This is a genomic window from Streptomyces sp. NPDC001606, assembly GCF_053596835.1.
The window spans coordinates 110,898-336,194 of the sequence record NZ_JBSFHC010000007.1 but is presented as its reverse complement, the minus strand read 5'-3'; the positions used below and the strand labels follow the sequence as shown (position 1 = coordinate 336,194).

At 72.5% G+C, this 225,297-nt stretch carries 192 protein-coding genes, 3 tRNA genes and 1 pseudogene (1 of these 196 cut by a window edge); 99 read left to right on the top strand and 97 right to left on the bottom strand.

The window, feature by feature from the left end:
* The 16 genes from ACWCV9_RS16775 to ACWCV9_RS16700 all read right to left on the bottom strand — a co-directional run.
* Positions 1-224 (bottom strand): sugar phosphate nucleotidyltransferase (locus tag ACWCV9_RS16775; RefSeq protein ID WP_450787353.1); only part of this gene is annotated, 224 nt, incomplete at its 3' end.
* A gap of 120 nt (positions 225-344) precedes the next feature.
* Positions 345-4,679, bottom strand: a complete 4,335-nt coding sequence (locus tag ACWCV9_RS16770; RefSeq protein WP_450787351.1) for an Rne/Rng family ribonuclease — start codon at positions 4,677-4,679, stop codon at positions 345-347.
* Positions 4,680-4,941: 262 nt separating this feature from the next.
* Positions 4,942-5,724, bottom strand: a complete 783-nt coding sequence (locus tag ACWCV9_RS16765; RefSeq protein ID WP_450787350.1) for a TIGR03936 family radical SAM-associated protein — start codon at positions 5,722-5,724, stop codon at positions 4,942-4,944.
* Between the two features lie 308 nt (positions 5,725-6,032).
* A complete protein-coding gene (locus tag ACWCV9_RS16760) occupies positions 6,033-7,997 on the bottom strand; it encodes a restriction endonuclease (RefSeq protein WP_450787348.1) in 1,965 nt (654 codons plus the stop codon).
* Between the two features lie 124 nt (positions 7,998-8,121).
* Positions 8,122-8,676: a hypothetical protein gene (locus tag ACWCV9_RS16755; protein WP_450787347.1), complete on the bottom strand. Its 555-nt coding sequence runs from the start codon at positions 8,674-8,676 to the stop codon at positions 8,122-8,124.
* A gap of 83 nt (positions 8,677-8,759) precedes the next feature.
* Entirely contained in the window at positions 8,760-10,730 is a 1,971-nt protein-coding gene (locus ACWCV9_RS16750; protein ID WP_450787345.1) for a TIGR03960 family B12-binding radical SAM protein, read from the bottom strand.
* Positions 10,731-10,770: 40 nt separating this feature from the next.
* Positions 10,771-12,297 carry a CYTH and CHAD domain-containing protein gene (locus tag ACWCV9_RS16745; RefSeq protein ID WP_450787343.1) on the bottom strand — a complete coding sequence of 509 codons (1,527 nt, stop codon included), beginning with the start codon at positions 12,295-12,297 and terminating at the stop codon, positions 10,771-10,773.
* Positions 12,298-12,387: 90 nt separating this feature from the next.
* Entirely contained in the window at positions 12,388-13,584 is a 1,197-nt protein-coding gene (gene rodA, locus ACWCV9_RS16740; protein ID WP_450787341.1) for a rod shape-determining protein RodA, read from the bottom strand.
* Entirely contained in the window at positions 13,581-15,839 is a 2,259-nt protein-coding gene (mrdA, locus tag ACWCV9_RS16735) for a penicillin-binding protein 2 (protein WP_450787340.1), read from the bottom strand. The genes rodA and mrdA overlap by 4 nt, the downstream gene beginning before the upstream one ends.
* 116 nt (positions 15,840-15,955) lie before the next feature.
* Positions 15,956-16,633 carry a rod shape-determining protein MreD gene (gene mreD, locus ACWCV9_RS16730; protein ID WP_385847874.1) on the bottom strand — a complete coding sequence of 226 codons (678 nt, stop codon included), beginning with the start codon at positions 16,631-16,633 and terminating at the stop codon, positions 15,956-15,958.
* A 13-nt stretch (positions 16,634-16,646) separates the two neighbouring features.
* Positions 16,647-17,576, bottom strand: coding sequence for a rod shape-determining protein MreC (gene mreC / locus ACWCV9_RS16725; protein ID WP_450787338.1), 930 nt, complete (start codon positions 17,574-17,576; stop codon positions 16,647-16,649).
* Between the two features lie 161 nt (positions 17,577-17,737).
* Positions 17,738-18,757, bottom strand: a complete 1,020-nt coding sequence (locus ACWCV9_RS16720) for a rod shape-determining protein (RefSeq protein WP_385847876.1) — start codon at positions 18,755-18,757, stop codon at positions 17,738-17,740.
* 288 nt (positions 18,758-19,045) lie between these two features.
* The gene (ndk, locus tag ACWCV9_RS16715; RefSeq protein WP_385847877.1) at positions 19,046-19,459 is read right to left on the bottom strand and encodes a nucleoside-diphosphate kinase; all 414 of its coding nucleotides are present in this window, start codon (positions 19,457-19,459) and stop codon (positions 19,046-19,048) included.
* Positions 19,460-19,523: 64 nt separating this feature from the next.
* Entirely contained in the window at positions 19,524-19,886 is a 363-nt protein-coding gene (locus ACWCV9_RS16710) for a DUF4233 domain-containing protein (protein WP_450787336.1), read from the bottom strand.
* A 10-nt stretch (positions 19,887-19,896) separates the two neighbouring features.
* Positions 19,897-21,411 carry a bifunctional tetrahydrofolate synthase/dihydrofolate synthase gene (gene folC, locus ACWCV9_RS16705; protein ID WP_450787334.1) on the bottom strand — a complete coding sequence of 505 codons (1,515 nt, stop codon included), beginning with the start codon at positions 21,409-21,411 and terminating at the stop codon, positions 19,897-19,899.
* A 90-nt stretch (positions 21,412-21,501) separates the two neighbouring features.
* Positions 21,502-24,126 (bottom strand): valine--tRNA ligase, encoded by a 2,625-nt coding sequence (locus tag ACWCV9_RS16700; protein ID WP_450787332.1) that lies wholly within the window; start codon positions 24,124-24,126, stop codon positions 21,502-21,504.
* 162 nt (positions 24,127-24,288) lie between these two features.
* Here ACWCV9_RS16700 and ACWCV9_RS16695 point away from each other — a divergent pair, with 162 nt between their 5' ends.
* Together ACWCV9_RS16695 and ACWCV9_RS16690 are read left to right on the top strand one after the other, a co-directional pair.
* A complete protein-coding gene (locus tag ACWCV9_RS16695; RefSeq protein ID WP_450787331.1) occupies positions 24,289-24,741 on the top strand; it encodes a hypothetical protein in 453 nt (150 codons plus the stop codon).
* Between the two features lie 176 nt (positions 24,742-24,917).
* Positions 24,918-25,892: a hypothetical protein gene (locus tag ACWCV9_RS16690; RefSeq protein ID WP_450787330.1), complete on the top strand. Its 975-nt coding sequence runs from the start codon at positions 24,918-24,920 to the stop codon at positions 25,890-25,892.
* A gap of 72 nt (positions 25,893-25,964) precedes the next feature.
* Here the strand turns inward: ACWCV9_RS16690 and clpX are convergent, their stop codons facing one another.
* The 5 genes from clpX to ACWCV9_RS16665 all read right to left on the bottom strand — a co-directional run bounded on the left by clpX (position 25,965) and on the right by ACWCV9_RS16665 (position 30,717).
* Complete coding sequence (gene clpX / locus ACWCV9_RS16685; RefSeq protein ID WP_385847887.1) at positions 25,965-27,251, bottom strand: ATP-dependent Clp protease ATP-binding subunit ClpX; 1,287 nt, start codon at positions 27,249-27,251, stop codon at positions 25,965-25,967.
* Positions 27,252-27,421: 170 nt separating this feature from the next.
* Positions 27,422-28,087 (bottom strand): ATP-dependent Clp protease proteolytic subunit, encoded by a 666-nt coding sequence (locus ACWCV9_RS16680; RefSeq protein WP_385847889.1) that lies wholly within the window; start codon positions 28,085-28,087, stop codon positions 27,422-27,424.
* Between the two features lie 67 nt (positions 28,088-28,154).
* Positions 28,155-28,760, bottom strand: a complete 606-nt coding sequence (locus ACWCV9_RS16675; protein WP_385847933.1) for an ATP-dependent Clp protease proteolytic subunit — start codon at positions 28,758-28,760, stop codon at positions 28,155-28,157.
* A gap of 323 nt (positions 28,761-29,083) precedes the next feature.
* Complete coding sequence (tig, locus tag ACWCV9_RS16670; protein WP_450787328.1) at positions 29,084-30,451, bottom strand: trigger factor; 1,368 nt, start codon at positions 30,449-30,451, stop codon at positions 29,084-29,086.
* A gap of 189 nt (positions 30,452-30,640) precedes the next feature.
* Positions 30,641-30,717: transfer RNA gene (locus ACWCV9_RS16665), tRNA-Pro, on the bottom strand.
* Between the two features lie 162 nt (positions 30,718-30,879).
* Here ACWCV9_RS16665 and ACWCV9_RS16660 point away from each other — a divergent pair.
* Positions 30,880-30,950: transfer RNA gene (locus ACWCV9_RS16660), tRNA-Gly, on the top strand.
* 56 nt (positions 30,951-31,006) lie between these two features.
* On the opposite strand, the gene atpF is transcribed toward ACWCV9_RS16660, so the two are convergent.
* Genes atpF through ACWCV9_RS16645 form a run of 3 tightly spaced genes read right to left on the bottom strand, consistent with a single transcriptional unit; the run spans position 31,007 to position 33,975 of the window.
* Entirely contained in the window at positions 31,007-31,513 is a 507-nt protein-coding gene (atpF, locus tag ACWCV9_RS16655; RefSeq protein ID WP_450787327.1) for a F0F1 ATP synthase subunit B, read from the bottom strand.
* 58 nt (positions 31,514-31,571) lie between these two features.
* Entirely contained in the window at positions 31,572-33,725 is a 2,154-nt protein-coding gene (locus tag ACWCV9_RS16650) for a protein kinase domain-containing protein (RefSeq protein ID WP_450787325.1), read from the bottom strand.
* Positions 33,726-33,780: 55 nt separating this feature from the next.
* Positions 33,781-33,975, bottom strand: a complete 195-nt coding sequence (locus tag ACWCV9_RS16645; RefSeq protein WP_385847917.1) for a hypothetical protein — start codon at positions 33,973-33,975, stop codon at positions 33,781-33,783.
* Between the two features lie 370 nt (positions 33,976-34,345).
* Here ACWCV9_RS16645 and ACWCV9_RS16640 point away from each other — a divergent pair, with 370 nt between their 5' ends.
* On the top strand, positions 34,346-35,473 hold the full coding sequence (locus ACWCV9_RS16640) for an acyltransferase family protein (protein ID WP_450787323.1): 1,128 nt from the start codon (positions 34,346-34,348) through the stop codon (positions 35,471-35,473).
* Positions 35,474-35,484: 11 nt separating this feature from the next.
* Here ACWCV9_RS16640 and ACWCV9_RS16635 read toward each other — a convergent pair whose 3' ends face one another.
* Positions 35,485-35,961, bottom strand: coding sequence for an HD domain-containing protein (locus tag ACWCV9_RS16635; RefSeq protein WP_450787322.1), 477 nt, complete (start codon positions 35,959-35,961; stop codon positions 35,485-35,487).
* Between the two features lie 20 nt (positions 35,962-35,981).
* Positions 35,982-37,154: a PP2C family protein-serine/threonine phosphatase gene (locus tag ACWCV9_RS16630; protein WP_450787321.1), complete on the bottom strand. Its 1,173-nt coding sequence runs from the start codon at positions 37,152-37,154 to the stop codon at positions 35,982-35,984.
* A 174-nt stretch (positions 37,155-37,328) separates the two neighbouring features.
* Here ACWCV9_RS16630 and ACWCV9_RS16625 point away from each other — a divergent pair, with 174 nt between their 5' ends.
* Entirely contained in the window at positions 37,329-38,567 is a 1,239-nt protein-coding gene (locus ACWCV9_RS16625; protein WP_450787319.1) for a GNAT family N-acetyltransferase, read from the top strand.
* Between the two features lie 7 nt (positions 38,568-38,574).
* Here ACWCV9_RS16625 and ACWCV9_RS16620 read toward each other — a convergent pair whose 3' ends face one another.
* Both ACWCV9_RS16620 and ACWCV9_RS16615 read right to left on the bottom strand, forming a co-directional pair.
* A complete protein-coding gene (locus ACWCV9_RS16620; protein WP_450787318.1) occupies positions 38,575-39,384 on the bottom strand; it encodes an Fpg/Nei family DNA glycosylase in 810 nt (269 codons plus the stop codon).
* Positions 39,385-39,452: 68 nt separating this feature from the next.
* Complete coding sequence (locus tag ACWCV9_RS16615; protein WP_450787317.1) at positions 39,453-39,938, bottom strand: ribose-5-phosphate isomerase; 486 nt, start codon at positions 39,936-39,938, stop codon at positions 39,453-39,455.
* A 293-nt stretch (positions 39,939-40,231) separates the two neighbouring features.
* Between ACWCV9_RS16615 and ACWCV9_RS16610 the strand changes: the two genes are divergently transcribed.
* Positions 40,232-41,656 carry an amino acid permease gene (locus ACWCV9_RS16610; protein WP_450787315.1) on the top strand — a complete coding sequence of 475 codons (1,425 nt, stop codon included), beginning with the start codon at positions 40,232-40,234 and terminating at the stop codon, positions 41,654-41,656.
* A gap of 80 nt (positions 41,657-41,736) precedes the next feature.
* Here the strand turns inward: ACWCV9_RS16610 and ACWCV9_RS16605 are convergent, their stop codons facing one another.
* Positions 41,737-42,321 carry a biotin transporter BioY gene (locus ACWCV9_RS16605; protein ID WP_450787313.1) on the bottom strand — a complete coding sequence of 195 codons (585 nt, stop codon included), beginning with the start codon at positions 42,319-42,321 and terminating at the stop codon, positions 41,737-41,739.
* Between the two features lie 386 nt (positions 42,322-42,707).
* Between ACWCV9_RS16605 and ACWCV9_RS16600 the strand changes: the two genes are divergently transcribed.
* A complete protein-coding gene (locus ACWCV9_RS16600; RefSeq protein ID WP_450787311.1) occupies positions 42,708-44,090 on the top strand; it encodes an amino acid permease in 1,383 nt (460 codons plus the stop codon).
* A 126-nt stretch (positions 44,091-44,216) separates the two neighbouring features.
* A complete protein-coding gene (locus ACWCV9_RS16595; protein WP_450787310.1) occupies positions 44,217-44,864 on the top strand; it encodes a superoxide dismutase in 648 nt (215 codons plus the stop codon).
* A 117-nt stretch (positions 44,865-44,981) separates the two neighbouring features.
* Here ACWCV9_RS16595 and ACWCV9_RS16590 read toward each other — a convergent pair whose 3' ends face one another.
* Positions 44,982-45,626: a mycothiol-dependent nitroreductase Rv2466c family protein gene (locus ACWCV9_RS16590; RefSeq protein ID WP_450787308.1), complete on the bottom strand. Its 645-nt coding sequence runs from the start codon at positions 45,624-45,626 to the stop codon at positions 44,982-44,984.
* A 147-nt stretch (positions 45,627-45,773) separates the two neighbouring features.
* Here ACWCV9_RS16590 and pepN (ACWCV9_RS16585) point away from each other — a divergent pair, with 147 nt between their 5' ends.
* The 3 genes from pepN (ACWCV9_RS16585) to ACWCV9_RS16575 all read left to right on the top strand — a co-directional run bounded on the left by pepN (ACWCV9_RS16585) (position 45,774) and on the right by ACWCV9_RS16575 (position 50,780).
* On the top strand, positions 45,774-48,356 hold the full coding sequence (gene pepN, locus ACWCV9_RS16585; RefSeq protein WP_450787306.1) for an aminopeptidase N: 2,583 nt from the start codon (positions 45,774-45,776) through the stop codon (positions 48,354-48,356).
* A gap of 275 nt (positions 48,357-48,631) precedes the next feature.
* On the top strand, positions 48,632-49,669 hold the full coding sequence (locus ACWCV9_RS16580; protein WP_450787304.1) for a hypothetical protein: 1,038 nt from the start codon (positions 48,632-48,634) through the stop codon (positions 49,667-49,669).
* Between the two features lie 301 nt (positions 49,670-49,970).
* Positions 49,971-50,780, top strand: a complete 810-nt coding sequence (locus tag ACWCV9_RS16575; RefSeq protein ID WP_450787302.1) for an SGNH/GDSL hydrolase family protein — start codon at positions 49,971-49,973, stop codon at positions 50,778-50,780.
* Between the two features lie 35 nt (positions 50,781-50,815).
* On the opposite strand, the gene ACWCV9_RS16570 is transcribed toward ACWCV9_RS16575, so the two are convergent.
* The 4 genes from ACWCV9_RS16570 to ACWCV9_RS16555 all read right to left on the bottom strand — a co-directional run bounded on the left by ACWCV9_RS16570 (position 50,816) and on the right by ACWCV9_RS16555 (position 55,745).
* A complete protein-coding gene (locus tag ACWCV9_RS16570) occupies positions 50,816-52,036 on the bottom strand; it encodes a glycosyltransferase (protein WP_450787300.1) in 1,221 nt (406 codons plus the stop codon).
* Positions 52,037-52,146: 110 nt separating this feature from the next.
* Positions 52,147-52,389: a hypothetical protein gene (locus ACWCV9_RS16565; RefSeq protein ID WP_450787298.1), complete on the bottom strand. Its 243-nt coding sequence runs from the start codon at positions 52,387-52,389 to the stop codon at positions 52,147-52,149.
* Positions 52,390-52,408: 19 nt separating this feature from the next.
* Entirely contained in the window at positions 52,409-54,856 is a 2,448-nt protein-coding gene (locus tag ACWCV9_RS16560; RefSeq protein ID WP_450787296.1) for an ATP-binding protein, read from the bottom strand.
* Positions 54,857-55,007: 151 nt separating this feature from the next.
* Positions 55,008-55,745 (bottom strand): Crp/Fnr family transcriptional regulator, encoded by a 738-nt coding sequence (locus ACWCV9_RS16555; RefSeq protein WP_450787294.1) that lies wholly within the window; start codon positions 55,743-55,745, stop codon positions 55,008-55,010.
* 105 nt (positions 55,746-55,850) lie between these two features.
* Between ACWCV9_RS16555 and ACWCV9_RS16550 the strand changes: the two genes are divergently transcribed.
* Positions 55,851-56,585 carry a hypothetical protein gene (locus ACWCV9_RS16550; RefSeq protein ID WP_450787292.1) on the top strand — a complete coding sequence of 245 codons (735 nt, stop codon included), beginning with the start codon at positions 55,851-55,853 and terminating at the stop codon, positions 56,583-56,585.
* 10 nt (positions 56,586-56,595) lie between these two features.
* Positions 56,596-57,018 carry a hypothetical protein gene (locus ACWCV9_RS16545; RefSeq protein WP_385848124.1) on the top strand — a complete coding sequence of 141 codons (423 nt, stop codon included), beginning with the start codon at positions 56,596-56,598 and terminating at the stop codon, positions 57,016-57,018.
* Here ACWCV9_RS16545 and ACWCV9_RS16540 read toward each other — a convergent pair.
* The 5 genes from ACWCV9_RS16540 to ACWCV9_RS16520 form a co-directional block, all read right to left on the bottom strand.
* The gene (locus ACWCV9_RS16540; protein WP_450787291.1) at positions 57,015-58,160 is read right to left on the bottom strand and encodes a serine hydrolase domain-containing protein; all 1,146 of its coding nucleotides are present in this window, start codon (positions 58,158-58,160) and stop codon (positions 57,015-57,017) included. The genes ACWCV9_RS16545 and ACWCV9_RS16540 overlap by 4 nt on opposite strands.
* Positions 58,161-58,253: 93 nt before the next feature.
* Complete coding sequence (locus tag ACWCV9_RS16535; protein WP_450787289.1) at positions 58,254-60,017, bottom strand: TIGR03767 family metallophosphoesterase; 1,764 nt, start codon at positions 60,015-60,017, stop codon at positions 58,254-58,256.
* 226 nt (positions 60,018-60,243) lie between these two features.
* Complete coding sequence (locus ACWCV9_RS16530; protein ID WP_450787287.1) at positions 60,244-60,708, bottom strand: NUDIX hydrolase; 465 nt, start codon at positions 60,706-60,708, stop codon at positions 60,244-60,246.
* A 9-nt stretch (positions 60,709-60,717) separates the two neighbouring features.
* Positions 60,718-61,668 (bottom strand): pyridoxamine 5'-phosphate oxidase family protein, encoded by a 951-nt coding sequence (locus ACWCV9_RS16525; protein ID WP_450787286.1) that lies wholly within the window; start codon positions 61,666-61,668, stop codon positions 60,718-60,720.
* 2 nt (positions 61,669-61,670) lie between these two features.
* The gene (locus ACWCV9_RS16520) at positions 61,671-62,117 is read right to left on the bottom strand and encodes a VOC family protein (protein WP_450787284.1); all 447 of its coding nucleotides are present in this window, start codon (positions 62,115-62,117) and stop codon (positions 61,671-61,673) included.
* A 135-nt stretch (positions 62,118-62,252) separates the two neighbouring features.
* On the opposite strand from ACWCV9_RS16520, the gene ACWCV9_RS16515 reads away from it, so the two are divergent.
* Together ACWCV9_RS16515 and ACWCV9_RS16510 are read left to right on the top strand one after the other, a co-directional pair.
* Positions 62,253-62,798, top strand: a complete 546-nt coding sequence (locus ACWCV9_RS16515; RefSeq protein WP_450787283.1) for a CGNR zinc finger domain-containing protein — start codon at positions 62,253-62,255, stop codon at positions 62,796-62,798.
* A gap of 306 nt (positions 62,799-63,104) precedes the next feature.
* The gene (locus tag ACWCV9_RS16510) at positions 63,105-64,124 is read left to right on the top strand and encodes an aspartate-semialdehyde dehydrogenase (protein ID WP_450787281.1); all 1,020 of its coding nucleotides are present in this window, start codon (positions 63,105-63,107) and stop codon (positions 64,122-64,124) included.
* Positions 64,125-64,202: 78 nt separating this feature from the next.
* On the opposite strand, the gene argG is transcribed toward ACWCV9_RS16510, so the two are convergent.
* Positions 64,203-65,657, bottom strand: a complete 1,455-nt coding sequence (argG, locus tag ACWCV9_RS16505) for an argininosuccinate synthase (RefSeq protein ID WP_450787279.1) — start codon at positions 65,655-65,657, stop codon at positions 64,203-64,205.
* A 69-nt stretch (positions 65,658-65,726) separates the two neighbouring features.
* On the bottom strand, positions 65,727-66,212 hold the full coding sequence (locus ACWCV9_RS16500; protein ID WP_450787278.1) for a DUF1203 domain-containing protein: 486 nt from the start codon (positions 66,210-66,212) through the stop codon (positions 65,727-65,729).
* A 112-nt stretch (positions 66,213-66,324) separates the two neighbouring features.
* Here ACWCV9_RS16500 and pepN (ACWCV9_RS16495) point away from each other — a divergent pair, with 112 nt between their 5' ends.
* Positions 66,325-68,889, top strand: coding sequence for an aminopeptidase N (gene pepN / locus ACWCV9_RS16495; RefSeq protein ID WP_450787276.1), 2,565 nt, complete (start codon positions 66,325-66,327; stop codon positions 68,887-68,889).
* Between the two features lie 76 nt (positions 68,890-68,965).
* On the opposite strand, the gene ACWCV9_RS16490 is transcribed toward pepN (ACWCV9_RS16495), so the two are convergent.
* The 3 genes from ACWCV9_RS16490 to ACWCV9_RS16480 form a co-directional block, all read right to left on the bottom strand.
* On the bottom strand, positions 68,966-69,877 hold the full coding sequence (locus ACWCV9_RS16490; protein WP_450787274.1) for a LysR family transcriptional regulator: 912 nt from the start codon (positions 69,875-69,877) through the stop codon (positions 68,966-68,968).
* Between the two features lie 17 nt (positions 69,878-69,894).
* Positions 69,895-70,815, bottom strand: a complete 921-nt coding sequence (locus ACWCV9_RS16485) for a DMT family transporter (protein WP_450787272.1) — start codon at positions 70,813-70,815, stop codon at positions 69,895-69,897.
* Between the two features lie 89 nt (positions 70,816-70,904).
* A complete protein-coding gene (locus ACWCV9_RS16480) occupies positions 70,905-72,407 on the bottom strand; it encodes an FAD-dependent monooxygenase (protein ID WP_450787270.1) in 1,503 nt (500 codons plus the stop codon).
* Positions 72,408-72,537: 130 nt separating this feature from the next.
* Between ACWCV9_RS16480 and ACWCV9_RS16475 the strand changes: the two genes are divergently transcribed.
* Entirely contained in the window at positions 72,538-73,113 is a 576-nt protein-coding gene (locus ACWCV9_RS16475) for a TetR/AcrR family transcriptional regulator (RefSeq protein WP_450787269.1), read from the top strand.
* A gap of 155 nt (positions 73,114-73,268) precedes the next feature.
* Here the strand turns inward: ACWCV9_RS16475 and ACWCV9_RS16470 are convergent, their stop codons facing one another.
* Genes ACWCV9_RS16470 through ACWCV9_RS16460 form a run of 3 tightly spaced genes read right to left on the bottom strand, consistent with a single transcriptional unit; the run spans position 73,269 to position 76,033 of the window.
* Positions 73,269-73,550, bottom strand: coding sequence for a hypothetical protein (locus ACWCV9_RS16470; protein ID WP_385848143.1), 282 nt, complete (start codon positions 73,548-73,550; stop codon positions 73,269-73,271).
* 47 nt (positions 73,551-73,597) lie between these two features.
* Entirely contained in the window at positions 73,598-75,775 is a 2,178-nt protein-coding gene (gene malQ, locus ACWCV9_RS16465) for a 4-alpha-glucanotransferase (protein ID WP_450787267.1), read from the bottom strand.
* Positions 75,776-76,033: a hypothetical protein gene (locus ACWCV9_RS16460; RefSeq protein ID WP_450787266.1), complete on the bottom strand. Its 258-nt coding sequence runs from the start codon at positions 76,031-76,033 to the stop codon at positions 75,776-75,778. It abuts the gene before it with no gap.
* Positions 76,034-76,223: 190 nt separating this feature from the next.
* Here ACWCV9_RS16460 and ACWCV9_RS16455 point away from each other — a divergent pair, with 190 nt between their 5' ends.
* Genes ACWCV9_RS16455 through ACWCV9_RS16445 form a run of 3 tightly spaced genes read left to right on the top strand, consistent with a single transcriptional unit; the run spans position 76,224 to position 78,819 of the window.
* Positions 76,224-76,757 carry a PadR family transcriptional regulator gene (locus tag ACWCV9_RS16455; protein WP_450787264.1) on the top strand — a complete coding sequence of 178 codons (534 nt, stop codon included), beginning with the start codon at positions 76,224-76,226 and terminating at the stop codon, positions 76,755-76,757.
* Positions 76,754-77,449 (top strand): ABC transporter ATP-binding protein, encoded by a 696-nt coding sequence (locus ACWCV9_RS16450; RefSeq protein WP_450787262.1) that lies wholly within the window; start codon positions 76,754-76,756, stop codon positions 77,447-77,449. The genes ACWCV9_RS16455 and ACWCV9_RS16450 overlap by 4 nt, the downstream gene beginning before the upstream one ends.
* Positions 77,446-78,819: an FtsX-like permease family protein gene (locus ACWCV9_RS16445; protein ID WP_450787260.1), complete on the top strand. Its 1,374-nt coding sequence runs from the start codon at positions 77,446-77,448 to the stop codon at positions 78,817-78,819. Before ACWCV9_RS16450 ends, ACWCV9_RS16445 begins: the two co-directional genes overlap by 4 nt.
* A gap of 119 nt (positions 78,820-78,938) precedes the next feature.
* Here the strand turns inward: ACWCV9_RS16445 and ACWCV9_RS16440 are convergent, their stop codons facing one another.
* Positions 78,939-79,475 carry an HNH endonuclease gene (locus tag ACWCV9_RS16440; RefSeq protein WP_385848149.1) on the bottom strand — a complete coding sequence of 179 codons (537 nt, stop codon included), beginning with the start codon at positions 79,473-79,475 and terminating at the stop codon, positions 78,939-78,941.
* 316 nt (positions 79,476-79,791) lie between these two features.
* On the opposite strand from ACWCV9_RS16440, the gene ACWCV9_RS16435 reads away from it, so the two are divergent.
* Positions 79,792-80,901, top strand: coding sequence for a mechanosensitive ion channel family protein (locus ACWCV9_RS16435; RefSeq protein WP_450787258.1), 1,110 nt, complete (start codon positions 79,792-79,794; stop codon positions 80,899-80,901).
* A 158-nt stretch (positions 80,902-81,059) separates the two neighbouring features.
* On the top strand, positions 81,060-81,680 hold the full coding sequence (locus ACWCV9_RS16430) for a Uma2 family endonuclease (RefSeq protein WP_450787257.1): 621 nt from the start codon (positions 81,060-81,062) through the stop codon (positions 81,678-81,680).
* Here ACWCV9_RS16430 and ACWCV9_RS16425 read toward each other — a convergent pair.
* Positions 81,670-82,197, bottom strand: coding sequence for a hypothetical protein (locus ACWCV9_RS16425; protein WP_450787255.1), 528 nt, complete (start codon positions 82,195-82,197; stop codon positions 81,670-81,672). The two genes, ACWCV9_RS16430 and ACWCV9_RS16425, sit on opposite strands and share 11 nt — an antisense overlap.
* A gap of 150 nt (positions 82,198-82,347) precedes the next feature.
* On the opposite strand from ACWCV9_RS16425, the gene ACWCV9_RS16420 reads away from it, so the two are divergent.
* From ACWCV9_RS16420 to ACWCV9_RS16365, 12 genes are all read left to right on the top strand, one after another.
* Entirely contained in the window at positions 82,348-83,568 is a 1,221-nt protein-coding gene (locus tag ACWCV9_RS16420; protein ID WP_450787254.1) for an ROK family protein, read from the top strand.
* Between the two features lie 48 nt (positions 83,569-83,616).
* The gene (locus ACWCV9_RS16415) at positions 83,617-84,963 is read left to right on the top strand and encodes an ABC transporter substrate-binding protein (RefSeq protein WP_450787252.1); all 1,347 of its coding nucleotides are present in this window, start codon (positions 83,617-83,619) and stop codon (positions 84,961-84,963) included.
* Between the two features lie 3 nt (positions 84,964-84,966).
* Positions 84,967-85,908: a carbohydrate ABC transporter permease gene (locus ACWCV9_RS16410; RefSeq protein ID WP_450787250.1), complete on the top strand. Its 942-nt coding sequence runs from the start codon at positions 84,967-84,969 to the stop codon at positions 85,906-85,908.
* A gap of 3 nt (positions 85,909-85,911) precedes the next feature.
* Positions 85,912-86,751, top strand: a complete 840-nt coding sequence (locus ACWCV9_RS16405; RefSeq protein ID WP_450787249.1) for a carbohydrate ABC transporter permease — start codon at positions 85,912-85,914, stop codon at positions 86,749-86,751.
* 7 nt (positions 86,752-86,758) lie between these two features.
* On the top strand, positions 86,759-88,024 hold the full coding sequence (locus ACWCV9_RS16400) for a family 4 glycosyl hydrolase (protein WP_450787247.1): 1,266 nt from the start codon (positions 86,759-86,761) through the stop codon (positions 88,022-88,024).
* Positions 88,015-88,992, top strand: coding sequence for an N-acetylglucosamine kinase (locus ACWCV9_RS16395; protein ID WP_450787246.1), 978 nt, complete (start codon positions 88,015-88,017; stop codon positions 88,990-88,992). The genes ACWCV9_RS16400 and ACWCV9_RS16395 overlap by 10 nt, the downstream gene beginning before the upstream one ends.
* An 826-nt stretch (positions 88,993-89,818) precedes the next feature.
* Positions 89,819-91,249, top strand: coding sequence for a hypothetical protein (locus ACWCV9_RS16390; protein WP_450787244.1), 1,431 nt, complete (start codon positions 89,819-89,821; stop codon positions 91,247-91,249).
* A 14-nt stretch (positions 91,250-91,263) separates the two neighbouring features.
* Complete coding sequence (locus ACWCV9_RS16385; RefSeq protein WP_450787243.1) at positions 91,264-92,295, top strand: transporter substrate-binding domain-containing protein; 1,032 nt, start codon at positions 91,264-91,266, stop codon at positions 92,293-92,295.
* A gap of 52 nt (positions 92,296-92,347) precedes the next feature.
* Positions 92,348-93,625, top strand: coding sequence for a hypothetical protein (locus ACWCV9_RS16380; protein ID WP_450787241.1), 1,278 nt, complete (start codon positions 92,348-92,350; stop codon positions 93,623-93,625).
* A complete protein-coding gene (locus ACWCV9_RS16375; RefSeq protein ID WP_450787239.1) occupies positions 93,622-96,084 on the top strand; it encodes a tetratricopeptide repeat protein in 2,463 nt (820 codons plus the stop codon). The genes ACWCV9_RS16380 and ACWCV9_RS16375 overlap by 4 nt, the downstream gene beginning before the upstream one ends.
* A gap of 3 nt (positions 96,085-96,087) precedes the next feature.
* Positions 96,088-97,353, top strand: a complete 1,266-nt coding sequence (locus tag ACWCV9_RS16370; protein ID WP_450787238.1) for a PP2C family serine/threonine-protein phosphatase — start codon at positions 96,088-96,090, stop codon at positions 97,351-97,353.
* 90 nt (positions 97,354-97,443) lie between these two features.
* A complete protein-coding gene (locus ACWCV9_RS16365) occupies positions 97,444-98,787 on the top strand; it encodes a VWA domain-containing protein (protein ID WP_450787236.1) in 1,344 nt (447 codons plus the stop codon).
* Positions 98,788-98,900: 113 nt separating this feature from the next.
* On the opposite strand, the gene ACWCV9_RS16360 is transcribed toward ACWCV9_RS16365, so the two are convergent.
* Positions 98,901-99,125, bottom strand: a complete 225-nt coding sequence (locus ACWCV9_RS16360; protein ID WP_450787374.1) for a hypothetical protein — start codon at positions 99,123-99,125, stop codon at positions 98,901-98,903.
* Here ACWCV9_RS16360 and ACWCV9_RS16355 point away from each other — a divergent pair.
* Positions 99,016-100,563: an FHA domain-containing protein gene (locus ACWCV9_RS16355; RefSeq protein ID WP_450787372.1), complete on the top strand. Its 1,548-nt coding sequence runs from the start codon at positions 99,016-99,018 to the stop codon at positions 100,561-100,563. The genes ACWCV9_RS16360 and ACWCV9_RS16355 overlap by 110 nt on opposite strands.
* Before the next feature lie 19 nt (positions 100,564-100,582).
* On the opposite strand, the gene ACWCV9_RS16350 is transcribed toward ACWCV9_RS16355, so the two are convergent.
* On the bottom strand, positions 100,583-101,560 hold the full coding sequence (locus ACWCV9_RS16350; RefSeq protein WP_450787234.1) for a methyltransferase domain-containing protein: 978 nt from the start codon (positions 101,558-101,560) through the stop codon (positions 100,583-100,585).
* A 79-nt stretch (positions 101,561-101,639) separates the two neighbouring features.
* Here ACWCV9_RS16350 and ACWCV9_RS16345 point away from each other — a divergent pair, with 79 nt between their 5' ends.
* The gene (locus ACWCV9_RS16345; protein WP_385847465.1) at positions 101,640-102,044 is read left to right on the top strand and encodes a globin; all 405 of its coding nucleotides are present in this window, start codon (positions 101,640-101,642) and stop codon (positions 102,042-102,044) included.
* A 45-nt stretch (positions 102,045-102,089) separates the two neighbouring features.
* Here ACWCV9_RS16345 and ACWCV9_RS16340 read toward each other — a convergent pair whose 3' ends face one another.
* From ACWCV9_RS16340 to ettA, 3 genes are read right to left on the bottom strand one after another with little or no spacing between them, the layout of a single operon-like run.
* Positions 102,090-102,767 (bottom strand): hypothetical protein, encoded by a 678-nt coding sequence (locus ACWCV9_RS16340; RefSeq protein WP_450787232.1) that lies wholly within the window; start codon positions 102,765-102,767, stop codon positions 102,090-102,092.
* Positions 102,764-103,180: an acyl-CoA thioesterase gene (locus ACWCV9_RS16335; protein ID WP_385847467.1), complete on the bottom strand. Its 417-nt coding sequence runs from the start codon at positions 103,178-103,180 to the stop codon at positions 102,764-102,766. The genes ACWCV9_RS16340 and ACWCV9_RS16335 overlap by 4 nt, the downstream gene beginning before the upstream one ends.
* Before the next feature lie 6 nt (positions 103,181-103,186).
* Positions 103,187-104,851 carry an energy-dependent translational throttle protein EttA gene (gene ettA, locus ACWCV9_RS16330; protein ID WP_450787230.1) on the bottom strand — a complete coding sequence of 555 codons (1,665 nt, stop codon included), beginning with the start codon at positions 104,849-104,851 and terminating at the stop codon, positions 103,187-103,189.
* 243 nt (positions 104,852-105,094) lie between these two features.
* Between ettA and ACWCV9_RS16325 the strand changes: the two genes are divergently transcribed.
* Positions 105,095-105,628 carry a hypothetical protein gene (locus ACWCV9_RS16325; RefSeq protein WP_450787228.1) on the top strand — a complete coding sequence of 178 codons (534 nt, stop codon included), beginning with the start codon at positions 105,095-105,097 and terminating at the stop codon, positions 105,626-105,628.
* Positions 105,629-105,643: 15 nt separating this feature from the next.
* Entirely contained in the window at positions 105,644-106,516 is an 873-nt protein-coding gene (locus ACWCV9_RS16320) for a hypothetical protein (protein ID WP_450787226.1), read from the top strand.
* 17 nt (positions 106,517-106,533) lie between these two features.
* Here ACWCV9_RS16320 and ACWCV9_RS16315 read toward each other — a convergent pair whose 3' ends face one another.
* The 4 genes from ACWCV9_RS16315 to ACWCV9_RS16300 all read right to left on the bottom strand — a co-directional run bounded on the left by ACWCV9_RS16315 (position 106,534) and on the right by ACWCV9_RS16300 (position 113,110).
* Entirely contained in the window at positions 106,534-107,889 is a 1,356-nt protein-coding gene (locus tag ACWCV9_RS16315) for a Cys-Gln thioester bond-forming surface protein (RefSeq protein ID WP_450787370.1), read from the bottom strand.
* 344 nt (positions 107,890-108,233) lie between these two features.
* Entirely contained in the window at positions 108,234-108,704 is a 471-nt protein-coding gene (locus ACWCV9_RS16310; RefSeq protein ID WP_450787225.1) for a single-stranded DNA-binding protein, read from the bottom strand.
* 362 nt (positions 108,705-109,066) lie between these two features.
* Positions 109,067-111,499: a GTPase gene (locus ACWCV9_RS16305; RefSeq protein ID WP_450787223.1), complete on the bottom strand. Its 2,433-nt coding sequence runs from the start codon at positions 111,497-111,499 to the stop codon at positions 109,067-109,069.
* Between the two features lie 3 nt (positions 111,500-111,502).
* Entirely contained in the window at positions 111,503-113,110 is a 1,608-nt protein-coding gene (locus ACWCV9_RS16300; RefSeq protein ID WP_450787221.1) for a dynamin family protein, read from the bottom strand.
* 275 nt (positions 113,111-113,385) lie between these two features.
* Between ACWCV9_RS16300 and ACWCV9_RS16295 the strand changes: the two genes are divergently transcribed.
* Positions 113,386-113,458: transfer RNA gene (locus ACWCV9_RS16295), tRNA-Arg, on the top strand.
* A gap of 180 nt (positions 113,459-113,638) precedes the next feature.
* On the opposite strand, the gene ACWCV9_RS16290 is transcribed toward ACWCV9_RS16295, so the two are convergent.
* Positions 113,639-114,010 carry a hypothetical protein gene (locus ACWCV9_RS16290; RefSeq protein ID WP_450787219.1) on the bottom strand — a complete coding sequence of 124 codons (372 nt, stop codon included), beginning with the start codon at positions 114,008-114,010 and terminating at the stop codon, positions 113,639-113,641.
* A 686-nt stretch (positions 114,011-114,696) separates the two neighbouring features.
* Between ACWCV9_RS16290 and ACWCV9_RS16285 the strand changes: the two genes are divergently transcribed.
* From ACWCV9_RS16285 to ACWCV9_RS16245, 9 genes are all read left to right on the top strand, one after another.
* Positions 114,697-116,556 (top strand): protein kinase domain-containing protein, encoded by a 1,860-nt coding sequence (locus ACWCV9_RS16285; protein ID WP_450787217.1) that lies wholly within the window; start codon positions 114,697-114,699, stop codon positions 116,554-116,556.
* 1,059 nt (positions 116,557-117,615) lie between these two features.
* Positions 117,616-118,830, top strand: a complete 1,215-nt coding sequence (locus ACWCV9_RS16280; RefSeq protein WP_450787215.1) for a cytochrome P450 — start codon at positions 117,616-117,618, stop codon at positions 118,828-118,830.
* A gap of 33 nt (positions 118,831-118,863) precedes the next feature.
* Positions 118,864-120,549: an AMP-binding protein gene (locus ACWCV9_RS16275; protein WP_450787213.1), complete on the top strand. Its 1,686-nt coding sequence runs from the start codon at positions 118,864-118,866 to the stop codon at positions 120,547-120,549.
* An 82-nt stretch (positions 120,550-120,631) separates the two neighbouring features.
* The gene (locus ACWCV9_RS16270) at positions 120,632-121,489 is read left to right on the top strand and encodes a ferritin-like domain-containing protein (RefSeq protein WP_450787211.1); all 858 of its coding nucleotides are present in this window, start codon (positions 120,632-120,634) and stop codon (positions 121,487-121,489) included.
* Positions 121,489-122,037 (top strand): PaaI family thioesterase, encoded by a 549-nt coding sequence (locus ACWCV9_RS16265; protein WP_450787209.1) that lies wholly within the window; start codon positions 121,489-121,491, stop codon positions 122,035-122,037. The genes ACWCV9_RS16270 and ACWCV9_RS16265 overlap by 1 nt, the downstream gene beginning before the upstream one ends.
* Positions 122,038-122,039: 2 nt before the next feature.
* Complete coding sequence (locus ACWCV9_RS16260; RefSeq protein ID WP_450787207.1) at positions 122,040-122,327, top strand: acyl carrier protein; 288 nt, start codon at positions 122,040-122,042, stop codon at positions 122,325-122,327.
* Complete coding sequence (locus ACWCV9_RS16255; RefSeq protein ID WP_450787205.1) at positions 122,324-123,244, top strand: SAM-dependent methyltransferase; 921 nt, start codon at positions 122,324-122,326, stop codon at positions 123,242-123,244. The genes ACWCV9_RS16260 and ACWCV9_RS16255 overlap by 4 nt, the downstream gene beginning before the upstream one ends.
* The gene (locus ACWCV9_RS16250) at positions 123,241-124,092 is read left to right on the top strand and encodes an acyl-ACP desaturase (protein WP_385847493.1); all 852 of its coding nucleotides are present in this window, start codon (positions 123,241-123,243) and stop codon (positions 124,090-124,092) included. Before ACWCV9_RS16255 ends, ACWCV9_RS16250 begins: the two co-directional genes overlap by 4 nt.
* Positions 124,089-124,823, top strand: a complete 735-nt coding sequence (locus ACWCV9_RS16245) for a 4'-phosphopantetheinyl transferase family protein (RefSeq protein WP_450787203.1) — start codon at positions 124,089-124,091, stop codon at positions 124,821-124,823. The genes ACWCV9_RS16250 and ACWCV9_RS16245 overlap by 4 nt, the downstream gene beginning before the upstream one ends.
* Positions 124,824-125,046: 223 nt before the next feature.
* Here ACWCV9_RS16245 and ACWCV9_RS16240 read toward each other — a convergent pair whose 3' ends face one another.
* Positions 125,047-125,433: a MaoC family dehydratase gene (locus tag ACWCV9_RS16240; protein ID WP_385847495.1), complete on the bottom strand. Its 387-nt coding sequence runs from the start codon at positions 125,431-125,433 to the stop codon at positions 125,047-125,049.
* On the bottom strand, positions 125,430-125,972 hold the full coding sequence (locus ACWCV9_RS16235) for a PaaI family thioesterase (RefSeq protein ID WP_450787201.1): 543 nt from the start codon (positions 125,970-125,972) through the stop codon (positions 125,430-125,432). Before ACWCV9_RS16235 ends, ACWCV9_RS16240 begins: the two co-directional genes overlap by 4 nt.
* A gap of 202 nt (positions 125,973-126,174) precedes the next feature.
* Between ACWCV9_RS16235 and ACWCV9_RS16230 the strand changes: the two genes are divergently transcribed.
* Entirely contained in the window at positions 126,175-127,185 is a 1,011-nt protein-coding gene (locus tag ACWCV9_RS16230) for a beta-ketoacyl-ACP synthase 3 (RefSeq protein ID WP_450787199.1), read from the top strand.
* Between the two features lie 191 nt (positions 127,186-127,376).
* Here the strand turns inward: ACWCV9_RS16230 and ACWCV9_RS16225 are convergent, their stop codons facing one another.
* The gene (locus tag ACWCV9_RS16225) at positions 127,377-127,865 is read right to left on the bottom strand and encodes a helix-turn-helix domain-containing protein (protein WP_450787197.1); all 489 of its coding nucleotides are present in this window, start codon (positions 127,863-127,865) and stop codon (positions 127,377-127,379) included.
* A 350-nt stretch (positions 127,866-128,215) separates the two neighbouring features.
* Here ACWCV9_RS16225 and ACWCV9_RS16220 point away from each other — a divergent pair, with 350 nt between their 5' ends.
* From ACWCV9_RS16220 to ACWCV9_RS16160, 13 genes are all read left to right on the top strand, one after another.
* Positions 128,216-128,647: a LuxR C-terminal-related transcriptional regulator gene (locus ACWCV9_RS16220; protein ID WP_450787196.1), complete on the top strand. Its 432-nt coding sequence runs from the start codon at positions 128,216-128,218 to the stop codon at positions 128,645-128,647.
* A gap of 91 nt (positions 128,648-128,738) precedes the next feature.
* On the top strand, positions 128,739-129,281 hold the full coding sequence (locus ACWCV9_RS16215) for a ParH-like protein (RefSeq protein WP_450787194.1): 543 nt from the start codon (positions 128,739-128,741) through the stop codon (positions 129,279-129,281).
* The gene (locus tag ACWCV9_RS16210) at positions 129,278-130,594 is read left to right on the top strand and encodes an MAB_1171c family putative transporter (RefSeq protein ID WP_450787192.1); all 1,317 of its coding nucleotides are present in this window, start codon (positions 129,278-129,280) and stop codon (positions 130,592-130,594) included. The genes ACWCV9_RS16215 and ACWCV9_RS16210 overlap by 4 nt, the downstream gene beginning before the upstream one ends.
* A 107-nt stretch (positions 130,595-130,701) precedes the next feature.
* A complete protein-coding gene (locus tag ACWCV9_RS16205; protein WP_450787190.1) occupies positions 130,702-131,976 on the top strand; it encodes an MFS transporter in 1,275 nt (424 codons plus the stop codon).
* A gap of 216 nt (positions 131,977-132,192) precedes the next feature.
* Entirely contained in the window at positions 132,193-133,434 is a 1,242-nt protein-coding gene (locus tag ACWCV9_RS16200) for an ATP-grasp domain-containing protein (protein WP_450787188.1), read from the top strand.
* A gap of 104 nt (positions 133,435-133,538) precedes the next feature.
* On the top strand, positions 133,539-134,645 hold the full coding sequence (locus ACWCV9_RS16195; RefSeq protein WP_385847506.1) for a DUF1611 domain-containing protein: 1,107 nt from the start codon (positions 133,539-133,541) through the stop codon (positions 134,643-134,645).
* Between the two features lie 61 nt (positions 134,646-134,706).
* A complete protein-coding gene (locus tag ACWCV9_RS16190) occupies positions 134,707-136,023 on the top strand; it encodes an ATP-grasp domain-containing protein (protein ID WP_450787186.1) in 1,317 nt (438 codons plus the stop codon).
* Positions 136,007-137,218, top strand: a complete 1,212-nt coding sequence (locus ACWCV9_RS16185) for an NAD(P)-dependent malic enzyme (protein WP_450787185.1) — start codon at positions 136,007-136,009, stop codon at positions 137,216-137,218. Before ACWCV9_RS16190 ends, ACWCV9_RS16185 begins: the two co-directional genes overlap by 17 nt.
* Before the next feature lie 68 nt (positions 137,219-137,286).
* Entirely contained in the window at positions 137,287-138,042 is a 756-nt protein-coding gene (locus ACWCV9_RS16180) for an iron-containing redox enzyme family protein (RefSeq protein ID WP_450787183.1), read from the top strand.
* A gap of 72 nt (positions 138,043-138,114) precedes the next feature.
* Complete coding sequence (gene aroA / locus ACWCV9_RS16175) at positions 138,115-139,482, top strand: 3-phosphoshikimate 1-carboxyvinyltransferase (RefSeq protein ID WP_450787181.1); 1,368 nt, start codon at positions 138,115-138,117, stop codon at positions 139,480-139,482.
* A 52-nt stretch (positions 139,483-139,534) separates the two neighbouring features.
* The gene (locus tag ACWCV9_RS16170) at positions 139,535-140,416 is read left to right on the top strand and encodes a phytanoyl-CoA dioxygenase family protein (protein WP_450787179.1); all 882 of its coding nucleotides are present in this window, start codon (positions 139,535-139,537) and stop codon (positions 140,414-140,416) included.
* Positions 140,417-140,441: 25 nt separating this feature from the next.
* A complete protein-coding gene (locus tag ACWCV9_RS16165) occupies positions 140,442-141,293 on the top strand; it encodes a PhzF family phenazine biosynthesis protein (RefSeq protein ID WP_450787177.1) in 852 nt (283 codons plus the stop codon).
* Positions 141,294-141,445: 152 nt separating this feature from the next.
* A complete protein-coding gene (locus ACWCV9_RS16160; protein WP_450787175.1) occupies positions 141,446-141,751 on the top strand; it encodes a chaplin in 306 nt (101 codons plus the stop codon).
* Positions 141,752-141,818: 67 nt separating this feature from the next.
* On the opposite strand, the gene ACWCV9_RS16155 is transcribed toward ACWCV9_RS16160, so the two are convergent.
* The 8 genes from ACWCV9_RS16155 to ACWCV9_RS16120 all read right to left on the bottom strand — a co-directional run bounded on the left by ACWCV9_RS16155 (position 141,819) and on the right by ACWCV9_RS16120 (position 147,052).
* On the bottom strand, positions 141,819-142,685 hold the full coding sequence (locus tag ACWCV9_RS16155; protein WP_450787173.1) for a tyrosinase family protein: 867 nt from the start codon (positions 142,683-142,685) through the stop codon (positions 141,819-141,821).
* On the bottom strand, positions 142,669-143,145 hold the full coding sequence (locus tag ACWCV9_RS16150; protein ID WP_450787172.1) for a tyrosinase cofactor: 477 nt from the start codon (positions 143,143-143,145) through the stop codon (positions 142,669-142,671). The genes ACWCV9_RS16155 and ACWCV9_RS16150 overlap by 17 nt, the downstream gene beginning before the upstream one ends.
* Before the next feature lie 122 nt (positions 143,146-143,267).
* Entirely contained in the window at positions 143,268-143,783 is a 516-nt protein-coding gene (locus ACWCV9_RS16145; RefSeq protein ID WP_450787170.1) for a hypothetical protein, read from the bottom strand.
* A gap of 112 nt (positions 143,784-143,895) precedes the next feature.
* The gene (locus ACWCV9_RS16140) at positions 143,896-144,480 is read right to left on the bottom strand and encodes a vitamin K epoxide reductase family protein (protein WP_450787168.1); all 585 of its coding nucleotides are present in this window, start codon (positions 144,478-144,480) and stop codon (positions 143,896-143,898) included.
* Positions 144,480-144,971 (bottom strand): DUF5949 family protein, encoded by a 492-nt coding sequence (locus ACWCV9_RS16135; protein ID WP_450787167.1) that lies wholly within the window; start codon positions 144,969-144,971, stop codon positions 144,480-144,482. The genes ACWCV9_RS16140 and ACWCV9_RS16135 overlap by 1 nt, the downstream gene beginning before the upstream one ends.
* Before the next feature lie 157 nt (positions 144,972-145,128).
* Positions 145,129-145,419: a hypothetical protein gene (locus ACWCV9_RS16130; protein ID WP_450787165.1), complete on the bottom strand. Its 291-nt coding sequence runs from the start codon at positions 145,417-145,419 to the stop codon at positions 145,129-145,131.
* Positions 145,420-145,658: 239 nt separating this feature from the next.
* Positions 145,659-146,630: a hypothetical protein gene (locus ACWCV9_RS16125; RefSeq protein WP_450787163.1), complete on the bottom strand. Its 972-nt coding sequence runs from the start codon at positions 146,628-146,630 to the stop codon at positions 145,659-145,661.
* 182 nt (positions 146,631-146,812) lie between these two features.
* On the bottom strand, positions 146,813-147,052 hold the full coding sequence (locus ACWCV9_RS16120) for a chaplin (RefSeq protein WP_450787162.1): 240 nt from the start codon (positions 147,050-147,052) through the stop codon (positions 146,813-146,815).
* 216 nt (positions 147,053-147,268) lie between these two features.
* Here ACWCV9_RS16120 and ACWCV9_RS16115 point away from each other — a divergent pair, with 216 nt between their 5' ends.
* The 9 genes from ACWCV9_RS16115 to ACWCV9_RS16075 all read left to right on the top strand — a co-directional run bounded on the left by ACWCV9_RS16115 (position 147,269) and on the right by ACWCV9_RS16075 (position 157,835).
* On the top strand, positions 147,269-148,357 hold the full coding sequence (locus ACWCV9_RS16115) for a DUF3344 domain-containing protein (RefSeq protein ID WP_450787161.1): 1,089 nt from the start codon (positions 147,269-147,271) through the stop codon (positions 148,355-148,357).
* A gap of 53 nt (positions 148,358-148,410) precedes the next feature.
* A complete protein-coding gene (locus ACWCV9_RS16110; protein WP_450787159.1) occupies positions 148,411-149,613 on the top strand; it encodes a glycosyltransferase in 1,203 nt (400 codons plus the stop codon).
* Positions 149,610-151,031, top strand: coding sequence for a sugar transferase (locus tag ACWCV9_RS16105; RefSeq protein WP_450787158.1), 1,422 nt, complete (start codon positions 149,610-149,612; stop codon positions 151,029-151,031). The genes ACWCV9_RS16110 and ACWCV9_RS16105 overlap by 4 nt, the downstream gene beginning before the upstream one ends.
* Before the next feature lie 3 nt (positions 151,032-151,034).
* Entirely contained in the window at positions 151,035-152,384 is a 1,350-nt protein-coding gene (locus tag ACWCV9_RS16100; protein ID WP_450787156.1) for an O-antigen ligase family protein, read from the top strand.
* Positions 152,381-154,141 carry a lipid II flippase MurJ gene (locus tag ACWCV9_RS16095; protein WP_450787154.1) on the top strand — a complete coding sequence of 587 codons (1,761 nt, stop codon included), beginning with the start codon at positions 152,381-152,383 and terminating at the stop codon, positions 154,139-154,141. Before ACWCV9_RS16100 ends, ACWCV9_RS16095 begins: the two co-directional genes overlap by 4 nt.
* Positions 154,142-154,202: 61 nt before the next feature.
* Positions 154,203-154,895 (top strand): polysaccharide deacetylase family protein, encoded by a 693-nt coding sequence (locus ACWCV9_RS16090; protein WP_385847543.1) that lies wholly within the window; start codon positions 154,203-154,205, stop codon positions 154,893-154,895.
* Positions 154,892-156,067, top strand: coding sequence for a glycosyltransferase (locus tag ACWCV9_RS16085; protein WP_450787152.1), 1,176 nt, complete (start codon positions 154,892-154,894; stop codon positions 156,065-156,067). The genes ACWCV9_RS16090 and ACWCV9_RS16085 overlap by 4 nt, the downstream gene beginning before the upstream one ends.
* A complete protein-coding gene (locus ACWCV9_RS16080) occupies positions 156,064-156,726 on the top strand; it encodes a lipopolysaccharide biosynthesis protein (RefSeq protein ID WP_450787151.1) in 663 nt (220 codons plus the stop codon). Before ACWCV9_RS16085 ends, ACWCV9_RS16080 begins: the two co-directional genes overlap by 4 nt.
* Positions 156,723-157,835: a GNAT family N-acetyltransferase gene (locus ACWCV9_RS16075; RefSeq protein ID WP_450787149.1), complete on the top strand. Its 1,113-nt coding sequence runs from the start codon at positions 156,723-156,725 to the stop codon at positions 157,833-157,835. The genes ACWCV9_RS16080 and ACWCV9_RS16075 overlap by 4 nt, the downstream gene beginning before the upstream one ends.
* Positions 157,836-157,858: 23 nt before the next feature.
* Here ACWCV9_RS16075 and ACWCV9_RS16070 read toward each other — a convergent pair whose 3' ends face one another.
* Positions 157,859-159,088, bottom strand: coding sequence for a glycoside hydrolase family 26 protein (locus ACWCV9_RS16070; RefSeq protein ID WP_450787148.1), 1,230 nt, complete (start codon positions 159,086-159,088; stop codon positions 157,859-157,861).
* A gap of 138 nt (positions 159,089-159,226) precedes the next feature.
* Here ACWCV9_RS16070 and ACWCV9_RS16065 point away from each other — a divergent pair, with 138 nt between their 5' ends.
* Positions 159,227-160,573 (top strand): carboxylate--amine ligase, encoded by a 1,347-nt coding sequence (locus tag ACWCV9_RS16065; protein WP_450787147.1) that lies wholly within the window; start codon positions 159,227-159,229, stop codon positions 160,571-160,573.
* Positions 160,573-161,832 (top strand): FAD-dependent oxidoreductase, encoded by a 1,260-nt coding sequence (locus ACWCV9_RS16060; protein ID WP_450787145.1) that lies wholly within the window; start codon positions 160,573-160,575, stop codon positions 161,830-161,832. Before ACWCV9_RS16065 ends, ACWCV9_RS16060 begins: the two co-directional genes overlap by 1 nt.
* Positions 161,833-161,874: 42 nt before the next feature.
* Here ACWCV9_RS16060 and ACWCV9_RS16055 read toward each other — a convergent pair whose 3' ends face one another.
* From ACWCV9_RS16055 to ACWCV9_RS16045, 3 genes are all read right to left on the bottom strand, one after another.
* Entirely contained in the window at positions 161,875-162,780 is a 906-nt protein-coding gene (locus ACWCV9_RS16055; protein ID WP_450787144.1) for a chaplin family protein, read from the bottom strand.
* Between the two features lie 123 nt (positions 162,781-162,903).
* A complete protein-coding gene (gene chpD / locus ACWCV9_RS16050; RefSeq protein WP_450787369.1) occupies positions 162,904-163,131 on the bottom strand; it encodes a chaplin ChpD in 228 nt (75 codons plus the stop codon).
* Between the two features lie 288 nt (positions 163,132-163,419).
* Positions 163,420-163,830, bottom strand: a complete 411-nt coding sequence (locus ACWCV9_RS16045; RefSeq protein WP_450787142.1) for a rodlin — start codon at positions 163,828-163,830, stop codon at positions 163,420-163,422.
* Between the two features lie 201 nt (positions 163,831-164,031).
* Between ACWCV9_RS16045 and ACWCV9_RS16040 the strand changes: the two genes are divergently transcribed.
* Both ACWCV9_RS16040 and ACWCV9_RS16035 read left to right on the top strand, forming a co-directional pair.
* Positions 164,032-164,442, top strand: coding sequence for a rodlin (locus tag ACWCV9_RS16040; RefSeq protein WP_450787140.1), 411 nt, complete (start codon positions 164,032-164,034; stop codon positions 164,440-164,442).
* A gap of 233 nt (positions 164,443-164,675) precedes the next feature.
* The gene (locus tag ACWCV9_RS16035) at positions 164,676-165,083 is read left to right on the top strand and encodes a rodlin (protein WP_450787138.1); all 408 of its coding nucleotides are present in this window, start codon (positions 164,676-164,678) and stop codon (positions 165,081-165,083) included.
* 90 nt (positions 165,084-165,173) lie between these two features.
* On the opposite strand, the gene ACWCV9_RS16030 is transcribed toward ACWCV9_RS16035, so the two are convergent.
* The 8 genes from ACWCV9_RS16030 to iolC form a co-directional block, all read right to left on the bottom strand.
* Complete coding sequence (locus ACWCV9_RS16030) at positions 165,174-166,028, bottom strand: ABC transporter permease (RefSeq protein ID WP_450787136.1); 855 nt, start codon at positions 166,026-166,028, stop codon at positions 165,174-165,176.
* Positions 166,025-168,670 (bottom strand): alpha/beta fold hydrolase, encoded by a 2,646-nt coding sequence (locus ACWCV9_RS16025; protein WP_450787135.1) that lies wholly within the window; start codon positions 168,668-168,670, stop codon positions 166,025-166,027. The genes ACWCV9_RS16030 and ACWCV9_RS16025 overlap by 4 nt, the downstream gene beginning before the upstream one ends.
* A gap of 126 nt (positions 168,671-168,796) precedes the next feature.
* Entirely contained in the window at positions 168,797-170,206 is a 1,410-nt protein-coding gene (locus ACWCV9_RS16020) for an APC family permease (RefSeq protein ID WP_450787133.1), read from the bottom strand.
* 386 nt (positions 170,207-170,592) lie between these two features.
* Entirely contained in the window at positions 170,593-172,095 is a 1,503-nt protein-coding gene (gene mmsA / locus ACWCV9_RS16015; protein WP_450787132.1) for a CoA-acylating methylmalonate-semialdehyde dehydrogenase, read from the bottom strand.
* Between the two features lie 16 nt (positions 172,096-172,111).
* Positions 172,112-173,989 (bottom strand): 3D-(3,5/4)-trihydroxycyclohexane-1,2-dione acylhydrolase (decyclizing), encoded by a 1,878-nt coding sequence (iolD, locus tag ACWCV9_RS16010; RefSeq protein ID WP_450787131.1) that lies wholly within the window; start codon positions 173,987-173,989, stop codon positions 172,112-172,114.
* On the bottom strand, positions 173,986-174,825 hold the full coding sequence (gene iolB / locus ACWCV9_RS16005) for a 5-deoxy-glucuronate isomerase (RefSeq protein ID WP_450787367.1): 840 nt from the start codon (positions 174,823-174,825) through the stop codon (positions 173,986-173,988). Before iolB ends, iolD begins: the two co-directional genes overlap by 4 nt.
* Positions 174,826-174,841: 16 nt before the next feature.
* Positions 174,842-175,720 (bottom strand): Cgl0159 family (beta/alpha)8-fold protein, encoded by an 879-nt coding sequence (locus ACWCV9_RS16000; protein ID WP_450787365.1) that lies wholly within the window; start codon positions 175,718-175,720, stop codon positions 174,842-174,844.
* Positions 175,721-175,821: 101 nt separating this feature from the next.
* A complete protein-coding gene (gene iolC, locus ACWCV9_RS15995) occupies positions 175,822-176,772 on the bottom strand; it encodes a 5-dehydro-2-deoxygluconokinase (protein ID WP_450787129.1) in 951 nt (316 codons plus the stop codon).
* Positions 176,773-177,055: 283 nt separating this feature from the next.
* On the opposite strand from iolC, the gene ACWCV9_RS15990 reads away from it, so the two are divergent.
* Complete coding sequence (locus tag ACWCV9_RS15990; protein WP_385843835.1) at positions 177,056-177,250, top strand: helix-turn-helix transcriptional regulator; 195 nt, start codon at positions 177,056-177,058, stop codon at positions 177,248-177,250.
* A 68-nt stretch (positions 177,251-177,318) separates the two neighbouring features.
* Positions 177,319-177,894: a GNAT family N-acetyltransferase gene (locus ACWCV9_RS15985; RefSeq protein ID WP_450787128.1), complete on the top strand. Its 576-nt coding sequence runs from the start codon at positions 177,319-177,321 to the stop codon at positions 177,892-177,894.
* On the opposite strand, the gene ACWCV9_RS15980 is transcribed toward ACWCV9_RS15985, so the two are convergent.
* Both ACWCV9_RS15980 and ACWCV9_RS15975 read right to left on the bottom strand, forming a co-directional pair.
* Positions 177,891-178,940 carry a zinc-dependent alcohol dehydrogenase family protein gene (locus tag ACWCV9_RS15980; RefSeq protein WP_450787126.1) on the bottom strand — a complete coding sequence of 350 codons (1,050 nt, stop codon included), beginning with the start codon at positions 178,938-178,940 and terminating at the stop codon, positions 177,891-177,893. The two genes, ACWCV9_RS15985 and ACWCV9_RS15980, sit on opposite strands and share 4 nt — an antisense overlap.
* A 35-nt stretch (positions 178,941-178,975) precedes the next feature.
* Positions 178,976-181,249, bottom strand: a complete 2,274-nt coding sequence (locus ACWCV9_RS15975) for an MMPL family transporter (RefSeq protein ID WP_450787125.1) — start codon at positions 181,247-181,249, stop codon at positions 178,976-178,978.
* 166 nt (positions 181,250-181,415) lie between these two features.
* Here ACWCV9_RS15975 and ACWCV9_RS15970 point away from each other — a divergent pair, with 166 nt between their 5' ends.
* The 3 genes from ACWCV9_RS15970 to ACWCV9_RS15960 all read left to right on the top strand — a co-directional run bounded on the left by ACWCV9_RS15970 (position 181,416) and on the right by ACWCV9_RS15960 (position 184,786).
* A complete protein-coding gene (locus ACWCV9_RS15970) occupies positions 181,416-182,114 on the top strand; it encodes a TetR/AcrR family transcriptional regulator (RefSeq protein ID WP_450787124.1) in 699 nt (232 codons plus the stop codon).
* A 73-nt stretch (positions 182,115-182,187) separates the two neighbouring features.
* The gene (locus ACWCV9_RS15965) at positions 182,188-182,427 is read left to right on the top strand and encodes a heavy-metal-associated domain-containing protein (protein ID WP_450787122.1); all 240 of its coding nucleotides are present in this window, start codon (positions 182,188-182,190) and stop codon (positions 182,425-182,427) included.
* A 97-nt stretch (positions 182,428-182,524) separates the two neighbouring features.
* Positions 182,525-184,786 carry a heavy metal translocating P-type ATPase gene (locus ACWCV9_RS15960; protein WP_450787120.1) on the top strand — a complete coding sequence of 754 codons (2,262 nt, stop codon included), beginning with the start codon at positions 182,525-182,527 and terminating at the stop codon, positions 184,784-184,786.
* A gap of 618 nt (positions 184,787-185,404) precedes the next feature.
* On the opposite strand, the gene ACWCV9_RS15955 is transcribed toward ACWCV9_RS15960, so the two are convergent.
* Together ACWCV9_RS15955 and recD2 are read right to left on the bottom strand one after the other, a co-directional pair.
* Positions 185,405-186,694, bottom strand: coding sequence for a citrate synthase (locus ACWCV9_RS15955; RefSeq protein ID WP_450787119.1), 1,290 nt, complete (start codon positions 186,692-186,694; stop codon positions 185,405-185,407).
* A gap of 197 nt (positions 186,695-186,891) precedes the next feature.
* Complete coding sequence (gene recD2, locus ACWCV9_RS15950) at positions 186,892-189,162, bottom strand: SF1B family DNA helicase RecD2 (RefSeq protein WP_450787118.1); 2,271 nt, start codon at positions 189,160-189,162, stop codon at positions 186,892-186,894.
* 53 nt (positions 189,163-189,215) lie between these two features.
* On the opposite strand from recD2, the gene ACWCV9_RS15945 reads away from it, so the two are divergent.
* Positions 189,216-189,710 (top strand): hypothetical protein, encoded by a 495-nt coding sequence (locus ACWCV9_RS15945; protein ID WP_450787116.1) that lies wholly within the window; start codon positions 189,216-189,218, stop codon positions 189,708-189,710.
* Between the two features lie 38 nt (positions 189,711-189,748).
* Here the strand turns inward: ACWCV9_RS15945 and ACWCV9_RS15940 are convergent, their stop codons facing one another.
* Positions 189,749-189,934: a DUF397 domain-containing protein gene (locus ACWCV9_RS15940; protein ID WP_450787114.1), complete on the bottom strand. Its 186-nt coding sequence runs from the start codon at positions 189,932-189,934 to the stop codon at positions 189,749-189,751.
* A gap of 53 nt (positions 189,935-189,987) precedes the next feature.
* On the opposite strand from ACWCV9_RS15940, the pseudogene ACWCV9_RS15935 reads away from it, so the two are divergent.
* From ACWCV9_RS15935 to rbsD, 7 genes and pseudogenes are all read left to right on the top strand, one after another.
* Positions 189,988-190,602, top strand: a pseudogene (locus tag ACWCV9_RS15935) (hypothetical protein); the annotation flags it as partial.
* 130 nt (positions 190,603-190,732) lie between these two features.
* Entirely contained in the window at positions 190,733-191,278 is a 546-nt protein-coding gene (locus ACWCV9_RS15930) for a hypothetical protein (RefSeq protein ID WP_450787113.1), read from the top strand.
* Between the two features lie 150 nt (positions 191,279-191,428).
* On the top strand, positions 191,429-192,469 hold the full coding sequence (locus tag ACWCV9_RS15925) for a LacI family DNA-binding transcriptional regulator (protein WP_450787112.1): 1,041 nt from the start codon (positions 191,429-191,431) through the stop codon (positions 192,467-192,469).
* Positions 192,466-193,998: a sugar ABC transporter ATP-binding protein gene (locus tag ACWCV9_RS15920; RefSeq protein ID WP_450787110.1), complete on the top strand. Its 1,533-nt coding sequence runs from the start codon at positions 192,466-192,468 to the stop codon at positions 193,996-193,998. The genes ACWCV9_RS15925 and ACWCV9_RS15920 overlap by 4 nt, the downstream gene beginning before the upstream one ends.
* Positions 193,988-195,940, top strand: coding sequence for an ABC transporter permease/substrate-binding protein (locus ACWCV9_RS15915; RefSeq protein ID WP_450787108.1), 1,953 nt, complete (start codon positions 193,988-193,990; stop codon positions 195,938-195,940). Before ACWCV9_RS15920 ends, ACWCV9_RS15915 begins: the two co-directional genes overlap by 11 nt.
* Positions 195,941-196,034: 94 nt before the next feature.
* Positions 196,035-196,958 (top strand): ribokinase, encoded by a 924-nt coding sequence (locus ACWCV9_RS15910; RefSeq protein ID WP_450787106.1) that lies wholly within the window; start codon positions 196,035-196,037, stop codon positions 196,956-196,958.
* A complete protein-coding gene (gene rbsD, locus ACWCV9_RS15905) occupies positions 196,955-197,344 on the top strand; it encodes a D-ribose pyranase (RefSeq protein ID WP_450787104.1) in 390 nt (129 codons plus the stop codon). Before ACWCV9_RS15910 ends, rbsD begins: the two co-directional genes overlap by 4 nt.
* Before the next feature lie 135 nt (positions 197,345-197,479).
* Here rbsD and ACWCV9_RS15900 read toward each other — a convergent pair whose 3' ends face one another.
* Positions 197,480-198,535 (bottom strand): LacI family DNA-binding transcriptional regulator, encoded by a 1,056-nt coding sequence (locus tag ACWCV9_RS15900; protein ID WP_450787102.1) that lies wholly within the window; start codon positions 198,533-198,535, stop codon positions 197,480-197,482.
* 237 nt (positions 198,536-198,772) lie between these two features.
* Here ACWCV9_RS15900 and ACWCV9_RS15895 point away from each other — a divergent pair, with 237 nt between their 5' ends.
* From ACWCV9_RS15895 to ACWCV9_RS15880, 4 genes are read left to right on the top strand one after another with little or no spacing between them, the layout of a single operon-like run.
* Positions 198,773-199,924, top strand: a complete 1,152-nt coding sequence (locus ACWCV9_RS15895; protein WP_450787100.1) for a Gfo/Idh/MocA family protein — start codon at positions 198,773-198,775, stop codon at positions 199,922-199,924.
* Positions 199,921-201,072 (top strand): dihydrodipicolinate synthase family protein, encoded by a 1,152-nt coding sequence (locus tag ACWCV9_RS15890; protein ID WP_450787098.1) that lies wholly within the window; start codon positions 199,921-199,923, stop codon positions 201,070-201,072. The genes ACWCV9_RS15895 and ACWCV9_RS15890 overlap by 4 nt, the downstream gene beginning before the upstream one ends.
* Complete coding sequence (locus tag ACWCV9_RS15885; protein WP_450787096.1) at positions 201,069-201,902, top strand: sugar phosphate isomerase/epimerase family protein; 834 nt, start codon at positions 201,069-201,071, stop codon at positions 201,900-201,902. Before ACWCV9_RS15890 ends, ACWCV9_RS15885 begins: the two co-directional genes overlap by 4 nt.
* Before the next feature lie 60 nt (positions 201,903-201,962).
* Complete coding sequence (locus tag ACWCV9_RS15880; protein ID WP_450787363.1) at positions 201,963-202,763, top strand: sugar phosphate isomerase/epimerase family protein; 801 nt, start codon at positions 201,963-201,965, stop codon at positions 202,761-202,763.
* Between the two features lie 41 nt (positions 202,764-202,804).
* Here the strand turns inward: ACWCV9_RS15880 and aroA (ACWCV9_RS15875) are convergent, their stop codons facing one another.
* The gene (gene aroA, locus ACWCV9_RS15875; protein ID WP_450787094.1) at positions 202,805-204,031 is read right to left on the bottom strand and encodes a 3-phosphoshikimate 1-carboxyvinyltransferase; all 1,227 of its coding nucleotides are present in this window, start codon (positions 204,029-204,031) and stop codon (positions 202,805-202,807) included.
* Between the two features lie 158 nt (positions 204,032-204,189).
* Here aroA (ACWCV9_RS15875) and ACWCV9_RS15870 point away from each other — a divergent pair, with 158 nt between their 5' ends.
* From ACWCV9_RS15870 to ACWCV9_RS15855, 4 genes are all read left to right on the top strand, one after another.
* A complete protein-coding gene (locus ACWCV9_RS15870; protein WP_450787092.1) occupies positions 204,190-206,094 on the top strand; it encodes a glycoside hydrolase family 3 protein in 1,905 nt (634 codons plus the stop codon).
* Positions 206,095-206,175: 81 nt separating this feature from the next.
* Positions 206,176-206,799, top strand: coding sequence for a hypothetical protein (locus ACWCV9_RS15865; RefSeq protein WP_450787090.1), 624 nt, complete (start codon positions 206,176-206,178; stop codon positions 206,797-206,799).
* Between the two features lie 118 nt (positions 206,800-206,917).
* Positions 206,918-207,235 (top strand): CU044_2847 family protein, encoded by a 318-nt coding sequence (locus ACWCV9_RS15860; protein ID WP_450787088.1) that lies wholly within the window; start codon positions 206,918-206,920, stop codon positions 207,233-207,235.
* A 4-nt stretch (positions 207,236-207,239) separates the two neighbouring features.
* A complete protein-coding gene (locus ACWCV9_RS15855) occupies positions 207,240-211,382 on the top strand; it encodes an nSTAND1 domain-containing NTPase (RefSeq protein WP_450787087.1) in 4,143 nt (1,380 codons plus the stop codon).
* A 9-nt stretch (positions 211,383-211,391) separates the two neighbouring features.
* On the opposite strand, the gene ACWCV9_RS15850 is transcribed toward ACWCV9_RS15855, so the two are convergent.
* The 6 genes from ACWCV9_RS15850 to ACWCV9_RS15825 all read right to left on the bottom strand — a co-directional run bounded on the left by ACWCV9_RS15850 (position 211,392) and on the right by ACWCV9_RS15825 (position 219,782).
* Positions 211,392-211,784 (bottom strand): hypothetical protein, encoded by a 393-nt coding sequence (locus tag ACWCV9_RS15850; RefSeq protein WP_450787085.1) that lies wholly within the window; start codon positions 211,782-211,784, stop codon positions 211,392-211,394.
* A gap of 95 nt (positions 211,785-211,879) precedes the next feature.
* Positions 211,880-215,599 (bottom strand): ABC transporter ATP-binding protein, encoded by a 3,720-nt coding sequence (locus tag ACWCV9_RS15845; RefSeq protein ID WP_450787083.1) that lies wholly within the window; start codon positions 215,597-215,599, stop codon positions 211,880-211,882.
* 92 nt (positions 215,600-215,691) lie between these two features.
* On the bottom strand, positions 215,692-216,720 hold the full coding sequence (locus tag ACWCV9_RS15840; protein WP_450787081.1) for an esterase-like activity of phytase family protein: 1,029 nt from the start codon (positions 216,718-216,720) through the stop codon (positions 215,692-215,694).
* A gap of 86 nt (positions 216,721-216,806) precedes the next feature.
* Positions 216,807-217,724: a serine hydrolase gene (locus ACWCV9_RS15835; RefSeq protein WP_450787079.1), complete on the bottom strand. Its 918-nt coding sequence runs from the start codon at positions 217,722-217,724 to the stop codon at positions 216,807-216,809.
* Positions 217,725-218,109: 385 nt separating this feature from the next.
* A complete protein-coding gene (locus ACWCV9_RS15830; RefSeq protein WP_450787077.1) occupies positions 218,110-218,976 on the bottom strand; it encodes a helix-turn-helix domain-containing protein in 867 nt (288 codons plus the stop codon).
* Positions 218,973-219,782 (bottom strand): helix-turn-helix domain-containing protein, encoded by an 810-nt coding sequence (locus ACWCV9_RS15825; protein WP_450787076.1) that lies wholly within the window; start codon positions 219,780-219,782, stop codon positions 218,973-218,975. The genes ACWCV9_RS15830 and ACWCV9_RS15825 overlap by 4 nt, the downstream gene beginning before the upstream one ends.
* Positions 219,783-220,103: 321 nt before the next feature.
* On the opposite strand from ACWCV9_RS15825, the gene ACWCV9_RS15820 reads away from it, so the two are divergent.
* Entirely contained in the window at positions 220,104-220,520 is a 417-nt protein-coding gene (locus ACWCV9_RS15820; RefSeq protein WP_450787074.1) for a peptidoglycan-binding domain-containing protein, read from the top strand.
* An 81-nt stretch (positions 220,521-220,601) separates the two neighbouring features.
* On the opposite strand, the gene ACWCV9_RS15815 is transcribed toward ACWCV9_RS15820, so the two are convergent.
* Together ACWCV9_RS15815 and speB are read right to left on the bottom strand one after the other, a co-directional pair.
* Positions 220,602-222,287, bottom strand: coding sequence for a thiamine pyrophosphate-binding protein (locus tag ACWCV9_RS15815; protein WP_450787072.1), 1,686 nt, complete (start codon positions 222,285-222,287; stop codon positions 220,602-220,604).
* Positions 222,284-223,264, bottom strand: coding sequence for an agmatinase (speB, locus tag ACWCV9_RS15810; protein ID WP_450787070.1), 981 nt, complete (start codon positions 223,262-223,264; stop codon positions 222,284-222,286). The genes ACWCV9_RS15815 and speB overlap by 4 nt, the downstream gene beginning before the upstream one ends.
* A 133-nt stretch (positions 223,265-223,397) precedes the next feature.
* Here speB and ACWCV9_RS15805 point away from each other — a divergent pair, with 133 nt between their 5' ends.
* Together ACWCV9_RS15805 and ACWCV9_RS15800 are read left to right on the top strand one after the other, a co-directional pair.
* Positions 223,398-224,864 (top strand): PucR family transcriptional regulator ligand-binding domain-containing protein, encoded by a 1,467-nt coding sequence (locus tag ACWCV9_RS15805; protein ID WP_450787068.1) that lies wholly within the window; start codon positions 223,398-223,400, stop codon positions 224,862-224,864.
* Positions 224,865-224,952: 88 nt separating this feature from the next.
* On the top strand, positions 224,953-225,297 hold the beginning of the coding sequence (locus tag ACWCV9_RS15800) for a phosphatase (RefSeq protein WP_385843794.1). The gene runs 447 nt beyond the window's last position; the window shows 345 of its 792 coding nt (coding positions 1-345); the start codon lies at positions 224,953-224,955; its stop codon lies beyond the right edge, outside the window.

The following is a 225,297-nucleotide window of genomic DNA, read 5'->3' as shown; positions in this document are numbered from 1 at the left end:
GCCTCCAGGGCCGCCTGGCGCTCGTACACGGCCTCCTTGCGGTAGCCGACGATGATCGCGACCTCGGTCAGACCGACCTCCGCGAAGTTCGCCAGCGTCAGGTCGAGGACCGTGGGCTCGCCCTCGATGCCCGCGGGCCCCACCGGCACCAACGCCTTGGGCAGGGTGTCGGTGTAGGGGCGCAGTCGCCGTCCGGCGCCGGCTGCCAGCACGAGGCCTATCATCGCGGTCTTTCTCCTTCGTTTCGCGCTTCCGCCGGTGTCCGACGGTGGATCGGGCCCCCGGAAAAAACCGTGTGGCCCCGCCCTGACGACGGGGCCACACGGGATGGGACGAGTCGGGCGTCAGCCCTCGTCGGTGGTGGAGACGGTGGCGGTCTTCTTCGCCGTCGTCTTCGCGGCGGCGGTGGTGGCCGACTTGGTCGCCTTCTTCACCGTCGTCTTCTTCGCGGCCGTCTTCTTGGCCGCGGTCTTCTTGGCGGCCGTCTTCTTCGCCGCGGCCTTCTTCGCCGGTGCCTTCTTGGCCGCCTTGCGGGCGGTCTTCTTGGCCGGCGCGACCTCCTCGACGCCGGGCGCCTCGGCCTCCGCCGGAGCAGCCTCGGCCTCCGCCGGAGCAGCCTCGGCCTCCGCCGGGGCGGTCTCCGCAGGGGTGGCCTCCGTCGCGGCCGACGGGACGACCACGACGGCCGCCTCCTCGGGCGCGGTCGGCGCGGTGGCCTTGCGCACCGCACGGCGGCGCGGACGGGCCGGCGCGGCGGCCTCGGCGGACTGCGCGGGCGCCTCCTCGGCAGCGGCCGGAGCTTCTTCCGCCGGAGCCTTGGGTGCGGCAGCCTCGGCCGCGGGAGCCTCGGCGATGGTCACCACGGCGGCCTCGGCACCCGCGGGGGAACCGGCCGGCGCGGACACCTTCCGGGTCGCCCGACGGCGCGTACGGCCCTTCGGCGCGGCCTCCTCGGCAACAGGAGCCTCGGCGACGGCAGCCTCGGCCTGCGGCTCCGCCGGAACCACCTGGTCCTCGGCGGCCACCGGCTCGGCCAGGGCCTCGGCGGCGGTCTCCGGCTGTACCGGACGCGCGGCCGCCTCCTCTGCGGTGACGTCCTGCGCGGTCGGCACCGCGGCGGCGGCCTCCTCCGCCTCGGCCTCGGCGGCCCGGGCGGCCCGCTCGGCGCGGTCGGCCCGCGGGGCCTTCTCCGCCCTCGGCGCACCCGCCGGAGCGGACGCCCGGCGGCTCGCCCGGCGACGCGTACGGCCACGGCCGGCCGCCGCCTCCGCCTCGGCGACGCTGCTGTACAGCTCCTCGTCCGGCGCGAAGTCGGGGGCGGGCAGCGAGACCGGCTCGGCGATCTCGGCGGCCACCTCGGCGGCGGACTCGGCCTCCGGCTCGACGGCCTCACCGGTCTCCACGGCCACCGCAGCGGTCTCGTGCACATGCACGTGCTCCGGCTCCGGCGCCTCGCCACGGCCACCGCGCTTCTTGCGCTTGCCGCCGCCGTTGGCGCTCGGCTGCTCCATGTGCACGATGACACCGCGGCCGTTGCAGTGGACGCAGGTCTCGGAGAAGGACTCCAGCAGACCCTGGCCGACCCGCTTGCGCGTCATCTGCACCAGGCCCAGCGAGGTCACCTCGGCCACCTGGTGCTTCGTACGGTCGCGGCCCAGGCACTCCAGCAGGCGGCGCAGCACCAGGTCGCGGTTGGACTCCAGGACCATGTCGATGAAGTCGATGACGACGATGCCGCCGAGGTCGCGCAGCCGCAGCTGGCGCACGATCTCCTCGGCCGCCTCCAGGTTGTTCCTGGTCACGGTCTCTTCGAGGTTGCCGCCCTGACCGGTGAACTTGCCGGTGTTGACGTCGATGACGACCATCGCCTCGGTCTTGTCGATCACCAGCGAACCGCCGCTGGGCAGCCAGACCTTGCGGTCCAGCGCCTTGGCCAGCTGCTCGTCGATCCGGTAGGTGGCGAAGACGTCGACCTCGGAGGTCCACTTCGACAGCCGGCCGGCCAGGTCGGGGGCGACGTGCGAGACATAGCCGTGGATGGTCTGCCAGGCCTCGTCACCGCTGACGATGACCTTGGAGAAGTCCTCGTTGAAGATGTCGCGCACGACCCGGACGGTCATGTCCGGCTCGCCGTACAGCAGGGTCGGAGCGTTGCCGCTCTTGGCCTTCTTCTGGATCTCCTCCCACTGCGCCTGGAGCCGCTCGACGTCGCGGCGCAGCTCGTCCTCGCTCGCGCCCTCGGCGGCGGTGCGCACGATGACGCCCGCGTCCTCGGGGACGATCTTCTTGAGGATGGACTTCAGCCGGGCCCGCTCGGTGTCGGGCAGCTTGCGGCTGATGCCGGTCATGGAGCCCTCGGGCACGTACACGAGGTAGCGGCCCGGCAGGGAGACCTGGCTGGTCAGACGGGCGCCCTTGTGGCCGATCGGGTCCTTGGTCACCTGGACGAGGACCGACTGGCCGGACTTCAGGGCGGCCTCGATGCGGCGCGGGCCGTTGGCCATGCCGAGCGCCTCGAAGTTGACCTCGCCGGCGTACAGGACGGCGTTGCGGCCCTTGCCGATGTCGATGAAGGCGGCCTCCATCGACGGCAGCACGTTCTGGACCTTGCCCAGGTACACGTTGCCGACGTACGAGGTCGACTGCTCCTTGTTGACGTAGTGCTCGACGAGCACCCCGTCCTCCAGGACGCCGATCTGGGTGCGGTCGCCGTACTGACGTACGACCATCACCCGCTCGACGGCCTCGCGGCGGGCCAGGAACTCGGCCTCGGTGATGATCGGAACGCGTCGGCGGCCCTGCTCACGGCCTTCGCGGCGGCGCTGCTTCTTGGCCTCCAGACGGGTCGAGCCCTTGATGGACTGGACCTCGTCGGACGGCTCGGCGGGCTTGCGCGGCTCGCGGACCTTGACGACCGTACGCTCCGGGTCGCCCTCATCGGGCTCGGTGTCGACGGAGGTGTCACCGGCCCGGCGCCGGCGACGGCGGCGGCGACGGCTGCTGGCGCTGCCGGACCCGGCCTCGCCGAGGGCCTCCTCGGCGTCCTCTTCCTCCTGCTCGGCGGTGTCCTCGGCGTCCTGCTCGGCCTGCTCGGCGGCGAGTTCCTCGGCCTCCGGGCCCTCGCCCTCGGCGAGGTCACCGCGGCGGCGGCGACGGCCGCCCCGGCGGCGCCGGCGGCGGGACCCGGACTCCTCGAAGCCCTCGGCCTCCTCGGACTCCTCGCCGTCGGCCAGGTCCTCGGCCTCGGCCGGCTCCCCGGCGGACTCCTCCGCCTGCACCGGCTCCTCGGCCGGGGCGGCCTGCGTCTCCTCGGCCTGGGCGGCGCCCCGGCGGCGACGGCGACGGCGCGAGCCGGCCTCCAGGCGCTCCTCCGCGCGCTGCTGCGCGTACTCCTCGGTCTCCTCGGGCTCCTCCGCCTCGGCGGCCTCCGCGGCGGCCTCGGCGGCGGCCCGCTCCGGGGTCTGGAAGCGGGGCTCGGCGAACACCGGCGCCTGGAACACGGCGACGGCCGGGCGGGCGGGCCGGCGCGGCCCCTCGCCCTCGTCGGCCGCGGACCCGGACTTGGCGGGCTCGGAGAAGCCGAACGCGGGGCGTACGGCCCGGCGGCGGGCGCGGCGCGGGGCGGCGGCCTCGGCGGCGGGCTGCGCGGGCTCGGCGGCCGGGGCCGGCTTGGTGGCCGTGGCGGGCTCGGTGGTGTGCGTGGTGACGGGGACCTCCGGGGTCTGCGTGCCGGCACCGGCCTCGGCGACGGGCTTCTCCTCCTCGGCCTCGGCCTCGGCGGCGGGAGCGCCCTCGGGCGCGGACACGCGTCGGGTGGCCCGGCGCCGGGTACGACGCGGAGCGGCCTCCTCGGCAGCGGCGGCGACGGCGGGAGCGGTGGGCTCCTCGACCGGCTCCTCCACGGCGGCAGCGGCGGCCGGGGCCTCCTCGGCGGCGGGCTCGGCGGCCTTCGGCGCACCGGCGGGGGCGGAGGCGCGGCGGGTGGCGCGGCGACGCGGCCGGGCGGCAGGCGCGGCCTCCTCCTCGACAGCGGCAGCCTCCTGCTCGGCCACCACGGGCTCGGCAGCGGCAGCGGCCGGTACGACCGTCTCGGCGGCGGCCTCGGCAGCCACCGGCGCACCGGCGGGCGCCGACGCACGACGCGTGGCCCGGCGACGCGGCCGGGCGGCAGGCGCGGCCTCCTCCTCGACAGCCGCAGCCTCCTGCTCAGCCACCTCGGGCTCGGCAGCAGCGGTCGGGGCCGTGACGGTGCGGGTGGCGCGGCGCCGGGTGCGGCGCGGTGCGGCGTCCTCGCCCACGACGACCTCGCCGCCCTCGGCGACGGCGGCGGGCTGCGTCGCCTCGGCGGACGCGGCCGGTACGACCGTCTCGGCGGCGGCCTCGGCGGCCACCGGCGCACCGGCGGGCGCCGACGCACGACGCGTGGCCCGGCGACGCGGCGGGGCGGCGGGCGCGGCCTCGGCGGCAGGAACCGCCGCGGCGGCCTCGTCGGCCTCGGCGATCTCCTCGGTGTCCGCGGCCGGTATGGCCGGGAGGGTGACCTCCGGGGCGGGCGCCTCGGCCGCGCCGACGGGCGGGCCCGCCGGGCGAGAGGCGGCACGGCGACGCCTGCGCGGCGGCAGGGTGTCGCTCGGAGTGTTCAGTTCGGAACCCTCAGCGGGTTCGGTCGGCTCGAGCATGCGGGCGTTTCTCCCGTCAGGCTCCCGGGCGCCGCGCCTGGTCCGGCGTCGGCCGGTGAAGGCCGTCCGCCGTTGACGTCCGCGGCCCGCGCAATGCGCGATGGCCGCCGTCCGGGGCGCGGGCGCCGCACGGGAGCACTCTGTGTCCTGTCTCGCCGGTTCCGTACGCCTTGTCGGTACGGCCTGGCGAAAGTCTTCTGGTCGGTGCGCTGCCCGACCCAGGTGGCTCCCGAGTACCAGGGCGGCGCTACGACATCCGTCCCTACGCGGAACCTTCCGGCATCGGCGCCGTCGCGGCGGCGGGCTGGGCCGTCAGGGCCCCGGCTGCCTCGCGGTCGGGCGCGAGCGGGTCGGTCACCGTGCCGGTCTCTTCATCGAGCAGCCCCTGCGCCAGCCTGGTCACCGCTGCGGGGACCGGCGGCGCCAGGTCGGCCACGGCGCGGAGACCGGACAGGACGTCGTCGGGTCGTACGGCAGGCGTCACGTGCCGAACAACCAGCCGCAGTATCGCACAGGGCTGGTCGGTCGGCCTATCAGCCGGTGAACCGTGCGTTTCTGTTGCTTCCAGGCTCACCACGGCCGGGCGGGCGTCGAAGGTGCGCAGACCGTTCTTGGTGAGGCGCTGCACCTCGACGGTCTCGGCCTTGGTGAAGGCCTCGACCGCGTGCCGGGCGCCGGCCGGGTCGACGCCGTCCAGCCGCAGCTCCCAGACGGAGGCGGTCAGCCGGTCGGCGAGGCCCGAGGTGTGCGCCTCGACCGCCTCGATCACGTCGAGCCCGGCGGGCAGCGACTCGTCGAGGAGGACGCGCAGCGTCTCCGGGTCACGCTTCTCGGTGAGCGCGATCTCCAGGTACTCCGCCTCACTGCCCGTGCCGGTGGGTGCGGCATTGGCGTAGGACACCTTCGGGTGCGGCGTGAACCCGGCCGAGTACGCCATGGGCACCTCGGCGCGACGCAGCGCCCGCTCGAAGGCGCGCTGGAAGTCTCGGTGGCTGGTGAACCTCAGGCGGCCGCGCTTGGTGTAGCGCAGTCGGATGCGCTGCACCGCGGGTGCGGGCGGCGGGCCTTCGGGCTGTCGCTTGCCCAGGGGAACTTCTCCTTGTGTCCGCGGTCCGTGCGCCACCCCCGCGTGCGCGGGGAGCACGTCGGGGCCGGCGCCTGCCCGGTGTCGCCCGGGTCAGTCCCGCGTCGGCGGGGACATGTCGCTCCCGGCCCTTTGCTCTAGAGTACGCGCTCCGCCGCCGCAGAGTTCCCGCCGGTCCACTGCGGCCGCCGGGCGGGGCTCGCCGAACGAGGTCCGCCACGCGCCCGGGCGCTGCTCACGGCTTGCGTGCCTTGTTCCGTGCCCTGGGGTCACTCCACCTCGACGCCGTGGTCGCCCAGCAGCTCCGCCAGCCCCGCCCGGTAGCCCTTGCCGCCGAGCACGAAGTCCCAGTCGCCGCCCGCCCGGCGCCGGAAGGAGCCGAGCACCAGCGCCGTCTCCCCGGCGCGGCCGTCGGACACCTCCAGACGGCCCAGCTCGGTCAGGGCCGGGTCCAGCAGCCGGATGCAGGCGTCGGTGAAGCCGGACAGATCGGCCGACGGGTTGGTCTCCGGGTCCACGGCGGCCACCAGCACCAGCCGGTCGGCCGCCGCGGGCAGCGCGTCGAACGCCACGTGCAGCGCCGCCCGGTCCGGCGCCGTCGCCGGCACCGCACGGACCGAACCGTCCGGAGTCTGCGGGTTGTTGTAGAAGACGAAGTGGTCGTCGCCGAGAACCCGGTTGCCACGGCAGACGAGCGCGCAGACGTCCAGGGCGACGGCGCCGGACCAGGTCATACCGAGCACGTTGTAGTCCGCGGCGGCCGCCGGGCGCTCCTCGCGCGCAGCCGGCCGCCGGTGTCCCCGCTCCCCCAGCCGGCCGCGCAGCCCGTGCCGGTGCAGCAGGTCGACGAGTTCGCCGCCGGAGACCAGCTCCAGCGGCTTGCCCCGGGCGAAGGTGTACGAGCCCGGGCCGAACCCCGAGGTGGTGACCAGCACCCCCTTGTTGGCGCCGACGTCCTGGACCGTGCCGTACAGATCGCGCACCGCCGTCGGCGGCACCGTGTTGCGGTACCGCTTCACCTGGACCACGATCTTGCCGCCCCGGATCGGCGTGGGGTCCGTGGCATCGACGTCCACTCCGCCATCGTTCGAGCGCTGGGTGGTGACCGCCCGCATGCCCATGGCACGGAACAGCTCGGCGACCAGCTCCTCGAACTCGATCGGGTCCATGGCGTACAGGTCCGGCTCGCCGTCGGGCGCGGGACCGGCGCTGCCGGGGCCGGGCTCGCCGACCTCCTCGGGCCTGCGGTGCGGGCGGACCGGGGTGAGCTGGTCGGGCCGGGCCGCGAGCTGCCCGTGCAGGGCGTCGGTGAAGCAGCTGAGCGGGTCGACCTGGGCGAGGTGCAGTCCCGTGAAGCCGTCCCGGGGAGCCAGGACGGTCGCCAGGACGATACGGGCCGGGCGGCCGGTGGCCGGATCGGGTGCGTCCACGAAGCCGTTCAGCGCGATCGACCGAAGGACGCCGTGCTCGTCCGCCGCATACAGCTGGTGCAGCACCAGCAGCAGGGACTGGGCCAGCACCTCGCGGTAGAGCGCACGGCGCTGGGTGACGGGCCGGGCCGTCTCCTTCTCCAGGTCCTGGCCGGCTATGTACCGCACGGACTTGGCCGCCGGGACCACGGCATATCCGGGCAGCTCCCAGTCCACGACCAGCTGTCCTGCCCCCGGGTCGAAGGCCAGCGCGGCCTGCCGGGGAAAGCCCTCGGGCCAGGGCGGCGCGGCGTGCAGGGCGGCCGTGAAATACCCGGCCACCGCACGGGCGTCGCCCCGGGCCGCCCCTTCGGTCAGCTCGCGGACGGAGGCGTTGTGCCGCCGGGTCTCCGCCAGCTGCTCCGCCACCCGCCGCTCGTGCTCTTGCTGTACGGCCGCGAGCTGCCGTTGCCGCTGTGCCTCGGTGGCCTGGGCCGCCTGCCAGTCGCGTTCGAAGCGGGCCCGCGCCTCGGCCTCCGCCTGGGACCGCCGGCCGGCGGTCCAGCCGCCCTGCGCCCGGTACTGCTCCGGGTCCGGCATCCGCACCGGCCAGGCGAGCGGCCCCGGATCGAAGGGCGGGACCTCCTCGGCACGCAGCAGGGAGGAGGCCCGGAAGGCGGGTGCCCGGCACCCCGCCACGAGCAGCTCCCGCAGGCCGGCGACCTGCTGTTCCAGCTCCTCGGTACGCCGTCGCGCCTGGCTCTGCCGGTACTCCCGGTATCCCTGCGCCACCTGCCGCTGATACGCCCCCGCCTGTCGGCTCATCCGCTTCAGGCCCTCCCCCGAACACCGCCGGCACCTTCCGGTCGCACCCCCACGACCAGCCATGAAATCCGACTTTATCCGCGACGCGGCCGCCCGTGGCCATGCCCGGGCCAGGGCCGTGCGCTCAGCCCGCGTCCGGCATGGCCCTGGCCGATGCCGCCGCGCGGTCGGCCCGGGCCAGCAGGGCGGCCCGGCGCCGGGGCCACCACGCCAGGTCGGCCAGGAGGAGCGCGACCACCAGCCAGGAGGCGATCATCTCGCCGGGCGTGCTCCGCACGGTGTCGTACACGGCGAGGACGACCGCGAACACGGTGACGAGGAGAACGATCCGGTGGCCCAGCCGGTCGTTCTCGGCGCTCCGGCGCAGGGCACCGGCGTACGCGACGACCGCGGGCGCCAGCCGGGGGTCCGCGACGGCCTCGCCGCTCCGGGTGGCGCTCACCACGGCCGCGCGGTCGGCGCGGCTCATGCCCTTGGCCTCGGGCCAGATCCTGGCCATGCGGCGTGCCACGCGGACGCCGTAGAACAGGCTCAGCACCACGAAGGCCGCCGCGGCGCCCAGCCACGCCTGCGCTTCCAGGAGCACGAAGGCCGCGGAGAAGGCGCCGACGGCGAGGCCGGCGCCCACACCCCGGGCCACCGGCCCCCGCTGCCACAGCCAGCCGGGAACGAGAATCACCCGTTCACGGTGGCCGCCGTCCCTCCGGAAAGCAACGACCGCCCCGGCACGTTGGCGTGGCGGGGCGGTTCAGCTCACGCGCGTCAGTGCGTGTGACCGCTCGAAGCGGGCGCCGGGCCTGCGTTCTTGACCGTCAGAGGAAGCAGCTTCTTGCCGGTCGGGCCGATCTGGATGTGGGTGTCCATCTGGGGGCAGACGCCGCAGTCGAAGCAGGGCGTCCAGCGGCAGTCCTCGACCTCGGTCTCGTCGAGGGCGTCCTGCCAGTCCTCCCAGAGCCAGTCCTTGTCCAGGCCGGAGTCGAGGTGGTCCCAGGGCAGGACCTCCTCGTAGCTGCGCTCGCGGGTGGTGTACCAGTCGACGTCCACGCCGAAGGGGGCGAGCGCCTTGTCGGCGCAGCTCATCCAGCGGTCGTAGGAGAAGTGCTCGCGCCAGCCGTCGAAGCGGCCGCCGTCGTCGTAGACCGCGCGGATGACCGCACCGATGCGGCGGTCGCCTCGGGACAGCAGCCCCTCCACGATGCCCGGCTTGCCGTCGTGGTAGCGGAAGCCGATCGAGCGGCCGTACTTCTTGTCGCCGCGGATCTTGTCGCGGAGCTTCTCCAGGCGCGCGTCCGTCTCCTCGGCGGAGAGCTGCGGCGCCCACTGGAAGGGGGTGTGCGGCTTCGGGACGAAACCGCCGATCGAGACCGTGCAGCGGATGTCGTTGGACCGCGACACCTCGCGGCCCTTCTGGATCACGCGGGTCGCCATGTCGGCGATCTGGAGGACGTCCTCGTCGGTCTCCGTGGGCAGGCCGCACATGAAGTACAGCTTCACCTGGCGCCAGCCGTTGCCGTAGGCGGTGGCCACGGTCCGGATCAGGTCCTCTTCCGAGACCATCTTGTTGATGACCTTGCGGATGCGCTCCGAGCCGCCCTCGGGGGCGAAGGTCAGGCCGGAGCGGCGGCCGTTGCGGGTCAGCTCGTTGGCCAGGTCGATGTTGAAGGCGTCGACGCGGGTGGAGGGCAGCGAGAGGCCGATCTTGTCTTCCTCGTAGCGGTCCGCCAGCCCCTTGGCGATGTCACCGATCTCCGAGTGGTCCGCGGAGGAGAGGGAGAGCAGGCCGACCTCCTCGAAGCCGGTCGCCTTCAGACCCTTCTCGACCATCTCGCCGATACCGGTGATCGAGCGCTCGCGCACCGGGCGGGTGATCATGCCGGCCTGGCAGAAACGGCAGCCGCGGGTGCAGCCGCGGAAGATCTCCACCGACATGCGCTCGTGCACCGTCTCGGCCAGCGGCACCAGCGGCTGCTTGGGGTACGGCCACTCGTCCAGGTCCATGACCGTGTGCTTGGAGACGCGCCACGGGACACCGGAGCGGTTGGGGACCACGCGGGCGATACGGCCGTCAGGGAGGTACTCGACGTCGTAGAACGCCGGGATGTACACCCCACCGGTCTTCGCCAGCCGCAGCAGGACCTCCTCGCGGCCGCCGGGGCGGCCCTCCGCCTTCCACTCCCGGATGATCCGGGTCATGTCCAGCACGGCCTGCTCGCCGTCGCCGATGACCGCCGCGTCGATGAAGTCGGCGATCGGCTCCGGGTTGAACGCGGCATGTCCGCCGGCCAGCACGATCGGGTCGTCGATCGTGCGGTCCTTGGACTCCAGGGGGATGCCGGCCAGGTCCAGGGCGGTGAGCATGTTGGTGTAGCCCAGCTCCGTGGAGAAGCTGAGGCCGAACACGTCGAAGGCCTTCACCGGGCGGTGGCTGTCGACGGTGAACTGCGGGACGCCGTGTTCCCGCATCAGCGCCTCCAGGTCCGGCCAGACGCTGTAGGTGCGCTCGGCCAGGACCCCCTGCTGCTCGTTGAGGACCTCGTAGAGAATCATGACGCCCTGGTTGGGCAGACCGACCTCGTATGCGTCCGGGTACATGAGTGCCCAGCGGACATCGCAGGACTCCCACGGCTTGACCGTGGAGTTGAGCTCTCCGCCGACGTACTGGATCGGCTTCTGCACGTGCGGGAGCAGAGCTTCGAGCTGCGGGAACACCGACTCGGCGGCTTCGGCAGGCATCTCGCGAACCTTCGTGAGCTGACAGGGGGGACCATCAAGCCTAACCCGCCCGGCGGCTCTCCCCGTACGCTCGGTCCGCCGCCCCCGCACCGATCTCCTCCCACAGCCGGGGCAGCTCGGCCTCCGTGGCCGCCGCCCGGGCCTCCTCCCTGCCGTACAGCACCCCGTAGGTGAACGGGTTCTCCCCCGCCGCGTGCGCCACCGCGGCCAGCTCCAGCAGGGTCCTGCGGGCCATGACGCTGTCCTGGTGGTCGCCGAGGAGGGTGGTGAGCGACTTCATGGACCGGGTGAGGGCGCGGGCGGGGGCGCCGAGTGCCGCGGTGGCCGCCTCGGCCGCGTACCGGGTGCGCTTGGCCTTCTTGCGGGCCTCGTGCAGGGCGAGGTCGCGGTCCTGGCCGGGCGGCAGCTCCAGGGCCTCTCCGACCAGCGCGGTCAGCTTCCTCAGATCCTTGTGTACGGCCTTGCCGAGCACCTTCTCCGGCTTCCGGCCCGCGTCCTTGCGCAGCGGCGGTTCCGCGAGGAGCGCGTCCAGGGTGTCCAGCAGGGTGAGGTAGCGGCGGGAGTCGAGGACACCGGTCAGATGCGCGTGGGCGCCGCGTCGCCGGGCCTCCGCCCAGCCCGTGAGGCGTGCCCGGACGGGGCCGAGGACCAGGGCGGGCGGGAGCGCGTCCAGGGCGGTGGTCAGCCGCTCGGCCAGCACCTCCTGGTCGCGGTCGACGCCCAGCTCGCCCGCGAGCCACTTCAGCTCGGCGCCGAGCGGCTCGGTGACCGTGCGGTCGAGGACCGTGCGGAAGCTGCGCAGGGTGCTGCGGGCCCGGCGGGTGGCGACCCGCATCCGGTGCACGGCGTCCGGGATGTCCCGACGCACCGCCGGGTCGAGCGCCACCAGTGCGTCCCGCTGGGCGCGGAGGTAGGCGAGGACATGGTCGCCGGCGGTCACCGGCTCCGGGCGGGGGCCCGGCCCGGCGGTGGTGGCGGTCTGCTCCAGCGCCCTCGCCAGCTTCGAAGCCGACCTCGACGGCCGTACGCCCGCCTTGCGCAGCCGCTTCTCCACCGTGTCCAGAAAGGCGGGATCACCGCCGTCGGCCAGCTCGACCTCGATCTCGGTCCACTGGGCGGCGCCCCGCGCCCCGGTGAGCCGCTCGGCGGTCACCGTGTCCACGCTCGCCTCGGCCAGCAGGCCGCCGTCGGCGTCGACCAGGTGGCGCACATCGCGGGCGGAGCGCAACCGGACCAGCGGGACCAGCTCGGCGTCCCGGACCCGGGAGCGGACCAGGGCGGCCAGCTCCTCGGGGACGGTGTCGGACAGCGGCGCCCGCAGCTCGTCACGGACGCCGGGAGCCACCGGGAACTTCAGATGCCAGCCGGCGTCCCCGCCACCGGTACGGCGGCGCAGGGTGAGGGAGTCGGCGGCCAGGCGCTCGTCGATCGTGTCGTAGTAGACGGCGTCCAGCTCGACCAGGCCCTTGTCGAGGACGGCCGCCACCCCGCCCGCCCCGGTCAGATCGGGCAGCCCGCTGTCGTCGGATTCGTACTTGCGCTCGATCTCGCGTTTCGTATCCGCCATGGATCGAATCTAGTGGCCCCCGCACGGGTGCGGCAGAGGTCGTTCCGGGTGAAGGGCGGAAACCTGCCGCCCTTCACCCGGTGCAGCCGCTCAGGCCGACAGCGGCCGCTGCACCTTGATCGACTGGAGCAGGCCGATCGCTATCCACACGGCGAACATCGATGATCCGCCGTACGACACGAACGGCAGCGGCAGACCGGTGACCGGCATGATGCCGAGGGTCATGCCGATGTTCTCGAAGGACTGGAAGGCGAACCAGGCGACGATCCCGGCCGCCACCGTGGTGCCGTACAGCTCGGTGGAGTCGCGGGCGATCCGGCAGGCGCGCCACAGGATCACGCCGATCAGGAAGATGATGAAGCCGGCGCCGAGGAAGCCCAGCTCCTCCCCCGCGACGGTGAAGACGAAGTCCGTCTGCTGCTCGGGCACGAACTGGCCGGTGGTCTGCGAGCCGTGGAAGAGCCCGGCCCCGGTCAGACCGCCCGAGCCGATCGCGATCCGGGCCTGGTTGGTGTTGTAGCCGACGCCCGAGGGGTCCAGGTCCGGGTTGGCGAAGGCCGCGAAGCGGTTGATCTGGTACTCGTCCAGGATGTGCAGCTGCCAGATGGCGATGCAGCCGATCACGCCCGTCAGGAGCAGTCCGAAGACCCAGCGGTTGGAGGAGCCCGAGGCGAGCAGCACGCCCAGGATGATCGCCACCATCGCGAGCACCGAGCCGAGGTCGGGCATGAGCAGCAGGATCAGACACGGGACGGCCGCCAGCCCCAGGGCCTGCGCCACGGTCCGGTGGTCCGGGTACGGCTTGTCTCCCGCGTCCACCCGGGTGGCCAGCAGCATCGCCATGCCCAGGATGATCGCGATCTTGAGGAACTCGGCCGGCTGGATGGAGAAGCCGCCGATCACGATCCAGTTGCGCTGGCCGTTGATCGTGGCGCCCAGCGGGGTGAGGACCACCAGGGCCAGCAGCACGGACAGGCCGTAGAGGACCGGCACGGCGTTGCGCAGGGCGCGGTGGCCCAGCCAGATCGTGACGATCATCAGGGCCAGTCCGATGCCGAGGTTCATCAGATGGCGGACCAGGAAGAAGTAGGGGTCGCCCTGGTTGATCTCGGTGCGGTTGCGGGTGGCCGAGTAGACCAGCAGCGAGCCCAGCAGGGACAGCCCGAGGGCGGCCAGCATGATCGGCCAGTCGAGCCGCCGGGCCAGGGAGTCACGGGCGAAGATCCTGGTCCAGCCGGCCCGGTCGGGGCCGTACCCGGAGACGGAGAAGGTGTTCGCGCCGGTCATGAGGGCATCCTTCGGCTGCCCCGCCCGCGGTTCCCGCGGGGCCTTCTGCGGGTGTTGCGGTTGCCCGTGGTGGGCGAGGGGCTGGTGGCGGGCTGCTGGTCGCTGTTGTTGCTGGGGTTGTCCTGCTGGGAGGCCTCGGCGTCCTTGCCCGGGTCGCCGGTGACCTTCGGGGCGGCGATGGTGCCGTCGGGGCGGACCTTCGGCAGGCCCTTCTGCGGCTGGGGCAGCAGCGCCTTCTTCTGGTCGATGGAGCCGTCGCCCTGGACGCCGTAGAGCGCGCTGTAGATGTTGCGCACGGCCTCACCGGCGGAACCGGAACCGGTACCGGCCTGCGAGATCGTCATGATCACCGAGTAGTCCTTGGAGTACGTGGCCAGCCAGCCCGTGGTCTGCTTGCCGTAGACCTCCGCGGTACCCGTCTTGCCGTGCAGCGGGATCTTGTCCTGCGGCCAGCCGTTGAACTTCCAGGCGGCGGTACCGCGGGTGATGACGCCCGCGAAGGCGTCGTCCATGCCCTTGAGGGTGGCCTGGCTGACCGGCAGCCTGCCGTTGACCTTCGGCTTGATCGGGGTGACGGTCTTGCCGTCGGCGCTGATGACGGCCTTGCCGATGGTCGGCCGGTACATGGTGCCGCCGTTGGCGACGGCGCCGTAGATCACGGCCTCCTGGATCGGCGTGACGAGGGTGTCGCCCTGGCCGATGGAGTAGTTGATCTCGTCACCCTCGCGCATCTTGTTGCCCTCGAGGCAGTTCTCGTAGGCGATCTTCTCGACGTAGCTGCCGTCCTTCTTGCCGGACTTGCACCAGGCGTCCTTGTTGGCCTTCCAGTAGTTCAGCTTCCACTGGCGGTCGGGGACCCGGCCGGTGACCTCGTTGGGCAGGTCGATGCCGGTCTCCTTGCCGAGGCCGAACTGGTGGGCCGTCTTGAAGAAGTAGTCCTTCGGCTGGCCCTTCTTGGGGTTGATCCCGCCGTCCCGCTTCCACTCCTTGTCGGCCAGGCCGTAGAAGACGGTGTCGCAGGAGACCTCCAGGGCGCGGCCGAGGGAGATGTCGCCGAAGTTCTCGCCCTCGAAGTTCTTGAAGACCTGGCCGCCGACGGAGTAGGAGCTGGTGCACGGGTAGCCGCCGTCGAAGGGGTAACCGGCGTTGACCGCGGCGGCCGTGGAGACCACCTTGAAGGTCGAGCCGGGTGCGGCCTGACCCTGTATGGCCCGGTTCAGCAGCGGGTAGTCGGAGTCCTTGCCGGTGAGGGCCTTGTAGTCCTTGGCGGAGATGCCGCCCACCCACACGTTCGGGTCGTAGGTGGGCGCGGAGGCCATCGCGACGATCCGGCCGGTCTTGGCCTCCATCACCACCACGGCGCCCGAGTCGGCCTTGTAGTTCTCGCCGGTGATCTTGTCGAACTGTTCGCGGGCGGCCTTCATCGCCTTGTCCAGCTCGTACTCCGCGACGCGCTGCACCCGGGAGTCGATGCTGGTGACGAGGTTGGAACCGGCCTCGGCGGCGTCCGACTTGGCCTTGCCGATGACCCGGCCGAGGTTGTCCACCTCGTAGCGGGTGACGCCGGCCTTGCCGCGCAGCTCCTTGTCGTACTCCCGCTCCAGGCCGGAGCGGCCCACCATGTCGGAGCGCAGATACGGCGAGTCGGTGTTCTTCGCCTTCTGGATCTCGTCGTCGGTGACCGGCGAGAGGTAGCCGAGGACCTGGGCGCTGTTGGCCTTGCCGGGGGCCGGGTAGCGGCGCACGGCCTCGGGCTCGGCGGTGATGCCGGGGAAGTCCTCGGAGCGCTCACGGATCTGCAAGGCCTGCTTGGGGGTGGCCTTGTCGGTGATCGGGATCGGCTGGTACGGCGAGCCGTTCCAGCAGGGCTGGGGGGTCTTGGCGTCGCACAGCCGGACCTTCTGCCTGACCTCCTCGGGCTTCATGCCGAGCACGCCGGCCAGCTTGGCCAGCACCGCCTTGCCGCCGTCCCGCTGCTTGAGCAGGTCGGTGCGGGAGGCGGAGACGACCAGCCGGGTCTCGTTGTCCGCGAGGGGCACGCCGCGGGCGTCCAGGATGTCACCGCGCACGGCGGGCTGGACGACCTGCTGGACGTGGTTGCCGGAGGCCTCCTTCTGGTACTCCGCGCCCTCCCGGATCTGGAGGTACCACAGGCGGCCGCCGAGCGTGCCGAGGAGGGACAGGACGAGGATCTGGATCACGACGAGCCGGGTCTGGACCCGTGGGGTCCGACCGGTCTCGGGAATGTTGGTCACTGCGGCTGTCTCCCCCTCTCAGTGCGCCCGGGCGACTGCGTGTACGAATGATGAACGACCGGGCGATGAGCCCGCGTTCCGCGAAATCTGACCCGTTCGGGTGAACTCGCCCGTGTTCACAGCCGCTTGACCCCCTTGATCCGGCCGACCCTGGCCGAGCGGGTGCGCGCCTTGGCCTTCAGCGCGCCGAGGCCGCCGCGCTGGCTGCCGATGCGCAGGCCGGTGCCGGAGGACAGGAAGCCGGAGGAGATGTCGCTCGCCTTGGCGGTGGACGCGGACTCGGCCAGCGGGTCGTTGTCGCTGCGGCGGGCCAGCCACATCACCCCGGGCACCACGAACGGCGCCAGCAGCAGGTCGTACAGGGCGGCCGAGAACAGCAGGCCGGGCAGCCCGACATGGCGGGCGGCGGTGTCGCCGACCAGCGCGCCCACCCCGGCGTACAGCAGGGTGGAGCCGATCGCGGCGGCGACCACCACGGCCATCGGGCCGGTCGCCGACTTCAGCCGGCCGTTCTCCGGCTTGATGAGCCCGGCGAAGTAGCCGGTCACGCAGAGCACCAGGGCGTAGCGGCCGGCCGCGTGGTCGGCGGGCGGGGCCAGGTCGGCCAGCAGACCGGCGCCGAAGCCGACGAGGGCGCCGCCGACATGGCCGTACACCATCGCCAGGCCGAGGACGGTGAGGAGCAGCAGGTCGGGCACTGCGCCGGGCAGATGCAGCCGGGCCAGCACGCTCACCTGGATCACCAGCGCCACGACGACCAGCGCGGAGGAGAGCAGGATCCGGTTGACACGCATGGGGATTCAGCTCCTACTGCTGCTGGTTGGCGTCGGCCGATGGAGTGACGGTGACGGTGACGGTCGGCGTCGGGACCGGCTTGGGCTTGGCCGGCAGCACCTCGTCCCGCGGGTCCTTCTTGGGCGCCTGCACGACCACACCGACGATGTCGAGCTTGGTGAAGCCGACGTACGGGGTGACGTAGACGGTGCGGGTGAGGCCGCCGTTGGAGGGGTCGACCCGGGAGACCACGCCGACCGGCACGCCCGGCACGAACGGCTTGTCGCCCTGGGAGCCGAAGGTGACCAGCCGGTCCCCCTTCTTGACCTCAGCCTTGGCATCGAGCAGCTGCACCCGCAGCGGGCGGTCGCCCTGGCCGGAGGCGAAGCCGAGTTCGTCGCTGTTCTCCATCCGGGTGCCCACGGTGAAGTCGGGGTCGTTGGCGAGCAGCACGGTGGCGGTGTCCGGGCCGACGGTGGTGACCCGGCCGACCAGGCCGTCGCCGTTGAGGACCGTCATGTCCCGCTGGATGCCGTCGTTGGCGCCGGCGTCGATGGTGATGGTCCAGGAGAAGCCCTGCGCCGACCCTATGGCGATGACCTGGGCGCCCTTGATGCCGTACTGGCCCTCGCCGGCGATCTTGAGCATCTTGTCCAGCTGGTTCAGCCGGCTGCGGTTGCGGTCGTCGCTGCCGAGTTTCGCCTTGAGAGCCGCGTTCTCCTTCTCCAGCGCGGCCAGCCGGGTGTGCCGGCGGCCGGAGTCACGGATGGCGGATACGGCATTGCCCACCGGGTCGACCGCCGAGGACATTCCGTTCTCCACCGGGCCGAACACCGCGGCCGCGGCCTGCCGGGCACCCTCGACCGGTGAGTTCCGGCCTCCCCGGATGTCCACCGTGATCAGCGCGAACGCGATGGCGACCAACAGGACCAGGAGCAGCCGGCTCTCTTTCGTGTCCCTCACGTGCGGCGGCCGTGCCCTTCCTCGATAGGAATTCGGGAGCCCTCCCGGACGCTTGCGAAAAAACGCAAACCCGAGGGGCCCATTCGGGAGCTTATGCCTCTATATCAACGATCCGCCGCACGAGAGGAGAACGTCTCGTACGGCGGAATCGAAGAGTTGCGTCATCTGCGCGGGGCGGCGTCCAGCACCTGCTGGAGCGCCTCGAACTCCTCGACGCACTTGCCGGAGCCGAGCGCGACGCTGTCCAGCGGGTCCTCGGCGATGTGGATCGGCATCCCGGTCTCCCGGCGCAGCCGCTCGTCGAGTCCGCGCAGCAGGGCTCCGCCGCCGGTCAGAACGATTCCTCGGTCCATGATGTCGCCGGACAGCTCCGGCGGGCACTTGTCGAGGGTCGTCTTGACCGCGTCCACGATCGCGTTGACCGGCTCCTCGATCGCCTTGCGGACCTCGGCGGCCGAGATCACCACGGTCTTCGGCAGCCCGGAGACCAGGTCGCGGCCGCGGACCTCGGTGTGCTCGTCGGCGTCGAGTTCGTACGCCGAACCGATCGTGATCTTGATCTGCTCGGCCGTCCGCTCACCCAGCAGAAGGCTGTACTCCTTCTTGATGTACTGGATGATCGCGTTGTCCAGTTCGTCACCGGCGACCCGGATGGACTGGGCGGTGACGATGCCGCCGAGTGAGATGACCGCGACCTCCGTGGTGCCGCCGCCGATGTCCACCACCATGTTGCCGGTGGCCTCGTGGACCGGCAGACCGGAGCCGATGGCAGCGGCCATGGGCTCCTCGATGATGTGCACCTGGCGCGCACCGGCCTGGGTGGACGCCTCGATCACGGCGCGGCGCTCGACGCCCGTGATGCCCGAGGGCACACAGACGACGACCCGCGGCCGGGCGAGATACCGCCGCTTGTGGATCTTCAGGATGAAGTAGCGGAGCATCCGCTCGGTGATCTCGAAGTCGGCGATCACGCCGTCCTTCAGCGGGCGGACGGCCACGATGTTGCCGGGCGTCCGGCCGATCATCTTCTTGGCTTCGGCACCGACCGCGAGGATGCCACCGGTGTTCGTGTTGATCGCGACCACGGACGGCTCGTTCAGCACGATCCCGCGACCCCTGACGTACACCAGCGTGTTGGCGGTCCCGAGGTCGACAGCCATGTCACGGCCGATGAACGACATTGAGTTCCCCATCCGGATTCATCTGGCCTTCCCGAGCTTTGAGGGCATGTCAGGACGGCGAGGCGGGTGCTGTGACGTGAAGGCTTCCATCGTAAACGCGCCTCCACGAACACTGCGCGAGGGTCCTGGCCATTGTCACCAGATGGCGGCTCACCTCGCTTCTGGAGACGGGCGTTCGGGGGCGCTCGTTCCCTCAAATGCCCGGACTATGCCAGAAAGGTCCGGGCTCGGGTGGCAGAAAGGTCCGGGACCGCGCCCGGACCTTTCCCTGCACTGCCGTCGACCGGCTCAGGCGCGGCCGGGGAAGAAGATCTTCACCTCGCGCTCGGCGGACTCCTCGGAGTCGGAGGCGTGGATCAGGTTCTCGCGGACGATCACCCCGAAGTCCCCGCGGATCGAACCGGGCGCGGCGGCGATCGGGTCGGTCGGGCCGGCCAGCTGGCGGACGCCCTCGATGACCCGCTCGCCCTCGACGATCAGGGCGACGACCGGACCGGAGGACATGAACGCGACCAGCGGCTCGTAGAAGGGCTTGCCCTTGTGCTCGCCGTAGTGCTGCTCCAGCGTGTCCTGGTCAAGGGTGCGCAGCTCCAGCGCGGTGATCTGCCAGCCGGCCTTGCGCTCGATACGGCTGATGATCTCGCCGGTCAGGCCGCGACGGACGGCGTCGGGCTTGAGCAGGACGAGGGTGCGCTGGCTCACGGGGGGACTCCTTCTGACTGACGTGTGCGGTGGCACGAGGTTACAGGGCGTGTCGGGGCTCCGGTCACGCAGCGTCAGGTGTAGAGGAGGCGGCCTCCGCCTGCGCCGCGAAGCGGGCCTTCGCTTCGTCCACCTTTCTGCCGTAGTGCACCGAGGCCCACCACAGCGCCCCGAACACCACGCCCATGAAGTACATGGTCGGCACGTAGACACCGGAGGCGACCAGGGCGATCTGGAGGGCCCAGCCGAGGGCCACCCCGCCGCGCCGGGTGACCATGCCGCACAGCAGCAGACACAGCAGCATGGCGATCCCGCTGACCAGCCACACCGTGGTGACGGACAGGCTGCCGTCCTTCATGGCGACGAGCCCGGCGAAACCGATGATGAAGAACTCGCCGATGAGAGTGGATGAGCACAGCGTACGCACGTCGGACCCCTCAGCCCTTCCCGAGCAGCAGTCGGGCCTCGCCGACCGTGATGACGGAACCGGTGACCAGCACACCGCCGCCCGCGAACTCGCCCTCTTCCTCGGCCAGCGTGATCGCGGCCTCCAGGGCGTCCGGCAGCCGCGGCTCGACCTGTACCCGCTCCTCGCCGAACACCTCGACGGCGATCGCGGCCAGCTCGTCCGCGTCCATGGCGCGGTGGCTGGAGTTCTGGGTGACGACGATCTCCGCGAAGATCGGCTCGAAGGCCTCCAGCAGCCCGCGCACGTTCTTGTCACCGCTGGCGCCGACCACGCCGATCAGCCGGGTGAAGTCGAAGGCCTCCTGCACCGCCTCCGCGGTCACCCGCGCGCCCGCAGGGTTGTGCGCCGCGTCCAGGACGACGGTGGGTGAGCGCCGTACGACCTCCAGCCGGCCCGGGGAGGACACGGCCGCGAAGGCCTTGCGCACGGTGTCGTTGTCGAGCGGCTCCGGGCGCTGTGCGCCGACGCCGAAGAACGCCTCGACGGCGGCGAGCGCGACGGCCGCGTTGTGCGCCTGGTGGGCGCCGTGCAGCGGGAGGTACACCTCGGGGTACTCGCCGCCGAGGCCGCGCAGCGTCACCAGCTGGCCGCCGACGGCGACCTGCCGGGCCACCACGCCGAACTCCAGGCCCTCGCGGGCCACGGTGGCGTTGACCTCGACGGCCTTCTTCAGCAGCACCTGCGCCGCGTCCACCGGCTGCTGGGCCAGGATGACGGTCGCGTCCTGCTTGATGATGCCGCCCTTCTCGGCGGCGATCTCACCGGTGGTCCCGCCGAGGCGGTCGGTGTGGTCCAGGTCGATGGGGGTGATCACCGCGACGTCCGCGTCGATCACGTTCGTGGCGTCCCAGGAGCCGCCCATGCCGACCTCGACGACCGCGACGTCCACCGGGGCGTCGGCGAAGGCGGCGTACGCCATGCCGGTGAGCACCTCGAAGAAGGACAGCCGGAACTCCTGCCGGCCGTCCACCATCTCCACGTACGGCTTGATGTCCTGGTACGTCTCGATGAAGCGCTCGGCGGAGACCGGGGCGCCGTCCAGGCTGATCCGCTCGGTGATCGACTGCACGTGCGGGCTGGTGTAGCGGCCGGTGCGCAGCTCGAAGGCGCCGAGCAGGGCCTCGATCATGCGGGCGGTGGAGGTCTTGCCGTTGGTCCCCGTGATGTGGATGGACGGGTACGACCGCTGCGGCTCGCCCAGCACGTCCATCAGCGCGGCGATACGGCCGACCGAGGGCTCCAGCTTGGTCTCGCCCCAGCGGGTGGCCAGCTCCGTCTCGACCTCGCGCAGGGCCTTGTCGACCTCCGGGTCCTCGGGTCGCGTGGGTACATCGGCCTGCGGCAGGCCGCCCTGGGTGCGCAGGGTGCGGCTGCCGGCCTCGATCACCGCGAGATCGGGGTCGCGGGTGGTCTCGGCGTCGATGAGGTCGTCGAAGCGGTCGAGGGGGTCGGGCTGGTCGTCGGTGCCGGGGTTTTCGCTCACGGGGCCAGTCTACGAGCGGGGAGTGACAGAGAGGGACGAAGGCCCCCGGCGCCTGCGCGGCACCGGGGGCCTTCGTCGCCGTACGGACGGCTACGCCTGCGGCAGCCGGTCCAGCTGGGACTGGATGCGGGCGATGTCCTCGTCGGCCTTGGCCAGCCGCGTGCGGATCTTGTCCACCACGTTCTCCGGCGCCTTCGCCAGGAAGGCCTCGTTGCCGAGCTTGGCCGTGGCCTGGGCCTTCTCCTTCTCCGCGGCGGCCAGGTCCTTCGCCAGCCGCTTGCGCTCCGCCGCCACGTCGATCGTGCCGGAGAGGTCCAGCGCGACCTCGGCGCCGGCGACCGGCAGGGTGGCGGTAGCGGTGAAGGAGTCGCCCTCCGGCTGGAGGCGGAGCAGGCTGCGGATGGCCGCCTCGTGCGGGGCGAGCGCCGTGCCGTCGAGGGTCAGCCGGGCCGGGACCCGCTGGCCGGGCTGGAGACCCTGGTCGGCGCGGAAGCGGCGGACCTCGGTGATGACCGACTGGAGCGTCTCGATCTCGCGCTCGGCGGCCTCGTCGCGGAAGCCGCTGTCCTTCGGCCAGTCGGCGAGGACGACCGACTCGCCGCCCGTCAGCGTGGTCCACAGGGTGTCCGTGACGAACGGGACGACCGGGTGGAGCAGCTTGAGGGTGACGTCCAGGACCTCGCCGAGGACGCGCTTGCTGGCCTCGGCCGGCGCGCCGCCCGCCTGGAAGACCGTCTTGGACAGCTCGACGTACCAGTCGAAGACCTCGTCCCACGCGAAGTGGTAGAGGGCGTCCGACAACTTGGCGAACTGGAAGTCCTCGTAGAACGCGTCGACCTCGGCGACGGTCTTGTTGAGGCGGGACAGGATCCAGCGGTCGGTGGCGGACAGCTGCTCGGGGTCGGGCAGCGGGCCCTCGACCGTCGCGCCGTTCATCAGCGCGAAGCGGGTCGCGTTCCAGATCTTGTTGGCGAAGTTCCGGGACGCCTGGACCCAGTCCTCGCCGATCGGCACGTCGGTGCCGGGGTTGGCGCCGCGGGCCAGGGTGAAGCGGACGGCGTCGGAGCCGTACTTGTCCATCCAGTCCAGCGGGTCGACGACGTTGCCGAAGGACTTCGACATCTTCTTGCCGCGCTCGTCGCGGACCAGGCCGGTGAGCGCGATGGTCTTGAAGGGGGCCTCGCCGTCCATGGCGTACAGGCCGAACATCATCATCCGGGCGACCCAGAAGAAGATGATGTCGTGGCCGGTGAGCAGGACGTCGGTCGGGTAGAACTTGCGCAGGTCCGCGGTCTGCTCGGGCCAGCCGAGGGTGGAGAACGGCCACAGGCCGGAGGAGAACCAGGTGTCGAGGACGTCGGTGTCCTGACGCCAGCCCTCGCCGGACGGCGGCTCCTCGTCGGGGCCGACGCAGACGACCTCGCCCTCCGGGCCGTACCAGACCGGGATGCGGTGGCCCCACCACAGCTGGCGCGAGATGCACCAGTCGTGCATGTTGTCGACCCAGTCGAAGTAGCGCTTCGACATGTCCTCGGGGTGGATCTTCACCCGGCCGTCGCGGACGGCGTCACCGGCGGCCTTGGCCAGCGGGCCGACCTTGACCCACCACTGCATCGACAGGCGCGGCTCGATGGTGGTCTTGCAGCGCGAGCAGTGGCCGACGGAGTGGAGGTAGGGCCGCTTCTCGGCGACGATCCGGCCCTGCGAGCGCAGTGCGCCGACGATCGCCGAGCGGGCCTCGAAGCGGTCCAGGCCCTCGAACGGGCCGGGCACGGTGATGACCGCGCGCTCGTCCATGACCGTGATGGACTCCAGGCCGTGGCGCTGGCCGATCGCGAAGTCGTTCGGGTCGTGGGCCGGGGTGACCTTGACGGCACCGGTGCCGAACTCGGGGTCGACGTGGGTGTCGGCGACGACCGGGATGGTGCGGTCGGTCAGCGGCAGCTTGATGCGCTTGCCGACCAGGTGCCGGTAGCGCTCGTCGTCCGGGTGGACGGCGACGGCGGTGTCGCCCAGCATCGTCTCGGCGCGGGTGGTGGCGACGACCAGCGTCTCCTCGCCCTCGCCGTACGTGATGGAGACCAGCTCGCCGTCGTCCTCCTGGTACTCCACCTCGATGTCGGAGATGGCGGTGAGGCAGCGGGGGCACCAGTTGATGATGCGCTCGGCGCGGTAGATCAGGTCGTCGTCGTAGAGCTTCTTGAAGATGGTCTGGACGGCCTTGGAGAGGCCCTCGTCCATGGTGAAGCGCTCACGCGACCAGTCGACGCCGTCGCCGAGGCGGCGCATCTGGCCGAGGATCTTGCCGCCGTACTCTTCCTTCCACTGCCAGACGCGCTCGACGAACTCCTCGCGGCCCAGGTCGTGGCGGGACTTGCCCTCCTCGGCGAGCTGCTGCTCGACCTTGTTCTGGGTGGCGATGCCGGCGTGGTCCATGCCCGGCAGCCAGAGCGCCTCGAAGCCCTGCATGCGCTTGCGGCGGGTGAGGGCGTCCATCAGCGTGTGCTGGAAGGCGTGGCCCAGGTGCAGGCTGCCCGTGACGTTCGGCGGCGGGATGACGATCGTGTACGGCGGCTTGTCGCTCTTGGCGTCCGCCTCGAAGTAACCCCGCTCTACCCAGCGCTCGTACAGCGGCCCCTCTACATCGGCCGGCGCGTACTGGGTCGGCAGTTCGGAGTCGGGCGCGGGTGGCTGCTGCTGAGCGTTCTCGGTCACGGGGGTCAGTTTAGAGGCCCCGCTGCGCTGTACTGAAACCCGATTCCCGGCACGCAGAGCCCCTTGTCCAGACTCGCGGCTGACCAGAAACAGACTCCCGAGCTGCGCACACGTGTTTGATTGTCGTACTCACGTCACAAAGGCGTCGTCTAGGGGAGATTCATGAAGAGCCAGCGGATGGCAATGGCAGGAGGGCTGGCGGCGGCCGGTCTCATGGTCGCGACGCTCACCGCTCATCCCGCCGCAGCTGCATGGCAGGGCTGTTCAGTGCCCTGGCGGAAGGGGATCAACGTCCCGTACCTCGCCGCCACGGGAGGCGGCGACCAGACGTACACCGGGAAGAACTCCCTGGACGACGTCAGCCTCTACGTCAAGGACACGGCGGCGGACGGGCTCCACGTAGCGATCAGGCTGGTGACCAGGAGGTCGGACGGCAGCGACCACTACTGGAGCTGGCACCACCTCTACTCAGGCGGAGGCACAAGCCAGACCTGGAACACCAAGGCATCCGACACGGCCGGGATACGCAAGGTGTTCCGCGAGGTCGGCGTGTTCAAGGGGACATCGATGCTCTCCGCGTGTGCCACTCCGGGTGAAGCCAACCCTCAGTGGTAGCCCTCGCCCACTGCTCGTCGTCTGTCTGCTGATCCCCCCGGCTCCGGCATTCCGCCGAGCCGTGCCCGGCCGCATCGTTTGCATCTTTGGTAACGATGCGGCCCCCGGTGCCGTGCGTCCGACGCGTCTGAGCCAGGATGTCGGGAACACATAAGCATCTGGAGGGGAACCCAGGAATGAGCAACAACCAGCCGGGCCCGTACGGCGGGCCGCCCCAGCAGCCGGGTCCGTACGGCCAGCAGGGGCAGCCTGGTCCGTACGGCCAGCCGGGCCCGTACGGCCAGCAGCCGCAGGCTCCGCAGCCCGGCTACGGCTACCCCCAGCAGGCTCCGCCGGCCGCTCCCCAGCCCGGTTACGGCTACCCGCAGCAGGGTGTGCCGCCGCAGCCGAACCCGTACGGCCAGCAGCCGGGCGGATACCCGCAGCAGCCCTACGGCGGCATGCCGCAGGCTCCGCAGCCGGAGGGCGGCAAGAAGAAGACGGGCCTGATCATCGGCGCGGTGGCCGTGGTGGCGGCCGTGGCGGTGGGGGCGTACTTCGTGCTCGGCGGCGGGGGTGGCGGGAGTTCCGTCGCGGACGACGGGGCGCACAAGCTGATCACGCCGGCGACGGTGCTGTCCGAGTACAAGAAGAAGGACGGCCAGTCGGACACGATGACGTCCAAGGACCTCAAGGACGCGGAGAAGTGGGGGGTCCACGACCCCAAGGACGTCGACGCGGGCTACCAGTCGGGCGATGACAGCAATCCGCTGAGCATGAAGATGATCAAGTTCGGCGGTGTGTACGGCACGATCGACGACCCCGAGAAGACCGTCGACGCGATGTTCGCCTACATGAAGACCCAGAGCCTGAAGGACGACAGCAGCGACGGCCAGTACAGCCTGGTGGGCGAGCCGAAGCAGTACAACCCCGCCTCGCTCAAGGACGCGGTCCTCAAGTGCCAGCAGGTGAAGGGCAAGAACACGGACAGCTCGTCCGGGGGCGGGCCCAAGGAGATGACCTTCGACATCTGCATCTGGGGCGACCACAGCACCCTCGGCATGGTCATGCCGATGGACATCGCCACCCTGATGGCAGGCCGGGCCCCCGACCAGGCGCAGGACGCCGAACTGGCGGCGAAGTTCCGCAACGAGGTCCGCGTCAAGGCCTGAGCACGCGGAGCGCTTGAACGCCGACGGGCAGGCACCCCTCGCGGGGTGACTGCCCGTCGTTCGTGTGGAGGGTCAGGCCGACTTCTGCTCGCCCGAGCCCCGGCCGCGGGAGTCGCGGGGGATCAGGGTGGGGTTGACGTTGGAGAGGACCACGTCGGCGGTGATGACGACTCGGGCGACGTCCTTGCGGGACGGGACCTCGTACATCACGCCCTGGAGGACCTCCTCCATGATGGCGCGCAGGCCGCGGGCGCCGGTCTGGCGGAGGATGGCCTGGTCGGCGATGGCCTCCAGGGCCTCGCGCTCGAAGTCCAGCTCCACTCCATCGAGTTCGAAGAGACGCTGGTACTGCTTGACGAGCGCGTTGCGGGGCTCGACCAGGATCTGGAGGAGCGCCTCGCGGTCCAGGTTGTGCACCGAGGTGATCACCGGCAGGCGGCCGATGAACTCGGGGATCATGCCGAACTTGACCAGGTCCTCCGGCATGACGTCCTCGAAGACGTCCTTGGCCTCCAGCTCGCGCTTGGAGAGGATCGTGGCCCCGAAGCCGATGCCCTTCGCGCCGGCCCGCGCCTCGATGATCTTCTCCAGGCCCGCGAAGGCACCGCCCACGATGAACAGGACGTTCGTCGTGTCGATCTGGATGAACTCCTGGTGGGGGTGCTTACGGCCGCCCTGGGGCGGGACGGAGGCCGTGGTGCCCTCGAGGATCTTCAGCAGGGCCTGCTGGACGCCCTCGCCCGAGACGTCCCGGGTGATCGACGGGTTCTCGCTCTTGCGGGCCACCTTGTCGATCTCGTCGATGTAGATGATCCCGGTCTCGGCCTTCTTGACGTCGTAGTCGGCCGCCTGGATCAGCTTCAGGAGGATGTTCTCGACGTCCTCACCCACATAGCCCGCCTCCGTGAGCGCGGTCGCGTCGGCGATCGCGAACGGGACGTTCAGCATGCGGGCCAGGGTCTGGGCGAGGAGCGTCTTGCCGGAGCCCGTGGGGCCCAGCAGGAGGATGTTGGACTTCGCCAGCTCGATGGCGTCCTCACGGCCGCCCGGGCCGCCGTTCTCCCCCGCCTGGACGCGCTTGTAGTGGTTGTACACCGCGACCGAGAGAGCCTTCTTGGCGGCTTCCTGGCCGACCACGTAGCCCTCGAGGAACTCGTAGATCTCGCGGGGCTTCGGGAGCTCCTCCCAGCGCACCTCGCTCGTCTCTGCGAGCTCCTCCTCGATGATCTCGTTGCAGAGATCGATGCACTCGTCGCAGATGTACACACCGGGCCCTGCGATGAGCTTCTTGACCTGCTTCTGGCTCTTGCCGCAGAACGAGCACTTGAGCAGATCGCCGCCGTCACCGATGCGTGCCACGGTGTGCTTCCCCTTCGCCTGGGAGACGCCGGGACACTTTCGAGTCCAGCGGCTCCTGGTGCTGCCTTATGTCGACGGTACCTTGCCGGGCCCCGTGTTCGGGCCCCCCTTGGCAGGGTTCACTTTGACGTGAACCGCGCCAAAGGGGGCTCAGAGTGCGCCGTTCCGCGTCAGCGGACCGAGGCGTTGTTCAGCTTGCGGGTGGAGATGATCTGGTCGACGAGGCCGTACTCCAGCGCCTCCTCGGCCGTGAGGATCTTGTCGCGCTCGATGTCCTCGCGGATCTGCTCGATCGGCCGGTTGGAGTGCTTGGCCAGCATGTTCTCCAGCTGCTCACGCATCCGGGTGAACTCGTTGGCGATGATCTCCAGGTCGGAGAGCTGACCGCGGCCGGTGGAGCCGGCGGGCTGGTGGATCAGCACCCGGGAGTTCGGCAGCGCCATGCGCTTGCCCGGGGTGCCGGCGGCGAGCAGGATGGCCGCGGCGGAGGCCGCCTGGCCCATGCAGACCGTCTGGATGTCGGGCTTCACGAACTGCATCGTGTCGTAGATCGCCGTCAGGGCGGTCATGTCGCCACCGGGGCTGTTGATGTAGATCGAGATGTCCCGGTCCGGGTCCATCGACTCCAGGCACAGCAGCTGCGCCATGACGTCGTTGGCGGAGGCGTCGTCGATCTGGACGCCCAGGAAGATCACGCGCTCCTCGAAGAGCTTCGCGTACGGGTCGTACTCGCGGATGCCCTGGGAGGTGCGCTCGACGAAGCGCGGAATGACGTAGCGGCTGTCGGGGCGGGGCCCTTCGTACATGCCGCTGGCGGCGCCGGAGAAGTTGTTCATGGGGTTCACCGTCCTGGTGGGCGTTCGGGGGCTGGTGTCTCGGCGGTGCGTGGCGTGGCCGGGCCGGTCAGGCGCCGGTGCCGCCGCCTCCCGGAACACCCGAGGCGTGCATCATGATCTCGTCAATGAGACCGTACTCCTTGGCCTCTTCCGGCGTGAACCAGCGGTCGCGGTCGGCGTCGCGGAGGATCGTCTCGACCGACTGCCCGGAGTGGAGCGCGGTCAGCTCCGTCATGGTCTTCTTGGTCCGCAGCAGGTACTGGGCCTGGATCTTGATGTCCGAGACCGTACCTCCGAGGCCCGCGGAGCCCTGGTGCATCATGATGTCCGTGTGCGGCAGGGCGAAGCGCTTGCCGGCGGTGCCGCCGGTGAGCAGGAACTGGCCCATCGAGGCCGCCATGCCCATGCCGATCGTGACCACGTCGTTCGGGATGTACTGCATGGTGTCGTAGATCGCCATGCCGGCCGTCACCGAGCCGCCGGGGCTGTTGATGTAGAGGTAGATGTCCTTGTCGGGCTCGGCCGCGAGGAGCAGCAGCTGCGCGGTGATCTTGTTGGCGATGTCGTCGTCAACCTGCTGGCCGAGGAAGATGATCCGCTCGTTGAGCAGCCGGTTGTAGACCTGGTCGCCGAGGCCACCACCGATGGAAGGCTCGCCGGCGGCGGAGGGCATCAGATTCGTCACGTATCCACCTGCTCGTCTTACGACGGCGCCGGGCCGTCTCATTGTTCTGCCTTTCATGGACCCTAACGCGAGGGTCCCTTCGGGGAATCCCGGAGATGACAGTGTTCGCCGGGGGCGTAGCGGCTCCGCCGGGGGCCGGGACCCTGCTCGCGGTGGGGCGTGCGGCGCGTGGGCGGCTGCGGGGAGTCCGTGGTCGCTCGCGCAGTTCCCCGCGCCCCTTCAGGTCGGCTGCCACCCCGCATACGACAAACGGGCCCCGGGGATGGTCCCCAGGGCCCGTCGTCCATGCCTCAGCGGCGCCGTAGGGCTGCTCAGCCCTCGGTGTTCTCCTCGGAGGTCTCCGACGCCTCGGCGGCCTCGGTCTCCTCCTCGTCGTCCAGGTTGACGATCTCGCCGTTGGTGTCCTTCACCGTGGCGGCCTCGACCACGACGGCCAGGGCCTTGCCGCGGGCGACCTCACCGACGAGGAGCGGCACCTGGCCACCCTCGACGACGGCCTGGGCGAACTGGTCGGGGGACATGCCGGAGGAGGCCGCACGCCGCATGAGGTGCTCGGTGAGCTCCTCCTGGTTGACGTTCAGCTGCTCCTTCTTGACCAGCTCGTCCAGGACGAACTGGGTCTTGATGCCCTTGACCGCGGCCTCGCGGGTCTCGGTCTCGAACTCCTCGGCGGTCTTGCCCTGGATCTCCAGGTACTTGTCGAGGGTGAGGCCCATCTGGCCGAGCTGGTGGTGCTCCAGGTTGTGCTTGCGGGTGTTGACCTCGTCCTCGAGCAGCTTCTCGGGGACCGGGACCTCGACCAGCTCGAGGAGCTTCTCCAGGACGCGCTCCTGGGCCTGGGTGGCCTGGTCGAACTGCTTCATGTTCGTCAGGCGCTTGCGGCTGTCGGCCTTGAGCTCGTCCAGGGTGTCGAACTCGGAGGCGAGCTGCGCGAACTCGTCGTCCAGCTCGGGCAGTTCACGCTTGGCGACCTGGGTGACCTTGACGGTGACCTCGGCCTCCTTGCCCGCGGCGGAGCCGCCCTTCAGCTCGGAGGTGAAGGTGGCCTCCTCACCGGCGGACAGGCCCTTGACGGCGTCGTCGATGCCGTCCAGCAGCTCACCGGAGCCGATGGTGTAGGAGACGCCGTTGGCGATGCCGTCCTCCAGCACCTCGCCGTCGACCTTGGCCTCCAGGTCGATGGTGACGACGTCGCCGTCCTCGGCGGCGCGCTCGACCGGGGAGGTGGAGGCGAAGCGCTCGCGCAGCTGCTCGACCGACTTCTCGACGTCCTCGTCGGTGACCTCGATGGCGTCGACCTCGACCTCGATGCCGGAGTAGTCCGGGATCTCGAGGGCCGGGCGGACGTCGACCTCGGCGGTGAAGTTCAGCGTCTCGCCGTCCTTCAGCTCGGTGATGTCGACGTCGGGCTGGCCCAGCGGGCTCAGCTCGGCCTCGTTGACCGCCTCGGTGTAGAACTTGGGCAGCGCGTCGTTGACGGCCTCCTCCAGCACCGCACCGCGGCCGAACCGCTGGTCGATGACGCGGGCCGGGATCTTGCCCTTACGGAAGCCCTTCACCGTGACCTGCTGGTTGATCTTCTTGTACGCCGCGTCGAGGCTGTCCTTGAGCTCCTCGAAGGGCACCTCGACAGTGAGCCGAACCCGGGTCGGGTTCAGGGTCTCCACGGCGCTCTTCACGGTTCGGTCTCCTTGTGGCTGACTGCTTGGGTTCTGCCGGAGCCAGACAGGTCCGGCGGATTCGCCGCCCGGAGGAGTACGTAGGCCGTTGGGGGCCGGGTCACACGGGCGCGCAGCTTGCATAGTAACCGCAGCCGGTCAGCGCCCCAAAAGGCGATCTTCACAGGGCGTTTTCACAACGCCTTCCGGTGGTCGGGGTGGCGGGATTTGAACCCACGGCCTTCCGCTCCCAAAGCGGACGCGCTACCAAGCTGCGCCACACCCCGTCTGGTGCGACACGTAGGGTACATGGCCCGGCCGGATCCGTCGGCCGTAATTGCAGGGAGCGGCGGGCCCGGTGCGCCGCGTACCGAACACGTTGGCCTCGACGGCGGACGACCCGCTACGATGCGTGCAGTGCCGCGGTCACCGACCTGCGGCGCGCGCTTGCGGGCGTAGCTCAATGGTAGAGCCCTAGTCTTCCAAACTAGCTACGCGGGTTCGATTCCCGTCGCCCGCTCTGTACGGCTCAGGGCCAGGCGGAGGAGTGTTCCTCGGCCTGGCCCTGTTCGCTCGCTACAGGCCTGTGGCGCTTCGAGCGTCCAGGTCCGAGAAGAAGCGGTCCACGATCTCGCTGTCGGCAGCACCTTCGAGAGCCTCGCCGACCACCCGGCCGGCCAGCTCCGTGGCCAACGACACGACGTCTCCCCGCAGCTCCGTCTCCGCGATGACACGGTCGGCCGCAAGCCGTGCCTGGGCCTCCTCGATCATCGCCGCGCGTTCCCGCAGGCCCTCGGCGCGCATCTCGGCGATCAGACGCGTGCCCTCTTCCAGAGCCTCCTGGCGCAGGCGGGCCGCCTGGTGCCGGGCCTCGGCCAGTTCCTCGCGATACCCGGCGAGGACTTCACCGGCTTCCGCCGTCAGCTGTTCGGCCCGTTCCTTCTGGCCGTCGATGGCGTCCTTCCGTTCGCCGAGGACCTTGTTGACGCGTGGCAGGAGGACCTTGGCCATGCAGGCGAAGATCACGGCGAAGCACACGACGCCGACCACCGTCGGCGCGAGCCCAGGTATCAGAATGCCCATGCCAAGACCATAGGGGAGTAAAGGCCGGCGCCACAGAGTGCGCCGGGTAAGAGTCCCTTCAGAGCTTGCGTGTGTCCACGGTGTAGACCGAGCGGACGCCGTAGGGGACGTACAGGGCGTCGCCGTGGGGCAGGGGGGTGGAGCCGGAGTAGACGAAGATCGGGTCGGTGCGGTCGTCGCGGCCGGGGATGTTGTGGAGTTCCCTGCCGGTGCGGCGGTCGAGGGCGGCGAGGCGGCCGCCCGGGGAGACGACGAAGACGCGGGTGGCGGTCACGGCCGGGGGGCCGGGGCGTTCCACGGAGGAGTGGATTCGCCAGCGGGTGATGCCGGTGGTGGGGTCGACGGCGCGGACCTCGCCGCTGTTGAGGGTGAAGTACACGGTGCCGCCGGCCAGGGTGGCGGTGGCGTCGGCGGGCACGGTGCTGGTCAGCGGGACGATGTGCGGGGCGTGGTGGGTGAGGTCGAGCAGGGTGAGGCGGCGGTAGGGGGAGGCCGTGTCGGCCTCCGGGTCGTCGGGGACGCCCGGGGCCTGGAGGAGGACCAGACGGCCGGCGCCCGCCTGGCCGGCCAGGGTCAGGGCGCCCTCCAGGGAGGTGGCCCAGCGGGGGTCGCCGTTGGCCGGGTCGAGCTGGGAGACGGTGGTGCGCCGGCCCTTGGAGCCGACGCAGAGCAGGTATCCGCGGCCCCGCGCGGCCTGGATCTCGCAGTTGCTGTCGGCGGACATGCTGTGCTGCGCGGGCATGGAGTGTTTCCAGCGGGGCTTGCCGGTGGCGGGGTCGAGCAGGGAGTAGCTCTTGCCGTCGGCGCCCACGACGAGCGGTCCGTCGGCCGTCATCGCGACCGTGCCGTCCCCCAGGGAGGGCTCGATGTCGCCGACGGGCCTGCTCCAGTGGACCTTGCCGGTGCGGGCGTCGACGGCCTGGAGGGCGTAGGAGGGGTCCTGGGCGCCCTTGGGCGAGCTGTCGGCCGTCGTGTAGACGTCGTGGCCGCGGGTGCCCAGCAGTCCGGCGGCAGGGAGCGTGCCGCCGCCGCTGTTCGGGTCGGGGTGGTCGGCGGCGACGCGGGTCCACTCGACCTTGCCGGTGGCGAGGGAGAAGCGGACGGCCTTCAGTCCGTCGCCGGCGCAGATCAGGCCGCCGTCGAGCGCCGCACAGGACGGGAAGGCCGCACCGGCGCTGGTCTGCTTGTCGGTCTCGTGGGCCTGCCAGGGCCGCCACCCCGGGGGCAGGTCGGCCCGCGCGCCCGCGGTCGCGTCCCCGGCCAGCCGCAGCGCGACCAAGGAGCCGGCCGCGGCGAGCACCAGCGCGGCCGCGGCGGAGACCAGCCAGACGGTGCGGCGCCGCCTGCGGGGGCGGGGCGGCTCGGCGTGCCGGGTGCCGGCGTCCGGTCCGGGGTCGGGCAGGCTGCCCTCGCGGAGCAGGTGCAGGAGTTCGCCGGGGGTCGGCCGGTCCTTGGGGTGTTTGGCCAGGCAGAGGCGGACGAAGGGGAGCAGGTCGGCGGGGACGCCGGTCAGGTCGGGGGTGCCCTCGACGACCTTCGTGGCCGTCTCCCAGGGGCTCGGGCTGTCGAAGGGGCCGCGGCGGGTCGCGGCGTGCACCAGGACCGCGCCCAGCGAGAAGATGTCGGTGGCCGGGCCGACCTCGTGCGGCGAGGTGAACTGCTCGGGAGACATGAAGGGCGGGGTGCCCATCACGCGTCCGGTCTGGGTGAGGGCGTCCGCGGCGGCGGACTCGGCGGCGCGGGAGATGCCGAAGTCGATGACCCGGGGGCCGTCCTCGGCGAGCATCACGTTGGCCGGTTTCAGGTCCCGGTGGACGACTCCGGCGCGGTGGATGTCGCGCAGCGCCTCGGCGAGCCCGGCGGCCAGCTCGCGCAGCCGGTCCGGGGGCAGCGGGCCGTGCCGGCGGACATGGGTGCCGAGGTCCTCGCCCGGGATGTAGAGGGTGGCCATCCAGGGGCGGGGCGCGTCGGCGTCGGCGTCCACCACGGGGGCCGTGAAGGCGCCGCTGACCTGGCGGGCCGCGGCGACCTCGCGCCGGAACCGGGTGCGGAACTCGTCGTCGTCGGCGTACTGGCCGTGGACGAGCTTCAGGGCGAGCCGGCGGCCGGAGGCGGACCGGGCGAGGTAGACCACGCCCATGCCGCCGCTGCCGAGGCGGTCCTCGATCCGGTAGCCGCCGACCTCCGCCGGGTCCGAGTCGCGCAGTGCCATCCCCGTACGTCCCCTGTGTGCTCGTACTGCCCCGCTTCCGCGGCTCGTGGCCGGGTCAGAACCTGATCGAGTCGATGGACGCGGCTATCGAGTTCAGGAACCGGTTGATGGATGGTGCCATGCCGGTCGAGGCGAGGAAGAACCCGAAGAGGATCGCGACGATGGCCGGGCCGGGCTTGATGTTCCCCCCTCTGATCAGCACCACCAGGATGATCGCCAACAGCAGCACCACAGACAGTGAAATGGCCACAACTGATCACACCCTCGGTCGGTCCGCTCTGCCGGCCCAGGGGTACGGCCCGCACCCCCGCCAGAACCATCGTGCCACCAACCCGGCCGCCGTATGCGGCCCGTGACAGAACGTCGGCGGGCGCTCGGGGGCGTTGATCGTCCGGCACAGCAATTCTGCAACGTGTTCCCGGATAACTCCCGGGGAAATCAGGCGAGTTCGTTGCAGTATCCACACAGGTAATTCGAACGACCGTCACAGGGAGGCGGTATGCCCCCTTTAGTATGGATGAATCGGTACATCATGGGCGAGCTGCGGCTATCTCAAGGCGATAACCGGTAATGACCGGGGGCGTTTTACGAAATCCAGGGACGGGGCTAGGGTGCTTTAGATGTTCGACGCCGACTCGTCCCCCGGCCAGTCCCGCACGCCTGCCCGCCAGACGACAACGGACAGACCCGGCAGACAGCGTGACGCCTTCTTCGACAACGCCAAGTACCTGGCGATCCTGCTCGTCGCCATCGGGCACTCCTGGGAACCGCTGAAGGCCGACAGCCGCATCCTGCAAGGCGTCTACGCGGTCGTGTACAGCTTCCACATGCCGGCGTTCGTCCTCATCTCCGGCTACTTCTCGCGCAGTTTCGACATGCGCCCGGACCGGCTGAAGCGGCTGGTCACCGGGGTCGTCGTGCCGTACGTCGTGTTCGAGACGGCGTACCCGCTGTTCAAGAACGCGGTCGCCGGCGGCCACGAGGACATCAGCCTCCAGGACCCCTGGTGGGCCACCTGGTTCCTGTGCGCGCTGTTCATCTGGCGGCTGACCACCCCGCTGTGGAAGCTGGTCCGCCATCCGCTGCCGCTGGCCCTCGGCATCGCGATGCTGGCGAGCCTCACGCCGAGCATCGGCGACGACCTCGACCTCCAGCGGGTCTTCCAGTTCCTGCCGTACTTCGTGCTCGGGCTGTGCCTGAAGCCGGAGCACCTCCGGCTGGTGCGGCGCCGCTCGGTGCGGATCGCCGCGGTGCCGGTGGTCGCGGGCGCGCTGCTGTTCGGCTGGTGGGCGGTGCCGCGCATGAACCACGCCTGGCTCTACCACCGCGAGTCCGCGCAGGAGCTGGGTGCCCCCTGGTGGTGCGGCCCGGTGATGACGCTCGCGATGATGGGCTGCGCGCTGGTGCTGACGGCCTGCTTCTTCGCCTGGGTGCCGGGCCGGACGATGTGGTTCACCACGCTCGGCGCGGGCACGCTGTACGGCTATCTGCTGCACGGCTTCGTGGTGAAGTTCGCGGACTACCGCGGCTGGTACGACCACGCCTGGCTGCACCGGCCGCTCGGCCAGATCCTGGTGACGGTGCTCGCGGCCACGGTCATCACCCTGCTGTGCACCCGGCCCGTGCGGCGGGTCTTCCGGTGCGTGGTGGAGCCGAGGATGGAGTGGGCGTTCCGGCAGGACGCCGCCCGGCTGGCCCGGGAGCGGCAGAGCGCGGACCGCGCACCGGAGACGGCCGCCGCGGCCTGACCCCGGCCGTGTCAGTGGGGCTGTGGCAGGCCGAGGAGGCGGTGCATGCGGGCGTACTTGCCGGTCAGCCGGTCGCGGGTCGGTGCGGGCAGCGCCGCCAGCCGGCCGGGGTCGGCGTTGTGCGCGAGGTCGGCCTGCTTCACCAGCAGCGCGCCCGGGGTCGCGAGGATGCGGCGCGCGTACGCCTCCGGCTCCTCCCCCGGCCGTTTGGTGAGGGCGTCCACGATGGCCTTGGTGCGCGGGGTGAGGGCGGCCGCCGCCAGCCACGCGCGGCTGAGGGCGTCGTCCTCCACGGCGTCGTGCAGCCAGGCCGCGGCGATCTGCTCGGCGTCCCCGCCCCGGGCGCGCACGCCCTCGGCGACGGCCTCGAGATGCTCGGCGTACGGCCGTCCCGCCTTGTCGGTCTGGCCCGCGTGGGCGCTGCGCGCGAGGGCCGCCACCTCGTCCAGGGTGAGCGGCGGCCGCGCGCTCGTGTCTCCGGCTGTCATGGCCCCAGTGTCCCAGGGGCTCAGTGGGCCGCCGCCGTGGTGTCCCGGCAGATGAGCAGCAGGGCCCGGTCGTCGTTGACGTCCTTCGCGACGGCCTCGATGAGATGCCAGGCCGCGCCGTGGAAGCCGCCGGCGACATAGCGGTCGGCCTCGCCGGTGAGCCGGTCGATGCCCTCCACGATGTCCCGGTCGGACGTCTCGACCAGGCCGTCCGTGAACAGCATCAGCACGTCACCGGGGCGCAGCGAGCCCTTCACGGGGTCGAACTGGGCGCCGTCGTACACACCGAGGAGCGGCCCTTCGGTGTCCTTCTCCTCCCAGCGTCCGCTGCCGGCGCTCAGGTGCAGCCCCGGCGGATGGCCGGCCGAGTACAGCTCGTAGTCGCCGGAGTCGAGGTCCAGCACCAGGTGGATGGAGGTGGCGAAGCCCTCCTCCCAGTCCTGGCGGAGCAGATAGCCGTTGGCGGCAGGGAGGAAGGCGTGCGGCGGCAGGGAGCCGAGGAGGCCGCCGAAGGCGCCGGACAGCAGTAGGGCGCGGGAGCCCGCGTCCATGCCCTTGCCGGAGACGTCCGTGAGGACGACCTCCAGGGTGCGGCCGCCGTTCGTGCGGGCCGCGACCACGAAGTCGCCGGAGAAGGACTGCCCGCCGGCCGGCCGCAGCGCCATCTCGCAGTGCCAGCCCTGCGGCAGCTTCGGCAGCTCGCTCTGCACCCGGATCCGCTCGCGCAGGTCGAACAGCATGGTGCCGCCGCGCCGCCAGGGCACCCCGACCCGGCTGCGGAACTGGGCCGTGAGCAGCCCGAAGAAACCGCAGGCGGCCACCACCAGGACCACGCCGGGGGTGACCCGGCTCGGCCCTTCCGTGTAGGGGCCGAGCCGCACCGACTCCACGATCAGCGCGGTGGCCGCCGCCGCGTACAGGCCGAGCAGGCTCGCCGGGCGCAGCAGCAGCCCGCCGGCGACGATCGGCAGCACCAGGGTGGCCGGGGAGCACCACACCGAGTCGGCCAGCGTCAGCGCGGCGAGGACGGGCACGGTGAGCAGCAGTCCGGCGAAGGCGATCCAGTCCGAGCCGTCGCCGCGGAAGTAGTCGACGGCGCTTCTGCGCAGGGCGATGCGGGCCCGGTGCCACTGCATCTTCCACCGGGCCGTGAACGTCTCGGCCTTTCCTCGCCGCTCTCGTCCTGCTGCCATTAGTTCGGGACCCTATCCATCGGACCGGTCGCTTGGCACGGGAGGTCCCACTTGTCCCCCGTGCGAGGCCTGCCGCGCGGTTCGCCCTCACAGTGAACGGCACGCCCGCCCATCGCGCGCCCACCCCGCGGAAATTCACTGGCTCGCCCGGAAACGCCCTGATAGGCATGGTTCATGGGGACTGACGGGACAACCGAGTTGAAGGTGTTGCGGCCCGAGGACTGGGACACGTGGTACGACGGCCTGGTGCGGGCCTTCGGCGGGGTCTCCTCGCCCGAGGAGCGCGAACTGGACCGCTCGCTCACCGAGTTCGGCCGTTCGCTGGCCGCCTGGGACGGGGACACGATCGTCGGCTCGGCCGGGGCGTTCAGTTTCCGGCTGACCGTGCCGGGCGGGGGCTCGGTGCCGGCGGCCGGCGTGACCATGGTGAGCGTGGCGGCCACCCACCGGCGGCGCGGGGTGCTGACCTCGATGATGCGCCGGCAGCTGGCGGAGGTGCGGGAGCGGGGCGAGCCGCTGGCGGTGCTGACCGCCTCCGAGCCCGCGATCTACGGCCGCTTCGGGTACGGCGCGGCGACCTTCAAGATGGCCGCCGAGATCGACACGGGCCGGGTCTCGCTGTCCGTGCCGGAGGGCACCGACGAGGTGCGGCTGCGGTACGCCGGGCCCGCCGACGCCCTCGACGCCTGCGAGGAGGTGTACGCGGCGCTGGTGCCGGGCCGCCCCGGCATGCTGGCGCGGCAGCCCGGCTGGGCGCGGGCCCGGGTGAACGACCCGGAGAGCGGGCGGGACGGGGCGTCGGCGCTCCAGTGCGTGGTCGCCGAGCAGGGTGGCCGGGTCACCGGGTACGCCCGGTTCCGCACCCGGCTCGGCTGGGGGGCGAGCGGGCACGACGGCACGGTAGAGCTGGCCGATCTGGCCGCGCCGGACCCGGCGACCGGCGCGGCGCTGTGGCGGTTCCTGTTCGGCATCGACCTGATGACGACGCTGGTCGTGCACTCGCGGCCGGTCGACGACGCCTGGCAGTACCTGGTGTCCGACATCCGCCGCTGCCGGCCGCGGGTGCGGGACGACGGGTACCTCCGGCTGGTCGAGGTCGGTACGGCGCTCGCGGCGCGCGGTTACCAGGCGCCGCTGGATGTGGTCCTGGCGGTCGAGGACGAGTTCTGTCCCTGGAACGCGGGGCGCTGGCGGCTGTCCGCCGACGAGAAGGGGGCGACCTGCGAGCGGACCGCCGACGCGCCCGATCTCGCCCTCACGGTAAGGGAGTTGGCGTCCGCCTATCTCGGTGGGGTGAGCCTGCTGTCGCTGGCCGCGGCGGGGCGGGTGCGGGAGCTGCGGGCCGGGGCACTGGCCCGGGCGTCGGTGGCGTTCGGCTCCCCGGTCGCGCCGTGGCTGCCGCACGGCTTCTAGTGGGCGCTCACCTCTGCTGGCAGGTGGGGCACCAGAAGAGGTTGCGGGCGGCGAGGTCGGCGGTGCGGACGGGGGTGGCGCAGATGTGGCAGGGCAGGCCGGCGCGGCGGTAGACGTACACCTCGCCGCCGTGGTCGTCCACGCGGGGCGGGCGGCCCATGGCCTCGGGGGTGTGCTCGGGCCGGACGGTGTCGATGCGGTTGTTCCGGACGCCCTCGCGCATCAGCGCGACGAGGTCGGCCCAGAGGGCGTCCCACTCGGCCGGGGTGATGTCCCGGCCCGCCCGGTAGGGGTCGATGCCGTGCCGGAAGAGCACCTCGGCACGGTAGACGTTGCCCACCCCGGCGACGATCTTCTGGTCCATGAGCAGCGCGGCGACGGCCGTACGGCTGCGGGAGATCCTGCGGTGGGCCGCGCCCGGGTCGGCGTCCGCGCGGAGCGGGTCCGGGCCGAGGCGGTCGTGCACGGCACGCTTCTCGGCGTCGGTGATCAGGGCGCAGGTGGTGGGGCCGCGGAGGTCGACGTACCCGGTGTCGTTGGCCAGCCGGAGCCGGACCGTGTCGGTGGGCGGGGGCGCCGGGGCGTCGCCGAAGCCGACCTTGCCGAAGAGGCCGAGGTGGATATGGACCCAGTCGGTGTCGCGGAAGCGCAGGAAGAGGTGCTTGCCGTGGGCTTCGGCGGCGGTGAGGACCGCGCCGTCGAGCAGGGCGGCGGCGTCGGAGAACTTGCCCTGCGGGCTGCTGACGCGGGCGGGCCGTCCCGAGAAGCGCTCGGCGTAGTCCTGGGCCAGCCGGTGGATGGTGTGCCCTTCCGGCACGGCGGGGGTGTCCTTTCCTGCCTGCTGCCCGCCCGCGCACCCGGGCCGGATGCGCGGGCGGGTGCCGGTTACTGCTGGGGGTGGTGGGCCGGGATCGGGGGGAGGTCGCCGGTCGTCTCGTAGTCCGACAGCATGTCGATACGGCGGATGTGGCGCTCGTCACCGGAGAAGGGGGTGTTGAGGAACACCTCGACGAACTTCGTCGCCTCCTCCTCGCTGTGCATGCGCGCACCCACCGCCACGACGTTGGCGTTGTTGTGCTGGCGGCCGAGCGCGGCCGTCTCCTCGCTCCAGGCGAGCGCCGCGCGGACGCCCTTGACCTTGTTGGCGGCGATCTGCTCGCCGTTGCCCGAGCCGCCGATCACGATGCCGAGGGAGTCGGGGTCCGCGGCCGTACGCTCCGCCGCCCGGAGGCAGAAGGGCGGGTAGTCGTCCTGGGCGTCGTAGATGTGCGGCCCGCAGTCGACGGGCTCATGACCCGCCGCCTTGAGCCAGTCGACGAGGTGGTTCTTGAGTTCGTAGCCCGCATGGTCGGAGCCGAGATACACGCGCATGCCCTTGAGTGTGACACGAGCGTTTCGGGGCAGCAGCCTCGGGTGGCGGTGCCGGCACTCGCTGTCACCCGCCGGGGAAGCCTGCCGAAATACGCCGGAAAAATGTGAGCCGAACCATAGAACCTCAAGGGAACCTCAAGTAACGATACGGATTCAGAGGTTCCCGAATTCGTTCGCCTCGGATTCACTGGACCGACTCGTACACCGCTCATGCGAGAACCCCGTACTCCCGCCCCACCAAGGCACCCCCGCTCGTACGGGATCCGCTCCACCGGCGCAAAGGAACTCCGTCCATGACCCCTGGTTCCGGACTTCAAGCAGGCCTCAAGAACCGCCATCTGTCGATGATCGCCATCGGTGGTGTGATCGGTGCCGGACTCTTCGTCGGCTCCAGTTCGGGCATCGCCACGGCCGGCCCCGGAATTCTGCTGTCCTACGCCCTCGTCGGCACCCTGGTCGTCCTCGTGATGCGGATGCTCGGCGAGATGTCCGCGGCCAACCCGACCTCCGGCTCCTTCTCCGCGCACGCCGACCGGGCGCTCGGCCGCTGGGCCGGCTTCTCCATCGGCTGGCTGTACTGGTTCTTCTGGGTCGTCGTGCTCGCCGTCGAGGCGACTGCCGGCGCCAAGATCCTGGAGGGCTGGATACCCGCTGTACCGCAGTGGGGATGGGCGCTCATCGTGATGACCGTCCTGACGGCCACGAACCTGGTCTCCGTCGGCTCCTACGGCGAGTTCGAGTTCTGGTTCGCCGGTATCAAGGTCGTCGCGATCGGCGCGTTCATCGTCATCGGTCTGCTCGCCGTGTTCGGCGTGCTGCCGGGTGTGCACGCCGACAAGGCAAGCTTCTCCAACCTGACCTCGCACGGCGGCTTCCTGCCGCACGGTCCGGGCGCGATCCTCACCGGTGTCCTGCTGGTCGTCTTCTCCTTCATGGGCAGCGAGATCGCGACCCTGGCGGCCGGCGAGTCGGAGGACCCGCAGGCGGCGGTCACCAAGTCGACCAACAGCATCATCTGGCGTATCGGCGTCTTCTACCTGGGTTCGATCCTGGTCGTGGTCTCGCTGCTGCCGTGGAACGACGCCTCCATCGCGAAGAACGGCTCGTACGTCGCCGCGCTGGACTCCCTCGGGATCGCGCACGCCGGTCAGATCATGAACTTCATCGTGCTGACCTCGGTGCTGTCCTGCCTCAACTCGGGCCTGTACACGGCCTCCCGTATGGCCTTCTCGCTTGGCCAGCGCGGTGACGCGCCGAAGGCGTTCGCCCGGACCACCTCCCGCGGTGTGCCGATGGCGGCGATCCTGGCCTCGGTCGTCTTCGGCTTCGTCGCGGTCTTCTTCAACTACGCCTACCCGAAGACGATCTTCCTCTTCCTGGTCAACTCCTCCGGTGCGGTCGCCCTGTTCGTGTGGCTGGTGATCTGCTTCTCGCAGCTGCGGATGCGCAAGATCATCCAGCGTGAGGCGCCGGAGAAGCTCGTCGTGAAGATGTGGCTGTACCCGTACCTGACCTGGGCGACGGCCGGTCTGATCGTGTTCGTGCTCGGTTACATGCTGACCGACACCAAGGGAGAGAGCAGCGGCCGTACCACCGTGCTGCTGTCCCTGGGCGTGGCCGCGGTCGTGCTGGTGATCGCCCTGGTCAAGGAGCAGATCGCCAAGGGCCGGCGGGCCGAGGCGGTCGAGGCCCGGACGGACAAGGTGTCCGTGGGCTGATCCACCCCGCACATACGGCGACGGCCGCACGCTTCGACGGATTCCGTCGGAGCGTGCGGCCGTCGCCGCGTACCGGGGCGTCAGCCCCGCTTGCCGGCCAGCTTCCAGGCGGCGGGCAGCGCGCCCATCGCCAGGGCCGCCTTCAGGGCGTCGCCGAGCAGGTACGGGGTGAGGCCGAGCGCGACGGCGCGGGACAGCGGCAGACCGGCGGCGACGGCCAGGTAGGGCACGCCGACGGCGTAGATGACGGCCTCGCCGAGGATCATCGCGCCCGCCATGCGCCACGGGGAGCGGTCGGCGCCGCGCCGGGCCAGGGCGCCGACGAGCGCCGAGGCGAGCAGCATGCCGACGATGTAGCCGAAGGTGACCGAGGACGCGCCGGCGGAGCCGCCCGCGAACCACGGCAGCCCGGCGACCCCCGCGAGCGTGTACACGGCGAGGGAGAGGAAGCCGCGGCGAGCGCCGAGCGCGGTGCCGACGAGCAGCGCGGCGAAGGTCTGCCCGGTCACCGGCACCGGGGAACCCGGGACCGGGACGGCCAGCTGTGCGGCGAGGCCGGTGAGCACGGCGCCGCCGAGGACAAGGGCCGCGTCGCGGACCCGGGACGCGGGAAGCAGGTCGGCGAGGACTGCGCCGGGGCGCGCGAGGGCGGTGGCGGTGCTCATGGGGACTCCGCGGGGTGGTGTGGACATGTCGGGACACCGTGACGCTATCCCAGCGTCCACGCGGCGATCACCGTCGGCGCTCGACAAAGGGGCGATCAGCGCGTTCGTACGCTTCACACAAAACGTGGTGCTTACACCTGCATCGGCGTGACAACGGTCACGGAGGCAGTGCCGTTCCGCTCACTTCTCGGCCAGGGAGTCGGACTGTGGGATTCCGCCAAAGTGCCGCATCGCGAGCCCGCCCGGCGATCGCGTGACCGGGCCCTCACCCTGGGTGCGGGGGCCGTCCGGATAGTGGGCAAGCTCTTCGTCTATACGGACAGGGGGCCGAGACTGTGGGCTCCTTTACCAGCCTATTGCCCCTCTGCATCGGGAGAGCCGCGCCCATGCCCAGCAGCACGACCACGGAGACACCGCCCCAGGAACAGGGCGCCTCCCTCTCGCATGGCCTCAAGCAGCGCCATCTGTCGATGATCGCCCTCGGCGGGGTCATCGGCGCGGGACTGTTCGTCGGTTCCGGTGCGGGCATCGCCGCCGCCGGTCCGTCGATCGTGATCGCCTACGCCCTCTCCGGCCTCCTGGTGATGCTGGTGATGCGGATGCTCGGCGAGATGTCCGCCGCGTATCCGTCGTCGGGCTCCTTCTCCGCGCACGCCGAGCGGGCCATCGGCCCCTGGGCCGGCTTCGCCGCCGGCTGGTCGTTCTGGGTGCTGCTGTGCACGGCCGTCGGCCTGGAGGGCATCGGCGCCGCGAAGATCGTCCAGGGCTGGGTGCCGGGCACCCCGCAGTGGATGTGGGTGGCCCTGTTCATGGCGGTGTTCTGCGGGTCGAACCTGGCCGCCGTGAAGAACTTCGGCGAGTTCGAGTTCTGGTTCGCCGCGCTGAAGGTCGGCGCGATCAGTCTCTTCCTGATCCTGGGCGCGCTGGCCATCGCGGGCGTCCTGCCCGGCACGGACTCCCCCGGCACCTCGCATCTCACCGACTTCCTCCCGCACGGCAGCGACGGCCTGATCATCGGCCTGCTCGCGTCCGTCTTCTCCTACGGCGGCATGGAGACGGTCACCATCGCCGCGGCGGAGTCGGAGAACCCGGTCAAGGGCGTGGCGTCCGCCGTCCGCACGGCCATGTGGCGCATCGCCCTGTTCTACATCGGCTCGATGGCGGTCGTCGTCACCCTGGTCCCGTGGAACTCCGCGGACGTGGTGACCAAGGGCCCGTACGTCGCCACGCTCGACCACCTCGGCATCCCCGGCGCGGGCCAGCTGATGAAGGTGGTCGTCTTCGCCGCCCTGCTGTCCGCGATGAACGCCAACATCTACGGCTCCTCGCGCATCGCCTTCTCGCTGGTCGAGCGCGGCCAGGGCCCGAAGGCGCTGGCGAAGCTGTCCGGCGGGGTGCCGCGGATCGCGGTCCTCACCTCCTGCGTCCTCGGCTTCGTCTGCGTGCTGCTCAGCTACTGGAGCCCCAACGGCGCCTTCAAGTGGCTGCTGAACATGATCGGCGCGGTCATCCTGGTCGTCTGGATGTTCATCGCCGTCTCCCAGCTGCTGCTGCGCCGCCGGATCGAGCGGGAGAGCCCGGAGAAGCTGGTGGTCCGCATGTGGGCGTTCCCGTGGCTGACCTGGGTGGCGCTGGCCGGCATGGTCGCGATCTTCGTGCTGATGGCCCGGGAGCCGGACACCCGGATCCAGCTGTACTCGACGGGCGGGATGACCCTGGCCCTGGCCGCCGTCGGCTACCTCCGGCAGCGGGCGCGCGCCAAGGGCTGAGCCCCCGCCGCACCGAACAGGCCCCCGCGTCGAAGGACACGCGGGGGCCTTTCTGTTGGCCGAAGCTTGTTGTTGGTAGCGTGCTCTTGCAAGTTATTTGCAATAAGCTTCCCGAGGGGGTCACCCATGCCCGTCTACACGCTGCCCGACCTGCCGTACGACCACTCCGCGCTCGCCCCCGTGATCAGCCCCGAGATCATCGAGCTGCACCACGACAAGCACCACGCGGCCTACGTCAAGGGCGCCAACGACACCCTGGAGCAGCTCGCCGAGGCGCGGGACAAGGAGTCCTGGGGGGCGATCAACGGCCTGGAGAAGAACCTGGCCTTCCATCTGTCCGGCCACATCCTGCACAGCATCTACTGGCAGAACATGACCGGTCCGAAGGAGGGCGGCGGCGAGCCGCTGGCCGCCGACGGGGTGGGCGAGCTGGCGGAGGCCATCAAGGAGTCCTTCGGCTCCTTCGCCGCGTTCAAGGCCCAGCTGTCCAAGGCGGCGGCCACCACCCAGGGCTCCGGCTGGGGCGTCCTCGCGTACGAGCCGCTGAGCGGCCGGCTGATCGTGGAGCAGGTCTACGACCACCAGGGCAACGTGGGCCAGGGCGCCACCCCGATCCTGGTCTTCGACGCCTGGGAGCACGCCTTCTATCTCCAGTACCGCAACCAGAAGGTCGACTTCATCGAGGCGATGTGGCAGGTGGTCAACTGGCAGGACGTGGCGAAGCGCTACGCCGCCGCCAAGGAGCGCGGCAACGCCCTGCTGCTCGCGCCCTGAGAACGCCGCCCTGCCTCGTGATCGTCTTCTCACCCTTCACGTCGGCACGGCGGAGAAAAAGGGGGAACCCCCGCGAGGACGTGACTCGCGGGGGTTCCCCTCTGTGTGCGCGCCGTCTTACAGGTTGCTGAAGTCCGGGCCCTTGGTCCGGGTCCGCTTCAGCTCGTAGAACCCCGGCACCGAGGCCACCGCCAGGGTGCCGTCCCACAGCCGGGCCGCCTCCTCGCCCTTGGGCGCGGGGGTGACGACCGGGCCGAAGAAGGCGAGCTGCTCGCCGTCCGCGCCGGGCACCGCGATGACCGGGGTGCCGACGTCCTGGCCGACCTTCTCGATGCCCTCCTTGTGGGAGGCGCGCAGCTCGGCCTCGTACTCGAAGTCCTGCTGCTCGGCGTAGTCGATCAGCTCGGCGGGCAGGCCGACGTCCGCGAGGGCGCCGGCGATGGCCTCCAGGGTGGGGCCCTCGCCGTTGTTGTGGATGCGGGTGCCGAGCGCCGTGTACAGCGGGCCGAGCACATCCTCGCCGTGCCGCTGCCAGGCGGCGGTGACCACCCGCACCGGCTGCCAGGCCTTGGTGGCGAGCATCTCCCGGTACTGCTCGGGCAGCTCGTCGAGCTTGTCCTCGTTGAGGACGGCGAGGCTCATGATGTGCCAGCGGACCTCGATGTCGCGGACCTTCTCCACCTCCAGCACCCAGCGGGAGGTCATCCAGGCCCACGGGCACAGCGGGTCGAACCAGAAGTCGACGGGGGTCTTCTCCGACATGTCTCTCCTCGCGAGGCGGCGGTTCACCGGTGAACAACCTGGGCAACGTCCCCGCTCGCCCCGGACATTCCCTGCTGTGCGGCGTCAGGGGCTCATGGCAGGATCGGTGCTGTTCACCATTCGAGACGCCCCGAGGGAGTACCGCCCGTGCCCGGTGAGAACCTGTCCCGCGACGAGGCCCGGGAGCGGGCCGCCCTGCTGTCCGTCGACGGGTACGACGTTTCCCTGGACCTCAGGTCCGCCGTCGGCGAGGGGAACGGGGAGCCGCGCACCTTCCGCTCGGTGACCACCATCCGGTTCCGCTGCAACGAGCCGGGGGCGACCAGCTTCGCCGATCTCATCGCGCCGAGCGTGACCGCCGTCTCGCTCAACGGCCGGGACCTGGACCCGAGCGAGGTCTTCGACGGCGCGCGGATCGCGCTGGAGGACCTGGCCGCGGAGAACGAGCTGGTGGTGGACGCCCGGTGCGCCTACTCCCGCACCGGCGAGGGCATGCACCGCTTCGTCGACCCGGAGGACGGCGAGGTCTACCTCTACACGCAGTACGAGCCGGCCGACGCCCGCCGGGTCTTCGCCACCTTCGAGCAGCCCGACCTGAAGGCGCCCTACCGGTTCGAGGTGCGGGCGCCGGAGGGCTGGACGGTGTGGAGCAACGGCGCCGGCGAACTGACGGACGGGGTCTGGCGGTTCGCGGAGACCAAGCCGATCTCGACGTACATCACCTGCGTGGTGGCGGGGCCGTACCACTATGTGACGGACTCCTACACCCGCACCCTCGAGGACGGCACGAAGCTGGAGATCCCGCTCGGCGCGATGTGCCGCAAGGGGCTGGCGCCCTACTTCGACGCGGACGACGTCTTCCTGATCACCAAGCAGGGCCTGGACTTCTTCCACGAGCACTTCGACTACCCGTACCCGTTCGGCAAGTACGACCAGGCCTTCGTGCCGGAGTACAACCTGGGCGCGATGGAGAACCCGGGTCTGGTGACCTTCCGCGAGGAGTACATCTTCCGCGGGAAGGTGACGCAGGCGTCGTACGAGGGCCGGGCCAACGTCATCCTGCACGAGATGGCGCACATGTGGTTCGGCGACCTGGTCACCATGGTGTGGTGGGACGACCTGTGGCTGAAGGAGTCCTTCGCGGACTTCATGGGCACCTTCGGATGCGTCGGCGCGACCCGCTTCAAGGACGCCTGGACCACCTTCGCCAACCGGCGCAAGGCCTGGGCCTACCGCGCGGACCAGCTGCCCTCCACCCACCCGATCACGGCGGACATCCGCGACCTCCAGGACGCCAAGCTGAACTTCGACGGCATCACCTACGCCAAGGGCGCCTCGGTGCTCAAGCAGCTGGTGGCGTACGTCGGGCAGGACGCGTTCCTGGAGGGCGCCCGTCGCTACTTCAAGCGCAACGCGTACGGCAACACGCGCCTCGGCGACCTGCTGTCGGTGCTCGGCGAGACCAGCGGCCGGGACATGTCGGCATGGGCCCGCTCCTGGCTCCAGACGGCCGGGGTGAACGCGCTGACCCCGCAGGTGCTGCTGGACCCCGAGGGCAGGGTGGCCGAGCTGGCGGTGGTGCAGGAGGCCCCGGAGGCGTACCCGGAGGAGCGCCCGCACCGGGTGGCGGTGGGCCTGTACCGCCGTACGCCCGAGGGGGCGCTGGAGCGGTACGCGCGCGCGGAGACGGACGTGGAGGGGCCGCGTTCGGTGGTCGCGGAGCTGGCGGGTGCGGCGGCGCCGGACCTGGTGCTGGTCAACGACGACGACCTGACGTACTGCAAGATCCGCTTCGACGAGACCTCCCTGGACACGCTCCGCTCCGGCCTGGGCGCGCTGACCGACCCGCTGGCCCGCGCGCTGTGCTGGTCGGCGCTGTGGAACCTGACCCGGGACGCGCTGTTCCCGGCCCGGGAGTTCATCGGGCTGGTGCTGCGGTTCGCGGGCCGCGAGTCGGACATCGGCGTGCTCCAGATGCTGCACGCCTGGGCGACCACCGCGCTGACGCACTACGCGACGCCGGGCTGGCGGCCGACCGGTGAGGCGCAGCTGGCCGAGGGTGCGCTGCGGGAGCTGCGGGCGGCCGAACCGGGCAGCGAGCACCAGCTGGCGTGGGCGCGGTTCTTCGCCTCGGTGGCTTTCGCGGAGCCGGACCTGGCGCTGCTGAAGGACCTGCTGGACGGCACCACCACGATCGACGGCCTGGTGGTGGACCAGGAGCTGCGCTGGGCCTTCCTCCAGCCGCTGGCGGCGCACGGCGCGGCCGACGAGTCGGTGCTGGCGGCCGAACTGGCCCGGGACGACACGGCGTCCGGCAAGCGCCACCAGGTCCGCTGCCTGGCCGCCCGCCCCTCGGCGGCGGTCAAGGCGCAGGCCTGGGCCCAGGTGGTGGAGTCGGACACCCTCTCCAACGCGCTGGTGGAGGCGACGATCGCGGGCTTCGACCAGCCCTCGCAGCGGGAACTGACGGCGCCGTACGCGGAGAAGTACTTCGCGGCGATCGACCGGATCTGGCGGGAGCGGTCCATCCAGATCGGCATGGACGTGGTCCGCGGGCTGTTCCCGGCGTACCAGGACCGCCCGGAGACCCTCGACGCGACGGACGCCTGGCTGGACGCCCACCAGGACGCGGCCCCGGCGCTGCGCCGGCTGGTCCTGGAGGCCCGCGACGACCTGGCCCGTGCGCTGCGCGCCCAGGCGTGCGACGCGACGGCGGCCGTCGGGGACTGATCCTCCACTCCTCCAGTCCTCCAGTCCTCCACGGCGACCGGAAGCCGCCGGCTTCGACCTGAGGCCTGAGCTTTGGCCTGAGCTTTGGCGGCCGGTCACCGTTACGGAATTCGTTCCATCGCACCCGTAACCCCTGGTCCACCCCATGTGGACCAGGGGTTTTCGGCGGCTGATCGGCATCCGAACACCTGACCTTTAGTCCCGTCTTGTGCGCATTCATCGACGACCGTGTAACAGCGGTTAAAGAGGGGACCGGGTGCGGGAATCCCGAGGCCATGACGCACAACACCCCGCTCTCCCCCCGCCCGCTCCGCCACCTCTCCGAGGTCCACCGCCGCGTCCTGACGACGGCCCAGCTCCGCTCCCACGGCGTCACCACGGCCGAGCTGAACGAGCAGTGCCGCGCCGACGGCCCCTGGCAGCTGCTGCTCCCCAACGTGGTCCTCCTCCACCCCGGCCCGCCGACGAGCGAGGAGCGGCTGCACGGGGCCCTGCTGTACGCGGCCCGCGAGTCCGTGCCGGGCGTCCCGGCCCAGCCCACGGCCGAGGACCCGCACCGCGCGCTCTATCCGGAGGCGATGCTCACCGGCCTGGCGGCGCTCACCCTGCACGGCTTCTCCGCCACCCCGCCCGTGTCCTCCCTGGACCATGTCGACGTCCTGGTGCCCCGGCTGCGCCGGCTGCGCTCCACCGGCTACGTCCGGGTCATCCGCACCCCGGCCCTGCCCGCGCCCCGCGCCGCGGGCGGGCTGCCGGTGGCGCCGGTGCCGCGCGCGCTGGCGGACGCGGTCATGGAGCTGACGGACGCGGACGCGGTACGCCGGCTGCTCACCGAGGCGGTGCGCGGCGGCCACTGCGAACCGGCCGCCGTCGTCCGCGAGTTGACCCAGGCGAAGCTGCTGAGCCGCCCCCATGTGGTGGACGCGGTGGACTCCCTGCTGGCGGAGGGCCGTTCGATCGCCGAGGACCGGCTGTACCGGATGGTCCGCGAGTACGGCCTGCCCGACCCGGTCTGGAACGTCGACCTGCGCCTGCCCGGCGGACCGCACCTGGGCGGCCTGGACGCCTACTGGCCGGACCAGGCGGTCGCCGTCGAACTCGACACCCGGGCACCGCGCCAGGACGAGGACGCCCTGTGGTCGGAGTACGCCCGCAAGCGTGAGCACCTGGAACGCCTGGGCATCACGGTCGTGTACATCACCCCGAAGAAGCTCAGGGACGGGATGGAACAGCAGGCGGCGGTCGTGCGCACCGCCCTGATGGCCGCCGCGGACCGCGACCCGGCCGCGTATGTCGTGGTGCTGCCCCGGTAGTGACGACGAGGCCGCGCACCAGGAGGGGAGAGGAGGGGCCACCGGGCTGCACCGGTGGCCCCTCCTCGTATGCCCGCCACGCCCCCGGGAGCCCGTCCGGGGGCAACCGCGGCTCCGCCGGGCGGGTGACGGCCGCCCGGGTGAAGTCGGGGCGGCGGCCACCGCCCCGCGCCGCCCCGCCGCACACCGCCGGGGGCGCACCGCTCCGGTCGCGGCACGGCCGCCGCGGTCCGGCAAGCCGGGAGCGCTGAACGGAGGAGCGGGGCGGGCGGCCGCCCCCGGGCCGCGATACACCCGACTCATGCGACAGTCCCGGACAGTGGCGTGCGCCTCCTCCCTCCTGCTCGCCGCCGCCTACGTTCTCGCCGGCCCCGCGACCGCCCGTGCGGCGGCTCCCCCGGCGATCACCGGCTATGTGGCCCTCGGCGACTCCTACTCCTCCGGTGTCGGCGCCGGCGACTACCTGGCCGAAGGCGCCGGCTGCAAGCGCAGCAGCCGGGCCTACCCGGCCCTGTGGGCGCAGACCCACCGGACGGCGTCGTTCGCCTTCCTCGCCTGCAACGGCGCCCGGACCAAGGACGTGCTGAGCGGCCAGATCGGCGCGCTCGGCCCGCGCACCCGGCTGGTCACCCTCACCGTCGGCGGCAGTGACGCCGGGTTCGCCGCCGCGATGGCGGCCTGCGCGCTGGGCGGCACCACCCCCTGCATGTTCGCGCTGGCCGGCGCCCGCAGCACGGTCGACGGGCCGCTCGCGGCCGACCTCGACCGGCTCTACACAGCGATCCGGTACCGGGCCCCCGCCGCCCGGGTCGTGGTGCTCGGCTATCCGCACCTGTACCGGCTGCACGGCACCTGCCGGATCGGTCTGCCGGACAGCGTGCGCGCCGCGGTCAACGACGCCGTCGACCATCTCGACGAGATAATCGCCAAGCGCGCCGCCGACCACGGCTTCGCCTTCGCCGACGTCCGGGCCGCCTTCGCCGGGCACGAGATCTGCTCCCCGCACCCCTGGCTGCGCAGCGTCGACCTGATGGCCCTGACCGAGTCGTACCACCCGACGGCACCGGGCCAGTCGCTCGGCTACCTCCCGGTCCTGAACCGGACCTACTGAACCGGATCTACTGAACCGGGACGGCCGAGCCGGGACTACTGGACCGGGAGCACCGAGCCGGAGCCGCCGACGTGCGCGGCGTACACCCCGTCGAGCAGGGCCGCGTACGCCGCGATCATCCTCGTACGGCTGAACCGCTCCCGGCTCCGCTCCAGCGCCGCGCCGAGTTCCACCCGGCCCGCGACCGCCGCCTCCCAGGCGAGCGCGATCGCGCCCGGGTCGGGCGGGGTGACCAGGCCGTGCCCGGTGACGATCGAGGCGCTGTCGCCGACGTCCGTGGTCACCGGGACCGCGCCGCACATCATGCCCTCGATCAGGCACAGCGGGGCCGCCTCGCCCGAGACCGAGGTCAGGGCGACGACGTCGGCACCGGCGTAGACGGCCTCCATGTCGTGCCGTACGCCGAGCAGGTGCACCCGGCCCGCCAGGGCGGGGTCCCCGGCGAAGGCGGCCTCGACGTCGGCCCGCAGCTGCGGGTTGGCGTCCGTCATCCCGGCCCCGCACATCACCACGTGCCCGCCGCCCTCCCGGGCCAGCCAGGTCCGGGCGGCGGCGAGGAACAGCGGGACGTTCTTCATCGCGGCGTACCGGGCCGCGAACACGACCACCGGGGCGGCCGGGGCGATCCCCAGGGAGGTCCGGAAAGCGAGCCGGGCCGCCGGGTCCGGGCGGAACCGGAGCAGGTCGACGCCGTTCGGGATGACGTGCAGCAGCTCGGCCGGGATGCCCGCGGCCTCGTACGCCGCCCGGGTCGACTCGGCGCAGCAGACACCCGCCACCACGGTGCCGTCGGCGATGGCGGCCTTCAGCTCGTCCAGGGCGGGGCCCTGGTTCTGCGGGTCGGAGCGGTGCAGGCACACCACGACCGGGCGGCGCGGCAGCCCGGCCTGGTTGAGGAGGGCCAGCGGCTGCTCCTTGAGGGAGAGGATCACGTCCGCACCGGCCGTCACCCGTGCCGTTTCGGCCAGCTCCGGCCCGCTGAAAGCATGCGCCGCCAGGTCGCCGTCCACCAGGCCCGCGCTGCGGCCCAGCGAGGTCACGCCGATCCCGTCGGCGGTCAGCGCCCGGTAGCAGTGGTCGTCCTCCATGCGCTGCCGGGTGGCCTCGCGGTGGACCTCTCCATGGATGCTGAGCACCCGGTGGGACTGGCCGCCCTCGGCCAGTCCCCGTACGACATCGGTGTGGACGATCCTGGCTCCTCCGGAGAAGAAACCCTCGTAGACCGACAGCACCCGCAGTCCGTGCCTCGTCCGCACACGACCACCCGCCTTGCACACAAATCGAGCCATCCCCGTGAAAAGCGGGTTAGCCGATATGAGGCGGTACGGATATTTCGTACGGATGAACGGCGCATCTCATATCGAAGTCAGCTGGATGACTCCGGGGCGCGGCCGTGGTCTCTGCGGTCGTGGTCGTGGTGGATGTGAAGTTCCCCGTTCATGACCGAGAAGACCGTGCCGTGGTCCTTCGCCGTGTTGTTCTGGGTCGGCGCGCCGGCTCCTTCGGCGGCCTCGGGCGGGGTGTCCTGGCGCATCTCGACCTTGTTGTCGTTCCCTGCGACGACCGGGCCGTGGGCATCGCCGCCGATCCGGACGGTGTTGCGGGCCATGGGGCCTCCTCGTGGTCGCTCACTGCTCGCGGGTCAGGAAGAGCGTTCCGCAGCTGAAGCACTGCACGCCCTCCTGGTAGCTGGATGTCATCGTGGTGGTGACCTTGGCGCTGTCCTCACCCATGAGGGTGATCGTCGTGGTGGCCTCGCCGAGGAGCGATCCGCAGGAGCCGCCGGAAGTGTCGTAGATGGGCCGCTGGGCGGAGTAGGTCCCGCCGCTGCCGGTGAACGTGGTGGTGGACTGGGTGCCGCAGGCGTCCTGCCCACTGGACGTGTACGACCCGCTGCCCGCCTCCTTGAACTCGTACGTGGCGCCGTCGCTGCCCCGCCAGAACCCGGCCAGGCCCGTCGGGGTCTGTTCGGAGCCGCCGTCGTGCGAGGCCCGCGCCTGGTGGATCGCGGTTCCGGCGATGACCACGGCGACGATCACCGCGATCACCTTCATCAGCGCGGCGAGCCCGGCGGCGGAGGCCCCGGCCCCGGCGGACACCCCGGCCGCGCCCGCCGCGGCGGAGGCCCCCGCTCCCGCCGCACCGGTCCCGGCGGCAGCGGTCCCGGCCGCACCGGTCGCCGCCGAGGCGCTCGCGTGGGCCGCCGCGGCGGAGTGCGCCGCGGCACCGCCGGCCTTGGCGGCCCCTGCCTTGGCGGCCCCCGCCTTCGCCGCGGCCGCCTTGCCCGCGCCCGCCTGGTGCAGCCCGGTCTGCTGGGCCGCCGCATGGTGCGCGCCGGCCTGGTGCGTCCCCGCTCCCGGGCCCGCGGACGGGCCGGAAGGTGCCGACGGAGCCGAGGGAGCCGACGGCCCGGCCCCCGGCGCCGCCGCGCCATGGGCACCGGCCCCGTGTGCGCCCGCCGCGTGGGCGGAGGCGGGGTCGGGGCCCGGACCCGAGGAGCCCAGGGCCTGCGCGCCGCCGTCCGTGTGCGGCACCGGGCCCGGTGTCCCGCCGGCGTGTGCCGGCACGTACTGCTGGGCGCCCGCCGCGGCGTGGGCGCCGTGCAGGTCGCCGAGCTGGCGCCAGAGGACGGCGGCTTCCGCCAGCAGCACCGCCGCCATGACCCGCCGGCCGGTCAGCAGGGAACGGATGCCCTGCTCGTGCGTGAAGTACGCGACCGCCTGCTGGTCGCCGGCCTGCCGGGCGGCGGGCAGTCCGCGGTCGAGCAGGCGACCCCAGACGCCGAAGCGCAGCGAGCGGGCCAGTGCGGGGGAGGCGGCGCGTACGATCCGCACCGCGAGGTCCGCCCGGCCGGCCTCCTCGGCCAGCTCGGCCACCACCTCCAAGGCCCGGGCGTGCTGTTCGACCTGGGCGGCGGTGGTGGACGGGCGCGCGATCCAGGTGGCGAAGTGCTCGCAGAGCAGCTCGAAGGAGAACGGCTCGGGGTGGCGCTCGCGCAGCGCCGGTACGACGTCCGGTACGGCGCGGTAGCCGCGTTCCGTCTGCTCGGCGAGGCCCAGGGCGACCAGCCGGCCGCACAGCTCCGGGGTGTCGGTGATGTCGCCGAGGGCGCCGATGTGACCGGCGTCGAGCGTGGCGTCGTCGAGGGTCGCCAGCAGCCGCAGCACCCGCAGCGGCGGCGCGTCCAGCCGGCCGAGCAGCAGGGGCAGCAGGTCGCCCACCTCGCCGGGGCGGGGCAGGGCGGTCGTGCCGGACGGGTCGAGACGGGTCAGGGCCGCCGCGCGGAGCAGCAGCAGGGGCCGGCCGGACGCGGTCTCCCACAGGTCGGCGGCGGTGTGCTGTTCGGGTCCGGCCGTCACCGGCCGGCCCAGTTCGCGCGCGAGCAGGTCCAGCGCGGCGGGCCGGCCGAGGCCGTCCAGGCGCAGGGCGGTGCCGTCGCCGAGCAGCGTCCGGTCCCGGCCGGCGACGACGAAGGTCGCGTCCGGGGCCGCGTCCATCAGGGTGCGCAGGCCCTCCGCGGAGAACTCGGCGTTGTCGACGTAGACCGTGATGCGCAGGCCGGTCATGAGGCGGCGCAGCTCGGGGCTGGAGGGGGCGTAGCCGCGGGCCTCGTAACAGGCCTCGAACATGTCCTGGGCGAGGTCCTCGGGTTCCCGCCGGGCGGCGTCGAGGAACAGCACGCCGTCCCGTTCCGGGGTGAGGGTGCGCGCGGCGTGGCGCAGCAGGGTGCTCTTGCCGACGCCGGGCGCGCCCCACAGCTGGACCGGGCCGCCGTCGCGGACGGCGGCGGCGAGCCGGGTCAGTTCGCTGTCCCGGCCGAGCGGTGCCGCCTGCCGCCGGGGCAGCAGGGCCACCCGGTCGCGGCGCACCGGCCGGGGCCGCTCGCCCTCCATGAGCAGGGTGACCGTGGAGCCGTGCTGGGCGTCGATGACGACGTTGTGGTCGCCCGCGACCACCGGGCCGCCGGCGTCGCCCGCGATGTCGATCCGGCGCTCGGACCGCGGTCCGCCCCGCGCCCCGTCCTCCGCGTCCGCTCCGGTCGCCCTCCGGGCATCGTCCGCATCCCTGTTCGCCATGGGAACCCCCGATACGCGCTGATCGCACCGGACCGCGCCGGTGCCGTGGCGCCACGCTAGCCACGCCGCCGTCCCCGACTCTCGTCAAAGTACGGTTTTCGGCAACCCAAGGGGCGACCAACACGACTTCTGCACAAGCGAGTTGCGGACTTCAGGGTTCCGGGTAGGCGATGGCGTGCAGCCGGGCGAGGTCGTCGACGCGGACGGTGCGGTAGCCGGTGGAGACGGCGCCGGCCCGGCGCAGCCGGCGCAGCGCCTTGTGCACGCTGGGCTCCGCCGCGCCGGCCAGGGTGGCGAGTTCGGGCTGGGTGATCGGCCAGTGGATCACCGCTCCGGCGCCGGCCCGCTCGCCGTAGGTCATCGCCAGGTGGTGCAGCACCCGGGCCAGCCGGGTGCCGACGTCGCAGCCGGTGAAGTTGATGCGGTGGGCGTTGGCGGAGCGCAGCTTGGCCACGACGGAGCGGTTGACGGCGTCCGCGATCCGCGGTTCGCGGCGCAGGCAGTCGAGGAAGGCGGCCCGGGTCGCCATGCGGGCGACGACGGGCCCGCAGGTGGTGACCGTGGCCGAGCGGGGATCGCCGTCCAGCGCGGCGAGTTCGCCGACCAGGTCGCCGCCCATCCGTACGGCGAGGAGCGCGTCCCGGCCGTCCTGGGTGCGTCCGGTGGCCTTGACCACCCCGTCGAGCAGGATCAGCACGAAGTCGGTGTGGTCCGCCTCCCGCATGAGGATGCGGTCCGGGTCGTACCGGGCCCGTACGCCGAGGGTCAGGAGCCGCGCGCGGGCGTCTTCGCCGAGGCTGCCGAGCAGGCTCGGCGCAGGCCAGTCCCACTCCTCGCGCGGGCGGCGCACGGCCGGCCCGCGCGGCACGGAACGCGTGCCGTCCACCATGCCCCCCAGTATCCCCGTGCAACCCCGTATTACGACGAGTTGTGCGCGGCCCGGGGCGGGCAGACTGGGTTGTACCCCAGCCGTCGCCGAGCCGAAGTAGGGTGCATGGAAACCGAGTTGGAGTACCGGGCCGTACTGGCCGTGGATGTCGAGCGGTCCGCGGGGCGCGGGGACCGGGCGCTGCTGGAGATCCGGGCGCGGCTGTCGGAGATGCTCCGGGAGGCGTTCACCGCGAGCGGCATCGACTGGGACGCGTGCCTGCGGCACGACCTCGGTGACGGCCTGCGGGTGACGACGCCGGCGGGCACCCGCAAGGCGACCCTGGTGCATCCGCTCGTCCCCGAACTGGTGGTCCGGCTGCGCACCCACAACCGCGGGGCGTCACCGCTGACCCGGATCCGGGTCCGGATCGCCCTGCACGCGGGTGACGTCCACGTCGGCCCGGCCGGGGAGGTCGCCGGGGGCGCGCTGGAGGTCCTGGCCCGGCTGCTGGACGCGCCGCCCGCGCGGGCGGCGCTGGCCGGGGCGCCGGACACGGTGCCCGCGTCGCTGCTGCTGTCCCGGCACTTCTACGACGAGACGGTGCGGCACGGCCATCTCGGCCTCTATCCCGAGGACTTCCGCAGGGTGACCTGCGCGGTGAAGGAGCACACCTCCGACGCCTGGCTGCACCTGCCGGGCGGGCCGCTGCCGCCGGAGCAGGCGGAGCAGGCGGAACGGGCGGAGCCGGTCCGGCAGGCCCCGGCCGGCGGGAAGATGGTCAACAAGGCGTCGGGGCACGGCGCCGTCTACGCCACCCAGTACGGCGACCAGCACATCCGGATCAGCAAGAGGCCGTGAGGAGGCCGTGGTGAGCGACGAACTGACCGTGCTGGCCGAGGCGGGGGCCGCCGCCGTGGTCGCGGCGATGGCCACCGATCTGTGGCAGGAGACGAGGAGCGCGGTCGTCGCGCTGTTCCGTCCGGCGGACCGGCGCCGCCGGGCCGCGCTGGAGGCGCAGCTCGACGGCAACGCGGACCTCGTCCGGGCGGCCGCGGACCCCGAGGGGGTACGGCGGACGCTGCTCGCCTACTGGGCCCTGGAGCTGGCCGCGCGCCTGCGCGACGACCCGGCGGCCCGGGCCGCGCTGGCCCGGCTCACGGCGGCCGCCGCCGACGGCGGGCCCGGGGGCGGGACGCGCGGCGGGGCCCTGCGGCAGACGAACACGGCCCGGGATTCCGCGACCGTGTACGCCGTACAACAGGGCACCCAGCACACGCATCCCGCCACTTAGCCGCCGCAGTACTCGGCCTCCAGGACCGCGTCCGGGCCGGCCCAGTCGCCGTTGAGGTTCAGCGCGAGGGAGTGGCGGCCGTCGGCCGTCGTCGCCGCCCGGGAGACGGAGCCGTGGATGCCGCCGCTGTGGCCCCAGACGTGGACGCCGCAGCTCAGCTCCTCGTCCATGAGGCCGAGGCCGTAGCCGGTGTTCCGGGCGCCGGTCGGGACGGTGGTCTTCATCTCCTTCAGCTGGGCGGCCGGGAGCAGCCTGCCGCCCAGCAGGGCGCCGTAGAAGCGGTCCAGGTCGGCGGAGCTGGAGATCATCTCGCCCGCGGAGGAGGCCAGGGAGGGGTTGAGGAGGGTCACGTCGTAGGCCGGTCCCGTCGGGTCGGTGAACCTGGAGTAGGCGCGGCTGCTCGGGTGCGGGACGGTCACCCGGGTGCCGGGCAGCGAGGTGGCCGTCAGGTGCAGGGGCCGGATGAGGCGCCGGGTGATCTCCTCGGCGTAGGAGTGCCCGGTCACCCTCTCGATGACCATGCCGGCGAGGACGTAGTTGGTGTTGGAGTAGTGCCAGGCCGCGCCGGGGGCGGAGTCCGGCGCGTGCCGCAGGGCGACGGCCACCAGCCGGGCCGGGGTGTAGGTGTCGTAGCGGTGCCGGCGGAAGCCGTCCGCGGTGAACACGTCGTGGTCGAAGTCCTGGTCGGCCGTGTAGTCGTGGATGCCGCTGGTGTGGTCGAGGAGGCGGCGCAGGGTGATCCTGCCGCCGTCGTGGCCGTGGCCGCGCACGACTCCGGGCAGCCAGTGCTCCACGGTGTCGTCCAGGGAGAGCCGGCCCTCCGCCTCCAGCTGGAGCAGGACGGTGGCGACGAAGGTCTTGGTGATGCTGCCGACGCGGTACCGGTCGGCCGGGGAGCGCGGCGCGCCGGTGTCCAGGTCGCCCACGCCGGCGGTGGCGGACCAGGTGCCGTGGGTGTCCTGCGCGGTGGCGGTGGCGCCGGGCACGCCGGCCGCCACCGCCGCCTCGACGGCCCGCCGGGTGCCGGTGTGGCGGCCGTCGGTGTCCGCCCTGCCGGTCCCGGAGGCCACCGCGGGGCCCGCCAGGGCGGCCGTGGTCATGAGGACGGCGGTGGCGGCCACCACAGTCGTGCGTACGCGCATGTCTTCCCCCAGCCTGTGAACCGTGTGGTGTCAGGGGAGGAAAACGAGTCCGGTGCGCGAAGGTTGCCGGCCGTTGGTCCGGTCGAACGGGATTCAGCCCTTCTTCAGCACCAGTTCGGTGTTCCGGTCGGCCGCGGTGCCCGCGAGGCTGGTGCTGCCCCCGCGGGCGTTGTAGGCGAGTTCCCGGTAGAGGGCGGCGAGGCCGGTCTGGGAGAGGTCGGTGAAGTCGGTGCGGTGCGGGGCGGCCGACTCGATGAGGGTGGTGAACACGGAGATCGTGCCGTCCTTGTTGTCGGTCAGCTCGATGACCCGCGCGAGGTGCGGGAAGTCGATGTGGGAGGCGGTGGAGATCTCCCAGAAGGCGTGCCCGCCGGAGCTCCGGTGCGGGGTGACGACGTTCTTGTGGACGTGGCCGTTGATCCAGGCCAGCACGTTGCGGTGGGAGGAGAGCAGGGACACCACCTCGGCGCCGCCGTGCCGCTTCTCGCGGGGGCGGGCCGGGTCGGGGCGGGTGTTCTCCATCGAGGTGCTGGTGTGGTGGCTGAAGACGACGGCGTACGCGTCCTTGTTCTCCTTCAGCGTCCGGTCGAGCCAGTTCAGCTGGGCGGTGCCCACGGAGCCCTCGTAGTGGCCGCCGGGGTCGGTGGTGTCGAGGCTGATGCCGATGACGTCCTCGGAGATCCGGAAGGCGTAGTACTGGGTGCCCGCGGCGAGGTTGGCCGAGGAGTAGCCGTGGCCTACCGGGCCGTGGCCCCGGTAGGCGGGGTCGAGATGGGCCTTCAGGTAGTCGGCGGGGGTGTACGGCGCCCGCCGCTCGTCCGGGGTGACCGAGCGCATGGAGCGGGCGTGGGCCTTGAGGAAGTCGCGGTAGATGCTGCCCTTGGGGTCGGTGCCGTTGTTGATGGCGGCTTCCAGCTTCTTCGCGTCGGCGGCGGGCACCTCCATCAGCTTCCTGCCGCCGACGGCCGCCTCGGCGAGGTAGGGGTCGCCGTGGGAGCCGTAGGCGCCGAGCGGCAGGGCGTCGTGGTTGCCGACGGTGGAGTACCAGGGCAGGTTGAGGCCGGGGCTGCGCACCTCCCGGATCGCGGCGTCCAGGAAGCCGGGCAGCTGCGGGAAGCCGAGCGCCTTGTCGTGGTCGCGGACGGCGGCGCCGGGCTGCCAGAACAGCTTCAGGCCGCTGTTCTGGACCCCTTCGTAGTGCCGGGGGTCGCCGGTGTTCGGGGTGATGCGGCCGCCGCTCATCACCTTCATGAACCACTCCAGTTCGGAGTGGGCGTTGTTGTCGGTGTTGTCGCCGGTGGTCATGACGAAGTGCAGCGGGGCGCCGGTGACGGGGGCGCCGCGCAGCGCGTTGACCCGTTCGACGAGCGCGATGGCGCCGGGCACGGTCAGCGCCTCCTGGGGGCGCCAGGCGTGCCGGTCGTAGGAGCGCAGGAACTCCCAGCGCAGCGGGTGCTGGACGTCCATCAGGTGCAGGTCGGTGAACTGCACGAACGCGGCGAGGGCGGTACGGCGCTCGGCGCGTCCGGCCTTGGCGGCGGCCAGCTCGCCGCGCACCACCCGCCGCCAGCCGGGGCCGTCACCGAGGCGCCGGTAGCCGGAGCCGCTGCCGGCCGCGGCGGTCGCGGTGAGGGTGGTGCCCTTGGTGTAGGGGGCGAGGGGGGTCGCCGGGGCGGCCTGCCGGGAGTGGGCGACGGGGGTCTCCGCGTCGGTGCCGGCGGTGGTGGCGGCCTGGCTGTCGGTGGGGCGGAGGGCGTAGCCGACGCCCGCGGAGAGCGAGACGGCTCCGGCGGCGGCGAGGACGGTACGGCGGTGGACCCCCACGGCGGAGGTGGTGTCGGTACGTGTGCGCGACATGGCGCGGTCTCCCCGAGTGCGAACGCGTCGGCAGTGGCCGCGGGACGTCGCGGACGCGAACGCCCCGCTCACTGTGGATCGTTGGCAGCGGGGATGACCTGTGCGTGAACGCGGCCGCAACGCGCAGCGCCGAACTCCGTACGTGGATCACGGGGTCGGGGGCCTGGTCATGGAGTGGACGGGGAGCGGATCGCGGCCGGCCGGGGGACGGTCATTCGTCGTTCATCTACCGGGGTAGGGGGTGGTTCTCCAGCCGTCCGTGCGGCGGGCGTTCGCGCCACAGCCGGAGTGCGGTGTCGACCACGGGGACACGGTTCAGCGCGGGTACGGCGGCCAGGTCCTGCCAGGCGGCGAAGTCCGTGGAGCCGCCGATCTCGTAGCGGAGTTCGCCGCCGGTCACCGCCACCTCGTAGACGAGCCGCAGGGCGTGGTGGTCGGTCCGGTCCAGGGCGGTCCTGCCCAGGGTGGTCCGGAAGGAGTCCACGCCGAGCAGCCCGGTCACCTCGACGTGGTAACCGGTCTCCTCGGCGACCTCGCGGCGGACGGTGTCGTAGGGGTCCTCGCCGTGCTCCATGCCGCCGCCCGGCAGCACCCACTCGGGGACGCCGCCGGGCCCCGGTGAGCGGGCGAGCAGGAGCTGTCCGTCGCGGACGCACACGGCGTAGGCCGCCACCCTCAAGTTCCGTCGCATAGCGGGACGTTAGCGCGTGATGTCCGGATTCGCCGGTGAGTATTCGGGCGGCGCCCAGCGCAGCGGCAGTGCGGCGGGGGTGAGCCGGGCCTCGGCGAGGGTGAAGCGGACCGTGCGCGCGCCGTCGGCGGAGAACTCGGTGCGGGCCCGGCCGGTGAGCTGGAGGGTGGTGCCGGTCTCCCAGTCGAGGAGGAGCAGCCCCGCCCGCGGGTCGGTGTGCAGATTGCCGAGGGTGAGGAACATGGCGTTGCCCGGGTAGTCCGGCCAGGTCAGCTCGGTGGGCGAGGTGACCTGGACGAAGCCGGGGTTGCCGCCGCGGTGGCTGGCGTCGGCGCCGGCGCTGTGCACGGTGGCGAGGAAGAAGGTGTCGGCGGCCCGGACGAAGTCCGCCTCCGCGGTGCCGAGCCGGGTCAGCCGGCGGGGCGGTCCGGGGGTGCGGCCGGGGACCGTCCGGTATCCCTCGCGGCGCTGGATGTACTTCGGGCAGTTGGAGAAGACCTGGTCCGCCTCCACCGTGAAGCCGCGCGGGGTCGGCCGCAGCCGGCCGTTGAGCCGCATCCGGCGGCGGGTGCGGGGGTCGAGGGCGATGGTGCCGACCGGGGTGCCGGGCGTTCCGAGGGCCGTCGCGAGGGGGTCTTCGAGCCGGCCGGGTGGGCGCGCGGACGGGCCGGAGGCGGGTGCGGACAGGCCGGGGGCATGTGCGGACGGGCCGGGGGTGTGCACGGACATCCGGCGGGGGCCGGTCGCCCGGACGAAGCCGGGGGTGCCGGTGAGCGCCGACGCCCACACCCGGCCCGTCTCCGGGGCCGCGGCGGCCACGACCAGCAGCGGCTGGAGTTCCAGGAAGGCCGCCGCGACGGGCTTGATGTCCTGGCCGAGGGAGCGGCCCACGTGGTCGGCGCGGTCGCGGACGCCGAGCCGGTCCTGGAGGGTCCGCGAACCCGCGTGATAGCCGGCCATCTCTAGAAGAAGCCGCAGGTCGGTGCGGACGCGTGCGGGGCAGGCGCGGCCTCGGCGCCGAGCGGGGCGGCGATCTCCAGGCGAATGCCGTCGGGGTCGTGGAAGAAGATGCCGCCCGAGGTGCCGCCCTCGCGGTGGGCCACCACGCCCTCGTGGGCGAACTCCACGCCGTGGGCGCGCAGCGCCGTCTCGTACTGCCGGACCCGTTCGACCGAGTCCGTCGAGAAGGCGAGGTGGTGCAGTCCGGCGCGGCCGCGGTCGTACGACCCCTCGGCCTGCTGCCAGAGGGTGACGAGGGGCTGTCCGCCGGGCTCGCCCAGCATCGCGTACCGCCGGTCCTCGTCCTTGCCCTCGGCGAGGAGGGTGAAGCCGAGGAGGTCCCGGTAGAAGGCGAGCGAGCGGTCGAGGTCGGTGACGTTCAGGCCGGTGTGCGCGGGGCGCAGGGTCATGGTTCTTCCCTTCGGAAGGGGCGGAGGGCGTCACAGGCGACGGCATCTAACCGTCGTAAATAACATTAGACAGTTAGAGGCGCGCGCGTCAACCGGTCACGTACCCTTGAGGGGTTAGAGGAGAGGGAGTGACCGATGACCGCCGCCGCCCGTGACCCCCGCCCGCTCACCGGTGAGCCGCTCGCGCTGGACCTGCTCAACACCCGCTGGAACCGGGAGGGCGCCGTCCAGGACCTGCTCGCCGGCACCGACGGGCTCGCGGTCTGGCTGGCGAGCAACGGACTGGCCGGGGCGCACCCCGCGAGCCCGGAGGCGCTGGAGCATCTGCGGCAGGCGCGCGACGCGATCCGCGCCGCGGTGGACGGCTCACCGGCCGAGGCGGCGCCGCTGGTGGACGCGGTCCTGGCGCACGGGCGGATCCGCGCCCGGCTGACCGCCACCGGCCCCGCCGAGGAGCCCGAGTTCGCCGACCCCTCCTGGGCCCCCGCCTGGCTCGCCGCCCGCGACTACCTGGACCTGCTGGCCCGCGGCCCGGAGCGGATCCGCAGCTGCGCCGGGGGCAGCTGCATCCTGCACTTCTACGACACCTCCCGGAACGGCACCCGGCGCTGGTGCTCGATGGCCGCGTGCGGCAACCGGGCGAAGGCCTCCCGGCACTACGCGCGCTCGAAGGAGAGCTGACCCGGGACGGCAGGGGGACGTATGCGGGGGCGTGCGCGGGAGGCGTGCGCGGGAGGCGTACGTCACACCGCCGTGTGCGGGTGGGCGGCACGGGCAGGGGCGGGACAGCACAGCTTGCGGCCCGGTCCCCCGGCGGAGGGAATTTCTCCAGCTCAGCGGGGTCGTCGGCGAAGGTGCGGAACCGTCCGTGGAGCCCCCGTGTCCCATCCTTCGGGCACGCTGTGCAAAGAATTGGACAGGTGGACCGGGGTCGGCCGCATGATGGAAAAGCCCCGGTCATGCAAGAGATACACAGAGGGAGTCGCCGTGAGGGTCGGAATCGTCGGAGCCACCGGTCAGGTCGGCACGGTCATGCGCAGGATCCTCGTGGAGCGCGACTTCCCGGTGACGGAGCTGCGGCTGTTCGCCTCGGCCCGCTCGGCCGGCTCCGTGCTGGACGGCGTGACGGTGGAGGACGCGGCGACCGCCGACTACACCGGCCTCGACATCGTGATCTTCTCGGCGGGCGGCGCGACCTCCAAGGCGCTGGCGGAGAAGGTGGCCTCGCAGGGCGCGGTCGTCATCGACAACTCCTCGGCGTGGCGGCGCGACCCCGAGGTGCCGCTGGTGGTCTCCGAGGTGAACCCGCACGCGATCGCCGACCGCCCCAAGGGCATCATCGCCAACCCGAACTGCACCACGATGGCCGCGATGCCGGCGCTCAAGCCGCTGCACGAGGAGGCGGGCCTCGAGGCGCTGGTCGTCGCCACCTACCAGGCGGTGTCCGGCTCGGGCCTCGCGGGCGTGGCCGAGCTGCACGGCCAGGTGCAGAAGGTGGTCGCCGACGCCGACAAGCTGACCCACGACGGCGCGGCGGTGGACTTCCCCGAGCCGCAGGTCTACAAGCGCCCCATCGCCTTCAACGTGCTGCCCTTCGCGGGCAACCTCGTCGACGACGGTCTGAACGAGACCGACGAGGAGCAGAAGCTGCGCAACGAGTCCCGCAAGATCCTGGAGATCCCCGAGCTGAAGGTCTCCGGCACCTGCGTGCGCGTCCCGGTGTTCTCCGGCCACTCCCTCCAGGTCAACGCCCGGTTCGCCCGCCCGATCTCGCCGGAGCGCGCCACCGAGCTGCTGGCGAAGGCGCCGGGTGTGGCCCTCTCCGACATCCCGACCCCGCTCCAGGCGGCCGGCCAGGACCCGTCGTACGTCGGCCGGATCCGCCGCGACGAGACGGTCGAGAACGGCCTCGCGCTGTTCATCTCCAACGACAACCTCCGCAAGGGTGCCGCGCTGAACGCGGTGCAGATCGCGGAGCTGGTGGCGGCGGAGCTGTCCGAGAAGTAACCCTCCCCGCGCCCAGACGCGCTACGGCCCCGGCGGTTGTTCACCGCCGGGGCCGTGCCGTTGTCGCTCGCGAGCGGGTCAGTCCGTGCCGGACTCCATCGCCGCGCGGTCCAGCAGCGCGTCCTCCTCCGAGACCGCGCCGCGGGAGGCGATGGCCTCGGCGCCGCCCTCCGGCAGCTCCGGCATGGTGCCGATCAGCCCGGTCGCGGCCGCCTGCGAGGCGCCGATGGTGGGGCTGCCGGTGCCGATCAGGCCGAGGCCGACGTACTGCTCCAGCTTGGCGCGCGAGTCGGCGATGTCCAGGTTGCGCATGGTCAGCTGGCCGATCCGGTCCACCGGGCCGAACGCGGAGTCCTCGGTGCGCTCCATGGACAGCTTGTCGGGGTGGTAGCTGAACGCCGGGCCCGTGGTGTCGAGGATCGAGTAGTCCTCGCCGCGCCGCAGCCGCAGGGTGACCTCGCCGGTGACCGCCGAGCCGACCCAGCGCTGGAGCGACTCGCGGATCATCAGGGCCTGCGGGTCCAGCCAGCGGCCCTCGTACATCAGACGGCCCAGGCGCCGGCCCTCGTTGTGGTACTGGGCGAGGGTGTCCTCGTTGTGGATGGCGTTGACGAGGCGCTCGTAGGCCGCGTGCAGCAGGGCCATGCCGGGCGCCTCGTAGATGCCGCGGCTCTTGGCCTCGATGATGCGGTTCTCGATCTGGTCGGACATGCCCAGGCCGTGCCGGCCGCCGATGGCGTTGGCCTCCATCACCAGGTCGACGGCGGAGGCGAACTCCTTGCCGTTGATGGTCACCGGCCGGCCCTGGTCGAAGCCGATGGCCACGTCCTCGGGGGCGATCTCGACCGACGGGTCCCAGAACCGGACGCCCATGATCGGCTCGACGGTCTCCACGCCGGTGTCCAGGTGCTCCAGGGTCTTGGCCTCGTGGGTGGCGCCCCAGATGTTGGCGTCGGTGGAGTACGCCTTCTCGGTGCTGGCCCGGTAGGGCAGGTTGTGCGCCAGCAGCCACTCCGACATCTCCTTGCGGCCGCCCAGCTCGGTCACGAAGTCCGCGTCCAGCCAGGGCTTGTAGATCCGCAGGTTGGGGTTGGCGAGCAGGCCGTAGCGGTAGAACCGCTCGATGTCGTTGCCCTTGTAGGTGGAGCCGTCGCCCCAGATCTGGACGTCGTCCTCCAGCATCGCCCGGACCAGCAGGGTGCCGGTGACCGCGCGGCCGAGCGGGGTGGTGTTGAAGTAGGCGCGCCCGCCGGAGCGGATGTGGAACGCGCCGCAGGTCAGCGCGGCCAGGCCCTCCTCCACCAGTGCCGCCCGGCAGTCGACCAGGCGTGCGATCTCGGCACCGTAGGTGTGCGCACGGCCGGGCACCGAGGCGATGTCGGGTTCGTCGTACTGACCGATGTCGGCGGTGTAGGTGCACGGGACGGCGCCCTTGTCGCGCATCCAGGCGACGGCGACCGAGGTGTCGAGGCCGCCGGAGAAAGCGATGCCGACGCGCTCGCCGACCGGAAGGGAAGTGAGGACCTTGGACATGGAAAGAGTATGCAGCACAACGCATGGTCATGCATAGTCGCCCCGGTCACAGCCCTCCGGTCGGCCGGTCTACGCCCGCCGCACCTCATAGAGGAAGCACCCGTACTCCACCGCCCGTACGTGCACCAGCGCCACCTCCGGGTCGGCGAACGCCTCCGTGAGGGCCTGGTGGAAGTCGGCCGGGGGCTCCACCAGACGGCCGCCGAGGATGCGGCCGGCGAAGGAGTAGCGGCGCAGGGTGCGGTGGGCGTCGGTGAAGGGGAGGGACAGCGGGTCCTCCCGGACCGGGCCCGGGCAGCCCTCGGCGTGGACGAAGACCGGACCCTGCTCGTCGTAGGCGCCGGGGTCGGCCCCCGTCCCGGCCGCCCAGCGGCGCAGCGGGGCATAGCTGACCAGGGCGATCCGGTCGCCCGGTGCACTGCGGCGCAGACAGCAGCGGAGCGGGTCGCCGCCCTCCGTCTCGGTGAAGGGCGCGGCGGGACGCCCGGCGTCGTCGGCGGCGAGCAGCTCGCCGACGACCGGGGCGGGGATGGGGCGGGGCACGTAGGTCGTCATGGGACCACCGTGCCGCGCGGACGCCGCGCCCACCGGCGGGAAGCGGACATCGCGTTCCCAATGGGTCCATGGAAGGATGGCGCAACCCACATATTCACGAGGAGATGACCGCGTGCCTGGCACAAACCTGACTCGCGAAGAGGCGCAAGCGCGGGCCGAGCTGCTCACCGTTGACTCGTACGAGATCGATCTCGACCTCTCCGGCGCGCAGGAGGGCGGCACCTACCGGTCCGTGACCACGGTGCGCTTCGACGTCGCCCGGGGCGGCGCCGAGTCCTTCATCGACCTGGTCGCGCCGACCGTCCACGAGGTCGTCCTCAACGGCGACCAGCTGGATGCCGCCGAGGTCTTCAAGGACTCCCGCATCGCCCTGCCCGGGCTGCTGGAGGGCCGTAACGTCCTGCGGGTCGTCGCCGACTGCGCCTACACCAACACCGGCGAGGGCCTCCACCGGTTCGTCGACCCCGTCGACGAACAGGCCTACCTCTACACGCAGTTCGAGGTCCCCGACGCCCGTCGGGTCTTCGCGTCCTTCGAGCAGCCGGACCTGAAGGCCACCTTCGCCTTCACCGTCAAGGCGCCCGAGGGCTGGACCGTCATCTCGAACTCCCCGACGCCGGAGCCCAAGGACAACGTCTGGGCGTTCGAGCCGACCCCGCGCATCTCGTCGTACATCACGGCGCTGATCGTCGGGCCGTACCACTCCGTGCACAGCGTGTACGAGAAGGACGGGCAGTCCGTGCCGCTCGGCATCTACTGCCGGCCGTCCCTCGCCGAGTTCCTCGACTCGGACGCCATCTTCGAGGTGACCCGGCAGGGCTTCGACTGGTTCCAGGAGAAGTTCGACTACCCGTACCCGTTCAAGAAGTACGACCAGCTCTTCGTGCCCGAGTTCAACGCGGGCGCGATGGAGAACGCGGGCGCCGTCACCATCCGCGACCAGTACGTCTTCCGGTCCAAGGTGACCGACGCCGCGTACGAGGTGCGGGCCGAGACCATCCTGCACGAGCTGGCCCACATGTGGTTCGGCGACCTGGTCACCATGGAGTGGTGGAACGACCTGTGGCTGAACGAGTCGTTCGCCACCTTCACCTCCATCGCCTGCCAGGCCGCCGCGCCCGGCTCGCGCTGGCCGCACTCCTGGACCACGTTCGCCAACTCGATGAAGACGTGGGCCTACCGGCAGGACCAGCTGCCGTCCACGCACCCGATCATGGCGGACATCCGCGACCTGGACGACGTGCTCGTCAACTTCGACGGCATCACGTACGCCAAGGGAGCCTCCGTCCTCAAGCAGCTCGTCGCGTACGTCGGCGAGGACGAGTTCTTCAAGGGCGTCCAGGCCTACTTCAAGGCGCACGCGTTCGGCAACACGCGCCTGTCCGACCTGCTGGGCGCGCTGGAGGAGACCTCCGGACGCGACCTGAAGACCTGGTCGAAGAAGTGGCTGCAGACGGCCGGCATCAACATCCTCCGCCCGGAGATCGCCACGGACGCCGACGGGGTCGTCACCTCCTTCGCCGTCCGCCAGGAGGCCCCGGCGCTACCCGCCGGCGCCAAGGGCGAGCCGGTGCTGCGCCCGCACCGCATCGCGATCGGCCTGTACGACCTCGACGCCGACGGCAAGCTGGTGCGCACCGACCGGATCGAGCTGGACGTCGACGGCGAACTGACCGCCGTACCGCAGCTGACCGGCAAGCGCCGCCCGGCGGTCGTCCTGCTCAACGACGACGACCTGTCGTACGCCAAGGTCCGGCTGGACGAGCAGTCCCTCGCGGTGGTCACCGAGCACCTCGGCGACTTCACCGAGTCCCTGCCGCGCGCCCTGTGCTGGGCGTCGGCCTGGGACATGACCCGGGACGCGGAGCTGCCCACCCGCGACTACCTCTCCCTCGTCCTGTCCGGCATCGGCAAGGAGTCGGACATCGGCGTGGTGCAGTCGCTGCACCGCCAGGTGAAGCTCGCCATCGACCTGTACGCCGACCCGGCCGCCCGCGAGTCCCTGCTGACCCGCTGGACCGATGCCACGCTGGCCCATCTGCGCGCGGCCGAGCCGGGCGGGGACCACCAGCTGGCCTGGGCCCGCGCCTTCGCGGCGACGGCCCGCACGCCGGAGCAGCTGGACCTGCTGGAGGCCCTCCTTGAGGGCACCCAGACCATCGACGGCCTGGCCGTGGACACCGAACTGCGCTGGGCGTTCGTGGAGCGTCTCGCGGCGGTCGGCCGCTTCGACGAGGCGGAGATCGCCGCCGAGTACGAGCGGGACAAGACGGCCGCCGGCGAGCGCCACGCGGCGACGGCGCGCGCCGCCCGCCCGACGCCGGAGGCCAAGGCGGAGGCCTGGGCGTCGGTGGTCGAGTCCGACAAGCTGCCGAACGCCGTGCAGGAGGCCGTGATCAGCGGCTTCGTCCAGACCGACCAGCGGGAGCTGCTGGCGCCGTACACCGACCGGTACTTCGCGGTGGTCAAGGACATCTGGGACGCCCGGTCGCACGAGATCGCCCAGCAGATCGCGGTCGGCCTCTACCCGACGATCCAGGTCTCCGAGGAGATCCTCGCCAAGACGGACGCCTGGCTCGCCTCGGCCGAGCCCAACGCGGCCCTGCGCCGCCTGGTCTCGGAGTCCCGCTCGGGCGTCGAACGCGCCCTGAAGGCCCAGGCGGCGGACGCCCAGTAGTCCTTCCACGCCGCTGAGGGGCGCCCGGTGGAGATACCGGGCGCCCCTTGCCGTATCCCGGCCTGCTCGTACGCGTTCACCCCCGAGTGGCCCGGTCCGTCGCCGCTTGGCTGAGGGCGTTCAGGGTGTGGGTCAGGGTGGGGGTTGTTTCCGTGCCTTTGCGGAGGGCTGCCAGGACGTGGCGGAGCGGGCGGTCCGTGGTGAGTTCGCGCATGCGCACGCCGTCGCGGCTCACCGCCGCCATGCGGGGGATCAGGGCCACGCCCATGTCCGCCTCCACCATGGCGAGGATCGTCGTCCAGCCGGAGGCCGAGTGGGCCTGGTGCGGGGTGAAGCCGGCCGCCTCGCAGGCGCGGCGGGTGATGTCGGACCAGGGGCCGCTGCCGCCGAAGATCCAGGGGTCGCCGGCCAGGTCGGTCAGGCGCAGGTCCGTGGTGTCCGCGAGGGGGTGGCCCGGGGGCAGGGCGACGTCCAGGGGGTCGGTGAGGAGCGGGACGCGGGTGAAGCGGGGGTCGGCGGTGGGCGGCGCCTCGGCCGCGAGGGAGAGGGCGAGGTCGACCTCGCCGGCGGCCAGCAGGTCGTAGGCCTCGGCGGCCTCCGCCTCGCGGACCCGGACGGTCACCCGGGGGTGGGCCGCGCGCAGGGCCCGTACCGCCGGGACCACCAGGGCGGGTACGGCGGTGGAGAAGGCCCCGACCCGCACCTCGCCCGCCTCGCCCCGGGTGTAGGCCGCCAACTCCGCGTCGGCGCGCTCCAGTTGCTCGAAGACCGTCTCCGTGTGCCGCAGCACCAGCCGGGCCGCGTCGGTGAGCCGGACCCGGCGGCCGTGGGCCTCCAGCAGGGTCACGCCGAGCTGGCCGGCCAGGTTGGTCAGCTGCTGGGAGACCGCGGACGGTGTCATGTGCAGTGCCTCGGCGGTCGCGGTGACGGTGCCGCGCTCGCGCAGGGTGCGCAGGATGTGCAGTTTCCGGATGTCCCACTCGGCCATGCCGGGAAAGCTACAGGTCAGCGGCGGGCGCCGGCGCCCAGGACGACCCCGCCCAGGACGAGGGCCATGGACAGCAGCTGCGCTCCCCCGGTCGGCTCGCCGAGAACCGCCCAGGACAGCAGGGCCACGCACACCGGCTGGAGGTAATAGACGACACCCGCGCGGACCGCGCCGATCAGGGCGATCGCCTTGCCCCAGGCGAAGAAGGCCACCGCCGAGGAGGCCACACCGACATAGAGGAGCGGTACGACCGTGGCCGGGGTCGGGGTGAAGCCGCCCTGCACGGCGACGCTGGCGGCCTGCGCGGGCAGCAGCAGGACCGTGCCGACGGCGAAGGTGGTGAACAGGAAGCCGGTGCCGTCGAGTTCGGCGGGCCTGCGGCGCAGCAGCGCGCTGTACCCGGCGAAGCAGCAGGCCGCGGCGATCATCCACAGGTCGCCGGGTGCGAAGTCCGCCCCGCCGCCGACCAGCAGCGCCACGCCCGCGCAGGCGATGAGCAGCCCGCTGATCCGGCGCGCTCCGAGCCGTACGCCGCCCAGCCGCTCGAACACCGCCATCAGCACCGGTGAGGCGGCCATGATCAGGCCCATGGTGGTGGCCGGGGTGGTGAGCCCGGCCTGGTTCACGAGGGTGTTGTAGACGGCCACGCCGAGGAGGGAGGCGAGCAGGACGTACCGGACGTGGCGCCGGAGGAGGTGCCGCTGCCGCCAGGCCCGCCGGGCGCCGAAGGGGGCGACGGCGAGCAGGGCGATCACCCAGCGCCAGAAGGCGTGCTGGACGGGCGGGACGCTGTCGTGCAGTCCCCGGGCGGTGACGAAGCTGCCGGACCAGACGACGGTGGCGAGTGCGGCGCAGGCGAGGCCGAGGAGCGGGCGGACGGCGGGGGCGGGGAGGGTGGCGGGGGTAGTCGCTGGAGTGGTGGTGGCTGTGGCGGCCACTGAGGTCCCTTCGGGTGGATGGCGGGGTGTGCCTCTACCGTCGCAGCGCAGGATCCGTCAGGTCCATCGAAAGTTTTTGAGCGTTCTTTTCAGGATCGCTTAAAGGTTGTGCTTCCCAGGTGGTGGGTGAGGGCTGCCGTGAGCGCCTCGGGGGTGGGGGCGTCGGCGGCCCAGGCCGCGTAGCCGTCGGGGCGTACCAGTACGGCCGTACGGCGGTCGCTCGCCCAGCGGGTCACCGTCAGGCGCTTCCCGTAGCCGGGGTCCGCCGCGTACGGCTCCGGGGTGATCAGCACGAACCGGCCGCCGCGTAGCGCCTCGTACAGGCGGCCGCCGCCCGCCAGGCGGACGTCCGGGACGCGGGCGCCGGTGAGACGGTGGGCACCCCGGGGGGCGGGGTAGCGGTAGCCGATGCCGGTGATCTGTCCGGTGGCCTTGCGGCGCAGGGGCGCGGCCGCGCCCAGGAGCGTGGTGAGCGCGGCGCGCGCCGCGAGGGTCCACGGGCGCTTGGCCATGGCGAGCCGGATGATCCCGCCGCTGCTGCGCAGTACCGCCCTGCCGACCGGGTGCCGCTCGTCCTGGTAGCTGTCCAGCAGCTCCGCGTCCGCGTGTCCGCCGAGCACCGCGGCCAGCTTCCAGCTCAGATTGGCCGCGTCCTGGAGCCCGGTGTTCATGCCCTGGCCGCCGGCCGGGGTGTGCACATGGGCGGCGTCCCCGGCGAGGAAGACCCGGCCGACCCGGTACGTCGGCGCCTGCCGCTCGTCGCTGTGGAAGCGGGACATCCAGCGGGCGTCGTGCATGCCGTAGTCCCTGCCGAGAGCCAGCCGGGTGATCTCCTTGATCTCGGCCAGGTCGACCGGCTCGGCGTCGGGGACGTTCCGGCCCCGGTGCCAGCCGATCACCCGGTGGTACCCGTCGCCGAACGGCGCGAGGAAGGCGAAGGCGTCGCCCACGGCGTTGACGGTGAGCACGGTCGGCGGCGGCTCGGCGAGCCGGACGTCGGCGAGGACGACGGACCGGATCACCGACTTGCCGGGGAAGGGCAGCCCGACGGCCTCGCGCACGGCACTGCGCATGCCGTCGGTGCCGACGACGTACGCCGCCCTCAGGGTCTGCTTCCCCCCTTCGGGGCCGCGCGCCTCGACCGTCACACCGTCCGCGTCCTGGGTCAGACCGGTCAGCTCGGTCTCGTACCGGAAGTCGGCGCCGGCCTCGACGGCGCGCCGCTCCAGCACCTTCTCGACCTCGTACTGCGGCAGGACGAGGAGGTGGTTGAAGCGGGAGGGGAGGTGGGAGAGGTCGATGGAGAGCCGGCCGAACAGGCCGAGGCTGTCCAGGGGCTGCCCGGCGGATTCCACCGCGTCGACGAGGCCGCGGGCGTCGAGCTGCTCGAGCGTACGGGCGTGCAGCACGAAGGCGCGGGAGAGGTTGCTGATCTTGTGGGGGCGCTTCTCGAGGACGGTGACGGGGATGTCGGCGGCGGCGAGGTCACCGGCGAGCAGAAGACCGGTGGGGCCGGAGCCCACGACGAGGACGTTCCCCGTGTCTGTGCCGGTGTCAGTGCCTGTGCCGTTGTCAGTGCCTGTGCCGGTCATGAGCAGCCTCCTGAGGGCGAACACCTGTTGGTCAACACCTGTTGGTCAACGCTTGTTGGCCACCGTAGAACGGAAGCGCGGCAGGGGTCAACACTTGTTGGCCAACACCAGTTGGCCTACGCTCGTAGGTATGACCGCCGCCCCCTCCAGCCCCGCCCGCCGCTCCGACGCCACCCGCGCCGCCATCCTCAGCGCCGCCCGCGAGCGCTTCGCCGCCGACGGCTACGAGCGGGCCACCATCCGGGCCATCGCCAAGGACGCGCACATCGACCCGTCGATGGTGATGCGCTACTTCGGCACCAAGGAGGGGCTGTTCGCGGCGGCCGTCGCGCTCGATCTGCGGCTGCCGGATCTGCGGCAGGTGCCGCGGGAGGAGGTCGGGCGGGCGCTCGTCGGCCACTTCCTGGACCTCTGGGAGGAGAACGAGGAGCTGCGGGCCGTCCTGCGGGTCGGCGTCACCAACCCGGCCGGGGCCGAGCGGATGCAGGGCATCTTCCGGGAGCAGCTGCTGCCGGTGGCCCGCCAGGTGTGCCCCGACCCGGAGCAGGCGCCGGCGCGGGCGGCGCTGTGCGCGTCGCAGGTGCTCGGGGTGGCGCTGACCCGCTATGTGCTGCGGCTGCCGCCGGCGACGGCGCTGTCCCGCGAGGAGCTGGTGGCGTGGCTGGGCCCGACCGTGCAGCGGTATCTCATCGCGCCGCACCCCTGAACCCCGGCGTAAAAGCCCGTAAAGCTCATATAGCCCGTAAAGCCCGTAAAAGGAGGGGCAGCAAAAACGCCGGGGGCGCCGGTCTCACCCCGGGTACGGCATACGCGCGCACCCCGGGAGGACGGGCACCCCCGGCGGAAGAACCGTGGCTCCGGTCAGGCCTTCGCGCCGGCGCCGGGCTTCACGTTGATGTTGGACGACGTGGTGTCGCTCTTCTTCCGGGACTTGTCGAGCACCATGACCAGGCCGGCGATGACCGCGAACAGCGCGATCGGCAGGAGCACGTACAGGCCCAGCGTCTGGGCGACGCTGAGGCCCGGGCCGGGGTCGTCACCGTCGTCGCGGGTCAGCGCGAGGGCGGGGGACGACATGAGCAGCATCATCAGCGTCGTACCGGCGGCCAGGGCGCCGGCGCGCAGGGCGTTCTTCTTGTCCACGGAATCAAATTAGCGAACCGGTCTCGGGCCCGCGCGTCCGGGGTGCCTTAGGAAGATCCCCCCGCGTCCCGGTCACCGGGCCGCCCGGACTGGTGGAGTACCCGCAGCAGCGCCCGCAGCCGGGGTGCGGCCACCAGCTCTTCCAGAGGCACCGGGCGGCCCTCGCCGTCGGCGATCGGGAGCCGCCAGTTGGGGTACTGGTCCCAGGTTCCCGGCAGGTTCTGCGGGCGGCGGTCGCCCACGCCGTCGGGGAGCCAGACGCCGATCAGCCGGGCCGGGGTGCGCAGCAGGAAGCGGTGCAGGGCGCGGATCTCCTCCTCCTCGTCGGAGCCGGGCGGCCCGGCGGCCGGGCTGTCGAGGAGCCCGAGGCTGCCCAGCAGAGCGAGCCACTCGGCGGTGTCGGCGACAGCCTCGGTGCGCTCCTCGGTCGCGGGGCGGGTGAGCAGCCCGAGCCGGTCGCGCAGCTCCACGTGTTCGCCGGTGAGCCGGGCCGCGGTGGGCGGCAGATCGTGGGTGGTGGCGGTGGCGAGGCAGTCGGCGCGCCAGCGGTCCGGGGGCAGCGGGCGGCCGTCGCCCTCCCAGTCCCGTTCGAACCACAGCACGGAGGTGCCGAGCACCCCGCGCCGCTGGAGGGTCTCGCGCACCCCGGGCTCGACGGTGCCCAGGTCCTCGCCGATGACGACCGCGCCGGCCCGGGTGGCCTCCAGGGCGAGCAGGGCGAGCATGGCCTCGGCGTCGTAGCGGACGTACGTGCCCTCGGTGGGCGGGCTGCCCTGGGGGACCCACCACAGCCGGAACAGGCCCATGACGTGGTCGATGCGCAGCGCGCCGGCGTAGCGGAAGAGGGCACGCAGCAGCTCGCGGTAGGGGGCGTGGCCGGTGGCGGCGAGCCGGTCGGGGCGCCAGGGCGGCAGGCCCCAGTCCTGGCCGCGGGCGTTGAAGGCGTCCGGCGGGGCGCCGATCGACATGCCGGCGGCGAAGACGTCCTGCTGGGCCCAGGCGTCGGCGCCGCCGGGGTGCACGCCGACGGCGAGGTCGTGCACGATCCCGACGGGCATGCCGGCCTCGCGGGCGGCGCGCTGGGCGGCGCGCAGCTGGCCGTCGGTGAGCCAGGCGAGACGGCTGTGGAAGGCGACCCGGTCGGCGAGGTCGGCGCGGGCGCGGGCGGTCTCGGGCGAGCGGGGGTCGCGCAGGGCGGCGGGCCAGGCGTGCCAGTCGGAGCCGTGGATCTCGGCGAGGGCGTACCAGGTGGCGTGGTCGTCGAGGGCCTGGCCGTGGGCGGCGCGGAAGTCGTCGTAGGCGGCCTGGCGGCCGGGGGGCAGGGGGACGCGCAGGACCGTCTCCAGCGCCTCCCGCTTCAGTTCCCACACGGCGTCGCGGTCGATGAGGGCGCCCTTGTCGAGGACGGCGGCGCGGAGCCGGGCGGCCCGGTCCAGCAGGGTGCGCAGGGTCTCGGGGTCCTCGGCGTAGGCGTACTCGGGGATGTCCTCGATGCGCAGATGGACGGGGTCGGGGAAGCGGCGCGAGGAGGGCCGGTACGGGGAGGGGTCGGTGGGGGCGCCCGGTACGGCCGAGTGCAGCGGGTTGACCTGGACGAACCCGGCGCCCGCGGTGCGTCCGGCCCAGCCGGCCAGCTCGGCGAGGTCGCCGAGGTCGCCCATGCCCCAGGAGCGGTGGGACAGCAGGGAGTACAGCTGGACGAGGAGGCCGTAGGAGCGGCCGGGCGGGGCGGGCAGCCGGTCCGGGGCGACGATGAGGTAGGCCTGGTCGGTGCGTCCGTCGGGGGCGTGGGCGGTGACCCGGTGCACGCCCGGCGGGAGGTCCGCGGTCCCGGTCTGCTGCTGCCCGGTCTCCGTCTCGACGGTCAGCCGGGTGCCGGCGGGCAGCGCGGTGAGGGCGGCGGGCTCTTCGGCGCCGGCCCACCGGACCAGGGTCGGGGGCAGCAGGCGTGCGCTCAGCTCGCGTTCCCGTGCGGCGAGCGCGGTGCGTACGGCGTCCGGGCCGGCGGCGTCGACGCCGAGGGCGGCCAGCGCGGCGACCACGGCGGAGGCGGGGACCTGGACGGTACGGCCCGGGGCGGGGCTGTAGGCGGTGGCGACCCCGTGCAGTGCGGCGAGCCGGGCGAGGTCCCCGTCCGCGAAGTCCCCGAAGTCGCCGGAGTGGCCGGAGTCCCTGATGTCGCCGGAGTCGCCGGAGTCCGTGAAGTCCTCGGACGCCGCGGCCATCTACGCCCCCATGCCGAAGGCGTCGGACTCGCTGCTCAGGGGGGTGGTGTCGACGAGCGGGGGCTCGCTGGTCAGCGGGGTGGCGTCGGCGAGCGGGGGCTCGCTGGTCAGGGGTTCGGCGGCGGGCAGGGGCGGTTCGCTGGTGAGCGGGGCCTGCGCGCAGGCGCGCTCCGCGCTGAACGCGCACGTCTGCGCGCCCCCGGGTTTCTGCTCCTGTTTCCACTGGGCCGGGATCGAGAGTCGGACCGATGCGGGCACGGGGTCTCCTTCGTCGGTGGGCCGGGGTCGCCGGCCGGATGGGGCGGCTTTGAACGGGTTACGGCAGGCCTACCCCGTGTCGGCGAGGGCACTCCCTCGGACGCCCGAACGGGAAAGGCGGCGGGTCGCGGACGGAACGCACGCCGATCACTATTCACTCAGTACATGTAGCGAGTGCATAATGATCGGCATGAGCACCCGTCACATCCTTCTGGGGCTGCTCGCGGCGGGGCCGAGCCATGGCTACGACCTCAAGCGACGCCACGACGAACGCTTTCCGCAAGCGCGCCCGCTGGCCTACGGGCAGGTCTACACGACCCTGCAACGGCTGGTCCGGGACGGCCTCGCGGAGGTGGCGGGCACCGACGCGGACGGCGGTCCGGAGCGGACGCTGTACCGCTCGACCGAGGCGGGGTCCCGGGAACTGGGCCGCTGGGCGGCCGAGATCACCCCGCCGGCGCCGTTCGTGGCGAACGAGATCTTCGCCAAGGTCGTCGTGGCGATCCTGTCCGGCGGCGACCCGGCCGCCTACCTCGGCGCCCAGCGTGCCGCGCACATGGAGCGGATGCGGCAGCTCACGGCGGTGAAGACCGGCCCGGGCGCCGACCTGGCGACCGTGCTGTCGGCCGACTACGCCCTCACCCATCTCGACGCCGACCTCCGCTGGATGACGACCACGGCGGCCCGGCTGACCACTCTGACCGCGGAGGTCGACTCAGCATGAGCAACGGGGACAGCGGCGCGCCACTTCTGGCGGCCCGCGAGCTGACCAAGGCGCACGGCAGGACGGAGGCCCTGCGGGGTGCCTCGGTCGAGCTGGGCGCCGGCGAGATCCTCGCCGTGACCGGCGCCAGCGGCAGCGGGAAGTCCACCCTGCTGCACTGCCTCGCCGGGATCGTGCGGCCGGACTCGGGTGCGGTGACGTACGCGGGTCGGCGGCTGGACCGGCTGCCGGAGAAGCGGCTGGCCGAGCTGCGGCGGACCGAGTTCGGGGTGGTGTTCCAGTTCGGGCAGCTGATCCCGGAGCTGACCGCGCTGGACAACGTGGCGCTGCCGATGCTGCTCGCCGGTGCGTCGCGGGCGGACGCCCGGGCGCGGGCCGCCGAGTGGCTGGAGCGGTTCGGGCTGCGCGGGCAGGGCGAGCTGCGGCCGGGCGAGCTGAGCGGCGGGCAGGCGCAGCGGGCCGCGCTGGCGCGCGCCCTCGTCACCGGCCCGAAGGTGGTCTTCGCGGACGAGCCGACGGGGGCGCTGGACTCGCTGGCGAGCGAGCAGGTGATGGCGGCCCTGGTGCACACCGCCCGCGAGGCGGGGACGGCCGTCCTGCTGATCACGCACGACGCGCAGACGGCGGCGTACGCGGACCGCGAGGTGCGGCTGAGCGACGGCGCGGTGCTGCCGGCGGGGGTGGCGGCATGAGCAGCACGCAGGGGGGTCTGGGGGCCGATCTGCGGCTCGCCTGGCTGCTGACCCGGGGGTCGGACCGGCGCGAGTGGTGGCGGGTGGGGCTCACCGCCGCGGGTGCCGCGCTGGTCACCGGGATCGGGCTGGTGAGCGTCACGCTGGCGACCCTGGACGGGTACTACTCCGTCCCCGTCGGCGCCGGTCTGCTGAACTCGTCCAGCGACCGCGCGGGCGTGGTCTTCGCGCTGCTTCTGCTGCTGGTCCCGGTGCTCGGCTTCCTCGGCCAGTGCGCCCGCGTCGGCGCGGTGCACCGCGACCGGCGGCTGGCCGCGCTGCGGCTCGCGGGTGCCGGTGCCGGGCAGGTGCGGCGGATCGCGGCGCTGGAGGCGGGGCTGGCCTGTCTAGCCGGTGCGGTCCCGGCGACGGTCGCCGCGGTCGTCGTACTGCTGCGGGTGTGGTCCGCTCCGCAGCCGGTGACCTGGGCAGGGGTGGCCCTGGTGGCCGTCGCCGTGCCGGTGCTGGGCGCGGCGGTGAGCGCGCTGGCGCTGCGCCGGGTGGTGGCCTCGCCGCTGGGACGGCTCCGGCGGGTGCGGTCCACGCCGGGTCCGGGGCGGGCCTTCCGGGTGGCGACCGTGCTGCTCGTGCTGCTGGTGGCGGGCACGCTGGCCGCGCCGTTCGCGGTCCGCCCGGCCGGGTTCCCGCTCGCCCAGCTGACGGTGCTCTTCCTGACGCTGCTGGTGGGGGCCGGGGCGGTGTGGCTGACCGGCGGCACCTCCCGGCTGCTGGGGCGGGTGTGCGCCGCACGCGCCGAGCGCCCGGCGCTGCTGATCGCGGCGGAGCGGCTGCGCGACGACCCGTGGGCGGCCGCCCGCAGCCACGCGGCGGTGCTGCTGGTGACGGTCGTCGGCACCGGGTTCGTGGGGGTACGGCAGGCGCTGCTCGCCGCGCTGCACCGGGCCGGGCCCGACAGTCTCGCCGCCGACCCGTCGTACTACACGACGGGGCTGGACCTGAGCGGCGCGGCGATCCTGGTCGCCCTCGGGCTGGTGCTGTCCGGGCTCGCCGTCGGCACGGCCGAGTCCGTCGCCACCCGGCGCCGGGGCCTGGCCGCGCAGACCGCCGCCGGGGTGCCGCAGTCGGTGCTGCGCCGGGCGCTGCTGCTGGAGACCGCGCTGCCGCTGGCGCCCGCGGTGCTCCTGGCGGGCACGGGCGGCATGGCGATCGGCCTCTGGTACGGCGTCCTGACCGGCCACGGCACCCTGCCGGTGCCGTACGCGGCGCTGCTGGTACCGGTCGCCGTGTACGCCGGCTGCCTGCTGGCCGCCGCCACCGCACTCCCCCTGCTGCGCCGCGCGCTGCATCCGGCCGAGCTGCGCTACACGTGACCGCGTGTCACTGCATGACGGTCCGGCCCCGGGGGCGCGGGGGGCTCCCGGGGCTGGACACCCGATGACCGCGACGACGCCGGCCGCCGGTGGGCCGGGGTGCGCGAAGGCCCGGACCGTCAGGCGGAGATGCCGTCGATCCGGGCCATGGCGTCGTCCGCGCCGTACGGCTGCAAGTAGGGCAGCCAGCGCGGGTCCCTATGGCCGGTGCCGATGATGCGCCAGGCCAGTCCGGTGGGCGGGGCGGGTTTGTGGCGCAGCCGCCAGCCCAGCTCCACGAGGTGGCGGTCGGCCTTGACGTGGTTGCAGCGGCGGCAGGAGGCCACCACGTTGTCCCAGACGTGCTTGCCCCCGCGACTGCGCGGGATGACGTGGTCGACGCTGGTTGCGACGCCACCGCAGTACATGCACCGGCCCCCGTCGCGCGCGAAGAGCGCTCGGCGGGTGAGCGGGACGGGCCCCCGGTAGGGAACCCGGACGAATCGCTTGAGCCGGACCACGCTGGGTGCGGGGAGGGTGACGGTTGCGCTGTGCATATAGGCGCCGGATTCCTCGAGGGCTACTGCCTTGTTCTCCAGGACGAGGACGAGCGCGCGGCGGAGCGGTACGACGCCGAGTGGCTCGTACGACGCGTTGAGGACCAGGACATGCGGCACGGGTGCCTCCTTGGGCGTCGGCGGCGCGTGGCTCGCGCCGGGACGATCTGAGGTCAGTCTCCCCTCATGGCTGGTGAACGCGCCACCATGTCCCGGTAACGGGCTGGGAGTGTTTTCGACCACAGGGGATTCATCCCCCGGATCATGGCCTGTTCAAGCCGGGGTGAGCCGCGTCTCTCCTGGGCCTCCCCTTTGCGGATCCGCGCGGTGCACACACAATGCCCCGTTAGTGTGGTGGTCCTGTCCGGCCGGTGACCTTTTCGTGACCTTGACCGCCCCACCGGCCGGACCGCGCAGCACCTTGGAGGTACCTGCCGTGTCGTCCTTGCCCGCCGTCCTGCTGGCCGCCGGAGCGTCGCCGACCCCGTCCCCCTCCCCGTCCGAGACCGCACCGGCCGTGCCCTCGTTCCGGGACGCGCAGGACAGCGCGACGAACGCGGCCAGCTGGGTCGAGCAGAACTGGTCGACCTGGCTCGCGATGGGCTTGCAGATCCTGCTGATCGTGGTTGTCGCGGTGGCGCTGCGCTCGGCGGTGCGGCGGGCGATCACCAAGCTGATAGACCGGATGGGCCGCACCGCGCAGGCCGTGGACGGCACCGCGCTGGGCGGGCTGCTGGTCAACGCGGAGCGGCGCCGGCAGCGGTCGGCGGCGATCGGCTCGGTCCTGCGGTCGGTGGCGAGCTTCCTGATCCTCGGCACGGCCGCGCTGATGGTGCTGTCCACCTTCAAGATCAACCTGGCGCCGCTGCTGGCGTCGGCGGGTGTCGCGGGTGTGGCGATCGGTTTCGGCGCCCGGAACCTGGTCACCGACTTCCTCTCCGGTGTGTTCATGATCCTGGAGGACCAGTACGGCGTCGGTGACGTGATCGACGCGGGTGTGGCCACCGGCGAGGTGATCGAGGTCGGGCTGCGGGTGACCAAGCTGCGCGGCTCGGACGGCGAGATCTGGTACGTCCGCAACGGCGAGGTCAAGCGGATCGGCAACCTCTCCCAGGGCTGGGCGACGGCGGGCGTGGACGTCACCGTGAAGTCGTCCGAGGACCTGGACCGGGTCAAGTCCACGCTGGACGACGTCGCGGAGCGGATGAGCAAGGAAGAGCCCTGGAACGAGCTGCTGTGGGGCCCGGTGGAGGTCCTGGGCCTGGACTCGGTGCTGATCGACTCGATGGTGGTGCGGGTCTCGGCGAAGACGATGCCGGGCAAGGCGGTGACGGTCGAGCGCGAGCTGCGCTGGCGGATCAAGCGGGCGTTCGACGCGGCGCACATCCGCATCGTGGGCGGCGCGACATCGGTGGAGAACCCGGAGGACGCCCCCGACCCGGCGGCCGCGGTGGCGGCCCCCTCGGTCTTCGCCAACGCGGACTCCCCGCAGGTGGCGGCGACCACCCCGATCACGGCCCAGCGGGGGGCTCCACCGGCCAAGTAGACGGCCGACATGGGCGGCAGGGACAGCGGAACGGTTCAGCACGCTCGTTCGAGTGAACAGGTGGGGCATTCCGGCGCGTGGTGCGCACGGGGTGCCCCATCGTTGCGCGGGGGGCCCGAAGCGGGCTTAGCCTGGCATCAGCGTGACGAGGAGAAGCGATGAGCGCCGAACCGATCATGGAGCCGGTGATGACGCAGCTGGACCCCATCGACCTGTTGATCGCGTTCGAAGAGGCATCGCCGATGCCGATTCGGCCGGAGTATGTCGAGGGGACGGTCATCGCGCCGCCGCAGCCGAACGACCATCACAATCACGGCGCCGGAGAGCTGTTCTACCAGTTCCGGGTAGCCGGATTCGACCTTGTGGGGTTCGGCAACGGCTATCGCGCCGCCCACGAGGACGGCAGGACCATGGCCCTGATCATCCCGGACTTCTACGTCCGCCGTCGCCGAGCGACCGAACTCGACGAGTCGTACCGCAAGGCCAACAAGGGCTGGTACCCCATCGACATGATCGCCCTCGTCGGTGAAGTCACCTCCACCAACCACGAGACCGACACCGGCCCCAAGCTCCGCACCTACGCCGCAGTCGGTATCCCCGTCTACGTCCTCATCGACCGCCACTCCAAGACGGCCCACTGCTACACCGACCCCGTCCTCCCCGGCGACGACCCCACCGAGGCGTACTACAAGACCGACACCAAGGTCGCCCTCGGCGACCCCCTCCCCCTGCCCGCCCCCTACCCCGCCCTCGACACCGTCCCCTTCCTCACGGACTGACCAGCCGCGCCAGCTGGCACAGCGCGACGAACGCGCTCGCCCGGCTTCGCCCCGGGCCCCGCATCACCGCGTCGTCCGCCCAGACCCGCAGCAGCGCCTCCCCGGACTCCGGGTCGAAGGCCAGCGAGCCGGTGACCGTGCGTCGCCCCCGGAACGGCCGCCAGCCGAACTCGACCCGCTCCCCGTCCCGCACCTCGACGGCCTGTCCGGCCTTCGCCAGCGCCGTCCGCAGCCGCTCGGCCCGCTCCGCGGGGACGGTGTGCTGCTGTACGGCGTCGAGCGCGGCCGCGGTGACCGGGAGGCCGGTGCCCCGCGCGCCGCGCGCCAGCGCCGCGCACACGTACAGCGCGCCGAGCAGCCCCAGCACCGCCCAGACGAGCGGGACCAGGGTCACGTCCTCGACCAGCGCCCAGCCGAACCCGGCCTGCACGGCGTCCCTCAGGAGCAGCGCCACCAGCAGCGGCAGGAAGCTGCCCAACGCCGACAGCCACAGCCTGACCAGCAGCGCCCTGTCCATGACCCGTCCACCGTTCGCCGTAGGCCGTCGCGGTGACTATAGGGACCGGGATCCGGGGCGTATCCCTTGACGCCCCTTTACCGCTGCGCTTACGTTCCTCCCGTCGGGACAGGAAACTTTCCTAACAGTGGAAGGGCAGGTGTGGTTCCCATGGCAGGAACCGCCGGTACGCCGGGCACCCCGCGCGTCCTGCGCGCCATGAACGACCGCGCCGCCCTGGACCTGCTGCTGGCGCAGGGACCGCTCTCCCGCACCCGGATCGGCAAGCTCACCGGCCTGTCCAAGCCCACCGCCTCCCAGCTGCTGGCCCGCCTGGAGGCGGCCGGCCTGGTCCGGGTCACCGGCACCAGCGAGGGCCGGCCGGGCCCGGGCGCGCAGCTGTACGCGGTGAACCCGACGGCCGCGTACGCCGCCGGGCTGGACGTCACCCCGCACCGCATCCGCGCCGCCGTCGCCGACATCACCGGCCGCACCGTCGGGTCGTACGAACTGCGCACCCCCGGCCGGCGCCCGGCGCACCCCGTCGTCCGGCAGGTCACCGACGCCCTCGACGGCGCGGTGAAGGCGGCGGGGCTCGCGCGCGGCGATGTGCACCGGCTGGTGATCGGCACGCCCGGCGCCTTCGACCCCACCACCGGCCGGCTGCGCTACGCCTCCCACCTGCCCGGCTGGCACTCCCCCGCGTTGCTCGACGACCTCGCCGCCGCCCTGCCCATGCCGGTGGAGTACGAGAACGACGTCAACCTCGTCGCCCTCGCCGAACAGCGGCTCGGCGCCGCCCGCGATCACACGGACTTCGTGCTGCTGTGGAACGAGGAGGGCCTCGGCGCCGCCCTGGTCCTCGGCGGCCGGCTGCACCGGGGCTGGACCGGCGGCGCCGGCGAGGTCGGCTTCCTGCCGGTGCCGGGCGCCCCCCTGGTCCGCCGGGTGACCCGCGCCAACAGCGGCGGCTACCAGGAGCTGGCCGGCTCCCAGGCCGTACCGGAACTGGCCCGCGAACTCGGCGTCGGGGACATCCCGTCGGGGCCGCACCCCGAGGCGGCCGCCACGCTCCTCGCCCGCGCCGCCGACCGCGCCGACGGCCCGCACCGGGAGCTGCTCCAGGCCTACGCGACCCGGCTGGCCACCGGTCTCGCCTCGCTCGTCTCCGTGCTCGACCCCGAACTCGTCGTCCTCAGCGGCGCCTGCCTGACCGCCGGCGGCGAGGTGCTGCGCGGTCTCGTCCAGGCCGAGCTGGCGGAGCTGGCGGCGACCCGCCCCCGGCTCGTCCTCGGCGACGTCCGCGAACACCCCGTACTGCGCGGCGCCCTGGAGTCCGCGCTCGCGGCCACCCGCGACGAGGTCTTCGACACCTCGCGCCGCACCGGCTGAGGCATCCCCTGCCCCGTCCCCCGCCCGCCACCCGTGGGAGAGATTGTCATGCGCACAGCCATACCGAGACCCGTCCGGAAAGCGGCCCTCGCCCTCACCGCGGCCGCCGCGCTGCTCACCGCCACCGCCTGCACGGGACAGTCCGCCTCCGGCGCCACGGACGACCCCACGAAGGACACCACGATCACCTTCTGGCACGCATGGAGCGCCCCCGGCGAGGTCGCCGCGGTCCGCTCGCTGGTCGCCGGCTTCGAGAAGGCGCACCCCAACATCCATGTCCACGTCGTCGGCGACATGACCGACGACAAGATCAACCAGGCGCTGCGCTCCGGCGGCGACCGGGCGCCCGACGTCATCTCCTCCTTCACCACCAACAACGTCGGCAAGTTCTGCTCCTCGGGCGCCCTGGTCGACCTGAACCCCTTCTTCCACAAGTCCGGCATCGACCCGGCCGCCACCTTCCCCAAGGCGATGAACGAGTACACCCAGTACGACGGCGTCCGCTGCACGGCGCCGCTGCTGGGCGACGCGTACGGGCTGTACTACAACAAGACGGCGTTCCGGAAGGCCGGCATCGCCCGCCCGCCGCGGACCTGGTCGGAGTTCGCGGCCGACGCGAAGAAGCTGACCGTCCCCGACGGGGACTCCTACCGGCAGCTCGGCTTCATGCCGGACTACCACGGCTGGGAGTCCACCACCGAGCACTACCTCGCCCAGTTCTCCCCGGTGTACTTCGACCGGAACGGCAGGTCGAACCTCGCCCGGGATCCGGCGTTCGCGCGAGGCTTCACGCTCCAGAAGCGGCTGGTGGACGAACTCGGCGGATTCCGCCGGCTGGAGCGGTACCGTGCCACGCTCGGCGACGAGTGGGGCCCCCGGCACCCCTTCCACACCGGCCAGGTCGCCATGCAGATGGACGGCGAGTGGCGGCTCGGCATGGCCCTCGCCGCCAGGCCCCGGTTCGAGATCGGCGTAGCCCCGCTGCCCGTGCCCGACGACCAGGCGAGCCGGTACGGCAAGGGCTATCTCACCGGCACCGTCACGGGCATCGCCGCCACCAGCCACAAGCAGAACGCGGCCTGGGAGTTCGTCCGGTACATCACCACGGACACCGACGCCGTGGTCGGCTTCGCCAACGCCATCCACAACGTGCCCTCCACCCTGGCCGCGCTGAAGTCCCCCAAGCTGCGGTACGACCCCCGCTTCAAGACCTTCCTGGACATCGCCGCGGACCCGGACTCGACCACCACCCCCGCCTCCGTCAACGGCGGCCAGTACCTGGTGACGATCCAGCAGTTCGGCTACGCCTACGAAAGCGGCAAGGTCACCGACCTCCAGGCCGGTCTGCGCTCCACGGCCGCGCAGATCGACACCGACATCGCCCAGGCGAAGTAGCCGATGGCCCCGGCCACCCTCGCCGCCAAGCGCCGCCGCGCCGCCTTGCGCACCCTCGCCTTCCTGTCGCCCTGGCTGACCGGCTTCGCGGTCTTCTTCGCCTACCCGCTCGCCTCCACCGTCTACTTCTCCTTCATGCACTACGACGGCTTCCGGCCGCCGGTGTGGAGCGGCACCCGCAACTGGACGTACGTCTTCGCGCACTACCCGCTCTTCTGGCCCGCGCTGCGCAACACGCTGTGGCTGGTGGTGGTGATGGTGACGCTCCGGGTCCTCTTCGGGCTCGGCGTCGGCCTGCTCATCACCCGGATCAAGACCGGCACGGGCGTCTTCCGCACCCTGTTCTACCTGCCGTACCTGGCCCCGCCCGTGGCGGCGACCATGGCGTTCGCTTTCCTGCTCAACCCCGGTACCGGCCCGGTGAACTCCGTCCTGGAAAAGGCCGGGGTGCCGGCGCCGGGCTGGTTCGACGACCCCGCCTGGTCCAAGCCCGCCCTGACCCTGCTGGCCCTGTGGGGCATCGGCGATCTGATGGTCGTCTTCATGGCCGCGCTGCTCGACGTGCCGGCCGAGCAGTACGAGGCGGCCCAGCTGGACGGGGCCTCGGCCTGGCAGCGGTTCCGGTACGTCACCCTGCCGAACATCTCCCCGATCGTGCTGTTCGCCGTCGTCACCGGGGTGATCCAGGCCATGCAGTACTACACCCAGCCGCTGGTCGCCGGGAAGGTCGCCTCCGGGGTGATCCAGGGCGCCGGCACCCAGTTCGAGCCCGGCTACCCGGACCGGTCGACGCTCACCCTCCCCCAGCTCGTCTACAACCTCGGCTTCCAGCGCTTCGACTACGGCTCCGCCTGTGTCGTCGCCCTGGTCCTCTTCGCCCTGTCCATGGCGTTCACCGCGCTGCTGATGCGGCGCCGGGGCGGTCTGATCCAGGCAGGTGACTGACGTATGCCCGCACCTCGCCGCAAGGCGGCCCTCGAATGGGTCGCGGTCCACGCCCTCGGTGTCGCCGCCGCGCTCTTCTTCACCCTGCCCTTCGTGTTCGTCCTGCTCACCTCGCTGATGAGCGACAGCCAGGCACTGAGCCGGGACCTGGTCCCGCACACCTGGGAGTGGGGCAACTACACGCGCGTGCTGCACACCCCCGGCTTCGCGACCTGGTGGCGCAACACGCTCCTGTACGCCGGGCTCGGCACCGCCCTGACCGTGGTGTCGTCCGTCCCCGTGGCGTACGCCCTCGCGAAGTTCCGCTTCCGGGGCCGCGGTCCGGTGCTGATGCTGGTGATCTCGATGATGATGCTGCCGCCGCAGGTGGTGGTCATCCCGATGTACCTGTTCTGGGCGAAGCAGCTGGACCTGTCCGGCACCCTGTGGCCGCTGATCATCCCCATGGCGTGCGGCGACGCGTTCTCCGTCTTCCTGCTGCGCCAGTTCCTGACGACGATCCCGGACGAGTACGTCGACGCGGCGAAGGTCGACGGCTGCGGCGAGCTGCGCACCCTGCTGCGGATCGTCCTGCCGATGGCGAAGCCGGGCATCTCCGCCGTCGCCCTCTTCCAGTTCTTCTACGCCTGGAACGACTACTTCGGCCCGCAGATCTACGCGTCCGAGAACCCCGGCGCCTGGACCCTCTCCTACGGCCTGGAGTCCTTCAAGGGCGCCCACCACACCGACTGGAACCTCACCATGGCCGCCACCGTGCTGGTCATGGCGCCCGTGATCCTCGTGTTCTTCTTCGCGCAGAAGGCGTTCGTGGAGGGCGTCACGCTGACCGGAGTGAAGGGTTAACGCGTATATGAAACTCACCGTGGTCGGCGGAGGCTCGACCTACACCCCCGAACTCGTCGACGGCTTCGCCCGGCTCAGGGACACCCTGCCCGTGGAGGAACTGGTCCTCGTGGACCCGGCGGCCGACCGGCTGGAGCTGGTCGGCGGCCTGGCCCGCCGCATCCTCAGCCGACAGGGACACCCCGGGCGGGTCGTCACCACCGCCGACCTGGACGCGGCCGTCGACGGCGCCGACGCGGTCCTGCTCCAGCTGCGGGTCGGCGGGCAGGCGGCCCGCGAGCGGGACGAGACCTGGCCGCTGGAGTGCGGCTGCGTCGGCCAGGAGACGACGGGCGCGGGCGGCCTGGCCAAGGCCCTGCGCACGGTCCCGGTCGTCCTCGACATCGCCGAACGCGTCCGCCGCGCCAACCCCGACGCCTGGATCATCGACTTCACCAACCCGGTCGGCATCGTCACCCGCGCCCTGCTGTGGGCCGGGCACCGGGCGGTCGGGCTGTGCAACGTGGCGATCGGCCTCCAGCGGAAGTTCGCGGCCCTGCTCGGCGTCGCCCCGGCGGACGTCCACCTCGACCACGTCGGCCTCAACCACCTCACCTGGGAGACCGCCGTACGCCTGGGCGGCCCCGAGGGCGAGAACCTCCTGCCCGCCCTGCTCGCCGGCCACGGCGACGCCATCGCCGACGACCTCCGCCTCCCCCGCCCCCTCCTCGACCGCCTCGGCACCGTGCCCTCCTACTACCTGCGCTACTACTACGCCCACGACGAGGTCGTGCAGGACCTGCGCACCAAGCCCTCGCGGGCCGCGGAAGTCGCCGCCATGGAACGGGAGTTGCTCGCCCTGTACGGCGACCCCGCCCTGGACGAGAAGCCGGCGCTGCTCGCCCGGCGGGGCGGCGCCTACTACTCGGAGGCGGCGGTGGACCTGGCCGCGGCCCTGCTGGGCGGCGCGGGCAGCCCGTACCAGGTGGTCAACACCCTCAACCGGGGCACGCTGCCCTTCCTGCCCGACGACGCGGTGATCGAGGTGCAGGCGGCCGTCTCCCCGGCCGGCCCCGCGCCGCTCCCGGTGCCGCCCCTGGACCCGCTCTACTCGGGCCTGATCGCGAACGTGACGGCCTACGAGGAGCTGGCCCTGGAGGCGGCGCTGCGCGGCGGCCGGGACCGGGTCTTCCGCGCCCTGCTCGCCCACCCGCTGGTCGGCCAGTACGACTACGCCGACACCCTCACCGACCGGCTGATCGCGCACAACCGGGAGTACCTGGCGTGGGCCTGACCGAGACCGTCCTCGCCATCGACGCGGGCAACAGCAAGACGGACGTGGCCGTGCTCGACACCGCCGGCGAGGTGCTGGCCACGGCCCGCGGCGGCGGCTTCCGGCCGCCCGCGGTGGGTCTGGCGCAGGCACTGGACGCGCTCGCCGGACCGGTCGCGCGGGCCTGCGCCGCGGCGGGCACGGGCCCGGTCTCCCATGTCTCGGCCTGTCTCGCCAACGCCGATCTCCCGGTGGAGGAGGAGCGGCTGGCGAGCGCGCTGCGGGAACGGGGCTGGGGCGGGTCGGTGGAGGTGCGCAACGACACCTTCGCGATCCTGCGGGCGGGGATCGCCGAGCCGAGGGGCGTGGCGGTGGTGTGCGGTGCCGGGATCAACTGCGTGGGCATGCGCCCGGACGGCCGGACCGCCCGGTTCCCGGCGCTCGGCCGGATCTCCGGCGACTGGGGCGGGGGCTGGGGCCTGGCCGAGGAGGCGCTGTGGCACGCGGCCCGCGCGGAGGACGGCAGGGGCGGGCCGACGGCGCTGGCCCGCACCCTGCCCGCGCACTTCGGGCTGCCGTCCATGTACGCCCTCATCGAGGCCCTGCACCTGGAGCGCATCGAGCACCGCCGCCGGCACGAGCTGACCCCGGTGCTCTTCGCGACGGCCGCGGACGGCGACCCGGTGGCGTGCGCGCTGGTGGACCGGCTCGCGGAGGAGGTGACCGTGCTGGCGACGGTGGCCCTGACCCGGCTGGACCTGCTCGGCGAGGAGACCCCGGTCCTGCTCGGCGGCAGCGTCCTGACGGCCGGCCACCCCCGCCTGGACGACGGCATCCGCGACCGCCTCGCGACCCGCGCCCCCAAAGCCGCCGTCCAGGTCGTCACGGCACCCCCGGTCCTGGGCGCGGCCCTGCTCGGTCTCGACCACCTCGGCGCCGACGCACCGGCACGCCGCCGGGCCCGGGCGTGGTGGGAGGACGGCTCCTGAACATGCCGGCCGGGCGGGCCGGCGGCCGTGGTGATCACCGAGGGCACCGGGAGCCCGTCGGAGCGCGGGCTGGTCCGGTACCTGGAGCGATGTGCGGTGCGGCCGCGGGCCGCTGTGGGCGAGGGCGAGCGTGCCGTGCCGTGTGACCGTCGCCGGGGTGCAGGCGGCCACCCCGGCCGGGCCGATCCGCCGTGACGGCGACCGACTCCGGCCGTGGCCGTCGCAGCCGACCAGTTCCACCTGAGCACCGCCCCGCCAGCGGCGGACGGGCCGGCTGGCGGTCACCTGTGCGTCGCGCCGGTCGACGGCGACGTACGGCTCGCCCTCGGCACCCGGACCGAGAATGCCCCCCGGGCCGGACACCCGGGACGCCGACCACAACCGACCACGGTCGTCGACGCGGACCGGCTCCACCCGGCCATAAGCACCGCCCCGCCAGCGGCGGTCGTGCCGGCTGACGGTCACGGCACGGTGTGCGTCGCGCGGGCCGACGGCGACGGGGCGGCCTCGGCGCCCGGGCAGAGGGTGCCCGCCGCGCGCCGGGCCGACAGCCGGAGCACGGGTCGCCGAGCGAGACCCGGGGCGAACCCCCGTCGCCCCCCGCCCGGCCCGGCAGACAGCCGGGCCGCGCGTCAGGCTCCTGGGCGAGCCGGGTGGGCCTGGTTCGGGGGAACCGAACATGCGCACGCGGCGTATTCATGAGCAGCGTGCGCTGTCACCAGGGCCGTGCGCGCCGCGATCCGATCAAGATCGGGGGAAGGCCGGTGCGGATGTCGGTGCCGGCGGCGATACTTGGCGGCGAACGGATGACCATGGGGGAGGTCGAGTGACACACCCGCCGCAGAGCAGCACGGCGCCGGTGCAGGCCGGGCCGGTCGGTGTTCCCCCGCAGCCGGGGCCTCCCGGCTCCCTGTCCGTGCCGCCCGCGGCCGTGCCGCCGGGCCGGCGGACCGCGTTCGCCGAGGGGGTGGAGCGGCTGCGGGCCGCCGCGACCACCGAACCGGGGCGGCTGCGGATCATCGGGGCGCTGCTCGCCCTGCTCGTCGTCGCGTTCGGCGCCGTCACCGCCTGGCAGACCAGTGAGCGGGCGGCCGCCGCCGACGACGTGCTGCACCGCAGCCAGCCGCTCTCCTCGGGCGCGGCCGACATCTACCGGTCGCTGGCGGACGCCAACACGGCCGCCTCCAGCGGGTTCCTCTCGGGCGGCCAGGAGACCGCGGCCTCCCGGGAGCGGTACGAGAAGGACATCAGCTCGGCCGCCTCCGGGCTGGTGACCGCCGCGGCGAACGCGGAGCCGGGCTCCGCCTCCGAGGCGACCATCGCCCGGCTGAACCGGCTGCTGCCCGAGTACAAGGGTCTGATCGAGCGGGCCCGGACCTACAATCGGCAGGGCTATCCGGTCGGCGGCGCCTATCTGCGGTACGCCAACGGCAAGATGCAGAACGAGATGCTGCCGGCCGCGGAGGACCTCTACACCAAGGAGAACCAGCGGCTGGCCGCCGACTACGCGGACGCCACCCCCTTCCCGTGGCCGGCGATCGCGCTGGGCGTGCTCGCGCTCGCCGCGCTCGGCTGGGCCCAGCGCCGTATGTACCGCCGTACCAACCGGGTGCTGAACGAGGGCCTGGTGGCCGCCGCCACCGCCACCACCGTGGCGTTGCTGTGGCTGGTGGTGGGGCACGCGGTGGCCCGCTCGGAGCTGGACGGCTCCTACGACCACGGCGTCCGCTCGCTGAACGTCCTGCACGACGCCCGGATCGCCTCCCTGAAGGCGCGCGGGAACGAGAACCTGAGCCTGGTGGCGCGCGGCGCCGAGACGGTCACGGTCGACGGCGAGACGTACGACGCCTACTACTACGCCTTCGACAAGGACCTGGCGGTGCTCGGCAAGGGCCTGACCCAGGCGGAACGGCTCGCCGACGACCAGGGCGGCCGTACGCCGGTCAAGGCGGCCCGGGGCGACATGGCGGTGTGGAAGCAGCGGCACACCGCGGCCCGCACCGAGGACGAGAACGGCAACTACGAGCAGGCGCTGGACAAGGTGATCGGCGCCAAGGGCGCGACCGGCGAGTGCTTCGACGGCGTCGACAGCAGCATCGCCCGGGCCATCGCCTACGAGCAGGGCGAGTTCCAGCGGGCCGCCGGTGACGGGCGGGACGCCATGACCGGGCTGCCGGTCGGGGTGGCCGTCCTCGCGGTGCTGGCCGCGGCCGGGGCCGTGGCCGGTATCGGGCGCAGGCTTTCGGAGTACCGGTGACAGGGGGCAGGACGATGGACGCGACCCGGGCGCGGGCCTCCCTGAGAGGGTGGGGCGGGGTCGGCGCGATGGCGGTGCTGTGCGCGCTGGCGCTGGGGTTCGTGCTGCTGCTGCCGCGCACCCAGCGGGCGCCGGAGCAGCCGCAGCGGGCCGGGCAGGGGATGGCGCACGGCGTCCAGGCCCGCGCGGGCGACTGCACGCCCGGCCAGGAGCAGAACCAGACCCTGGCGCCGTCGGGCGCCGACGGCCCGACCATCGAGGCGATCAAGGCGCGGACGGGCGCCAAGCGCAAGCTGGTCGTCGGTGTGGACCAGAACAGCTACCGCTGGGGCTACCGCAACCCGAACACCGAGGGCGCGGCGCTGGAGGGCTTCGACATCGACCTGGTGCACCGGATCGCGCAGGACATCCTCGGCGATCCGGACGCCGTGCAGTTCAAGGCGATCCCGACCAGCCAGCGGATCCCGGCGATCCAGGACGGGCGCGTGGACATGGTCGTACGGACCATGACCATCACCTGCCTGCGGCTGGGCCAGGTCGCCTTCTCCGCGCCCTACTTCAAGACCGGGCAGCAGGTGCTGGCGCCCAAGTCCTCGTCGATCACCGGGTACAACGGCACGCTGGCGCACAAGAAGGTGTGCACGGCGGCCGGTTCGACGGCGTACACCAAGCTGTCCGAGGACCGGAAGACCGGAGTGCTGCCCGCCTCCACGGACATCTCCACCACCGTGCCGAACCAGCTGGACTGCCTGGTCCGGCTGCAACTCGGCGAGGTGGACGCGGTGGTGACCGACGGCGCGCTCGCGGCGAGCCAGGCCGCCCAGGACCCGACCGTCGAGCTGAAGGGCTCGGCGTTCACCACCGAGTACTACGGCGTGGCGATGAAGAAGGACGCCGACGATCTGGTACGCCGGGTCAATCGCATCCTGGTGGACTACCGCGCCGGTGGCTGGCAGGCGTCGTACGACAAATGGCTGTCGGCGACCCTGGGTAAGGACTCCTCGGCGTCCAGACCGCCCGCGCCGCGGTATCTGCGCGGCGGCTGACCCGCACCGACCGGAACACAAGCCAGAGCACATGAGCAGCGAGAGGTGATCGATGGGCGTCACGGACCCCGCCGGGCCGGTGATGGACCGGGACGAGGTGGACCGTGCGCTGGCGCGGCTCGGCCAGGAGCACGAGGCGATCGAGACCTCGCTGCTGGCACTCCAGGACCACGCGGGCCGCAGACTGCTCGAAGGCGCCGCGCTGACCGGTGTCACCAAGGAACGCTGGCAGGCCACGGAGGAGCGGATCACCCGGCTGTGGGCGTACTTCGACGCCTACGCGGACGCGCTGCGCGCCGCCCGGGAGATCCGGGCCCGGCGCCGCTGGTCCAGCCGCGAGGACCTGGCGGAACTGACCGAGCTGCTGCGCGGCGCGGCCGTCACGGTGCCCGGCGGCGGTGCGGGCCGGCTGACCGAGAGCTTCTCGCTGGCCGCGCTGGTCGACCGGATGAACGAGCTGTACGCGACCAGCCTGGACCTGGTCGTCGCCGCCGACGCGGTCTGGTCGGCGCTGCCCGCGCGGATCGATTTACTCGCCGCGGAACTCCAGCGCACCCGCGGGCTCGCGCACTCGGTCGGGGTGCGCCCCGGCGAGCACCCGGCCGGCGACGACCTGGAGCGGATCACCCGCACGCTGACCCGGCTGCGCGAGGAGGTCGTCTCCGACCCGCTCGCCTACTGGGTGCCGGCCGAGGGCAGTTCGGCGCCCGGCGGCGGCCGCCCGGACACCACGGTGTACGACCGTGAGGCGCGCGCCCTGGAGGAGGTGCGCCGGGAGATCGACGCCGTGCTGACCGTGCGCCAGGACGCGGAGCAGCGGCTGATCCGGCTGCGGGACGTCCTCTCGCGCGCGGACCGCACCCTCGCCGAGGCGCGGACCGCGCGCGGCGAGGTGCTGGCGAAGATCGCCGCGACCGAGGTGCCGGTGGTCAGCGGCCCGCCGACGGTGCTCCAGGAGCAGCTGGCGGCGGCGGCCGAGTACCGGCGGCAGGGCCAGTGGCACCGGCTGTCCCCGCTGCTGGAGTCGCTGGAGCGCAAGGCGGAGGAGGAACTGCTGCGGGCCCGCGAGCAGTTGACGGCGGTCACCGCGCCGCTCGCGGTCCGCGCCGAGCTGCGCGGCCGGCTCGACGCCTACCGGGCGAAGACCGCCCGGCACGGCCTCGCCGAGGACCCGCTGCTGATGGAGCGGTACGACACCGCCCGCCGCATGCTGTGGAGCGCGCCCTGCGATCTGCGCGTGGCGGAACAGGCCGTGCTGCGCTACCAGCGGACCGCGGCCGAACTGATCGGCGCGGGCGCACCGGAGGACCGCGGGGAGGACCAGTCATGAGCCAGGCGGGGCAGTCCTGTCAGCGGCCGGGGTGCGAGGGATCGTACGAGGACGTCGGCGGCGGCGAGCTGTACTGCGACACCTGCGGCCTCGCCCCGGTGGTCTCCGCGTCCGGGATGGTCGGCTCGGCGCCCACGGGGCTCACCCGGGGCTCGGCGCAGAGCGCCGGTTCGCGGGGTTCCGCGCGGACCTCGTCGCAGTCGTCGCGATCGCGCCGCTCGGTGTCCGGGCGGCTGTCGCGCTCGCTGTCGGGCCGGTCCACCAGCCGTTCGGTGTCGGTGCGCAGTTCGGGTTCGTCGTCGGGGACGTCGACCCGCGGGCGGCTGGGCGCCGGCCTGGTGCATGTGCCGCAGGTGCCGCGGCCCGACCCGCGCGCGATGGTGCTGGACAACCCGGAGGTGCCGGAGCGCAAGCGGTTCTGCTCCCGCTCGGACTGCGGGGCACCGGTGGGCCGCTCCCGGGGCGACCGGCCGGGGCGCACGGAGGGCTTCTGCACCAAGTGCGGGCACCCGTACTCCTTCGTGCCCAAGCTGCGGGCCGGGGACATCGTGCACGGCCAGTACGAGGTGGCCGGCTGCCTCGCGCACGGCGGGCTCGGCTGGATATACCTGGCGGTGGACCGGGCCGTCTCCGACCGGTGGGTGGTGCTCAAGGGGCTGCTGGACACCGGCGACCAGGACGCGATGGCCGCCGCGATCTCCGAGCGGCGCTTCCTCGCGGAGATCGAGCACGCCAACATCGTGCGGATCTACAACTTCGTGGAGCACCTGGACCAGCGCACCGGCTCCCTGGACGGCTACATCGTCATGGAGTACGTCGGCGGCAAGTCCCTGAAGGAGATCGCCAACGCCCGCCGCGGCCCCGACGGCCGCCGGGACCCGCTGCCGGTGGAACAGGCCTGCGCCTACGGCATCGAGGCCCTGGAGGCGCTCGGCCATCTGCACAGCCGCAACCTGCTGTACTGCGACTTCAAGGTCGACAACGCCATCCAGACCGAGGACCAGCTCAAGCTGATCGACATGGGCGCGGTGCGCCGCGTGGACGACGACGAGTCCGCGATCTACGGCACGGTCGGTTACCAGGCCCCGGAGGTCGCCGAGACCGGCCCGTCGGTGGCGTCCGACCTGTACACGGTGGGCCGTACCCTCGCCGTGCTCAGCTTCGACTTCCAGGGCTACACCAACGTGTACGCCGACTCGCTGCCCGACCCCGACACCATCGAGGTGTTCCGCCGGTACGAGTCCTTCTACCGGCTGCTGGTGCGGGCCACGGACCCCGACCCGGGCCGCCGGTTCGGCTCCGCGCAGGAGATGGCCGAGCAGCTGACGGGCGTGCTGCGCGAGGTGGTCGCGGTGCAGACCGGGCAGCCGCGGCCCGCGCTGTCCACGCTGTTCGGGCCCGAGGTGCGGGTCGTCGACACCGAGCTGTTCCCGCGGTTCGACGGCGAGGTGTCCCGGCTGGGCGCCCGGCCGGTGCGGAAGGCCGGTCCGGCCGCCGCGCCGCTCCCGCCGGCCGCCCTGGTCCGGCCGGTGGACACCGCGGCCGCCGCGCTGGCCCTGCCGGTGCCGCTGGTGGACCCCAGCGACCCCAACGCGGGTTTCCTGGCCGGTCTGATGACCTCCGCCCCGGCCGAGCTGGCCGCCGCGCTGGAGGCGGCGCCCGCCCGGACCGTGGAGACCCGGCTGCGGCAGTTCCGCGCCCGGCTGGAGAGCGGCGACCGGCACACCGCGCTGACCGGACTGGCCGAGCTGGAGGAGGAGCGGCCCGAGGACTGGCGGGTCGTCTGGTACCGGGGCGTGGCCGCGCTGGTCACCGGCGACTTCGAGGGTGCCGCGCTGTCCTTCGACGCGGTCTACGACGCCTTCCCGGGCGAGACGGCGCCCAAGCTGGCGCTCGGCCTGTGCGCGGAGGTGCTGGGCCAGCTGGACAACGCGGCGGAGTACTACCGCCTGGTGTGGGCGACCGACCCGAGCCAGGTGAGCGCGGCGTTCGGCCTGGCCCGGGTGCAGCTCGCCGCCGGTGACCGGCCGGGCGCCGTACGGACGCTGGAGTCGGTGCCGGAGTCCTCCATCCACTACACGGCCGCCCGGGTGGCCGCCGTCCGGGCCCGGCTCAGAGGCCGTACGGCGAGCGCGGACGACCTGCCGTTCCTGGACGACCTGACGGCCGCGGCCGGACAGGTGGAGGCGCTCCAGGCGTACGGCCTGGACCCGGCTCGGCGCGAGCAGTTGGCGGCGGAAGTCCTCGGCTGTGCGCTGGACTGGATACTCTCCGGTGGTCAGGCCGGCCGGCCCGCCGCCGGCGGCCGGGTGCTGCTGGGCAGCGGCCTGGACGAGCGGGGTCTGCGCTTCGGCCTGGAGCGCGCCTACCGCACGCTGGCCCGGCTGGCGCCCGGCGGCGAGGAGAGGATCGAACTGGTGGAACGGGCCAACCGTTACCGCCCCCGGACGTGGGTGTAGTTGATGTCGCAGATTCCCCCGCAGGCCGCACTGCCGAAGTGCCCGAGCTGCGCCGAGCCCGTGGAGTCGGGTGATCTCTTCTGCGGAGTGTGCGGGTACGACCTTTCGGTCGTGCCCGCCCCGCAGCAGGACCATCCGACCCTGGCCATCGGCAGCCCCCCGGCGCCCGAACCGGCCCCACCGGCGGGACCGGCCGGGCAGACCGGGCCGGCCGAGGCCGCGGGCGGCTCCGGGGTGCGGTTCGACCGGCCCGAGGAGCCCGAGGAGTACCCACTCCAGGCCCCCGATCCCCGCGCGGCGGAGGCCGCGGAGATCACGGGGACCGCGGAGGCCGCCGTACCGGCCACGGAGCCCGCGCAGGTGTGCGTGGCCTGCCGGGCGGGCCGGGTGGACGACGACGGCTACTGCGAGAACTGCGGGCACGCCCAGCCCCGCGAACGCGACCACATGGAGCGGGAGTCCGGCCCGGTCGCCGCGGTCAGCGACCGGGGGCTGCGCCATCACCGCAACGAGGACGCCTTCACCGTCGGCCACACCACGCTGCCCGACGCCACCCCGGCCTCCTTCGCGATCGTCTGCGACGGCGTCTCCTCCGCGACCCGCCCCGACGAGGCGTCGGCGGCGGCCGCCCAGGCGGCGGGCGACGCCCTGCTGGCCGCGCTGCCGCACGGCAGCCACCCCCAACAGGCGATGCACGAGGCGATCGTGGCCGCCGCGCAGGCCGTCAACGCCCTGGCCGACGAGCCCGCCGGCGAGCACGAGCACGCCCCGCACCAGAACGCCCCGGCCTGCACCATCGTCGGCGCGATCGTCGCCGCCGGGCTGCTGGTCGTCGGCTGGGTCGGCGACAGCCGCGCCTACTGGGTGCCCGCCGACCGCTCGGCGCCGTCCGCCCGGCTCACCGAGGACGACTCCTGGGCCGCGCAGATGGTCGCCGCCGGCCTGATGAGCGAGGCCGAGGCGTACGCCGACGAGCGCGCCCACGCGATCACCGGCTGGCTCGGCGCGGACGCCTACGAACTCGACCCGCACACCGCCGCCTTCAAGCCGGACCGGCCCGGAGTCGTGGTGGTGTGCACCGACGGCCTGTGGAACTACGCCGAGACGGCCGAGGAGATGTGCGAGGCCGTCCCGGCGGACGCGGCCGCGCGCCCGCTGCACAGCGCCCGGGTGCTGGTCGGGCACGCCCTGGACGGCGGGGGCCACGACAACGTAACAGTGGCGGTCCTGCCGTTCCCCGCGCCGCCGCAGGGGGCAGGATCGGCCTGAGGCTGCCATCGGGCGACGGGGAGGCCTCACCGGACCGGAGGGGACCGGTCCACTCGACAGCCATGGGTTCAGAGGGGGAGCAGGACAGGCATGGCCAATCTCGTGAAGTCACATGTGCCGCAGTTCTCGATGGACGTCTACCAGAACGAGTACCTGCCGGAGGGCGGGCGCGAGGTCAACGCCATCGTCACGGTGACCGCGACCGGCGGCGGGACCATCGGCAGCGCCGTCGGCACGCCCGTCCACCCGGCCGGACAGCGGCCCTCCGCCGCCGTGGCGATCATGGTGGACTGCTCGGGCTCGATGGACTACCCGCCGGACAAGATGCGCAACGCCCGGGACGCCACGGCCGCCGCCGTCGACACCCTGCGCGACGGCACCCACTTCGCGGTGATCGGCGGCACCCATGTGGCCAAGGAGGTGTATCCGGGCGGCGGCCGGCTCGCGGTCGCCGACGCCGTCACCCGCGCCCAGGCCAAGGACGCGCTGCGCCGGCTCGGTGCGGGCGGCGGTACGGCCATCGGCACGTGGCTGCGGCTCGCCGACCGGCTGCTGTCCTCGGTGGACGTCACCATCCGGCACGGCATCCTGCTCACCGACGGCCGCAACGAGCACGAGTCGCCGGAGGACCTGCGGGCCGCGCTCGACGCCTGCGCCGGGCGGTTCACCTGTGACGCGCGGGGCGTGGGCACCGACTGGGAAGTGAAAGAAGTCACAGGGATCGCCTCCGCGCTGCTCGGCACCGCCGACATCGTCGCCGATCCCGCGGGCCTGGCCGCCGACTTCACGCGGATGATGGAGACGGCGATGGGCAAGGAGGTCGCCGACGTCGTCCTGCGGGTGTGGACACCGGTCGGCACGACCATCAGATTCGTCAAGCAAGTCGCCCCCGCGGTCGAGGACTTGACCGGCCGGCGCACCGAGGCGGGTCCGCGCGCCGGGGACTACCCCACCGGGTCCTGGGGCGATGAGTCCCGCGACTACCACCTGTGCGTACAGGTCCCCGCGGCCGGCCTCGGCCAGGAGATGCTGGCCGCGCGGGTCTCACTGGTCGTCCCACAAGCGGACGGAACGGTACAGAACCTCGGTGCCCAGGGCCTGGTACGGGCGGTGTGGACCGACGACATGGCGGCCTCCACCGCCCTCAACCCCCAAGTCGCCCACTACACCGGCCAGGCCGAACTGGCACAGGTCATCCAGCAAGGGCTCGATCTCCGCAAAGCGGGCGATTTCGATGGAGCAACGGCCAAACTGGGGCGGGCGGTTCAGCTGGCCAACGTCTCGGGGAACGCGGATACTGCGAAACTGCTTGCGAAGGTGGTGGACGTGGTCGATGCCGCGACAGGTACTGTGCGGTTGAAGACGAGGGTCGCCGAGGCCGACGAGATGACGCTGGAGACCCGGTCCACCAAGACTGTTCGTGTAAAGAAGTGACCCTGTACCGACCTGTACCGACCCTGGAAGCGTAGGAGAAGGGGAAGCGCCGACATGCCGACCTGCCCGAACGGACACCAGTCGGGTTCCGACGACTGGTGCGAGGTCTGCGGTCACCGCATGGCCGGTGCCGTACCTCCGCCCCCGCCGCCGCCCCCGCCCGCCGGCGGGTACGGCTTCCCGCCGCCCGCGGGCGGCGCCGCTGCGCCGGGCGGCGGACGGCCGCCGGTGTCCGCCGTACCCGACCCGGAGCCGGAGCTGTGCCCGCAGTGCCGTACGCCCCGCGAGGGCGGCGCGCCCTTCTGCGAGGAGTGCCGGTGGAACTTCCTGACCAACACGGCCACTTCCTACACCCCGGCCGCCCCGCGCCCGCCGCAGCCCCGCTTCCAGCCGCCGAGCGCGACGTACGGCGGCGGTGACGGGTACGAGTACCAGGGCTCGCGGCCCTCGCAGGTGAACCGGCCGGCCGAGCCGATCCCGTCCTTCGGCAGCGAGCCCTCGGGCCCGACGCCGTTCCGCGGCCCGCAGACCTCACCGGGCCCGGGCAGCGCCCCGCCCTTCGGCGGCCCGCCCGCCTCCGGCTTCGGAGCAGGCGGCGGCCAGGGTGGTCCCGGTGGCCAGGGTGGTCCGGGTGGCTTCGGGGGCGGCCCTCAGGGTGGTCCGGGTGCGCCCGGAGCGCCTGCTGCTCCGGGTGGTCCCGGTGGTCCCGGCGGTCCCGGCGGCTTCGGTGGCGGACCCGGGCAGCCGAACCAGCGGCCCGGCCAGGGACCTGCCGGCCCGGGTGGGCCTGGTGGTCCAGGTGGTCCTGGTGGGCCTGGCGGTCCCGGTGGCTTCGGCGGTCCCGGTCGTCCCGGTGGCCCCGGTGGTCCCGGTGGCTTCGGCGGTCCTTCCGCGCCTCCGTCCGGCGGCCCGCAGTCCTCGGGCCCGCAGCCTTCCGGCCCCGGACCTTCCGGTCCGGCGCCTTCCGGCCCGCCGCCCTTCGGCCGTGAGTCCGGGCCGTCCGGCTTCGGCGCCGACCCCTCGCGTCCGGTTCCGCCGCCGCCCGCTCCGGCCCCGCCCGCCGGGGGCCCCGGCGCCGGTCCCGGCGGTGGCCCGCAGGCGTTCCGGCCGGCCGGCCCGCCGGCCCCGCCCGCGTTCCCGGAGGCCGGCCGTCCGCCGGCCGGGGGTCCGTCGGGTCCCGGCGGTCCCTCCGGTGGCCCCTCCTTCGGGGGCGGTGACGACGACTGGGTGATCCCCCCGCCGTCCTCCACCGGCCCGGCCGGCGGTCCGCAGCGCGGTCCCGGCGGCGGTTACGGCTACCCGCCGCCCGGCGGCAACCAGGCACCGGCCGCCCCCGGCTTCCCGCAGGCACCGCAGGCTCCGCAGCAGCGGGGCCCGTGGACCGCGACCATCGGCCCGGACCGCGAGTACTTCATGGCGATGATGCAGCGCTCCGGCCCCGAGGCCGCGGGCCTGAACCTGCCCGCGTACTCGCCCGAGCAGCAGCGCACGCTCACCGGCGACCAGATCACCATCGGCCGCCGCCGGCACTCCACCGGCGACACCCCCGACATCGACCTGTCGGTGCCGCCGGAGGACCCGGGCGTCTCGCACCAGCACGCGGTGCTCGTGCAGCAGCCGGACGGCAGCTGGGCGGTCGTCGACCAGAACTCGACGAACGGCACCACGGTCAACATGTCCGAAGAACCGATCCAGCCGTTCGTGCCGGTGCCGTTGCAGGACGGCGACCGGGTGCACGTGGGCGCCTGGACGACGATCACCGTCCGCCGCGGCTGACGGCCGCGCCGGCCACGTCTCACGGGAGGGGCCAGCGATACGGCCCCTCCGGGTCGTCCAGCCACGCCCAGGCGTGCGCGCCGGCGACCGTGACGCCGTACCTCTCCCGGTCCGGGCGGCCCTCGCGCTCCCACAGCGCGTAGGCCTCCCGCGGATCGAGGGTGCCCCGGGTCAGCGCGAGCAGGAAGCGGAACGGCTCCTGCTCGCGGGCCGGGGCCGGCAGGCCGCGCACCGGCACCGGGTCCGGCTCTGGCCGGACCCCGCCGCGCAGCGGTACGAAATAGGCGGGCGTGGGCAGGAACCTGCCCTCGGCGTGCTCCCGGTGCCGCACCGTCAGCGCCAGCAGCCCGGTCGCCAGCGGGGTCAGCACCCGCGCGTCGGGACGGCACTGGGCGAGCCAGGGGCGCGGCACCGTGGGCAGTTCGCAGGTGGCGATGATCCGGTCGAAGGGGGCGCGCTCGGGTACCCCGCGCGCTCCGTCGCCGGTGACCACGACCGGGTGGCAGCCCGCGGCGGCCAGGTGCTGCCGGGCCGACTCGGTGATCTCCGGTTCGAGTTCGACGGAGGTGACGAGGTCGTCGTCGCCGAGCCGGTGCGCGAGCAGGGCCGCGTTGTAGCCGGTGCCGGCGCCCACCTCCAGGACCCGGTTGCCGTCGTCGACGCGCAGCTCGACCAGCATCCGCGCCATCAGGGAGGGCTGGCTGCTGGAGGAGAGCAGTTCGCCGTCGCGCAGCCGGGTGGCCAGCGGTACGTCCTCGTAGGCGCCCTTCAGCCAGCGTTCGCGGGCCTCGGGCTCGGGGCTCTCGCCCCAGCGGCGCTCGTAGCCGCGCGCCCCGGCCACGTAGTAGTACGGCACGAACAGGTGCCGGGGGACGGCCGCGAACGCCTCCCGCCACACCGGGTCCCCGGCCCATGCCCCGTCGGCGTCGATCTCCCGCACCAGCGCGGCCCGCGCCGCGGCGGCCGGACCCTCGGTCTCGGCGTCGTAGGCACCCATGGCTCCACAGTAGGGGTCCCAGGCGGGCAGGGGTCCTCAGCCCGGAGTCCTCCGCCACCGCGTCTGAGACCATGGACGGGTGAATGAGATTCGGCGCGGCACGCTTCAGGAGCAGACCTTCTACGAGCAGGTCGGCGGAGAGGAGACCTTCCGTCGGCTGGTCCACCGTTTCTACGAGGGAGTCGCCGGGGATCCCCTGCTCCGGCCGATGTACCCGGAGGAGGACCTGGGCCCGGCCGAGGAGCGGCTGGCCCTGTTCCTGATGCAGTACTGGGGCGGTCCCACCACCTACAGCGACAACCGCGGCCATCCCCGGCTGCGGATGCGGCACGCCCCGTTCACGGTGGACCGGGCGGCGCACGACGCCTGGCTGCGGCACATGCGGGTGGCCGTGGAGGAGCTGGGGCTGTCCGAGGAGCACGAGCGGACGCTGTGGAACTACCTGACGTACGCTGCCGCGTCGATGGTCAACACCCCGGACTGAGGACCGAGCCGGTGCGCCGGGCTCAGCAGACGGTGGTGCCCGGGCTCAGCGGACGGTGACGCCCAGCGTGCCGAGCCCGGCCCGGCGTACGGCGACCGACCCGTAGGGGGTACGCAGCCGCAGCCACGCGCCCGAGGTGAACAGCCCGGTGCCGGCCTCGGCCGTACCGGGCCGCAGGAAGCCCAGGGACTGGGCCGCGTGCACGGCACGTACCGGAAGTCCGGTGGCCGCGATCTCCCGGGACCATATGTCCCGCCCGATGGCGTCCAGCTCGGCCCGGGTCCGCGCCTCGGGCGCCAGCCCGGCGGTGCGCGAGCGGAACTCGCTCACCGCGGCGGAGACGGTCGCCCGCAGCACGTCCGGCGCGGGCAGCCCCGGCACGGGCCGCCAGCCGCCGCGCGGCGGCAGCACACCGGCCCACGGCGGCCCGGTGACCGCGCCCGGCACGGCCGCGGTGGCCGCCCGTTCGGACACGGACTCCAGGAACTCGCCGGCCGAGACGGTCACGTCGAGGGTGACGTCGAGACCGTCCTCGTACGGCTTCGCGAGCCGGACCGCGCGGACCGCCAGCACTTCGAAGGACGGGGGGCGGCCGAAGACGGCCAGCGCGGTGCCGGCCGCCTGGAGGCGCACCGCTGCTCCACGGTCGTAGTGGAGCAGCCGGGAGAGGAAGGCGGCGAGGTCCGCCGCCTCCGTCTCGTCCGCGAGGTGGAGCACCGTCATGCGGCGACGGCCTCCGACTCGTCGGCCTCGTCCATGTACCGCTCCAGGAACTCCCGCTCCTCGCCGGTGATCCGGCGCGGCCGCTGGGTCTCGAAGTCGAAGGGGACGACGACGGTGGAGGCCCGCACGTACACGACGTCCCCGTCCTTCACCTCGTACGAGACGGTGAAGGAGGCGGCCCGGATCTGGGTGATCCACAGCTCCACGTCCACCGGCCGGGGCCGGTGGACGAGCTGCTGCTTGTAGTCGATCTCATGGCGGGCCACCACCGACCCCTGCCGGAAGTCCTTGTCCGGACCGGACAGGAAGTCGATCCGGGCCTCTTCCAGGTAGCGCAGGAAGACCGCGTTGTTGACATGGCCGTACGCGTCCATGTCCGACCAGCGCAGCGGGCAGGGATAGATATGGCGCAAGACCGATCAGCCCCGGGTCAGCTTCTTGTAGGTGGCGCGGTGCGGACGCGCGGCGTCCGGGCCCAGGCGCTCGATCTTGTTCTTCTCGTACGACTCGAAGTTGCCCTCGAACCAGAACCACTTCGACTCACCCTCGTAGGCGAGGATGTGCGTCGCGACCCGGTCCAGGAACCAGCGGTCGTGGGAGACGACCACGGCGCAGCCGGGGAAGTCCAGCAGCGCGTTCTCCAGGCTGGACAGCGTCTCGACGTCGAGGTCGTTGGTCGGCTCGTCGAGGAGCAGCAGGTTGCCGCCCTGCTTCAGGGTCAGCGCCAGGTTGAGCCGGTTGCGCTCACCACCGGACAGGACGCCGGTCGGCTTCTGCTGGTCCGGGCCCTTGAAGCCGAACGCGGACACGTACGCCCGGCTCGGCATCTCGACCTGGCCGACGTTGATGTAGTCGAGCCCGTCGGAGACGACCTCCCACAGCGTCTTCTTCGGGTCGAGGTTCTCGCGGCTCTGGTCGACGTAGGAGATCTTGACGGTCTCGCCGACCTTGATGTCACCCGAGTCCGGCGTCTCCAGGCCCTGGATCATCTTGAACAGGGTGGTCTTGCCGGCGCCGTTCGGGCCGATGACGCCCACGATGCCGTTGCGCGGCAGCGTGAAGCTGAGCCCGTCGACGAGGACCTTCTCACCGAAGGCCTTGGTGAGCTTGTCGACCTCGACGACGATGTTGCCGAGCCGCGGGCCCGGCGGAATCTGGATCTCCTCGAAGTCCAGCTTCCGCATCTTGTCGGCCTCGGCGGCCATCTCCTCGTACCGCGCGAGACGGGCCTTGGACTTGGCCTGGCGCCCCTTGGCGTTGGAGCGCACCCACTCCAGCTCTTCCTTGAGGCGCTTCTGCCGCTTGGCGTCCTTCTGGCCCTCGACCTTCAGACGGGTGGCCTTGGTCTCCAGGTACGTGGAGTAGTTGCCCTCGTACGGGTAGGCGCGGCCGCGGTCGAGTTCGAGGATCCACTCGGCGACGTTGTCGAGGAAGTACCGGTCGTGGGTGATCGCCACGACGGTGCCCGGGTACTTGGCCAGGTGCTGCTCCAGCCAGTTCACCGACTCGGCGTCGAGGTGGTTGGTGGGCTCGTCGAGCAGCAGCAGGTCGGGGGCCTCGAGCAGCAGCTTGCAGAGCGCGACGCGGCGCTTCTCACCACCGGAGAGGTTGGTGACCGGCCAGTCGCCGGGCGGGCAGCCCAGCGCGTCCATGGCCTGCTCCAGCTGGGCGTCGAGGTCCCAGGCGTTGGCGTGGTCCAGCTCCTCCTGGAGCTTGCCCATCTCGTCGAGCAGCGCGTCGGAGTAGTCGGTCGCCATCAGCTCGGCGATCTCGTTGAACCGGTCGAGCTTGCCCTTGATCTCGGCGACACCCTCCTGGACGTTCTCCAGGACGGTCTTCTCCTCGTTCAACGGGGGCTCCTGGAGCAGGATGCCCACGCTGTAGCCCGGGGACAGGAACGCGTCGCCGTTCGACGGCTGCTCCAGGCCCGCCATGATCTTCAGCACGGTCGACTTACCGGCACCGTTCGGACCGACGACACCGATCTTCGCCCCCGGCAGGAAGTTCAGGGTGACGTCGTCGAGGATCACCTTGTCGCCGTGCGCTTTGCGCGCCTTGCGCATGGTGTAAATGAACTCAGCCAAGAGAAACCGTCCGGCAGCTTGAAATCTGGCAGTGGGCAGATACACCCCATCTTGCCTGAACGCCAGGCTTGGGTGTTAACCCGTTTGGTGCGGGGGCTGTGACCTGGTGCTTCGTGACCGGGCGGAGGTGGCTCGTCTGTCACTGTCGGCCGCCGTCGGGTGGCCTCGGGCACCCTCGCACGGCCCAGGGACGGCCCGGGAAGCGGGGTCCCCGCCGGCACCGCGCCGGGCTATCGTGCCGCTGTGACCAGCGCAGCGGAGCGCCCCGTCCTCTTCCTCGACGTCGACGGTCCGCTCATCCCGTTCGGGGGGTCGTACGGCTCCCCGGCGTCTGCCGGTCAGGGCAACCCGCTGCTCGACCGGCTCGATCCCGGGATCGGACCGCGCCTCCTCGCCCTGGGCTGCCCTCTCGTGTGGGCCACCACGTGGATGGAGGACGCTAACGAAGCCGTCGCTCCGCGCCTCGGGTTGCCGGAGCTTCCCGTGGTGCGGTGGCCGGAGGACTGCGCCGGCGGCGGCCCCCGCGGCGTGCACTGGAAGACCCGCCCTCTCCTCGAGTGGGCCGGCCGCCGGCCGTTCATCTGGGTCGACGACGAGATCGGCGCCCTGGACCGCCTCTGGGTCACCGCCCAGCACCCTGCGCCGTCCCTGCTTCATCGCGTCGACCCGACCGCGGGCCTCGGGGACGCCGACTTCTCGGCGCTGGCCGACTGGCTCGCCGCCGAGGGGTTCGGTCATGGGCCGCAGTGGGCGGCGGGCCGGATGTCAGTGGGCTGATGTTCACTGAGCGGCATGGAGGACTGGGGAGCGGTCCGCGCCGTCTCGGAGATCATCCGTTCGTCCGCTGCGGGCGGGCTGCCGGCGGTTTTCGAGGCGCCGGAGGGTATGGGGTTCCAGGAGCTGGTCGCCGAGGTGGCGCGGTGGGCGGGGCAGCCCCGCAATCTCGCCATGGGCGGCTACGTCGACCCGACGCTGACGGAGCGCACCGGGCTGCCGCTCGTCGAGCCGTTCGGGGATGAGCTGCTCGACCTGCGGGGCTGGGGGCGCCAGGCGCACTGGATCGGCTGCGGCCGGGTCGGCGGCGCGGGTGGGGAGCGGGTGGTCGTGGTGGTCGCGCGGCGAGCCGATCCCGCGTTCACCGGGTTGCCCGAGGGGGGCTCCTGGGGCGAGAGGCTGTGCGCCCTCACCGGCTGGGAGCCGGTGCCGCGTCCGGCGGTCGACTGGGCCGCCGTGGAGGCCGAGCTGGGCACCGCGCTGCCGGCCGACTACAAGGAGATCGTCGGCCTCTTCGGCCCGGGCGGCTTCGACGACTATGTCGATCTCCTGATCCCCGGGGTCCTGGGTATGGACCTCGTGGTCTGGGCCAGGACCGCCGTCCGGTACAGCGGCCTCTTCGAACCGTACGACTGCTACCCGGCGCCGCAGGGGCTGCTGCGGTGGGGCTCGTCGGAGCAGGAGCTGGACTTCGTCTGGCAGACCGGGGTGGGCGACGGGCCCGACGACTGGCCCGTCCTGGTGGGCGAGTTCGGCACATGGGAGCGGTACGACTGCGGGATGGGCGAGTTCCTCGTCCGGATGCTCGCGGACGTGCAGTACGGGTTTCCCACCTGCCGCCTGTCCGGTCACTACTTCCGGAGCCTCGACTCGGAGCCCTTCGAGGGCTGACGCGGGCGGCCCGTGTGTCAGGCGTCGTGCTGCTCCCGCTTGCGGAGGACCACCAGGACCGCGCCGCCGATCACCACGAAGCCGATGGCCACGCCCGCGATCACCGGGGTGACGGCGGAGCCGCCGGTCGAGGCGAGGTTGGTGTCGGGGGCCATGGTGCCGCCCACGGAGGCGGGGCTGGGGTTGTTCTGGATCTCGGTGGTCTGCGTGGTGATCGCGCCCTGGGTCTTGCAGTCGAGGACGCCGGTGAAGCGGCGGCTGAAGCCGTCCGGGCCGGTGACCGTGAAGTCGTAGGCCTGGTCCTCCTGGAGCGGCACCGTCACCGTGCGGGTCGCGCCCGCGGGGATCGTGTGCTCGACCCCCATGAGCTGGAAGGTGAAGGGCTGGTCGCCCTTGTCGCTGACGAGGATGTCCAGGGCGCCCTTGGCGCAGTTCTTGTGGGCGGAGACGGCCGGTATGGCGCCCTTGGCGGCCCAGGCGGCGGTCACGGTCGCGGAGACCGTGGACTCGCTGGAGCCGGCCAGGATCTGGGTCTGGCTGCGGCTGTCGGAGGTGAAGGCGCGGCCCACCGGCACGGTGGTGGAGGCCTGCACGGTCAGCTGCGCCGTGCCGCCCGCCGCGTCCTGGGGGATGTCGAAGTAGAGGCGGCTGCCGTCCTGTGCGGAGGTGAGCACCTTGCCGGTCTTGTCGATGATCCGCACCCCGCTGGTGGCGGCGTCGGCCGGCGGGACCACCGTGACCCCGCTCGCGTTGGTGTGCACGGTCACCGGTCCGAGCACATCGCCCGGCCGGCCGGAGACCGCGGGCGGGTCCAGGCTGAGCGAGGGCTGCGGCTCACCGGTGTTCCGGGCGCCCTTCTCCAGGTAGTCGGCGAGCTTCTCGGCCTGCGGATCGACGGCGTCCACCTTCGCGCCGTCCGTGTAGCGCCAGATGGCCACCTGGGTGCCGGCCGCCGCGTCCTGCTCGGTGAGGGTGCCCGCACCGGCCTTCCGGGCCAGCGCGGCGAGGTCGTTGACCTGCGGGTAGGAGTTCTGGAGGATCCAGCGGACCCGGCCCGCGTTCCGGTTCGTCCCCAGCGAGGTGCCGCTCCAGGAGGTCTCCTGGTAGTGGGCACCGCGCTGGGTGGGGTTGTGCAGGTCGACGCAGTACGTCTGAAGGGTGCCGCCGCCGTCCACGGACATCTCGAACAGCCCCGCGGCCACCCGCTGGTCGCCGCCGTCCGCGTGGATCACGGCCTCGCCGAAGGTCTTCAGGCCGTCGATCGTGGCCGTCGCTCCGCCCTCGGTCTGCGGTGTGGTGTCGGCCGCGGCCGTACCGGCACCGGACAGCAGTCCGGCCGCCACCAGACCGGTCACCGCGGTGGTCCCGGCCAGGCGGGACAGCACGCCGGACCGGCAGAACCCAGACAGCGCAGCAAGCACAGAATTCCCCTTCGAGCAGGACCAGTTGGCTGTGGGGGACGGTCCCACCTGCAGAATCGGCAACCCCTAGGGGCATGCCCGGCATCCTATGGACCGGGCGGGACCTCTCCCGCCGGTCCGATCATCCGATGGCGGATCCGATCCGTAATCGTTATCGCCGGGACGGCCGGTGATCTGGGCTTATCGACAAATCCACCGGTTCGTACCAGCAGTTGGCGGTGGAACCGTCCGCGAGCCGGGAGCGGTGGCGGGTCAGCGGCCGGCCCCTGCCGGGAGCCCGCGCCCGCCGACTGACGTCACGTCACCGGCTCTGGTTCCGCGGCTGGTTGCTCCTTCTCCGCCTCCTCCGGGCGCGGTGTCTCCCAGTTCGGTTCCGGGCGGGGCGGCCCCGTCGGGGGTGCCTCCGGCTTGGCCGCGCGGCGGAAGAGGGCGGTGCCACGCGACAGGTCGTGGCCGATCGCGACGGCGTCGATGTCGGCGGACGCCCATTGCTGCTGCCCCTCGCGCACCTCCGTACGCACCTTCAGCCGGCCCTGGACGACGACGGGCTGGCCCACCTCCACCGACGCGGCCACATTGGCCGCGAGCTGGCGGTTGGCCCACACCGTGAAGAAGTTGGTGTGGCCGTCCGTCCAGGCGCTCCTCTCCCGGTCCCAGTAGCGCTGGGTCACCGCCAGCCGGAACCGGGCCGACGGTCCCGCCGCCAGCTCGCGATAGGCGGGCTGCGTCGCCACATTGCCCACCACGCAGACGATCGTCTCGTTCATGATTCGCTCCCCTCCCCCGTCCGGCATCCTCCGGCCGGGCGGACACGCGTACGGGCCCGTCCCGTACGGCTGCGTCTGCCGTGCCGGCGCCTACGGTCGCCGCGGCTCTGCGCCCTGCGCTTCCGCACGTGATCCGTACACGCCCGCACGTCCCGCCGACCGCACCGCGCCCGCCGTATCCCGTATCTGCCGGCCGGGTCCGCCGTGCGATCGCCGTGACCTCAGACTGCCTCCGCCGGGCCGGGCCCGCTGAGCGCTGTGGACACCCCCGCGCCTGTGGACAACTCCGCCACCCGGACGGGTGAAAGCCCTCCTCCGCGTTGGTGATTCACCCTCCGTCACGGCCGGCCGCGGCCCTCACCTCACCTCATTCCAGCCCCGGCTCCGGCGCCGGTCCCGGCCGCTCCGCTCCGCACGACCCGGCTGTACTGCTCCCGCACCTCCCGGTAACGCAGCAGCTCGGCCGCCAGCGGATCCAGCACCCTGGCCCGGCCGCAGCTCGCCGCGGCCTCCCGCAGCCGCCGTTCCGCATCCTGGCCGTAGCGCCGTGCCGGGCCTCTGGCCGCGATCCGGCAGCCCCACTCGACCAGCGGGCCGCCGGCGATCCCGCACACCATCAGCAGCACCGGAACCCCCAGGTTCGGCGCCATGACACCCACGATCTGGCCGGCCAGCCACAGCCCGCCCACGATCTGCAACAGCGTCATCGCCGCCTGGACCAGGACCGCGACCGGCCACCAGCCCGGCCGCGGAGGCCGCCCCGGCGGCAGTCCGGCGCGTGCGGCGAGCTGGTCCAGCGCCTCCGGCAGGCCGTGCGCGCCGCGCACCGCCGCCTCGCGCACCGCCTGCGCCCAGGGCGCGGGCAGTCCGGCGGAGGCCCGGTCGGCCACCGTACGGACCGCCTGTTCCACGCGCTGCCGGGCGGTGGCCTCCTCGTCCGGCTGCTGGCGTACGAGGTGCCGGCCGGTCGCCGAGCCGCCCCGCCTCTGATACCAGCGCCACAGCCGCAGCCACGGCGTGCCGCACGCCCGGTTGGCGTTGCGCAGCCAGGCGCGCTCGGCCGCCTCGCCCGCCGCCGTCGCGCCGACCGCGTCCGCGAGCCGCGCGGCGAACTCCTCCCGGGCCTCCTCGCTGAGCCCGACCCGGCGCCCGGTGGTGTAGACGGGGCGCAGCTCGGCCGCCGCGGCGTCCACGTCGGCCCCGACACGGCGGGCGGCGGCGCCGCGCTCGGCCACGAACTGGCCGAGTGCCTCGCGGAGTTCGCCGACGCCTTCGCCGGTGAGCGCGGACAGCGCGAGCACGGTGGCGCCCGGTTCGTCGTACTCGCCGAGCGCGATGCCGTCCTCGTCCAGCAGTCGCCGCAGATCGTCCAGCACCTGGTCGGCGGCGTCGCCGGGCAGCCGGTCGACCTGGTTGAGGACGATGAACATGATCTCCGCATGGCCCGCCATGGGCCGCAGGTAGCGCTCGTGGAGGACGGCGTCGGCGTACTTCTCCGGGTCCACCACCCAGATCACCGCGTCGACCAGCTTCAGCACCCGGTCGACCTGCTCGCGATGCTCCACGGCGGCGGAGTCGTGGTCGGGCAGGTCGACCAGGACGAGACCGCGCAGCTGCGCCTCGGACTCCGGGTTGTGCAGGGGGCGGCGGCGCAGCCGGCCCGGGATGCCCAGCCGGTCGATGAGGCCCGCCGCGCCGTCGCTCCAGCTGCACGCGATGGGCGCGGCCGTGGTGGGACGCCGGACGCCGGTCTCCGAGATGGCCACTCCGGCGAGGGAGTTGAACAGCTGCGACTTGCCGCTGCCGGTGGCGCCCGCGATGGCGACGACGGTGTGCCGGCCGGACAGCTTGCGCCGCGCGGCCGCCTCGTCCAGCACGCGGCCCGCCTCGGCGAGGGTACGGCTGTCCAGGCGGGCCCGGGAGAGTCCGACCAGCTCGCGCAGGGCGTCCAAACGGGAGCGGAGGGGTCCGTCGTAGGCGAGCGGGACCGGGTTCTGGGCGCCCGGGCCGCGGCTCGTGACCTCCAGGGCGGCCCGTTCGGCGGCGAGGGCGGCAGCGGTGGCCTCGGTGACCCGCCGGGCGATCAGACCGTCGTCCCAGGCCTCGGCGGAGTCGCGGTCGCTGGAGTCGCGGTCGGCGGAGTCGCGGTCGGTGGAATGGCGGGCGAGAGAGTGGCGGGCTAGAGAGTGGCGGGCGAGGGAGTGGCGGTCGGGGCCGGTGTCGGTGTCGGCCGGCGCGTCAGCTGAATCCGCCGAACTCGCTGGTTTCGCTGAATCCGCTGCGTCCGAGGTGGGGCGGGGGGCCGGCGCTGAGGGGTGCGGGGGCTGAGGGATGGCCTGATGAGTGGCGGGGGGCTGGGGAGCCGGGTCGGTCTGGTCCCCGGTGAGGTCGTCGCTGTGCTGGTCGGTGTGCTTGTGGGTGTGCTTGTCGTGCGGTCTGTCGGGGGACTTTTCCAGCACGGGCTTCTTCTCGGCCCCGGGCTTCTCATCGGCCGCGGACAGGTCGGACACCACAGGCCGGTCAGCGGGTACGAGCCCGTCGGGCTGGGGGGTTCCCTCCCGGCCCCCTGCCTCCTCCGCGCGCGCGTGCTCCGCGCCGCCCTCCCCGCCGGTGGCCGGCGCCTCACCGGACTTCGGGAGGGCGTCGGGCTCCCCGGCCGGATGACCGATGGTGTCACTGCCGTACGCACTGCCCTGATGGCCATGCTTGCCCTGGTTGCAAGGGTTGCTGCGGTGCTCGGTGGGCCCCATGTGATCGGTGTGCTCCGTGTGGTCGTGGTCAGTGAGGGCGGTCACCGGTCACCTCTCCTTTTGCAGTACCGACAGCGCGGCGATCAGTTCGGCCTGGGGCTCGGGATGGACGTCCAGGGCGTCGAGCGGGGCGAGCCGCCGTTCGCGTTCGGCGTGCAGGACGCGGTCGACGTGCTCGTTGAGCAGCCGTCCGGCCCGGTCCCGCAGCCGTAGCGCGCCGTGCGCACCGAGCCGCTCGGCGAGCCCCTCGCCCGCGCTGCGCGCCCGCCGGCCGCCCAGCAGCGCGGTGGCGACCAGCGCGGCGACGGCCTCGGCGTCGGGCGCGACGGTCCGTTCCAGTTCGCGCACCTCGTCCTCGGCGTACTCCTCCAGCTCGCGCCGCCAGCGCCGTACCGCAAGCCCGATGCGGTGCTCGGCGTTCTCCGGGGAGGCGTCGCGCTCGGCGAGGGAGGGGGCGGCCGCGGCGGGCTCGCGGCGCCAGGCCTCGTCCACGCGTTCATCGGCGGCCGTGACGGCGCACAGCAGCAGCGCGGCGAGGCTCTCCACGAGGGCGTCGAGCAGCTCGCCGGCGGCGCAGTCCAGCGGGAAGGCGCGCCAGCGCTTGAGGGCGTCCCCGGCGAGTACGGCGCCGGACTGGAGCCGGCCGCGTACCCGCGCGTGCTCGCTGTCGTAGGCGGCCTCCACGGCCGAGGTGAGCCGGAGGGCGGCCGCGTACTGGGCGGCAGCGGCGCTGGCCAGCTCGGGCAGGCGCGTATTGAGGGAGTCGAGGATGCCGTGGGCGGTACGGGCCATGACCTGGTGCCGGGCGGCGGGGTCCTGGGCATGGTGGACGAGCCAGGTCCGCAGGGGCGCGACGGCACTGGCGGGCAGCAGCCCGGCGCCCCACGCGGACTCGGGCAGCTCGGGCACGGTGAAGCGGGGTACGTCGCCGAGTCCGGCCTTGGTGAGCAGGGCGCCGTACTGCCGGGAGACCTCGGAGACGACCTGGTGGGGCACCCGGTCCAGGACGGTGACGAGGGCGGCGTCGTACTCCTTGGCGGTGCGCAGCAGATGCCAGGGCACCGCGTCGGCGTAGCGGGCGGCCGTGGTGACCATGATCCAGATGTCGGCGGCGCAGATCAGCTCGGCGGCGAGGACGCGGTTGTCGGCGAGGAGGGAGTCGATGTCAGGGGCGTCGAGGAGGGCCAGGCCACGCGGGAGGGTGTCGGCGGTCTCGACGCGCAGCACGCGCGTGGGTTCGTCGCCGGAGAGCAGGAAGTCGTCGCCGGCGTCCTCCTGGGGCACCCACACGCGCGCGAGATCGGGCAGCACGCGCATGCCGCTGAACCAGTGATGATCCTCCGGATGGCAGACGAGGACGGGCGTCCGCGTGGTGGGCCGCAGCACGCCCGCCTCGCTCACCCGGCGTCCGACGAGGGAGTTGACGAGGGTGGACTTGCCCGCGCCCGTGGAGCCGCCGACGACGGCCAGCAGCGGCGCCTCGGGCTCCCGTAGGCGGGGTACGAGGTAATCGTCGAGCTGCGCGAGGAGTTCGTCGCGGTTGGCACGCGCGCGTGGGGCCCCGGCCAGGGGCAGCGGAAAGCGTGCGGCGGCGACACGGTCGCGCAGAGCGGAGAGTGTGTCGAGCAGCTGAGGCCGAACGTCCAAGGTCACCACATGCGAAGAATGCCCAATTTTAGGGGAATTCTGAAGCATATGGCGTTGTCTGCGCGCCGACGGCGCAGAAGGGGCAGAAGGGACTAGTGGGACACGGGCGCGGCCCAGGCATAACGAGTGCACAACACCCGGTGGCGCCGGACGCCAAAAGCACTGCACGATTCGTACCTGCCTGCGATTATCAGGACCGCTTCACCGAACCTCCACATCGAGCCACGGAGGCGAAGCGACAGGGTCGAGGAACAGGGAGCTTTATCCTTGGTCCCGTCCACCAGGCCCCCGTAGCTCAGCGGATAGAGCAGGCGCCTTCTAAGCGCTTGGCCGCAGGTTCGAGTCCTGCCGGGGGCGCCGCGACAGCCCTCCCATCCGGGAGGGCTTTTTGCTGGTCAGGGAGGGTACGGGCCGACACGACGAGGCCCCGGGCGCCCACCCTGCGCTCAAGGGCGGACTCCGGGGCCGTCCGGCTGTCACCGGGTTTTTGCGGGTGGCCGTGTCGAATACGTGTCGAAGTTTTCCGACCGTGCAAGATCAGCCAGCACCCGGCAGCTCCGTCTCCGGGAGATCACCCGCGGCCTCCAGTCGCCGCTTCAGGTCCGGCAGCTGCCCGTCGACGCACCGGGCGTAGGTCGCCAGCAGCACGGCGACGCTGTTCCCGGCCCACTCGGCCACCTGGGCGGGCGGGACACCGTCGTTGAGCCACTTCGTCAGACGCGTGTTCCGGTTGTCGTACACGCGCCGCCCGGTGGGCGACTCGAAGACGTGCGGGGGCAGTACGGCCTTGCGCGCGCTGCGCCAGGCCCGAACTCGCCCCGGAAGAGCAGGTCCCCCCGGAGGGATCAGCAGCTCGCACCACTGGGGGTCGGCGTCGGGCTCGGGAAGGGCCACGCCCTCCACCCGCATGGCGACGGCTTCCTCGGACCGGGGGTCGCATAGTACAGCGTGGCGAAGAAGGCGTGGAGCCGTTTGCCACCGCGCGGCCGGCGCCGCATCCAGTCGAGGACGGCGACGTTGAGGATCCGGCGGTTGCGCTTCCGAGACCAAGCCTCCGCCTGCTTGCCGTCGAGGCGAGTGTCGATGGCGTGCAGGACCTGGTCCACTTTCTCCGGGTCCTCCCAGGCCGAGACGGCACCTTTGAGGGCCGCCCCGGCGCCGGCAACCCGACGAGACCTCCGAGACCGGCATCGCGAGGCCACTGCCGTCTCCTGGCTCACTTCTCAGGATCAGCGAGCGCATGATCGAGGCCTCGCGATGAGACTCCTGGACGCTTTGAACGGCCTGGCCCGCATATCCACAGCCACGACGAGCACCTCATCCCAGCGGAATAAAGGCCTTCTCTCCTCCCAGCAAGGCAACTCGCTCCGCTCACCGCGTGCCAGGCAGCCGACCGGGCCGCCCGCACAGCAATCAGTCGCCTACCCGGAGAGGGGGGCACGTCGTGGGGATCCAACCGATGTAGGCAGTCGTAGCGCGCCACCGCGCCATCTTTGACAAGATTAAGCGGCGGCAAGGCCCCTCAACATGCGCTCTGCCATCGGTAGGGGCATAATAATAGTAGATCTGTTTTTGCACGACCAGACGGAACTGGTATGGCGACGACAGGCGACGCAGCAGGCCGCATAATCGCCAGGCGCTACCGTTTGCTGAGCAACCTAGGCGCCGGTGGTATGGGTCGTGTCTGGCTCGCCCATGACCAGGAGCTGGACTGCGAGGTCGCCCTCAAGGAACTAGCCGTCCCACCAGACCTCTCTGAACACGAGCTGAATGCACGCATCGCCAGAGCCCGCAGCGAGGCACGGCACGCAGCACGACTCCGGGGTAATCCCCACGTGATTACCGTGTATGACTGCGTCGTCAACGAGGATTTGCCGTGGATTGTCATGGAGTACGTGCCTGGTGCGCGAGATCTTGAGGCAGTGGTCCGTGATGACGGTCCGGTGTCGCGAGCTGTTACGGCTCGTATTGGCCTGGCGCTACTTGATGCTTTGACTACGGGCCATCAGTTGCACATTTTGCACCGGGATGTCAAGCCATCGAACGTCTTGGTGACCAGTCTCGACCCCCACGAACTCAGCAATGCAGGGAATGGACGGACACTCCTGACCGATTATGGCATTTCACTTCGGGAGGACGCCGGTGAGCCTCGCTTGACCACCGTCTCGGGAATAATCGGAACCCCCGATTACCTGGCTCCGGAACGCGCCCGCGGTGGCGACCCGACGCCCGCATCGGACATATTCTCACTCGGAGCGACTCTCTACTTTGCGGTCGAGGGGCGGGGCCCCTTTGACCGTGGTACCCCCGTCGGGACGCTCACCGCACTGCTCACCGAAGACCCCACGCCACCACGCCGAGCGGGCAACCTGGCGCCCATTCTTCTCGAGCTGCTAGCGAAAGACCCGGCCCAGAGACTTAGCCCCGAGGCAGCAACACACCTGCTCACCCAACTCACAACCGAGGGTCCGCGGACACTACAGGCAACCGTCACACAGACCAGTCACCCTGCGGCAAAGCGCTCAAACTCAAAGCATCATCCAGTCAACCCCCATATGCCAACATCAGCTGAAGACAGACCCGGTCAGGCGAAGAAGCGAATTTCCCGCCGCGCAATTATCCTCACAGCGGCAACACTTGCCGTCGGCCTGGTTTCATGGTTGACAGTAACGCTTAGCTCCACAACACAGCCACCGAATTCCAGGCCGCCACTAAGCCCCTCGGCGACTGGCCCCGTTGAACCATACGGAGACGCGGTCGGGCTGCCAGCGGAGTTGCGCCCCGGCGACTGTGTTACAGCTCACTGGAGAAGTGGAAAATTCACAGAACTACCACAACTGACTCTAGTGGACTGCACGAACGATATCCCTGACGGGCAAGTGCTAGCATCCGATGTTGCCACATCAGTCTCGGATGCCCAAGCTAATGGCTATATCCGATGCATGTCAGACGTGAAGGACACGGTCAACGCAATGGCCGATGCTCAGCCCTACTCCCTGCCGCCAACGGAGCAGGGATGGCGAAACGGGGTGCACAAAACCGCCTGCATCGTCTTCGACAAAACGGTACCCGTAACCGGGGATGTGGGTAAATTCCGTAAGCTAGGAGAACAGATCTACCTACAGAACTCGCAGATCGGCGACTGCTACGTCGATCAAACAGATAAATCAGGCAATATCACCGCCTCTTATTTGGCTAAATGCAGCTCGCCTCACGATGAGCAAACGGTAGGCTTCGTAAAGGTTCCCGCAACAACCCCGTACAAGACGGCCGAGGATAGCAGTACAGCACTCTGTCAGCGACGCTACCGCACCTACAGGACGGGGAATCACGATCTACTCGCCGGAATAAATGACCAGAGTGACTGGAATTCGGGCTTTCGATATATCCAATGCGATGTTTATCGAACCGACAATCAGAAACTTACCTCCAGTCTCATATCAGCTGCACCATAGGCAAGTTGGGGCCGGCTGGGTAGCGCGGAAGCTCGTGGGAGCCGTCCGGCGGTGACTGGGCGTTCTTCGCCCGGGCTCTGCAAGCGGCGACCGTGTACGAGTAGACCGCGCCGCATCCGCACGGCACCGGCACCGGCACCGGCACCGGCACCGGGCGCATGCCGGCTGTCGCACATGCCCCAGCCCCACACGGGCCGTTCACCGTTTGCGTGTAGCTTGGTGTTGTCCAACAAGTTGAGCAACAAGTAGGCCGACTTGTTGCTCAACTTCGGCCTGGGGCACACAATCCCGCGAGGTCGGCTCCCGAGCACGGTCCGATCTGGAGGCAACCCGGACCGGACCATGCCCGTGGAGCGGCGGTGGGTCCCGGCCGTCTAACCCACGGCCGGGCTCACCGCATCACTTGCTCCACGAGAGCGGCGACCGCCACGAGAAGGCTGAGCGCCGACAGGGTCACCTGACAGCGGTCCTGCCCCGGCCAGCGCTTTCCGGCCTTCCTGAACGATCGAACCCTCATGGCTGCTCCCCTCTTCCAGGGCACTCCTTCTCGGAGTGCTCCAACCACCCCGGCCGTCAGCCGGGACATCAGGGGGAACAGGAGCAGCGGGCACAGCCTAGCGCTCGAAGTAGCCGCAGATGGCGGGGACTTGGACGCAGCGGACAGCGTGCTGAATTATCGGCAGTACTTACGCGCGTACTTACTCAGAAAGCTCTCCGGGTTCAGGGGTCACTTTTGACCTCCGGTCACCGAAGAGGCCGCCAGACGGCCGCACAGCGATTGAGCATGAACAGACAATGAGATGAGGGCCGGTGGGTGGCGGCGCCTACCGAGGGGGAGAATGTGGCGCACGTCACATCAGCCCTCGGCATCGTTCGTCGCGACCGCCCTGCGGGACCCCGGGTCGCCCACCACAGCTCCCACAGCTCCCTCCCCCACGCACAGGCCACGACCCTCGCGCCTACGCATTAGACCGCACCTCGCGCCGGTTATCAGCGGGTCGGCGGTGGGACCTTGGTCCTATTGATGGGGTGCGAGCAGCCCTGCCACGCTGTCCCGTCATGGACGCAGCGAAAGCGGAGATTCTCTATAACCCGCGTGATCCCAGGATGCGCAGCGACCCCTATCCCTTCTATGCGCGACTGCGTGAGGCGGAACCGGTCCATCAGACGCCCTTCGGGTTCTGGGTCGTTTCCGGATATGACGAGGCCGCGCAGCTCCTCCGCGATCCGCGACTCACCAGTGAATTCCACCGGGACAAGAAGTGGGCGGAGCACCGGGGCGGCTGGGAGAGTCCCGTGGTGACGGACACCCGGATGTGGATGCTCATGCTGGACGGCGGATCCCACCGGCGCATTCGGGGTCTGGTCAATCCGGTGTTCAATGCGCGTTCCATACTGGACATGCGTCCCCGTATTTCACAGATCCTGGAGAAGGTCCTGGCCGATATGGGCGCCGGGGAGGGTATCGATCTCATCGACGCCCTCGCGCTGCCCCTGCCGGTGACCGTGATCTGCGGGCTCGTCGGGCTGCCGGTGGAGGACCGGGACCAGTGCCGGCGGTGGACCGAGGCCATCGGGCATGTCGTCGACCCCGCCCTGGACGACGCGACGCAGCAGGCCATGAACACCTCGGTGGTCGAGTTCCGCGCCTATATCGCCGAGCACCTCGCCAAGCGGCGCAGCGAACCGCAGGACGACATCCTGTCCCGGCTGATGCTGGCGGAGGTGGACGGCGAGCGGCTCTCCGACGACGAGATCATCGCCAACGTCCTGCTGCTGTTCAACGCCGGTCACGAGACGACGGTCAATCTCATCGGCAACGGCACGCTGGCCCTGCTGCGGCACCCGGAGCAGATGCAGAAGCTGCGGGAGAATCCCGATCTGATCGAGGAAGGCGTCGACGAATTCGTCCGGTACGACGCCCCGGTGCAGCTCGTCGCCCGGATCACCACCGCGGATGTCGAGGTCGGCGGCAAGACCATTCCGGCCGGGTCGAAATTGATGATCCTGCTCGGTGCCGCCAATCGCGATCCGCGCCGGTACGAGCGCCCTGACGCCCTCGACATGACCCGTACCGACATCAAGCCGCTGGCTTTCGGCGGCGGTCCGCACTACTGCATCGGCGCGCTGCTCGGGAAGCTGGAGGGACGGCTCGTCTTCAACGAGCTGCTGCGGCGCTACAGCCGGATCTCCCTCAGCACCGAGGACGTCGTCTGGCGCCCGCACGTCAATTTCCGCGGACTGACCGAGTTGCGTGTCGATCTGGTGCCCTGATTTCACACGGCTCAGGGAAGAAAGGAACCCCCCTTGCGCAGCCCCCTGTTGTCCGGCGACACCCTCACCGAATGCTTTCTGAACCACACCAAGGCCTCGCCCGACGCCGTGGCCGTCTTCCCCGGCAGCGAGGAGCGCATCTCGGCCGCCGAGCTCGCCGAGTCCTCGCTGCGGTGCGCGCTCGGCCTGATGGAGCACGGGGTCGGCCCCGGCACCATCGTCGGCCTCCTCGTCCCCACGGACGCCCGCTTCCTCAGCCTCTTCTTCGGGGCGCAGCGGGCCGGGGCCGCGTGCAGCGTCCTGCCGCTGCCCGCCGGCTTCGGCGACGAGCAGGGCACCGCCCGCCGGCTGGCCCGCATCCTGGGCGTCGCCGGCATCCGCCACCTCGTCCTCGGCACCGCCTTCCAGAGCCTCGGCGCCCTCCTCGCGGAGCAGATACCGGGCCTGGTCCTGATCGACCCCGAGGTGTCCGTCCCCGGTGACGCGCACCGGCTGCCCGCCGCCGACCCGGCCGCCCTGTCGGTCGTACAGTTCACCTCGGGCAGCACCAGCGCCCCCAAGGGCGTGATGCTCACCCAGAGCGCCATGGCGGCCGGTGTGCTGGCCTGCGCGGTCTCCGGGGAGTTCAGCCCGGACGACGTCTTCATGCAGTGGGTGCCCACCTTCCACGACATGGGTCTGGTCGGTCTCTTCTCGCATCTGCTCAACGGCGCCGACGTGCACGTCTTCACCCCGACCGCGTTCCTGCGCCGCCCCGCGCAGCTGCTGAGCTACTTCGCCGAGCACCGCGGCACGGTGATGACCGGCCCCAACTTCTCGTACGAGCAGTTCGTGGACTCCACGCCACCGGAACTGGTGAAGGAGCTGGACCTGTCCGCCTGGCGGCTCGCCTTCAACGGGGCGGAGCCGGTGAGCGCCGCCACCGTCGAGCGCTTCACCACCCATCTCGCGCCGGCGGGCCTGCGGGACACCGTCATGTACCCGGTGTACGGCATGGCCGAGGCGACCCTCGGCATCACCTTCCCCCGGCCCGGCACCGCTCCCCGCATCCTCTCCCTGGACCGGGCCGAACTGGCCGCCACCGGACGGGTTGTCCCCGTGTCCCGGGGTTCGGAGGGCGCGAAGGACGCGGTGGCGCTCGGCAGCCCGGTGCACCAGCTCGAGGTGCGGCTGGTCGCCGAGGACGGCCGGGTGTGCGGGCCCGGCGAGCTGGGCGAGGTGCAGATCGCGGGACCGGCCGTGACCTCCGGCTACTACAACGCGCCCGAGGCCACCGCGGCCGCCTTCGACGGGCGCTGGTTCCGCACCGGGGACGTCGGCTTCCAGCACGACGGCGACCTGTTCGTCACCGGACGCACCAAGGACATGGTCATCGTCCGGGGCCAGAACTACTTCCCCGACGACATCGAGGCCGTCGCCCGCGAGGTGCCCGGCGTCTACCGCAAGCGCTGCGTGGCCTTCTCCGATGTGGCGGAGGACGGCCGCGAGGTGGTCCGCGTGGTCGTCGAGGCCGACCCCAAGCAGGACGGCCCCGGCCTGGAGGCCGAGATCGCCGCCCGGGTCGTACGGGAGATGGACTTCACCGACGTCCGGGTGCATCTGGTCAAACCGCGCTGGATCACCCGTACCACCAGCGGCAAGTGGCAGCGCTCCCGCACCCGGGAACGGCTGGCCGAGCTGGCCGCCGAGACCGCCGGCACCGCCGTCGAGAACGCCTAGCGACTGTCGTCCGGGCCGCCGCCGGCCCCGGACCGAGGACCGATCGAACCGGCACGACCCGGAACCGAACCGGAGGACACCCGTGACCACCCCGTACAAGATCGAGGCCGCCCGCGACCCCGACGCGGAGCCGCTGCACAGCTACGACGTCTTCCCCGTGTACCAGTCCGCCTCCTGGGAGATGAGCGACATCCCCTGGGACGAGTTCCGGCCCGACCTGGTGAAGCCCGAGTACGTCGCCTTCGCCATGGGTGCCGTCATGGGCGAGTCCAACTCGATCGCCGCGCAGCACGGCTTCTTCAACGAGTTCGTGGACGACTACGACTTCTCGGCGTTCGTCTGCCTGTGGGGCTACCAGGAGCTCCAGCACCACCTGGCGTTCAAGAAGTGGCTGCGGCTGGCCGGCACCGATGTCGGCTACGAGCAGATCAACGCCATGCGTGCGCCGTACCCACCGGGCATCACCCCGTCGGCGACGCTCGCCACCAACATCATCTCCGAGATCGCCACCAACCACATGTACAAGTGTGTGAGCCGGTTCGCCGAGGAGCCGGTCATCGCCAAGATCATGAAGCGGGCGAGCGGTGACGAGGCGCGGCACGCGCGGGAGTTCATCCACTACACCGCCCGTCGGCTGGCCCAGCGCCCGGAGGAGCTGCCGTCGGTCCTGGAGACCTTCTACGTCTACATGGCCGACCCCGAGGGGCGTTACAACCACCCGGTCAGCAAGTTCAAGGGCAACCTCCCCGAACTCGACGGGCATGTCACCATCGACGAGGTCTTCCGCTACTTCGGCGAGGTCGACGACGGCACCGAGTGGGACCGGATCCACCGGCAGCTGTTCAACACGCTGACCGAGCTGACCGGCCGCCCGGTGGAGAAGCTCCGCGACATCCGGCGGCTGCTCGCCGAGCTGGCCACCGCCGGGAACGAGGCGTGATGGCCGAGCAGGGCACCCCCACGGCCACGGCCACCGCCCTCCCCGAGGGCACCCCGGTCGAGCTGCCCTGGCTGGACGAACCCCGCTTCGCCTGCTTCGGCTGCTCGCCGCGGAACCGGATCGGCCTGGCGCTGAAGATGTTCCGCCTGGACGACGGCCGACTCGCCACCGACATCACCTTCTCCGACGAGTACGCCTCCTACCCCTCGGTGGTGCACGGCGGCATCGTCAGCGTGCTGGTGGACGAGCTGATGGGCGACCTGATCGCCCTCGACCTGGGCATGCTGGCCTTCTCGGTCACCCTGCGCACCAAGTTCCTGCGCCCGCTCCAGGTCGGTGTCCCGTACCGGGCCGTCGCCCGCATCACCCGGGAGGCCAACGGCGTGGTGCACGCGGAGGCGGATGTCCTCGACGCGGACGGCACCCCGCACGTCATGGCCAGTTCGGCCTACCAGCCCATCAGCTCGGAGCAGGCCGAGGGCCACATGGGCCTGGCCGGCGCCGACCGCGACCGGCTCGCACACTACTTCGACCACGCGATTGGATGACCATGTCCCAGCAGACCGACCCGCGGTCCGTGTCCCTCCAGGAGTCCGCCGTACTGGACGAGGTGCGCTCCCAGACCGCCAAGGAACTCGGCATCGACATCGGCGAGATCGCCGCGGACACCGTTCTGAAGGAGCTGCCCGGCGCCGACTCGGTGCGCCTGCTCCGGGTGGTCGCGCAGATCGAGCGGGTCTACGACGTCGAGTTCGAGGACGAGGACATCTTCGACGTCCGCACCCCGCGCCAGCTCACCGACCTGGTGCTCGCCCAGGCCGGCACGGAGGGCCGATGACCACCCACGCGGACGCCGGCCCCACCCTCCACGCGGGCCGCGACGGCGACCTCGCGCTGCCCCCGGAGGAGGCGAAGCGGGCCACCAACGAGCACTACGAGCTGCCCCCCGAGGTCTTCCGGGCCTTCCTGGACGAGCGCGTCAAGTACAGCTCGGGCCTGTACCGCACGCCGGACGCGACCCTGGAGGAGGCGCAGACCGCCAAGCTGCACTTCGTGGCCGAGCGCCTCCAGCTGCGCGGCGGCGAGTGCCTCCTCGACATCGGCTGCGGCTGGGGCAGCCTGACCCTGTTCATGGCGCAGGAGTACGGCTGCGAGGTCACCGGTGTGACCCCCAGCGGACCGCAGGCCGAGTACATCCGGGAGCAGGCCGCCAAGCTCAAGCTGGCCGGCCGGGTCGACATCCGGGTCGGCTCCTACACCGACCTGGAGATCGACGGCCGCTACGACGCGGCGACCATGCTCGGGTCGATCATCCACATGCCGGACCGGGTGGCCGTCCTGCGCAAGGTGTACGGCTCGCTGCGCCGCCAGGGCCGGCTCTACCTCTCCGAGAGCTGCTTCCGCAGCGCGGAGGTGTACCGGGAGTTCGCCGACCGGCCGGGCACCAAGCACGTCACCGAGACCATCTTCGGTTTCGCCGACATGGTGCCCTTCTCCCACCTGGTGGGGGCGGCGGAGTCGGCGGGCTTCAGCCTGGAGGCGCTGGACGACCTCACCGCCCACTACCACCGCACCATCGAGGACTGGCACCGTCGCGCGGAGGCCAACAGCGACCGGATCGAGGCGGTCGCCCCCGGTATGACCGAGCCGCTGCTGCGCTATCTGCGCACGGCCAACGCCGGCTGGGGCTACACCTCCAAGCACTACGCCCTCACCGCCTCGAAGTCCCGGCTCGGCCCCAGGACGGCGACATGACCGAGACGGCCGTACTGGACGATCTGCTGCCCGCGCTGGAGATGCACGAGCTCGTCGACCAGGCGGTGACCCGGGCCGGCGAGCGGACCTGGACCCTCGCCGAGCTGGACTGGGACGGGCTGCGGCCGGAGCGGCTCACCGAGGCCGACCGGTCCGCGGTGCGGTTCATCACCTTCGTCGAGGACCACATCCCGGGCTATCTGTCCCACTTCCTGGAGGCGTTCCCGGTCGGCGGCGCCGAGCAGGAGCTGGAGCGGTTCGGGTTCAACCGGGAGTACTTCCGCTTCCTGGTCGCCTGGGCCAACGACGAGGAGCGGCACGCCTCTGCGCTCAGCCGCTACCAGGTCGAGACCGGCATGGCGACCCGGGAACAGGTGCTCGCGGACCTCGCGGAGGAGGGGCGCAAGAAGTTCACGCTGCCCTATGAGCATCCGGTGCAGTCCTTCACGTACACGCTGGTGCAGGAGAAGGCGACGCAGCTGTTCTACCAGCGGTTCCGGGAGACGGTCAGCGAGCCCTTCCTGAAGGACCTGCTCGGCCGGCTCGCCCGGGACGAGGCGCGGCACTTCGCCTTCTACAGCAACCTGGTCGGCGCGTACGTGGCCAGGGACGGCGCCGCGGCCGTCCCCGGGCTCAAGGACGTCATCGCCACCTTCCGGATGCCGCTCGCCGACACCATGAAGGGGTACTGGCGCTGGTCCCTGAAGGTCGCCGACGCCACCTCCTACGACCACACCGAGTCGTACGACGCGGTGGTGCGGCTGGTGCGCGGCTTCGTGGACACGCCCGGCGAGCCGAGCGTGGCGGATCTGGCCTCCTTCGTGCAGGCGATCCGGCGCGTGCGGTGAACCCGGACGGCGCCCGGACCCTGGTGGTCAGCTGCGACTGGGCCGGCCGGTCCGCGCCCGAGGAGCTGCTCGGGGAGCGGGAGCGGGCCCATGCCGCGGGGCTGCGCGGTGGCCGGCGCGCCGAGTGGGTCCGTACCCGGCTCACGGCGAAGGCGGCGGTGCGCTGGGCCACCGGGGTGCCCGGCGCCCAGATCCTGCCCGGCCCGGGCGGTGCTCCCCTGCTGTGGGGGGCGCCGCCCGGGCCGGTCGTCTCGCTGGCCCACTCCGGGCAGCTGGCCGCCTGCGCGGTCGGGTACGGGGATGGGGATCTTGGCCACCCGGTCGTCGGGGTGGACGTGGAGCCGGTGGACGCCCGCAACGGCATCCTGCTGAACCGGCTGCTCGGCCCGGACGAGACGCCGTGCGTGGTGCCGGGGAGGCCGCGCCGGCCGCTGCCGCCCGGGCTGCTCGCCACGGTCCTCGCGGCCTGCAAGGAGGCCGCGCTCAAGGCGTACCGCGGGCCTTCCCCGTCGCTGCGCGACTATCCGCTGAGCCGGGGCGCCGACGGCCGGCTCCGGGTGCGGGTGGCCGGCGCGCGGCACGGTGAACTCCGCGTGTGGTGGTCCTGCCGGGCGGGCCGGGTGACGGCGGTCTGCGCTCCCGGCCGGCTGGTGCCGGTCCGCCGCACCGTCCCCGCCGACCGTGTCCTCGCGGCCCTGCGGGACGCCCGCCCCCGGCCGCCGGAGCACTGAGGTGCCCCGCCGGCCGAACGGCGTACGACGCACTGGGCGCCCTGTTCCCGGGACGGCCCGAAGACGCGCCCTGCGGGGCCAGCGGGACCGTGGGGCGAAGAGGCGGGGGTGGCGCGAAATCGCCCCGCCGGAGCCTGAGTCCGGCGTGCCGGTGGGGCGTCGGGGGCTCGCGGGCGGCCCGGGGTGCCCGGCGCGAGGTGGCCGGGCGGAGCGGCCGGGGGCCTCAGTGGCGGATCACGCCCGTGCTGTCGCCGCGCAGCACCGTCTCCCCGTCCTGGTTGAGGATCTCGATGTCGAACTCCACCGCCGTCCCCGAACGGACCTCCTTCAGCGCGCGCACGGTCACCTCCGCGGTGATCGTGTCGCCCGACCAGACCGGCTTCAGGAACTCCCAGCCCATGCGGCGCGCGATGAAGTGCAGGCTGCCGCCGATCTTCGTGGCGAGCGAGGCGGTGAGCAGTCCATGGGCCATGGCCCGGCCCTCGTCGGGCAGATGGTGCCGGCCGCGGTCGCCCGCGAGGTCGGCGAAGGCGGTGATGTCCTCGACGGTGATGAGCCGCTGTTCGCGCAGCACCTGGCCGACCACGAGGTCGGGGGCCGCGCCGCTCATCGGTCTCCCTCCGGGCCGGCCGGGGCCGCGGGACGCTTGCTCCGCACCAGGCAGCTGCTCTTGCCCACGGCGCACAGCTTGCCGTCGGAATCCACCACGCGGCAGCTCGCCAGGCCGCGGTTGCGCCCCAGGTGCACGACCTCGGCGTCGACGGTGACCAGACCGGACGCCTCGTGCACCGGGCGCAGGAAGTCCACGTTCAGATCGAGGGTGACGATGTCCTTGTCCTCGGGGATCGCGGACAGGATCGCGCAGCCGAGGGCGGAGTCGATGAGGGTCGACAGGATGCCCCCGGAGAGCAGTCCCAGATGGTTGGTGAAGAAGTTCTTGACCGGCATGGTGAACTGCACGGTGCCGGGGTCGGCTTTGACGACGGCGATGCCGAGGACTTGTGCGACGGGCGGCGCGACGATCTCACCGGAGACCAGCCCACGCAGATATGACAGTCCCGTCGCGTCGGCCTGGGTGGCGAAAAGCGGCCCCTGGTCCCGCCATTCGAGCGTGGCGGTGTGTGTGGTGGGGGCATGTACCTCTGACACTTCGCTCCTCCATGTGAGCGCCGGACATGAGGCCGCCAGTCTGGCAGCACCTCCGATGAGCCGCAACACGCCTCTTCATGCTGTGAGTTGGAAACCGAAGAAGCAATGAGACAAACGTCCCGGTCTTTTCTTCCTTGACAGTCGCCAATGGGTCGACGTTTGATGAAAAAATGTCCGGGGGCACCGATCCACGATTGGATTGATGACGTCGATGATCACTGAAATCGAATCCTCACCCAGCCGATATGCCCGCCTTCTGGGGGTGGGCTCGTATCGCCCGGGCCGGGTGGTCGGAAATGAAGAGATATGCAGGTTCATCGATTCCGACAGTGCATGGATCGAGGCCCGGTCCGGGATTCTGACCCGGCATTTCGCCGAGCCCGGCGAAACGGTGCCCGTCATGGCGGCACGGGCCGCCGAGAAGGCGCTGAGCGCGGCCGGCCTCACCCCGGCGGACGTCTCCTGCGTCACCCTGTGCACGATGTCGTACCTGCATCAGGCACCGCCCGCGGCGGCGGCCTGCGCCGCGGAGCTGGGGGCGCGCGGGGCGGCCGCCTTCGACCTCGGCGCGGCCTGCGCCGGGTTCTCCCACGGCCTGGCCGTGGCGGGCAGCCTGGTGGCGAGCCGGCAGGCGGAGTACGTGCTGGTGGTGGGCACGGAGCGGATGAGCGACATCGTCGACCCGTACGACCGCTCGACGGCGTTCATCTTCGGTGACGGGGCGGGGGCCGCCGTGGTCGGCCCCGCGGACGAGCCGGGGATCGGGCGCGCGGTGTGGGGCACCGACACCGACCATCTGCGGGCCATCGAGCAGAGCCGGTCCTTCGCGGAGCTGCGCGAGGACCGCCTGGTGCGCTGGCCGTTCCTGGAGATGGCCGGCCAGGAGGTCTTCCGCTGGGCGATCGGCGCCGTCGGCGAGGTGTGCGAGCGGGCGCTGCGCGCGGCCGGGGTGACGGTGCACGACATCGAGGCCTTCATCCCGCACCAGGCCAATGTGCGGATCATCGACGCGGCGGTGAAGGCGATGGGGCTGCCGGCCTCGGTCGAGGTGGCGCGGACGGTACGGGACGACGGGAACGTCTCCGGCGCCTCGATCCCGCTCGCGCTGGACACCCTGATCGCCGCCGGCCGGATCAGGCCCGGGGCGCTGGTGCTCACGGCCGGCTTCGGGTCGGGTCTCAGCTACTCGGCGCAGGTGCTCGTGGCCCCCTGACGCGGGCTGCCCACGGATGTGCGCATGGGCCGGCTCCTCCCCGGCGCGGGGCGGGGAGCGGGCCCCTTCGCGTGTCCGGCGCCTGTCGTGCGGTTCGCGCAGGCCTGGCGGCGGACAGCGGCACAGCCCCGGCGACGGTGGTGGCCGCGGCTGCGTGCGGGCGCCTTCGGTACTCGGGCACCCTCCACTCCTCAGGCGTCTTCGGCGCTCGGGCGCCCCGGGCCGTCCTGCCCCGGCTCGAGCCCCTCCATCTCGCGCAGCTGGTCCAGAACCACCTTGGCGAATTCCAGGCCTTTCGGCGACAGGCCCACCGCGCGCATGGCCACACCGGTGACCCCGGCGCGGTCCAGCGACTGCACGTCCTGCTGGGTCAGGCCGGCGTCCCGCCAGGCCGCGAGTTCCTCCAGTCTCTTCTCCGTGCGCGCGGCCGACTCGTCGTCGAAAAAGTACGAGACGGGAACCCCGAAGAACGTGGCCAGGGCGTCGAGGTGATGGAGGCGCGGATTTCCTCGCTCACCCTTGCGCAGATAGGCGATGTACTGCTTGGAGATATCGCTGCCCTGTTCCCGGATGGCGCGGGCGACCTCCTCGTTGCTGAAGGGGCCGCGGCCACGCGGGTGGACGGTTTCGAAGAGGCGGTTCAGCCGCTGAGCCAGCGATCCGATCGCTTCTGTCCCCATTTGTCCCTGCTCCTCTGGTCTCTGCGCTGACAACTGGAGGCGTGCGTGGGGGGTCTTGGCGGCCACACCAGTTGACGAGGTGATGACGGCGACGTAGGCTCCACGAGAGTTCGATGAGCCTTTCATGGTACATCGCTCGAAGACTACCGCAAGTAATGAGCACTTCGAATCTGCTTGCGTGCACTGGTCGTTGAGTGCATCTGCGTCCTACGGCAGGGACGGCCGGAGACGAATCCCGAAGAACAGCGCGGCTTTCGAGTGGCGCCCGGCGCCGTGCGCGGTCATATTCCGCGTGCATTCGCTGGGTCGCTGTTTCTCATGCCCTTACACCGACAAGGGGGAAGCACGACGTGGAAGAAGCACTGACCACGGAACTCACCTGCCGGGAATCAGGTGTTCTGCGCTTACTGGCCGAAGGGCTGAGCAACCGGCTCATCGCCCGCAGACTCGGCATCTCCGAAAAGACCGTCAAGAACCACCTCAGCGGTATCTATCCGAAGATCGGGGCCGACGACCGGACCCAGGCCGCGCTCTACGCCCTGCGGCTGGGGCTGACCGGAGCCGACGCGGACGCGCCACCGGCCGACTGCGACCTGACCGCCCGCGAGCGGGGCGTACTGCGGCTGCTGGCCCGGGGGTTGAGCAACCGGCTCATCGCCCGCAGACTCGGCATCTCCGAAAAGACCGTCAAGAACCACCTCAGCGGTATCTATCCGAAGATCGGGGCGGGCGACCGGACCCAGGCCGCGCTCTACGCCCAACGGGTCGGTCTCGCCGCCTGACCGAAAACCGGCGGCCGGGCCGGATCTTTCTCTGTGGGCATCCCCTGTCACATGATGGAACCCTGAGCAGTGTCGTGTGGATGGGGGATCGATGATGAATCGCCGAGGTCTGCGCCGGAAATGCACCCGCCTGATCGAGGGTCTGAATCTGAGCGTCCCCTTTTCCCTGGAGGACCTCTGCCGTCAGACGTCCGAGCGGCGGCGACGCAGGATCCGCCTGGCGCCACTGGCCTTCCCGGCCAGTGGCCCGGCCGGACTCCTCGTCTCGACGGCCTCCGTCGACTACGTGTTCTACGAGGCGCACACCACGCCCACCCATCAGAACCATGTCGCCGTCCACGAGCTGGGCCACCTGCTGCTGGGCCACTCCGGCACCGACCCGGCCGGGGACGGCGCCGAGGTCCCCGGCGGCACCCTCCTCCCCGACGACATCGACCCCGCGCTCATCCGGCACATGCTGGGCCGCACCCACTACAGCCGCCCGGACGAGTACGCCGCCGAGTACTTCGCCACCCAGGTGCTGCGGCTGGTCAGCGGTGCCCCGCTGGACACCGCCGCCGTACCGCCCGACATGCGTGACCTCGTGGGCCGGCTGGAACGCTCGCTCCGCCACACCACCGGTCCGCTGAGGTGACCAGCACGCTGGAACACGTCTTCAGCTGGACCCACACCCTCAGCGGCGTCATCAGCCTGAGCGCCTTCGGCTACAAGTGGCGTGACCTCAGGCGCGATCCGGGCAACCTGGCGCTGCGCGCGCTGTGCGGCACCCGCCTCTTCAACGGCATCGCCTATCTCTTCCTCGCCCCGGTGTCGTACCGCATGCTCGGACGGCTGACGGGGGTGCCCAACCTCGGCACGCTCCTCGGTCACAGCTCCATCGTGCTGGCCGCCCTGTCCGCGCACGTGATGGTGACCGGCTGGTTCCACTCGCCCGAGGAGGCCAGACGCCGGCTGCCCCGGGTGGCCGCGCTCTACCTGTCGGCCATCGCCGCGATGACCGCCCTCTTCCTCGCCACCCCACTGCCCGGCGCCCACCCCGTCGACTTCGAGGTGCACTTCGCCACCCGCCCGGCGGCCGGCGCCTATGTGCTGCTGTTCCTGCTCACGTACGGGCTCAACCTCGCGAACACGGCACGGCACGTCTGGCCCTCCTCCCGCGCCGTGGCCCGGCCCCGGATCGCGCAGTCGCTGCGGCTGTCCGCGGTCGGGGCCTTCTTCGTCCTCGGCTTCATCCTAGGAAAGCTGGTCGGGCTCGTGGGCCGCTGGTGCGGGCAGACCACCTGGGACCAGGCGGCCGTCCTGTGGAGCCCGGTCATGGCGAGCACCGGCTCCCTGGTGATCGTCCTCGGCTACACCCTGCCCGGCTGGGGGACGGGCCTCGCCACCCGGCTGGAGCACCACAGGTCCTACCGCACCCTGCACCCCCTCTGGTCGGCCCTGTGCGAGGCCGCCCCGGGCATCGCCCTGCTGGAGCCCCGCTCCCCGCGCTTCGCCCTGTGCGCGAAGGACCTGCACACCCGGCTCTACCGGATGGTCATCGAGATCAGGGACGGCCAGCGGATGCTGCGCCCCTATGTGTGCGACGTCTGCGAGGACCGGCTGCGGGCCGGGCTGCGCGCCTGGCGCCCGGGGCAGGGGGACGACGCGGACGTCCTCCTGGAGGCCGCGGTCCTCGCGCTGACCGTACGCCGGAAGCGGACCGGCCACCAGCCCTCCGGCACCTGGTCCGGTCCCGGCTCGCGCCAGTCCGGCAGCGAGTTCGCCGACGAGCTGGCCTGGCTGCGGCAGGTGGCCGAGGCCTACGCGCGCGTGTCGGCCGACCGGGGCCCGCTCTCCGCCCTCCCGCCCTGCGACTGCACGGTGGCATCCGGCCCGGACGGCACCGACGGGCCCCCGGCCGAGGAGCGGCCGCACCCGCGCACCACCGACCCCAGCCGGAAGGCATGAGCCGCGCGGAGGACGTCGACCCCGGCCGCTACCGTGCCGTCACATCAGTCAGAGGGGCCCCGGTGCGCGGAACCCACGGCCGGGGCAGCAGTGCCCGAGGGGAGCCGATGGACACCACAGAGCAGACCGGCGGTACGGCGCGAAGCGGCACCCGGGACTTACCGTCCCGGCTGGTGGCCCGCGGACTGCTGCCCGAGCCGGGCCCCAAACGCGCCCTGGCAGCCGCCACCTTCGTCAACATGATCGGCAACGGCCTCTTCATGACCGGCGCCGCGCTCTTCTTCACCCGCTCGGTCGGCATACCGGTCGCCCAGGTCGGCGCGGGCCTGGGCATCGCGGCCCTGGTCGGCCTGGTGGCCGGCGTCCCCGTGGGCCATCTGGCGGACCGGCGCGGTCCGCGCGAGGTCTACCAGGGCGCGCTGACCGTCCAGGCCGTCGCGATGGCGGCCCTGGTCCTGGTCCACTCCTTCGTCTGGTTCGTCGTCTGCATGTGCCTGGTCGAACTGGCCAACTCGGCCGGTACGGCCGCCCGGGGACCGCTGACCCGCGCGGTGGGCGCCCCCCACCCCACCCGGTACCGGTCCTATCTGCGGGCCCTGAACAACATCGCCGCCGGGTGCGGCGCCCTCGCCGCCGGTGTCGTCGTCCAGCTGGACACCCGCGGCGCGTATCTCTCGCTGGTCCTCGGCAACGCCGCCACCTTCCTGGTCTGCGCGGCCATCGCCACCCGCATCCCGTCCCTGCCGCCGGTCGGCGCCCCGGCCGAGGGCGACCGCTGGACCGCCCTGAAGGACCGGCCGTACCTGGTGCTCACCGCCCTGGACGGGATCATGTCCATCCAGAACCAGGTGCTGGTCTTCGCCCTGCCCCTGTGGATCATCGGGCACACCCAGGCGCCGCGGTGGTTCGTCGGGGCGAGCGTGGCCGTCAACACGGTGCTGGTGGTGTGCCTCCAGGTGCGGGCGAGCCGGGGCATCGACAGCAACGCGGCGGCCGGCCGCACGGTGCGCCGCGCGGGGCTGGCGTTCCTGGTGGGCATGGCCCTGATGGCGGTGGCCGGCGGGGCGCCCGGCTGGCTGGCCGCGGCCGTCGTCGCGGTGGGCGTGGTGGTGCACACCTTCGGCGAACTGTGGCACACGGCGGCCTCGTTCGAGCTGTCCTTCGGTCTCGCCCCGGCGCACGCCCAGGGCCAGTACTCCGGCCTGTACGGCATCGGACAGGGCCTGTCGAACGCGGTGGGGCCGCCGCTGCTGAGCATGGTCTGCATCGCCGGGGGGCGTCCCGGCTGGCTCGCCATGGGCGGTGTCTTCCTGGTCGTCGGGCTGCTCATGCCGTACGTGGTGAGCTGGTCGGACCGCACCCGGCCGCGGACCGCCCCCTGATCGCGCTCAGCATGGGCGCGTGTGCGGACGCAACCCTTCCGCAGCAACGTGCAGTTGGGACTTAGGTCCTATTCTGGGGGCGCTGCTCAGCTGACAGGATGAGGGACGCCGCGAGCACGAGGGCGGCGTTGTGCCGGAGTCGAGCCGACCTGCCGGCGTCGCCGACCGGCCGCACCTGTCACTGGACACCGCGAGCAGTGAGGGCTGGCATTCTTCATGTCGGGCAAGATCCTGTTCCTGAACCGGTGGTCCCGGCACCCTGACGTCCGCCGCTGGGAGAACCGACTCGCCTCTCCCGAGGACCTCTTCGACCCGGACCGGGACCATGTCACCTATGTCTGCGACGACAAGGGGCGAAGCGGTATCCCGGCCGACGCGGACCGCGTGCACGTCGTACCGGACTTCACCGACCTGGACGACGTGCTGGCACGCGTCGACGGCATCGTCCGTGCCGAGGGCCCGTTCGACCATGTCATCGGGTTCTCCGAGTTCCTCCTGGAGCTTGCGGCGACGATCCGGGAACGGCATGGGATCCCCGGTGCCACGGTCGAGCAGACCGCCCGGTTCCGCGACAAGACCGTCATGAAGTCCGTCCTGGCCGAGGCCGGGCTGCGGGTGCCGCGCTGGGCGGAGTGCCGCTCGACCGACCAGGTCCTCGCGGACGCCGAGGAGCTGGGCTTCCCGCTGATCGTCAAGCCGAAGCGGGGAGCGTCCAGCCTCGGGGTGCGCGAGATCGCCTCGGCCGGTCAGCTGCGTGCCCTGTGCGCGGAGCAGAGCCTGGACGGGTACGAGATGGAGGAGTTCGTCCAGGGCGACATCCTGCACGTGGACGGCGTACTGGACCAGACGGGCAAGCCGCTGTTCCTGTGCACCTCGCGCTATCTCTCCACCTGTCTGCGGTTCGAGCTGCTCGGGGAGCCGCTGGGTTCGGTGCTCCAGACGGACCCGGAGGTCCGGGCGCGCTGCGAGGACTTCGCCCTGCGCTGTCTGAGCGCGCTCGGCCTGCGCGGCTCCGCGTTCCATCTGGAGCTGTTCGACACCGGGCGGGAGCTGGTGTTCCTGGAGGTCGGCGCGCGGGTGCCGGGAGCGGACGTCCCCTACGTCATCCACGACGTGCACGGGGTCAACCTGTTCCGGCTGTGGGTCGACGTCCTGCTGGGCCGGCCCGTCCAGCCGCCCGCGCCCGACCTGTCCCGAAGCGGGGGCTGGCTGACGATCCCGGGGCCGCGGCCGCTGCCGCAGCGCGTGCTCTCCGCGACCCCGCTCCTCGGCCGGGTCCCCTTCCTCTACCGGGAGCTGGTGCCCGAGCCGGGGGATGTCCTGGTCGAGCAGGCGGGCTCGTACGCGACGCTCCAGGGCGGGCGCTTCCTCTTCCGGGGCGGGCCGCAGGAGCAGATCGAGGCCGCCGTACAACGGGTGCTCGACGCCTACCGGCTGACGGCCGAGCCGGCCGCCTAGCCCCGGGGGGAGACGTCCGCCCCTCGACCGAAGTATCGATTCACCACAGCGCCGTTCCGCAGTACCGATCCGCAGTCCAAGCATCGATCCGTGGAGGAAGACGCGTGAGTCAGCCGAACCATGCCGAGCTGGTCGACAAGAAGCTGGTCGTGTTCGCCGAGGAGTGCTTCGGCCTGTTCACGAGCAAGGTCGCGGCCTCCCTCCTCCGCTACCGCGCGGACCGTGTCGTCGCCGTGATCGACAGCGCCCAGGCGGGCAAGACCGTGCAGGACGTGCTCGGTTACGGCGGTTCGATCCCCGTCGTCGCCCGGCTGGAGGACGTGCAGCACCTGCACCCCGAGGTGCTGGTCATCGGCAAGGGGCTGCACTCCGCCGACCTGCCGGAGAACTGGCGGCCGCATCTGCTGTCCGCGCTGCGGGGCGGCCTGCACATCATCAACTCCATCCACTTCCGGCTGCGCACCGACCCGGAGCTGGCGCGGGCCGCGGACGAGAGCGGCAGCATCATCTGGGAGACCAAGGACGCCCCCGAGGTCCCGCTGAACAAGGCCCGGGTGCTGGATCTGGACACCTGGATCATCCACACCTGCGGCAGCGACTCCAACATCGGCAAGAAGACCACGGGCCTCCAGATCTGGCAGGAGGCCAACCGCCGGGGCATCGCCACCGGGTTCGCGGCGACCGGGCAGAGCGGCATGATGATCTCCGGCCACGGTGTCGCCGTCGACGGGGTGCCGGGCGACTTCATGGGCGGCGCCGTGGAGCAGGTGGTGCTGGGCGCCGCGGCCGGGAACGACTGGGTGGTCGTGGAGGGGCAGGGCTCGCTCAACCACATCGGCGCGAGCGGTGTGGCCCTGGCCATCCTGCACGGCTCCCTGCCGAACGTCCTGGTCTTCTGCCACCGGCTGGGCGCGGAGCGTACGAAGGTCTGGGACACGCCCATCATCCCGCTGCCGGAGCTGATCCGGATGAACGAGGAGCTGACCGTCTTCGAGCGGCCCGCGAAGGTCGCCGCGGTCAGCGTCAACAGCGCCGGGTTCTCCGACGAGGACTTCCGGCGGGAGGCGGAGAAGCTGGAGGCGGAGACCGGGCTGCCGGTCGTCGACCCGTGCCGCGACGGCGGCGCCGGCCGGCTGGTGGAGATCCTCCAGGAGCACCAGCGCACCACCGCGGAACTCCAGCGCGCCCGGATCACCCGGGTCCTTCGCTGACCGCCCGCCCTTCGCTCGCTGCGCCCCCGCGGCGCAGTGCGTATGCAAAGGAAGTGCACACGTGGAGAAAGCAGTTCTGCTGCTGATGCACCAAGGCAAGTCCTTCACCGAGGAGGCCGCGGCGGCGGCCGCGCGGCTCGGTCTGCCGCTGGTCGCCGTCAGCTCCCGCCCGGAACACCCCGAGGCGCTGGCCGAATCCCGTCGGCACCTCGCGGACTGCGTGGTCACCGAGGACCCGGTGCTCGGCTTCGGCGACGTCGAGAAGGCGGTGCGCGAACTCGCCACGCGGGGTTACACGGTCCAGGCGGCCCTCGCCACCTTCGAGGGCTACCGGCTGCTGATGGCCGAGCTGAACCAGCTGCTCGGCGCGCACGACTCGGCCGTGGCCGCGCTGCGGCTGTGCCTGGACAAGTTCGAGCTGCGCCGGTTCCTCTTCGAGCGCGGACTGAGCGAGGTGCGCGGCACCCGGCTGACCCCCGGCACGGTCCCCGACCTCGACCCCGCGACCCGGTGGTTCGTCAAGCCGGTGCGCGGCGCGTCGTCCTTCGCGGCGTTCACCCTGGAGGATCCGAAGGACCTGGCGGACCTGCCGGCGATCCAGCAGCAGATGCGCAGTGACCGCCGTATGCAGGCGATCTTCATGGAGCAGTACGACTTCCTGGTCGAGGAGTACGTCGAGGGGCCGGAGTTCAGCTTCGAGACGGTCGTCCTCGGCGGCGAGGCCCGGCATCTGTGCGTACACGAGAAGGCGCGGGTGGAGCGGCACGCGCGGACCACGCTGGAGGCGATGTCCATCAGCCCGCCGGTCTGCCTGGACCGCGAACTCGTCCTGGAAGGCGCGGAGTTCGTCTCCAGCTGCCTCGGCGCGCTGCGGGAACTGGGGCTCAGCGCGGGCGCCTTCCACATCGAGGCCAAGTACTGGGCGGACCGGGGGCGCTGGGAGATCATCGAGATCAACCCGCGGATGGGCGGCAGCCTGATCGATGCCAGCGTCCAGGCGGTGACCGGGTGTTCGCTGCTGTCCCTGTGGACCGAGTCGCTGCTGCTGCCCGCCGACGGCACGGACGCCTTCCTGGCCCGCCTCACCGAGGTCTCGCAGCTGGAGGCGCTCCGGGCCGGCACCGCCACCCGAGGCACCCTCTTCCTCAGCAAGTACGGGGAGAAGGGCCGGACCGTCGACGCCATCGGCTTCGACGCGCCCACGCGCCCGCCCCGGATCCTGAAGCTGCACGTCGAGCCGGGCACCCGGCTGGACGAGTCGGACCGGGCGATCTGTCTCATGGACGCGCTGTGGGACGTGGCGGCCGCCGACCTCGCCGCCGAAATCGACTTCCTCGACCGCCACGCGACGGAGCATTTCCATGTCCGCTACCGCTGAGCCGACCGGCACCGACGACCCCAACGACCCGGTCTTCGACCTCCACACCGGCGGCAAGCTGGAGATCCGTGCCACCGTCCCGCTGCGCGACCGGACGGACCTGGCCCGCGTCTACACCCCCGGCTTCACCCGGGTCGCCCAGCGGATCGCCCGCGACCCCGAGGAGGCCCGCCGGTTCTCGGTCAAGCGGAACACCGTCGCCATCGTCACCGACGGCACCGCCGTGTCCGGCCTGGGCGACCTCGGTCCGCTGGCGGCACTGCCCGTCATGGAGGGCAAGGCGCTGCTCTTCAAGGAGTTCGCGGGCATCGACGCCTTCCCGCTCTGCCTCGACACCCATGACGTGGACGAGATCGTCCGTACGGTCGCCTGCGTGGCGCCGACCTTCGGCGGCATCATGCTGGAGGACATCGCCGCGCCGCGCTGCTTCGCCATCGAGGACCGGCTCCGCGCCGAGCTGGACATCCCCGTCCTCCACGACGACCAGCACGCCACGGCGGTGGCCGCCACCGCCGCGCTGATCAACGCGGCCAAGGTCGTGGACAAGGACCTCGCCGGCCTCAAGGTCGTCATCGCCGGCACCGGCGCCGCCGGCACCTCGACGGCCCGGCTCTTCATGGACGCCGGGGTGCGCCGCATCGTCGCCTGCGACCGCCAGGGCGCCCTGCACCGCGGCCGCCCCGACCTCGCCGGACTCGGCGACGCCAAGCGGTGGTTCGCCGAGCACACCAACCCCGGGCAGGAGACCGGTTCGCTGCGCTCGGTGCTGGCCGGCGCCGATGTGTTCGTCGGCTACGCCGGGCGGGGTGTGCTCGCCCCGGAGGACCTGCGCACCATGGCCGCGCGGCCGGTGGTCTTCGCCCTGTCCAACCCCTCCCCCGAGTTCCTGCCGGACGAGGTCGACGGCATCGCCGCGATCCTCGCCACGGGCCGCAGCGACCTGCCCAACCAGATCGACTGCGGGCTGTGCTACCCCGGCATCTTCCGGGGCGCCTTCGACGCCGGGGCGCCCCGCATCACCGAGGCGATGAAGACCGCCGCCGCACGGGCCATCGCCCAGCTGGTCGACGAGGCCGCGCTCGACCGCGGCCGGATCGTCCCCGACATCTTCGACGGGGTGGCCCCGCACGTGGCGAAGGCGGTCGCCGAGGCCGCCGCCGCGCCGGACACCACCCACCCGTCCTTCCCGCTGTGATCCGTCCCTCCGCCCGTCCGCCCGCCGACCCGAGCGCGGCGGACCGGCGACACCACAAGGAGACCGCGATGAACCGCGTGCAGAACACCGGGATCACCCATCCGAAGCCGTACTTCGCCGACGAGGAGCAGAGCCGCAAGGCGAAGGCCGAGCTGGATGCCTACATGGACAAGAAGATGGAGGAGTGGAAGAACACCGTTCCGTTCGCCTCCCACATGACGGACCCGGAGCTCCACGAGGCCTACTACAAGCGCACCCTCATCGAGCATGTGTGGCGGATCCGGCTCTCCCGCGTCAGCCAGTCCAAGGCCATCTACAAGATCGCCCAGATCTCGCCCAAGGCCGCCCACGACTACGCGCACTACCAGGCCGACGAGATGCTCCACGACAAGCTGTACATCAGCGACTGCGAGTCGGCCGGCATCACCCTGGACGAGATCTACAACACCGAGCCGTACCTGTCCACGCGCCTGTTCGAGGGCTTCTTCTACTACGCCCTGGAGCACGAGGGCCCGCTCGCCCCGGTCGTCTCCAACTACCTGGTGGAGTACACCCAGGCCAAGCTCCAGCCGGCGATCGTGAAGAACCTCCAGGAGCGGCTCGGCAAGGAGAAGGTCAAGGGCCAGGCCGCCCACCTCCACGTGGACACCACCGAGGACCACTCCATGGAGATGTGGAAGGTCCTGGAGCAGCTGATCTTCAGCGAGGAGGACTACCGCAAGGTGTTCAAGTACCTGGACGACGTCCAGGAGATCCTCGCCATGTTCTTCCGGGAGATCTACGAGGACACCGTGGCCAAGCACAAGGAGTCGGCCGCCGCCTGACCCGGCCCGACGGGACGGGCGGCCCCCGCCCGTCCCGGTCCTCGTCCACGACCGAGAGCACCCGGAGACGGAATGCTGCTGAGGGTTGAACCCATCGCGAAATTCTCGGGGACGTTCCGTGTCCCCTCCTCGAAGCCGGAGACGCAGCGGGCGATCCTGGCGAGCACCCTCGCCGAGGGCCGCTCGCGCATCGCCAACGACCTGCGCTGCGACGAGACCGAGACGATGAAGAACGCCTGCCGTGCGCTGGGCGCCGAGATCGTCGAACACGACGGCCACCTGGAGATCACCGGGTCCGGCGGGCTGAAGCACCCCGGGCGGACGATGATCCAGGCCAAGGGCTCCGGACTGGTGTTCCGGACCCTGACGGCCCTGACCTCCATGCTGTCCGAACCGGTCGTGGTGACCGGTGACGAGACCCTGTGCAAGCGCGTCATGTCACCGCTGCTGGACGCGTTGCGCGAACTCGGCGCGGACATCGAGTCCGTGTGCCGCGACGGCAACGCGCCGGTGGTCAACTGGGGCGGCCGGCTCAAGGGCGGCAGCTGCCGGCTGCCCGGCAACGTCAGTTCGCAGTTCATCACCGCCATCCTGTTCGCCGCGCCGTTCGCCGAGCGGCCGGTGGAGATCGAGGTGGCCGGCCAGGTCCACTCGAAGTCGTACATCGAGCAGACCCTGCACACCCTGCGGCAGGCGGGTGTCAAGGTCACCGCCTCCGACGATTACCGCAACTACCGGGTGGAGCCCTCCCGGTACCGGGCGCAGGACGTCCATGTGCACGAGGACTACACCTCGGCCTCCTATCTGCTGGCCGCGGCCGCCCTGTACCCGGGGCGGACGGTCTTCACCCATGTGCACGGCACCACCACCCAGGGCGAGTCGGCGATCATCGGCATCCTGGAGCGGCTCGGGCTGCGGATGACGCTCGACCGCGCCGCCGCCACCCTGAACGTGGACAGCCCCGCCGAGGGTCTGCGCGGCGACTTCCACGTCGACGCCACCGACTGCCCGAACATCGTGCCCACCCTGGCGGCCATCGGCGCCTATGTCGAGGGCACCCTGCGGGTCACCGGCGCCCGCGTCACGGCCTTCCACAAGGCCTCCCGGATCGAGGCGATGGTCACCGAGCTGACCCGGGCGGGCGTCGACATCGAGCCCCTGTACGTCGACGGCGTCTGCGACGGCTTCGAGGTGCGCGGCGCGCCGACCTACCCCGGCGGCGTCACCTTCTCGCACTGGGGCGACCACCGCATCTTCATGTCGCTGTTCGTGGCCGGCCTGCGCATGCAGTCGCCCAACCGGTACACCGGCTCCGAGGAGGTCCGACTCTCCTTCCCGGAGTTCTTCGCGGAGTTCGCCAAGGCGGGCGTCACCACGTCGGTCGTCGAGGAAGCCGGGGAAGCCGCGCAGGCCGGGGAACCGGCGGTAGCCGTCGGCTGAGCCCGGCCGAGCACACCCACCAACCGAGCCCCTCTGGAAGGAACCGCCACCGATGTCCGGATACGACCCGGCCGCGCTCGCGAAGGACTATCGCGAGCAGGGCTTCGCCGTGGCCGAGCGCCTCTTCGACGCAGGCGAGGTCGCCGAGCTGAACAACGCCATCACCGAGATCCTGAGCGTCCCCGACATCGGGTCGGTCGCCGAAGTGGAGCCCGGGGACCGCGGCATGGCCCGGCGGATCTGGTCGCCCACCAAGCAGCACCCCGCGTTCGAACGGGCGGCGTCCGCCCCGAAGCTGCTCGACGCCGTCGAGCAGCTCATCGGCCCCGACATCCTGTTCCACTACAGCAAGCTGCACCTCAAGGCGCCGCAGGTCGGCAGCGAGGTGGACTGGCACCAGGACTTCGCCTACTACCCGCACACCAACACCGACCTGGTGACGGCGCTGATCTACCTGGACGACACCACCGTCGAGAACTCCTGCCTGCGCGCCATCCCCGGCTCGCACCGGCAGGGCATGGCCGACCACTACGTCGACGGCTGGTTCCGCGGCAAGGTGACCGGCGACGCCGCCCCCGACCCGGCGCTGGCCGTGCCGATCGAGGCGCCGGCGGGCAGCGTGGTCTTCATCCACTGCCTGCTGCTGCACTACTCCGCGCAGAACCTCTCGGACCGCTACCGCCGGGCCTTCCTGCCGGCCTACCGCGCCGCCGACGCCTACCCCATCTACTTCGGCCCGCACGCGGCGCACAACGAGCCCGGGGTGACCCTGCTGCGCGGTAGCCTGTCCCACACCGCCCGGGTGGAGGCCGGGGTCTGGCGGCTGCCGCTGGCCGAGCGCCCCTTCGGCTCCCTCTTCCAGCTCCAGGAGGGCGCCCACACCAGCGAGAAGGCAGCTGTCACGGGGTACGCCACGTTGGAGGACAGCAAGTGACCGACGCCCGTCCGGGGCACCGTCGATGAGCACGCCGCCCGTGACCCTCGTCCACGCCTGCCTGCGCGACGGCACGGGCGGCAGCCCCACCGCGGTGGTGCTGGAGGAGCGGCCGCTGAGCGACACCGAGCGCCGTCGCGTCGCGGCCGAGTACGGCACCTCGCACGCCGTCTACGTCCGCGTCCGGCCCGGCGCCCCGGAGGCGGACCTGCGCTTCTTCACCGCGGAGGAGGAACTCCCCGCCTGCGGGCACGGCACGGTCGCCGCCCTGGCGTTCCTCGCCGCGCGGGCCGGCACCGGGGACGGGAAGCCGTACCGGGTCACCCTGCACACCGCCCGGCGCGTCTTCGACGGCCGCGCCGAACGGCACGGGGACCGGCTCACGGCCGCCTTCCCGGCCGGTCCGGTCGAGCTGCGCGAGGCGACCGGCGCCGAGCGCTCCTCGGTGCTGCCCGCCCTGGGGCTGGCACCGGACGCGGCCGGGCCGGACCTGCGGGTGGCCGGGGTGGGCCGGGAGCGGCTCCTGGTGCCCGTCGCCGACCGCGCCGCGCTCGCCGCGCTGGCCCCGGACCAGGACCGGCTGCGCGCCGCCTGCGACCGGCTCGGCCTGCTGGGCGCCTACGTCTACTCCCCGCCCTCCGCCCAGGGCTCGCTCGCCGCCCGCATGTTCGCGCCGTCCATCGGCGTGCCGGAGGACATCGCCAACGCCAACAGCACGGCGTGTCTCGCCGCGCACCTGGCCACCCGGGGCGTCACGGAGATCGCCGTCGACATGGGCGACGCGCTCGGCAGCCCCGCCACCGTCACCGCCTCCTGCCCGGACCCCGGGCGCCCCGGCGTCCAGGTCGGAGGCGCCGCCCGGCTCGCCGCCGGCTGACGCCCGGGGAGCGCGGCGATGAAAGGGTGATCCCCGGCCGCTCACCGTGACCGCCTCCGCGCGGCGACGTTGAACGGGAAGTGCGGCGGCTGGCTCTGCCGTCGCGCTTTTCCGAGCAACGAGCTCTTCGGAGCGGACAGAAGGAGAACGTGATGTCTCGCATCGCGAAGGCAGCCGCCATCGCCCTCGGCACCGGCGCCGTGGTGATCAGCGGGGCCGGTCTGGCCCTGGCCGACGCAGGCGCCCAGGCTGCTGCCGTCGACTCGCCCGGCGTGCTGTCCGGCAACATCCTCCAGGTGCCGGTCGACATCCCCGTCAACCTGTGCGGCAACACCATCAACGTCGTCGGCCTGCTGAACCCGGCGTTCGGCAACACCTGCGTCAACGGCATCCACAAGAGCGGCACCCCCGGCCAGCCCGGCCCGGGCCACTACGGCGACAACGGCTACGGCAACTGATCCGTACCCGCGCACACACCAGAGCCCCGGCACTCCGAGCGCCGGGGCTCCGGTGTGTGCGGGCCCGTCACGCGTAGCGGTAGATCCCGCTCACGTCCTCCAGCTGGTCGGGCGTCTCGTCCCACGGCGGCAGCTTCTGGTGCCGGGCGACGACCCGGGCGTGCTGGTCGTCCGCGAGGCCGGGCGGCTCGGCCGGCAGGTAGCGGTGGTCGCGGTGGGCGTGCTGCCAGCGCTGCCACTGGAGGTCGATGAAGGCGTGGTGCAGCCAGAACACCGGGTCGTTGACGGAGGCGGCGCCCACCATCGCACCGCCGACCCAGCGGTGCACCCGGTTGTGGTTGTGCCAGGAGGCGTTGCCGGTGCCCGTCCCCCAGCCCTCCAGCCGGTTGCGAAAGCCCCGGCCGGCGGTCGAGTCCCAGGGCCAGGCGTCGTACACGGACTCATCCAGCGCCCACTGGAGATCGCTCCGGGTGGGCAGCTCCAGCGGCGCGGCGGCGCGGCCCAGGTCCCGGGTGAGGAACCTGCCGTCGGTGACGCCCACCTTGAGGGTCCAGTGGCCCGCCGCGTAGGCGAACGGGCCGGTCATCACCTGCCGGTCGGAGCGCCGCCCGGTGCCGCCGAGCAGGTCCTTCGTCCAGGGCACGGAGGTCTTCGTACGGTCCCGGGTCCAGTCCCAGTACGGCACCGTCACCGAGGAGTCGACGCGGCGCAGGGCCCGTTCCAGCTCCAGCACGAACCGGCGGTGCCAGGGCAGGAAGGAGGGGGCCATGTGCGCGGTGCGCAGACCGGTCTCGCCGTCGGGGTTGAAGTGGTCGATGTGCATGCGCACGAACTCGTCGTACTCGCCGCGCCGTTTGAGCTCCAGCAGCGCGTTCACGAACCGCCGTCGCTCGCTCGGGGTGAGCGTGCTGACGTCCTTACGCACGTACGCCATCGGAGCCCCCCATGTGCGCATGGTCCATCGGCCCCGGTGCGAGGTCGCGCAGGTGCCGGCCGGGGCCGATCTCGTCGACGGCGGCGCGGGTCGCCTCCAGCGGGGTCGGGTACGACGTGTAGTGGTCGAGCATGCTCAGCCAGGTGCCGTCGGCCCGCCGCATCAGGTGCAGCGGCTGGCCGTCGATGGTGATCCGCCAGTCGCCGTCGGCGGTCTTGCGCCCGGCGACCGGCACCGCCACGCCCTGGATACGACGGCCCCGGTAGGTCTCGTCGAAGGAGGTGCTGCCGGGGCCGGGGGCCGGTGGCAGCGGGCGGGAGGCGGCCACCAGCGGGGCCAGGGCGAGCGCGGCGGCCGAGGCCAGCAGGCCCCGGGCCGCCTCCCGCCGGGACGGTCTGGCCGCCCCCGTTCTGGTCTGCTGCTCCGTCCCCACCGCCATTGCGCCGACACCGACGACCATCGCTCGCTCCTCGTCCGGGTTCTGCTGTCCGTACCGGCTAACCGGTCGAGGGCGGGCGGGGTCACCGCCGGGGGGCCATCCGGCTCATCACCGCGTGGCCGGAATCCTTTTCCGGAGCGGCTCTACAGGCCCGGGCCGGTGCCCAGGTCGCCGCCGGCGACGGTCCGGACGACCGGGGCGAGGAGGCCGAGCTGGGGCAGCTTGAGGTCCGGCAGGCCGAAGTTGTCGGGGTTGGGCGCGGTGAGGGGAAGGTCGGCGCTCAGACCGGGGGCGAGGGTGTGCAGGTCGTTGGCGGGGGCGTCCAGGGCGACATGGTCGAACCGGTCGCCGAGCAGCCGGGGCAGCGGGGCCCGCAGGTCGACGCCGGGCAGCGCGCCGCTGACCGGCACCTGGGGCAGGGTCCGGTCGGGCACCAGGCGGCCGGTGACATAGCGCGGCCCGTCGGGCGCCTCCGGCATGATCAGCGGCAGCTCCAGGGAGGCCTTGGGCACTTCCATGCCCAGCGACTGCGACACGCCCTCCAGCGGCACCGGGACGGGGACCGTGCCGACCGCTGCGGCGGGCGTGGCTGCGGCACCCATCGCGGCCGCGACTCCCGTGACGACGGCGGCAAGGGTTCCTCGGGTGGTCGGCTTCATGTCAGCTACGGTCCCTTCCGGGGTGTGGGGGTTCGACGTCCGTACCGCGTAACTGACGCCGTCCGAGCGGGAAAACGGCATCCGTCCGCAATTCCCCCGAGTGCCGTAATAGTCAGCTCGTCCAGAAGTCCCACCAGCGGGTCAGGATCAGCATGCCGACCACGCCGATGTGCAGCAGCGGCAGCACCCAGGTGAACTCGGCGAAGAAGGTCCTGAGCCACGCGGGGGCGGGCAGATACCCGTGGCGGACGACCAGCGCGGTGGCGTACCAGAAGATCAGGATGGTGGCGACCCAGGCCAGGCAGCACCACAGGCACAGCGCGTCGATCCGGTACAGCGACTGGAACTGGAGCCAGGAGACGAAGCCGATGCCGAACGCGCTGCCGGCCTCGAACAGCAGCCAGTACCAGCCGGGGAAGCGGGCGTCGGCCAGCAGGCTCACCCCGACGCAGACGACGATGCCGTAGGCCACCAGGCCCAGCATCGGGTTGGGGAACCCGAAGACCTGGGCCTGGTGGCTCTTCATCACGCTGCCGCAGGACACCACCGGGTTGAGGCTGCACCCGGGCACGAACCCCGGGTTCTCCAGCAGCTTGAACTTGTCGAGGGTGATGACCCAGGAGGCGAGCAGTCCGGCGGCGCCGGTGAGCACCAGCAGCACACCGAACCCCCGGCCACCGGCCAGGGCCTTGGGCATCAGCCGCGCAGGCTGGTGGCGGGCAGGACGATGTGCGCGGCGGCGTTCAGGGTCTCCTCGGCGCCGGCGAACGCGGCCAGGTCGGCCGCCTCGACGGGCCGGCCGGGCCGTCCCTCGGGCCAGGCCCGGGTGGTGAAGACGAGGTAGGCGTAGCCGCGTTCGGCGACGGCGGCGAGCCACTCCGGCGGCGCGTCGGCCTGGGCGACCAGCTGCGGCATGCGGACGACGGCCTGGCCCGCCTCGACCAGCAGGCTGACGGGGAGGCTGGGCCGGCTGGTGCCGTCGACGAGTTCGCCGCCGACCGGCAGTCCGTTGCCGGTCAGCAGCTGCTCGACCGCTGCCGCCGTCACCTCCGGGCCGCCCTCGGCGTCCCCGAGGGAGTAGGCCAGCAGATAGGGCATGTCGGAGCCGTCGGGGGCCTCGCCGCTCCAGGCCAGGACGACCAGCGTGCCGAGGTCGGCGGGACGGGTTTCGGTTGAGGATGAGGTCACCGCGCGACCCTATCGACGCCTTCGGGCGCCCCCGGGCGGCTTCTCACCCTTCCGGACCAGTGCCGTCGGCCGCTCCACACGAACGAGGGAAAGACCCCCGAAAACACCGGGGGCCGGCGCCGCGGGTGCGGTACCGGCCCGGCGCGCGGGAACGGCGTCAGCTCTGCAGGGGCAGGCCGCCGAGCAGGGGGTTGTGCTGGTTCAGCGCGCCGGTGGCGCCCTTGACCGTGTGGAGCACGGAGTCCTTGTTCTCGCTGTCGAGCGCGTCCGACTGGTGCTGGATCGGCATCGCGTCGTGCAGCGTGAGGGGACCCCTGGTGAGCTGGTTGACCGCGCCGTTGAGGCTGGTGGGCGTCACGTCGGTGGCGTTGTAGGCGAACGCGGGCGCGGCGGCACCGGCGAGGGCCAGGGAACCGGCAACGACGGCGGCAGCCTTCAGGGACTTCATCGTGTTCCTTTCTTCGGCAACTCACGTCACCCCTGGGGATTCTGACGCCGTGCCTAACGAGTTCCGGCCGGGCCGGAAACCCCGCGTGCACAAGACATATGAGATCCGCGAAAAGCTGTTTTCCGGGAAAATCCCGGGCAACCCGCACGCGCCGCGCCGGAACACCGCTCGGCCGTCGCACCGCGGCCGAGGCGGCCACGGCACGACGGCCGAGGGGGGAGGGGCGGAGCCGGTCCGGATCAGCCGGTGGCCGGCAGGCTCGGCAGCGCGGGAGCGGAGGGCAGGGAGGGCAGCGAAGCCAGGCTGGGGCTGGGCAGGCCGCTGCCGAGGAGCGTGGTCGTCAGCAGGTTGACCAGGTTGTCGACCACGCCGGTGGCGGAGGAGACCAGCTTGTCGAGGTCGGAGGTGACCGCGTCCACCAGGCTGTCGATCGCCTTCTCCAGCGCGCTCAGCGCGTCGTCGGTGAGGTCACGGGCCGAGGGCAGCTTGTCCCCGTCCCGGCTGGTCTTCGCGCTCAGCGGGAGAGCGGCGGCCGCGGGCAGGGAGTGGGCGGCCGAGGCGGCGGGGGTGGCGGGCGCGGTCGGGGTGGCGGGGGCCGTCGGCGTGGCCGGGGCGGTGGGAGTGGCCGGGGCCGTGGGGGTGGCGGGCGCGGTCGGGGTCGCCGGGGCCGTGGGCGTGGCGGGGGCCGTCGGAGTCGCAGGTGCCGTCGGGGTGGCCGGCGCGGTGGGGGTGGCCGGCTTGGCCGGCGCGGCGGGGGTGGCCGCGGCCGGCACGGTCGTGGTCGTCGGAGTGGCGGGCGCCGTGGGGGTGGCGGGCGCGGTCGGGGTCGCGGGCGCCGTGGGGGTGGCGGGCGTCGTCGGCGTGGCCGGTGTCGTGGGGTTGGGGGCGGTCTGGGCCGCCGGGCGGGTCGCGGCCTCGGCGATGGCCTCCTTGGCCGCGGCGCCGAGTCTTCTGGCCTGGTCGGCGGGGAGCTTGCCCTTTTGCAGCGACTGCTCCAGCAGGACGACGACCGGGTTGAGAACGGAGCCGGTCTGGTGCAGGGCTCTGACCTGGGCGAGCAGCTTCTCGGCTCCGGGGACGGGCGCCCGCGAAGCGGCATGGGCGCGCTCGTGTGCCGAGTCGGCTGCGACGGCGGCCGGGCCGGTGATACCGACCAGGACCGCCGCGCAGAGGGTGGTGGACGCGAGACGCCGCGCGGGCAGACCACGCATGGGAGTTCCTTTCGGCGGGCTTCGGTGAAATACCAGGACCTGAGCCCACCGTCGGTTCAATGATCGCGCCCCGCAACCGCTCGAACACCCACGGTGATCCGTCCGGGGGAGCACAAACCGGCCGCCCACCCCGCGACGCTGGATCGAGGGCGGACGGCCGGCCGAAGGGTTGCGTCCCGACGTCAGTCGTTGACGCAGGTGTTGCCGAACGCCGGGTTCAGCAGGCCGATGATGTCGACGGTGTTGCCGCAGACGTTGATCGGGATGTGGATCGGGACCTGGACGACATTGCCCGACAGCACGCCCGGCGAGTGGGCGGCGACGCCGTTCGCACCGGCGTCGGCGGAGGCCGCACCGGCGCCGCCGGCGACGGCCGCGACGGCGGCGGAGGTCAGGACCAGGCCCTTCGCGATACGCGACATGGAGAGGTGCTCCTTGAGATCGAAACAAACATCCGGGCGGGATGCCCAGCGCTGTGTCAACGCGTGGCGCGCCGGGGAGTTGCGCCGCCAATGGAGTGAAGCGCCCGGTGGAACGCCTTCACGATTCCGACACACTTGCCCGGTTTCTCCGTATTGGTACGGATGGCCACTAGAGTTGCGGACCTCTCCAGTACGTGGGAAAGGGCACCGCCGGTCATGCGCAAGTTCCTGGGTCCGCTGCTGCGTACGACGGCGAGCGCGCTCGCCCTGACCGCCCTCTGCTCCCCCGCCCACGCCCGCCCCCTCCTGCCGGCCGCCCCGCCCGCGCCCGAGGCGACCCGCCTGGGCTTCGCCGAGCGCTACCACGCCGTTCAGCACGGCGGGTTCGTCCGCGCGGCCGACACCACCATCACCTGCCGCTCCCCCGAGGCCCCCGACTGCGCGGCGGCCCGCGCCGGACAGGGCGGGGTGAACGGCGACTTCGACATGTTCTACGTCGATGTCGACGACAACCCCGACACCTACAACTCCTCCCGCGCCGAGGTCCGCGTCCCCGCGGGCGGCCGGGTGACCTACGCCCGGCTGTACTGGGGCGGCAATCTGCGGGTCGGCGAGCAGAAGCCGCCCGCCGACGACGGCCGGGTGCTGATCGCCGAGCCGGGCGGCGCGTACAAGGAGCTGCTCGCCGACGCGGTCGTGGGCCACCAGGTGGCGCACGGCGCGGACGCCTACCAGGCCTCCGCGGACGTCACCGAGCTGGTCCGCGCCAGCGGTTCGGGGCTGTACACGGTGGCGCAGGTCAACACCGCCATGGGCAGATCGGCGGCCGGTGCCTGGGGCGGCTGGACGCTGGTGGTGGCGTACGAGAACCCGGCGGAGCCGCTGCGCACGCTCTCCCTGTGGGACGGCTTCGACGCGCTCGACCAGCCGCTCGACGTCCGGCTGCGCGGGGTGCGGGTGCCCGCCGGGGCGAGCGGGCGCGCCGGGCTGGTGGCGTACGACGGCGACCGTGGCAGCTCCGGCGACTCGCTCACCCTCTCCCCCGGCCCCCGGCGTACGCCGGTCGCACTGGGCGATGCCGCCGATCCCCCGGACGACGTACTGAACTCCACGATCAGCGAACCGGGCGACCTACCGGCGCAGCGGGTTCCGGCCTACGTCAACACGCTCGGCTACGACTCCGACATGTTCGATCTCGCCCCGGCCCTGCAACGCGGTGGTGACCAGCCGGGCTTCCGGCTCGTTTCCCACGCGGACGCGGCGTGGGCCGGCGTGCTCTTCGCCGCCGTCGACGCGCAGGTGTGAGGCGCGTTCCCGACCGCAGCCCCCGAGCGCACCCCGAGCGAGGTATCCCGCGAATGCACCAGTCAGCACCCGACCCTCGGCCGCGGGTCCTGCACCTCGCGCAACCCGTCGACGGCGGTGTCGCCCGGGTCGTGCTGGACCTGGTCGGGGCCCAGCTCGCGGCAGGCCTGCCGGTCACCGTGGCCTGCCCCGGCGGCGAACTCGCCCGGGGCGCCCGGGACCTGGGCGCCGACGTGCGCGCGTGGCGGGCCGGCCGCTCCCCCGGTCCGGGCCTGCCGGGAGAGGTACGGCGGCTCGGGCGTCTGCTCGACGAGGTACGGCCCGAACTGCTGCACGCCCACAGTGCCAAGGCCGGTCTGGCCGCCCGGCTCGCCGTGCGCGGCCGGATCCCGACGGTGTTCCAGCCGCACGCCTGGTCGTTCGAGGCGGTCGGCGGCCTCACCGCGGCGCTCGCGCTGCGCTGGGAGCGGTGGGGGGCGCGCTGGGCCGACCGGGTGCTCTGCGTCAGCGAGGCGGAGCTGGCCACCGGCCGCAGGGCCGGCATCCGGGCGACGTACACGGTCGTCCCCAACGGCATCGACACCGACCGCTTCGCACCCGGACCGGGTGACGCGGACGATGACGCCGACGATGACGCGGACGGCGACGCCCCGCTCGTCGTCTGCGTGGGCCGGCTGTGCCGCCAGAAGGGCCAGGACGTCCTGCTGCGCGCCTGGGAGGACGTACGGAACACGGTGCCGCAGGCACGGCTCGTGCTGGTCGGCGACGGTCCCGACCGCGACGCGTTACGGCAACTCGCCCACCCCCGCGTGCACTTCACCGGTGCGGTCGCCGATCCGCTGCCCTGGTACCGGGCCGCCGATCTGGTGGTGCTCCCCTCCCGCTGGGAGGGCATGGCACTCGCCCCGCTGGAGGCACTGGGCTGCGGCCGGCCCGTCGTACTCACCGACGTCGACGGCGCCCGGGAGAGCCTGCCGCCCGCCCTCGTCCCGCACTGCCTGGTCCCCCCGGAGGACCCCGCGGCCCTGGCCACGGCGATCACCGCGCTGCTGACCGACCCGCCGCTCGGCGCGGCACTCGGCGCCGCGGGCCGCCGGCACGTCCTGGCCGCGCACGACGTACGGCACACCGCCGCCCGGGTCGCGGACCTGTACCGCGAACTCCTCGGCGCCGCCGACGGCCGCGGCGCCCCGCAGGCGCACCGCCCACCAGCCCACCCCGTGCCCACCGAGTGCAGGGAGTCCATCCACTCGTGACTGCGGAAAGTACCGTCCCCTCCCCCGGCGCGCAGCCATGGGACCGCGGATTCTCGCCCGTCTCGGTGCTGCCGGCCCGTGCCGCCGGCGGCTTCCGGTTCCCGCTGCGCCGCCCGCCGGCGCGGCCCGTCCCACCGCTGCCGCTGCTCGCCGCCGACCTGGCCGCCGCGCTGGCGGGCGCGGCCGCGCTGGACGCGGCGGCCCACCGGCCGCTGCTGGTGGTCGCCCTGGTGTCCGGCGCGCTGCTGCTGCGCCCGCACACGGCGCGCCCGGTGCCCGGTGTCCTCGACGAACTGCCCGCGGTGTGCGGCCGGATCGCGGTGGCCTGGCTGGGCCTGGCCACGCTGCTCGCCGCGCACGCCCCCGAGCACGCCCTCACCGCCCGGACCCTGCTGCTCGGCTGGGCGCTGCACGCGGTGGCGGCCTGTACGGGCCGGGGCCTGGTGCACTGGCGGCGCCGGGTGGCGCTGCTGCGGCATCCGCGCACCGCCCTGGTGATCGGGCCCGCCGCGACCGCGCAGCGGGTGTCCGCCGCGCTGCTGCGGCACCCGCGCTGCGGAGTGCGGCCCGTGGGGGTGGTCGCCGAACACCCGGACGGCGGCGGCGGGTTGCCGGTCCTTGAGACCGGCGAGGAGGTGGAGCGGGCGCTCATCCAGAACGGGGTGCGAGTGGTACTCACCGTGGACCCGGCCGTACGCACCGCCCAGGGCCCGCTGCTGCGGGCGCTGGCCGAGTCCGGCTGCGCGGTGTGGGAACTGGACGCGGACTGCCCGGCGTACGAGATGCGCGAGCAGCTCGCCGGGTTCGCCGTGCGCCGGCTGGACCTGGGCACCGGGCGGCGCACCAGCCCCGGCAAGCGGCTGCTGGACGTGGTGCTCTCCGGGACACTGCTGGTCCTGGTCAGCCCGGTGCTGCTGGTGTGCGCGGTGGTGCTGCGGCTCACCGACGGGCCGGGCGTGGTGTTCCGGCAGGAACGCATCGGCAAGGACGGCCGCCCCTTCACCCTGCTGAAGTTCCGCACCCACCGCCCGGCCGACGAGCACGAGGCCGCCACCCGGTGGAGCGTGGCCGGCGAGCGCCAGATGAGCGGCTTCTGCCGGTTCCTGCGGAAGACCTCGATGGACGAGCTGCTCCAGCTGTGGAACGTGTTCCGCGGGGACATGAGCCTGGTCGGCCCGCGCCCCGAACGGCCCTATTTCGCCGCCCAGTTCGGGCAGACCTACCCCGGCTACGCGGCCCGCCACCGCATGCAGACCGGCATCACCGGGCTCGCCCAGGTCAACGGCCTGCGCGGGGACACCTCCATCGAGGACCGGGCCCGCTTCGACAACGCCTACATCGACAACTGGTCGCTGTGGCAGGACATCTGCATCCTGCTGCGCACCGCGGCCGCGCTCGTGCGCCCGACGGGGAGCTGACCCATGGCCCTCGCCCTGCCGTCGCGCCGCCCGGCCCGGCTCTCCCCGGTGCTGGCCGTGGTCGCCGTGGTCGCCCTGCTCGCGCTGCCGGCCGCCCCCGGCGGCGAGGGCGGCGCGGGCCCCGCCGACGCGCTGTCCGCGCTGGTCGTCGCCGGCTGCGCGGTACGGCTGCTGCGCGCCCGCCGGCGCCCTCTCGGCCGTACCGCCGCGGTGGTCCTCGGCCTGCCGGTGCTCGGTGTCTCGCTCGCCGCGATGAACGCGCTGACCCCGGGCGACGGGATCACCGGCCTCGGCCGCTATCTCCAGATCTTCGTCCTGGTGCCGGCCGCGGTGCTGCTGCTGATCCGGGACCGGGCCGACTTCCGGCTGCTGGCCTGGGCGTTCGTGGCGCTCGCGGGCTGGCAGGGAGCGGTCGGCGTGCACCAGTACGTCACCGGGACCGGCGCCTCCTACCAGGGCGAGGACATCCGCGCGGTCGGCACCTTCGGGCCGACCGATGTGATGGGCATGGCGACGGTGGTCTCCTTCGGGCTGGTCTGCGCGGTGGGCCTGGCCCTGGGCCGGAGTACGGCACGCACGCGCGCCGGCGCCACCGTCTGCGCCCTCGCTCTCCTCGTCCCGCTCGCGCTGTCCTTCAGCCGGGGCGCCTGGATCGCCACCACCGTGACGCTCACCGTCCAGCTGGTGCTGGCCGGGCTGCGCCGCGCGCTGCGGATCGGGGCGGCGGTGGTGGCCGCGGGCGTGGTCCTGGTCGGCGGGCTCGGTGTGGGTACGGCGATGCTCCAGCAGCGGATCGACAGCATCACGCAGGTCACCGCCGCGCCCGACCAGTCGGTCACCGACCGGTACACGATGTGGGCGGCGGCCACGGACATGTGGCGCGAACACCCGCTGACCGGGGTCGGTCTGAAGGCGTTCCCCGCGTACCGCGACGGCCACGCCTCGCTCGCGCTCTCCTCCGGCAGCGACACGGAGGGCGCCGGCGCGGCCTTCCGCCGCCAGCCGCTGCTGTCCCCGCACAACATGTACCTCCTCGTCCTCGGCGAACAGGGCCTGATCGGGCTGGTGTGCCTGGCGGGCGGCTGGCTGGCCCTGCTGGTGTGCGCCCTGCGCGGCCTGCTCCGGGCCCGCGCGGCCGGCGGCCGGGGCCTGGACTGCGCGCTGGTCGCGACCGGCCTGCTGGTCTGGCAGCTGGTGGACTTCGCGTACGCCGACATCGGCGGCCCCTCGACCGTCCTGACGGCGGTCTGCTTCGGCCTGGTCGCCTGGTGGTCCCTGACCGGCGCGAACCACCTCCCCCCACCCCCACCGACCACCCCGACCCCGGCCCGGGGAGAGGCGGCAGCGCGATGACGAGCCCCCTCCCCGGCATCACACCGGAGCCGGTCGCCGGTACCGATACGGTCGCCGGTCCCGAGGTGTTTCCCGGTGCGGGTGCCGAAGGGGTCGTCGGGGGGCGTGCCCGGGCGGATGCCGGTGCGGGCACGGTGCCGGGGGCGCGGGGGGCCGGGGAGGGCGGCGGGGAGCGGGTGCCCAGTCAACGGTTCCTCGCCAGGGCGGCCCTCGTCACCGCGTGCCTCTCGGTCGCGGGGGCGTTGCTCGGGCTGCTGCGGGACCAGTCGCTGGCCCGGCTGTTCGGGGCCGGCGAGGACACCGACGCGTTTCTCGTCGCCTGGACCGTGCCGGAGTTCGCGGCCACCCTGCTCATCGAGGACGGGCTGGCGTTCGCGCTGATCCCCGCGTTCAGCGCGGCGCTGGCCCGGCGCGCGCAGGGCGCCCCCGGGGACCCGGTCCGCTCGCTGGTCGCGGGCACGCTGCCCCGGCTGGCGCTGGCCTTCGCGGCCGTCGGCGCGCTGCTCGCGCTGGGCGCGCCACAGCTGGTCGGGGCGCTCGCGCCCGGCCTGCACGACCCGGGCCTCGCGGTGGACTGCACCCGGCTCACCGCGACCTGCGTGCTGAGCTTCGGCCTCGCCGGGTATTGCAGCGCGGCCCTGCGCGCCCACCGCCGCTTCCTCGCCCCGGCCGCGATCTACGTCGCCTACAACACCGGCATCGTCACGGCGATGTACGGCCTCGGCGGCCACTGGGGGGTGCGGTCGGCCGCGTTCGGGGTGGCGGCGGGCGGCTGCCTCATGGTCGCGGTCCAGCTGCCGCCGCTCTGGCGGGAGCTGGGCAGACGCCGCACGGCTCCCCAGGTGCCCGCGGCGGCCGCGGCGGGCCGGCCGATCGATGTGCTGGTGCTGGCGACCGTGCTGCTGTTCGCGCTGTGCCGGCAGTCCCAGGTGCTGATCGAGCGGTTCCTCGCCTCCACGCTGCCCGCCGGGGCCATCTCGCATCTGAACTACGCGCAGAAGGTCGCCCAGATCCCGATGACGCTGTCGATGATGCTGTGCACGGTCACCTTCCCGGTGGTCGCCCGGGCACTGGCCGACGGCGACACCGAGGGGGCCCGCGAGCGGGTGGAGCGGGACCTGGTGCTCGCCGCGGGCCTGGTGCTGTTCGGCGCCGCCGCAGTCGTGGCCTGTGCGCCGCAGCTGATCGGACTGCTGTTCCAGCGGGGCGCGTTCACCGCCGCGGACACGGCGGCGACCGCCGGTGTGATGCGGGTGTACGCGCTCGGACTGCTCGGCCAGACGCTGACCGGCGTGCTGGTCCGCTCCTGGTTCTCGGCGGGCCGCGCCACCTGGTACCCGGTGGGCGCCATGGCCGCGGGCATCGTGGCGACCTCCTGGATCGGCGCCTGGACGGTGGACAGCTGGGGCGTCACCGGCATCGCCGCGGGCAACGCCACCGGCATCACCCTCACCGCCGCCCTGCTGCTGGCGGGCACGGGGCAACGGAAGGCGCCCCGGGCGCACGGCGTGCCCGTCCGCGTCCGGCTCGTGCTGCGGGAGCTGAGCCGGCCGCTGCGCGCGGCGGTGGTCGCCGCCCTGGCGGGTTCCTGGACCGCCGGCCTGCCGCGCTCCCCGCTCGCCGGCCTGGTGGTCGGCGGCACCACCGTCACCGTCGTCTTCGTGCTGCTCGGCTGGGTGCTGGGGGCGCCCGGCGTCGCCCCCGCACTCCGCTCCGTACGCACCCTCACCCGAAGGCTCGCCCATGCCCTGCGTTGACACGGCCCAGCGCCGCCGGCCCGCCCCGCTCCCGCCGCCCGGGCCGGTCCCGTGGATCGCCATGTACCACTCGGTCGGCGACTGCTCCGACGACCCGTACCGCATCACGGTCACCCCGGACCGGCTGGACGGACAGCTGCGCTGGCTGCGCGAGCGCGGACTGCGCGGGGTGTCGGTGGCGGAGCTGCTCGCCGCCCGGGCCCGGGGCGCGGGCCGCGACCTGGTGGGCCTCACCTTCGACGACGGGTACGCCGACTTCCTCGACAACGCGCTGCCCGTGCTGACCCGCCGGCAGTGCACGGCCACCCTGTTCGTGCTGCCCGGCCGGCTCGGCGGCGACAACGCCTGGGACCCGCTCGGCCCGCGCAAGCCGCTGCTGACCGCCGACGGCATCCGGCGCGCCGCCGACGCGGGCGTGGAGATCGGCTCGCACGGCCTCACCCATGTGGATCTGACCCGCGCCGACGACACCCTGCTGCGGTCCGAGGCCGCCGAGAGCCGCGCCCTGCTGGAGAAGCTGACCGGCGCCCCGGTCACCGGTTTCTGCTACCCGTACGGCACGGTCGACGAGCGGGCGGTGCACGCCGTCCGGGAGGCCGGCTACGGCTACGCCTGCGCCATCGACCCCGGGGCGCTGAACGGCCCGCACGTGCTGCCCCGGGTGCATGTCGGCCAGCGCGACACCGCCGTACGGATGTTCCTGAAGTACCGGCTGCACCGGCTGCGCCGGCGTCCCGTCGCGGGGCTGCGATGAGGGCGCTGCACATCATCACGGGTCTCGGCGTCGGCGGCGCGGAACAGCAACTGCGGCTGCTGCTGCGGCACCTGCCGGTCGAGTGCGAGGTGGTCGCGCTGACCAACCCCGGCCCGGTGGCCGACGGTCTGACCGCCGACGGGGTGCGGGTGGTGCACCTGGGCATGGCCGGCAACCGGGACCTGGCCGCGCTGCCCCGGCTGGCCCGGATCATCCGGCGCGGCCGCTACGACCTGGTCCACACCCATCTCTACCGGGCCTGCCTGTACGGCCGGATCGCCGCCCGGCTGGCCGGGGTCCGGGCGGTCGTCGCCACCGAACACTCGTTGGGCGACTCGCAGATGGAGGGCCGGCCGCTCACCGCGGGGGTGCGCGCGCTGTATCTGCTGGGCGAGCGGCTCGGCCGGTCCACCGTCGCCGTCTCCCCCACGGTCGCCGGGCGGCTCGCCCGCTGGGGGGTGCCCGGGCCGCGGATCGCGGTCGTGCCCAACGGCATCGACCTGGCGCGGTTCGCCTTCGACCCGGCGGCCCGGCTGCGCACCCGGGAGCTGCTCGGGGTGCCCGCCGACGCGTTCGTGATCGGCGGCATCGGCCGGCTCGCCCCCGGCAAGCGGTTCGACGTCCTGGTCCAGGCCCTCACCCGGCTCCCCGCCGACTGCCGGCTGCTGCTGGTCGGGGGCGGACCGGAGGAGGGCGCCCTGCGCCGGACCGCGCGGGCGGCGGGGGTGGCGGACCGGGTGCTGTTCACCGGCGAACGGCCGTACCTCCCGGACGGCTCGCCCGGCCCGGACCTGCCCGCGCTGACAGCCGCCATGGACGTGCTCGCCTCCCCGTCCCCGGAGGAGGCGTTCGGCCTCGCGGTCGTGGAGGCGCTCGCCGCCGGACTGCCGGTGCGCTACACCTCCTGCCCGGCCCTTCAGGACCTGCCGCCCGCCGCCGCCCCGGACGCGCTGCGCGTGCCGTGCGACCCCGGTGCCTACGCCGACGCGCTCGCCGGGGTCCGCGCCCGGGGCCCCGGCCCGCGCACCGCCCCCGAGGCCGCCCGCCACTACTGCATCACCCGCAGCGCCGCCCGCCTCCTGGACGTCTACACGGCGGCGCTCAGCCGTACGGCACCCGAAGTCCGTACCGCCCCCGAAGTCCCGACCCAGCAGAAAGCCGGCCCGTCATGACCGTCACCGAGAACCCCACCCAGCAGTCCCGCCCCGCCCGCCCCGCCCGCACCCGCGCGCTGCCGCCCTGGTCGCTGGTGGCGGCCGGGGTCCTCGCGGGCGGTCTGCTCGGCGGCGGGTACGGGGCGCTGAAACCCCCGGTGTACACGGCGACCAGCTATCTCATCGCCGTACCCACCCAGCGGTCGGACACCGCCGCCGCGCAGGGCTTCGCGCAGGCCTACGGCCGGGTCGCCACCCAGCTCGCGGTGCTCGGCGACGCCCAGGCGCGGGCCGGGGTGCCGGTGCGCACCCTGCGCGACAGCGTGCGCAGCGAGACCTCGCCGGACGCGCCGATGGTCGCCGTCTCCGCCACCTCCCCCCGCCCGGGCCGGGCCGCCACGATGGCCAACGCGGTCGCCGGGGCGCTGGCCCGGCAGGCGAACGCCACCAAGGCCGACACGCACGTCACGCTGCTGGAGTTCTCCCGGGCGGTGCCGCCGGCCGCGCCGTCCTCGGCGTCCCCCGCGGTGACCGGGCTGGTCGGGGCGAGCGCGGGCGGACTGCTCGGCGGGCTCGCACTGCTGGTGCGGCCGCGGCGCCGCCCGGAGGAGGAGCCGGCCCGTCCGGCCGCGGTGCCCGGCCCGGCCGCGGCCGCCGACGCCCACGGCCGGCTGTGACGGCCGTCGGGACGGCGCACGCCACCTGGACCACCGAACTCGTCACTTCGGAGGCCGGGTTCGCCGCGCTGGCCGCGGACTGGGCCCGGCTGCACGGGCGGTGCGCCGCCGCCACTCCGTTCCAGAGCCACGCGTGGCTGCACTCGTGGTGGCTGTCGTACGGCAGGCGCGGACGGCTGCGGCTGGTGCTGGTGCGCGCGGGCGGTGAGCTGGTCGCCGCCGCGCCGCTGATGCTGGTCCGCCGCCCGCTGCCGGCGCTGGTGCCGCTCGGCGGGGCGATCTCCGACTACGCGGACGTGCTGCTGGACGACTCCGACGACGGGCGCGCGGCCGACGCGCTCACCGGGGCGCTGACGGACGCGGCCCGCACCGCGCTGGTCGACTTCCGCGAGGTCCGGCCGGGCGGCGCGGTGGAACGGGTCTACGACCGCTGGTGCGGGCCGCGCCGTACGGTGCCCGACTCGCTGTGCCTGGAGCTGCCCGCCGTACCGCTGGACGGGCTGGTGGCCCGGCTTCCGTCGAACAAGGCGCAGCAGCGGGTGCGGGCCAAGCTGCGCAAGCTGGCCGCGCTCGGTGTCGAGCGGCGGGAGGTGGCGCCCGAGGAGGTGGAGGCGGCGCTCGGCCGGCTGCTGGAGCTGCACCGGTTGCAGTGGCAGGGCCGGAAGGTGACGGCCGAGCATCTCCAGCCCCGGTTCCGCGCGCATCTGGTGCGGGCGGTCGGCCCGATGGTGCGGTCCGGCGACGCGGTGGTCACCGAGTTCCGGCTGGACGGCGAGGTGGTGGCCGTCGACCTGACCCTGCTGTCCCGCAGTCTGGCCGGCGGCTATCTGTACGGCGCCCATCCGGGCCTGCGCGAACGCAAGGCGGACGTGGCGGTGATGCTGCTGGACGCGTGCGCCGAGCGGGCGGGCGGGCGCGGGACGCTGAGCCTGCTGCGCGGCGACGAGCCGTACAAGCACCACTGGCGTCCCGAACCGGTCGTCAACCGCCGACTGTTGCTGGCCCGGCGCCGCACCTCCCCGCTGCTGACGGCCGCGCTGTGCGACGCGGCCGCCCGGCAGCGGGGCAAGGAGGTGCTGCGCCGGTGGAGACGACGCCAGCAGGACTAGCGGGACCGACGGAACCGACGGGACTAGCGGGTGCGGGACCACCAGTCGAAGCGGATGCAGAGCTTGCCGCCGAGCCAGTACTCGACCCAGTCGCCGAGGTCCAGCGGCGAGCAGTTGGCCGGGTGCGTGGGCGTCGGGACCGGGGTCGGCGTGACCGGCGGGGTCGGCGTGACCGGAGTCGGCGTGACCGGGGCGGTGGGCGTGGCCGGGGCCGTCGGGGTGACGGGAGCCGTCGGCGTGGCCGGGGCCGGCTGGTCGGTACGGCCGGACAGGGCCGTCCGGTAGATCTGCGACGACCTGGGGTTGGCGGAGCACTGCCACACGCCGTGCGGGCAGTAGTCCGTCAGCGTGTTGTACAGCGGCCGGTGTGCGTCCATCCAGGCGAGCATGCGGCGCATGTACTCGGCGTCGTCACCGTTGCGGAAGAGCCCCCATTCCGGATAGGAAATGGGTTTGCCGTGGGATTTCGCGAAATCCACGTGCTGCTGGAGCCCGTACGGCTCTTTCACCTGCCGGTCGAACGACTCCCCGGTCGGCTGGTCGTAGGAATCCATTCCGATGATGTCGACCGTGTCGTCGCCGGGGTAGCACTCCGTCCACGGTACGGCGTCCCGGCCCCGGCTCGGCGTGAAATCGAACCGGAATTTCTGGCCCGGCACCGAACGCATGGTGGTGACGATCCTGTTCCAGTACCTCTTCCAGTTCTCCGGGTCCGGACCGCAGCGATGGGTGTACGTCGTGCCGTTCATCTCCCAGCCCAGCACGATCACCGTGTCCGGCACGTTCAGCCGCACCAGCCGCTCGGCGAGCGCCCGGAAGTGCCGGTCGAAGGCGCCGGCCGCGCCCTGGCGCAGCAGCCACCGCACCTCGAAGTCCGGCACGTTCTCCTCGTTGCGCTCCTGCATGGGCACGTTGAGGACGAGCATCCGGTCGGCCTTCGCCCGCCGCCAGTGCGCCCAGACGTCCAGGAAGCCGGGCGGTCCCTCGATGTCCTGCCAGCGGCCGCCGGGCAGGTAGGTGTGGGCGACCTTCAGCTCGGCCCCGCCGAGCCAGCGGCTCAGCTCGGCCATGCGGGCCACCCCGAGCGGCCCGGAGTCGAGAAAGGCACCGAAGGGCGGCACACCGGGTTCCGGCGCCGTAGGCGTGGGTGTCGCCGCGAACCCGGGGCCGGCCGCCAGGGCTACCGACGCGACGACCGACGCCGCCGCCACGGCCAACCGCCGGGAGCGGTCCCATCGCGCTTGTGGAGCCATGCCTGCTCCTCTCTCCACTCGACTGTTCAAGCACGTTGCTCTCCCAGTTATTGACACACAGTCATATCAATATGAATTCCGCGAGCCTGGTTACGGCTTTCAGGTGACCCGAACACCTCGAACGAGAAGAAAGAAGGAATGCCCGTGTCGCTGCTGGACATCCGCGTCCCCGCAGTTCTGCTGCGGATCGACCGGAATCCCTTTCACCACGGCACCCTGGGCGCCGTGCGCTCGCTGGGCAGAGCCGGGGTGGAGGTGCATGTCGTCGCCGACGCCGACCGGAGTCCCGTGGCGAAATCCCGTTTCGTACGCCGGCTGCACCCCCCGCCGCCGCCCGGCGCCTCCCCCGACGACATCGCCGCCGCGCTGCTCCGGGTGGCCTCCCGGGTCGCGCGGCCGGCCGTGCTGATCGCCCTGGACGACGCGAGCGCCGTCGCGGCCGGCCGGCTGCGCGAGGAGTTGGCGCCCGCCTATCTGCTGCCGCAGCAGCCCGGCGCGCTGCCCGAGCACGTGGCCGACAAGGCCCAACTGGCCGAGGTCTGCGCCGCCGCCGGCATCCCGCACCCGGTGACGCTGCTCCCGGACAACGCCGAGGACGCGGCGGCGGCCGCCTGGCGGCTCGGCCTGCCGGTGGTGGCCAAGTGGAGCCGCCCCTGGCTGGTCCCGGCCGGCGGCGGACTGCGCTCCACGGTGCTGGTGCACTCGGCGCGCGAGGCCCGGGAGCTGTTCCTGCGCTCCGCCGAGGCCGGCTGCCTGCTGCTGCTCCAGCAGTTCCTGCCACCGGGCCGGGACCGCGACTGGTTCTTCCACGGATACGCCGACCGCACCGGCGCCGTCCGGGCCGGCGGCCCCGGCCGCAAGCATCTGGCCTGGCCGCGCGGTGCCGGGCTGACCGCGGTCGGCCAGTGGACCCCCAACCCGCAGATCACCGCGCTGGCCGAGCGGCTCACCGCCGAGCTGGGCTACCGGGGCATCTTCGACCTGGACTTCCGCCGCTGCGGCAGCACCGGCCGCTACCACCTGCTCGACTTCAACCCGCGCCCCGGCGCCCAGTTCCGGCTGTTCACCGACAGCGCCGGGCTGGACGTCGTACGCGCGCAGCACCTGGACCTGACCCACCGCCCGCTGCCGGACGGACTGCCGCTGCCCGGGCGGGAGTTCGTGGTGGAGAACTACGCCCCGCTCGCCGCGCTGCGGCCCGCGCCGCAGGGCCGGGAGCTGGCCTGGCACGCGGCCGACGACCGGGCGCCGGGCCGGGCGCTGTGGACGCTGTGGGGCCGGCATGCGGCGGGCCGGCTCGCCGAGCGCCTGCGGATCCCCACCCGCACGGCCCGGCGGGAGCAGGCGCCCCCGCCCCCGCTGTTGGTCCACCGGCCGGGCGGCGCCCTCCCCGACGGCCTCCACCTCGGTGACGGCCTGCACGACGGCCTGCACGACGGCTTCCGCGACGACTTCCGCGAGGACGAGAGAGCGAGCAGCTGCTGATGTACGACCTGCTGGTGGTGGGCGCGGGCCCGTACGGTCTGTCCATCGCGTCGCACGCCGCCGCGGCCGGGCTGGACGTCCGCGTCCTCGGGCGGCCCATGGCCTCCTGGCGCGACCACATGCCCCGCGGGATGTTCCTGAAGTCGGAGCCGTGGGCCTCCAACCTGTCCGATCCCGAGGGCCGCTGGCGGCTGGACGTCTTCTGCGCCTTCCGCGGTACGACCGCCCGGCACGCCGAGCCGATCCCGCTGGAGGTGTTCGCCGAGTACGGCCTGTGGTTCGCCCGCAACGCCGTCCCCGCCGTCGACGAACGCATCGTGACCCGGCTGGCGCCCCGCCCCGACGGCTTCACGGCCGTCACCGAGGACGGGCAGACCCTGACCGCGCGGACGGTGGCGCTGGCCGTGGGCGTGCTGCCGTTCACCGAGATCCCGGCCGCGCTGCGCGGGCTGCCCCCGGAACTGGTCTCGCACAGCAGCGACCATGCCGCCCTGGACCGCTTCCGCGACCAGGACGTCACCGTGATCGGCGCCGGCCAGGCGGCCCTGGAGACGGCCGCCCTGCTCGCCGAACAGGGCTCCCGGGTCAGGGTGCTGGCCCGCGCGGACCGGCTGTGCTGGAACACGGTGCCGCCGCCCTTGCAGCGCCCCTGGTGGCGCAGGGCCCGCGCCCCGCACAGCGGCCTCGGCCCGGGCTGGCGGAACTGGTTCTACGCCGAGCGGCCCGGCCTGTACCGGCGGCTGCCGGAGTCCACCCGGACGAACATCACGGCCGGCGCGCTCGGCCCGGCGGGTGCCTGGTGGGTGCGCGAGCGAGTGGAGCACCGGGTCGAGGTGCTGCTCGGGCGGGAGGTGGTGGCGGCGCGTGCGGTGCCGGGCGGGCTGCGGCTCGACACCGCGGGCCGGACCGGCAACACGGTGCTGGAGACCGGGCATGTCATCGCGGCGACCGGCTTCCGGGCCACCCGGGAGCGGCTGGGCCTGCTCCAGCCGGAGCTGCGCGCCCTGCTGGCGACGGGTGCCGACGGCGCGCCGGAGGTGGGGCTGGAGTTCGAGTCGTCGTACCCGGGGCTGTTCCTGGCCGGTCTGATCACGGCCGCGGGCTTCGGCCCGGCGATGCGGTTCGTGCACGGCGCGACCTTCACGGCGGGCACGCTGGTGCGCGGGGTACGGCGCCGGCTGCGCACGGGGCCGGCCGGCTGGCGGATCCCGGTGGGCCGCCTCCCCGAGGCGGCGATGGCGGAGCCGGTACGGCACTGAGGGCGGCGGGGTGCCGGGCGCTCGGGTCCGGCACCCGGCACGCTACCGGTGCTGCGCCGCCGACCGGCCTCGGCGGTACAGGACCGCACCGGCCCCGATCAGCAGGGCACTGGCGGCCGAGACCCCCATCATGGCCCGGACGTCACTGCCGGTGTGCGGGAGGGTGGGCGGCTTCCCGGGAGTGGTCTCGCCACCGCCGTAGGGAGGCGTGGTCTCGCCGCCACCGTAGGGAGGCGTGGTTTCCCCACCTCCGTACGGAGGTGTGGTCTCGCCCCCGCCGTAGGGGGGAGTCGAGTGACCGCCGCCGGGAGGCGTGGTCTCACCGCCGCCGTAGGGAGGCGTGCTGTGGCCGCCGCCCGGGGGCGTGGAGTGGCCGCCACCGGGCGGGGTGGTCTCGCCGCCACCGTACGGAGGGGTGCTGTGGCCACCGCCGGGAGGCGTGGTCTCACCGCCGCCATAGGGAGGCGTCGTCTCGCCACCGCCGTACGGAGGCTGGGTGGTGTGGTCGCCGCCACCGTACGGAGGCGCGCTGGTGTGGCCGCCACCGTACGGAGGCTGGGTGGTGTGGTCGCCACCGGCGTAGCCGGGCGGGGTGTACTCGTCGCCGCCGTAGGGAGGCCCGTAGTCGTCGGAGTCGCCGTAGCCCGGGCCGTCGTCACCCGGTACGTCACGGTGCGGGCTGCCGCCGTGCGCAGACGAACCGTGCCCGTTGACACAGGAGTTGCCGAACGCCGGGTTCAGCGCAGCGGCCGCGTCCACGGAGTTGCCGCAGACGTTGACCGGCACGTTCACCGGGACCTGGACGTTGTTGCCGGACAGCACGCCGGGCGAACCCTGGGCCACGCCGTGCGCGTGGGAGTCGGCGAGCGCGACGCTGCCGCCGTACAACGACAGCACGCCGGTCGCGGCGGCGGCCACGACCATGCCCTTGCTGAGGGTCTGTCGCAATCTCGTTGTCTTCCTGCTCGAAGATGTGGGAAGGCCGGCCCCGGAACGAAGAATCGACAGATCGACGGTCCAAGGCCGGCCGGAACGCAGCCGGTGGGCTGGTGATGCGTGGGGCGACGAACCTCAGTCGTTCACGCAGGTGTTGCCGAAGGCCGGGTTCAGCAGGCCGATGACGTTGATGCTGTTGCCGCAGACGTTGATCGGCACGTGGATCGGAATCTGGACCACGTTGCCCGACAGGACACCCGGGGAGCCGATGGCGGCGCCCTCGGCACCGGCGTCGGCGAAGGCGGGGGCGGCCCCGCCCAGGGCCAGGATTGCGCCGGCGACGACAGCAACGCTCTTCTTCATGAGATTTCCCTTCTCCGCGGCCATGCCTAATTGACGGCCGAAACCGAGCGAGCACAGCTTCAACGGCTCGCACCATGACCGGCAGGCTGTAAAACGAGGGATAGACAGCGGAAGAAACTCTGGAACGCGCGTCGCCCCGCAATTCACTCGAATGCCCTCAAGGAATTGACGGTTCGGCAGAGAAACGCTTCTTCTACAGGAACGGCGAACGAACGAAGGCAGCCGCCCGGGCGGCGGTGCGGTGCGAACACCGGCACGCCGTTCGGGCGGCCGCCCGGGGGACACGGCTCAGTGGTTGCCCGCGCCGTTGCCCGCCAGGACCGAGATGTCGTCCAGGATGTGCGAGAGCGCCTCGTCGTCCTTGGCCTGGGTCGAGTTCTCGGTGCACTGCTGGTTCTGCGGCGAGGACAGGATCGGGATGTCCTGCACGCCGATGTTGAGCAGAGCGAGGACCGACTGGACGTTGACCTTCGCCGGCAGGCCGACACAGAGCTTGTTGAGCGAGCTCTGGACCAGCGTGGCCTGCGGGCTCAGGTTGCCCTTGGTCACGTTGTTGCCGAACGCCTCGTGGGCACCGTTGCCGCTGAACGACGTGGTGCCGTGGTCGTTGCCGATGGCAAGCGCCTGGGGGGCTGCCGCCGCCGACACACCGACGAAGGACGCGGCGACCGCCGCCGCGGCCATTGCCTTCTTCAGCATTTCGCAAATCCTTTCCTGGCTCCACGCCAAGACGCATCTTCCTGCCCCCGCATCAACCGAACCCACGGGAATTGGTTGCGGGGCATCACCCATTCAGACCCGCATTGGGCCATCGGAGTGAACACCAGCAACCCTTTGATGCGATCTGCGGTTGGACCAGGTTGCTCCGGTGGACGGGGTTACTTCAGAAGGGAATGACAAGTGATCAAGAAGGTTCTGGCCTCCGCCGCGGTCGCCGCCGCCGCTGTAGGCGCCTCTGCCGCCGTCGCGTCGCCGGCCCTGGCCATCGGCAACGACCACGGCACCACCTCTTTCAGCGGCAACGGCGCTTCCCAGGCGTTCGGCAACTCCGCGACCTACGGCAACATGAGCCCGCAGATGGCGCTCATCCAGGGCTCCTTCAACAAGCCGTGCATCGGCCTGCCGGCGAAGGTGAACGCCCAGTCGCTGATCGGTCTGCTCAACATCGGCGTCCAGGACATCCCGATCCTGTCCTCGCCGCAGAACCAGCAGTGCACGGAGAACTCGACCCAGGCCAAGGGCGACGAGGCGCTGTCGCACATCCTGGACGACATCTCCGTCCTGGCCGGCAACGGCACGGCCAACCACTGAGCCACCCAGGGCCCCGCACGGGCCGTCGACGGGCCGCCGATCCCCTCGGCGGCCCGTCCGCGTTTTCCAGGTCTTCCGGCCCGGCGCACGGGCCGCCCCCGGAGCGGGGGCGCTCGTGAACTCATCGGACTGCGCTGGGCCGATCGGGGCACATAGCGCAACCACGGCGTGGCCCGGGCCGTTGACGATCACGCAGCTCCTCCCCGGAGTCCGCCTTTCGAAAGGGAACGAACATGAAGAAGCTGTGGGCAACCGCGGCTGTAGCCGCCTCCGTCGCCGGTCTCGCCGGGGCGGCGGCCCCTCAGGCCCTCGCCATCGGTGACGACCACGGCACCACGTCGTTCAGCGGCAATGGCGCCAAGTCGTCGTTCGGCAACTCGGCCACCTTCGGCGACATGAGCCCGCAGCTCTCGCTGGTCCAGGGTTCGCTGAACAAGCCGTGCATCGGCCTCCCGGTGAAGGCCAACCTCCAGTCGCTGATCGGCCTGATCAACATCGGCGTCCAGGACATCCCGATCCTGTCCTCGCCGCAGAACCAGCAGTGCACGGAGAACTCGACCCAGGCCAAGGGCGACGAGCCGCTGTCGCACATCCTGGACGACATCTCGGCCCTGTCCGGCAACGGCGCCGGCAACGGCTGAGCAAGCACACCGCGACGGCGGGTCACCGGTTCTCCCGGTGGCCCGCCGTTTCGTCGTGTACGGCCCCCGCGCCGGCCCCCGCGCGAGGTCCTAGGACACGATGTCCTTGCGGGCGAACCCCCGGAAGGCCAGGGCGAACAGGACCACCGCGTAGGTCACGGAGACCGCGGCGCCCTGGGCCATGCCGGACCACTCGGGGTGCGGCTGGACGATGTCGGCCCAGGCGAACTGCCAGTGCGCGGGCAGGAAGTCGCGCCAGTGGCCGAGGGCGGTGACGGCGTCCAGGACATTGCCGACGATGGTCAGGCCGACGGCGCCGCCGACCGCGCCGAGCGGGGCGTCCGTCCTGGTCGACAGCCAGAACGCCAGCCCGGCGGTGACCAGCTGGGACACGAAGACGTACGCCACCACGACCGCCAGGCGCTGTGCCGCCGTACCGGTGTCGAGCGCGCCGCCGGTGGGGATCTGCAACGGCCCCCAGCCGTAGGCGGCCGTGCCGGCCGCGAGCGCCACGACCGGCAGCAGCACCATCGCGGCGAGGCTCAGCCCGAGGGCGACGGCCAGCTTGGACCACAGCAGCCGGGCCCGGGGCACGGGTGCGGCGAGCAGATAGCGCAGCGAGGACCAGCTCGCCTCGGAGGCGACCGTGTCCCCGCAGAACAGGGCGACGGGGATGACGAGGAGGAAGCCGGCCGAGACGAACAGGTTGACCGCGGCGAAGTTGGCGCCGGACGCGGTGGCCGTGTCCATCAGGGTGATCTGGTTGTTCCGGCTCGACGGGTTCCCGCCGATGGCGAAGGCGATGAGCAGCACGAACGGCAGGGCGGTGAGGATGGCCCCCATGACCAGGGTGCGGCGCCGCTTCAGCTGCCGGGCCAGCTCCACCCGCAGGGGCAGGGTGCGGCCCGCCCGGTAGCCGGAGGCGGCCTCGGTGAGCGCGCTCATGCGGAACCTCCGATCAGGGTGAGGAAGGCGTCTTCGAGGCGGCGGTGCGGGCCGACCGAGGCGACGGGCACCTCCAGCCGGACCAGCTCCACGACGAGCCGCTCGGCGGTGCCGCCAGGGTCGAGCCGGACCAGCAGTCCGTCGTCGGTGCGCACGGCGGAGGCGACGCCGGGCAGCGCGGCCACCTTCTCCGCGACCGGTTCCGGGACCGGGGTACCGGTGCCGACGAGCAGGGTGTCGCCGGAGCCGATGATCTCCCGGACGGGACCGGCCTGGACGAGCCGGCCGCGGTCCATCACCACCAGGTGGGTGCAGGACTGCTCGACCTCGGCGAGGAGGTGGCTGGAGACGATGACCGTACGGCCGCCGGCCGCGTAGCGGATCATCACCTCGCGCATCTCGCGGATCTGGGGCGGGTCGAGACCGTTGGTGGGTTCGTCGAGGATGAGCAGGTCGGGCAGGCCGAGCATGGCCTGGGCGATGGCGAGGCGCTGGCGCATGCCCTGCGAGTAGGTGCGCACCGCGCGGGCGAGGGCGTCGCCGAGGCCGGCGATCTCCAGTGCCTCGTCCAGGTGGGCGTCCTCGGGCGGGCGGCCGGTGGCCCGCCAGTACAGCTCCAGGTTCTCCCGGCCGGACAGGTGCGGCAGGAAGCCCGCGCCCTCCACGAAGGCGCCGACGCGGGAGAGGACCTGTGCACCGGGCCGGACGGCGTGCCCGAAGACGCGGATCTCGCCGTCGTCCGGCGTGATCAGGCCCATCAGCATGCGCAGGGTGGTGGTCTTGCCCGCGCCGTTGGGCCCGAGCAGGCCGAGGACCTGGCCCTTCTCCACACGGAAGGACAGCTCGCGGACGGCGTATCGGTCGGTGGAGCGGGCGTAGCGCTTGCTGAGGCCGCTGATGACGAGGGGCACCTCGGCGAGGTCCGGGTCGGGGGCGGGGGCGGCGGTGCGGCGGCGGGCGGTGAGCAGCAGGGCGAGGGCGGCGATGACACCGGCCAGGGGCAGCCACCAGACCCAGGCGGGCAGGGGCGCGGCGGCGGTGGTCACGGCCGGGGCCGTCGGCACGCTCAGGTCTCCCCTGAGGGAGACGGTGTAGGTGGCGGGGGCGGCCGGGGAGGCGTAGCCGAGGTCGGTGGAGGCGAGGACCAGGCGGAGCCGGTGGCCCTTCTGCACCTGGTGGTCGATCGCCGGGAGGGTGACGGTGACGTCCTGGCCCGCCGTGGCGCCGGTCACCCGGAGCGGGGCGACGAGCTGGGCGGGGAGCACCTGCCGGGTGCCGTCGGGGCCGACGTCGTAGACCTTGCCGAACAGGACGGCGTCGCCGGTGCTTGAGGTGACGTGGATGCGGGCGGTGGGGGTGCCGGTGATCTGGAGGTCGCGGGTGAGGGGTGCCGAGTCGAACCGCGCGTACTGGCCGGGGAAGTCGAGGGAGACGCCGACGCCGAGCGCGGACAGCTGGGCGAGGCCGCCGGAGCCGCCGAGGCCGGGCAGCGCGGAGACGCCGGGCGGGGTGGCGCCGGCCGGGTTGGTGATGTGCTGGGCGGAGCCGGTCAGGGCGATGGCGCGGGGGTGGTCGCGCAGGCCGGGGTAGCTCCCGGCGGTGGCGCCGCGCAGCTGCGCGGTGCCGTCGGTGGAGTTGACGCCTCCGGTGCGGCTGATCCGGAACGCCGGGCCGGTGTCCGGGTGCTCGCCGCGCAGGTACCGGTCGAACCAGGTGCGCACCCGGGTCTGGATCCGGCTGGTCTCCAGGTCGCCGCCGTCGTGGCCGCCGGCGATCCAGTCGACGGCCACGGGGGCGCCGTTCGCCCGGATCGCCCGGGCGGCGGCGTCGGCCTGGCCGAGCGGGAACAGCGAGTCCGTCTGGCCCTGCACCAGCAGGGTGGGCACCTTGATGCGGTCGGCGACGGCCGAGGGCGAGCGCTCCTGGAGGAGTGCGCGGGCGGCCGGGTCGGGGGTGCCGGACTCGGCGACCCGGTCGTACATCCGGCACAGGGCGGGCTCGAAGCGGGCGCAGCCGCCGCCGGTGTTGACGAAGATGCCGGCCCACAGCTTCTTGAACACGCCGTTCGGGAACAGGGCGTCGGCGAGGTTCCAGTAGGTGACGGCCGGGGCGATGGCGTCCACCCGGTGGTCGTAGGCCGCGGCGAGCAGGGAGACCGCGCCGCCGTAGGAGCCGCCGGCCAGGCCGACGCGGGGGTCGCCGGGCTTGTCGAGCTGGACCTCGGGCCGCTTGGCCAGCCAGTCGAGGAGCCGGGAGACGTCGGCGACCTCGCCCTTGGGGTCGTCGAGGCCGATTCGGCCGGTGGATCCGCCGAAGCCGCGCGCGGACCAGGTCAGCACCGCGTATCCGTGCCGGGTGAGGTCCTCGGCCTGCTGCCGCAGGTCGTCCTTGCTGCCGCCGAAGCCGTGGGCGAGGAGGACGGCCGGGTGCCGGCCGGTGTCGGCCGGGGTGAAGTACGAGGTGTCCAGGCGGACCCCGTCGACCGCCATGACCTGGTCGGTCCGGTGGACCGGGGGCGTGTCGCCGGACGCGGCGGCCGTCCAGGTGCCGGCGCCGGCCAGCACCACGACGGCGGCCGCGCCGGCGAGGAGCCGGCGCGGCCTCTTGAGCAGCCCTCGCGGGGAGAGCCTGCGAAGATCCATGGCTCAACGGTACGGGGCGTCACTGACAACCGGTGAGCCTCAGGGGTGAACGCCGGGCCCTCCCGCAGGAGGACGGGTGGGTCCGGCGTACACCAGGCGTGGTACGGCGGCTCGGCGCCTCGCGGCTCAGGCCGCGGCCTGCTCCTCGGCCTGGACGTCCTCGGGCAGGGAGACCAGCCAGCGGGTCTCGCGGCGCGGGCGGAGGTAGAAGGCCCAGTACAGGGTGGCGACAGCGGTGATGCCGCCGGTCCAGGCCAGGTAGGAGGGGTCCTGCTCGACCAGGATGTAGAGGAGGACCGCGATCAGCAGGACCGGCATGGCCGGCCACAGGGGCATCCGCCAGGCCTGCTTGGCGCCGTGCGCGCCGCGCCGGGCCAGCAGCGCGGCGACGGCCACCAGCAGGTAGAGGCCGGTGACGGCGACGCCGGTGACGCCGTAGAGGGTGTCGAGGTTGACGAAGCAGAGGAACGCGCCCGGGACGCCGACGAGGAGGGTGGCGACCCACGGGGAGCCGAACCGGCCGAGCTTGGCGAGGGCGGTGTTCACGGGCTTCGGCCAGGCGCGGTCCCGGGCCGAGGCGAACAGCACCCGGGAGTTCTGGATGACCATGACGATGCCCGCGTTGATGATCGCGAGGGCGACGCACAGGCTGACGAAGGTGCCGACGGCCGAGTCGCTCCAGGCGATGACCATGCTGCTGATGTCGCCGCCGGTCAGGGTCTTCAGGTCCCCCGCGCCGAGGGTGATGGCGGCGACCGGCACCAGGATGACCACGCTGGAGATGACGAGGGTGGCGAGGACGGTACGGGCGACGTTGCGGCGCGGGTTCTCCAGCTCCTCGGAGAGGTAGACGGCGGTGGAGAAGCCCTGGGTGACGAAGAGGGCGATGGCGAGGCCGGAGACGACCATCATCGCGGTGACGGGGTCGACGTGCGCGTGGTCGCCGGCGACCTGGAGCATGCCCAGGCTGCTCACCCCGCGATGCGGGTGGGCGAAGCCGAGCACCGCCACGACGCCGGCGGCGACGACCTCCAGGACCAGGAAGATGCCGGTGATCCAGGCGTTGGCGCGCAGGTCCAGCAGACCGGCGAGGGTGGCGGCGATCATCACGCCGGCGCCCGTCCAGGACGGGTCGAGGTGGATGACCGGGGCGAGGTAGTCGGCGGTGCCCATCGCGATGACCGGAGGGACGATCATCACGACGAGCAGCGACATCACGAAGGCCAGCCAGCCGGCGAGCCGCCCGGCCAGGGTGGAGACGATGGCGTACTCGCCGCCCGCGCTGGGGATGAGGGTGCCCAGCTCCGAGTAGCAGAAGGCCACGGGGATACAGAGCAGCGCGCCGATGGCGATGCACAGCGCCGTCGCCGTGCCCAGACTGGAGAACAGGTCGGGCACGATCACGAAGAGCGTGGAGGCGGGCGTGACGCAGGACAGCGTCAGCAGGGTGCCGCCGACGACACCGATGGACCGCTTCAGCCCGGGGGAGGAGGCTGTGGCGGTGTCTTCCACGGTCTTCTGGAGCGTGTCGGTCATGCGGCGGTTTCCGATCACTTGAGCGGTGAGGGTGGGGACGGGAGCGCTATCGCCTCCGGCGGATCGTCGTACGTGCTTTTCGTCCGCTCCCGGCGTGCATAGAGAACCCCGACGAAAACCGCCACGTCAATGGCCGTTTACCTTCGGAATCCGCAGCTACGGAAGAGCCCAGGCCGCATCACTTTCGCAGGCTACGGATGCCTGTTGACCCATCCATCAAGCCCTATCGGATAGTGACCTTGCTTTCCAAGGTCATTAGCTCGTAACTCCTTCGCCACCCGTTTCATCCCCGTGACACGAGAACCGCAGCGAAGGTTTCAAAAAAATGTCAGGCCGTCCGGTATCCGGACGGCCTGACAAGGGTCTTTCGGAGGTTCCCGAGAGGGTCAGTGGTTGCGCGGGAAGCCCAGGTCCACGCCCGCCGGGGCGTCGGCCGGGTCGGGCCAGCGGGTGGTGACGACCTTGCCGCGGGTGTAGAAGTGCGTGCCGTCGTTGCCGTAGATGTGGTGGTCGCCGAAGAGGGAGTCCTTCCAGCCGCCGAAGGAGTGGTAGCCGACGGGGACCGGGATCGGCACGTTCACACCGACCATGCCGGCCTCGATCTCCAGCTGGAAGCGGCGGGCCGCGCCGCCGTCCCGGGTGAAGATCGCGGTGCCGTTGCCGAACGGCGAGGCGTTGATGAGGGCGACACCCTCCTCGTAGGTGTCCGCGCGCAGCACGCACAGCACCGGGCCGAAGATCTCGTCCTGGTAGGCCCTGGCGGTGGTCGGCACCCGGTCCAGGAGCGAGATGCCGATCCAGTGGCCGTCCTCGAAGCCCTCGACGGTGTAGCCGGTGCCGTCGAGCACGACCTCGGCGCCCTCCGCGGCGGCACCGGAGACGTACGACGCCACCTTGTCGCGGTGCGCCTTGGTGATCAGCGGGCCCATCTCGGACGTCGGGTCGTTGCCCGGACCGATCTTGATCTTCTCGGCGCGCTCGCGGATCTTCTCCACCAGCGTGTCGCCGATCGAGCCGACCGCGACCACGGCCGAGATCGCCATGCAGCGCTCGCCCGCGGAGCCGTAGGCGGCCGAGACGGCGGCGTCGGCGGCCGCGTCCAGGTCGGCGTCCGGCAGCACCAGCATGTGGTTCTTGGCGCCGCCGAGCGCCTGCACACGCTTGCCGTTGGCCGAGGCGGTGGTGTGGATGTAGCGGGCGATCGGGGTCGAGCCGACGAAGGAGACGGCCTTGACGTCCGGGTGCTCCAGCAGCCGGTCGACGGCCACCTTGTCGCCGTGCACGACGTTGAAGACGCCGTCCGGCAGACCGGCCTCGCTCAGCAGCTCGGCGATCCGGACCGAGGCCGAGGGGTCCTTCTCGCTCGGCTTGAGCACGAAGGTGTTGCCGCACGCGATGGCGATCGGGAACATCCACATCGGGACCATCGCCGGGAAGTTGAACGGCGTGATGCCCGCGACGACACCGAGCGGCTGGCGGATCGCGGCCACGTCGACCCCGCCGGCCACCTGCGTGGACAGCTCGCCCTTCAGCTGGACGTTGATGCCGCAGGCCAGGTCCACGATCTCCAGGCCGCGGGCGACCTCGCCGAGCGCGTCCGAGTGCACCTTGCCGTGTTCGGCGGTGATCAGCTCGGCGATCTCGTCGCGGTGGGCGTCCAGCAGCGCGCGGAACCGGAACAGGATGGTGGTGCGCTGGGCCAGCGAGGACCGGCCCCAGGTGGTGAAGGCGTCCTTGGCCGCCGCGACGGCCGCGTCCACCTCCTCCACCGACGCGAACGCGACCTTGGTGGTGACCGCGCCGGTGGCCGGGTCGGTGACCGGCCCGTACGTGCCCGACGCGCCTTCGACGGTCTTGCCGCCGATCCAGTGGTTGACGATCTTCGTCATGCCCAGAGACTCCTTCTTACAGATGGCGGCGTCGGGTCGAGACGTGCCGTTCGTACAGCTCACGTGCCTTGACCGCCGACGGTCGGGTCGCGGTCTCGGCCACGGGAACATCCCACCAGGCCTGGGCCGGAGGCGCGCCCGACACTGTGTCGGACGTTTCGGTCTCCACGTAGACACATGTGGGAGTGTCGGCGGCCCGGGCCTCGGCGAGCGCCTCGCGCAGCTCCCGCACGGTCCTGGCGCGCAGCACCCGCATGCCCAGGCTGGCCGCGTTGGCGGCGAGGTCGACGGGGAGCGGGGCGCCCGTGTAGGCGCCCTCCTCGGTCGGGAAACGGTAGGCGGTGCCGAACCGCTCGCCGCCCACCGACTCCGACAGTCCGCCGATCGAGGCGTACCCGTGGTTCTGCACCAGCAGCATCTTGATCGCGATGCCCTCCTGCACGGCGGTCACGATCTCGGTCGGCATCATCAGATAGGTACCGTCGCCGACCAGCGCCCACACCTGCCGCTCCGGCGCGGCCAGCTTCACCCCGATGGCGGCCGGGATCTCGTAGCCCATGCAGGAGTAGCCGTACTCCAGGTGGTACTGGTCGCAGGATCGCGCCCGCCACAGCTTGTGCAGGTCGCCGGGGAGCGAACCGGCCGCGTTGATGATGATGTCCGACTCGTCCACCAGGGCGTCCAGCGCCCCGAGGACCTGCGGCTGGGTCGGCCGTACGTCGATCTCGTCGGCCTCGAAGCAGGCGTCGACGCGCTGCTCCCAGCGCTCCTTGTCCTCCGTGTACTCGGCGGCGTAGGCGTCGGCGACCCGGTGGCCGTGCAGCGCCAGCGCCTCGGTCAGCTCGGCCAGGCCGCTGCGGGCGTCGGCGATCAGCGGGCGCGCGGCCAGCTTGTGGCCGTCGAAGGGCGCGATGTTGAGGTTGAGGAAGCGGACGTCCGGGTTCTCGAACAGAGTGCCGGAGGCGGTGGTGAAGTCGGTGTAGCGGGTGCCGACGCCGATCACCAGGTCCGCGGTGCGGGCCAGCTCGTCGGCGGTGGCGGTGCCGGTGTGGCCGATGCCGCCGACGTCCTGCGGGTGGTCGTGGCGCAGCGAGCCCTTGCCGGCCTGGGTGGAGGCGACGGGGATGCCGGTCGCGGCGGCGAACTCGGCGAGGGCGGCCTCGGCCCGGCTGTGGTGGACCCCGCCGCCCGCGATCAGCAGGGGCCGGCGCGCGGCGCGGATCGCGGCCACGGCCTCCGCCAGCTCGGTGGGGTCCGCGCCCGGGCGCCGTACGGTCCACACACGCTCGGCGAAGAACTCCTCCGGCCAGTCGTACGCCTCCGCCTGGACGTCCTGCGGCAGGGCGAGGGTGACGGCGCCGGTCTCCACGGGGTCGCTGAGCACCCGCATGGCCTGGAGGGCGGCCGGGATCAGGGCCTCCGGGCGGGTGACGCGGTCGAAGTACCGCGACACCGGGCGCAGTGTGTCGTTGACGGACACGTCGCCCGCGTAGGGCACCTCCAGCTGCTGGAGGACGGGGTCGGCGGGGCGGGTGGCGAAGACGTCGCCGGGCAGCAGCAGGACCGGGAGGTGGTTGACGGTGGCCAGGGCGGCGCCGGTGACCAGGTTGGTGGCGCCGGGGCCGATCGAGGTCGTCACCGCGTGGGCGGACAGCCGGTTCGACTGGCGGGCGTAGCCGACCGCCGCGTGCACCATGGACTGCTCGTTGCGGCCCTGGTGGTACGGCATGACGTCGGCGTACTCGACCAGGGCCTGGCCGAGCCCGGCGACGTTGCCGTGGCCGAAGATGCCCCAGGTGGCGCCGATCAGCCGCTGCCGGGCGCCGTCGCGTTCGGTGTACTGGGCGGCGAGGAATCGGACCAGCGCTTGTGCGACGGTCAGCCGGATCGTCATCGGTACCCCTCCGTGCTTTCTACGTGGGCCGGATGGAAGCAGATCCGCCACTCCCGGGTCTCCCCCGGACCCGCCATGACGTTCAGGTAGTACATGTCGTGCCCGGGCTGGGCGATGGACGGGCCGTGCCAGCCGTCGGGGACGAGTACGGCGTCGCCGGAGCGGACCTCGGCGAGGAGGTCGGCGCCGCCCTGCCGCGACGGGGACACGCGCTGGTACCCCAGACCGTTCGGGCCGGCGATCTCGAAGTAGTAGATCTCCTCCAGTTCGGACTCCTCGCCCGGCCGGTGCTCGTCGTGCTTGTGCGGCGGGTACGAGGACCAGTTGCCGCCCGGGGTGATCACCTCGACGGCGATGAGCCGGTCGCAGTCGAAGGCGTCGGCCGCGGCGAAGCCGCGCACCTGGCGGGCGCAGCTGCCGCTGCCGCGCTGTTCGACGGGGACCTCCGGCGCGGGGCCGTAGCGGGCGGGGAGTCGTCGCTCGCACTTCGCTCCTGCCAGGGCGAAGCGGCCTCCCGCGCCGGAGGCGATCAGGACCTGGGCGTCCCGGGGTGCGTACGCGAAGTCGGAGACCGACGCGAACACGCTGTCCCGGCCCAGGAGTTGGAACTCGGCCTGCTCAGTTGACGCAGTCTCAATTTGTACGGTACATGCGCCTTCCAGCGGAAGCACGATCCATTCGCTGTCCCCGGTGGTGAACGTATGCGTACCGCCCGGTGTCACCTCCACGACGCGCAGGCTGCTGTACGTCCAGCCGGCCCGCTCGGGACGGATGTCGACGGCGTACCGCCCGGTCGCGGTGGTGCCCTTGGCCAGGTGCAGGTCGGTGCTGGTCATGCTGGTCATGCGGCCCTCACAGCAGTCCTACGGCGGTGTCCACGGCGGCGGCCACGTCGCCGTCCGCCGGGTACAGCAGCGAGCGGCCGACGACCAGGCCGCGCACGGTGGGCAGGCGCAGCGCGTCGCGCCATTTCGCGTACGCGGCGGCCTGGCCCTCGGGCGAGTCGCCGATGTCGCCGCCGAGGAGGACGGCGGGCAGCGTGGAGGTCTCCATCACCCGGGCCATCTCGTCGGGGTCCTCGGTGACCGGCACCTTCAGCCAGGTGTAGGCGGAGGAGCCGCCGAGACCGGAGGCGATGGCGATGGACCGGGTGACGGCCTCGGCGGACAGGTCGTTGCGCAGCCTTCCCTCGGGGGTGCGGCGGCTGATGAACGGCTCCACGAAGACCGGCAGCCGGCGCGCGGCCATCTCGTCGATGACACGGGCGGTGGACTCCAGCGTGGTCAGCGAGCCGGGGTCGTCGTAGTCGATGCGCAGCAGCAGCTTGCCGGCGTCGAAGCCGAGGCGCCGGATGTCCTCGGGCCGGTGGCCGGTGAACCGGTCGTCCAGCTCGAAGCTGGCGCCCTGGAGTCCGCCGCGGTTCATGGACCCCATGACCACCTTGTGGTCGAGGGCGCCGAGCAGGAGCAGGTCGTCCAGGATGTCGGCGGTGGCGAGCACCCCGTCCACCCCGGGCCGGGACAGCGCCAGGCACAGCCGCTCCAGCAGGTCGGCGCGGTTGGCCATGGCGAGCCTGCGGTCGCCGACGCCGAGCGCGCCGCGGGCCGGGTGGTCGGCGGCGATGATCATCAGCCGTCCGTCGCCGTTCAGCAGCGGGCGCCGGGCCCGGCGGGCCGCGGCCTCGGCGATCGCCTCGGGGTGGTGGGTACGGACCCGGACCAGCTCGGCGATGTCGACGCGGGGGCGGCCGGAGCCGGGGCGGGGTCCGGCGAGGCCCTCGGGTGCGGTTCCGGAGCCGCCCTCGGTGTGGGTGCCTGCGACCCGGCCGGCCCTCATCGCACCGCTCCGGCGGCGAGCGCGGCGGCCACCTCGTCCGGGGTGGGCATCGCGGAGGAGCACTCCAGGCGGGAGGCGACGATGGCGCCTGCCGCGTTGGCGTGCCGCATGACCGTCTCCAGGTCCCAGCCGGCGAGCAGCCCGTGGCAGAGGGAGCCGCCGAAGGCGTCCCCGGCGCCGAGTCCGTTGAGGACGGTGACGGGCAGCGGCGGAACCTCGGCGGACTCGCCCGAACTGCTGACGGCGAGGACGCCCTTGGGCCCCTGTTTGACGACGGCGATCTCGACGCCCGCGTCCAGCAGCGCGCGGGCGGCGGCATGCGGCTCGCGCACCCCGGTGGCGACCTCCACCTCGTCCAGGTTCCCCACGGCGACGGTGGTGTGCTTCAGCGCCTCGGCGTAGAAGGGGCGGGCGGTGTCCGGGTCCTGCCAGAACATGGGCCGCCAGTCGAGGTCGAAGACCGTCGTCCCCGACTTCGCCCGGTGGGCGAGGGCCGCGAGGGTCGCCGTACGGCTGGGCTCCTCGCTCAGGCCGGTGCCGGTGACCCAGAAGATCCGGGCCTCCCGGATCGTGTCCAGGTCCAGCTCGTGGGCGTCGATCTCCAGGTCGGGCGCCTTGGGCTGCCGATAGAAATAGAGCGGGAAGTCGTCGGGCGGGAAGACCTCGCAGAAGGTGACCGGGGTCGGCAGTCCGGGGACCGGTGTGACCCAGCGGTCGTCGACGCCGAAGCCGCGCAGCGCCTCGTGCAGATAGGCGCCGAACGGGTCGTCGCCGGTGCGGGTGATGACGGCGGTGCGTCGGCCGAGGCGGGCCGCGGCGACCGCGACATTGGTCGCCGACCCGCCGAGGAACTTGCCGAAGGACGACACCTGGGCGAGCGGTACACCGGTTTGCAGCGGATAGAGGTCCACTCCGATCCGCCCCATGGTGATCAGGTCGTACGCCATCGGCTTCCCTTCGTCACGACTCTCCCCGGTGTTGTAGTCCGCGGCGCCGAGCCCTGTCAATGTTTTGTCCGGACATTCGGACTACCTCGTGTCACAAATGCCGCGTTCGTGTCACAGGTGTCGCGTGAACGCCGGTCCTGTGTCACACCCGCTCTACAGGCCCTTCCTCCTGATCACTCTGCGTCGTTCACCCGGCGCAGGCTGGTGATCGCCAGCGCAGCGCCCGGCTCCCCCGACGGCCGTCCCCGGCCGCCGCCGCGGCGCGCGCAGGGAGGTGCAACTCATGACCGACCGAAGGCTCTGGTCCTACAAGGAGATCGCGGCGCACATCCGGGTGCAGCCGGACACCGTGCGGTCCTACCGCAAGCATGGACTGCTCCCCCCGCCCGACCATGTGGAGGGCGGCAAGCCCTACTGGTACGACGACACCGTCCGCGCCTGGGTCGCCTCCCGCCCGGGCAACCGCCGCCGCGACTGAGACCGGCCGGGAGGCAACCGCGGAAAACCCCTTCGTGCCCCACCTCCGCGTGGGGCACAGTGCTGATCATGGACTTCACCGTCAAACCCGTGCTCACCGGCGAGCGGACCGTGCTGCGCCCCTTCACGGCGGACGACGCCGACGCGATGTGGGAGATCATCGGCGACCCCGAGGTGCTCCGCTTCACCTACGAGCCGTCCACCGAGCTGACCCTGGACATGGTGCGTTCCTGGTACGCAACGCGCAGTGCCCAGCCCGACCGGCTGGACCTCGCGGTCACCGATGCCGCGACGGGCGAGCTGCTCGGCGAGGTCGTGCTGCACGAGGTGGATCCGCACAGCCGCAACTGCACCTTCCGCACCCTGCTCGGGCCGCGCGGCCGGGGCCGGGGCGTGGGTACCGAGGCCACCCGGCTCATCGTCGGCCATGCCTTCGAACAGCTCGGCCTGCACCGGGTCCAGCTGGAGGTCTACGCCCACAACACCCGGGCCCGCCGCGTCTACGAGAAGGTCGGCTTCGTGACCGAGGGCGTGCGCCGCGAGTTCGCGCTGCGGGACGGCGAGTGGGCCGACGAGGTGATGATGGCCGTCCTCGCCCCGGAATGGGCGACCCATCGGGGCCACCCCGAGCATGCCACTGGCTAGTTGCGGCGCCAGGGTTCGATGACCGTCACGCCGGGGGCCGGGGTGGTGTCCATCGTCGCGAGGGCGGCCGGGGCCGCGTCGAGAGGGATCGCGGAGGTCACCAGGAGGTCCGGGCGCAGCACCCCGGTGCGGACCAGGTCGAGCATGCCGGGATAGCCGTGGGCGGCCATGCCGTGACTGCCGAGGAGTTCGAGTTCCAGGGCTATGGCGCGGGCCATCGGGACCGGGGTGGTGCCGTCGGCCGAGGGCAGCAGACCGACCTGGACATGCCGGCCGCGGCGGCGCAGGGAGGCGACCGAGGCGGCACAGGTGACCGGTGATCCCAGGGCGTCCAGGGAGAGGTGGGCGCCGCCGCCGGTCAGCTCCCGGACGGCGGCGGCCGGATCGGCCACGCCGGTGGCGTCCACGCACTGTGCCGCCCCGAACTTTCGCGCCAGCTCCAGGGCGCCGGGCGCTATGTCGACGGCGATCACCCGCGCCCCCGCGGCCGCCGCGATCATCACGGCGGACAGTCCGACGCCGCCGCAGCCGTGCACCGCGACCCACTCCCCCGCCGCGACCCGGCCCTGCTGCACCACCGCGCGGAAGGCTGTGGCGAACCGGCAGCCGAGCGCGGCGGCCGTGCCGTAGGCCATGTCGTCGGGGAGGGCGACCAGGTTGACGTCGGCGTGGTCCAGCGCGACGTACTCGGCGAAGGAGCCCCAGTGGTGGAAGCCGGGCTGGGTCTGCCGCTCGCACACCTGCTGGTCGCCGGCCGCGCAGGCCGGGCAGGTGCCGCAGGCGCAGACGAACGGCACGGTGACCCGGTCGCCGGGGCGCCATCCGGTCACCCGCCCGCCCACTGCCTCGACCACACCGGCCAGCTCGTGACCGGGCACGTGCGGCAGGGTGATGTCCGGGTCGTGACCCATCCAGCCGTGCCAGTCGCTGCGGCAGAGGCCGGTGGCCTCCACGCGGACGACCACTCCGTGAGCGGCGGGTTCCGGGTCGGGTACCTGCCGTACCTCGGGCTGCTCGCCGTAGCGGTCGAAGACGACTGCGCGCATCGGGGTGTGCTCCTTTCGGGGGCCTGCCGCGAAGGTTAGAGGGTCCGGGGGCCTCCGGTCCTGGGGGTCAGTTCGCGAGCGTCGCGGCTGGTCGTACCGCTCCCCGCGGCCTCCTGGGGTGCCTCCTCCGGCGGCGGCGCGGAGTCGCCCTCGCTCATTCCGAAGCGGTCGTGGAAGCGGCGCAGCGCCGGGGGTGCCCACCAGGTGGCGCGGCCGGTGAGGCGCATGACGGCCGGGACCAGGAGGCTGCGGACGACCATGGCGTCCATCAGGACCGCCAGGGCGATGCCGAGGCCGAGCATCTTGGTGTTGGTGACCCGGGAGGTGCCGATGGCCACCATCACCACCGCGAGGATGACCGCCGCCGCGGTGATCAGCCCGCCCGTGCGCCTCAGTCCGTGGCGCACGGCCGACTCGTGGTCGCCCGTGCGGTCGTACTCCTCCTTGATGCGGGAGAGCAGGAAGACGCCGTAGTCCATGGAGAGGCCGAAGGCCACGCAGAACATCAGCACGGGCAGGGTGGTCTCGATGGAGCCGGAGCTGGTGAAGCCGAGCGGGCCGGAGAGATGGCCGTCCTGGAAGACCCAGACCACCGCGCCGAACATGGCCGTCAGGCTGAGCGCGTTGAGCACCACGGCCTGCACGGGTATGAGCACGCTTCCGGTGAGCAGGAAGACCAGCAGGAGGGTGACGACCGCGATGAACACGGCGGCCCAGGGCAGGCGTGCCGCTATCGCGTGCTTGGTGTCGACCAGGACGGCCGCGGTGCCGGTGACCTCGGTGGTGAAGGGGGCGGGCAGCGCACGCACCTCGCCGACCAGGCGCTGGGCCGCGTCGCCCACGGCCTCGCCCTTCGGCTGCACGGTGAAGTAGGCGGAGTCGCCCTTGACCAGCGGCCCGTCGACGCGGGTGACCTCGGGCAGCCGGGCCAGCCGCTCCTTGTAGGCGGCGTACTGGGAGCGGGTGGCGCCGCCTTCGGCGAGGACCTCCAGGCCGCCGCCGGGGCTGCCCGGGAAGCCTTCGCGCAGGTGCTGCTGGACCACATGGGACTCGGCGGTCGACGGCAGCTGGCGGTCGTCGGCGGTGCCGAACCGCACGCCGAGGAAGGGCAGTCCGAGCGTCACCAGCAGCACGGTGGTGCCGAGCGCGAAGAGCGGGGCGCGGCGCATCACGAGGTCCGCCGCGCGCGCCCAGCCGGCGCCCTCGCCGGAACCCGGCTGCCGGTTGCGCCGCAGCAGCCGGCGCAGGTCGAGGGAGTTGACCCGGTGGCCGAGCAGGACCAGCGCGGCCGGCAGCAGGATGAGGGCGGCGGCCGCGGCGAGCAGCACCACGGCGATGCCGGCGTAGGCGAAGGAGCGCAGGAAGTACTGCGGGAAGACCATCATGGCGGCCAGGGAGACGGCGACCGTGAGGGCGGAGAAGAGCACGGTGCGGCCGGCGGTGCGCAGTGTCGTGCCCACCGCGGTCGTCGGGTCGGCGCCGGTGGAGAGTTCCTCCCGGTAGCGCCGGACGATGAACAGGGCGTAGTCGATGGCGAGGCCGAGCCCGAGGGCCGTGGTGAGGTTGAGCGCGAAGACCGAGACGTCGGTGATGCTGGTCAGGCCGCGCAGCACGGCGTTGGTGCCGAGGATGGCGACGATGCCGATCCCCAGCGGCAGCAGGGCGGCGATGGCGCTGCCGAAGACCATCACGAGCAGGATCAGCGTGATCGGCAGGGCGATCAGCTCGGCCCGGGCGAGGTCCTCCTTGATGACCGTCTGCATCTCGTGCCGCACCGCGACGATGCCGCCGATCCGCACCCGGACCGGGCCGTGGGTGCCGCGGTAGCGGGGGGCGATGCGGTCCAGGGTCCGGGCCATCGCGTTCTCGTCGCCGGTGACGCGGGCGGCGATCAGCGCCTCGTGGCCGTCCTCGGCGCGCAGGGCGGGTGATCCGCTCTGCCAGTAGGAGCCGACGCCGGTCACGCCCCGCTCGGCCGCCAGCCGGCCGGTCAGGGTGCGGGCCTCGGCGGCCACCTGCGGGTCGTCGACCGAGGAGCGGCCCGCGTCGAGCAGGAGCAGCAGGTTGGGCTGGGAGGCGGGGAACTCCCGCTCCAGCGCCTTGGTGGCGTAGGTCGACTCGGCGGCCGGGTCCTCCCAGCCGCCGCTGCCGAGCCGGTCCGCGACCCCGCTGCCGGCCAGCACGGCGAGCACGGTGAGCACCAGGGCGGCCAGCAGGGACAGGCGTGGCCGGGCGGTGACGAACCGGGTGTAGCGGCCGGGCCCGGGTGGCGCCTGGCGGGCGCGCGGTGGCGTGTTGACTTCGGTCATCGTGCGGTGTCCCCTTCACCGTGACCTGCGTGGCCGTGTGCGAGCACGGCAGCATGGATCAGCCGTTGCCATAGACTGGCAAACACGAGAGATCGCTCGCGTTTCTCCAGAATGCGAGTGGCCGCTCGTGTTTGTCAATGACCTTCTGGAGAGCTGGGGATCACGCGTGCCCGACACCTCGGTCGACACCCCGGAGAACCCGGACAAGGAGCAGCCGCGCCGCCGCCAGGCCCGGGGTGAGCGCCGTATCGCACAGCTGCTCGAAGCCGCCGCCCGGGTCTTCTGCACCACGGGCTACACCGCCGCCAGCACCAACGCCATCGCCCGCGAGGCCGGCGTCTCGCCGGGCACGCTCTACCAGTTCTTCCCGAACAAGGAAGCGATCGCGGTGGAGCTGGGCAGCCGGCTCATGCACGAGATGCGGGACACCTACGGCGAGGCCCTGGCCCCGGTCGACCCGACGACCCCGCTGGAGGAGGCCATCGGCTCCGCGGTGGATCGGTTCATCGCCTTCAACACCGAGCACCCGGTGTTCTTCGCGCTGATGCACGGCCCCGACCTTCCCGGCGGGATCACCGAGGCGCACGACCAGCTGCACACCACCCTGATCGCCCGTATCGAGGGCCTGCTCGCCTCCCTCCTGCCCGAGGCGCCCGCGGCCGACGTCACCCGCACGGCACACGTCTGCCTCGGCGTCTACAAGGCGGGCCTGGAACTCGCCCTGGTCCACGAGGGCGCCGAGCGGGCCGCCTATGTCCAGGAGATCAAGAAGGTGCTGATCCGCTATCTGGAGCCCCTGGTGGGCGACCGGCTCGCGGGTACCCAAGCTGCGCGGCCCGGCGAAGCGTCGAGGAATACCCCCTAGGGGTATACTCTTGGGTAGAGGGGAACCTCTCCGGAGGTCCCAGCGGTCCCACACGCCTCGACGAGGAGAACGAATGAGCGCCCAGACCGACACCCCGGGCTCCGTCACCACCGTCTACAAGGTGACCGGCATGAGCTGCGGCCACTGCGAGGGGTCCATCTCCGGGGAGATCTCCCAGATCCCCGGCGTCACCTCGGTGAAGGCCGTCGCGGCGACCGGCGAGGTGACCGTCGTCTCCACCGCCCCGCTGGACGACGCGGACGTGCGCGCCGCCGTGGACGAGGCCGGCTTCGAGCTGGCCGGCAAGGCCTGAGAACGGCCCGCGAACACCCCTTTCACTCCCCGACCGGGCCGCGCCGACCAGCTCATACTGGATCCGTACGGCCCGGTCCGATGTCTGGAGTCCGGACATGACCAGCACCACCGCGGAAACCGCCGCGCAGACCACCCCCACCTCCGAGGTGGAGCTGCTGATCGGCGGCATGACCTGCGCTTCCTGCGCCGCCCGGGTGGAGAAGAAGCTCAACCGGATGGACGGCGTCAGCGCCACCGTCAACTTCGCCACCGAGAAGGCCAAGGTCTCCTACGGCGGTGACGTCCAGGTCGCCGACCTGATCGCCACCGTGGAGAAGACCGGGTACACCGCCGAGCAGCCCCCGCCCCCGCGGCCCGCACCCGAACCCGGCGCCGAGACCCCGGGCACCCCCGAAGAGGACCCGGAACTCGCCGACGCCCGCCGGCGGCTGCTCGTCTCCGCGCTGCTCGCCGCGCCGGTCGTGCTGCTCGCGATGATCCCCGCGCTCCAGTTCGACAACTGGCAGTGGCTCTCGCTGACGCTCGCCGCGCCGGTCGTCGTCTGGGGCGGCGCCCCCTTCCACCGGGCCGCCTGGACCAACCTGCGGCACGGCGCCGCGACGATGGACACCCTGGTCTCGGTCGGCACCCTGGCCGCGTTCGGCTGGTCGCTGTGGGCGCTGTTCTTCGGTGACGCGGGCATGCCCGGCATGCACGACGAGTTCCGCCTCACCGTCTCGCGCATGGACGGCGCCTCCACCATCTACCTGGAGGTCGCCTCCGGTGTCGTCGCGCTGATCCTGCTCGGCCGCTTCCTGGAGGCCCGCTCCAAGCGGCGCGCCGGAGCCGCCCTGAAGGCCCTGATGGAACTGGGCGCCAAGGACGTGGCGGTGCTGCGCGACGGGCGCGAGGTCCGGGTGCCGGTGTCCGCCCTGGCCGTGGGCGACCGGTTCGTCGTACGACCCGGCGAGAAGATCGCCACCGACGGCACCGTGGTCGACGGCGTCTCCGCGGTGGACGCGTCCATGCTGACCGGCGAGTCGGTGCCGGTGGACGTCGGTCCCGGCGACCGGGTCACCGGCGCCACCGTCAACGCCGGCGGCCGGCTGGTGGTGGAGGCCGCCCGGGTCGGCGCCGACACCCAGCTCGCCCGGATGGCCCGGCTGGTCGAGGACGCGCAGAACGGCAAGGCCGAGGTGCAGCGCCTCGCCGACCGGGTCTCCGCCGTCTTCGTCCCGGTCGTCATCCTCATCGCGGTCGCCACCTTCGGCGTCTGGCTCGGCGTGACCGGGGACGCGGTCGCCGCGTTCACGGCCGCCGTCGCCGTACTGATCATCGCCTGCCCCTGCGCGCTCGGCCTCGCCACGCCGACCGCGCTCATGGTCGGCACCGGCCGCGGCGCCCAGCTGGGGATCCTCATCAAGGGCCCCGAGGTGCTGGAGTCCACGCGCCGCGTCGACACCGTGGTCCTCGACAAGACCGGCACCGTCACCACCGGCCGGATGACCCTCCAGGCGGTGTACGCCGCCGAGGGCGAGGACGAGAAGGAGCTGCTGCGGCTCGCCGGCGCCCTGGAGCACGCCTCCGAGCACCCGGTCGCCCGGGCCGTCGCCGCGGGCGCCGAGGAGCGCGCCGGAAGCCTCCCCGAGGCCGAGAACTTCGAGAACGTCCCCGGGCGCGGCGTACGCGGGCGCGTGGAGGGCCGCGAGGTGGCCGTGGGGCGGCTCTACGACGAGGTGCCGGAGGATCTGGCCCGCGCGGCCCGGCAGGCCGAGGAAGAGGGCCGTACGGCGGTCCTGGCCGGCTGGGACGGGCGGGCACGCGGTGTCCTCGCGGTCGCCGACGCGGTCAAGGAGACCAGCGCCGAGGCGGTGCGCGAGCTGCGCGCGCTGGGGCTCACGCCGGTGCTGCTCACCGGGGACAACCGGACGGTCGCCGAGGCGGTCGCGTCGAGCGTCGGCATCGACGCCGGGAACGTCTTCGCCGAGGTGCTGCCCGAGGACAAGGTGGACGTCGTACGGCGGCTCCAGCGCGAGGGGCGGACCGTGGCCATGGTCGGCGACGGCGTCAACGACGCGGCCGCCCTCGCCACCGCCGATCTGGGTCTCGCCATGGGCACCGGCACGGACGCGGCGATCGAGGCCGGCGACCTGACCCTGGTGCGCGGCGACCTGCGGGTGGCCGCGGACGCCATCCGGCTCTCCCGGCGGACGCTGGCCACCATCAAGGGCAACCTGGTGTGGGCCTTCGGCTACAACGTGGCCGCGCTGCCGCTGGCCGCGGCGGGGCTGCTCAACCCGATGATCGCGGGGGCGGCGATGGCCTTCTCCTCGGTGTTCGTGGTGACGAACAGCCTGCGCCTGCGCCGCTTCCGATGAAGCGGATGTGAGAGTCCCCCTGGAGTCCGCCGCGAGCCTCACATAAGCTCTTCACAAGGCTCGCGCATCATCCTTACGCTTGGGTCCCGATCCGCGTATCGGGGCTCTTGCGTAGCTAAAGGACATATGCAAGAGACGCAGATCACAGTGATGTGAATGTAACCATCGAAGGGGTTCGAAGGTCTAAGTTGGCGATGTCGGATCAGCGTCTTGGGGGGCGCCGACCGGCATCTGGGGATGTCTTGGGGGACTTCTCCAGATAGGGGGTACCTCCCTGCTCGAACGGAGTTGAGAGCTTGGGGGAGCGTTGCCGGGACACGTACATCGGGAAGCTTTGAGCGGCCCTCCCTCGTGCGCTGTCCCGGCAGATCGCAACACCGCATCACTGGAGTGGGACGAGTTCTGCTCGTTCTGCTCAGACAGCGATTTCAGGCGCTGTCCTCTCCGAGCGCCCGGCCGGATCCCGTGGGGGGAATCCGCACCGGGACATGGGAAGGCGCCCTGGACGTCGGCCCGTGGGGGGACCGGCGCCAGGGCGCCTTCTGCTATGCGCTTGCGCTCTTGTACGCGGTGACCGGCACAGGGTGCCACCGAAGCGGCACCCCTCACCAGCAGGTGTCAGCGCTCTTCGACCGGCACGAAGTCGCGCTCGACGACGCCCGTGTAGATCTGGCGCGGGCGGCCGATGCGGGAGCCCGGCTCCTTGATCATCTCGGTCCACTGGGCGATCCAGCCCGGCAGCCGGCCGAGGGCGAACAGGACCGTGAACATCTCGGTCGGGAAGCCCATGGCCCGGTAGATCAGGCCGGTGTAGAAGTCCACGTTCGGGTAGAGGCTGCGCGAGACGAAGTAGTCGTCGGAGAGCGCGTGCTCCTCCAGCTTGAGCGCGATGTCCAGCAGCTCGTCGGACTTGCCGAGGGCGGAGAGGACGTCGTGCGCGGCAGCCTTGATGATCTTGGCGCGCGGGTCGAAGTTCTTGTAGACCCGGTGGCCGAAGCCCATCAGGCGGACGCCGTCCTCCTTGTTCTTCACCTTGCGGATGAAGGCGTCGACATCGCCGCCGCTCTCCTGGATGCCCTCCAGCATCTCCAGGACGGACTGGTTGGCGCCGCCGTGCAGGGGGCCCCACAGGGCGGAGATGCCGGCCGAGATCGACGCGAACATGTTCGCCTGCGACGAGCCGACCAGACGGACCGTGGAGGTCGAGCAGTTCTGCTCGTGGTCCGCGTGCAGGATCAGCAGCTTGTCCAGCGCGGAGACGACGACCGGGTCCAGCTCGTACTCGTCGGCCGGGACCGAGAAGGTCATGCGCAGGAAGTTCTCGACGTAGCCGAGGTCGTTGCGCGGGTAGACGAACGGGTGACCGATCGACTTCTTGTACGCGTACGCCGCGATCGTCGGCAGCTTCGCGAGCAGCCGGATCGTGGAGAGGTTGCGCTGCTTCTCGTCGAACGGGTTGTGGCTGTCCTGGTAGAAGGTGGACAGCGCGGAGACGACCGAGGACAGCATGGCCATCGGGTGGGCGTCGCGCGGGAAGCCCTTGTAGAAGTTCTTGACGTCCTCGTGCAGCAGGGTGTGCCGCGTGATGTCGTTCTTGAACGTCGTCAGCTCGTCGACGGTCGGCAGCTCACCGTTGATCAGCAGGTACGCCACCTCGAGGAAGGTGGAACGCTCGGCCAGCTGCTCGATGGGGTAGCCGCGGTAGCGGAGGATGCCCGCCTCGCCGTCGAGGTAGGTGACAGCGGATTTGTAGGCGGCCGTGTTGCCGTACCCGCTGTCCAGGGTCACCAGACCGGTCTGGGCGCGGAGCTTCCCGATGTCGAAGCCCTTGTCGCCGACGGTGCTGTCGACCACCGGGTAGGTGTACTCGCCGTCGCCGTACCGCAGTACTACAGAGTTGTCGCTCACGTCTTCCCTCACCGACGTAGTGCCTCATCTTCGAGGTGCCCTGACTGTCTCTACCATCCCCCATTTGGCTCAGGAGAGTGCACTCGGGGTCGACCATTGGGCCTATTGGCGGCACTCAGTGCCGCCAACTTGCCCATCCTGCCCCCTCGGAGGGGCATCTGGAAGGGCTCTGTGACCTTCGTGACTCATTTGATCGATCATTTTTCGCGATCGGCCCCTCCGAGCCGGAAATCCAGCGCTGTACAGCGCCGTCCGGCCGACACCGTGCGCACCGCCTGCCCGATCGCCTTGCGTGAACCGACGAGGACCACCAGCCGCTTGGCCCGGGTGACCGCCGTGTAGAGGAGGTTCCGCTGGAGCATCATCCATGCCCCGGTGGTGACGGGAATCACCACCGCGGGATATTCACTCCCCTGCGAGCGGTGGATGGTCACCGCGTACGCATGGGCCAGTTCGTCCAGTTCGTCGAATTCGTACGGAACCTCCTCGTCCTCGTCCGTCAGCACCGTCAGGCGCTGGTCGACCGGGTCGAGCGAGGTGACGACGCCCACGGTGCCGTTGAAGACACCGTTCTTCCCTTTCTCGTAATTGTTGCGAATCTGCGTCACCTTGTCGCCGGTCCGGAAGACCCGGCCGCCGAACCGCTTCTCGGGCAGGTCGGGCCGTCCGGGTGTGATGGCCTGCTGCAACAGTCCGTTGAGCGCGCCCGCCCCGGCCGGCCCCCGGTGCATCGGCGTGAGCACCTGCACGTCCCGGCGCGGATCGAGCCCGAATCTGGCCGGAATTCGCCGCGCGGCCACGTCCACCGCGAGTCGCCCGGCCTCCTCCGTGTCGTCCTCGACGAAGAGGAAGAAGTCCTTCAGGCCGTCGGTGAGCGGATGCTGCCCGGCGTTGATCCGGTGCGCGTTGGTGACGACGCCGGACTGCTGGGCCTGCCGGAACACCCGGGTGAGCCGGACGGCGGGCACCGGGCTGCCCTCGGCGAGCAGATCGCGCAGCACCTCGCCGGCCCCCACGCTGGGCAGCTGGTCCACATCGCCGACGAAGAGCAGATGCGCCCCCGGCGGTACGGCCTTCACCAGCTTGTTGGCGAGCAGCAGATCCAGCATGGACGCCTCGTCCACCACCACCAGGTCGGCGTCCAGCGGCCGGTCCCGGTCGTAGGCCGCGTCCCCGCCGGGCTTCAGCTCCAGCAGCCGGTGCACGGTGGACGCCTCGGCCCCGGTCAGCTCGGCGAGCCGCTTGGCGGCCCGGCCGGTCGGCGCGGCCAGCAGCACCTTGGCCCGCTTGGCCCGGGCCAGCTCCACGATCGAGCGCACGGTGAAGGACTTGCCGCAGCCGGGTCCGCCGGTCAGCACGGCCACCTTCTCGGTCAGCGCGAGCCTGACCGCGGCCTCCTGCTCCGGGGCGAGATCGGCCCCGGTACGGCCCTTCAGCCACCCGAGCGCCTTGTCCCAGTCCACGTCCCTGAACCCCGGCATCCGGTCCTCGCCGGTCCTCAGGAGCCGCAGCAGCTGGGCCGAGAGGGAGACCTCGGCGCGGTGGAAGGGGACGAGGTAGACGGCCGTGACCGGCTCCCCCGCATCCCCTTCCGGGCCGGGGACCTTCTCCCGCACGACCCCCGGGTCGGCCCCTTCCTCCGGGGGCTCGGCCAGCTCGGCGAGACACTCGATGACCAGCCCGGTGTCCACCTGGAGGAGTTTCACCGCGTCGGCGATCAGCCGCTCCTCCGGCAGGAAGCAGTGGCCCTGGTCGGCGGACTGGGACAGCGCGTACTGAAGGCCGGCCTTGACCCGCTCCGGGCTGTCGTGCGGGATGCCGACCGACTGGGCGATCTTGTCGGCGGTCAGGAAGCCGATGCCCCAGACGTCGGCGGCCAGCCGGTACGGGTGCTCCCTGACGACGGAGATCGACGCGTCCCCGTACTTCTTGTAGATCCGTACGGCGATGGAGGTCGACACCTCGACGGTCTGGAGGAAGAGCATCACCTCCTTGATCGCCTTCTGTTCCTCCCAGGCCTCGGCGATCTTCTTCGTCCGCTTCGGGCCGAGCCCCGGGACCTCGATCAGCCGCTTCGGCTCCTCCTCGATGATCCGCAGCGTGTCCAGCCCGAAGTGCTGCGTGATCCGGTCGGCGAAGACCGGCCCGATGCCCTTGACCAGCCCCGACCCGAGATAGCGCCGGATGCCCTGGACGGTCGCGGGCAGCAGGGTCGTGTAGTTCTCGACGTGGAACTGTTTGCCGTACTGCGGGTGCGAGCCCCAGCGGCCCTCCATCCGCAGCGACTCCCCCACCTGGGCGCCGAGCAGCGCACCGACGACCGTGAGGAGGTCGCCCGCGCCTCTGCCGGTGTCGACCCGGGCGACCGTGTAGCCGTTCTCCTCGTTGGCGTACGTGATCCGCTCCAGCACGCCTTCGAGCACGGCGAGCCGCCGCTCGGCCGTGGGGTTCCCCGCCTGATTGGACATGATCCGACGGTACCGGCGGGGTCTGACAGCGGGCACTGTTACTGTGCGTACTCGTGTACGAACCCAACAGGCGAGACCGGACCGAGGAGTTCCACGCCCGCATCGCGTCGGCCGTGGCAGGCACGCCGTACCGGCTGCACCGGACCGGGACCGGCTTCGAGCTGACGGCGGACGTCCCCGGCCCGGACCGCCAGACCCACACCTACCGCGTCGAACTGCGCCCGCAGGAGCTGGCGTTCACGATGACGGACGTCGTCCGGACCTCCGCGCGCGAGTCGGGGCTGTTCGGCGCGGGCCGGGAGAGGTCCGTGTCCGTCGGCCGCAGCGTCTACATCGCCAAGAGCCGGGCCCTGGACGGCTCCGGCCGCTGGGAGACCTTCCGGTCCGCCGACGGCCACCGGCTGATCCGGGGCGCGGCCGGGGAGCTGGGCTGGCACGAGCTGAGGCCCGCGAGCGCGAAGGCCGCCAAGATCGCCGGCCTCCTCGGCGGCGCCGTCGCCCTGGCCGTCCTGATCGCCCTCGCCGCGGTGTTCCTGGCGCGGGGCTGAGGCGGCACGCCGAGGGGTGCGGCTCCGGCTCCCTCGGCCTACGGCTGCTTCTTCAGGGCTTCGAGGAAGGTGGTGAAGGCGGGGCGGGGGAAGGTGAGGGTGGCTCGGGCGGGGGCTTTCGAGTCGCGGATGGATGTGTGGGTGGGGGTGGTGGCTATTTCGACGCAGTCGTCGCCGTCGCCGCCGGAAGAGTAGGACGACTTTCGCCAGTTCTCGGGGGTCATGGGGTACCTCACAGCTCCTTCGCCAGCCTCCGGATGAGATCGCGCGACCGATCCGGCTCAAGCCCGTCCTCATCGTCATCACCCAGAGCAGTACGACCGCCAAGTGGGCCTCCCGGCCCATCCGGTTCGGCTTCCGGGACTGGCACTCGCTGACGGTACGACCCCTGGTGCTCGGCCCGGACAACGTTCCCGTCATCGCGGACGAGCGGGAGGCCGAACGCGATGTCCCCCTAGCGGTGCTCTCGGCGATGACACACGGGCGTGGCGCGCAGGCCCCGGCCATACTGGAAGCCCTGGCATCCGCCCTGCGGACCATCGACCCCGACAGTGCCGCAGTCTTCGTGCAGTTCGTGGACTCATGCCTGGCCGACCCCCAGGCGAAGCAGATGTGGAGGGACCTGATGACGGCGATCCAGTACTTCTGGCGACACCCCCTCGCGGAACAGGTGCGGGAAGAGGGGCGAGAGCAGGGGATGGAGCAGGGGCGCGTCCAGGAACGTCAGGAGATGACGCTCCGCATCCTGGAGTGGCGCGGCATCCCCGTCCCCGACGCCGTCCGCGACCGCGTCACCACCTGCACCGACCTCGACCAGCTCGAACTCTGGGCCCAGCGCGCCCTACACGCCACGGACGCCGCACACCTCTTCGCCAACCAGGCCGACCAGTAGGCCGCCGCCCCGGAACGATCATTGCCAACGTCTGGGAATTCATGACCCACCCCTTGTTGACCTGGGCATTCAGGCGGGGTTGGCTCTCCTCGGTCCGGGCGTGTGGCCGGGCGGGGAGAGGGAGGGCCTGATGGCCGGCATGGATGGCAGCGGGCTGGTCAGAGTCACGGAGTTCCAGCGTGCTCTCGCGACGACCACGGCGGTGGCCAGCGTGGTGTCCGTGGGGCTGCTGTGCGCGCTCGTCGGTACCTCGCAGCAGGACGAGGCGCTGGCCGCGGGAGCCGTCGCCGTCACCCTCGTGACCCTCGTCCTCGTTCCGCTGTCGCTCCGCCTGCCCACCCGTGTGCGCCGCCAGTACGCAGAGGCGGCACCGATCGAGCACGCCGGCCAGGCGCCCGGCGGGCAGCAGTCCGCGGCACGGCCGGCGTTCCGGAGCGCGGTCTGGATCGCCGTGCTGATGAGCGGCTGGATGACGGCCATCGGACTGACTTCGCACCAGGTGACGGTCCCGGTGCTGCTGCTGCCGGTGGCCGTCTCGGGGTGGCTGCGGGCCAGGGCCACCGCGCGCTGGGAACAGGAGCACGCCGCCGCGCTGTGGCAGCGCGCCCCGCGCTGGGGCGGGATCCGCGTCTCCTTCTACCGGGGTGCCCTCGGCTCCGCGCAGCCCGGCAGCTGAGCCCACGGGCCCCGAGCCCGGAGGCACCCGAGGTCACGATCCGGTTGCGGGTGGTGGTTGAGGGCTTGATTACTTGCCGTGTAATCGATTCCAATCCTCCGTACAGCAGGGATGTAATCGATTCCACGAACTCACGAGGAGGTGAGCTCGATGGCGAGTATCAAGGACGTCGCCGCCGCGGCCGGTGTGTCCGTCGCGACGGTCTCGCGCGTCCTGAACGAGCACCCGTCGGTCAGCGCGGACGCACGCACGCGCGTGCTGGCCGCCGTGCAGGCCCTGGGGTACCGGCCGAACGGCGTCGCCCGGTCTCTGCGCACGGACCAGACCCATACGCTCGGACTGGTGATCAGCGACGTGCTGAATCCTTACTTCACCGAGCTGGCCCGCTCCGTCGAGGAGGAGGCCCGCGCCCTCGGGTACAGCGTGATCATCGGAAACGCCGACGAGCGGCCGGACCTCCAGGACCACCACGTACGCAACCTCCTCGACCGGCGGATCGACGGACTGCTCGTCTCCCCCACCGACGGGGGCTCGCCACTGATGCTGGACGCCGCGCGCGCCGGCACCCCGATGGTCTTCGTGGACCGGTGGATCCCCGGCGTGGAGGTCCCCGTCGTACGGGCCGACGGGCAGGCGGCCGTACGGGACCTCGTGGCGCATCTGCACGGGCTCGGGCACCGGCGGCTGGCGATCATCGCCGGGCCGGCGGCCACCACCACCGGCAGCGAGCGTGTCGAGGCGTTCCGGGAGGCCATGGCCGCGTACGGACTGGCCCTGCCCGACGCCTACATCGGGCAGGGGGACTTCCAGGCCGAGAGCGGGCGGCGGGTGACGGAGGGGTTCCTGGACCTGGCCGAGCCGCCGGAGGTCGTCTTCGCCGCCGACAACCTCATGGCGCTCGGCGCGCTCGACGCCGTACGCGCGCGCGGGCTGCGGGTGCCGGACGACATCGCGCTGGCCGCCTTCGACGACATCCCGTGGTTCGTGCACACCGATCCGCCGGTCACCGCGATCGCCCAGCCCACCGGTGAGCTGGGGCGGGCCGCCGTACGGGCCCTGGTCGACCGGATCGAGGGGCGTACCCCCCGGTCCGTCACGCTGCCCGCCCGGCTCGTCGTACGCCGCTCGTGCGGCGAACCATCCGGCCGTACCACCGGCAAGAACCCCGTGACAGACAGGAGCCAGTCGTGAGCGACCCGGACGAGTTGCTGCGCATCGAGGGCATCCGCAAGGCCTTCCCCGGCGTGGTCGCGCTCGACGGCGTCGACTTCTCCCTGCGCCGGGGCGAGGTCCATGTGCTGCTCGGTGAGAACGGCGCCGGCAAGAGCACCCTGATCAAGATGCTCTCCGGGGCCTACACACCCGACGAGGGGCGGATCCTGGCGGGCGGCCGGGAGGTGCGCATCCATGGCGCGCAGGACGCCGAGCGGCTCGGCATCGCCACCATCTACCAGGAGTTCAACCTCGTTCCCGATCTGACCGTCGCCGAGAACATCTTCCTCGGGCGGCAGCCGCGCCGGTTCGGGATGATCGACCGGAAGCGGATGGAGGCCGACGCCGAGGCCCTCCTGGCCCGCGTCGGGGTGAACGTGTCGCCCCGCGCGCGCGTGCGGGAACTCGGCATCGCGCGGCTCCAGATGGTCGAGATCGCCAAGGCGCTCAGCCTGGACGCGCGGGTGCTCATCATGGACGAGCCGACCGCCGTCCTCACCTCGGAGGAGGTGGAGAAGCTCTTCGCCATCGTGCGCTCGCTGCGCGCGGACGGCGTGGGGATCGTCTTCATCACCCATCACCTGGAGGAGATCGCCGCCCTGGGGGACCGGGTCACCGTCATCCGGGACGGCAGGAGCGTCGGGCAGGTGCCCGCCTCCACCCCCGAGGACGAACTCGTACGGCTGATGGTGGGACGGTCCATCGAGCAGCAGTACCCGCGGCAGCGGGCCGAGCGGGGTGCCCCGCTGCTGAGCGTGGAAGGGCTCGGCCGCGACGGCGTCTTCCACGACGTCGGCTTCGAGGTGCACGCCGGTGAGGTGGTCGGCATCGCGGGGCTCGTCGGAGCCGGGCGGACCGAGGTCGTACGGGCGGTGTTCGGTGCCGATCCGTACGACAGGGGTGTCGTCCGGGTCGCCGGGGCGCAGCTCAGGCGGCATGACGTGAACGCCGCCATGGCGGCCGGGATCGGGCTCGTCCCGGAGGACCGCAAGGGTCAGGGGCTGGTCCTGGACGCCTCCGTGGAGGAGAACCTGGGGCTTGTCACCCTGAGGTCCGCGACCCGGGCGGGGCTGGTGGACCGGGCGGCGCAGCGCACGGCGGCCGAGCGGATCGCGGCGCAGCTCGGGGTGCGGATGGCGGGCCTCGGGCAGCAGGTGCGGACCCTGTCCGGCGGCAACCAGCAGAAGGTCGTCATCGGCAAGTGGCTGCTCGCCGACACCAGGGTGCTGATCCTCGACGAGCCGACGCGCGGTATCGACGTCGGCGCGAAGGTCGAGATCTACCAGCTGATCAACGAGCTGACGGCCGCCGGTGCCGCCGTACTGATGATCTCCAGCGATCTGCCGGAGGTGCTCGGCATGAGCGACCGGGTCCTGGTGATGGCGCAGGGCCGGATCGCCGGCGAGCTGTCGGCCGAGGAAGCCACGCAGGACGCGGTGATGTCCCTCGCCGTCAGCACACCCAGCACGGAAACCACTACCGAACGGGAGGCCACCCGTGGCCACTGACACGCTCAAGAGCACGACGGGCGCGGGTGGCGCCCCGGGGGCCCTGCGCCGGCTGCTCCTCGACAACGGCGCGCTCACCGCGCTGATCGTCCTCGTCATCGCGCTGTCGGCGCTGTCCGGGGACTTCCTGACCACCGACAACCTGCTCAACATCGGTGTCCAGGCCGCCGTCACGGCGATCCTCGCCTTCGGTGTCACCTTTGTGATCGTCTCGGCCGGCATCGATCTGTCGGTGGGCTCGGTGGCCGCGCTGTCGGCGACCGTGCTGGCGTGGAGCGCCAGCCGGCACGGGGTGCCGGTCCCGGTGGCGGTCCTGCTCGGGATCGCGACGGGTGTGGTGGCCGGTCTGGTGAACGGTTTCCTCACCGCGTACGGCAAGCTGCCGCCGTTCATCGCGACGCTCGCGATGCTGTCGGTGGCCCGCGGTCTGTCCCTGGTGATCTCGCAGGGCTCCCCCATCGCCCTGCCCGGCTCGGTCTCGCACCTCGGTGACACCCTCGGCGGCTGGCTGCCGGTGCCCGTGCTGGTCATGGTGGTGATGGGGCTGATCTCGGCGCTGGTGCTGGGGCGGACGTACATCGGACGCTCGATGTACGCGATCGGCGGCAACGAGGAGGCCGCGCGGCTGTCCGGTCTGCGGGTGCGCCGGCAGAAGCTCGCCATCTACGCGCTGTCCGGCCTGTTCGCCGCCGTCGCCGGTGTCGTCCTCGCCGCCCGGCTGTCCTCGGCCCAGCCGCAGGCCGCCGACGGCTACGAGCTGGACGCCATCGCCGCGGTCGTCATCGGCGGTGCCTCGCTGGCCGGCGGCACCGGCAAGGCCTCCGGCACGCTGATCGGCGCGCTGATCCTGGCGGTGCTGCGCAACGGCCTCAACCTGCTCGACGTCTCGGCGTTCTGGCAGCAGGTCGTGATCGGTGTCGTCATCGCGCTGGCGGTGCTGCTGGACACGGTCCGCCGCAAGGCGGGCGCGGCGCCGGTGACCACCGGCGGTGGTGGCGGCAGCAAGGGCCGGCAGGCGGCGACGTACGGGCTCGCGGCCGTGGTGACCGTGGCGGTGGTCGGGGCGACCTCGTTCCTGCACAGCGGTTCGCCGGCGTCGGCCACACCGCGGCTGGGGCTGTCGCTGTCCACCCTCAACAACCCGTTCTTCGTGCAGATCCGGGCGGGCGCGCAGGCCGAGGCCGGGAAGCTGGGCGTCGACCTGACCGTGACCGACGCCCAGAACGACGCCTCGCAGCAGGCCAACCAGCTCCAGAACTTCACCAGTTCGGGCCTGGGCGCGATCATCGTCAACCCCGTCGACTCGGACGCGGCGAGCAACTCGGTCAAGGCCGCGGGCAGAGCGGACATCCCGGTCGTCGCCGTCGACCGGGGCGTCAACAAGGCGTCCGTGGACACGCTGGTGGCCTCCGACAACGTGGCCGGCGGTGAGCTGGCGGCCCGGACGATCGCCGAGAAGCTGGGCGGCAAGGGCAGGATCGTGATCCTCCAGGGCCAGGCGGGCACCTCGGCGGCCCGGGAGCGGGCGGCGGGATTCGCCGCCGGGCTGAAGGCCTACCCGGGCATCCGGGTGCTGGCCGAACAGCCCGCCGACTTCGACCGCACCAAGGGGCTGGACGTGATGTCGAACCTGCTCCAGGCCCACCCGGACGTGCAGGGCGTCATCGCCGCCAACGACGAGATGGCCCTCGGCGCGATCAAGGCGCTCGGCGCCAAGGCCGGCCGGTCGGTGCAGGTGGTCGGATTCGACGGCACCCCGGACGGGCTGACGGCGGTCAAGGACGGCACGCTGTACGCGTCGGTCGCCCAGCAGCCGTCCCAGCTGGGCCGGATCGCCGTGGACAACGCGCTGAAGGCGGTCCAGGGCAAGAAGGTGCAGCCGATGGTGAAGGTGCCGGTGAAGGTGGTCACGAAGGACAACGTGGCCGGTTTCACCGGATGACCCGGCGGACATAGCCGGTCACGGGGACGGGCGGACGGCCGTACACGCTGGTGGCGGCCGTCCGCTCGCAGTCATCTCTCAGGGGAGTCAACTGATGTACGACTACGACCTGCTGGTCGTGGGCTCGGCCAACGCCGACCTGGTGATCGATGTCGAGCGGCGGCCGGGCCCCGGCGAGACCGTGCTCGGCGGTGACCTCGCCGTGCACCCGGGCGGCAAGGGCGCCAACCAGGCGGTCGCGGCCGCCCGGCTCGGCGCGGGTACGGCGCTGCTGGCCCGGGTCGGCGACGACGGCCACGGCCGGCTGCTGCTCGACTCGCTGCGCTCGGCCGGGGTCGACACGGTGGGCGTGCTGGTGGGCGGGGCCCCGACGGGCGTCGCGCTGATCACCGTCGACCCGTCCGGGGACAACAGCATCGTGGTGTCCCCGGGTGCCAACTCCCGGCTGACGCCCGGGGACGTACGGGCGGCCGGGAGCCTGTTCCATGCCGCGCGCGTGGTGTCGGCGCAGCTGGAGATCCCGCTGGAGACGGTGGTGGAGGTGGTGCGGAACCTGTCGCCGGACAGCCGCTTCGTGCTGAACCCCTCGCCACCGCGCGCGGTGCCCGCCGAGGTGCTGGCGGCCTGCGACCCGCTGATCGTCAACGAGCACGAGGCGCGGGTGATCCTCGGCGACGCCCCGGCCGGGGAGGACCCCGCGGACTGGGCGCGGCTGCTGCTGGCGAAGGGCCCGCGCTCGGTGGTGGTGACGCTGGGCGCCGAGGGGGCGCTGGTGTGCGACGGCTCCGGGGTGACCCGGGTGCCGTCGGTGACGGTGGACGCGGTGGACACCACGGGGGCGGGCGACGCCTTCACGGCGGCGCTGGCCTGGAAGCTGGGCGCCGGTGCCACGCTCGCCGAGGCGGCGGCCTACGCGGCCCGGGTGGGGGCGGTGGCGGTGACCCGGCGGGGCGCGCAGGAGTCGTACCCGACGGCCGTGGAGGTCGAGGGTCTGGCCGCGGAGGTCGGGGCGCGGTGAGGAAGGGGGGCATCCTCAACCGCCATCTGGCCGGTGCGCTGGCCGAGTTGGGGCACGGGCACGGGGTGCTGGTGTGCGATGCGGGCATGCCGGTCCCGGACGGCCCGCGCGTCGTCGACCTCGCCTTCCGCGCCGGGGTCCCGTCCTTCGCCGAGGTCCTGGACGGGTTGCTGGCCGAGCTGGTCGTGGAGGGAGCCACGGCGGCGCGGGAGATACGGGCGGCCAATCCGGCGGCGGCAGCCCTGCTGACCGGCCGCTTCCCCGAGCTGGCCCTGGTCCCGCACGAACGTCTGAAGGAACTGTCGGCGCAGGCCCGGCTGGTGGTCCGCACGGGCGAGGCGCGGCCGTACGCGAATGTGCTGCTGCGGTGCGGGGTGTTTTTCTGAGGGGTTGGAGTGCGGCCGGTCCGGGGCCGTGCGCCCTTCGGCGAACCGGCCGTGAGGCTCCGCCACGTCCGCGGCGTGGGCCGTACCGGCAGGCGCGGCCGGGCCGCCCGGCGCATCCGGCCTCGGGCGTACGGACTAGCCCTTCGCCCGCGGCACCCCCGTCGCCCCCCGCACCATCAACTCCCCCCGCACCGAGGCGATTCCGCCGGGCGGGGGTTCCTCGCGGCCCATCGCGATGCGGCCCGCCCGGGCGCCCGCCTCCGCCAGGGGCAGCCGCACCGTCGTCAGGGACGGCACCGCGTCGATGCTGAACGGCAGGTCGTCGAAGCCGGCCACCGAGACGTCGTCCGGGATCCGCAGCCCGGAGTCGCGCAGTGCCGCGCACGCGCCCAGCGCGACGGAGTCGTTCGCGGCGACGATCGCGGTCAGGGAGGGGTCGCGGCGCAGCAGCTCCAGCGTGGCCTCGTAGCCGGACCGGCGGTCGTAGCGGCCGTGCACCGTCCAGCGCGGGTCCTCCTCGACGCCCGCGGCGGCCAGGGCGTCGCGGTGGCCCTCCAGGCGGTGCCGGGTCGTGGTGCGCTCCTCCGGGCCGGCGATGTAGCCGAGGCGGCGGTGGCCGAGGCGGATGAGGTGGTCGGTGAGGGCGCGGGCGCCGCCGCGGTTGTCGAAGGTGAGGGCGACGGCCTCGGTGTCCGGCACCGGCGGGCGCCCGCACAGCACCACCCGGGTCCCGGCGTCCGCCAGCTTGCGCACCTTCGCCGCGACCGCCGCCGCGTGCGAGGCGTCCTCGACGGCACCGCCGGTCAGCACCACCGCGGCGGCCCGCTGGCGTTGCAGCAGGGTCAGATAGGTCAGCTCGCGCTCCGGGGAGCCGCCGGTGTTGCAGACGACCGCGAGCCGCTCGCCGCCCGCGCGGCCGCCCCCGACGCCCCCGATCTCGCCCTGGATGGCGCTCGCCATGATCCCGAAGAAGGGGTCGGCGATGTCGTTGACGAGGATGCCGACCAGGTCGGAGGTGGCGGCCGCGAGGGCGCTGGCGGGGCCGTTGAGGACGTAGTCCAGTTCGTCCACGGCCCGCAGCACGCGGTCGCGGGTGGCGGCGGCCACCGGGTAGTTGCCGTTCAGCACGCGCGACACCGTCGCGGGCGAGACCTGGGCGCGGGCCGCCACGTCCGCCAGGGTCACCGTCATCGTCGTCCTCCGGTCGCGCATATGTCGTACGCCCTCGTAGACAGCCAGGCGCTGCTCCTGGTTCCGAGCAGATCTTCCAGCAGACCTTAAGGCCATGACCCCGCGTTGTTCGCCCCCTCGAACAACTCGAAGGGGACACGGTCTTGTAGAGACCGTGTCCAGGGGCTAGCTTCGGGGAGTATAGAAAGCGCTTGCTGCATGCCGTACTGCGGTACCGGCTCGCCGAAGGGAACTGACGTGACACGCAAGACGGTGCGGATCGCCATGAACGGCGTGACCGGGCGCATGGGCTACCGCCAGCACCTCGTCCGGTCCATCCTGGCCCTGCGCGAGCAGGGCGGCCTCGATCTCGGCGACGGCACCGTGCTGTGGCCCGAGCCCATCCTGCTCGGCCGCCGCGAGCAGGCCCTGCGGGACATCGCCGACCGGCACGGCCTGGAGCACCTCTCGACCGACCTGGACGCGGTCCTCGCCGACGACACCGTCGACATCTACTTCGACGCACAGGTCACCGCCGCCCGCGAAGCGGCGATCAGGAAGGCCGTCGCGGCCGGCAAGCACATCTACACCGAGAAGCCGACGGCGACCGGGCTGGCGGGCGCGCTGGAACTCGCCCGCCTGGCGCGGCAGAAGGGCATCAAGCACGGCGTGGTGCAGGACAAGATCTTCCTGCCGGGCCTGCTGAAGCTGAAGCGGCTGATCGACGGCGGCTTCTTCGGCCGCATCCTCTCCGTCCGGGGCGAGTTCGGCTACTGGGTCTTCGAGGGCGACTGGCAGGCCGCCCAGCGCCCCTCCTGGAACTACCGCGCCGAGGACGGCGGCGGCATCGTCGTCGACATGTTCCCGCACTGGGAATACGTGCTGCACGAGCTGTTCGGCCGCGTGACGTCCGTACAGGCGCTGGCCACCACGCACATCCCGCAGCGCTGGGACGAGCAGGGCAAGCCGTACGACGCCACCGCCGACGACGCCGCCTACGGCATCTTCGAGCTGGAGGGCGGCGCCGTCGCCCAGATCAACTCCTCCTGGGCGGTCCGCGTCCACCGCGACGAACTGGTCGAGTTCCAGGTCGACGGCACCGAGGGCTCGGCGGTGGCCGGTCTGCGCACCTGCCGCGTCCAGCACCGCTCCGCGACCCCCAAGCCGGTCTGGAACCCGGACATCCCGGCCACCGAGGTCTTCCGCGACCAGTGGCAGGAGGTCCCCGACAACCAGGAGTTCGACAACGGGTTCAAGGCGCAGTGGGAGCTGTTCCTGAAGCATGTTTACGCCGACACCCCGTACCACTGGGACCTGCTGGCCGGCGCCCGCGGCGTGCAGCTCGCCGAGCTGGGGCTGAAGTCCTCCGCGGAGGGCCGTCGTATCGACGTACCGGAGATCTCGCTGTGACCATCCGACTGCCCGCCCCCGACGGCACCCTGCGCACCTACGAACCCCGCGCCGAGCCCCTGCCGACCGCGCCCGGCGCCCCCTTCACCTCCCGTACGGTCTTCGCCGCGGCCCATGTCGTCGCCGACCCCCGGGCGGACGTCTCGCCCGACTCCCCGGCCGCCGTCGACTGGGACGTGACCCTCGCCTTCCGCCGCCATCTGTGGTCCCACGGACTCGGCGTCGCCGAGGCGATGGACACCGCCCAGCGCGGGATGGGCCTGGACTGGGCGGGCGCCGCCGAGCTGATCCGGCGCAGCGCCGCCGAGGCGAAGGCGGTCGGCGGCCGGATCGCCTGCGGCGTCGGCACCGACCAGCTCACCGCCGGCACCCTCCCCGAGATCCGCGCGGCCTACGAGGAGCAGCTGGCCGTCGTGGAGGAGGCGGGCGCCCAGCCGATCCTGATGGCCTCCCGCGCCCTGGCCGCAGCCGCTTCCCGCCCCCAGGACTACCTCGACCTCTACGGCCACCTCCTGCGCCAGTCCGCGCAGCCGGTGGTCCTGCACTGGCTGGGCCCGATGTTCGACCCGGCCCTGGAGGGCTACTGGGGCTCGGCGGACCTGGACGCGGCCACCGGCACCTTCCTGGAGGTGATCGCCGCCCACCCCGACAAGGTCGACGGCGTCAAGATCTCCCTGCTGGACGCGGAGCGCGAGATCGACCTGCGCCGCCGTCTGCCGCACGGCGTCCGCTGCTACACCGGCGACGACTTCCACTACCCCGAGCTGATCGCGGGCGACGGCCACGGCTTCAGCCACGCCCTGCTGGGCGTCTTCGACCCGCTCGGGCCGCTCGCGGCCGAGGCGGTACGGGTGCTGGACACCGGCGACGTGGCGGGCTTCCGCGCCCTCCTGGACCCCACGGTCGCACTCTCCCGCCACCTCTTCCAGGCCCCGACCCGCTTCTACAAGACCGGCGTGGTGTTCCTCGCCTGGCTCGCGGGCCACCAGGAACACTTCACCATGGTGGGCGGCCTCCAGTCGGCCCGCTCCCTGCCGCACCTCACCCGCGCCTACGAACTCGCCGACACACTGGGCCTGTTCCCGGACCCGAAGCTGGCCGAGGAGCGGATGAAGACCCTGCTCGCCCTGTACGGAGTGGCCCAGTGACCGGTCTCGAACGCTTCTCCATCAACCAGATGACGGTGAAGCAGCTGTCCCTGCCCGAACTGGCCGACGCCTGCAACGCATCGGGCGTCACCCAGGTCGGCCTGTGGCGCGAGCCGGTCCGGTCGTACGGCCTGGAGGCGGCGGCCAAGCTGGTCCGTGAGGCGGGCCTGACGGTGACGACCCTGTGCCGCGGCGGCTTCTTCACCCAGATCGACCCGGAGGCTCGGGCCGCGGCCCTGGCCGACAACCGGCGGGCGATCGAGGAGGCGGCGACCCTCGGCACCGACACCCTGGTCCTGGTCTCCGGCGGCCTGCCCGCGGGCTCCCGGGACCTGCCCGGCGCGCGCGAGCGCGTCGCCGACGCCCTCGCCGAACTGGGCCCGTACGCCGAGCAGTACGGCGTACGCCTCGCCCTCGAGGTGCTGCACCCGATGTACGCCGCCGACCGCTGCGTGGTCTCCACCCTGGCCCAGGCCCTGGACCTCGCGGAACGCTTCCCGGCCCGGCAGGTGGGCGTGGCGGTGGACACGTACCACGTCTGGTGGGACGACACGGCCCCCGCCCAGATCGCCCGGGCCGGCGCCGGCGGCCGTATCCACGCCTTCCAGCTCGCCGACTGGACCACCCCGTTGCCCGAGGGCGTGCTCAACGGCCGGGGCCAGCTCGGCGACGGCTCGATCGACCTGCGGCAGTGGCGGGGCCACGTGGAGGCCGCCGGCTTCACCGGCCCGATCGAGGTCGAACTCTTCAACGACGCGCTGTGGGCCCGGGACGGCCGCGAGGTCCTGGCGGAGACGGCGGAGCGGTTCCTGCGGTACGCGGGCGAGTGACGCCGAGGTGTCGGCCGGCGTCGCGCATCCCCGGCCCCAGGCGGGGTACCTTCCATGACCATGAAGCTGGCCTTCTCCACTCTCGGCGTGCCCGGTCTGCCCGTTCCGGAGGTCCTGGGGCTCGCCGCCACGCACGGCTATCACGGCGTCGAACTGCGCGCCCACCCCGAGGAGCCGGTCCATCCGGGGCTCTCCCCCGCCGCCCGGGCCGAGACCGCGGCCCTGTTCCGCGGTGCCGGGGTGGAGCTGCTGGGGGTCGCCGGATACGCGCGGGTCGCCGCGCCCGGCGAGGACGGCCCGGTGCTGGACGAGATCTCGCAGCTGCTCCGGCTGGCCCATGACCTCGGCGCGCCCTTCGTCCGGGTCTTCCCCGGCGCCGACCCCGGCCACCCCCGGGAGGAGTCCGACGCGATCGCCGCGCGGCGGCTCGGCACCGCCGCCGAGGACGCCGCCGCGCTCGGCGTCCGGATCCTGCTGGAGACGCACGACTCGCACCGCACCGGCGCGGAGGCGATCCGGGTGCTCGGGCCGGTCGGGCACCGGCAGGTGGGCGCGCTGTGGGACGTGATGCACAGCTGGCTGGGCGGCGAGCAGCCGGCCGAGACGTATGCGGCGCTCGCCCCGCACCTGGGCTATGTCCAGGTCAAGGACATCGCCTCGGCCGAGGACACGACTCCGCTGCCGCTCGGCGCGGGGGTGCTGCCGCTGGCCGAGTGCGTGGACGTGCTGTCCCGGCAGGGGTGGGACGGGTGGCTGTGCTGGGAGTACGAGAAGCGGTGGTACGAAGGTGCCGCCCCGCTCGGCGGGCTGCTGCGGGCGGGGCGTGAGCACCTGGCACGGCTGCTGGCCGAGGCGGCCTGAACGGTTGCCGCAGAGCGCCGCACACCTCGTTCCGCACTGAGCTACCGCAGCGCGCCGAATGCCTCATGGAATCCCGGGAAGGTTTTGCGGACGCAGCCGGGGTCGTCGTACGACAGGCCGGGGGTGTGCAGGGCGGTCACCGCGAAGGACATCACGATGCGGTGGTCGCCGAAGGTCTTGATGGGGGTGCCGGGCGCGGGCGTGCCGGGCCGGATCTCGATCCAGTCGGAGCCGGTGGACACGGGGACGCCGAGGCGCCGCAGGTTCTCCGCGCAGGCCTCCAGGCGGTCGCACTCCTTCACCCGGGTGTTGCCGACGTCCTCGATGCGGACGGGGCCGTCGGCGAACGGCGCGATCGCGGCCAGGGTCGGCATGGTGTCGGAGATGTCGCGCATGTTCACGGTGAGGCCGCGCAGTGTGCCGGTGCCGCGGACGGTCGTGCGGTCCTCGGCCACCGTGACCTGCGCGCCCATCCGGCGCAGTACGTCGACGAAGCGCAGGTCGCCCTGGAGGGCGCCGGCGCCGAGGCCGGGCACGGTCACCTCGCGGCCCGGGGTGACGGCCGCCGCGGCGAAGAAGTAGCCGGCGGTGGAGGCGTCCGGCTCGATGGCGTAGGTGGTGGCCCGGTAGCCGCCGGGCGGGACGTCGTACACGTCCCCGTCGCGTACGACGTCCACGCCGAACGCCCGCATCATCGCCAGCGTGATCTCCACGTACGGCGCCGACACCAGGTCGGTGACCCGGATGCGCAGGCCGCGGCGGGTCAGCGGGCCGAGCAGCAGCAGCGCGGTCAGGTACTGGGAGGACAGCCCCGCGTCCAGCGTGACCTCGCCGCCCTCGACCCCGGCCGCCCGGACGGTGAGCGGATGGTGGCCCTCGGCCTCCTCGTGCCGCAGGTCGACGCCCAGGTCGCGCAGGGCGCGGGTGAGCGGGCCGAGGGGGCGGCGGCGCATCTGCGGGGAGGCGTCGAAGCGGTAGGTGCCGTGTCCGGTGGCGGCCAGGGCGGGCAGGAAGCGGGCGGTGGTGGCGCCGTCCCGGCAGTACACCTCGGCCTCGGCACGGGCAGGCCCGGTGGGACGGCCGTCCACCTGCCAGGCGTCCGGGGTACGGCCCACCCGGTAGCCGAGCCGGGTCAGGCCCTCGGCGAAGCCCTCGGTGTCGTCGGAGCGCAGCGGCCGGACCAGGGTGCTGACGCCGTCGGCGGCGGCCGCGAGGAAGAGGGCGCGGGCGGTGATGGACTTGGAACCGGGGATGTCGACTGGGGGCATGGCGGAATCATGGCCGGTCGGTCCGGCACCCGGTGCCGCGTTCCAGGGGCTGGACCGGTTCCGGGTTACTGTGCAGTCCCTTGACGGAAAGAAACTTCCCGGCTATTGCTGACCCCTCGGAAGTTTCCTTCAGCGGTTCTCCTCTGGAAGGAGCGCACGTGCCCGACACCAGCACGGGAAACACGGGAAGCGCGGGAAACGCGGGAAACGCGGGAGACAGTGCGGGGCCGTCCAGACGGTCCGTGCTCGCCGCCACCGCGAGCCTCACCGCCGGCCTCACCTCCGCCCTCGCCCTGCCGGCCGCCGCCGCCCCAAGCGACTCCGGCCCCGCCGACGACCGCCGGCTGCGCGCCCTGATCTCCCGCATGACGCTGGAGGAGAAGGTCGGCCAGCTCTTCGTGATGCGGGTCTACGGCCACTCCGCCACCGCCCCCGACCAGGCCGACATCGACGCCAACCTCAAGGAGATCGGCGTCCGCACCGCCGCCGAGCTGATCGCGCGCTACCGGGTCGGCGGCATCATCTACTTCACCTGGGCCCACAACACCCGCGACCCGCACCAGATCGCCGACCTGTCCAACGGCATCCAGCGGGCGTCCCTGGAGCAGCCGCGCGGTCTGCCGGTGCTCATCGCCACCGACCAGGAGCACGGCGCCGTCTGCCGGATCGGCGCGCCCGCCACGCTGTTCCCCGGCGCGATGGCCGTGGGCGCCGGGGGCTCCCGGGCCGACGCCCGCACCCTCGGCCGGATCTCCGGGGCCGAGCTGCGCGCGATGGGCGTCAACCAGGACTACTCCCCCGACGCCGACGTCAACGTCAACCCGGCCAACCCGATCATCGGGGTGCGCTCCTTCGGCGCCGACCCGGACGCGGTGGCGGAGCTGGTGGCGGCCGAGGTGCGGGGCTACCAGGCGTCCGGTGTGGCGGCGACCGCCAAGCACTTCCCGGGCCACGGCGACACCGCCGTGGACAGCCACACCGGCTTCCCCGTCATCACGCACAGCCGGGAGCTGTGGGAGAAGCTGGACGCCGTGCCGTTCCGGGCCGCGATCGCGGCGGGCATCGACTCGATCATGACGGCGCACATCCAGTTCCCGGCCCTGGACGACTCCGGCGACCCGGCCACCCTCTCTCCGGCGATCCTCAGCGGCATCCTGCGCGGTGAACTCGGCTACGACGGCGTGGTGATCACCGACTCGCTCGGCATGGAGGGGGTGCGCACCAAGTACGGCGACGACCGGGTGCCGGTGCTCGCCCTGAAGGCCGGCGTCGACCAGTTGCTCAACCCGCCCTCGCTCGACGTGGCCTGGCATGCCGTACTGGCGGCGGTCCGGGGCGGCGAGCTGACCGAGTCCCGCCTCGATGAATCGATCCTGCGCATTCTGCGGCTCAAGGCCCGCCTCGGGCTTCTGGACCGGCCCTACACCACCCGGGCCGAGGTCGACCGCACGGTGGGCATCGCGTCCCACCGGGCCGCCGCCGACCGGATCGCCGAACGGACCACGACCCTGCTGGTCAACGAGGACGGCATGCTGCCCTTCACGCCCCGCACCGCACGCCGGATCCTGGTCGTGGGCGCCGATCCCGCCTCCCCGTCCGGCACCACCGGGCCGCCCACCGCGGTCCTCGCCGCCGCCCTCACCGGGCTGGGCTTCACCGCCACGGCCCACCCCACCGGCACCGCGCCCACGGACGCGGTGATCGCCCAGGCGGTCGCCGCCGCGCGGGACGCGGACGCGGTGGTCGTCGCGACGTACAACGTGACGGCGGGCAGCACTCAGCGGACCCTGGTACGGCAACTCCTCGGCACCGGACGGCCGGTGGCGGCGCTCGCCGTCCGCAACCCCTACGACGTGGCCCAACTCCCCGAAGTGAAGGGTTACTTGGCCAGCTACTGCTGGACGGACACGGAACTGCGGGCCGCCGCACGGGTGATCGCCGGACAGGTCGCGCCGCGCGGGAAGCTGCCGGTGCCGGTGGTCCGGGCGGACGATCCCGCGCAGGTGCTGTACCCGATCGGGCACGGGCTGACGTACCCGTCGTACGCAACGCACCAGGGCTGACCCCACCCGACAGGGGGAAAGCCGCCCGCAGTGCTGGCGTGGCCGCGCGGCCAGGGGTCACGCTGGGCGGGGGGTCTTTCGATGAGGGGTGCCGTACGGACGACCGTACTCCCGGCCGTGCTCGCGGCCGTGCTCGCCGTCGTACTCGCCGCCTGGCTGCTGACCGGCTGCCGGGGGCCGGCGGACGCCCCGGTGGGCAGCGCCCGCCCGGCCCCGGGCGCGGCCGGCGGACCCGGCGGCGTGTTCCTGGGCGTCGGAGCGTGCAGCTCCTTCGGCACGGCCGACGTCACCGAGGTGCCCTGCACCAGCGAGCGGGCCGCGGCCCGGGTCCTCGCCCGCTACGAGGGCGCCGCCGCCGACGGCCCGCTGTGCCCGCAGGCCACCGACTACGTGCTGCACATCGGCGCGCAGCGGGGCACCGGCGACGCCGCCGTCCCGCCGGGCTACGCCTGCATGCGCGCCCTGGAGCCCCCGCACCCCGGCGACCCGGGCGGCGGGGGCGGGCCGCGCACCGTCCCCGGCGACTGCGTCTACACCTCCGGCGCGGGCCAGGTCCGGGAGACCGCCTGCGACGGCACGGGCCGGCAGCGGCCCCAGTACCGGATCACCCGTGCGGTACCGGACCGCTCCGCGTGCCCCGCGACGACGGTCCTGTACGTCCAGCTGGGCGGCCGGAACCCGGTGGGCTGCGCGCGCCGCCTGTGAGGTACGGCTGTACGACGCTGAGGTACGGCCGTACGGCGCACTCCCGACTGCGGCATATGCCGGGGTCGGTGATGCTGGCCGGAGTCGGCACGCCCGTGGACGTGGAGGAGGCGGCATCGTGGCATCCGTGACCCGGATTCCGCTGGAAGGCGGGGGCTACGTGCTCTTCGAGGCACCGCCCGGGGTGGAGGGCCCGGTGAAGGCCGGGCGGTTCGGCGACGCCGTACAGGAGCTGCCGGGCACCCTCCAGTCCGCGCTGGAGCCGGTCACGGACGCGGCCCAGGGGGCGCTGGAACAGCTGCGCAGGGCCCGGCCCGACGAGATCAGGCTCCAGTTCGGTGTGGACCTGTCGGTGGCGGCCGGCGCGATGATCACCAAGGGGGAGGCCGGGTGCCACCTCCGCGTCACCGTGATCTGGTTCAACGGAGACGCGTGACGCCATGAGCGCGGGAAGCGAGATCGGCAGCTCCGCGGACCTGCCCGCCGCGGTGGCGCAGCTGCTGGCCGCCGACGGGCGGGTGGCGGGTGCGGGCTTCCTGGTGGCCGAGGACACGCTAATCAGCTGCGCGCATGTCGTCGAGGCCGCGGGGAGCGGACCCGGCGAGGCGGTGCGGATGGCGTTCCCGCACGTGCCCAGCGCGGGGGTGGTGACCGGGCTGGTCCTGGAGGAACTCTGGCGCGCCCCTTCGGCGGAGGACATCGCCGTGGTCCGGCTGGCCGGGCCGGTGCCGGGCACCCGCACGGTGGCGCTGGGCTCCGCGGCAGGCTGCCAGGGGCACGAGGTGGTCTCCTACGGTTTCCCGAGCCAGGCGTTCCGCGGCGGCCACTTCGGCTCCGGCATCGCGGGAAATCTGCTGCCGGTGTCCGAGGACGTCGGTACGGTGCTCCAGCTGACCGGCGCGAACGACCTGACCACCGGTTTCAGCGGCGGCCCGGTCCTCGACGAGCGGACCGGCCTCGTCATCGGCATGCTCACCGGGATCACCGCCCCGGACCCATTCGACCGGGGCCAGGGCATCGCCTATGTCACCCCGGCGGAAACGCTCCGGCGGGTGATGCCGGAACTGGCGGAGCGCGCGGTGTGCCCGTACCGGGGGCTGGAACCGTTCACCGCGGAGCACACGCGCTGGTTCCAGGGGCGCGGCGACGCGGTCCGGCAGGTCCTGGCGAACCTCGCCGCGCAACGCCGCCTCACCCTCCTCCTCGGCCCCTCCGGCTCCGGCAAGTCCTCACTGGTCCAGGCGGGCGTGCTGCCGGCGCTGGCGGAGGGCGCGGTGCCGGGCAGCGACCGGTGGCTGCCGGTGCTGGCCCGGCCCCGGCACGACCTGCCGGCCGAGATCGAGAGTGCGGGGCTGCCCGGGGCGGCGACCGAGGGCATCGCGGCGGCCGCCAACCGCAGACTCGCCGCCGAGGGCGAGCACCACCGGGTGCTGCTGGTCATCGACCAGCTGGAGGAACTCCTGGTGCAGAGCGGCAACGGCCGGCTGCGGGCGGTCATCGACGAGATCACCACGCTCGCCGACGCCTACACCAAGCTCACCGTCATCCTGATCATGCGGGACGACTTCTACCCGCACCTCGCGGCCCTCGCCCCGCAGTTGCTCGAGGCCGCGATGCCGGGGCTGCTCAATGTGCCGGGCACCCTCAGCCGGCAGGACCTGCACGACATCATCACGCTGCCCGCCCGGGACGTCGGGCTGCGCTTCCAGCCGGGCCTGCCGGAACAGATCATCGGCGACGTCCTGGCGATCAGCCCCGAGGCGACGGTGACGTCCCAGGCGCCGGTCACCGTGCTGCCCCTGCTGGAGATGGCCCTCAGCCAGCTGTGGCTGCGGCGGGAGAACGGCTTCCTCACCCATGAGGCGTACCAGCGCATCGGGGCGGTGAGCGGCTCCCTGACCACCTGGTGCGACGAAGCCCTCGCCGAGTTGTCCCCCGAGCAGCAGTCGATCGCCCGCCGCGCGCTCACCTCGCTGGTGCGCCCGACCGACCCCAGCCACCATGTCAGCGCGGTACGCACCCAGGTGCCGCTCGACGAGCTGCGGGCCCTGGCGGCCGACCCGGGCAGGGCGCCCGACGCGGAGCAGCGGGCCGTGAACGACGTCCTCTCCGTGCTGACCCGGCACCGCATCATCACCACCCAGACACTGCCCACCGCGCAGGCCCCCGGCGCGCCGCCCGGGGAAGCGGTGGCCGAACTGACCCACGAGGCGCTCATCCGGGACTGGGGTGCGCTGCGCAGGTGGGTGGACCAGGACCGCCGCTTCCAGGAGTGGCTCGAACGCGCCCGGGAGCGACGCGCCGCCTGGGCCGAGCAGCGCAACCCCGGCGACCTGCTCGGCGGAACGGCCCTCGCGGAGGGCCTGGACTGGCAGCGGCGCCGGCATCTGCCGGCGGAGATCTCGGAGTACCTCGCGGCCAGCAGGCAGCATCAGCAGGCGGTGATCAGGAGGAGCAGGCGGCTGAACGCGATTCTGGCGGGGGTGCTGGTGGTTGCGTTGCTCGCGGGGGTGGTGGCGGTGTTGCAGTGGCGCGGGTCCGTCGGGGCGCGGGAGGAGGCGCTGTCGCAGCGGCTCGTCACGCAGGCCACCACACTCCTCGGATCCAAGCCGGAACTGGCCTCCCTGCTGGCCATCGAGGCGTACCGCACGCACCCGACGCCATTGGCCAAAGCGCTCCTGCAGACGGCTGCGACTCTCCCGCACAACAGGCACTTCACCGGCCACGCCGATGAAGTGACCGCAGTGGCGTTCAGCCCGAACGGCCGCAGCATCGCCACCGCCAGCGCCGACGAGACGGTGCGCCTCTGGGATGTGAGCACCGGAAAGACGCTCAGAAAGCTGACCGGACACACCGACACCGTGAACTCGGTGGCCTTCAGCCCCGACGGCCGCACCCTCGCCTCCGCCAGCGCTGACAAGACAGTGCGCCTCTGGGACCCCGTCACGGGAGCCTTCCGCCTCGCTCTTCATGGCCATACCAAGGGAGTGAAGTGGGTGGCCTTCAGCCCCGACAGCCAGTCCGTGGCCACCGCCAGTGACGACAAGACGGCACGCCTGTGGGACGTCACCACCGGGAAGCACAGCAGAACAATGACCGGACACACCGAAACCGTGGAGTCGGTCGCCTTCAGCCCCGACGGCCACACCCTCGCCACCGCCAGTGACGACAAGACGGCACGCCTGTGGGACGTCACCACCGGGAAGCACAGCAGAACACTGACCGGACACACCGGCGCCGTGACCTCCGTGGCCTTCAGCCCCGACGGCCGCACCCTCGCCACCGCCAGCACCGACGAGACAGCACGCCTGTGGGACGTCCGTACAGGTCAGGCCGGCAGAACACTGACCGGATTCAACGATGCCTTGTGGACTGTGGCGTTCAGCCCCGACGGCCGCACCCTCGCCACCACCAGCGCCGACCACACCACACGCCTATGGGACCCGGCCACCGGCGCGCTACGCACCACACTCGTCGGACACACCGGCGTGGTGTACGCCGCGGTCTTCAGCCCCGATGGCCGAACCCTCGCCACCGCCAGCGCCGACCGCACGGCACGCTTGTGGGACTTGGGCCCGAGTGCGGTCCGTGCCATTTTGACCGGGCACACCGACTGGGTGAGGTCCGTGGCATTCAGTCCGGACGGCCACACCCTCGCGACCAGCAGCGACGACGAGACGGTGCGGCTGTGGAACATGGCCACCGGAAAGACCCGCGCGATACTGAACGGACACACCGACACCGTGACCTCGGCGGCCTTCAGCCCCGACGGCCACACCCTCGCCACCGCCAGCGCCGACAACACCGCCCGACTGTGGGACACCGCCACTGGAAAGTTCCTCAGAAAGCTGGCCGGACACACCGACACGCTGAACTCGGTGGCCTTCAGCCCCGACAGCGGCACCGTCGCCACCGCCAGCGCCGACAACACCGTACGGCTGTGGGACACCGCCACCGGAAAGACCCGCGCGACACTGAACGGACACACGGACACCGTGGAGTCGGTGGCCTTCAGCCCCGACGGCCGCACCCTCGCCAGCGGCAGCGACGACACCACCGTACGGCTGTGGGACACCGCCACCGGACAGAGCCGCGCGACACTGACCGGACACAGCGATGTGGTGGAGGCTGTGGCCTTCAGCCCCGACGGCCGCACCCTCGCCTCCGCCAGCAACGATTTCACCGTGCGGCTGTGGGACACATCGACCCGTCAGATGCGTACCGCCCTGGTGGGACACACCGGCAACGTCATGGCAGTGGCCTTCAGCCCCGACGGCCGTACCCTCGCCACCGGCAGCGCCGACTCCTTCGCACGCCTCTGGGACGTCAAGACCGGCGCACCACGAATCTTCCTGTTCGGGCACACCGACTGGGTGAGCGGGGTGGCCTTCAGCCCGGACGGCCGCACCCTCGCCACCGCCAGCGGTGACCATACGACACGACTGTGGAACACCGTGCTCCCTGAGCCGTCCACCGCAGTCCGCGACGTGTGCCGAGGCGTCAGCCGCGACCTCACCCAGGAAGAGCGTGCGACGTATCTGCGTGGCTACCACGTAGGCCACGTCTGCCCCACCCACCCCTGACGGGCACCCTCAACACAGAATCCACCCCGAGCTAGCCCCCTGCCCCGCCACCGCCCCCGTCACCCACACGCAGCGGTGGCCGGCGTGGACGTCGACCGGGCCGGCCTGGTAGCGGAAGGTGCCCTTGTCGACGACCGGGCGGCTGCCGCGGGCCTGGATGCTGACCGACATCGGGCGTCTGGCGCCGACGGACTTGGGGATGGTGACGGCGCAGACGAAGGCGTTGTGACGGTAGATGTGCACCGCGCCGGTCCGGAAGCTCAGGGTCCGCACCTCGTGCCCGGCGCAGGTGCCGCCGCCCGAGGCCTGCGCGGTCGCGGGTACCGCGAGCGCGAGCGCTCCGGACGCGGCCAGCACGGTCGCACCCAGCGCGAGGCGCCGGCGTATCGCACCACTGTCCACTGTCGTCCTCCCCGTACCTCGGCCCTGTGTCCCAGGACCGTACTGATGTACGGACGCACGACATGTGTCGACGGTTGCACGGGCGTCAGCACGGGTCACCCGTGCACGCCCACCGGCGCCTCCGGCTCGGCCTGGCCGACGAAGGTGCGCCACAGCTCGGCGTACCGGCCGCCGCGGGCGAGGAGTTCCTCGTGGGTGCCGTCCTCCGCGACCCGGCCGTGGTCCATGACGACGACCCGGTCGGCGCGGGCGGCGGTGGTGAGGCGGTGGGCCACCACCAGGGTGGTACGGCGGCCCGCCAGCCGGTCGGTGGCCTGGTTGACCTGGGCCTCGGTGGCGAGGTCGAGGGCGGCCGTGGCCTCGTCCAGCAGCAGGATGTCGGGGTCGACCAGTTCGGCGCGGGCGAGGGCGATCAGCTGGCGCTGGCCCGCCGAGAGGTTGCGGCCGCGCTCGGCGACCTCGTGCAGGTAGCCGCCCTCGAGGGTGGCGATCATCTCGTGCGCGCCGACCGCCCGCGCCGCTGCCTCCACCTCCGCGTCGGTGGCGTCGGGGCGGCCGTAGGCGATGGCGTCGCGGACCGTGCCGGGGAAGAGGTACGCCTCCTGGGGGACGACGCCGAGGCGGTGGCGGTACGAGGTGAGGTCCAGGGTGCGCAGATCGGCGCCGTCGGCCGTGACCCGGCCGGAGGTGGGGTCGTAGTAGCGGGCCACCAGCTTGACGAGGGTCGACTTTCCGGCGCCCGTCTCGCCGACGAAGGCCACCGTCTGGCCGGCCGGGATCCTCAGGTCGATGCCGCTCAGCGCCTCCTCGTCCGCGCCGTAGGAGAAGTGCACGTCCTCGAAGGTGATGTCGCCGCGCAGGGACCGCACCTCCCGCGGCTCCTCGGCGGTCCCGGTGGAGGCCGGCTCGCGCAGCAGCTCCTGGATGCGGCCCAGGGAGACGGTGGCCTGCTGGTAGCCGTCGAAGACCTGGGACAGCTGCTGGACGGGGGCGAAGAAGAGGTCGATGTACAGGAGGTAGGCGACCAGAGCGCCGGTGGTCAGGGTGGCCGCCTCGACCCGGCTCGCGCCGGCGATCAGCACGGACGCCGAGGCCACCGAGGACAGCAGCTGGACGAAGGGGAAGTAGATGGATATCAGCCACTGGCCGCGGATGCGGGCGGAGCGGTAGTCGGCGCTGCGCTCGGCGAAGCGCCGGGCGCCGTCCCGCTCCCGCCGGAAGGCCTGCACGATCCGCAGCCCGGACACGGACTCCTGGAGGTCGGCGTTGACCGCGGAGACCCGCTCGCGGGCCAGCTCGTACGCCTTCACGCTCGCCCGGCGGAAGAAGAAGGTGGCCACGACCAGCGGGGGCAGCGTCGCGAAGACGACCAGGGCCAGCTGTACGTCGATCACCAGCAGGGCGACCATGATGCCGAAGAAGGTGACGACCGAGACGAACGCGGTGACCAGGCCGGTCTGGAGGAAGGTGGACAGCGCGTCGACGTCCGTGGTCATCCGGGTCATGATCCGGCCGGTCAGCTCGCGCTCGTAGTAGTCGAGGCCGAGCCGCTGGAGCTGGGCGAAGATCTTCAGCCGGAGCGCGTACAGGACGCGTTCGCCGGTGCGGCCGGTCATCCGGGTCTCGCCGACCTGCGCCGCCCACTGCACCACGACCGTGCCCAGGCCCAGCAGGGCCGCCGTCCAGACCGCGCCCAGCGCCAGCTTGCTGACGCCCTGGTCGATGCCGTGCCGGATCAGCACCGGCAGCAGCAGGCCGGCGCCCGCGTCCGCCGCGACCAGCAGCAGGCTGACCAGCAGGGGCAGGCCGAAGCCGTGCAGCAGCCGGCGCAGGCCGTAGGAGTCCTCGGGGCGGACCGCGCGGGCCTCGTCTATGTCTGGGGTGTCGGTGGCCGGGGGCAGCGCCGCCACCTGGGCGAGCAGCTCGGGCGTGGCCGGGGTGCCGCTGAGCGCCTGGTCCTTGGGCTCCCGGTCGCCGGTCCACAGCCTCGGGGTGACGCCCCGCTCGGCGTCGAACTCGGCGTCCAGCTCGGCGCGGACGCTGGTGTCCTCCGCCGGCACCGCGGGTTCGGGATGGCCCGGGGAGACCCCGCCCAGCTCGTCCGGGTCGGTGAGCAGCCGCCGGTAGAGCGCCGAGCGCTGCTGGAGTTCCTCGTGCGTGCCCAGGTCGGCGAGGCGGCCGCCGTCGAGTACGGCGATCCGGTCGGCGAGGTTGAGGGTGGAGCGGCGATGGGCGATGAGGAGGGTCGTACGGCCCTCCATCACCCCTGCGAGGGCCTCGTGGATCTCGTGCTCCACGCGGGCGTCGACCGCCGAGGTGGCGTCGTCCAGGACGAGCAGCCGGGGGTCGGTGAGCAGGGCGCGGGCGAGCGCGATGCGCTGGCGCTGGCCGCCGGAGAGGGTCAGGCCGTGTTCGCCGACCTTGGTGTCGTAGCCGTCCGGAAGCTCCCGGACGAATCCGTCGGCCTGGGCGGCGCGGGCGGCGGCCTCGATCTCCTCCTGGGTGGCGTCCGGGCGGCCGTAGGCGATGTTGTTGCGGACGGTGTCGGAGAAGAGGAAGGAGTCCTCGGGGACCAGGCCGATCGCGGCCCGCAGGGAGTCCAGGGTCAGCTCGCGGACGTCGTGGCCGCCGATCAGGACGGCGCCGCGGGTGACGTCGTAGAAGCGCGGCAGGAGCAGGGAGAGGGTGGACTTGCCGGAGCCGGAGGAGCCGACGACGGCGAGGGTCTCACCCGGGCGTATCTCGAAGCTGAGGCCCTTGAGGACGGGGCGCTCGTCGTCGTAGCCGAAGGAGACGTCGTCGAACTCGACCGTCGCGGGGGCGTCGGCGGGCAGCGTCTTGGTGCCCTCCTTCAGCGTCGGCTCGGTGTCGATCAGCTCCAGCACCCGCTCGGTGCCGGCCCGGGCCTGCTGGCCCACGGTGAGGACCATCGCCAGCATGCGGACCGGGCCGACCAGCTGGGCGAGGTAGGTGGAGAAGGCGACGAAGGTGCCGAGGGTGATGTGCCCGCGCACGGCCAGCCAGCCGCCGAGGGCCAGCATGGCGACCTGGCCGAGCGCCGGGACCGCCTGGAGGGCCGGGGTGTAGACGCTGTTCAGCCGTATCGTGCGCAGGCGCCCGGCGAAGAGGCGGCGGCCGACCTCGCGCAGCTTCTGCGTCTCCTGCTCCTCCTGCCCGAAGCCCTTCACCACGCGGACGCCGCTCACCGCGCCGTCGACCACGCCCGCCACGGCGGCGGCCTGGGCCTGGGCGTACCAGGTGGCGGGGTGCAGCCGGGTGCGGCTGCGCCGGGCGATCCAGCCGAGCGCGGGCGCGACGGCGAGGGCGACCAGGGTCAGCGGCAGCGAGAGATACGCCATGATCGCCAGGGAGATCAGGAAGAGCAGGACGTTCCCGATGGTCATCGGGAGCATGAAGAGCAGGCCCTGGATCAGCTGGAGGTCGCTGGTGGCCCGGCCGACGACCTGGCCGGTGGAGAGTTCGTCCTGGCGGCGGCCGTCGAGGCGGGTGATCGTGCCGTACATCTCGGTCCGCAGGTCGTGCTGGACGTCGAGGGCGAGACGGCCGCCGTAGTAGCGGCGTATGTAGGTGGAGGCGTAGACGAGGACGGCGGCGCCGACGAGGGCGCCGGCCCAGGGGGCCATGGAGCGGGTGTGGGCGCCGATGACGTCGTCGATGATCACCTTGGTGATCAGCGGGACCACGGCCATGACGGCCATGCCCGCCAGCGAGGAGCCGAGCGCCAGGACGACGTCCTTCGGATACCGCCAGGCGTAGGCCGCCAGTCGTCGTGCCCATCCCCGTTGCGCTGCCACGCGATGCCCTCCGGTTTTCCGACCTGCTCTACCGGAAGGCACCAACGTCCTCGGGCGGCGATTTCATCCCGCCGTAACAATTCGGGCCCGGGTCAGACCCGCACCCGCAGGTAGTAGAACCTCGTCGTCTGGACCGGGTTCTGGTTGTCGTCGCTGACCAGGAGGACCTTCAGCCGTCCGGTGCGGTCGCGGCCCGTGACCGTCATGCCCTCGATGTTGTCCAGGAGGGGGTTCGGCTGGGGCTGCTTGGCGGTGGCGCCCAGGGACGGGCAGTCGGCGATGTCGGTCAGCAGGGTCTTCCCGGCCGGCCGGACATCGCTCTGGCCGGTGAGGGTGTCGATGCCGCTGGTGTCGGTGGCGTGGCGCAGGTCGGCCAGGTAGAGGCGGACGGTGTTGCCGACGCCGGGGGTGAAGCCGCGCTCCAGGACCAGCAGGCGGCCGCCGGGCAGGGCCTGCACCTCGGGGACGCCGAGGCCGGGGTCGGTGCGGTAGGCGTACTGGGCCGCGAGCCGGAAGTGGTCGTCCGGGGTGCGCCGCCAGGTCTGGAGGCGGACGATCCCGGCCGAGTCCCCGGAGATCGCGTACTCCATGGAGGCCAGCAGGGTGTGTCCGCCGGGCAGCAGGGTCAGGCCTTCGAAGGTCTGGTTGGCGGTGGCGCGGCCGGCCGGGGCGACCAGCAGGGAGGAGGGGACGGGGAGGCGGTCGAGGAGGGTGCCGTCGGCGGCGTAGCGGCGCACGGACGGCTCGTTCTCGGAGGTGATGAGCCGGGTGCCGTCCCTGTCTATGACCAGGCCCTCGGAGTCGAGGTCGGCGCCCTGCTCGTCGGCGAGGTGGACGACGCGCCTCGGCTGGAGGGTGTCCGGGTCCAGGTCGAAGAGGGAGGAACGGTCCTCCAGGGCCGCGAGCGAGCCGTCCCGGTCCGTCGCGAGGGCGGAGAAGTTGCCGGCGAACGTGCCGTCGTACGTCGTCTTGTCGAGCGCGTCGGAGAAGCGGTCGAGGGAGACGGACGGCGAACAGGCGTGGTTCTCCGGGGTGTTGGCACTGGCGGGCCCGGCGGCGGTCAGGCAGGTGGCCGCCGCCAGGCCGGCGGTGACGGTGGCGAGCAAGGTTCTCAGGCGCATGGTCGCCACCGTAGATCCGGAAGGTGACCTTCGGGAGGCCGCGGCGAGAACGCCGCCCCGGCCGGCCTCCCGTCGGCCGGGGTGTGTCAGCCCTGCGGCGGCACCGCGACGAAGGCCTCGCGCGGGGTGCCGGTCGGGGTGAAGACCGCCGTGCCGGGGGTGGTCGGCACCAGGTCCTTGTGGATGGCCCTGGCGACGTTCTGGATGGTGGCGACGCCGTAGTCCATGGTGCTGTTGTCCTGGGTCAGCACCGAGATCATGTAGTCGTGGCCGGCGCCGTTGAAGGTGCCGAGGCTGTGCACCCGCCAGCCGTGCGTGGAGCGCTGGAGCCAGCCGTTCTTGACGTGCACGTGGACAGAGGAGGGCGCTCCGGCCGGGGTGCCCCAGCGCTGGTCGGACTCGACCTGGCCCATCAGCTTCAGGATGTAGGCGCGGGCGTTGTCGCTCAGCACGCTGTTCTTGGCGGTGACGAGCTGGAGCAGCTTCTGCTCGTCGGTGATGTTCTCCTGGGTCAGGCCCCAGTAGCCGTCCGCGCCCGGCACCGTCTTGGTCATGCCGGCGGCGGCGAGGAAGCCCTTGATCTTGGTCAGGCCGAGCTGCTTCCAGAGCTTGCTGGTCGCGGCGTTGTCGGACTGGGTGATCATGGCCGTGGCGAGCGACTGCTCGGTGCTCGTCAGGTAGCGGTTGTGCTTCTTGGCGTCCCACAGCAGCGTGGCGAGGACGGTCACCTTGACCGTGCTGGCCGAGTCGTAGGAGCTGGTGGCCCGCAGCGTGCAGGTGGTCTTGGTGGAGCGGTCGTACACGCCGAGGCCGACCGTGCTCTTGCGGTTCGCGAGGGCGGCGGTGATGTCCTTCTGGAGCTTGGCCGCCAGGCCCGCCTTGGCGGAGGTGCAGCTGACGGCGGGCGAGGTGGCCGCGGCCGGGGTGGCGGCGGCCACGGCCGGGACGAACAGCGCGGCGCCGAGGGCGGCGGCCAGCGCGCGGCCGGATATCCGGTGTCGCATGAAGAGGTTCCCCCTTGAAGCTCGTACGGGCGTTCCGCTGAACGCCGTCGGCGCGGTCGTGCGCGCCCACTGATGGGACTCGCAGGTACGGCCGCGAGTTGTACGCATGTTCGCAGGGGCCGGAGTTCGAACAGCGGCGGGGGTGGCAATGCTTCCGTCATGCCGGAGATGAGTGAGAGTCAGGTAAGGCGTTCCGGGCGGCTGTTCGCGGCGGTGGCGGTGTTGCGGCTGCTCGCGAACCCGGGGGTACGGCTGCCCGGCCCGGACGCCTTCCAGGGACCTCGGCTGGGCTGCGGCCCGAACGGCGGTGGCGGCGACGTCGGTTCCGCGGTCACCGCCTGGGTGCAGAAGCACGGGACGACGGTGAAGGCGACCCGCGTCCCCGCTACCGGTCCGGGCCGAAGCAGTGCCGCTCGCCCGCCCGGACCAGGCAGGCCCGGACCCCGGCCAGGTCGGAGCGGGACGCGGCGACCATCGGGGTGGACAGCGAGTCCTTCGCGTCCCACCGGTCCCTGACCTCGATCCGCGCCGGGGCGTGATGCGGTACGAGGATCTCCGCCCGGTCCCCCACCTGCCCGAGGTCGATCCGCACCCACACCGCGCCACAGGCGCTGCTGTGCCGGATCTTGACCACGGTCGGCCCGGAGAAGCTCTGCCGGGCGACGGTCAGGGGCACCGGGTCGGCTCCGCAGCCATATGTCTCGGGGTCCTTGCCGGTGCAGCCGCCGCCGTGGCAGGACTTCGCGGCCGGCCAGGGGGGCGCGGGCGCCGAGGGCGTGGTGCGCGGCCCCGGTCCGGCGGCCCCGCCGAAGGCGCCGGTGACCGCCAGCGGCACCACCACCCCGGCCACCGCGAGCCCGCCGACGACCCCGGCGAGCAGACGCCGGCGGGCGGGCCCGGCACCCTCGGCCGGCTGCGGCCCCGGCTCCCGTGGCGGCCGGGGCCGTGGCTCGGCCGGGGCGGGCGACGGCGGGCCGGGCCGGCGGCCGACCGCCGCGCGCCCGCTCGACACCGCGTCGGCCAGTTCCCACAGGGCGAGCGGCCGCCCCGGGTCCGCGCCCGCCAGTGCGCACAGTGCCGCGACGGCCTGCCGGGGCGGCAGGGTCGCGCCGCTCAGATAGCGGTCCCAGGAGGACTTGCTGTACGGGGTCTTCGCGGCCAGCGCGGCCAGGCTCAGCCCGGTTCCGGCACGCAGCGCGCGCAGCGCCTCGGCCAGCCGCTCGCGCTCCACCGCCCGCTCGCCGGGGCTCATTTGCGCAGCACCCCCCAGGTGTCCTCGCCGATGATCCCGTCCACGCGCAGGTGCGCCCGGTCCTGCATCCGCTCCACCGCGCGCTCGGTGCGGGAGCCGAACATGCCGTCCGCGATCCCCGGTGAGATGCCGTGGTGGCGCAGCAGGCACTGGGCCTCGACGACGGACCAGGTCGCCGAACCGGTGCCGATCAGAGCGACCCTGGTGCCGCTGTACCCGGCGTGGAGGAGGCCGTCCGCGCCGCGCCGCACAGGGCAGGGGTGGTCCTTGCCCGGGCGGAACACGAACGCGCCGTGTGCCTCCGCCGGATCCGTGGGCGAGGCCGTGGCGGTCGCCGAGACCGGCCGCTCGTCGGTGCGCTCCCGCCGGGCCGCCCAGGGCGCGGCGACCAGCAGCGCGATCAAGGCCGCGGCGAGCAGGACCGCCGCCAGGACGGTGGCGAGCATCCTCCCCCGGCCGGGCCGGCCCCCGCGCGGCACCGCCCCGAACTCCCCCTCCGGGACTTCCTGTTGCGGTGCCCGCTCTTCCTGCGTGTCCGTCGCCCGGCCCGCCGCCACGGCCACCTCGTGCAGGGCCAGCAGCCGGGCGGGGTCCACGTCGCAGGCGCGGGCCAGTGCCGCGACGGCCTGCTGCGGCGGCAGCGAACGGCCGTTGAGATAGCGGTCCCAGGAGGCGCGGCTGTAGCCGGTGCGCACGGCCAGCGCCTGGAGTCCGAGACCGCTGTGGTCCTTGATCCGCCGCATATGGGCGACGAGTTGCCGCACGCGCGGATCGAGCGAGTCCGGCAGCTGCTTCCAACGAGACATGATTCCCCCAGATGCCCATGCCTGTTGCCACTCCCCGACGAGGATGCCCCGCCGGGCGCCGGTGGTTGCGGGCCGGGCCGGGCGAGCGCACGGTTTCGGCCGCCCGCCGGGCGTCCGCCGGGCGGCCGGCCGTCCCGCCGGTGCCTCAGGGCGCGGGGCGTCCCCGCAGGTCGGGGGGTGGGACGTCCCGTGGGTGCGGCACCTTGCCGAAGGGTCTGGGCGCGTCCTGGACTCGGCCTGCACTCTCGGTGGTGCAACGACGGATCCGCACCGATCCGCTCGTTGCGACCGATCCCATCGACCCGATACGGGGAGTACCTCATGGCCATCAGCGCAACGCGCACGTCCATCGGCATCGGTATCGCGACGCTCGCCCTGCTCGGCGGCACGGCCGGCGGTGTCGCCAGCGCCGCCACCGCCCGGCCCGCCACCGCCGCCCACACCGCCTCGGCGAGCACGGCCGCCTCGCACCAGTGCGTCTACAAGAACGGCTTCGGCTTCTCCTGCGGCTACTACAAGGGCCACGCGACCGTGAAGTACGGCTCGAAGGGCAACGCCGTCCGCGAAGTCCAGGCGATCATCAACCAGACCACCGCCTACAAGCCGAAGCTGACGGTCGACGGCGACTTCGGCACCAAGACCAAGAAGGCCGTCATCTGGTTCCAGCAGACCTTCCACGTCAAGCCGTACGACGGCATCGTCGGCGCGAAGACCTGGAAGGAGCTGCGGCTCAAGTGAGCCGGTCCGGCCCGCGCGGCCGGTGAGACGGCGGCCCGTCTCCCCCGGGGGAGGGACGGGCCGCCGTCGGCGTGCGTGCCGTCAGCCCAGGTGCGTCGGCGCGAACATGCGCAGCACGGCGGGGAGGACGACCACCGAGGGTCCCGGGGAGGCCAGCGCCGCGGCCAGGTCATGCTCCAGCGCCTGGGGGGTCGTACGGACGCCCGGGACGCCGAAGGACTCGGCGAGGGCGACGAAGTCGGGGCGGGCGAGTTCGGTCGCCGTGGTCCGGCCGAAGGCGTCCGTCATGTACTCGCGGAGGATGCCGTAGCCGCCGTCGTCGACGATCAGCCAGGTGACGTCCAGCCCGTACTGCCGGGCCGTCGCCAGCTCCGCGATCGAGTACGCCGCCCCGCCGTCGCCGGAGACCGCGAGCACCGGCCGGGTGGGGTCGGCCACGGCAGCGCCGAGCGCGGCCGGGAAGGCGTAGCCGAGGCCGCCGGCGCCCTGGGCCGAGTGCATGGTGTTGGGGCCGTGCGGGTCGAACGCGGACCAGGCCCAGTAGGACAGGATCGTCATGTCCCAGAAAGACGGGGCACCGGCCGGCAGGGCCCGCCGGACCGCCGTCAACACGTCCTGCTCCAGGGTGAGTTCCTGGTCCGCGAGGCGTCCGGCGACCTTCGCGAGGAGGGTCTTCACCCGCTCCGGTACCGTCGGGTCCGTGCGCTCCTCGACCGTCTCCAGCAGGGCCTGGAGGGCCAGGCGGGCGTCCGCGTGGATGCCGAGGGCGGGGTGGTTGGACTCCAGCTTGCCGAGGTCCGCCTCGATCTGGATCACCCGGCCGCGCGGGGCGAACGTGTGGTAGTTGGAGGAGAGTTCGCCGAGGCCGGAGCCGACGACCAGCAGGACGTCCGCGTCCTCGAGGAAGTCGGTGGTGTGGCGGTCCTCCAGCCAGGACTGGAGCGAGAGCCGGTGCCGCCAGGGGAAGGCGCCCTTGCCGCCGAAGGTGGTGACCACCGGCGCGTCCAGCTTCTCGGCCAGTTGCCGCAGCTTGCCCGAGGCGTCCGCGCGCACCACCCCGCCGCCGGCGATGATCGCCGGACGCCGCGCGTGCGACAGCAGGTGGGCGGCGAGCGCGGTGAGTTCGGGGCGCGGGGGCAGGTCGTCCGGAGTGGCGTCGGGGGCGGTGACCACCGGCAGGGACGCGGGTGCCGCCAGCACGTCCTGGGGGATCTCCACCCACACCGGGCCGTGCGGGGCGGTCAGCGCGGACTTCCAGGCCGCCGCGATCGCGGACGGGATCTGGGACTGCGCGCGGACCGTGTGCACCGACTTCACCACGCCCCGGAAGGAGGCCGCCTGGTCGGGGAGTTCGTGGAGGTAGCCGCGGCGGCCGCCGCCGAGGCCCGCGGTCGGGACCTGGCTGCTGATCGCCAGGACCGGGGCGGAGGCGGCGGCGGCCTCCTGGAGCGCGGCCAGGGAGGTCAGCGCGCCGGGTCCGGTGGACAGCAGCAGCGGGGCGGCCTCGCCGGTGATCCGGCCGTACGCGTCCGCCGCGAACCCGGCGTTGTTCTCCACGCGCAGGCCCACGTAGGTGAGCGACGAGCGGCGCAGGGCGTCGAACATGCCGAGCGCGTGCTGGCCGGGCAGGCCGAAGACGGTCGTCGCGCCGAGCCCGGCCAGGGTTTCCACGACCAGGTCTCCGCCGATGCGCCCGGCCGGCGGGTTCAGGGCGGCGGCCGTCTGCGCCGGGGTGGGGCGGAGTACCAGGTCGTGGTCGTGGGTCACTTGCTCTCGTTCTCCTCGCGGGCCGCCGCGATCTGCCGGGACATGATCGTGGTCAGTTCGTACGCCGTGTGGGAGGCCGCGACCGAGGTGATCTCCGCGTGGTCGTACGCGGGGGCCACCTCGACGACGTCCGCCGACACCAGGTTGCAGGATGCCAGGCCGCGCAGGATCTCCAGCAGCTCGCGGGAGGTCATGCCGCCGGCCTCGGGGGTGCCGGTGCCGGGGGCGTGGGCGGGGTCGAGGCAGTCGATGTCGATGGAGATGTACAGCGGGCGGTCGCCGATGCGCTGGCGCAGCTGGTCGGCGACCTCGTCGGCGCCCCGGCGGTAGATGTCGGCCGAGGTGACGATGCCGAAGCCCATCTTCTCGTCGTCGGTGAGGTCCTGCTTGCCGTAGAGCGGGCCGCGCGTGCCGACGTGCGAGAGGGCGGAGGTGTCGAGGATGCCCTCTTCGACCGCCCGGCGGAACGGGGTGCCGTGCGTGTACTCGGCGCCGAAGTAGGTGTCCCAGGTGTCGAGGTGGGCGTCGAAGTGCAGCAGGGCGACGGGGCCGTGCTTCTTCGCGACGCTGCGCAGCAGGGGCAGGGCGATGGTGTGGTCGCCGCCCAGGGTCATCAGCCGGGCGCCGGTGCCGAGCAGCTCGTCGGCCGCCGCCTCGATGGTCTCCACGGCCTCGTTGATGTTGAAGGGGTTCACGGCGATGTCGCCGCCGTCCGCCACCTGGGCGAGGGCGAAGGGGGAGGCGTCCTGCGCGGGGTTGTAGGGGCGCAGCAGCCGGGAGGCCTCGCGGATGGCGTTGCCGCCGAAGCGGGCGCCGGGCCGGTAGGAGACGCCCGAGTCGAAGGGGACGCCCACGACGGCGACGTCGGCGGTGCCGACCTCGTCCAGGCGGGGCAGCCGGGCGAAGGTGGCGGGGCCGGCGTACCGCGGGATGCGGGAGGAGTCGACGGGACCGCGGGGCGTGCCGTTGCCGTTCATGATGCGCATTCCTTCTTTCTCACGCGGGACCGCTCACGCGGGTGACCGGTATCGACACTAAGTGGCCGGAAAGCGACTGCGAAGTGTACGTTTCCTCCATCTGGAGCGGGTGGGAGTGGAGGAAGCGCACATCATGCCGGAACCGATCACCCCGCCCACCCCGCCGGTCCCGCTGTCGGACCTGCTGGCCCGCGAGGATCTCGCGCTGCGGCAGATCGCGGGCCCGGCCGGGCCGGAGGTGGCGGTCCACTGGGCGCACACCTCGGAGATGGCCGACCCGTACCCGTATCTGCTGGGCGGCGAGCTGCTGCTGACGGCCGGCGTGCACATCCCGTCGGGGGCCGGCGCGGAGATCTTCGACGCCTATGTCTCCCGGATCGTGGCGGCGGGCGGCGCGGCCCTCGGCTTCGGCGTGGCGCCCGTGCACGACACCGTCCCGCCGGCCCTGGTCGCCGCCTGCGACCGGCACGGGCTGCCGCTGCTGGAGGTCCCGCCGCAGACCACCTTCTCCGGTGTGGCCCGGGCGGTGTGGCAGCTGATGGCGCAGGCCCGGCTGGCGGAGCTGCGCCGGGTCACGGAGGCCCAGCAGAGCCTCGCGGCCGCCGCCGCCCGGCCCGACCCCGTCCCCTCGGTGCTGCACCGGCTGGCCCGGCACCTGGGCGGCCGCGCGGTGCTGTACGGCCCCGACGGCGCGGTGATCGCGGCGGCGGGCCGGAAGCCCGCGCGGGAGGCGGCCGACGCCCTCGCCGCGCTGGCGGAGGTCGTACGGCCCTCGGGGGGTACGGCGCCCCGGGCCGCCTCCGCCGCCGACACGGCCGGTGCCACCCGTCTGGCCTGCTACGCCCTGGGCACCGAGGGCGGCTTCGTCCTCGGTGTCGCCACGCCCGGCCAAGGCCCCGGCGACCACACCATCGCCTCCGTCGCCGCCGTGCTGCTGGCCCTGCTCACCGGGGAGCAGCTGAGCGGCAGCGGGGCGGCCCGGTCGGCGGCGCTGGTGCGGGTGCTGCTCGGCGCGGCGCCCGGCGCGGTGGCCCCGCTGCTGGGCCCGGCGCCGTGGCTCGTGGTGCACGCCCGCGCCGAGGCCCAGCCCCCGGACGCGGTGTCCGCCTCCGCCCTGGGGACGGCGCTGGGCTCGCCGCTGGTGGACCTGGCCGGTGACGTCGTACGCGTGCTGGTGCCCGCCGGGCGGGAACCGGAGCCGCAGACCGGCTGGACCCTGGGGGTGAGCGCGGCCGTCGGGCCGGAGGAGTGGCCGGCCGCCGACCGCCAGGCGGCCCGCGCCCTGGCCCGTGCCCGTGCGACCCGCAGCCCCCTGGCCCGGCACCGCGCCCGCCCGACCGTCACCGATCTGGTGCCCCCCGCCGAGGCCGAGGCCCACGCCCGCTCCCTGCTCGCCCCGCTCGCCGGCCGCCCGGAACTCGTCGAGACCCTGCGCACCTGGCTCTCCCTGCACGGCAGTTGGGACCGCACGGCGGTCGCCCTGGACGTACACCGCAACACCGTCCGCCAACGCATCGCCCGCTGCGCGTCCCTCCTGGACACCGACCTGGACGACCCGGACCAGCGCATGGAACTGTGGTTCGCGCTGCGACAGGGCTGAGCACCCGTCACCCGTGCGCGCGCGGCGGCCGTCCCAGCGGGCGATATCCCGGGGACGGGGGGCGGCGGGCTGCCTCACAATAAGAGGCATGCCGATATCCGGGACACCCAGCCGCGCCCAGCTCGTCGACCATCTGGTGAGGACCCGTATCGCGGGGGACGTCGCCACGCCCCGCGAGAACAACCTCTCCCACTACCGCCAGCTGGCCAACGGCAACCGCAACTACTGGCTGGGCCTGGAACTCGGTGAGCGGTGGGCGGACGAGCAGGACGTGCTCGCGGTGATGGCGGAGCGGGTCGGGGTCAACGACGATCCCGAGTACCGGTACGGCCAGGACACCATCGACCCCGAGCTGACCGTGGACGCCCTGCACCGGATGGCGGCACGGCTGCGCAAGGCGGCCGAGGGGCGGCAGCGGGTGCTGTTCGCGACC

Excerpts from the sequence above, each read along its gene's own strand:
- ACWCV9_RS16770 (WP_450787351.1), bottom strand. The coding sequence starts at position 4,679 with ATGCTCGAGCCGACCGAACCCGCTGAGGGTTCCGAACTGAACACTCCG.
- ACWCV9_RS16760 (WP_450787348.1), bottom strand. The coding sequence starts at position 7,997 with ATGAGCCGACAGGCGGGGGCGTATCAGCGGCAGGTGGCGCAGGGATAC.
- ACWCV9_RS16750 (WP_450787345.1), bottom strand. The coding sequence starts at position 10,730 with ATGCCTGCCGAAGCCGCCGAGTCGGTGTTCCCGCAGCTCGAAGCTCTG.
- ACWCV9_RS16745 (WP_450787343.1), bottom strand. The coding sequence starts at position 12,297 with ATGGCGGATACGAAACGCGAGATCGAGCGCAAGTACGAATCCGACGAC.
- rodA (WP_450787341.1), bottom strand. The coding sequence starts at position 13,584 with ATGACCGGCGCGAACACCTTCTCCGTCTCCGGGTACGGCCCCGACCGG.
- mreD (WP_385847874.1), bottom strand. The coding sequence starts at position 16,633 with ATGCGTGTCAACCGGATCCTGCTCTCCTCCGCGCTGGTCGTCGTGGCG.
- ACWCV9_RS16720 (WP_385847876.1), bottom strand. The coding sequence starts at position 18,757 with ATGTCGTTCATCGGCCGTGACATGGCTGTCGACCTCGGGACCGCCAAC.
- ACWCV9_RS16695 (WP_450787331.1), top strand. The coding sequence starts at position 24,289 with ATGAAGAGCCAGCGGATGGCAATGGCAGGAGGGCTGGCGGCGGCCGGT.
- ACWCV9_RS16690 (WP_450787330.1), top strand. The coding sequence starts at position 24,918 with ATGAGCAACAACCAGCCGGGCCCGTACGGCGGGCCGCCCCAGCAGCCG.
- ACWCV9_RS16680 (WP_385847889.1), bottom strand. The coding sequence starts at position 28,087 with ATGAACAACTTCTCCGGCGCCGCCAGCGGCATGTACGAAGGGCCCCGC.
- ACWCV9_RS16675 (WP_385847933.1), bottom strand. The coding sequence starts at position 28,760 with ATGCCCTCCGCCGCCGGCGAGCCTTCCATCGGTGGTGGCCTCGGCGAC.
- atpF (WP_450787327.1), bottom strand. The coding sequence starts at position 31,513 with ATGGGCATTCTGATACCTGGGCTCGCGCCGACGGTGGTCGGCGTCGTG.
- ACWCV9_RS16650 (WP_450787325.1), bottom strand. The coding sequence starts at position 33,725 with ATGGCACTGCGCGACTCGGACCCGGCGGAGGTCGGCGGCTACCGGATC.
- ACWCV9_RS16640 (WP_450787323.1), top strand. The coding sequence starts at position 34,346 with ATGTTCGACGCCGACTCGTCCCCCGGCCAGTCCCGCACGCCTGCCCGC.
- ACWCV9_RS16635 (WP_450787322.1), bottom strand. The coding sequence starts at position 35,961 with ATGACAGCCGGAGACACGAGCGCGCGGCCGCCGCTCACCCTGGACGAG.
- ACWCV9_RS16630 (WP_450787321.1), bottom strand. The coding sequence starts at position 37,154 with ATGGCAGCAGGACGAGAGCGGCGAGGAAAGGCCGAGACGTTCACGGCC.
- ACWCV9_RS16625 (WP_450787319.1), top strand. The coding sequence starts at position 37,329 with ATGGGGACTGACGGGACAACCGAGTTGAAGGTGTTGCGGCCCGAGGAC.
- ACWCV9_RS16615 (WP_450787317.1), bottom strand. The coding sequence starts at position 39,938 with ATGCGCGTGTATCTCGGCTCCGACCATGCGGGCTACGAACTCAAGAAC.
- ACWCV9_RS16610 (WP_450787315.1), top strand. The coding sequence starts at position 40,232 with ATGACCCCTGGTTCCGGACTTCAAGCAGGCCTCAAGAACCGCCATCTG.
- ACWCV9_RS16605 (WP_450787313.1), bottom strand. The coding sequence starts at position 42,321 with ATGAGCACCGCCACCGCCCTCGCGCGCCCCGGCGCAGTCCTCGCCGAC.
- ACWCV9_RS16600 (WP_450787311.1), top strand. The coding sequence starts at position 42,708 with ATGCCCAGCAGCACGACCACGGAGACACCGCCCCAGGAACAGGGCGCC.
- ACWCV9_RS16595 (WP_450787310.1), top strand. The coding sequence starts at position 44,217 with ATGCCCGTCTACACGCTGCCCGACCTGCCGTACGACCACTCCGCGCTC.
- ACWCV9_RS16590 (WP_450787308.1), bottom strand. The coding sequence starts at position 45,626 with ATGTCGGAGAAGACCCCCGTCGACTTCTGGTTCGACCCGCTGTGCCCG.
- ACWCV9_RS16580 (WP_450787304.1), top strand. The coding sequence starts at position 48,632 with ATGACGCACAACACCCCGCTCTCCCCCCGCCCGCTCCGCCACCTCTCC.
- ACWCV9_RS16575 (WP_450787302.1), top strand. The coding sequence starts at position 49,971 with ATGCGACAGTCCCGGACAGTGGCGTGCGCCTCCTCCCTCCTGCTCGCC.
- ACWCV9_RS16565 (WP_450787298.1), bottom strand. The coding sequence starts at position 52,389 with ATGGCCCGCAACACCGTCCGGATCGGCGGCGATGCCCACGGCCCGGTC.
- ACWCV9_RS16560 (WP_450787296.1), bottom strand. The coding sequence starts at position 54,856 with ATGGCGAACAGGGATGCGGACGATGCCCGGAGGGCGACCGGAGCGGAC.
- ACWCV9_RS16555 (WP_450787294.1), bottom strand. The coding sequence starts at position 55,745 with ATGGTGGACGGCACGCGTTCCGTGCCGCGCGGGCCGGCCGTGCGCCGC.
- ACWCV9_RS16550 (WP_450787292.1), top strand. The coding sequence starts at position 55,851 with ATGGAAACCGAGTTGGAGTACCGGGCCGTACTGGCCGTGGATGTCGAG.
- ACWCV9_RS16540 (WP_450787291.1), bottom strand. The coding sequence starts at position 58,160 with ATGCGCGTACGCACGACTGTGGTGGCCGCCACCGCCGTCCTCATGACC.
- ACWCV9_RS16535 (WP_450787289.1), bottom strand. The coding sequence starts at position 60,017 with ATGTCGCGCACACGTACCGACACCACCTCCGCCGTGGGGGTCCACCGC.
- ACWCV9_RS16530 (WP_450787287.1), bottom strand. The coding sequence starts at position 60,708 with ATGCGACGGAACTTGAGGGTGGCGGCCTACGCCGTGTGCGTCCGCGAC.
- ACWCV9_RS16525 (WP_450787286.1), bottom strand. The coding sequence starts at position 61,668 with ATGGCCGGCTATCACGCGGGTTCGCGGACCCTCCAGGACCGGCTCGGC.
- ACWCV9_RS16520 (WP_450787284.1), bottom strand. The coding sequence starts at position 62,117 with ATGACCCTGCGCCCCGCGCACACCGGCCTGAACGTCACCGACCTCGAC.
- ACWCV9_RS16515 (WP_450787283.1), top strand. The coding sequence starts at position 62,253 with ATGACCGCCGCCGCCCGTGACCCCCGCCCGCTCACCGGTGAGCCGCTC.
- argG (WP_450787279.1), bottom strand. The coding sequence starts at position 65,657 with ATGTCCAAGGTCCTCACTTCCCTTCCGGTCGGCGAGCGCGTCGGCATC.
- ACWCV9_RS16500 (WP_450787278.1), bottom strand. The coding sequence starts at position 66,212 with ATGACGACCTACGTGCCCCGCCCCATCCCCGCCCCGGTCGTCGGCGAG.
- ACWCV9_RS16490 (WP_450787274.1), bottom strand. The coding sequence starts at position 69,877 with ATGGCCGAGTGGGACATCCGGAAACTGCACATCCTGCGCACCCTGCGC.
- ACWCV9_RS16480 (WP_450787270.1), bottom strand. The coding sequence starts at position 72,407 with ATGACCGGCACAGGCACTGACAACGGCACAGGCACTGACACCGGCACA.
- ACWCV9_RS16475 (WP_450787269.1), top strand. The coding sequence starts at position 72,538 with ATGACCGCCGCCCCCTCCAGCCCCGCCCGCCGCTCCGACGCCACCCGC.
- malQ (WP_450787267.1), bottom strand. The coding sequence starts at position 75,775 with ATGGCCGCGGCGTCCGAGGACTTCACGGACTCCGGCGACTCCGGCGAC.
- ACWCV9_RS16455 (WP_450787264.1), top strand. The coding sequence starts at position 76,224 with ATGAGCACCCGTCACATCCTTCTGGGGCTGCTCGCGGCGGGGCCGAGC.
- ACWCV9_RS16450 (WP_450787262.1), top strand. The coding sequence starts at position 76,754 with ATGAGCAACGGGGACAGCGGCGCGCCACTTCTGGCGGCCCGCGAGCTG.
- ACWCV9_RS16445 (WP_450787260.1), top strand. The coding sequence starts at position 77,446 with ATGAGCAGCACGCAGGGGGGTCTGGGGGCCGATCTGCGGCTCGCCTGG.
- ACWCV9_RS16430 (WP_450787257.1), top strand. The coding sequence starts at position 81,060 with ATGAGCGCCGAACCGATCATGGAGCCGGTGATGACGCAGCTGGACCCC.
- ACWCV9_RS16425 (WP_450787255.1), bottom strand. The coding sequence starts at position 82,197 with ATGGACAGGGCGCTGCTGGTCAGGCTGTGGCTGTCGGCGTTGGGCAGC.
- ACWCV9_RS16420 (WP_450787254.1), top strand. The coding sequence starts at position 82,348 with ATGGCAGGAACCGCCGGTACGCCGGGCACCCCGCGCGTCCTGCGCGCC.
- ACWCV9_RS16415 (WP_450787252.1), top strand. The coding sequence starts at position 83,617 with ATGCGCACAGCCATACCGAGACCCGTCCGGAAAGCGGCCCTCGCCCTC.
- ACWCV9_RS16410 (WP_450787250.1), top strand. The coding sequence starts at position 84,967 with ATGGCCCCGGCCACCCTCGCCGCCAAGCGCCGCCGCGCCGCCTTGCGC.
- ACWCV9_RS16405 (WP_450787249.1), top strand. The coding sequence starts at position 85,912 with ATGCCCGCACCTCGCCGCAAGGCGGCCCTCGAATGGGTCGCGGTCCAC.
- ACWCV9_RS16400 (WP_450787247.1), top strand. The coding sequence starts at position 86,759 with ATGAAACTCACCGTGGTCGGCGGAGGCTCGACCTACACCCCCGAACTC.
- ACWCV9_RS16385 (WP_450787243.1), top strand. The coding sequence starts at position 91,264 with ATGGACGCGACCCGGGCGCGGGCCTCCCTGAGAGGGTGGGGCGGGGTC.
- ACWCV9_RS16380 (WP_450787241.1), top strand. The coding sequence starts at position 92,348 with ATGGGCGTCACGGACCCCGCCGGGCCGGTGATGGACCGGGACGAGGTG.
- ACWCV9_RS16375 (WP_450787239.1), top strand. The coding sequence starts at position 93,622 with ATGAGCCAGGCGGGGCAGTCCTGTCAGCGGCCGGGGTGCGAGGGATCG.
- ACWCV9_RS16370 (WP_450787238.1), top strand. The coding sequence starts at position 96,088 with ATGTCGCAGATTCCCCCGCAGGCCGCACTGCCGAAGTGCCCGAGCTGC.
- ACWCV9_RS16365 (WP_450787236.1), top strand. The coding sequence starts at position 97,444 with ATGGCCAATCTCGTGAAGTCACATGTGCCGCAGTTCTCGATGGACGTC.
- ACWCV9_RS16350 (WP_450787234.1), bottom strand. The coding sequence starts at position 101,560 with ATGGGTGCCTACGACGCCGAGACCGAGGGTCCGGCCGCCGCGGCGCGG.
- ACWCV9_RS16340 (WP_450787232.1), bottom strand. The coding sequence starts at position 102,767 with ATGACGGTGCTCCACCTCGCGGACGAGACGGAGGCGGCGGACCTCGCC.
- ACWCV9_RS16320 (WP_450787226.1), top strand. The coding sequence starts at position 105,644 with ATGGAGGACTGGGGAGCGGTCCGCGCCGTCTCGGAGATCATCCGTTCG.
- ACWCV9_RS16310 (WP_450787225.1), bottom strand. The coding sequence starts at position 108,704 with ATGAACGAGACGATCGTCTGCGTGGTGGGCAATGTGGCGACGCAGCCC.
- ACWCV9_RS16290 (WP_450787219.1), bottom strand. The coding sequence starts at position 114,010 with ATGCGGGTGGAGGGCGTGGCCCTTCCCGAGCCCGACGCCGACCCCCAG.
- ACWCV9_RS16285 (WP_450787217.1), top strand. The coding sequence starts at position 114,697 with ATGGCGACGACAGGCGACGCAGCAGGCCGCATAATCGCCAGGCGCTAC.
- ACWCV9_RS16280 (WP_450787215.1), top strand. The coding sequence starts at position 117,616 with ATGGACGCAGCGAAAGCGGAGATTCTCTATAACCCGCGTGATCCCAGG.
- ACWCV9_RS16265 (WP_450787209.1), top strand. The coding sequence starts at position 121,489 with ATGGCCGAGCAGGGCACCCCCACGGCCACGGCCACCGCCCTCCCCGAG.
- ACWCV9_RS16260 (WP_450787207.1), top strand. The coding sequence starts at position 122,040 with ATGTCCCAGCAGACCGACCCGCGGTCCGTGTCCCTCCAGGAGTCCGCC.
- ACWCV9_RS16255 (WP_450787205.1), top strand. The coding sequence starts at position 122,324 with ATGACCACCCACGCGGACGCCGGCCCCACCCTCCACGCGGGCCGCGAC.
- ACWCV9_RS16250 (WP_385847493.1), top strand. The coding sequence starts at position 123,241 with ATGACCGAGACGGCCGTACTGGACGATCTGCTGCCCGCGCTGGAGATG.
- ACWCV9_RS16240 (WP_385847495.1), bottom strand. The coding sequence starts at position 125,433 with ATGAGCGGCGCGGCCCCCGACCTCGTGGTCGGCCAGGTGCTGCGCGAA.
- ACWCV9_RS16230 (WP_450787199.1), top strand. The coding sequence starts at position 126,175 with ATGACGTCGATGATCACTGAAATCGAATCCTCACCCAGCCGATATGCC.
- ACWCV9_RS16225 (WP_450787197.1), bottom strand. The coding sequence starts at position 127,865 with ATGGGGACAGAAGCGATCGGATCGCTGGCTCAGCGGCTGAACCGCCTC.
- ACWCV9_RS16215 (WP_450787194.1), top strand. The coding sequence starts at position 128,739 with ATGATGAATCGCCGAGGTCTGCGCCGGAAATGCACCCGCCTGATCGAG.
- ACWCV9_RS16205 (WP_450787190.1), top strand. The coding sequence starts at position 130,702 with ATGGACACCACAGAGCAGACCGGCGGTACGGCGCGAAGCGGCACCCGG.
- ACWCV9_RS16200 (WP_450787188.1), top strand. The coding sequence starts at position 132,193 with ATGTCGGGCAAGATCCTGTTCCTGAACCGGTGGTCCCGGCACCCTGAC.
- ACWCV9_RS16185 (WP_450787185.1), top strand. The coding sequence starts at position 136,007 with ATGTCCGCTACCGCTGAGCCGACCGGCACCGACGACCCCAACGACCCG.
- ACWCV9_RS16180 (WP_450787183.1), top strand. The coding sequence starts at position 137,287 with ATGAACCGCGTGCAGAACACCGGGATCACCCATCCGAAGCCGTACTTC.
- aroA (WP_450787181.1), top strand. The coding sequence starts at position 138,115 with ATGCTGCTGAGGGTTGAACCCATCGCGAAATTCTCGGGGACGTTCCGT.
- ACWCV9_RS16170 (WP_450787179.1), top strand. The coding sequence starts at position 139,535 with ATGTCCGGATACGACCCGGCCGCGCTCGCGAAGGACTATCGCGAGCAG.
- ACWCV9_RS16165 (WP_450787177.1), top strand. The coding sequence starts at position 140,442 with ATGAGCACGCCGCCCGTGACCCTCGTCCACGCCTGCCTGCGCGACGGC.
- ACWCV9_RS16160 (WP_450787175.1), top strand. The coding sequence starts at position 141,446 with ATGTCTCGCATCGCGAAGGCAGCCGCCATCGCCCTCGGCACCGGCGCC.
- ACWCV9_RS16155 (WP_450787173.1), bottom strand. The coding sequence starts at position 142,685 with ATGGCGTACGTGCGTAAGGACGTCAGCACGCTCACCCCGAGCGAGCGA.
- ACWCV9_RS16150 (WP_450787172.1), bottom strand. The coding sequence starts at position 143,145 with ATGGTCGTCGGTGTCGGCGCAATGGCGGTGGGGACGGAGCAGCAGACC.
- ACWCV9_RS16145 (WP_450787170.1), bottom strand. The coding sequence starts at position 143,783 with ATGAAGCCGACCACCCGAGGAACCCTTGCCGCCGTCGTCACGGGAGTC.
- ACWCV9_RS16140 (WP_450787168.1), bottom strand. The coding sequence starts at position 144,480 with ATGCCCAAGGCCCTGGCCGGTGGCCGGGGGTTCGGTGTGCTGCTGGTG.
- ACWCV9_RS16130 (WP_450787165.1), bottom strand. The coding sequence starts at position 145,419 with ATGAAGTCCCTGAAGGCTGCCGCCGTCGTTGCCGGTTCCCTGGCCCTC.
- ACWCV9_RS16125 (WP_450787163.1), bottom strand. The coding sequence starts at position 146,630 with ATGCGTGGTCTGCCCGCGCGGCGTCTCGCGTCCACCACCCTCTGCGCG.
- ACWCV9_RS16120 (WP_450787162.1), bottom strand. The coding sequence starts at position 147,052 with ATGTCGCGTATCGCGAAGGGCCTGGTCCTGACCTCCGCCGCCGTCGCG.
- ACWCV9_RS16115 (WP_450787161.1), top strand. The coding sequence starts at position 147,269 with ATGCGCAAGTTCCTGGGTCCGCTGCTGCGTACGACGGCGAGCGCGCTC.
- ACWCV9_RS16110 (WP_450787159.1), top strand. The coding sequence starts at position 148,411 with ATGCACCAGTCAGCACCCGACCCTCGGCCGCGGGTCCTGCACCTCGCG.
- ACWCV9_RS16100 (WP_450787156.1), top strand. The coding sequence starts at position 151,035 with ATGGCCCTCGCCCTGCCGTCGCGCCGCCCGGCCCGGCTCTCCCCGGTG.
- ACWCV9_RS16095 (WP_450787154.1), top strand. The coding sequence starts at position 152,381 with ATGACGAGCCCCCTCCCCGGCATCACACCGGAGCCGGTCGCCGGTACC.
- ACWCV9_RS16090 (WP_385847543.1), top strand. The coding sequence starts at position 154,203 with ATGTACCACTCGGTCGGCGACTGCTCCGACGACCCGTACCGCATCACG.
- ACWCV9_RS16085 (WP_450787152.1), top strand. The coding sequence starts at position 154,892 with ATGAGGGCGCTGCACATCATCACGGGTCTCGGCGTCGGCGGCGCGGAA.
- ACWCV9_RS16080 (WP_450787151.1), top strand. The coding sequence starts at position 156,064 with ATGACCGTCACCGAGAACCCCACCCAGCAGTCCCGCCCCGCCCGCCCC.
- ACWCV9_RS16070 (WP_450787148.1), bottom strand. The coding sequence starts at position 159,088 with ATGGCTCCACAAGCGCGATGGGACCGCTCCCGGCGGTTGGCCGTGGCG.
- ACWCV9_RS16065 (WP_450787147.1), top strand. The coding sequence starts at position 159,227 with ATGCCCGTGTCGCTGCTGGACATCCGCGTCCCCGCAGTTCTGCTGCGG.
- ACWCV9_RS16060 (WP_450787145.1), top strand. The coding sequence starts at position 160,573 with ATGTACGACCTGCTGGTGGTGGGCGCGGGCCCGTACGGTCTGTCCATC.
- chpD (WP_450787369.1), bottom strand. The coding sequence starts at position 163,131 with ATGAAGAAGAGCGTTGCTGTCGTCGCCGGCGCAATCCTGGCCCTGGGC.
- ACWCV9_RS16045 (WP_450787142.1), bottom strand. The coding sequence starts at position 163,830 with ATGCTGAAGAAGGCAATGGCCGCGGCGGCGGTCGCCGCGTCCTTCGTC.
- ACWCV9_RS16035 (WP_450787138.1), top strand. The coding sequence starts at position 164,676 with ATGAAGAAGCTGTGGGCAACCGCGGCTGTAGCCGCCTCCGTCGCCGGT.
- ACWCV9_RS16030 (WP_450787136.1), bottom strand. The coding sequence starts at position 166,028 with ATGAGCGCGCTCACCGAGGCCGCCTCCGGCTACCGGGCGGGCCGCACC.
- ACWCV9_RS16025 (WP_450787135.1), bottom strand. The coding sequence starts at position 168,670 with ATGGATCTTCGCAGGCTCTCCCCGCGAGGGCTGCTCAAGAGGCCGCGC.
- ACWCV9_RS16020 (WP_450787133.1), bottom strand. The coding sequence starts at position 170,206 with ATGACCGACACGCTCCAGAAGACCGTGGAAGACACCGCCACAGCCTCC.
- mmsA (WP_450787132.1), bottom strand. The coding sequence starts at position 172,095 with ATGACGAAGATCGTCAACCACTGGATCGGCGGCAAGACCGTCGAAGGC.
- iolD (WP_450787131.1), bottom strand. The coding sequence starts at position 173,989 with ATGACGATCCGGCTGACCGTCGCACAAGCGCTGGTCCGATTCCTCGCC.
- iolB (WP_450787367.1), bottom strand. The coding sequence starts at position 174,825 with ATGACCAGCACCGACCTGCACCTGGCCAAGGGCACCACCGCGACCGGG.
- iolC (WP_450787129.1), bottom strand. The coding sequence starts at position 176,772 with ATGGCGTACGACCTGATCACCATGGGGCGGATCGGAGTGGACCTCTAT.
- ACWCV9_RS15990 (WP_385843835.1), top strand. The coding sequence starts at position 177,056 with ATGACCGACCGAAGGCTCTGGTCCTACAAGGAGATCGCGGCGCACATC.
- ACWCV9_RS15985 (WP_450787128.1), top strand. The coding sequence starts at position 177,319 with ATGGACTTCACCGTCAAACCCGTGCTCACCGGCGAGCGGACCGTGCTG.
- ACWCV9_RS15980 (WP_450787126.1), bottom strand. The coding sequence starts at position 178,940 with ATGCGCGCAGTCGTCTTCGACCGCTACGGCGAGCAGCCCGAGGTACGG.
- ACWCV9_RS15975 (WP_450787125.1), bottom strand. The coding sequence starts at position 181,249 with ATGACCGAAGTCAACACGCCACCGCGCGCCCGCCAGGCGCCACCCGGG.
- ACWCV9_RS15965 (WP_450787122.1), top strand. The coding sequence starts at position 182,188 with ATGAGCGCCCAGACCGACACCCCGGGCTCCGTCACCACCGTCTACAAG.
- ACWCV9_RS15960 (WP_450787120.1), top strand. The coding sequence starts at position 182,525 with ATGACCAGCACCACCGCGGAAACCGCCGCGCAGACCACCCCCACCTCC.
- recD2 (WP_450787118.1), bottom strand. The coding sequence starts at position 189,162 with ATGTCCAATCAGGCGGGGAACCCCACGGCCGAGCGGCGGCTCGCCGTG.
- ACWCV9_RS15940 (WP_450787114.1), bottom strand. The coding sequence starts at position 189,934 with ATGACCCCCGAGAACTGGCGAAAGTCGTCCTACTCTTCCGGCGGCGAC.
- ACWCV9_RS15930 (WP_450787113.1), top strand. The coding sequence starts at position 190,733 with ATGGCCGGCATGGATGGCAGCGGGCTGGTCAGAGTCACGGAGTTCCAG.
- ACWCV9_RS15925 (WP_450787112.1), top strand. The coding sequence starts at position 191,429 with ATGGCGAGTATCAAGGACGTCGCCGCCGCGGCCGGTGTGTCCGTCGCG.
- ACWCV9_RS15910 (WP_450787106.1), top strand. The coding sequence starts at position 196,035 with ATGTACGACTACGACCTGCTGGTCGTGGGCTCGGCCAACGCCGACCTG.
- ACWCV9_RS15900 (WP_450787102.1), bottom strand. The coding sequence starts at position 198,535 with ATGACGGTGACCCTGGCGGACGTGGCGGCCCGCGCCCAGGTCTCGCCC.
- ACWCV9_RS15880 (WP_450787363.1), top strand. The coding sequence starts at position 201,963 with ATGAAGCTGGCCTTCTCCACTCTCGGCGTGCCCGGTCTGCCCGTTCCG.
- aroA (WP_450787094.1), bottom strand. The coding sequence starts at position 204,031 with ATGCCCCCAGTCGACATCCCCGGTTCCAAGTCCATCACCGCCCGCGCC.
- ACWCV9_RS15865 (WP_450787090.1), top strand. The coding sequence starts at position 206,176 with ATGAGGGGTGCCGTACGGACGACCGTACTCCCGGCCGTGCTCGCGGCC.
- ACWCV9_RS15855 (WP_450787087.1), top strand. The coding sequence starts at position 207,240 with ATGAGCGCGGGAAGCGAGATCGGCAGCTCCGCGGACCTGCCCGCCGCG.
- ACWCV9_RS15840 (WP_450787081.1), bottom strand. The coding sequence starts at position 216,720 with ATGCGCCTGAGAACCTTGCTCGCCACCGTCACCGCCGGCCTGGCGGCG.
- ACWCV9_RS15835 (WP_450787079.1), bottom strand. The coding sequence starts at position 217,724 with ATGCGACACCGGATATCCGGCCGCGCGCTGGCCGCCGCCCTCGGCGCC.
- ACWCV9_RS15830 (WP_450787077.1), bottom strand. The coding sequence starts at position 218,976 with ATGAGCCCCGGCGAGCGGGCGGTGGAGCGCGAGCGGCTGGCCGAGGCG.
- ACWCV9_RS15825 (WP_450787076.1), bottom strand. The coding sequence starts at position 219,782 with ATGTCTCGTTGGAAGCAGCTGCCGGACTCGCTCGATCCGCGCGTGCGG.
- ACWCV9_RS15820 (WP_450787074.1), top strand. The coding sequence starts at position 220,104 with ATGGCCATCAGCGCAACGCGCACGTCCATCGGCATCGGTATCGCGACG.
- speB (WP_450787070.1), bottom strand. The coding sequence starts at position 223,264 with ATGAACGGCAACGGCACGCCCCGCGGTCCCGTCGACTCCTCCCGCATC.
- ACWCV9_RS15805 (WP_450787068.1), top strand. The coding sequence starts at position 223,398 with ATGCCGGAACCGATCACCCCGCCCACCCCGCCGGTCCCGCTGTCGGAC.